The 226276-nt window shown below is 67.0% G+C and carries 199 protein-coding genes, 5 tRNA genes, 1 other RNA gene, 1 pseudogene and 2 riboswitches (2 of these 208 only partly in view); of the genes and pseudogenes, 94 read left to right on the forward strand and 112 right to left on the reverse strand.

What is annotated here, in order from left to right; translation table 11 throughout:
- The 4 genes in view from ACQY8B_RS20030 to ACQY8B_RS20045 are tightly spaced (at most 23 nt apart) and all read right to left on the reverse strand, a layout consistent with a single transcriptional unit that may run on beyond the window.
- A protein-coding gene (locus tag ACQY8B_RS20030) for a cyanate transporter (RefSeq protein WP_422088304.1) crosses the window boundary here: on the reverse strand, positions 1-293 show its 5' end (the start). 988 nt of this gene lie to the left of the window's left edge; only the first 293 of its 1281 coding nucleotides appear in the window; the start codon lies at positions 291-293; its stop codon lies off the left edge, out of view.
- Positions 294-298: 5 nt separating this feature from the next.
- Complete coding sequence (locus tag ACQY8B_RS20035) at positions 299-1501, reverse strand: amidohydrolase family protein (RefSeq protein WP_422089082.1); 1203 nt, start codon at positions 1499-1501, stop codon at positions 299-301.
- A gap of 23 nt (positions 1502-1524) precedes the next feature.
- Complete coding sequence (locus ACQY8B_RS20040) at positions 1525-3000, reverse strand: sodium:solute symporter family protein (protein ID WP_422088305.1); 1476 nt, start codon at positions 2998-3000, stop codon at positions 1525-1527.
- Positions 2997-3206 carry a DUF3311 domain-containing protein gene (locus ACQY8B_RS20045; RefSeq protein WP_422088306.1) on the reverse strand — a complete coding sequence of 70 codons (210 nt, stop codon included), beginning with the start codon at positions 3204-3206 and terminating at the stop codon, positions 2997-2999. The genes ACQY8B_RS20040 and ACQY8B_RS20045 overlap by 4 nt, the downstream gene beginning before the upstream one ends.
- A gap of 166 nt (positions 3207-3372) precedes the next feature.
- Between ACQY8B_RS20045 and ACQY8B_RS20050 the strand changes: the two genes are divergently transcribed.
- From ACQY8B_RS20050 to ACQY8B_RS20060, 3 genes are all read left to right on the forward strand, one after another.
- Positions 3373-4152 (forward strand): GntR family transcriptional regulator, encoded by a 780-nt coding sequence (locus ACQY8B_RS20050; protein ID WP_422088307.1) that lies wholly within the window; start codon positions 3373-3375, stop codon positions 4150-4152.
- 67 nt (positions 4153-4219) lie between these two features.
- Positions 4220-5170 (forward strand): DMT family transporter, encoded by a 951-nt coding sequence (locus ACQY8B_RS20055; RefSeq protein ID WP_422088308.1) that lies wholly within the window; start codon positions 4220-4222, stop codon positions 5168-5170.
- Between the two features lie 49 nt (positions 5171-5219).
- Positions 5220-6050 (forward strand): TorF family putative porin, encoded by an 831-nt coding sequence (locus ACQY8B_RS20060; RefSeq protein WP_422088309.1) that lies wholly within the window; start codon positions 5220-5222, stop codon positions 6048-6050.
- Positions 6051-6325: 275 nt separating this feature from the next.
- On the opposite strand, the gene ACQY8B_RS20065 is transcribed toward ACQY8B_RS20060, so the two are convergent.
- On the reverse strand, positions 6326-7321 hold the full coding sequence (locus ACQY8B_RS20065; RefSeq protein WP_422088310.1) for a Bug family tripartite tricarboxylate transporter substrate binding protein: 996 nt from the start codon (positions 7319-7321) through the stop codon (positions 6326-6328).
- 119 nt (positions 7322-7440) lie between these two features.
- Between ACQY8B_RS20065 and ACQY8B_RS20070 the strand changes: the two genes are divergently transcribed.
- The 3 genes from ACQY8B_RS20070 (at position 7441) to ACQY8B_RS20080 (ending at position 10519) form a co-directional block, all read left to right on the forward strand.
- On the forward strand, positions 7441-9117 hold the full coding sequence (locus tag ACQY8B_RS20070) for an MBL fold metallo-hydrolase (protein WP_422088311.1): 1677 nt from the start codon (positions 7441-7443) through the stop codon (positions 9115-9117).
- Positions 9114-9839: an RNA pseudouridine synthase gene (locus ACQY8B_RS20075; protein ID WP_422088312.1), complete on the forward strand. Its 726-nt coding sequence runs from the start codon at positions 9114-9116 to the stop codon at positions 9837-9839. Before ACQY8B_RS20070 ends, ACQY8B_RS20075 begins: the two co-directional genes overlap by 4 nt.
- A 134-nt stretch (positions 9840-9973) precedes the next feature.
- Positions 9974-10519, forward strand: a complete 546-nt coding sequence (locus ACQY8B_RS20080) for a hypothetical protein (protein ID WP_422088313.1) — start codon at positions 9974-9976, stop codon at positions 10517-10519.
- Positions 10520-10540: 21 nt separating this feature from the next.
- Here the strand turns inward: ACQY8B_RS20080 and ACQY8B_RS20085 are convergent, their stop codons facing one another.
- The 6 genes from ACQY8B_RS20085 to rnpB form a co-directional block, all read right to left on the reverse strand.
- Complete coding sequence (locus ACQY8B_RS20085) at positions 10541-11989, reverse strand: efflux transporter outer membrane subunit (protein ID WP_422088314.1); 1449 nt, start codon at positions 11987-11989, stop codon at positions 10541-10543.
- A complete protein-coding gene (locus ACQY8B_RS20090) occupies positions 11986-12927 on the reverse strand; it encodes an efflux RND transporter periplasmic adaptor subunit (protein ID WP_422088315.1) in 942 nt (313 codons plus the stop codon). Before ACQY8B_RS20090 ends, ACQY8B_RS20085 begins: the two co-directional genes overlap by 4 nt.
- Before the next feature lie 14 nt (positions 12928-12941).
- Positions 12942-13148: a DUF1656 domain-containing protein gene (locus ACQY8B_RS20095; protein ID WP_237678649.1), complete on the reverse strand. Its 207-nt coding sequence runs from the start codon at positions 13146-13148 to the stop codon at positions 12942-12944.
- On the reverse strand, positions 13145-15286 hold the full coding sequence (locus ACQY8B_RS20100; RefSeq protein WP_422088316.1) for an FUSC family protein: 2142 nt from the start codon (positions 15284-15286) through the stop codon (positions 13145-13147). The genes ACQY8B_RS20095 and ACQY8B_RS20100 overlap by 4 nt, the downstream gene beginning before the upstream one ends.
- Complete coding sequence (locus ACQY8B_RS20105) at positions 15287-15781, reverse strand: MarR family winged helix-turn-helix transcriptional regulator (RefSeq protein WP_422088317.1); 495 nt, start codon at positions 15779-15781, stop codon at positions 15287-15289.
- Positions 15782-15940: 159 nt separating this feature from the next.
- An RNA gene (gene rnpB, locus ACQY8B_RS20110) (RNase P RNA component class A) lies at positions 15941-16269 on the reverse strand.
- Between the two features lie 96 nt (positions 16270-16365).
- On the opposite strand from rnpB, the gene cysK reads away from it, so the two are divergent.
- The 5 genes from cysK to ACQY8B_RS20135 all read left to right on the forward strand — a co-directional run bounded on the left by cysK (position 16366) and on the right by ACQY8B_RS20135 (position 21314).
- Entirely contained in the window at positions 16366-17286 is a 921-nt protein-coding gene (gene cysK / locus ACQY8B_RS20115) for a cysteine synthase A (RefSeq protein WP_422088318.1), read from the forward strand.
- Positions 17287-17438: 152 nt separating this feature from the next.
- Positions 17439-19085 carry an NAD(P)/FAD-dependent oxidoreductase gene (locus ACQY8B_RS20120; RefSeq protein ID WP_422088319.1) on the forward strand — a complete coding sequence of 549 codons (1647 nt, stop codon included), beginning with the start codon at positions 17439-17441 and terminating at the stop codon, positions 19083-19085.
- Complete coding sequence (locus ACQY8B_RS20125) at positions 19085-19648, forward strand: VUT family protein (protein ID WP_422088320.1); 564 nt, start codon at positions 19085-19087, stop codon at positions 19646-19648. Before ACQY8B_RS20120 ends, ACQY8B_RS20125 begins: the two co-directional genes overlap by 1 nt.
- 8 nt (positions 19649-19656) lie before the next feature.
- Positions 19657-20280 carry a flavin reductase family protein gene (locus ACQY8B_RS20130; RefSeq protein ID WP_422088321.1) on the forward strand — a complete coding sequence of 208 codons (624 nt, stop codon included), beginning with the start codon at positions 19657-19659 and terminating at the stop codon, positions 20278-20280.
- Between the two features lie 50 nt (positions 20281-20330).
- Positions 20331-21314 carry a ProQ/FinO family protein gene (locus ACQY8B_RS20135; RefSeq protein WP_422088322.1) on the forward strand — a complete coding sequence of 328 codons (984 nt, stop codon included), beginning with the start codon at positions 20331-20333 and terminating at the stop codon, positions 21312-21314.
- A gap of 86 nt (positions 21315-21400) precedes the next feature.
- On the opposite strand, the gene htpX is transcribed toward ACQY8B_RS20135, so the two are convergent.
- The 7 genes from htpX to ACQY8B_RS20170 all read right to left on the reverse strand — a co-directional run bounded on the left by htpX (position 21401) and on the right by ACQY8B_RS20170 (position 28700).
- Positions 21401-22276 carry a protease HtpX gene (gene htpX, locus ACQY8B_RS20140; protein WP_422088323.1) on the reverse strand — a complete coding sequence of 292 codons (876 nt, stop codon included), beginning with the start codon at positions 22274-22276 and terminating at the stop codon, positions 21401-21403.
- Positions 22277-22379: 103 nt separating this feature from the next.
- Positions 22380-23150 carry a DUF3025 domain-containing protein gene (locus tag ACQY8B_RS20145; RefSeq protein ID WP_422088324.1) on the reverse strand — a complete coding sequence of 257 codons (771 nt, stop codon included), beginning with the start codon at positions 23148-23150 and terminating at the stop codon, positions 22380-22382.
- Positions 23147-23947: an NYN domain-containing protein gene (locus ACQY8B_RS20150; protein WP_422088325.1), complete on the reverse strand. Its 801-nt coding sequence runs from the start codon at positions 23945-23947 to the stop codon at positions 23147-23149. The genes ACQY8B_RS20145 and ACQY8B_RS20150 overlap by 4 nt, the downstream gene beginning before the upstream one ends.
- Positions 23944-24975 (reverse strand): dihydroorotase, encoded by a 1032-nt coding sequence (gene pyrC, locus ACQY8B_RS20155; protein ID WP_422088326.1) that lies wholly within the window; start codon positions 24973-24975, stop codon positions 23944-23946. The genes ACQY8B_RS20150 and pyrC overlap by 4 nt, the downstream gene beginning before the upstream one ends.
- A gap of 86 nt (positions 24976-25061) precedes the next feature.
- Positions 25062-25793: a peptidoglycan-binding protein gene (locus tag ACQY8B_RS20160; protein ID WP_422088327.1), complete on the reverse strand. Its 732-nt coding sequence runs from the start codon at positions 25791-25793 to the stop codon at positions 25062-25064.
- Between the two features lie 130 nt (positions 25794-25923).
- Positions 25924-27429, reverse strand: coding sequence for a UdgX family uracil-DNA binding protein (locus ACQY8B_RS20165; protein WP_422088328.1), 1506 nt, complete (start codon positions 27427-27429; stop codon positions 25924-25926).
- Between the two features lie 17 nt (positions 27430-27446).
- Complete coding sequence (locus ACQY8B_RS20170) at positions 27447-28700, reverse strand: putative DNA modification/repair radical SAM protein (protein ID WP_422088329.1); 1254 nt, start codon at positions 28698-28700, stop codon at positions 27447-27449.
- A gap of 128 nt (positions 28701-28828) precedes the next feature.
- On the opposite strand from ACQY8B_RS20170, the gene ACQY8B_RS20175 reads away from it, so the two are divergent.
- The 3 genes from ACQY8B_RS20175 (at position 28829) to ACQY8B_RS20185 (ending at position 31379) form a co-directional block, all read left to right on the forward strand.
- Positions 28829-29185, forward strand: coding sequence for a Rieske (2Fe-2S) protein (locus ACQY8B_RS20175; RefSeq protein WP_422088330.1), 357 nt, complete (start codon positions 28829-28831; stop codon positions 29183-29185).
- A gap of 23 nt (positions 29186-29208) precedes the next feature.
- Positions 29209-29799 (forward strand): YbhB/YbcL family Raf kinase inhibitor-like protein, encoded by a 591-nt coding sequence (locus ACQY8B_RS20180; protein WP_422088331.1) that lies wholly within the window; start codon positions 29209-29211, stop codon positions 29797-29799.
- Positions 29800-29888: 89 nt separating this feature from the next.
- On the forward strand, positions 29889-31379 hold the full coding sequence (locus tag ACQY8B_RS20185; RefSeq protein ID WP_422088332.1) for a sensor domain-containing diguanylate cyclase: 1491 nt from the start codon (positions 29889-29891) through the stop codon (positions 31377-31379).
- Here ACQY8B_RS20185 and ACQY8B_RS20190 read toward each other — a convergent pair.
- Positions 31376-32269 (reverse strand): LysR family transcriptional regulator, encoded by an 894-nt coding sequence (locus ACQY8B_RS20190; RefSeq protein WP_422088333.1) that lies wholly within the window; start codon positions 32267-32269, stop codon positions 31376-31378. The two genes, ACQY8B_RS20185 and ACQY8B_RS20190, sit on opposite strands and share 4 nt — an antisense overlap.
- Positions 32270-32408: 139 nt before the next feature.
- Between ACQY8B_RS20190 and ACQY8B_RS20195 the strand changes: the two genes are divergently transcribed.
- The 12 genes from ACQY8B_RS20195 (at position 32409) to ACQY8B_RS20250 (ending at position 47036) form a co-directional block, all read left to right on the forward strand.
- Positions 32409-34547 carry a 3-hydroxyacyl-CoA dehydrogenase NAD-binding domain-containing protein gene (locus ACQY8B_RS20195; RefSeq protein WP_422088334.1) on the forward strand — a complete coding sequence of 713 codons (2139 nt, stop codon included), beginning with the start codon at positions 32409-32411 and terminating at the stop codon, positions 34545-34547.
- Between the two features lie 32 nt (positions 34548-34579).
- Positions 34580-35770, forward strand: coding sequence for an acetyl-CoA C-acyltransferase (locus ACQY8B_RS20200; protein ID WP_422088335.1), 1191 nt, complete (start codon positions 34580-34582; stop codon positions 35768-35770).
- 10 nt (positions 35771-35780) lie between these two features.
- The gene (locus ACQY8B_RS20205; RefSeq protein ID WP_422088336.1) at positions 35781-36998 is read left to right on the forward strand and encodes an acyl-CoA dehydrogenase family protein; all 1218 of its coding nucleotides are present in this window, start codon (positions 35781-35783) and stop codon (positions 36996-36998) included.
- Between the two features lie 10 nt (positions 36999-37008).
- Complete coding sequence (locus ACQY8B_RS20210; RefSeq protein ID WP_422088337.1) at positions 37009-38163, forward strand: acyl-CoA dehydrogenase family protein; 1155 nt, start codon at positions 37009-37011, stop codon at positions 38161-38163.
- Positions 38160-38981: an oxepin-CoA hydrolase, alternative type gene (locus ACQY8B_RS20215; RefSeq protein WP_422088338.1), complete on the forward strand. Its 822-nt coding sequence runs from the start codon at positions 38160-38162 to the stop codon at positions 38979-38981. The genes ACQY8B_RS20210 and ACQY8B_RS20215 overlap by 4 nt, the downstream gene beginning before the upstream one ends.
- 61 nt (positions 38982-39042) lie before the next feature.
- On the forward strand, positions 39043-40251 hold the full coding sequence (locus ACQY8B_RS20220; protein WP_422088339.1) for a CaiB/BaiF CoA transferase family protein: 1209 nt from the start codon (positions 39043-39045) through the stop codon (positions 40249-40251).
- A gap of 40 nt (positions 40252-40291) precedes the next feature.
- The gene (locus ACQY8B_RS20225) at positions 40292-41281 is read left to right on the forward strand and encodes a Bug family tripartite tricarboxylate transporter substrate binding protein (RefSeq protein ID WP_081270835.1); all 990 of its coding nucleotides are present in this window, start codon (positions 40292-40294) and stop codon (positions 41279-41281) included.
- A gap of 56 nt (positions 41282-41337) precedes the next feature.
- Entirely contained in the window at positions 41338-43290 is a 1953-nt protein-coding gene (locus ACQY8B_RS20230) for an acyl-CoA synthetase (protein ID WP_422088340.1), read from the forward strand.
- 38 nt (positions 43291-43328) lie between these two features.
- Complete coding sequence (locus ACQY8B_RS20235) at positions 43329-44327, forward strand: Bug family tripartite tricarboxylate transporter substrate binding protein (RefSeq protein WP_422088341.1); 999 nt, start codon at positions 43329-43331, stop codon at positions 44325-44327.
- A gap of 38 nt (positions 44328-44365) precedes the next feature.
- Entirely contained in the window at positions 44366-45115 is a 750-nt protein-coding gene (locus ACQY8B_RS20240; RefSeq protein WP_422085960.1) for an electron transfer flavoprotein subunit beta/FixA family protein, read from the forward strand.
- Positions 45116-45117: 2 nt separating this feature from the next.
- The gene (locus ACQY8B_RS20245) at positions 45118-46050 is read left to right on the forward strand and encodes an electron transfer flavoprotein subunit alpha/FixB family protein (protein WP_422088342.1); all 933 of its coding nucleotides are present in this window, start codon (positions 45118-45120) and stop codon (positions 46048-46050) included.
- A 14-nt stretch (positions 46051-46064) separates the two neighbouring features.
- Positions 46065-47036 carry an NAD(P)H-dependent flavin oxidoreductase gene (locus ACQY8B_RS20250; RefSeq protein WP_422088343.1) on the forward strand — a complete coding sequence of 324 codons (972 nt, stop codon included), beginning with the start codon at positions 46065-46067 and terminating at the stop codon, positions 47034-47036.
- Between the two features lie 383 nt (positions 47037-47419).
- On the opposite strand, the gene ACQY8B_RS20255 is transcribed toward ACQY8B_RS20250, so the two are convergent.
- Positions 47420-48502, reverse strand: a complete 1083-nt coding sequence (locus ACQY8B_RS20255) for a hypothetical protein (RefSeq protein WP_422088344.1) — start codon at positions 48500-48502, stop codon at positions 47420-47422.
- 718 nt (positions 48503-49220) lie between these two features.
- On the opposite strand from ACQY8B_RS20255, the gene ACQY8B_RS20260 reads away from it, so the two are divergent.
- The 4 genes from ACQY8B_RS20260 to ACQY8B_RS20275 all read left to right on the forward strand — a co-directional run bounded on the left by ACQY8B_RS20260 (position 49221) and on the right by ACQY8B_RS20275 (position 53377).
- A complete protein-coding gene (locus tag ACQY8B_RS20260) occupies positions 49221-49781 on the forward strand; it encodes a TRAP transporter small permease (RefSeq protein ID WP_422088345.1) in 561 nt (186 codons plus the stop codon).
- On the forward strand, positions 49778-51076 hold the full coding sequence (locus ACQY8B_RS20265) for a TRAP transporter large permease (protein WP_422088346.1): 1299 nt from the start codon (positions 49778-49780) through the stop codon (positions 51074-51076). Before ACQY8B_RS20260 ends, ACQY8B_RS20265 begins: the two co-directional genes overlap by 4 nt.
- Before the next feature lie 171 nt (positions 51077-51247).
- The gene (locus ACQY8B_RS20270) at positions 51248-52285 is read left to right on the forward strand and encodes a DctP family TRAP transporter solute-binding subunit (RefSeq protein ID WP_422088347.1); all 1038 of its coding nucleotides are present in this window, start codon (positions 51248-51250) and stop codon (positions 52283-52285) included.
- A 96-nt stretch (positions 52286-52381) separates the two neighbouring features.
- Positions 52382-53377, forward strand: coding sequence for a nucleoside hydrolase (locus ACQY8B_RS20275; RefSeq protein ID WP_422088348.1), 996 nt, complete (start codon positions 52382-52384; stop codon positions 53375-53377).
- An 88-nt stretch (positions 53378-53465) separates the two neighbouring features.
- Here the strand turns inward: ACQY8B_RS20275 and ACQY8B_RS20280 are convergent, their stop codons facing one another.
- From ACQY8B_RS20280 to ACQY8B_RS20305, 6 genes are all read right to left on the reverse strand, one after another.
- Complete coding sequence (locus ACQY8B_RS20280) at positions 53466-54203, reverse strand: amino acid ABC transporter ATP-binding protein (protein ID WP_422089083.1); 738 nt, start codon at positions 54201-54203, stop codon at positions 53466-53468.
- A 39-nt stretch (positions 54204-54242) separates the two neighbouring features.
- Positions 54243-54911: an amino acid ABC transporter permease gene (locus ACQY8B_RS20285; RefSeq protein WP_422088349.1), complete on the reverse strand. Its 669-nt coding sequence runs from the start codon at positions 54909-54911 to the stop codon at positions 54243-54245.
- A gap of 1 nt (position 54912) precedes the next feature.
- A complete protein-coding gene (locus ACQY8B_RS20290) occupies positions 54913-55671 on the reverse strand; it encodes an amino acid ABC transporter permease (RefSeq protein WP_422088350.1) in 759 nt (252 codons plus the stop codon).
- Between the two features lie 98 nt (positions 55672-55769).
- A complete protein-coding gene (locus ACQY8B_RS20295; protein WP_422088351.1) occupies positions 55770-56666 on the reverse strand; it encodes a transporter substrate-binding domain-containing protein in 897 nt (298 codons plus the stop codon).
- Positions 56667-56819: 153 nt separating this feature from the next.
- Positions 56820-58292, reverse strand: a complete 1473-nt coding sequence (locus tag ACQY8B_RS20300) for an aspartate ammonia-lyase (RefSeq protein ID WP_422088352.1) — start codon at positions 58290-58292, stop codon at positions 56820-56822.
- 175 nt (positions 58293-58467) lie between these two features.
- On the reverse strand, positions 58468-59454 hold the full coding sequence (locus ACQY8B_RS20305) for a LysR substrate-binding domain-containing protein (RefSeq protein ID WP_422088353.1): 987 nt from the start codon (positions 59452-59454) through the stop codon (positions 58468-58470).
- A gap of 61 nt (positions 59455-59515) precedes the next feature.
- Between ACQY8B_RS20305 and ACQY8B_RS20310 the strand changes: the two genes are divergently transcribed.
- Entirely contained in the window at positions 59516-60958 is a 1443-nt protein-coding gene (locus ACQY8B_RS20310) for an amidase (RefSeq protein WP_422088354.1), read from the forward strand.
- A 108-nt stretch (positions 60959-61066) separates the two neighbouring features.
- Here ACQY8B_RS20310 and ACQY8B_RS20315 read toward each other — a convergent pair whose 3' ends face one another.
- Together ACQY8B_RS20315 and ACQY8B_RS20320 are read right to left on the reverse strand one after the other, a co-directional pair.
- The gene (locus ACQY8B_RS20315) at positions 61067-62005 is read right to left on the reverse strand and encodes a 2-hydroxyacid dehydrogenase (protein WP_422088355.1); all 939 of its coding nucleotides are present in this window, start codon (positions 62003-62005) and stop codon (positions 61067-61069) included.
- A 42-nt stretch (positions 62006-62047) separates the two neighbouring features.
- On the reverse strand, positions 62048-63880 hold the full coding sequence (locus ACQY8B_RS20320; RefSeq protein WP_422088356.1) for an ABCB family ABC transporter ATP-binding protein/permease: 1833 nt from the start codon (positions 63878-63880) through the stop codon (positions 62048-62050).
- A gap of 41 nt (positions 63881-63921) precedes the next feature.
- Between ACQY8B_RS20320 and ACQY8B_RS20325 the strand changes: the two genes are divergently transcribed.
- The gene (locus ACQY8B_RS20325; RefSeq protein WP_093057333.1) at positions 63922-64347 is read left to right on the forward strand and encodes an acyl-CoA thioesterase; all 426 of its coding nucleotides are present in this window, start codon (positions 63922-63924) and stop codon (positions 64345-64347) included.
- A 10-nt stretch (positions 64348-64357) separates the two neighbouring features.
- Here ACQY8B_RS20325 and ACQY8B_RS20330 read toward each other — a convergent pair whose 3' ends face one another.
- The 12 genes from ACQY8B_RS20330 to ACQY8B_RS20385 all read right to left on the reverse strand — a co-directional run bounded on the left by ACQY8B_RS20330 (position 64358) and on the right by ACQY8B_RS20385 (position 77036).
- Positions 64358-65515 carry an ABC transporter substrate-binding protein gene (locus ACQY8B_RS20330; RefSeq protein ID WP_422089084.1) on the reverse strand — a complete coding sequence of 386 codons (1158 nt, stop codon included), beginning with the start codon at positions 65513-65515 and terminating at the stop codon, positions 64358-64360.
- A 132-nt stretch (positions 65516-65647) separates the two neighbouring features.
- Positions 65648-66412: an enoyl-CoA hydratase gene (locus ACQY8B_RS20335; protein ID WP_422088357.1), complete on the reverse strand. Its 765-nt coding sequence runs from the start codon at positions 66410-66412 to the stop codon at positions 65648-65650.
- Between the two features lie 34 nt (positions 66413-66446).
- Complete coding sequence (locus ACQY8B_RS20340) at positions 66447-67043, reverse strand: 2-hydroxychromene-2-carboxylate isomerase (RefSeq protein ID WP_081268375.1); 597 nt, start codon at positions 67041-67043, stop codon at positions 66447-66449.
- Positions 67044-67167: 124 nt separating this feature from the next.
- On the reverse strand, positions 67168-67917 hold the full coding sequence (locus ACQY8B_RS20345) for an SDR family oxidoreductase (RefSeq protein WP_422088358.1): 750 nt from the start codon (positions 67915-67917) through the stop codon (positions 67168-67170).
- Positions 67918-67919: 2 nt separating this feature from the next.
- Complete coding sequence (locus ACQY8B_RS20350; RefSeq protein WP_422088359.1) at positions 67920-68756, reverse strand: acyl-CoA thioesterase; 837 nt, start codon at positions 68754-68756, stop codon at positions 67920-67922.
- Positions 68757-68844: 88 nt separating this feature from the next.
- Positions 68845-70059: an acetyl-CoA C-acyltransferase gene (locus ACQY8B_RS20355; RefSeq protein ID WP_422088360.1), complete on the reverse strand. Its 1215-nt coding sequence runs from the start codon at positions 70057-70059 to the stop codon at positions 68845-68847.
- Positions 70056-70475, reverse strand: coding sequence for an endonuclease domain-containing protein (locus ACQY8B_RS20360; RefSeq protein ID WP_106937567.1), 420 nt, complete (start codon positions 70473-70475; stop codon positions 70056-70058). The genes ACQY8B_RS20355 and ACQY8B_RS20360 overlap by 4 nt, the downstream gene beginning before the upstream one ends.
- A 63-nt stretch (positions 70476-70538) precedes the next feature.
- Positions 70539-72974 (reverse strand): 3-hydroxyacyl-CoA dehydrogenase/enoyl-CoA hydratase family protein, encoded by a 2436-nt coding sequence (locus ACQY8B_RS20365; RefSeq protein ID WP_422088361.1) that lies wholly within the window; start codon positions 72972-72974, stop codon positions 70539-70541.
- A gap of 121 nt (positions 72975-73095) precedes the next feature.
- Positions 73096-73530 carry a DUF2147 domain-containing protein gene (locus tag ACQY8B_RS20370; protein WP_422088362.1) on the reverse strand — a complete coding sequence of 145 codons (435 nt, stop codon included), beginning with the start codon at positions 73528-73530 and terminating at the stop codon, positions 73096-73098.
- Positions 73531-73577: 47 nt separating this feature from the next.
- Positions 73578-75374, reverse strand: coding sequence for an acyl-CoA dehydrogenase C-terminal domain-containing protein (locus tag ACQY8B_RS20375; RefSeq protein WP_422088363.1), 1797 nt, complete (start codon positions 75372-75374; stop codon positions 73578-73580).
- A gap of 74 nt (positions 75375-75448) precedes the next feature.
- Positions 75449-76138 (reverse strand): TetR/AcrR family transcriptional regulator, encoded by a 690-nt coding sequence (locus ACQY8B_RS20380; RefSeq protein ID WP_422088364.1) that lies wholly within the window; start codon positions 76136-76138, stop codon positions 75449-75451.
- A 139-nt stretch (positions 76139-76277) separates the two neighbouring features.
- Positions 76278-77036 (reverse strand): SDR family oxidoreductase, encoded by a 759-nt coding sequence (locus ACQY8B_RS20385; RefSeq protein WP_422088365.1) that lies wholly within the window; start codon positions 77034-77036, stop codon positions 76278-76280.
- 118 nt (positions 77037-77154) lie between these two features.
- On the opposite strand from ACQY8B_RS20385, the gene ACQY8B_RS20390 reads away from it, so the two are divergent.
- Positions 77155-78042 (forward strand): LysR family transcriptional regulator, encoded by an 888-nt coding sequence (locus tag ACQY8B_RS20390; protein ID WP_422088366.1) that lies wholly within the window; start codon positions 77155-77157, stop codon positions 78040-78042.
- 6 nt (positions 78043-78048) lie between these two features.
- Here ACQY8B_RS20390 and ACQY8B_RS20395 read toward each other — a convergent pair whose 3' ends face one another.
- The 3 genes from ACQY8B_RS20395 to ACQY8B_RS20405 are packed head-to-tail and all read right to left on the reverse strand — an operon-like array spanning position 78049 to position 80555.
- Positions 78049-78897, reverse strand: coding sequence for a helix-turn-helix domain-containing protein (locus ACQY8B_RS20395; protein ID WP_422088367.1), 849 nt, complete (start codon positions 78895-78897; stop codon positions 78049-78051).
- A gap of 27 nt (positions 78898-78924) precedes the next feature.
- Entirely contained in the window at positions 78925-79773 is an 849-nt protein-coding gene (locus ACQY8B_RS20400; protein WP_422088368.1) for a fumarylacetoacetate hydrolase family protein, read from the reverse strand.
- Between the two features lie 26 nt (positions 79774-79799).
- Positions 79800-80555, reverse strand: coding sequence for an SDR family NAD(P)-dependent oxidoreductase (locus tag ACQY8B_RS20405; RefSeq protein WP_422088369.1), 756 nt, complete (start codon positions 80553-80555; stop codon positions 79800-79802).
- Positions 80556-80685: 130 nt separating this feature from the next.
- Here ACQY8B_RS20405 and ACQY8B_RS20410 point away from each other — a divergent pair, with 130 nt between their 5' ends.
- Genes ACQY8B_RS20410 through ACQY8B_RS20425 form a run of 4 tightly spaced genes read left to right on the forward strand, consistent with a single transcriptional unit; the run spans position 80686 to position 84970 of the window.
- Positions 80686-81393 carry a FadR/GntR family transcriptional regulator gene (locus ACQY8B_RS20410; RefSeq protein WP_422088370.1) on the forward strand — a complete coding sequence of 236 codons (708 nt, stop codon included), beginning with the start codon at positions 80686-80688 and terminating at the stop codon, positions 81391-81393.
- 30 nt (positions 81394-81423) lie between these two features.
- A complete protein-coding gene (locus tag ACQY8B_RS20415; RefSeq protein WP_422088371.1) occupies positions 81424-82950 on the forward strand; it encodes a UxaA family hydrolase in 1527 nt (508 codons plus the stop codon).
- 25 nt (positions 82951-82975) lie between these two features.
- On the forward strand, positions 82976-83908 hold the full coding sequence (locus ACQY8B_RS20420) for an SMP-30/gluconolactonase/LRE family protein (RefSeq protein ID WP_422088372.1): 933 nt from the start codon (positions 82976-82978) through the stop codon (positions 83906-83908).
- Between the two features lie 3 nt (positions 83909-83911).
- On the forward strand, positions 83912-84970 hold the full coding sequence (locus ACQY8B_RS20425) for a malate/lactate/ureidoglycolate dehydrogenase (protein ID WP_422088373.1): 1059 nt from the start codon (positions 83912-83914) through the stop codon (positions 84968-84970).
- 18 nt (positions 84971-84988) lie between these two features.
- Here ACQY8B_RS20425 and ACQY8B_RS20430 read toward each other — a convergent pair whose 3' ends face one another.
- From ACQY8B_RS20430 to ACQY8B_RS20445, 4 genes are all read right to left on the reverse strand, one after another.
- The gene (locus ACQY8B_RS20430; protein ID WP_422088374.1) at positions 84989-85549 is read right to left on the reverse strand and encodes a hypothetical protein; all 561 of its coding nucleotides are present in this window, start codon (positions 85547-85549) and stop codon (positions 84989-84991) included.
- An 11-nt stretch (positions 85550-85560) separates the two neighbouring features.
- Positions 85561-86211, reverse strand: coding sequence for a nucleoid occlusion factor SlmA (gene slmA, locus ACQY8B_RS20435; RefSeq protein ID WP_422088375.1), 651 nt, complete (start codon positions 86209-86211; stop codon positions 85561-85563).
- A 65-nt stretch (positions 86212-86276) separates the two neighbouring features.
- The gene (gene argB, locus ACQY8B_RS20440; RefSeq protein ID WP_422088376.1) at positions 86277-87170 is read right to left on the reverse strand and encodes an acetylglutamate kinase; all 894 of its coding nucleotides are present in this window, start codon (positions 87168-87170) and stop codon (positions 86277-86279) included.
- A gap of 105 nt (positions 87171-87275) precedes the next feature.
- Positions 87276-88373, reverse strand: coding sequence for a glycosyltransferase family 4 protein (locus tag ACQY8B_RS20445; RefSeq protein WP_422088377.1), 1098 nt, complete (start codon positions 88371-88373; stop codon positions 87276-87278).
- A gap of 45 nt (positions 88374-88418) precedes the next feature.
- Between ACQY8B_RS20445 and ACQY8B_RS20450 the strand changes: the two genes are divergently transcribed.
- On the forward strand, positions 88419-89180 hold the full coding sequence (locus ACQY8B_RS20450; protein ID WP_422088378.1) for a glycosyltransferase family 2 protein: 762 nt from the start codon (positions 88419-88421) through the stop codon (positions 89178-89180).
- On the opposite strand, the gene ACQY8B_RS20455 is transcribed toward ACQY8B_RS20450, so the two are convergent.
- From ACQY8B_RS20455 to ACQY8B_RS20470, 4 genes are all read right to left on the reverse strand, one after another.
- Positions 89177-90829: a glycosyltransferase gene (locus ACQY8B_RS20455; protein ID WP_422088379.1), complete on the reverse strand. Its 1653-nt coding sequence runs from the start codon at positions 90827-90829 to the stop codon at positions 89177-89179. The genes ACQY8B_RS20450 and ACQY8B_RS20455 overlap by 4 nt on opposite strands.
- A 91-nt stretch (positions 90830-90920) precedes the next feature.
- Positions 90921-92975: a hypothetical protein gene (locus ACQY8B_RS20460; protein ID WP_422088380.1), complete on the reverse strand. Its 2055-nt coding sequence runs from the start codon at positions 92973-92975 to the stop codon at positions 90921-90923.
- A gap of 330 nt (positions 92976-93305) precedes the next feature.
- Complete coding sequence (locus ACQY8B_RS20465) at positions 93306-94289, reverse strand: glycosyltransferase family 2 protein (RefSeq protein ID WP_422088381.1); 984 nt, start codon at positions 94287-94289, stop codon at positions 93306-93308.
- Positions 94289-96085, reverse strand: a complete 1797-nt coding sequence (locus ACQY8B_RS20470) for a glycosyltransferase family 2 protein (RefSeq protein ID WP_422088382.1) — start codon at positions 96083-96085, stop codon at positions 94289-94291. The genes ACQY8B_RS20465 and ACQY8B_RS20470 overlap by 1 nt, the downstream gene beginning before the upstream one ends.
- A 382-nt stretch (positions 96086-96467) precedes the next feature.
- On the opposite strand from ACQY8B_RS20470, the gene ACQY8B_RS20475 reads away from it, so the two are divergent.
- Both ACQY8B_RS20475 and ACQY8B_RS20480 read left to right on the forward strand, forming a co-directional pair.
- Positions 96468-97271: an ABC transporter permease gene (locus ACQY8B_RS20475; RefSeq protein ID WP_422088383.1), complete on the forward strand. Its 804-nt coding sequence runs from the start codon at positions 96468-96470 to the stop codon at positions 97269-97271.
- 3 nt (positions 97272-97274) lie between these two features.
- Complete coding sequence (locus ACQY8B_RS20480) at positions 97275-97976, forward strand: ABC transporter ATP-binding protein (protein ID WP_422088384.1); 702 nt, start codon at positions 97275-97277, stop codon at positions 97974-97976.
- Positions 97977-97979: 3 nt separating this feature from the next.
- Here ACQY8B_RS20480 and ACQY8B_RS20485 read toward each other — a convergent pair whose 3' ends face one another.
- The 11 genes from ACQY8B_RS20485 to rfbB all read right to left on the reverse strand — a co-directional run bounded on the left by ACQY8B_RS20485 (position 97980) and on the right by rfbB (position 109496).
- Positions 97980-99053: a glycosyltransferase family protein gene (locus ACQY8B_RS20485; RefSeq protein WP_422088385.1), complete on the reverse strand. Its 1074-nt coding sequence runs from the start codon at positions 99051-99053 to the stop codon at positions 97980-97982.
- Positions 99054-99148: 95 nt separating this feature from the next.
- Positions 99149-100501 (reverse strand): hypothetical protein, encoded by a 1353-nt coding sequence (locus ACQY8B_RS20490; RefSeq protein WP_422088386.1) that lies wholly within the window; start codon positions 100499-100501, stop codon positions 99149-99151.
- 169 nt (positions 100502-100670) lie between these two features.
- Complete coding sequence (locus ACQY8B_RS20495) at positions 100671-101075, reverse strand: GtrA family protein (RefSeq protein ID WP_422088387.1); 405 nt, start codon at positions 101073-101075, stop codon at positions 100671-100673.
- 56 nt (positions 101076-101131) lie between these two features.
- Positions 101132-102088: an NAD-dependent epimerase/dehydratase family protein gene (locus tag ACQY8B_RS20500; protein WP_422088388.1), complete on the reverse strand. Its 957-nt coding sequence runs from the start codon at positions 102086-102088 to the stop codon at positions 101132-101134.
- Positions 102085-103056 (reverse strand): glycosyltransferase, encoded by a 972-nt coding sequence (locus tag ACQY8B_RS20505; protein WP_409194823.1) that lies wholly within the window; start codon positions 103054-103056, stop codon positions 102085-102087. The genes ACQY8B_RS20500 and ACQY8B_RS20505 overlap by 4 nt, the downstream gene beginning before the upstream one ends.
- Positions 103057-103234: 178 nt before the next feature.
- Positions 103235-103948, reverse strand: coding sequence for a glycosyltransferase family 2 protein (locus ACQY8B_RS20510; protein ID WP_422088389.1), 714 nt, complete (start codon positions 103946-103948; stop codon positions 103235-103237).
- 40 nt (positions 103949-103988) lie between these two features.
- Positions 103989-105920, reverse strand: coding sequence for a glycosyltransferase family 4 protein (locus tag ACQY8B_RS20515; RefSeq protein ID WP_422088390.1), 1932 nt, complete (start codon positions 105918-105920; stop codon positions 103989-103991).
- Positions 105921-106070: 150 nt separating this feature from the next.
- The gene (gene rfbC / locus ACQY8B_RS20520) at positions 106071-106619 is read right to left on the reverse strand and encodes a dTDP-4-dehydrorhamnose 3,5-epimerase (protein WP_422088391.1); all 549 of its coding nucleotides are present in this window, start codon (positions 106617-106619) and stop codon (positions 106071-106073) included.
- On the reverse strand, positions 106616-107512 hold the full coding sequence (gene rfbA, locus ACQY8B_RS20525; RefSeq protein ID WP_422088392.1) for a glucose-1-phosphate thymidylyltransferase RfbA: 897 nt from the start codon (positions 107510-107512) through the stop codon (positions 106616-106618). The genes rfbC and rfbA overlap by 4 nt, the downstream gene beginning before the upstream one ends.
- Before the next feature lie 26 nt (positions 107513-107538).
- Positions 107539-108429, reverse strand: a complete 891-nt coding sequence (rfbD, locus tag ACQY8B_RS20530) for a dTDP-4-dehydrorhamnose reductase (RefSeq protein ID WP_422088393.1) — start codon at positions 108427-108429, stop codon at positions 107539-107541.
- Positions 108426-109496 carry a dTDP-glucose 4,6-dehydratase gene (gene rfbB, locus ACQY8B_RS20535; RefSeq protein WP_422088394.1) on the reverse strand — a complete coding sequence of 357 codons (1071 nt, stop codon included), beginning with the start codon at positions 109494-109496 and terminating at the stop codon, positions 108426-108428. The genes rfbD and rfbB overlap by 4 nt, the downstream gene beginning before the upstream one ends.
- A gap of 126 nt (positions 109497-109622) precedes the next feature.
- Positions 109623-109726, forward strand: a riboswitch (glycine riboswitch).
- Between the two features lie 17 nt (positions 109727-109743).
- Positions 109744-109851: riboswitch (glycine riboswitch) on the forward strand.
- Positions 109852-109944: 93 nt separating this feature from the next.
- Between rfbB and ACQY8B_RS20540 the strand changes: the two genes are divergently transcribed.
- On the forward strand, positions 109945-111246 hold the full coding sequence (locus tag ACQY8B_RS20540) for a D-amino acid dehydrogenase (RefSeq protein WP_422088395.1): 1302 nt from the start codon (positions 109945-109947) through the stop codon (positions 111244-111246).
- 18 nt (positions 111247-111264) lie between these two features.
- Here ACQY8B_RS20540 and ACQY8B_RS20545 read toward each other — a convergent pair whose 3' ends face one another.
- From ACQY8B_RS20545 to ACQY8B_RS20555, 3 genes are all read right to left on the reverse strand, one after another.
- Positions 111265-112545, reverse strand: coding sequence for an FIST signal transduction protein (locus tag ACQY8B_RS20545; protein WP_422088396.1), 1281 nt, complete (start codon positions 112543-112545; stop codon positions 111265-111267).
- A gap of 44 nt (positions 112546-112589) precedes the next feature.
- Complete coding sequence (locus ACQY8B_RS20550) at positions 112590-113354, reverse strand: PhaM family polyhydroxyalkanoate granule multifunctional regulatory protein (protein ID WP_422088397.1); 765 nt, start codon at positions 113352-113354, stop codon at positions 112590-112592.
- A 91-nt stretch (positions 113355-113445) separates the two neighbouring features.
- Entirely contained in the window at positions 113446-114891 is a 1446-nt protein-coding gene (locus ACQY8B_RS20555) for a PLP-dependent aminotransferase family protein (protein ID WP_422088398.1), read from the reverse strand.
- Positions 114892-115013: 122 nt separating this feature from the next.
- Here ACQY8B_RS20555 and ACQY8B_RS20560 point away from each other — a divergent pair, with 122 nt between their 5' ends.
- The 10 genes from ACQY8B_RS20560 (at position 115014) to ACQY8B_RS20605 (ending at position 123453) form a co-directional block, all read left to right on the forward strand.
- Positions 115014-115613: a LysE family translocator gene (locus ACQY8B_RS20560; protein ID WP_422088399.1), complete on the forward strand. Its 600-nt coding sequence runs from the start codon at positions 115014-115016 to the stop codon at positions 115611-115613.
- 154 nt (positions 115614-115767) lie between these two features.
- Positions 115768-116751, forward strand: a complete 984-nt coding sequence (locus ACQY8B_RS20565; protein ID WP_422088400.1) for a DMT family transporter — start codon at positions 115768-115770, stop codon at positions 116749-116751.
- A 53-nt stretch (positions 116752-116804) separates the two neighbouring features.
- The gene (locus tag ACQY8B_RS20570) at positions 116805-118007 is read left to right on the forward strand and encodes a PLP-dependent aminotransferase family protein (RefSeq protein ID WP_422088401.1); all 1203 of its coding nucleotides are present in this window, start codon (positions 116805-116807) and stop codon (positions 118005-118007) included.
- A gap of 22 nt (positions 118008-118029) precedes the next feature.
- Entirely contained in the window at positions 118030-118668 is a 639-nt protein-coding gene (locus tag ACQY8B_RS20575; RefSeq protein WP_422088402.1) for a LysE family translocator, read from the forward strand.
- Between the two features lie 12 nt (positions 118669-118680).
- Entirely contained in the window at positions 118681-119517 is an 837-nt protein-coding gene (locus ACQY8B_RS20580; RefSeq protein ID WP_422088403.1) for a PhzF family phenazine biosynthesis protein, read from the forward strand.
- A 35-nt stretch (positions 119518-119552) separates the two neighbouring features.
- A complete protein-coding gene (locus ACQY8B_RS20585; protein WP_422088404.1) occupies positions 119553-120194 on the forward strand; it encodes a glutathione S-transferase in 642 nt (213 codons plus the stop codon).
- A 5-nt stretch (positions 120195-120199) separates the two neighbouring features.
- Positions 120200-121123 carry a PhzF family phenazine biosynthesis protein gene (locus tag ACQY8B_RS20590; protein WP_422088405.1) on the forward strand — a complete coding sequence of 308 codons (924 nt, stop codon included), beginning with the start codon at positions 120200-120202 and terminating at the stop codon, positions 121121-121123.
- A gap of 14 nt (positions 121124-121137) precedes the next feature.
- Positions 121138-121830, forward strand: coding sequence for a VOC family protein (locus ACQY8B_RS20595; protein WP_422089085.1), 693 nt, complete (start codon positions 121138-121140; stop codon positions 121828-121830).
- Between the two features lie 5 nt (positions 121831-121835).
- Positions 121836-122468: a LysE family translocator gene (locus tag ACQY8B_RS20600; RefSeq protein WP_422088406.1), complete on the forward strand. Its 633-nt coding sequence runs from the start codon at positions 121836-121838 to the stop codon at positions 122466-122468.
- A gap of 13 nt (positions 122469-122481) precedes the next feature.
- On the forward strand, positions 122482-123453 hold the full coding sequence (locus ACQY8B_RS20605; RefSeq protein ID WP_422088407.1) for a threonine dehydratase: 972 nt from the start codon (positions 122482-122484) through the stop codon (positions 123451-123453).
- A gap of 9 nt (positions 123454-123462) precedes the next feature.
- Here ACQY8B_RS20605 and ACQY8B_RS20610 read toward each other — a convergent pair whose 3' ends face one another.
- Positions 123463-124293: a creatininase family protein gene (locus tag ACQY8B_RS20610; protein WP_422088408.1), complete on the reverse strand. Its 831-nt coding sequence runs from the start codon at positions 124291-124293 to the stop codon at positions 123463-123465.
- A gap of 389 nt (positions 124294-124682) precedes the next feature.
- Between ACQY8B_RS20610 and pgaA the strand changes: the two genes are divergently transcribed.
- The 5 genes from pgaA (at position 124683) to ACQY8B_RS20635 (ending at position 132036) form a co-directional block, all read left to right on the forward strand.
- Positions 124683-127187 carry a poly-beta-1,6 N-acetyl-D-glucosamine export porin PgaA gene (pgaA, locus tag ACQY8B_RS20615; protein ID WP_422088409.1) on the forward strand — a complete coding sequence of 835 codons (2505 nt, stop codon included), beginning with the start codon at positions 124683-124685 and terminating at the stop codon, positions 127185-127187.
- Between the two features lie 29 nt (positions 127188-127216).
- Positions 127217-129280 carry a poly-beta-1,6-N-acetyl-D-glucosamine N-deacetylase PgaB gene (pgaB, locus tag ACQY8B_RS20620; RefSeq protein ID WP_422088410.1) on the forward strand — a complete coding sequence of 688 codons (2064 nt, stop codon included), beginning with the start codon at positions 127217-127219 and terminating at the stop codon, positions 129278-129280.
- Positions 129277-130554 carry a poly-beta-1,6-N-acetyl-D-glucosamine synthase gene (pgaC, locus tag ACQY8B_RS20625; RefSeq protein ID WP_422088411.1) on the forward strand — a complete coding sequence of 426 codons (1278 nt, stop codon included), beginning with the start codon at positions 129277-129279 and terminating at the stop codon, positions 130552-130554. Before pgaB ends, pgaC begins: the two co-directional genes overlap by 4 nt.
- Before the next feature lie 7 nt (positions 130555-130561).
- A complete protein-coding gene (gene pgaD / locus ACQY8B_RS20630; RefSeq protein WP_422088412.1) occupies positions 130562-131128 on the forward strand; it encodes a poly-beta-1,6-N-acetyl-D-glucosamine biosynthesis protein PgaD in 567 nt (188 codons plus the stop codon).
- Positions 131129-131238: 110 nt separating this feature from the next.
- Positions 131239-132036 carry an SDR family oxidoreductase gene (locus ACQY8B_RS20635; protein WP_422088413.1) on the forward strand — a complete coding sequence of 266 codons (798 nt, stop codon included), beginning with the start codon at positions 131239-131241 and terminating at the stop codon, positions 132034-132036.
- Positions 132037-132066: 30 nt separating this feature from the next.
- On the opposite strand, the gene ACQY8B_RS20640 is transcribed toward ACQY8B_RS20635, so the two are convergent.
- Positions 132067-132975, reverse strand: a complete 909-nt coding sequence (locus tag ACQY8B_RS20640) for a LysR family transcriptional regulator (RefSeq protein WP_422088414.1) — start codon at positions 132973-132975, stop codon at positions 132067-132069.
- Between the two features lie 85 nt (positions 132976-133060).
- Between ACQY8B_RS20640 and ACQY8B_RS20645 the strand changes: the two genes are divergently transcribed.
- Positions 133061-134071, forward strand: coding sequence for a zinc-binding alcohol dehydrogenase family protein (locus ACQY8B_RS20645; RefSeq protein WP_422088415.1), 1011 nt, complete (start codon positions 133061-133063; stop codon positions 134069-134071).
- 30 nt (positions 134072-134101) lie between these two features.
- Positions 134102-134671 carry a GNAT family N-acetyltransferase gene (locus ACQY8B_RS20650; protein ID WP_422088416.1) on the forward strand — a complete coding sequence of 190 codons (570 nt, stop codon included), beginning with the start codon at positions 134102-134104 and terminating at the stop codon, positions 134669-134671.
- 6 nt (positions 134672-134677) lie between these two features.
- Here the strand turns inward: ACQY8B_RS20650 and ACQY8B_RS20655 are convergent, their stop codons facing one another.
- A complete protein-coding gene (locus tag ACQY8B_RS20655) occupies positions 134678-136057 on the reverse strand; it encodes a PQQ-dependent sugar dehydrogenase (protein ID WP_422088417.1) in 1380 nt (459 codons plus the stop codon).
- Positions 136058-136188: 131 nt separating this feature from the next.
- On the opposite strand from ACQY8B_RS20655, the gene ACQY8B_RS20660 reads away from it, so the two are divergent.
- From ACQY8B_RS20660 to ACQY8B_RS20680, 5 genes are all read left to right on the forward strand, one after another.
- Positions 136189-136962 carry an alanyl-tRNA editing protein gene (locus ACQY8B_RS20660; protein WP_422088418.1) on the forward strand — a complete coding sequence of 258 codons (774 nt, stop codon included), beginning with the start codon at positions 136189-136191 and terminating at the stop codon, positions 136960-136962.
- A 43-nt stretch (positions 136963-137005) separates the two neighbouring features.
- On the forward strand, positions 137006-139225 hold the full coding sequence (locus tag ACQY8B_RS20665) for a protein-disulfide reductase DsbD family protein (protein WP_422088419.1): 2220 nt from the start codon (positions 137006-137008) through the stop codon (positions 139223-139225).
- 94 nt (positions 139226-139319) lie between these two features.
- Positions 139320-140012, forward strand: coding sequence for a thioredoxin family protein (locus tag ACQY8B_RS20670; RefSeq protein WP_422088420.1), 693 nt, complete (start codon positions 139320-139322; stop codon positions 140010-140012).
- Between the two features lie 19 nt (positions 140013-140031).
- Complete coding sequence (locus ACQY8B_RS20675) at positions 140032-140637, forward strand: class I SAM-dependent methyltransferase (RefSeq protein ID WP_422088421.1); 606 nt, start codon at positions 140032-140034, stop codon at positions 140635-140637.
- Positions 140638-140721: 84 nt separating this feature from the next.
- Positions 140722-142062, forward strand: a complete 1341-nt coding sequence (locus ACQY8B_RS20680; protein WP_422088422.1) for an MFS transporter — start codon at positions 140722-140724, stop codon at positions 142060-142062.
- 10 nt (positions 142063-142072) lie between these two features.
- On the opposite strand, the gene ACQY8B_RS20685 is transcribed toward ACQY8B_RS20680, so the two are convergent.
- On the reverse strand, positions 142073-142792 hold the full coding sequence (locus tag ACQY8B_RS20685; protein WP_422088423.1) for an SDR family oxidoreductase: 720 nt from the start codon (positions 142790-142792) through the stop codon (positions 142073-142075).
- Between the two features lie 80 nt (positions 142793-142872).
- Between ACQY8B_RS20685 and ACQY8B_RS20690 the strand changes: the two genes are divergently transcribed.
- Positions 142873-143808, forward strand: a complete 936-nt coding sequence (locus tag ACQY8B_RS20690; RefSeq protein WP_422088424.1) for a LysR family transcriptional regulator — start codon at positions 142873-142875, stop codon at positions 143806-143808.
- Between the two features lie 131 nt (positions 143809-143939).
- Positions 143940-144923 carry a helix-turn-helix domain-containing protein gene (locus ACQY8B_RS20695; protein WP_422088425.1) on the forward strand — a complete coding sequence of 328 codons (984 nt, stop codon included), beginning with the start codon at positions 143940-143942 and terminating at the stop codon, positions 144921-144923.
- Here the strand turns inward: ACQY8B_RS20695 and ACQY8B_RS20700 are convergent.
- Positions 144920-145885 carry a LysR family transcriptional regulator gene (locus tag ACQY8B_RS20700; protein ID WP_422088426.1) on the reverse strand — a complete coding sequence of 322 codons (966 nt, stop codon included), beginning with the start codon at positions 145883-145885 and terminating at the stop codon, positions 144920-144922. The genes ACQY8B_RS20695 and ACQY8B_RS20700 overlap by 4 nt on opposite strands.
- A 102-nt stretch (positions 145886-145987) precedes the next feature.
- On the opposite strand from ACQY8B_RS20700, the gene ACQY8B_RS20705 reads away from it, so the two are divergent.
- The 7 genes from ACQY8B_RS20705 (at position 145988) to ACQY8B_RS20735 (ending at position 150778) form a co-directional block, all read left to right on the forward strand.
- The gene (locus ACQY8B_RS20705; protein WP_422088427.1) at positions 145988-146917 is read left to right on the forward strand and encodes a ketopantoate reductase family protein; all 930 of its coding nucleotides are present in this window, start codon (positions 145988-145990) and stop codon (positions 146915-146917) included.
- A complete protein-coding gene (locus ACQY8B_RS20710) occupies positions 146914-147297 on the forward strand; it encodes a VOC family protein (RefSeq protein ID WP_422088428.1) in 384 nt (127 codons plus the stop codon). Before ACQY8B_RS20705 ends, ACQY8B_RS20710 begins: the two co-directional genes overlap by 4 nt.
- Positions 147298-147338: 41 nt before the next feature.
- The gene (locus ACQY8B_RS20715; RefSeq protein WP_258355227.1) at positions 147339-147791 is read left to right on the forward strand and encodes a MaoC family dehydratase; all 453 of its coding nucleotides are present in this window, start codon (positions 147339-147341) and stop codon (positions 147789-147791) included.
- Positions 147788-149017, forward strand: a complete 1230-nt coding sequence (locus tag ACQY8B_RS20720; RefSeq protein ID WP_422088429.1) for a CaiB/BaiF CoA transferase family protein — start codon at positions 147788-147790, stop codon at positions 149015-149017. The genes ACQY8B_RS20715 and ACQY8B_RS20720 overlap by 4 nt, the downstream gene beginning before the upstream one ends.
- A gap of 10 nt (positions 149018-149027) precedes the next feature.
- Positions 149028-149849 (forward strand): shikimate dehydrogenase, encoded by an 822-nt coding sequence (gene aroE, locus ACQY8B_RS20725; RefSeq protein WP_422088430.1) that lies wholly within the window; start codon positions 149028-149030, stop codon positions 149847-149849.
- A 22-nt stretch (positions 149850-149871) separates the two neighbouring features.
- A complete protein-coding gene (gene aroQ, locus ACQY8B_RS20730; protein ID WP_422088431.1) occupies positions 149872-150309 on the forward strand; it encodes a type II 3-dehydroquinate dehydratase in 438 nt (145 codons plus the stop codon).
- Positions 150310-150475: 166 nt separating this feature from the next.
- Positions 150476-150778, forward strand: a complete 303-nt coding sequence (locus ACQY8B_RS20735; protein ID WP_422088432.1) for a hypothetical protein — start codon at positions 150476-150478, stop codon at positions 150776-150778.
- Positions 150779-150798: 20 nt separating this feature from the next.
- Here the strand turns inward: ACQY8B_RS20735 and ACQY8B_RS20740 are convergent, their stop codons facing one another.
- The 10 genes from ACQY8B_RS20740 to ACQY8B_RS20785 all read right to left on the reverse strand — a co-directional run bounded on the left by ACQY8B_RS20740 (position 150799) and on the right by ACQY8B_RS20785 (position 160772).
- Entirely contained in the window at positions 150799-151506 is a 708-nt protein-coding gene (locus ACQY8B_RS20740; protein WP_422088433.1) for an ABC transporter ATP-binding protein, read from the reverse strand.
- 7 nt (positions 151507-151513) lie between these two features.
- Positions 151514-152221, reverse strand: a complete 708-nt coding sequence (locus ACQY8B_RS20745; protein ID WP_422088434.1) for an ABC transporter ATP-binding protein — start codon at positions 152219-152221, stop codon at positions 151514-151516.
- Complete coding sequence (locus tag ACQY8B_RS20750) at positions 152218-153291, reverse strand: branched-chain amino acid ABC transporter permease (protein WP_422088435.1); 1074 nt, start codon at positions 153289-153291, stop codon at positions 152218-152220. Before ACQY8B_RS20750 ends, ACQY8B_RS20745 begins: the two co-directional genes overlap by 4 nt.
- Positions 153288-154157 (reverse strand): branched-chain amino acid ABC transporter permease, encoded by an 870-nt coding sequence (locus ACQY8B_RS20755; RefSeq protein ID WP_422088436.1) that lies wholly within the window; start codon positions 154155-154157, stop codon positions 153288-153290. The genes ACQY8B_RS20750 and ACQY8B_RS20755 overlap by 4 nt, the downstream gene beginning before the upstream one ends.
- Before the next feature lie 12 nt (positions 154158-154169).
- Positions 154170-155438, reverse strand: coding sequence for an ABC transporter substrate-binding protein (locus ACQY8B_RS20760; protein ID WP_422088437.1), 1269 nt, complete (start codon positions 155436-155438; stop codon positions 154170-154172).
- A 38-nt stretch (positions 155439-155476) separates the two neighbouring features.
- Entirely contained in the window at positions 155477-156979 is a 1503-nt protein-coding gene (locus ACQY8B_RS20765; protein ID WP_422088438.1) for an aldehyde dehydrogenase family protein, read from the reverse strand.
- A gap of 49 nt (positions 156980-157028) precedes the next feature.
- Positions 157029-157418 carry a nuclear transport factor 2 family protein gene (locus tag ACQY8B_RS20770; RefSeq protein ID WP_422088439.1) on the reverse strand — a complete coding sequence of 130 codons (390 nt, stop codon included), beginning with the start codon at positions 157416-157418 and terminating at the stop codon, positions 157029-157031.
- A 40-nt stretch (positions 157419-157458) separates the two neighbouring features.
- Positions 157459-158262 carry a MoaF C-terminal domain-containing protein gene (locus ACQY8B_RS20775; protein WP_422088440.1) on the reverse strand — a complete coding sequence of 268 codons (804 nt, stop codon included), beginning with the start codon at positions 158260-158262 and terminating at the stop codon, positions 157459-157461.
- Between the two features lie 10 nt (positions 158263-158272).
- Complete coding sequence (locus ACQY8B_RS20780; protein ID WP_422088441.1) at positions 158273-159082, reverse strand: SDR family NAD(P)-dependent oxidoreductase; 810 nt, start codon at positions 159080-159082, stop codon at positions 158273-158275.
- 70 nt (positions 159083-159152) lie between these two features.
- Entirely contained in the window at positions 159153-160772 is a 1620-nt protein-coding gene (locus ACQY8B_RS20785; RefSeq protein WP_422088442.1) for a GMC family oxidoreductase, read from the reverse strand.
- 126 nt (positions 160773-160898) lie between these two features.
- On the opposite strand from ACQY8B_RS20785, the gene hemE reads away from it, so the two are divergent.
- The 3 genes from hemE to ACQY8B_RS20800 all read left to right on the forward strand — a co-directional run bounded on the left by hemE (position 160899) and on the right by ACQY8B_RS20800 (position 165528).
- Positions 160899-162008, forward strand: a complete 1110-nt coding sequence (gene hemE / locus ACQY8B_RS20790; RefSeq protein WP_422088443.1) for a uroporphyrinogen decarboxylase — start codon at positions 160899-160901, stop codon at positions 162006-162008.
- Between the two features lie 480 nt (positions 162009-162488).
- Positions 162489-164564, forward strand: coding sequence for a primosomal protein N' (locus ACQY8B_RS20795; protein ID WP_422088444.1), 2076 nt, complete (start codon positions 162489-162491; stop codon positions 164562-164564).
- A gap of 76 nt (positions 164565-164640) precedes the next feature.
- Positions 164641-165528 (forward strand): hypothetical protein, encoded by an 888-nt coding sequence (locus ACQY8B_RS20800; protein WP_422089086.1) that lies wholly within the window; start codon positions 164641-164643, stop codon positions 165526-165528.
- A 17-nt stretch (positions 165529-165545) separates the two neighbouring features.
- Here the strand turns inward: ACQY8B_RS20800 and ACQY8B_RS20805 are convergent, their stop codons facing one another.
- On the reverse strand, positions 165546-165755 hold the full coding sequence (locus tag ACQY8B_RS20805; protein WP_081268301.1) for a hypothetical protein: 210 nt from the start codon (positions 165753-165755) through the stop codon (positions 165546-165548).
- Between the two features lie 271 nt (positions 165756-166026).
- Between ACQY8B_RS20805 and ACQY8B_RS20810 the strand changes: the two genes are divergently transcribed.
- Positions 166027-166719: a hypothetical protein gene (locus ACQY8B_RS20810; protein WP_422088445.1), complete on the forward strand. Its 693-nt coding sequence runs from the start codon at positions 166027-166029 to the stop codon at positions 166717-166719.
- 19 nt (positions 166720-166738) lie between these two features.
- Here ACQY8B_RS20810 and ACQY8B_RS20815 read toward each other — a convergent pair whose 3' ends face one another.
- On the reverse strand, positions 166739-167761 hold the full coding sequence (locus ACQY8B_RS20815; protein WP_422088446.1) for an AEC family transporter: 1023 nt from the start codon (positions 167759-167761) through the stop codon (positions 166739-166741).
- 157 nt (positions 167762-167918) lie between these two features.
- On the opposite strand from ACQY8B_RS20815, the pseudogene ACQY8B_RS20820 reads away from it, so the two are divergent.
- The 14 genes and pseudogenes from ACQY8B_RS20820 to ACQY8B_RS20885 form a co-directional block, all read left to right on the forward strand.
- A pseudogene (locus tag ACQY8B_RS20820) lies at positions 167919-168598 on the forward strand (ATP-dependent helicase); the annotation flags it as partial.
- 132 nt (positions 168599-168730) lie between these two features.
- Positions 168731-169975 carry a 3'-5' exonuclease gene (locus ACQY8B_RS20825; RefSeq protein ID WP_428745032.1) on the forward strand — a complete coding sequence of 415 codons (1245 nt, stop codon included), beginning with the start codon at positions 168731-168733 and terminating at the stop codon, positions 169973-169975.
- A complete protein-coding gene (locus ACQY8B_RS20830) occupies positions 169972-170451 on the forward strand; it encodes a hypothetical protein (protein WP_422088448.1) in 480 nt (159 codons plus the stop codon). Before ACQY8B_RS20825 ends, ACQY8B_RS20830 begins: the two co-directional genes overlap by 4 nt.
- The gene (locus ACQY8B_RS20835) at positions 170448-171617 is read left to right on the forward strand and encodes a phospholipase A (RefSeq protein WP_422088449.1); all 1170 of its coding nucleotides are present in this window, start codon (positions 170448-170450) and stop codon (positions 171615-171617) included. Before ACQY8B_RS20830 ends, ACQY8B_RS20835 begins: the two co-directional genes overlap by 4 nt.
- A 25-nt stretch (positions 171618-171642) precedes the next feature.
- Positions 171643-172500, forward strand: a complete 858-nt coding sequence (nadE, locus tag ACQY8B_RS20840; RefSeq protein ID WP_422088450.1) for an ammonia-dependent NAD(+) synthetase — start codon at positions 171643-171645, stop codon at positions 172498-172500.
- A gap of 87 nt (positions 172501-172587) precedes the next feature.
- Complete coding sequence (locus tag ACQY8B_RS20845) at positions 172588-173337, forward strand: DUF3348 domain-containing protein (RefSeq protein ID WP_422088451.1); 750 nt, start codon at positions 172588-172590, stop codon at positions 173335-173337.
- A 1-nt stretch (position 173338) separates the two neighbouring features.
- Positions 173339-175711: a DUF802 domain-containing protein gene (locus ACQY8B_RS20850; protein WP_422088452.1), complete on the forward strand. Its 2373-nt coding sequence runs from the start codon at positions 173339-173341 to the stop codon at positions 175709-175711.
- Positions 175711-176370, forward strand: coding sequence for an OmpA family protein (locus ACQY8B_RS20855; RefSeq protein WP_422088453.1), 660 nt, complete (start codon positions 175711-175713; stop codon positions 176368-176370). The genes ACQY8B_RS20850 and ACQY8B_RS20855 overlap by 1 nt, the downstream gene beginning before the upstream one ends.
- The gene (locus tag ACQY8B_RS20860) at positions 176363-177037 is read left to right on the forward strand and encodes a DUF2894 domain-containing protein (protein WP_422088454.1); all 675 of its coding nucleotides are present in this window, start codon (positions 176363-176365) and stop codon (positions 177035-177037) included. The genes ACQY8B_RS20855 and ACQY8B_RS20860 overlap by 8 nt, the downstream gene beginning before the upstream one ends.
- Positions 177038-177176: 139 nt before the next feature.
- Entirely contained in the window at positions 177177-178565 is a 1389-nt protein-coding gene (locus ACQY8B_RS20865) for a coniferyl aldehyde dehydrogenase (protein WP_422088455.1), read from the forward strand.
- 235 nt (positions 178566-178800) lie between these two features.
- Positions 178801-181158 carry a TonB-dependent receptor gene (locus ACQY8B_RS20870; RefSeq protein ID WP_422088456.1) on the forward strand — a complete coding sequence of 786 codons (2358 nt, stop codon included), beginning with the start codon at positions 178801-178803 and terminating at the stop codon, positions 181156-181158.
- A gap of 109 nt (positions 181159-181267) precedes the next feature.
- Entirely contained in the window at positions 181268-181885 is a 618-nt protein-coding gene (locus ACQY8B_RS20875) for an ABC transporter ATP-binding protein (protein ID WP_422088457.1), read from the forward strand.
- A complete protein-coding gene (locus tag ACQY8B_RS20880) occupies positions 181882-182676 on the forward strand; it encodes an ABC transporter permease (protein WP_422088458.1) in 795 nt (264 codons plus the stop codon). The genes ACQY8B_RS20875 and ACQY8B_RS20880 overlap by 4 nt, the downstream gene beginning before the upstream one ends.
- Positions 182677-182699: 23 nt before the next feature.
- Positions 182700-183404, forward strand: a complete 705-nt coding sequence (locus ACQY8B_RS20885; protein WP_422088459.1) for an aspartate/glutamate racemase family protein — start codon at positions 182700-182702, stop codon at positions 183402-183404.
- A gap of 35 nt (positions 183405-183439) precedes the next feature.
- Here ACQY8B_RS20885 and ACQY8B_RS20890 read toward each other — a convergent pair whose 3' ends face one another.
- Both ACQY8B_RS20890 and ACQY8B_RS20895 read right to left on the reverse strand, forming a co-directional pair.
- Positions 183440-187714: an OmpA family protein gene (locus tag ACQY8B_RS20890; protein ID WP_428744981.1), complete on the reverse strand. Its 4275-nt coding sequence runs from the start codon at positions 187712-187714 to the stop codon at positions 183440-183442.
- Positions 187711-195810: an SdrD B-like domain-containing protein gene (locus ACQY8B_RS20895; protein ID WP_422088461.1), complete on the reverse strand. Its 8100-nt coding sequence runs from the start codon at positions 195808-195810 to the stop codon at positions 187711-187713. Before ACQY8B_RS20895 ends, ACQY8B_RS20890 begins: the two co-directional genes overlap by 4 nt.
- A gap of 227 nt (positions 195811-196037) precedes the next feature.
- Here ACQY8B_RS20895 and ACQY8B_RS20900 point away from each other — a divergent pair, with 227 nt between their 5' ends.
- From ACQY8B_RS20900 to ACQY8B_RS20910, 3 genes are all read left to right on the forward strand, one after another.
- Positions 196038-196856 carry a helix-turn-helix domain-containing protein gene (locus ACQY8B_RS20900; protein WP_422088462.1) on the forward strand — a complete coding sequence of 273 codons (819 nt, stop codon included), beginning with the start codon at positions 196038-196040 and terminating at the stop codon, positions 196854-196856.
- Between the two features lie 10 nt (positions 196857-196866).
- The gene (locus ACQY8B_RS20905; RefSeq protein ID WP_422088463.1) at positions 196867-199152 is read left to right on the forward strand and encodes an ATP-binding protein; all 2286 of its coding nucleotides are present in this window, start codon (positions 196867-196869) and stop codon (positions 199150-199152) included.
- Between the two features lie 73 nt (positions 199153-199225).
- Complete coding sequence (locus tag ACQY8B_RS20910) at positions 199226-199636, forward strand: PaaI family thioesterase (protein ID WP_422088464.1); 411 nt, start codon at positions 199226-199228, stop codon at positions 199634-199636.
- Here the strand turns inward: ACQY8B_RS20910 and ACQY8B_RS20915 are convergent.
- Positions 199599-200651, reverse strand: a complete 1053-nt coding sequence (locus ACQY8B_RS20915) for a lysylphosphatidylglycerol synthase domain-containing protein (protein WP_428744982.1) — start codon at positions 200649-200651, stop codon at positions 199599-199601. The genes ACQY8B_RS20910 and ACQY8B_RS20915 overlap by 38 nt on opposite strands.
- 20 nt (positions 200652-200671) lie before the next feature.
- Positions 200672-200863: a hypothetical protein gene (locus tag ACQY8B_RS20920; RefSeq protein ID WP_422088466.1), complete on the reverse strand. Its 192-nt coding sequence runs from the start codon at positions 200861-200863 to the stop codon at positions 200672-200674.
- Between ACQY8B_RS20920 and ACQY8B_RS20925 the strand changes: the two genes are divergently transcribed.
- Entirely contained in the window at positions 200862-200993 is a 132-nt protein-coding gene (locus ACQY8B_RS20925; protein ID WP_422088467.1) for a hypothetical protein, read from the forward strand. The two genes, ACQY8B_RS20920 and ACQY8B_RS20925, sit on opposite strands and share 2 nt — an antisense overlap.
- Positions 200994-201032: 39 nt before the next feature.
- Here the strand turns inward: ACQY8B_RS20925 and ACQY8B_RS20930 are convergent.
- The 26 genes from ACQY8B_RS20930 to ACQY8B_RS21055 all read right to left on the reverse strand — a co-directional run.
- Positions 201033-201108: transfer RNA gene (locus tag ACQY8B_RS20930), tRNA-Phe, on the reverse strand.
- Between the two features lie 25 nt (positions 201109-201133).
- Positions 201134-201835 carry a response regulator gene (locus ACQY8B_RS20935; RefSeq protein WP_237678458.1) on the reverse strand — a complete coding sequence of 234 codons (702 nt, stop codon included), beginning with the start codon at positions 201833-201835 and terminating at the stop codon, positions 201134-201136.
- An 88-nt stretch (positions 201836-201923) separates the two neighbouring features.
- Positions 201924-204254 carry an ATP-binding protein gene (locus tag ACQY8B_RS20940; RefSeq protein WP_422088468.1) on the reverse strand — a complete coding sequence of 777 codons (2331 nt, stop codon included), beginning with the start codon at positions 204252-204254 and terminating at the stop codon, positions 201924-201926.
- A complete protein-coding gene (locus tag ACQY8B_RS20945) occupies positions 204251-204889 on the reverse strand; it encodes a DUF4390 domain-containing protein (RefSeq protein WP_422088469.1) in 639 nt (212 codons plus the stop codon). The genes ACQY8B_RS20940 and ACQY8B_RS20945 overlap by 4 nt, the downstream gene beginning before the upstream one ends.
- Positions 204870-206201, reverse strand: coding sequence for a 16S rRNA (cytosine(967)-C(5))-methyltransferase RsmB (gene rsmB, locus ACQY8B_RS20950; RefSeq protein ID WP_422089087.1), 1332 nt, complete (start codon positions 206199-206201; stop codon positions 204870-204872). Before rsmB ends, ACQY8B_RS20945 begins: the two co-directional genes overlap by 20 nt.
- 116 nt (positions 206202-206317) lie before the next feature.
- The gene (locus tag ACQY8B_RS20955; RefSeq protein ID WP_422088470.1) at positions 206318-206908 is read right to left on the reverse strand and encodes a lema family protein; all 591 of its coding nucleotides are present in this window, start codon (positions 206906-206908) and stop codon (positions 206318-206320) included.
- Between the two features lie 101 nt (positions 206909-207009).
- On the reverse strand, positions 207010-211245 hold the full coding sequence (rpoC, locus tag ACQY8B_RS20960) for a DNA-directed RNA polymerase subunit beta' (protein ID WP_422088471.1): 4236 nt from the start codon (positions 211243-211245) through the stop codon (positions 207010-207012).
- Between the two features lie 21 nt (positions 211246-211266).
- Positions 211267-215391 (reverse strand): DNA-directed RNA polymerase subunit beta, encoded by a 4125-nt coding sequence (gene rpoB, locus ACQY8B_RS20965; protein ID WP_422088472.1) that lies wholly within the window; start codon positions 215389-215391, stop codon positions 211267-211269.
- Positions 215392-215772: 381 nt separating this feature from the next.
- On the reverse strand, positions 215773-216147 hold the full coding sequence (gene rplL / locus ACQY8B_RS20970; protein WP_093057181.1) for a 50S ribosomal protein L7/L12: 375 nt from the start codon (positions 216145-216147) through the stop codon (positions 215773-215775).
- A gap of 42 nt (positions 216148-216189) precedes the next feature.
- Entirely contained in the window at positions 216190-216723 is a 534-nt protein-coding gene (rplJ, locus tag ACQY8B_RS20975; protein ID WP_081269558.1) for a 50S ribosomal protein L10, read from the reverse strand.
- Positions 216724-216968: 245 nt separating this feature from the next.
- Positions 216969-217667 carry a 50S ribosomal protein L1 gene (rplA, locus tag ACQY8B_RS20980; protein WP_081269557.1) on the reverse strand — a complete coding sequence of 233 codons (699 nt, stop codon included), beginning with the start codon at positions 217665-217667 and terminating at the stop codon, positions 216969-216971.
- The gene (gene rplK, locus ACQY8B_RS20985; protein ID WP_019658337.1) at positions 217668-218099 is read right to left on the reverse strand and encodes a 50S ribosomal protein L11; all 432 of its coding nucleotides are present in this window, start codon (positions 218097-218099) and stop codon (positions 217668-217670) included. It lies immediately after the preceding gene.
- 143 nt (positions 218100-218242) lie between these two features.
- Positions 218243-218854, reverse strand: coding sequence for a transcription termination/antitermination protein NusG (gene nusG / locus ACQY8B_RS20990; protein ID WP_081269556.1), 612 nt, complete (start codon positions 218852-218854; stop codon positions 218243-218245).
- The gene (gene secE, locus ACQY8B_RS20995; RefSeq protein ID WP_081269555.1) at positions 218855-219238 is read right to left on the reverse strand and encodes a preprotein translocase subunit SecE; all 384 of its coding nucleotides are present in this window, start codon (positions 219236-219238) and stop codon (positions 218855-218857) included.
- A 101-nt stretch (positions 219239-219339) separates the two neighbouring features.
- A tRNA-Trp gene (locus tag ACQY8B_RS21000) sits at positions 219340-219415 on the reverse strand.
- Positions 219416-219436: 21 nt separating this feature from the next.
- Positions 219437-220630 carry an elongation factor Tu gene (gene tuf, locus ACQY8B_RS21005; protein WP_093060175.1) on the reverse strand — a complete coding sequence of 398 codons (1194 nt, stop codon included), beginning with the start codon at positions 220628-220630 and terminating at the stop codon, positions 219437-219439.
- Between the two features lie 73 nt (positions 220631-220703).
- Positions 220704-220778: transfer RNA gene (locus ACQY8B_RS21010), tRNA-Thr, on the reverse strand.
- 51 nt (positions 220779-220829) lie between these two features.
- A tRNA-Gly gene (locus ACQY8B_RS21015) sits at positions 220830-220903 on the reverse strand.
- 65 nt (positions 220904-220968) lie between these two features.
- Positions 220969-221054: transfer RNA gene (locus ACQY8B_RS21020), tRNA-Tyr, on the reverse strand.
- 109 nt (positions 221055-221163) lie between these two features.
- Positions 221164-221871, reverse strand: a complete 708-nt coding sequence (locus ACQY8B_RS21025) for a uracil-DNA glycosylase (RefSeq protein ID WP_422088473.1) — start codon at positions 221869-221871, stop codon at positions 221164-221166.
- Complete coding sequence (trpC, locus tag ACQY8B_RS21030) at positions 221868-222668, reverse strand: indole-3-glycerol phosphate synthase TrpC (RefSeq protein WP_422088474.1); 801 nt, start codon at positions 222666-222668, stop codon at positions 221868-221870. Before trpC ends, ACQY8B_RS21025 begins: the two co-directional genes overlap by 4 nt.
- A 31-nt stretch (positions 222669-222699) precedes the next feature.
- Positions 222700-223722 (reverse strand): anthranilate phosphoribosyltransferase, encoded by a 1023-nt coding sequence (trpD, locus tag ACQY8B_RS21035; RefSeq protein ID WP_422088475.1) that lies wholly within the window; start codon positions 223720-223722, stop codon positions 222700-222702.
- Positions 223723-223743: 21 nt separating this feature from the next.
- Positions 223744-224403 carry a LysE family translocator gene (locus ACQY8B_RS21040; protein WP_422088476.1) on the reverse strand — a complete coding sequence of 220 codons (660 nt, stop codon included), beginning with the start codon at positions 224401-224403 and terminating at the stop codon, positions 223744-223746.
- Positions 224404-224419: 16 nt separating this feature from the next.
- Positions 224420-225478, reverse strand: coding sequence for a low-specificity L-threonine aldolase (ltaE, locus tag ACQY8B_RS21045; protein WP_422088477.1), 1059 nt, complete (start codon positions 225476-225478; stop codon positions 224420-224422).
- 121 nt (positions 225479-225599) lie between these two features.
- Positions 225600-226184 (reverse strand): aminodeoxychorismate/anthranilate synthase component II, encoded by a 585-nt coding sequence (locus ACQY8B_RS21050; protein ID WP_422088478.1) that lies wholly within the window; start codon positions 226182-226184, stop codon positions 225600-225602.
- Positions 226181-226276, reverse strand: partial view of a GxxExxY protein gene (locus ACQY8B_RS21055; RefSeq protein WP_422088479.1) — the 3' end only. The gene runs 300 nt beyond the window's last position; only the last 96 of its 396 coding nucleotides appear in the window; the start codon falls outside the window, past its right edge; the stop codon is at positions 226181-226183. Before ACQY8B_RS21055 ends, ACQY8B_RS21050 begins: the two co-directional genes overlap by 4 nt.

Genomic DNA, 226276 nt, shown 5'->3' on the forward strand with positions numbered 1-226276 from the left:
GCAGCGCCGCCCGCCACATAGCGGCTCGCGCAGGCGAAGGCGATGGCCACGAGCCCGAGCGCGACACCGCCGCGCGCGCCGATGCGCTGGCCGACCGCCGCGCCGCACAGCGACGTGGCTCCCATCGCGAACATCGGCAGCACCGTGAGCAGCGCCACCGCATGAAAGCCGATGCCGGTCGCAAGGCGTATGGGTTCGAGAAGCGGGCTGCTCGACGTGAGAAAGGCGCGCAGGTTGAGCGCCACCAGCACGATCACTACCGCGAAGGCGACGCCTCCGTCACGACTTCGCACCGCCCTCACAAGGCAGCCACGTCGGCCTGCAGCACGCCGTTGCGCGCCACGATGCGGCCGCCCGCCACCACCAGCTTGCGCACGGGCCGCGAGACCACGGCGTGCGCGACGGTCTGCGCATCGACCAGCACCAGGTCGGCGCGGTTGCCGGGCACGAGGCCGTAGGCCTCGAAGCCGCAGCCGCGCGCGCCGGAGTGCGTGACGGTGTCGAGCGCCACTTCGATCTCGTCGTCGCGGCGCAGGTTGTAGCGCAGGCCGATGATCATGGCGCGCTCCAGCATGTCGGGGTTGCCGTAGGGCGACCAGGTGTCGCGGATGCCGTCGTTGCCGCCGACCACGGTCACGCCGGCCTGCCGGCAGGCCATGAGCGGCGGCACTGTGCGCGAAGGCGGCGCGCTGGTGACCAGCACCACGCCCAGCCTGGCCATGCGCGCGAGCAGCGCGTCGCGCTCGCGTTCGGTCACGTCGCCAAGGCAGAAGCCGTGGCTGATGGCCACCTTGCCCTGCATGCCCAGCGCCTCGGTGCGCCGCAGGATCAGGTCGAGCGAGAAGGCGCCCATCGCGCCGGGCTCGTGCAGGTGGATGTCGACCGGGCGCTGGTGCTTGTGGGCAATGCCGAACAGCACGTCGAGCGACTTCACCGGGTCGCCGTCTATGGCGCAGGGGTCGAGGCCGCCGAGCACGTCGGCACCCATCGCCATTGACTGGTCGAGCAGTTCGGCCGTGCCCGCCCGGCCCAGCAGGCCCGACTGCGGAAAGGCGACGACCTGGATCTGCTGCACGTCGCGCAGCGCCTCGCGCGTGCGAAGGGTGCCTTCGAGGTGGCGCAGGCCGGCCTGCGTGTCGACGTCTACATGTGTGCGCAGCCGCGTGGTGCCGAGCGCGAGGAAGGCCTTGGCCAGCACCATCGACTGCGCGGCGGCGTCGTGCCCGCTTGCGTGGCGGAAGGCGCGCTCGTTCTCGATCTTGTCGGTGAGGTTGGTGCCGACCTCGTTGCGGTACCAGTCCATGCCCCACATGGTCTTGTCGAGGTGGGTGTGGCCTTCGACGAGGCCGGGCAGCAGCAAGGCGCCGCCGCCCTCTTCGACGGCAATGCCGGCGGGCGCGGCCAGCGCGGCGCCGGCACCGGCAATGCGCCCTTCCTGCACCAGCACGTCGACCGGGGAAGCGCCCATGGGGCGCACATTGCGAATCAGCAGCGAAGACATGGCGACGGGTTCCTTGAAAGTCATCAGGCGGGCTGCGGCGTGGCGCCGCGCGGCAGGATGCGCGGCGTGCACAGCGCCACCAGCACGAACACCAGCGCATTCGTCGCCAGCGCCACGAGGCCGGTGTTGAGCGACTTGAACACGACCGGCGCCGCGGGGAACAGCGTACCCAGGTTCGAGCCCGTGGTCATCATGAAGCCCAGCACCGCGCCGCCCGCCAGGATGCCCGCGAAGGCCGCGTGCTTGTTGCCGAACGGCTTCTTCATGAGGCTGAACAGCAGCGAAGGCAGCAGCTGCGTGAGCAGGCTCGACGCGAAGATGGCCACCGCCACGATGGTGGTGCCGCCGCGCAGCACGAAGTAGACCGCCACCAAGGCAAACACCGGCAGCACGCCGCGCGCCACGCGCGACACCTGCTTGTCGGTGGCATGCGGCGCGAAGCCTTCCTTGTAGACGTTCTTGCCGATCACGGTGGAGGCCGTGAGCAGAATCATCGAGCCCGGCACCAGCGCGGTGAGCACGCCCGTGCCGCCGATGACGCCGACGAACCACGGGTCGAAGGTGTGCTTCACCAGGCCGAACAGCGCCAGGTCGACCTCCGAGCCCTTGAGCCCCGGCACCTGCAGGATGGCCGCGAAGCCGACCAGGAACAGGAAGGCGATGACCACCTGGTACAGCGGCATCAGGATGGTGTTGCGCCGCACCGCGCTGGCGCTCCTGGCCGCATACACCGAGGTGAGGTTGAACGGGTACAGGTAGTAGCCCAGCGCCGTCAGCAGGATGGTCGAGTTGTACCAGGTGAGGTTCAGGCCCTCCTTGGGAAACTCGAAGAAGGTGGGGTTGGCCGCGTGGATGGCGGTGAACATGGGCGTGACGCCGCCGTAGTAGTGCCACGGCAGGTAGATGCCGAGGAACACCGCCAGCGCGAGGATCAGCACGTCCTTAACGATGGCGATGCTGGCCGAACCGTGGATGCCCGAGAACAGGATGTAGCTCACCATCACCACCGTGCCGATCCAGATCGCCACCTGCGGCGCGATGGAGCCGTACGAGGCCTCCGACACGATGATGCCCAGGCCGCGCAGCTGGATGGTCAGCAGCGCCACCATGCCCATGAGCGCGACGATGGACACCAGCACGCCGAGCGGGCGGCTGTCGTACTTGTGCGCGAAGAAGTCCGAGAACGACACCAGCTTGTGCGTGGTGGCGTAGCGCCACACGGCGGGCAGCATCCAGAAGGCCATGAGGTAGGCCAGCCCGCCGTAGGCCAGGATGTAGAAGGCCGGCGTGCCCTTGCTGTAAGACCAGCCGCTCGCGCCCAGGAAGGTGAAGGTGGAGAACGACTCGCCCGCCATCAGCAGGAACACCATGATGGCGCCCAGCCCGCGCCCGCCGAGCGCCCATTGCTCCAGGCTCATGGTGCGCCCGCGCCGCGCGAGCACCGCCAGGCCCAGCGCGCCGACCACGAAGAGCGCGATGACTGCCAGCGCGGCGTTCATTGCGTGCCTCCCGCAGCGGGTGCGTCGATGTCGCCTTCGGCGCGGTCGATGACCACCATGATCAGCGAGGTCAGCACCAGCCAGCTGACGTTCCACACCATCAGGAAGGGCATGCCGAGCACGAAGGTGGGCGCGACGGACGACAGCCATCCGCCGCTGAAGAAGGCGAGCACCGGCAGTGCTGCCAGCCATTTGACGGATTTCATCGGGAGCCTCGAATCATGGTTTGGTTGGGAATGTTGATTAATTTTGGTCAACCATACATATTTATTTTGGTTAACCAAACGGAGCGAATGGTAGGGAGCCGGGCCGGCCGAGTCAATCCGGGGGCTTTCCCGTAGGCGCGGGCCGCAGGCAATAATCCGGTTGCCCATGCCTGCCGCCACCCGCCGAACCCCAGCGCCCTCCCCCGCCCCGGAACCCATCGACGCCGACGACGCGAACGTGGACGAGCGCGTCTACGCCGCCGTTTCCAAGGCCCTGCTCAGCGGCAAGCTGCGCCCCGGCACCCCCCTGCGCGAGCGCGCGCTGGCCGAAGCCCTGGGCTGCACGCGCGGCGCGGTGCGCAAGGTGCTGGCGCGGCTGGGCTCCGAAAAGCGGCTGGTGCTGGAGCACAACCGGGGCGCCTTCGTGCCCAACCCCTCGATCGACGACATGCGCGGCATCTACCGCGCGCGCCGCATCGTGGAGGCGGGGCTGATCACCACGCTGTTCGGCAACCTCGAGCGCGAGCAGGTGGCCGCCCTGCGCAAGCACGTGCAGGCGGAGCAGAAGGCGTTCAAGGAAGGCCGGCGCGAAGACTCGATACGGCTGGCCGGCGACTTCCACCTGCTGCTGGCGCAGATGGCGGGCAGCGACGAGCTGCTCTCATACATACAGCGGCTGATTTCGAACACCGAGCTGTACAAGGCGCTCTACGACTCCGCCGAGGCCGCGAGCTGCGCGCCACGGGAGCACGAGCAGATCATCGAGGCGCTGACCACCGGCAAGTCGCTCGACAAGGCGCTGGCCGTGGCGATGGAGCACCTCGACGAGCTGGAGCAGCGCGTGATTGCCGGCGCGGCGGCCGAGCAGGAAGTCGACCTTGCGACGCTGCTGAACGGCGGCGGCAACAACAGCGGCAACGGCAAGCCGCACGACCACCCGCACTGAGAAAGACATCCACGCTTCGCCCGCGGGCGAAGTGCCGGTGCGCCGCCGCCGGGATGATCGGCGCACCATGCACGCATCGACGCCCTCTTCCGCTGCCCAGCCCCCGGTCAACCCCGCCTTCGAATGGGCGCTGCTCGCGGTGCTCGCCACCTGCTGGGGCGCCTCGTACACCTTCATCAAGATCGGCGTGGCGACGATCCCGCCGGTCACGCTGATCGCGGCGCGCACGCTGGTTGCCGGAGCGCTGCTGCTCGCGGTGCTGCGCATGCGCGGCGTGAGGCTGCCGAAGGCGCCGGCGATGTGGGGCCGCTTCGCGGTGCAGGCCTGCCTGAACAGCGTGCTGCCGTTCACGCTGATCGCCTGGGCCGAGCGCAGCGTGGACGCGGGCCTGGCGACCATCCTCAACTCGACCTCGCCGATATTCATCTTCCTGCTCGGGCTGGGCCTGGGCAGCGCGGGCAAACCCACGCTGCAGCGCTTCTTCGGCGTGGGTTCCGGGCTGGCGGGCATCTGCCTGATCGTCGGCCTGGAGGCGCTGAACGGACTCGGGCATTCGCTGCTCGCGCAACTGGCGCTGGTGGTGGCGGCCGTGTGCTACGGCTGCGCAGCGATGTTCGGCCGCGTGTTCACCGGGCTGGACCCGATGGTGCCGGCGGCCGGCTCGCTGCTGAGCGGCGCGGCGATGCTGCTGCCCGCGAGCCTCGCCATCGACCGGCCGTGGACGCTGGCGCCTTCGGGCGCATCGATGGCGGCGGTGCTCGCGCTGGCGGTGCTGTCGACGGCGCTGGCCTTCACCATCTACTTCCGCCTCATCAGGACGCTGGGGCCGATGTCAACCTCTGCGCAGGCTTACCTGCGCGTGCCCATCGGCGTGGCGATCGGCGTGCTGTTCCTTGGCGAGACGCTCTCGCCCACGGCATGGATCGGGCTGGGTTGCGTGGTGGCCGGCGTGATCGCGATGACGATGCCAGAGGCAAAACTTTTGCGCCGCGGCCTGCATTTTTTACGCGGCTTTTAGACGCCCGCTCCTACGCTGCCGGCTCCTCCATAAGTTGGCTTTTCTAGCAATGAAACATCTGATCCGCATCGCCCTGCCGGTGCTCGTTCTTCCCACCCTGGCCGCCCTGCCGATGCTTGCGAGTGCGCAGCTCTCGGGCAACGTGGCGTTCACTATCGACTACAAGTTCCGTGGGCAGGACCAGGACATGCTGGGCAAGAACGACTACGCCAAGACCAAGGCTTTCAAGCCGGCAATACAAGGCGGCTTCGACTACGCCTTCGGCGACAGCGGCTTCTATGTGGGCAACTGGAATTCGAGCGTCAACTGGCTCAAGGGCAACAGCATCGAGAGCGACATCTACGGCGGCTACAAGTTCAAGGCCGGCGTGTTCGACATGGACGTGGGCGCGCTCACATACATCTACCCAGGCAATTCTTCGGGCAACACGACGGAGATATACGGCAGCGCGGGCTACACCGACGAGGCCATCGGCTCGTTCACGTTGAAGTATTCGCACACGGTGTCGAAGGACTACTTCGGTTATGCGGGCAACAAGGCCGGCTCGGGCCTGAAGGGCACGAACACGGGTTATCTGAACCTGGCCTACAGCAAGGAGATTGTTCCGAAGGTCACGTTGAAGGCGGCGGTGGGCTACACCAACATGTCGAGCGACATCCGAAGCCTGGGCTACAAGAGCTATGTGGACTACAACGTGGGCGCGAGCTATGACTTCGGCAATGGGTTGTCGCTGGCAGGCTCCGTGCAGGGAGCCAACAAGCAGAGCTCTTATCTTGCGGTGAGCAATCCGGGTGTCGACTTGGGCTTTGGTGCGTTCGGCAGGCAGACCTACTCGCCCAACAAGGCGCGCTTTATCGTTACTCTTACCAAGACGCTTTAAGCAGTTTTGTTCGGGGCGTGTGCACAGGCCACCGGGTACTCCCCTCCGCGAATGTCCCCCGGGGCTTCGCCCCTCCTCCTTTATTTCGCTGCGGGGAGCACCCGGCGCCCTGTGCACGATGAGCGCGGCTCCGATGCCGGCTGATCAACAGGCGCTCTGAACGCTCACGACGGCGGGGTGCCTTGCGCAGCGAAATATAGGAGGAGGCCGCAGGCCGGGGAACATTCGCGGAGCAAGGTACCCCGTCGGCGTGAGCGCGCCCCGAACAGCAGCGTTCAATCGATGCTGATATTCGCCGCCTTCGCAACTTCAGCCCACTTCACGCGATTCGCGTGCACAGTCTTCCTGAACTGCGCTGGCGTCTCGATGCGCACGGTGTTGCCCTGGCTCTCGAAGCGCTCGCGAATCTCCGGCGTCTCCAGCACCGCCTTCACAGCAGCGTTGAGCTTGTCGACGATCTGCGGGTCGGTGCCCTTGGGCGCGAAGATGCCGAACCAGATCGAGCTGTCGAAACCGTTCGTGCCCGGCAGGCCGCTCGATGCAATGGTGGGCACCTCCTTCACCGCCGGCACCGCCGTGGCGGTGGTCACGCCCAGCAGCCGCACCTTGCCGGCCTTGTAGTGCGGCAGCACCGTCTGCACCTGATTCATGATGCAGCAGGTCTCCCCGCGCACCACCGACGTGATCGCCTCCGGCCCGCCCTTGTACGGCACGTGCACCATGTTCAGCCCCAGGCGCGAGTTGAACTCGGCAAAGGCCATGTGCGTGCCTGCACCGTTGCCTGTAGACGCATAGTTGTACTTGCCCGGATTGGCCTTGACCAGTTCGACAAACTCCTTCAAGGTCCTGACGTTGATCACGTCAGGATTGATGGTGAGCACGTTCGACACGTCGAGCACCGGCGCCACCGGAATGAAGTCGGCCTCCACGTCGAAGGGCAGCTTCTTGTAGAGCGCGGCGTTGCTGCCGTGCGTGGCCGCGGTGCCGAAGGCAAGCGTGTAGCCGTCGGGCTTGGAGTGGGCCACGTAGTCGCTGGCAATGTTGCCTGCGGCGCCAGACTTGTAGTCGATGATGACGGGGCGGCCGAGTTGCTTTGCCAGCGGCTCCTGGATGGTGCGGGCGACCACGTCGACGCCCGAGCCGGCCGGGAAGCCCATGATCAATGTGACGGGTTGTTGCGGCCAGTCCGACTGGGCCAGGGCCGTGGCGGAAAAGAGCGTGGCGGCGGCAGCCACCAAAAGCGAACGACGCGAAAAGGGAGAATGGGCCATGACTGTCTTTCTTCGAGGCAAGCGGTGCAGGCGCGAATTGTGGCGCGGCACTCATGCCCGAATCCACATGAGCTTATGCGCGACACACGCGCACAGCACCTGCTCCCGATAATCTCCCCATGGTCCGTTCCACCCAACAAATTCACCCCGCACGCGAGCCCGCGCCCGTGCGCGCGGCAGCCACAGTGCTGCTGCTGCGCGACACCGCCGCCGGCATCGAAGTGCTGATGACGCGCCGCTCGGCCACCGCCAGCTTCGCACCCGGCGCCTATGTGTTCCCCGGCGGCCACATCGACGCGGCCGACGAAGCCGCCAAGCGCATCGCCGCCCGCCGCCCGACGCAAAGCCGGGTGCAGCGCACGCAGGCCATCGCAGCCATTCGCGAGGCATTCGAAGAGCTCGGCATCCTGCTCGCGCACCATGCCGACGGCCGCCCCGTGAGCGCCGCGGACATCGCCGCCATGGACCGCGCCGACACGGCCGGCACTGCCTTCGCCGACCAGTGCGCCGCGCGCGGCCTGGTGCTCGACTCCGACAAAGTGTTCACCTTCGCGCACTGGATCACCGACCGCGACCTGCCCAAGCGCTTCGACGTGCCGTTCCTGGTGGCGCGCATGCCCGAGGGCCAGACGCCCACGGCCGACGAGAGCGAGCAGTTCGAGCCTTGCTGGGTGCGCCCGGCCGATGCGCTCTCGCGCCACGCGGCGGGCAGCTTCTTCATGATCTTCCCGACCGTGCGCACGCTGCAGCGCATGGCGGCCTATGCCAGCGTCGACGCGGTGCTCGCGGCCTGCGCGCCGGGCGATGCCGGCGAGGCGCCGCTTTGGACCAGCTGCCCGCGCGCCGGCCTGCTCAAGGGCGAGGACGCGCGCTACATGGAGCACGAGTCGCCCTTCGGCGAACTCGCGCTGGTGTGCCCCGACGGCCAGATCGCACATGCGCTCGACTGGCAGAGCGAGCACCCGGTCGCGCTGCTGAAGAACGTGATGCGCCTCACCGCGCCCAACCCGAGCGTCATGACCGGTCCCGGCACCAACAGCTACATCGTGGGCGACGCCGCCACCGGCTACATCGTCATCGACCCGGGCCCGAACGACTTCGACCACATCGGCCGCCTGTGGCGCGCCACGCATGGCGACATCCGCATGATCGTCTGCACGCATTCGCATGCCGACCACTCGCCCGGTGCCGCGCCGCTGCAGGCGCTGTGCAAGGAAACGAGGCCGCCGATCCTCGGGCTGGCCTCGCGGCCGACCGCGCGTGCCACGGCGCGCTTCACGCCCGAACGCGAACTGGACGACGGCGAACGCCTCGAGCTCTCGGGCACATCGCCCGAAGGCACCGCCCTAACGCACACGCTGCGCGTGATCCACACGCCCGGCCATGCGGCCAACCACCTGTGCCTGCTGCTCGAGGAAGACGGCCTGCTGTTCTCCGGCGACCACATCCTGAACGGCAGCACTACGGTGGTCGACCCGCCCGACGGCGACATGACGGCCTACCTCGATTCGCTCGACAAGCTCGACGCGGCCTGCGAGGCCGGCGGCGTCGAATTCATCCTGCCGGCGCACGGCTACGTGATCGGCTTCGCGCGCACCGCCATCTCGATGCTCAAGGCGCACCGCATGAAGCGCGAGGCCAAGATCGCCGCCGCCATGCAGAAGCTGCCCGACGGCACGCCCGAGCAATGGCTCCCCATCGCCTACGACGACGTGCCCGAACGCATGTGGCCCGTGGCGGCACGCTCCCTGGCCGCGCATGTGGCGCGCATCCAGCAACTGAATGCGGCCCGATGAGCAGAAGCACCCCTGAAAAAGACGACGGCGAAGGCATTCGCCTGGCCAAGCGCGTGGCGGCAATGGCCGGCGTGTCGCGCCGCGAAGCCGAACTGCTGATAGAGAACGGCGCGGTGCGCGTGGACGGCGTGCAGCAGATGCTGCCGCAGTCGCGCGTGCTGCCTCGGCAGCAGGTCGAGATCGAGGCCGGCGCCAGGCCGCAGCCCATCCTTCCCGTCACGCTGCTGCTCTACAAGCCCGCCGGCATGCCCACCGACAAGGCGCACAGCCTGCTGGTGGCCGCGAACCACCACGAGCCCGAGCGTGCCGGGCAGCGCTTTCTGCCGGCCCATGCGAAGGGGCAGCAATGCATGACGCCGCTGGAGACCGGCGCCAGCGGGCTGGTCGCGTACACGCAGGAGTTCCGCATCGAACGCAAGCTGCACGAAGACGCCGGCATCCTCGAGCACGAGGTGATGGTCGACGTGGCCGGCCCGGTGAGCCCCGAGGTACTGGCGCGGCTGGAGCGCTCGCCCGCGCGGGTGAGCATCGGCCGCCAGAGCGACGAACAGACCGGCCTGCGCTTCGCGCTCAAGGGAGCGCAGCCGGGGCAGATTGCCCACATCTGCGACAACGTGGGCCTGCGGATCCTGGCGATGCGGCGCATCCGCATCGGCCGCGTGCCGCTGGCGGGGCTGCAGCCCGGCCAGTGGCGCTACCTGGCACCCCAGGAACGCTTCTGAACGACGACAAAAACCACAACCACGAGACAAAGACGATCGAACGGAAGAGGACGACCCCCGACGATGCACCGCATGTTCGCGGCCTGCAATTTTCAGCCTGCGGCCTCACAGCGCCGCCGACAGGAGACTCAGCCATGAAGTTCGGATCACCGAGCGCCGCCCTTGCCCTCACCTTGCCGCTGGCACTGGTGACGGGCTGCAGTTACTTCTCACCCGCCCCGCCGACGGCACCGGCGGCACCGCCACCGCCGCCCGTGATCTCGAAGGACGGCCTCGCCCCCATCACCGGAGAACAGGTCGAGCGCATCCGCGAGGCCATCGGCGGCAAGGCGCCTAGCCCCGCGGTGGGCAAGGTGGTGCGCAGCGCGTCGCCGACCATCGAGTCCTTCGTGCGGACCGAGGGCTGCATCACCGCGCACAACGGCGCGGTGCTCAACCCCTTTGCCGCGCCGGGCCGGCTGTTCGAGGGCAACGGCTTCCAGGGCGGCCCGATGACGGAGATGCAGTTCCACGACAAGACCTCCTGCGTGACGGTCAAGCGCATCCAGAACTGGAAGATGGTCTCGCCGAAGCTGCTGCGCTTCGAGGTGGTCTACGTGGGCGACGACGGCGAGGAACACACCGTGAAGCGGCACGAGCTGATGCGCCAGCCCAAGGGCGGCTGGCTCTTCACGCGCTGAGCGTCGCGGCGGCGGCGGCGGTCATTGCTTCGTGGTGGCGGTGTCGGGTTCCCATCCGCCGCCCAGGGCCATGAACAGCACCACCTGGTCGTCCGAGAGCTGCGCCTCGCTGGCCGCGAGCGCGGCTTCGCTGGCGGCCAGCGAGCGCTCGGCGTCGAGCGAATCGAGGTAGCCGGTACGGCCGTTCTGGTAGAGCTGGCGCGCCTGCGCGGCGACCTTCGCGCTTTCGTCGCGCGAGGCCTGCAGGGCGGCGCGGCGGTCGAGTTCGCGGGCGTAGGTGGCCAGCGCGGTCTCGGTCTCGCGCAGTGCGGTGAGCACGGTGCCGTCGAACCTGGCGAGCGCGGCGCGCGTGCCGGCCTCGGCCTGTGCGATGTGCGACTGCACGACGCCGGTGTTGGGCACCGTCCACGAGATCAGCGGGCCCAGGCTCCAGGCGAAGGTGTCCTTGCGGCCGAAGCCGTCGGCATGGCCGACGGAGGAGCCCGAGAGCCCCAGCGTGATCTTCGGATACAGGTCGGCCGTGGCCACGCCGATGCGCGCGGTCGATGCGGCAAGGCTGCGCTCGGCCTGGCGGATGTCGGGGCGGCGGCGCAGCAGCGCGGCGCCGTCGCCCACCGGCAGCACGCCGGCCACGCGCGGCGGCACGGTGCAGTCGGCCACCTCGCGCGGAAAGTCTTGCGGCAGCGCGCCGGTGAGCGTGGCAAGGCGGTAGAGCGCGCCCTGGCGCTCGGCCTTCAGCGGCGGCAGCGAGGCATTCAGCTGCTGCAGTTGCGCACGCGCGCGGCCCGCGTCGATGGCGCCGGCACGGCCCGCGCGCTGCAGGCGATCGGTGACGTTCACCGCGTCCTGCTGCAGCGACACCGACTTCTGCGCGATCTGCAGGCGCAGGCCGGTCGAGCAGGCTTCGGAATAGGCGCGCGCGGTGCCGGCGGCAACGTTCACGCGCACCAGGTCGAGCGCGGCCTCGGCCGCCTGCGTGCTGGCCTGCGAGGCCTCGATGGCGCGGCGGATCTGGCCGAACAGGTCGACCTGGTAGGACAGCGAAGCACCCGCGCTGTAGTTGAAGGTGTTCGGCGGCTCGTAGCCCTTCTGCAGCAGCGACAGGCCCGACACGTGACCGTAGGAAGGCCCGCCGTTCACGCCGATGCCGGGGTACTTGGCGCCGGCCACTTCGTCTTCGATGGCGCGTTCACGCTCGAGGTTGGCCACGGCCTGGCGCAGGTCGGTGTTGTGCGCGAGCGCCTGCTCTACCAGCTTGTCGAGCAGCGGGTCGTGGTACAGCCGCCACCAATGCGGCGGCAGCGGCGCGGCGTCGGCCGGCGCTTCGGCGAAGGGCTTGCCGGCGGCGCTCTGGCTGGCCAGCGCCTCGGGCGGCTGGTGGTAGTCGGGGCCGACCGCCGCGCAGGCCGCGAGCCCGGCGGCGACGGCCAGCGATGCGAGGCGGAATGCGAAGCTGGTCATGTCGTTCATCCCTTCTGCTGCGGCGCCGTGGCCGATGCGGCTGCGTTGTGCGCCGGCTTGTTCTCCAGCACCTGCACCGTGACGGTCTGGCCCGCGACGAGGCGCGCGCCCTGCGGCAGCGGATCGAGCTTGATGCGCACCGGAATGCGCTGCGCGAGCCGCACCCAGTTGAAGGTCGGGTTCACGCTGGGCAGCAGGTTGGCGCTGGTGGAGCGGTCGTGGTCGGCAATGCCGGCGGCCACGCTGTCGACCGCGCCTTCGAGCACCGCGCCGCCGCCCATGGGCGTGACGCGCACGCGGTCGCCGAGGTGGATGCGCGGCAGCTTGGTTTCCTCGAAATAGCCTTCGACGTAGAACGACTGCGCATCGACCAGCGCGAGCACCGGGCGGCCCGCCGCGGCGTAGCTGCCCTGGCGCAGGTCGAGGTTGGTGACGAGGCCGCCGGTGGGCGCGCGCACTTCGGCACGCTGCAGGTTGAGGCGGGCCGAATCGAGCGCCACCTCGGCCTGCGCAACCGCCGCCTGCATCTGCTCGACACGCGAGCGGGTCTGCTCGCGCGACTCCTTCGAGATCAGGTCGTCGAGGCCAACGTTGCGCGCGTTTTCGCGCTGCACCTGTGCGCTCATGGCGCGCTGCGCGGCAAGCGCGGCCTGCGCCTGGCGCACGGCGAGGTCGTAGCGCGCGCGGTCCACCTCGAACAGCAGCGTGCCGGCGGCCACCGACTGGTTGTCGCGGATCGGCACCGAGGTGACGAGGCCCGAGACGTCGGGCGCGATCTGCACGACGTTGGCGCGCACGCGGCCGTCGCGCGTCCACGGCGCAAGCTCGTAGTGGTCCCACAGTCGCAGGCCGGCCCAGACGGCGGCGGCCACCACGAGCACGGTGAAGAGAACGCGCCCCAGGCGCTGGGCCCAGGGGTTGTCGGAAGAAGAACGGGCGGCTTTCATTGGAATCTCGTTATTTATTGGAAGTAGGAGGAGACGCGGCTCAGCGCGTAGAGCAGCAGCAGGTACAGCGCCATGTCGAACAGCGCCGGGTGCCACACCCAGCGGTAGGCGCCGGTGGCGGCCAGCAGGCGGCGCACCGCCCACAGCGCCAGCAGCGCGCCAAGGGCCAGCACCATGATCCAGGGCAGGTACAGGCCGTAGAAACTTGCTTCGCCGATCATGCGGAAGCTCCTTGAATGGGTGCGCCGGCCAGCACGGGCGGCGCGTCGGGGAACAGGTTGCGGCGCAGGCCGACCAGCGCGGTGACGGCAGAGCGCGAGGCGGCGGGCGCACCCGAAGCCGGCGCATCGAGCACCGCGTTGAGCGCTTCGTCGATCTGCGGCAGCAGCTCGGCCGGACGCGGATTCATGCGGCCTTCGCCGCGCTGGCGGAAGAAGCGTGCGATGCCGCCCAGCAGCGCGGCCGAGGTGCTCATCGGCAGTTGCGTGCGCACGCGCTGCAGCACCGCGATGTCGGCGCCCATGCGCAGGTCGCGCAGCGCGTCGTTCGCGGCCACGCCTTCGACGGTGCCGCCAGCCTGCGCGATGCGCGGCGCCAGCAGGCCGATGCGGTCGAGCATGCGCACGGCATAGGCATCGCTCTGCGCGTACTGCGGCTGCGAAGACGCGGCCATGTCGCCCAGTTCGCGCCAGGTGGCGCGCTGGATGCGCCGCGCGCTCCAGTCGGCGCCCACCGAGCGCACCAGCCGGGTGACGCGCGCCGCGACCACCACGCCGACGATCTGGCCGATCATGCTGTTGATGAAGCTCACGAGGTCGGAGCTGGCGGTGTCGTGCAGCGCCAGCGTGCCGCACACGCCGAAGATCAGCGCCATCGCGGCCATGAAATGCGTGGGGCGCGGCAAATACAGGCCCAGCAGCAGGAAGAGCGGCGCGCAGATCAGCACCAGCATGCCGAAATCCTGCACCAGGGGCATGAGCACCAGCACGTAGAGCGCCGAGATCGGAACGGACCACAGCGTCCACTTCAGGAAGCCGTGGATGGCCGGCACCGGGTCGTCCATGGTGGCGAAGAAGCAGCAGAAGACGGCGGCCATCATGGTCGCGGCCGAGCCCATGGGCCAGCCGGTGAGGATCCAGAACGCGCCGCACAGGCAGATGGCGATGACGGCGGCCAGCGCCGACAGCAGCGCCATGCCGTAGTCGCGGTGCAGCACGCGGCTGCCGAGCGCGGCGGTGCGGCGCAGCGGCGCGGCGCCCTTCAGGCCGTCGTCGATGTCCTGGCGCAGTTGCGCGCAGGCGGTCCAGCCGTCGACGAGTTCTTCGAGCCGCCCCGCGAGGCCGATGCGCAGCGCGCGGCCCCACGAAGTCTGCTGCTGCGCGTTCGCGGGCGTGGCGCTCAGCGTGTCGATGGCGCGGCGCAGGGCCTGCAGGCGCCCGGCGCGGGTTGCCGCATCGCCGCCAGTGCCGCCGGTGGGCTCGGCCTCTTCGCGCAGCCACTGGGCGGCCTGCGCGAGCACGGCGGTCACATCGGGGGCGAGCCGGCCCTCGGCCTGCACCAGCGCCTGCAGGCGGTCTTCGACGGCGGACAGCGCGGGCGTGAGCGCAGCGACGCGGTCCTGCATCGCGCGGATGGCACCGGCCGTCCAGCGCAGGTGCGTGGTGTCGAAGGGCACGTGGGTGGAGAGCAGGCGCAGCTGCGTGATGTCCCCGGCGAGGCGGCGGCGGTCGTCGTCCAGGCGCTTGGGGTCGCCACCGTTACCGCCATTGCCGCCGCTGCGGGCGGCAGGCTGCAGCAGGTCGCCCAGCCACTTGCGCGCGTCGAGCAGCGTGCGGTCGAGCAGGCCCAGCACGGTCGGCGCAAGCCCCGCGGGCAGCACCAGGCTGTGGATCAGCGTGGCGCAGAAGATGCCGAGGCCGATTTCTTCGACGCGCGACACGGCGGTGTCGAACAGCGCGAGCGGCGTCTGCACGGAAGGAAAGCCGATCAGCGCGGCCGTGTAGCCAGCGAGCATGAACACGTAGGAGCGCGGCGTGCGGTCGAACAGCGAGATGCACAGGCACAGCCCGACCCACAGCGCGAGCACCAGCGTCAGCAGTTCGGGCGCGTTGGACAGCGCGGGCACCAGCAGCACCGTGGCGGTGCTGCCGATGAGCGTGCCGCAGAAGCGGTACACCGCCTTGGAGCGCACCGCGCCGGCCAGCGGATGGGCGACGACGTAGGTGGTCATGAGCGCCCAGAACGGGCGCGGCAGGCCGGCGCGGCTGGCAAGGTACATCGCCAGCATGGCGGCGGCGAAGCTCTTGCCGGAAAAGAGAAGCTCCGCGCGGCTGAAGCGCGGCAGGCTGAACGCGGACATCTACCTGCGTCCTTCCTGCGATGGCTGCTGCGGCGGCAGGCTCTGCACGGTGCGAACGCCCATGCGCTCTTCGAGCACCGAGAACACGCGCAGGCAGGCGGCAACGTCTTCGTCGGGCACGCCGTCGAACAGCGACACCCGCATCAGCGACAGCGCCGCCTCGATGGGCTCGCAGACGGCCTTGCCGGCTTCGGTGAGATGGAGGGTCTTGGCGCGGCGGTCGGCCGGGTCTTCGCGTCGCTCGACGAGGCCGGCTTCCACCAGCTGGTCGACCGAGCGCACCAGCGACGGCCCTTCGATGCCCAGCGCCTCGGCCAGCACGCCCTGGCGCACTTCGCCGTTCATGCGCCCGAGCATCACGATCGGGTAGGCCAGCGTCTGCGACACGCCGACATGCGCCACCGCCTTGTCGGCCGCGGCGCGGTAGCCGCGCTGCAGCACCGCGAGCGACGTGCCGAGGCGCATCAACGCCTGTTCGCGCGTCGGTTCACGCATCGGTTGGGGGGTGGTCGGGTTGGTCACGATAGCCGGCTATTAATTAGCATGCTATCGATTGTACGGGTAACTACCAATCCCTGCTGGCGGCAAGGCTTACGCCCGCCCTTGGCCGGGGCCGAGGGCGCAAGAACGCGAAAAAAGGGGAAAGGAAGAAAAGTGTGAAGCTCGCCGATAAGCCGGATTCTGTGCACCGGAGGCCTCTTGCGAAACCTCCGGCGTGACCGCCATTACTCTGGGCCGTTTGTCACCAAACGGCTCGATGCCACCTACCCGCCAGCTCAGCGGAACCACCTCGATACTGGCCTACTTGGTGTTGCTGCGCGCAGAGATTGCCCGTTTCACCCGAACTCAATCGGCTCGTCTCTGTTGCTCTGATCCTCACCTCACGGTGGAGAGTCGTTAACTCCTGCGCTGTCCTGTGCAGTCCGGACGTTCCTCCAGTGCGGCCTTTCGGCACTTGCACCAGCGGCGGTCTGGCGTGCTTCACGGCTCGATTATCGCCTCTGCCCGGGCGTGCCTTCGGGCTGGTCTCACAATGCGCGCTGTCTGTCCGACAAACGCATCGATCCAAGGAGATTCCCATGAAGGCCCAGAACATCCTCCAGACCATCGGCAACACGCCGCACGTGCGCATCAACCGCCTGTTCGGCAATGCGAAGCAGCAGGTGTGGATCAAGTCGGAGCGCGCCAACCCCGGCGGCTCCATAAAGGACCGCATCGCGCTCGCGATGGTCGAAGACGCCGAGAAGAGCGGCGCGCTCAAGCCTGGCGGCACCATCGTCGAGCCCACATCGGGCAACACCGGCATCGGCCTGGCCATGGTGGCGGCCGTCAAGGGCTACAAGCTGATCCTGGTGATGCCCGACAGCATGTCCATCGAACGCCGCCGCCTGATGCTGGCCTACGGCGCCACCTTCGACCTGACGCCGCGCGCCAACGGCATGAAGGGCTCCATCGCCCGCGCCGAGGAAATCGTGGCCGGCACGCCCGGCGCGTGGATGCCGCAGCAGTTCAACAACCCCGCCAACGTCGACGTGCACGTGCGCACCACGGCCGAGGAAATCGCGGCCGACTTTCCTGACGGCATCGACGTGCTCATCACCGGCGTGGGCACGGGCGGCCACATCACCGGCGTGGCGAAGGTGCTCAAGAAGAAGTGGCCGAAGCTGCAGGTGTTCGCGGTGGAGCCGGTGGCTTCGCCCGTGATCTCCGGCGGCGCGCCTGCACCGCACCCCATCCAGGGCATCGGCGCGGGCTTCATCCCGAAGAACCTGGACACCTCGCTGCTCGACGGCGTGCTGCAGGTCGACGCCGAACCGGCGCGCGAAATGGCCCGCCGCTGCGCGCAAGAGGAAGGCATCCTGGTCGGCATCTCGTCGGGCGCCACGCTCGCGGCCATCGCGCAGAAGCTGCCCTCGCTGGCACCCGATGCGGTGGTGCTGGGCTTCAACTACGACACGGGCGAACGGTACTTGTCGGTAGAAGGCTTCCTGCCCGCATAACTTGGCTCGCCCCCGGGCTGCGCGCACTTCGTGTCGCTTCGCCAACCCCCTTCCGGGGGCAACACCAGCGGCCCGGCGAAGCCGGTTCCGCGGTGTTCCCGAAACGGGGAAGCTAAAATGGCCGGCTGCTTGATAGTCACAAGCCCCACGCCATGCTGAGAATCTCCGAACTCAAACTCCCGCTGGACCACGCGCCCGACGCGCTGGTCGCACTGATCGCCAGGACGCTCGACGTTCCGCTCGACGCGATCGCCTCCCACACCGTCTACAAGCGCAGCTTCGACGCGCGCAAGGCCGAGCTGCTCACGGTCTACATCTGCGACGTGCAACTGGCCGATGCGAAGCTCGAGGCCAGCCTGCTCGCCAAGCACGCAGGCCATCCGCACATCCAGGGCGCGCCCGACATGCGCTACACCCCGCCGGCCAATGCCCCAGAGGGCACGTCGCGGCCGGTGGTCATCGGCTTCGGCCCCTGCGGCATCTTCGCGGCGCTGATGCTCGCAAAGATGGGTTTCAGGCCCATCGTGCTCGAACGCGGCAAGACCGTGCGCCAGCGAACCCGCGACACCTGGGGCCTGTGGCGCAAGAGCGTGCTCAACCCGGAGTCGAACGTGCAGTTCGGCGAAGGCGGCGCCGGCACCTTCTCCGACGGCAAGCTCTACAGCCAGATCAAGGACCCGCGCTTCCTCGGCCGCAAGGTGATGGAAGAGTTCGTGAAGGCCGGCGCGCCGCCTGAAATCCTTTACGTCGCGCATCCGCACATCGGCACCTTCAAGCTGGTGAAGGTGGTCGAGAACATCCGCGAGCAGATCGTGGCGCTGGGCGGCGAGATCCGCTTCGAGCAGCGCGTGACCGACGTGCACATCGAAGACGGCCACCTTCGCGGGCTCACCGTGCTCGACCAGACGACCGGCCAGAGCAGCGAGCTGCGCGCCGACCACGTCGTGATGGCGCTGGGCCACAGCTCGCGCGACACCTTCGAGATGCTGCACAAGCGCGGTGTGCACATCGAGGCCAAGCCGTTCTCCATCGGCTTCCGCGTGGAGCATCCGCAGGGCCTGATCGACCGCGCGCGCTGGGGCCGCCATGCGGGCCATCCGCTGCTGGGCGCGGCCGACTACAAGCTGGTGCACCACGCAAGCAACGGCCGCTCGGTCTACAGCTTCTGCATGTGCCCCGGCGGCACCGTGGTCGCGGCCACCAGCGAGCCGGGCCGCGTGGTCACCAACGGCATGAGCCAGTACTCGCGCAACGAGCGCAACGCCAACGCGGGCATCGTGGTGGGCATCGACCCGCGCGACTACCCCGGCGACGCGCTGGCCGGCATCGCGCTGCAACGCGAGCTGGAGAGCAATGCCTTCGTGCTCGGCGGCGGCGACTACCGCGCGCCCGGCCAGCTGGTGGGTGACTTCATCGCCGGCAAGCCCTCCACGGCACTGGGCAGCGTGATCCCTTCTTACAAGCCGGGCGTCACGCCGACCGACCTGCACAAGGCGCTGCCCGCCTACGCCATCGAGGCAATGCGCGAGGCCTTTCCCGCCTTCGGCCGCAAGATCAAGGGCTTCGACACGCACGACGCGGTGCTCACCGGCGTGGAAACGCGCACCTCGTCGCCCATCCGCATCACGCGCGGCGACGACTTCCAGAGCCTGAACGTGCGCGGCCTCTACCCCGCCGGCGAAGGCGCGAGCTACGCGGGCGGCATCCTGTCGGCCGGCGTGGACGGCATCAAGGTGGCCGAGGCCGTGGCGCACAGCGTGCTCGCCGAATCGGAACGCGAACGCACGGCGAACGTCTGATGCGGCAGGCCACCACCTCCTTCGAGCTGCCCACGACGGGCCACCTGATCGCCGGCACGCTGGCGATGGCCGCGGTGGTGCTCGCCTCCAACATCCTGGTGCAGTTCGCCATCAACGACTGGCTGACCTGGGGTGCCTTCACCTATCCGGTGGCCTACCTCGTGAGCGATCTGGTCAACCGGCGCTTCGGTCCCGGCATGGCGCGGCGCGTGGCGTGGGTGGGCTTTGCGGTCGCCGTGGGCGTGTCGCTGCTGCTCGCGCCGGTGCGCATCGCGGCGGCCTCGGGGCTGGCCTTCATCGCCTCGCAGCTGCTGGACATCGGCGTGTTCGACCGGCTCCGGCGCGGCCTCTGGTGGCGCGCGCCGCTGGTGGCCACGGTGATCGCCGCGGTGCTCGACAGCATCGTGTTCTGGGGCATCGCCTTCGCGGGCACCGACGGCCCCTGGCTCACCTGGGCGCTCGGCGACCTGGCGGTGAAGCTGGGCGTCGGCGTGCTGATGCTGCTGCCGTTCCGGCTGCTGATCGGCCGGCAGGCCGCGCGTGCATCGGCCCTGAGCCACTGAGGACATCGATGGCAAACGACGACTTCCACTTCTACGAGCCCGCCAAGGGCCACGGCCTGCCGCACGACCCGTTCAACGCGATGGTCGGGCCGCGCCCCATCGGCTGGATCTCGTCGCAGGACGAGAACGGCGTGCTCAACCTCGCGCCATACAGCTTCTTCAACGCCTTCAACTACACGCCGCCCATCGTCGGCTTCGCGAGCATCGGCGCCAAGGACAGCCTGCACAACATCCGCCAGACGCGGGAGTTCGGCTGGAACCTGGCGACGCGCCCGCTGGCCGAGCAGATGAACCGCTCCTGCGCGGCCGTGCCGCCCGAGGTGAACGAGTTCGAGCTGGCCGGCCTGCAGACCGCCGCCTCGCGGACCATCGCCGTGCCGCGCGTGGCCGAAAGCCCCGTGTCCTTCGAATGCCGGCTCACGCAGATCCTGCAGCTCGAAGGCGTGGACGGCGTGCCGGTGCAGACCTGGCTGATCCTCGGCGAAGTGGTGGGCGTGCACATCGCGCGCCGCCTGCTGAAGGACGGCATCTACGACACCGCCGCGGCGCAGCCCATCCTGCGCGGCGGCGGGCCGGCCGACTATTTCGAAGTCAGCCCCGACAATCTCTTCAGGATGTTCCGGCCGCGCTGAACGCGCACCGCCGGCATTCTTTTTTTCCATTTCATTCCACCGCGCCCCGCATGACCGACGCTTCCACCGCCACCCCGAAGACGAACGCACGCCCTCCCCGGCGCCAGCAACTGGACATGGCCGACCAGCTGAAGCAGCTGAAGACCGGCGCAGACGCGGACACGGGCACCGCCGAAGCGCCCGCTCGGCAGCATCAGCAACCCCAACAGCCGCGCCAGGACGTGCGCCCGCCCCGGCAGAAGAACGGCGGCGGCCGCAACCAGCGCCCGCAGCAGCCCCGCCAGCAGCAGCAACAGAAGGCGCAGGCGCCACAGCAGCAACAGCCGCAGCGCGCCCCGCGCAAGGTCAGCCCGGTGCTGGAACGCCTGTTCGAGCTGTACCCGCAACTCTTCGGCGCGCGCTTCGTGCCGCTGAAGCTCGGCGTGTACGAAGAATTGCTGGCGCGCCACCCCGAGGACTTCAAGGCCGAAGACCTGAAGATCGCGATGGGCCAGCATGCGCGCTCCACGCGCTACCTCGAGGCCGTGGCCGCCGGCCTGGCCCGCCATGACCTCGACGGCAATGCGCTCGACCCGGTAGCGCCCGAACATGTGCACCACGCCATCCTAGAGCTGCACCGCCGCCGCCAGCAGCGCAACCCGGGCGGCGAAGACCTGCGCCCGCAACTGGTGGCGCGCATCGCCAAGGCCATCGAAGCATCGGGCCTCGACCGCGAAGCCTATGCGGTGCTGGTGCGCTCGCGCGACCAGAACAACAACGCCGTGGTCGACGAAGCCCTGGCCGAACTCGCCCAGCAGGCCGCCAAGCGCGAAGCGCTGCTGCGCGCCTTCGAGGCCAGCGGCCGCACCGAACAGGAGTTTGCCGACATGTACGGCATGAAGCACGGCGAGGTGACGCGCACGCTGCAACGCGTGCGCAACGACCAGAAGGCGGCGCAGGCGGCTGCCGAAGCTGCTGCAGCGGCTGCGGCAGCGGAGCCGGTCGCCGAATCCGCTGCCGAGCCCGAAGCCGCGCCCGCGCCAAGCGCCGACTGAGCACCCCAAAAAAACGCCACCCGAAGGTGGCGCTGCAAAAAACATAAATCGACTGGCGGGGGCGGCATTTGCCGCCCCTCGTTCGTTCAGCGCTGCGCGTTCTGCAGCGCGGCAATGCGCTCTTCGATAGGCGGGTGCGTGGCGAACAGCTTGCCCATGCTGCCGGTGATGCCCATGGCTTCCACAGCCTTCGGCAGTTCGCCGGCAGGCAGGCCGCCCAGGCGCGCGAGCGCGTTGATCATCGGCTGCTTCTGGCCCATCAGCGCGGCGGCGCCGGCGTCGGCGCGGAACTCGCGGTGGCGCGAGAACCAGGCCACCACCATCGCGGCGGCAAAGCCCAGCACGATGTCGAGCACGATGGTGCTCACGTAGTAGCCGATGCCGGGGCCCGAGCTGCGGTCGTCGCCGCGGCGCAGGAAGCTGTCGACCGCATAGCCGATCACGCGCGACAGGAACACGACGAAGGTGTTCATCACGCCCTGGATGAGCGTCATGGTGACCATGTCGCCGTTGGCGATGTGCGCCACCTCGTGGCCGATGACGGCCTCGACCTCTTCGCGCGTCATGTTCTGCAGCAGGCCGGTGGACACCGCCACCAGCGACGAGTTCTTGAACGCGCCGGTGGCGAAGGCGTTGGGCTCGCCTTCGAAGATGCCGACCTCGGGCATGCCGATGCCGGCCCTGTCGGCGAACTTGCGCACCGTGCCGACGATCCAGGCCTCGTCGGGCGTCTGGGGGTTGTCGATCATGTGCAGGCCGCTGGTCCACTTGGCCATGGGCTTGCTGATGAGCAGCGAGATGATCGCGCCGCCGAAACCCATCACCAGCGCAAAGCCGAGCAGCGCCGTGAGGTTGAGCCCGTTGGCCGTGAGGAAGCGATTGACGCCCAGCAGGCTGGCGACCACGCCGAGCACCGCGACGACCATCACATTGGTCAGGACGAACAGAAGGATACGTTTCAAGTTGGATTCTCCGTGGGGAACGCTTCCATCCAGATAAGGGCCGCGGGGCTCACTTCAACCCGTGCGCTGCATGGAGGTGGCAACCATGATAGGAGCAAAAGTTCTAGCGCCCGTGTATTCCCCGCTCCGGCAAAGGCCTGAAAACCTGCGGGTCGTCATAGAAAGACGCGGCCTCGTTGCCGGGCCACCAGCCGGGCACGCCGAGCAACGGCAGCGGCACGAAAGGCTTGCGCTCAAGCCGTGCCGGGTCGAGCGCCTGCGCCATGCGCGCGTCGTCGAAGGCAACGGCGCCAGCCGCGTCGTGTATCGCGTGCGTCAGCAGCACGTGCGCGGTGATCGGCTTGCGCGGCACGGCGAGCTTTTCGAGCAGCGCATGGCCGAACACCAGCAGCCGCGCCTGCGCCCACAACTCGCGCCGCGCGACGAACAGCGTATGCCAGTCGCGCGCGACCAGCGCCTGCCACAGCGCGGGCGGTGCGTCGAGCACGGCGCCGTTCTCGTCGAACAGCGTGAGCGCGTCGCGCAAGGGGCCGCGCACCGCCGCGACGCCGTGGCGCGCGATCTCGCCCGCCTGCAACTCGTTGAGGCGGCGCTTGGCCAGCGGAAACGCGAGCCAGACGAGTCCGTTGAAGAAGTCGTGCAGGTTGTCGCGCGTGGGCACCGTGCGGGTCTGGAAGATGTGGGCCTCGTAGGCCTGGCCGGCGGGCAGCGCATGCTGCTGCACGAAGTCGGGCACGGGTGCATGGGCAGGCCTGGCGCCCTGCAGCGCCGCGGCGACCGAGCCATGCGCCGAAGCGGCCTGCGCCACGGCTTGGCCATGGACACGGTAGGGCGCGAGCCAGGGCTGCGCCCAGTCGACCGCCGGCAGGGTCAAGACGCCGGCGCGTCCGTCCAGCGGATGCGGTCGGGGTGCTGCATCACCGCGAATTCCGCCGTGAGCTTGTCGAACAGCTTGAGCGAGCTGCCGTGCTTGCCCAGCAATCCCGCCGCGCGCAGTGCCTGCGCCACGTCGTTCAGCGGCACGTCCTTGCCAGTGCGCAGCGCGGGCACGGCCTGCAGGATGAACTCGGCAGCCTCGGAGGTCTGCGGTTGCGGCGCGGGTGCGGGCTTGGCCGCCTTGGTGCTGCTCTTGCGGGCCGCCGTCTTGGTGGCGGCCTTCTTCGCAGCCGTTTTCTTGGCGGCGGGCGCGGTCTTGGCCGCGGCCGTCTTCTTCGCGGTGGCGGTGCGGGCCGCGGGCTTCGCGCTGGCGTGGTGCTCGAGGTCCATGAACGCGTCGTAGATGCCGACCGTCTCTTCGCCCGTCTTGCCCCGCTGGCCGATGCCGCAGACGCGGCAGCCCTTTTCGCGCAGCCGGATCACCAGCGGCGCGAAGTCGGAGTCGGAAGACACCAGCACCACCACGTCGGGCCGCTCGTCGATGACGAGGTCGATGGCATCGACCGCGAGCGCGATGTCGGTGCTGTTCTTGCCGGTCGAGAGGTTGACCATCGGCCGCACCGACAGCCGCTTGAACATCGCCTGCCGGTTGACGGCCATCTCGGCGTTGCAATAGGCGCGGCGCACGTGGATGGCGCCGTATTCGTCCATCGTGCGCTGCACGGCCTGCTCGATCACGTCGGCCGAGACGTTGTCGGCGTCGATCAGCAGCATCACGCGCGGTGTGGGCGTCATGCCAGCTTCCAGTTGATGGTCTCGCCACCGCGCAGCGGCTTGAGCGTTGCGTCGCCGTAGGGCACGGTCTCAGGCACGGTCCAGCTTTCGCGCTTGAGCGTGACGGTGTCGGCGTGGCGCGGCAGGTCGTAGAAGTCGGGGCCGTTGAAGCTCGCGAAGGCTTCGAGCTTGTCGAGCGCGCCCGCGTTGTCGAAGGCCTCGGCGTACAGCTCGATGGCAGTGAGCGCGGTGTAGCAGCCGGCGCAGCCGAGGGCGTGTTCCTTCAGGTGGGCCGGGTGCGGCGCGCTGTCGGTGCCCAGGAAGAAGCGGTCGCTGCCGCTGGTGGCGGCCTCCACAAGCGCCACGCGGTGCGTCTCGCGCTTGAGCACGGGCAGGCAGTAGTAGTGCGGGCGGATGCCGCCGGTGAAGATGGCGTTGCGGTTGTAGAGCAGGTGGTGCGCCGTGATGGTGGCTGCCGTGAAGCGGTCGGCGTCGCGCACGTAGTGGGCGCCTTCCTTGGTGGTCAGGTGCTCGAACACCACCTTGAGCTCGGGGAAGTCGCGGCGCAGCGGAATCATCACGCGGTCGACGAACACGGCTTCGCGGTCGAACAGGTCGATGGCGGGGTCGGTCACTTCGCCGTGCACCAGCAGCAGCAGGCCGTGCTTCTGCATGGCCTCCAGCGTCTTGTAGGTGTGGCGGATGTCGGTCACGCCGGCATCGCTGTTGGTGGTGGCGCCGGCCGGGTAGAGCTTGAGCGCGCGCACGCCGGCTTCAGCCGCCAGCGCGATTTCTTCGGGCGGCAGCTTGTCGGTCAGGTAGAGCGACATCACGGGCTCGAAGGCCAGTCCTTCGGGCACGGCGGCGCGGATGCGGTCGCGGTACGCCACGGCCTGCGCGGCGGTGGTCACGGGGGGGCGAAGGTTCGGCATGATCAGCGCGCGGCCGAACTGGCGCGCGCTGTGGGGGACGACGGCTTCGAGGGCGGCGCCATCGCGCACGTGCAGGTGCCAGTCGTCGGGGCGGGTGATCGTGAGGGTGTCTGTCATGGCGGGGCGATTGTCGCATCGCCCCCTGGAAGGCAAGGAGGCGGCGAGCCCGCCGGACGGATGGCGGGAATCGGCGATTTCTCTTGCTATCTGTGGAACACCCGGCAGGTGCGCGAGCTGGCACTCTGCAGCCACTTGAAGAAAGTGACCGAGCTGCGCGCGCCCTTTTGCGGCGGCCAGGGGTCGAGGATGCGCAGCGTGGTGCCCCGCCCGCTCGGGTCGTCGTCGCCCCGGATGCCCGCGATGACGACCATGTGCCCCGGCCGGCCGGCGTCGGCCGGGTAGCCTTTCTTGGTGCCCCACAGCATGTCGAACATGAGCGGCCCCTCCTGCAGCGCCGCACGCAGCGCCTTCAGCGACCACGGCGGCGGCGGGCGCACTTCCAGGCCGTGCGCGGCGGCGAAACGCCGGCCGACTTTCATGTCCGCGTCGTGCGTGTCGACGAAATCCTGCAGCCCGCCGTCGGCCGCGACCAGCTCGGCCGGTGTGCGCGCGACCACCGCCTGCACGCTGGAGCGCGTCATCATCGCAACGCCGGCGGCCCAGCAGAGCGCGGCGGCGGGCGGCGGGATCAGCGCGACCGGATGCAGGACGGGCGCGTCGCCCTCGCCGTCGAACGCGACGTTCTGGGTGCAGGGGCCGGCCTCTCCGTCTTCCACCAGCCAATGCGCGGCCTGCAGGCGCAGCACTGCCGCGCGGGTGAGCGGGCCGTAGTCGCCGTCGGTGGCGAGCCTGGGGCTGGGCTGCAGCTTGCGGTTGAGTGCCTCCTGCAATCGGCGGACGTCGGCTCCTCGCCAACCCTGTTTGAGCGTGGTCATCGGCATGCTTTCCTTCCCCCTCGTTCTGATCGCGGACTTTGGAATACGGGCGTCGGAATTGTCAAAACCGGGGCCGCAAGCGTCTACTCGCCGAATGGCGTAGTCGGCGGCGCCCGGCTGGGACGCTTGCCTATGGCTCAAGTACTCGCGCCGGGGCCGAGTGGATTTCGCCGCTGTCGCCTTGGGGACTCTCGAATGCACCGGCCAGGTCGGCCAGCCAGCGTTCGTAGGCGGCGGCGCGCTCGGCGTCGGGCAGCCGCAACAGCGCGGACGGGTGCAGCGTGACGAACACGGGCCGGCCATCGGCGCGCTCGTGCAGCCACGCGCCGCGCTCGGCCTGCATCGCCACCGGCCGGCCGAGCAAGGCGCGTGCGGCCGTCGCGCCCAGCGCCACCAGCGCCTGCGGGCGCACCAGCGCGATTTCGCTTTCGAGCCAGTGCGCGCAGGCCTCGGCCTCCCGCTGGCCGGCGGTCTTGTGGATGCGGCGCTTGCCGCGCAGTTCGTACTTGAAATGCTTCACGGCATTGGCCAGGTACACCGTGCCGCGCGGCCGGCCCAGTTGCGCCATTGCACGGTCGAGCAGTTGGCCGGCCGGCCCGACGAAGGGCCGCCCGGCCAGGTCTTCCTGGTCTCCGGGCTGCTCGCCGACCAGCATGCGCTGCGCGCCCACGGGCCCTTCGCCGCACACGGCCTGCGTGGCGAGCGCACCGATGGGACAGTCGCGGCACGCATGCGCGGCCGCGCGCAGTTCATCGAGGTTGGCGGGCGCCGCGCGGTCGGCCGGCAGCGGGTGCAGCGGCACCGGAGCGCGGATGCGGCGCGCGGGCGTGGCCGGCGCGTCGATCATCGACTGGCTGCGCGCCTGCGCCGCTTCGGCCAGCGGCTGGATCAGCGCGGCTTCGGGCAGGTTGTGCCAGTAGCGGGTCGGCATCTCGCGGCGCATCATCGCGAGCTTCAGGCGCGCGGGGTTGAAGATGTGCTCGTAGTAGACCAGCCAGAGCTGCTCGCCGGCGTCCGGCGGCGGCTTCTCGCGCCGGTCGGCGCCCTCGCGGAAAGTCAGCGCCTGCCCGTCCCACGCCACGCAGCGCTCGGGCGTGAGGATGGCCCAGTTCATCTGCGCGAAGCGGCGCGCGAAGAACGGCGCGTTGGCTTCCACGATGCGGTGGTCGGGCTCGAACCATGCCACGTGGCGCTCGCCCTGCTCGCCTTCCACGCGCGTGAAGCGCACGAAGGCGCGCATCTTGTGGATGTCGCGGCGCACGGCCTTGGCCATCTGCCGGGCCTGCAGCATGTCGGCGTCGAGCGGGTCGTGCCGCAGGGCCGGTTCGTGCACCAGGCGCCAGAGCAGCCGGTACATCAGCCCCAGGCGGCCGGCGTCGCGGTGCAGGATCACGTCGGCACACAGGGCGAGGAACGACGCGGGCACCGGCTGGCGCGCGGCACCGGCCGGCGGCGGCGAAAGCATGGGCTCGAACAGGCCGCCGGCGGGCGCGTCCGCGAACAGGTCGGCGCCGCCGTCGCCCTGCGCGCCGTCGCTCCATTCGACATGGTCGGGCGGCACGCCTTTCGCCAGCAATTGGCGCGCCTCGCGGCGGAAGGCGTCGAGGTCGACCGGGTTTCCGAGCCGTACGCGCATGGCGGCTTGCCTCCAGCTCAGAACAGCGCCGCCTGCGCCGGCCGGGCTGCGGGAACTGCGGCGGCCATGGCTCCCGCCGCCGGCCGGTGCCCGTCGGCCACCACGAAGGGCAGCACCTTGCGCGAGGGCACGTGCAGCCGGCGCAGATCGTCGGCGCGCACCCTGCGCACGCGGCGCGCCTGCAGCAGGCGCTCGACCGCCTTCACGCCCAGGCCCGGCACGCGCAGCAGCATTTCGCGCGGGGCGTGGTTCAGGTCGACGGGGAAACGCTCGGCATGCGCCAGCGCCCAGGCCAGCTTGGGGTCGACGTCCAGCCGCAGCAGGCCGTCGGGCGCGGCCACGATCTCCTGGTGCTCGAAGCCGTAGAAGCGCATGAGCCAGTCGGCCTGGTACAGCCGGTGCTCGCGCATCAGCGGGGGCGCCACCAGCGGCAGCGCGCGGGCCGCATCGGGAATGGGGCTGAAGGCCGAGTAATACACGCGCTTGAGCTTGTAGGCGCCGTACAGCGTGGCGCTCGACGCGAGGATGTGGCGGTCGTCGGTGGCGTCGGCGCCCACGATCATCTGCGTGCTCTGGCCCGCGGGCGCGAAGGGCGGCGGCCTGGCGGCGGCGGGGGCCGCGCCGGGCAGCGCGCGGATCGGCACCACTCGGCGGGCTTCCTCGCGCGTGTCGTCGATGCGCAGGCGCAGCCGCGCCATGGAGCGGCGGATGGCGCTTTCGTTCTTCTCGGGCGCCAGCGCCTGCAGGCCCTCGGTGGTCGGCATCTCGACGTTGATGCTGAGCCGGTCGGCATAGCGGCCGGCGCGCGCCAGCAGTTCGTCGCTGGCGTCGGGAATGGTCTTCAGGTGGATGTAGCCGCGAAAGTCGTGCTCCTCGCGCAGCACGCGCGCCACCTCGACCACCTGCTCCATGGTGTGGTCGGGCGACTTGATGATGCCGCTCGACAGGAACAGGCCCTCGATGCAATTGCGCCGATAGAAGTCGAGCGTGAGCTGCACCACCTCTTCGACCCGAAAGCGCGCACGCGGCACATTGCTCGACGCACGGTTGACGCAATAAAGGCAGTCGTACTGGCAGTGGTTGGTGAGCAGCACCTTCAGCAGCGAGATGCAGCGGCCGTCGGGCGCGTAGCTGTGGCAGATGCCCGCGCCCTCGGTGGAGCCGATGCCGCGGCCGCCCACCGAGTCGCGCGGCTGCGAGCCGCTGGATGCGCAGGAGGCGTCGTACTTGGCGGCGTCGGCAAGGATGGCGAGTTTGCGATGGATGTCCACGGGAGTCCTCGGAATTACTGTATGAATATACAGTTATCAGCCATTCCATCGGCTGCGATTTGTAAGCGGGCCGCTCGCATCGATGCAGCGTTGCGCCTCTTTCGAACCTTGGCTACCCTCGCTGCCAGATGACCGACGACCCCACAGCGCCCACCCCCACCCTCACGCCGATTTCCACCACGCTTGCCGACGACCGCATGGCGGCCAAGTTCACAGCACCCAACGGCGCCCCCGCGTTCGCCGTGCGCTGGCAAGACGGCGTCTACGCCTACATCAACCAGTGCCCCCACGCGGGCGGCCCGCTCGACTTCGAAGGGCAGATCATCGAAAGCTCCGGCCGCTTCCTGATGTGCGCAAGGCATGGCGCGATCTTCGAGCCCGACACCGGCAAGTGCGTCGGCGGCCCATGCCGCGGCGCGCGGCTCACGCCGCTGGCAGTGCACGAGAAGGCCGACGGCAGCATATGGCTTGGCCAGGCCGGATAAAGACAACCCTCAAGGAGAACGATATGCGCAAGAACACCGGGCTTCGCCCCCTCGCCCTGCCGGTCACGGCCCTCGCCTTCGCCGGCCTCATGGCAGGTTGCACCGGCATGTCGCCCGGCACCGGCAAGGCCGTCACGGGCATGAAAGTCACGTCCAGCGCCTTCGCCGACAACGGCGTGATCCCGGCCGAGCATGCCGGTGCGGGCGAGTGCGGCGGCAAGAACATCTCGCCGCCGGTGGCCTGGAGCAACCTGCCGGCCAAGACCCGGTCGGTCGCCGTGCTGGTGTTCGACCCGGACGGCGCTGCCGGCCTGGGCGTGTCGCACTGGGTGGCCTACAACATCGCGGCGGAGCGCGGCGAACTCAAGGCGGGCGAAGGCCAGGCGGGCTCGAACTTCAACTTCACCATGGGCCCGAACGTGGCCGGCGCGCCGGCCTACCGCGGCATGTGCCCGCCGGTGGGCGACCGGCCGCACCACTACGTGCTGACCGTGGTCGCCACCGACCTGGCGCCGGGCAGCCTGCCCGCCGGGCTCGCACGCGACGCGCTGCTGGCCGCGCTCAAGGGCCATGCGCTGGGTGGACAGAGCGTGGTGGGCCTCTACAGCCGCTAATCCCTTCGCCCTGCCGGGTAATAATTAAGCTCCCAATCTGCCGGCGGCCCGTCAGCACTGGCTGCAGCCGCTTTTCCGAAAGCCCATCGATGGCCCTGACCGCCGCCGCGTCCGACGTTTCCCCGTCATCCGAACTCGACGCCATGTTCGACCTGGCGCCAGTCTCACTCTGGATCGAAGACTACAGCGGCCTCAAGCGCAAGCTCGATAGCTGGCGCGCCGAAGGCGTGACCGACCTGGTGGCGTACCTGTCGGAAGACCCGGGCCGCGTGAGCGAATGCATGGCGCTGCTGAAGGTGCTGCGGGTCAACCAGCACACCCTGAAGCTCTTTGCCGCCGACAGCCAGCAGACCCTGCTCGACTCGCTCGACCGCGTGTTCCGCGGCGACATGTCGGCCACCGTGGTGCATGAGCTCGACCAGCTGTGGCGCGGCCAGCTCACCTTCGAGAGCGAGACGGTCAACTACGCCCTCGACGGCCGGCGGCTCGACGTGCGCGTGCGCGCCCGCGTGCTGCCCGGCCACGAAGCCACCTGGGAGCGCGTGCTGGTCTCGCTCGACGACGTGACCGAGCGCGTGGCCGCGCAGCGCCTGCGCGACGAAAGCGCCGCCTACGCACGCAGCCTGTTCGAGCGCTCGCCGGTGTCGCTGTGGGTGGAAGACTTCAGCGCCGTGCGCGCGCTGCTGCAAAGCATCCGCGCGCGCGGCATCACCGACTTCGCCACCTTCATCAAGGTGCACCCCGAGTTCGTGACGCGCTGCATGCAGGAGATCCGCGTCGTCGACGTGAACCGCGAAACGCTGCGCATGTTCGGCGCGCCCGACCTGCAGACCCTGCTGGGCAGCCTCTCGCGCATCTTCCGCGACGAGATGCGCGAATCCTTCGCCGAGCAGTTGCAGGACCTGTGGAACGGCAAGACCGTGCAGCACCGCGAGGTGCTCAACTACTCGCTGTCGGGCGAGGTGCTGAACATCCACATGCAGTTCGCGGTGCAGGACGACCGGCTCGACACCTGGGACCTGGTGCTGGTGTCGCTGGTCGACATCACCGCGCGCAAGAAGGCCGAGGCCTACCTCGAATACCTCGGCAAGCACGACGTGCTCACGCAGCTGTGCAACCGCACCTACTTCACCGAAGAGCTCACCCGCCTCGCGCGCAAGGGCCCGTGGCCGGTGTCGATCGTGGCCATCGACCTGAACGGATTGAAGCAGCTCAACGACCAGGAAGGCCATGCCGCCGGCGACTCGCTGCTGCGCCGCATGGGCGAGGTGCTCGACAAAGCCGTCGACCCGCCGGCCTGGCCCGCGCGCATAGGCGGCGACGAGTTCGCGGTGCTGCTGCCCATGACCGACGAGCGCGGCGCCGAAGCCATGCGCGAGCGCATCCTCACGCTGCTGGAAATGAACAACCAGTTCCACGCCGGACAGAGCGGCCACGCGCTGAGCCTGGCGATCGGCCTGGCGACCTGCCACGCGGGAGAGTCGCTGGAATCGGCCCTGCAACGCGCGGACCGGGCGATGTATGTCGACAAGGCAAGGCACTACGAAGGCACGCCGGGAAACCGGCGGCGGGGTAGCTAGCCCGGCACCCGCACCCGCTCCAGCACGAAATCGATGAACGTCCGGATCGCCCGCGTGTGCTGGCGGTTGGGCATGTAGAGCATGAACATCTGCGTGCCGAAGATGGACAGGCGCCAGTCGTCCAGCGTGGTCACGACGTCGCCCTTGCGCACGTCTTCCTGCACCACGTAGTCGGGCACGAGGCCGATGCCCAGGCCGGCGAGGATGGCCTGGCGCAGAAAGAGGAAGTTTTCCGAGATCAGAGTCGGCTCGAGGATCACCTCGCGCCGCGTCTCGCCCTGGTAGGCCGACACGCGCAGCTGCCGGCCGATGACGGCGGCGGTGACCACAGGCGCGCCCTGCAGCGCATCGAGCTGCACCGGCAGCGGGTGCTTCGACGCGTACTCCGCCGAGGCGCAGGCCACGTAGCGCACCGGCCCCATCGCGCGCGCAACCAGGTTCTGCGGCGGCTCGGGAATCACGCGGATGGCGATGTCGACTTCGTCGCGCAGCAGGTCTTCGATGCGGTTTTCGAACACCACGTCGAGCACGATGCCGGGGTACTGGCGCTTGAAGTCGATGAGCCAGTCGGCCATGACCAGTTGCCCGTAGCCGCTGGGCACGCTCAGCCGCACGCGGCCCTGCAGGCCCTGTCCCAGCGTGGTGACCGATTCGCGCGCCGCCAGCAGTTCGCCCTGTATCGCCACGCCATGCTGGTAGAGCCGCAGGCCGATTTCGGTCGGCTCGGCGCGCCGGGTGGTGCGCCGCACCAGTTGCGCGCCCACCGAGCGCTCCAGCTGGTTCAGGTGGTAGCTGACGTTGGCGCGGGTCATCTTGAGCCGGCGGGCCGCCGCGCTCAGGTTGCCGGCATCGAGGATTTCCACCAGCAGGGTGAGCGATTGCAGGTCCATGCACCAATTGTGTCAAAAATCCTTTGACAGTCTGTCAACCGCCTATGCAATTGTCAAAGCGGGGATACCGGCAAAGAATGCCGGGTTCACCCCAGAGCCTCGAACCCGCACGGTTCGCAACGCAAGAGACAAGCAGCACATGGCCACCAACGACACCCCCAGCCCCTCCACGTCCACCGGTCCCGTCACCTTCGAGCGTCGAGGCGACGTTTTCGTGGTGACCATCGACAACCCGCCCGTCAACGCCCTGGGCGTGGATGTGCGCCGCGGCCTCGTGGCCGCCATCGACGCGGCGGAGGCCGACGGCGCCGCCAAGGCGGTGCTGATCGCCGGCGCGGGCCGCAACTTCATTGCGGGCGCCGACATCCGCGAATTCGGCAAGACGCCGCAGCCGCCGTCGCTGCCCGAGGCCTGCCTGAAGATCGAGAACTGCACCAAGCCGGTGGTTGCCGCCATCCACGGCGCCGCGCTCGGCGGCGGGCTCGAAGTGGCGCTGTCGGCGCACTACCGCATCGCCTCGCCCACCGCCAAGCTGGGCCTGCCCGAAGTGGCGCTGGGCCTCTTGCCCGGCTCGGGCGGCACGCAGCGCGCGCCGCGCCTCATCGGCGTGAAGCCCGCGCTCGAACTCATGCTCAGCGGCCGCCATGCGGGCGCCAAGGAAGCGCTGTCGCTCGGCCTCGTCGACCGCCTGGCCACCGACGCCGACGCACTGGCCGAAGGCCTGGCCTATGCGCAGGAACTGGTCGCCGCCAAGGCCCCGGTGCGCCGCACCCGCGACGCCGGCGCGCTGGCCGACAAGGAAGCCAGTCGCGCCGCCCTCGAAGCCGCGCGCGCCGACACAGCCAAGAAGAGCCGCGGCCTGTTCTCGCCGATGAAGATCATCGAAGCCGTCGAGGCCGCGCTCACGCTGCCCTTCGACGAAGGCATGGCGCTGGAGCGCAAGCTGTTCCTGCAGTGCATCGACAGCCCGCAGCGCGCCGGCCTGATCCACGCCTTTTTCGCCGAGCGTGAAGTGCTGAAGGCGCCCGAGACCAAGTCGGCCAAGCCACGCGCGCTGGAGTCGGCCGGCATCGTCGGCGGCGGCACCATGGGCGCGGGCATCGCGGTGGCCATGCTCGACGCCGGCATGCCGGTGACCATGATCGAGCGCGACGACACGCAGCTCGCACGCGGCCGCGCCAACGTAGAGAAGGTGTACGACGGCCTCATCAAGAAGGGCCGCATGACGCCCGAGGCCAAGGACAGCGTGATGGCGCGCTTCTCCGGCTCTACCAGCTACGACGCGCTCGCGCAGGTCGACATCGTGGTCGAAGCCGTGTTCGAGGACATGTCGGTCAAAAAGGCCGTGTTCGCCGAACTCGACCGCGTGTGCAAGCGCGGCGCGGTGCTGGCCACCAACACCTCGTACCTGGACATCGACGAGATCGCCGCCAGCATCTCGCGCCCGCAGGACGTGGTGGGCCTGCACTTCTTCTCGCCCGCCAACATCATGAAGCTGCTGGAGATCGTGGTGCCCGCCAAGGTGAGCGCCGACGTGGTCGCCACCGGCTTCGAGCTGGCGAAGAAGCTCAAGAAGGTGCCGGTGCGCGCCGGCGTGTGCGACGGCTTCATCGGCAACCGCATCCTGGCCGTGTACCGCCAGGCCGCCGACCACATGATGGAAGACGGCGCGTCGCCCTACCAGATCGACGAAGCGGTGCGCAACTTCGGCTACCCGATGGGCCCGTTCCAGGTGTCCGACCTGGCCGGCGGCGACATCGGCTGGGCCACGCGCAAGCGCAAAGCCGCCACGCGCGACCCCGCGGCGCGCTACGTGCAGATTGCCGACCGCATCTGCGAACGCGGCTGGTTCGGCCAGAAGACACAGCGCGGCTACTACCTGTACCCCGAAGGCGCGCGCACCGGCCAGCCCGACCCCGAAGTGCTGGCCATCATCGACGCCGAGCGCGAGCGCGCAGGCATCAAGCCGCGCGCCTTCACCGAAGAAGAAATCATGCGCCGCTACATGGCCGCGATGGTCAACGAAGGCGCCAACGTGGTGCTGCAGCGCATTGCGCTGCGCCCGCTGGACGTGGACGTGACCTTCCTCTACGGCTACGGCTTCCCGCGCCACCGCGGCGGCCCGATGAAGTACGCCGACACCGTCGGCCTGCCCAAGGTGCTGGCCGACATCCGCGAATTTGCCAAGGAAGACCCGATCTTCTGGAAGCCGTCGCCGCTGCTGGTGCAGCTGGTCGAACGCGGCGCCGATTTCGCCAGCCTCAATCAATCCGAGTAACCACAGAGCCAGCCCTCCAGGAGACACACCCCATGCGTGAAGCCGTCATCGTTTCCACCGCCCGCACCCCGCTCACGAAGGCGCACCGCGGCGAATTCAACATCACCCCCGGCCCCACGCTGGCGGCCTTCGCCGTGAAGGCGGCGGTGGAACGCTCGGGCCTCGACCCCGCGCTGGTCGAGGACGCGATCCTCGGCTGCGGCTACCCCGAAGGCACCACCGGCCGCAACATCGCGCGCCAGGCCATCATCCGCGCGGGCCTGCCGATCGGCATTGCCGGCACCACGGTGAACCGCTTCTGCGCCTCGGGCCTGCAGGCTATTGCGATGGCCGCGGGCCGCATCGTGGTGGACGGCGCGCCGGCCATGATCGCGGGCGGCGTGGAAAGCATTTCGCAGATCCGCTCGCGCAGCGCCACCGACAGCGGCGACAGCGGCATGGACCCGTGGATCGTCGAGCACAAGCCCGAGCTGTACATGGCGATGATCGAAACGGCCGACATCGTGGCCAAGCGCTACAACATCAGCCGCGAGGCGCAGGACCGCTTCTCGGCGGAGAGCCAGCGCCGCACCGAAGAAGCGCAGATCGCCGGCCGCTACAAGGACGAGATCGTCGCCTGCACCACCACGATGGCCGTGACCGACAAGGAGACGAAGGAAGTCACCTACCGCGAAGTCACCGCCACCGAGGACAACTGCAACCGCCGCGGCACCACCTACGAGGCGCTCGCCAAGCTGAAGCCGGTGATGGGCGAGGACAAGTTCGTCACCGCAGGCAACGCCTCGCAGCTGTCGGACGGCGCATCGGCCTGCGTGCTGATGGAAGCCAAGGACGCAGCGCGCGCCAACATCAAGCCGCTGGGCGCCTTCCGCGGCCTGGCAGTGGCCGGCTGCGAGCCCGACGAGATGGGCATCGGCCCGGTGTTCGCGGTGCCCAAGCTGCTCGCGCGCCACGGCCTCAAGGTGCAGGACATCGGCCTGTGGGAACTCAACGAAGCCTTTGCCTCGCAGTCGATCTACTGCCAGGACAAGCTGGGCATTCCGTCGGAGCTGCTCAACGTGAACGGCGGTGCCATCTCCATCGGCCACCCCTTCGGCATGACCGGCGCGCGCCTCGCGGGCCACGTGCTCATCGAAGGCAAGCGCCGTGGCGCGAAGTACGCGGTGGTCACGATGTGCATTGCCGGCGGCATGGGCGCGGCCGGCCTGTTCGAAATCTATTGAGGAGCCCGCGATGGACCTGAACTTCACGACCGAAGAAGAAGCCTTCCGCAGCGAAGTGCGCGCCTTCCTTTCGACCAAGCTGCCGGTGCGGTTGTCCGAGAAAGTGCGCAGCGGCAAGATCCTCGAGAAGGCCGACATGCAGGAATGGCACGCCATCCTCAACGAGCGCGGCTGGCTGGCCAACCACTGGCCCGAGCAGTACGGCGGCCCGGGGTGGACGGCGGTCGAGAAGTTCATCTTCGAGCATGAGTGCGCGCTGGCCTTCGCGCCGCGCATCGTGCCCTTCGGCGTGAACATGCTGGGGCCGGTGCTCATCAAATACGGCAACGAGGCGCAGAAGCAGCATTGGCTGCCGCGCATCCTGAACGGCGCCGACTGGTGGTGCCAGGGCTATTCGGAACCCGGCGCGGGCTCCGACCTGGCGGCCGTGAAGACATCGGCCGTGCGAGGCATCGACGCGCAGGGCGACCACTACATCGTGAACGGCCAGAAAACCTGGACCACGCTGGGCCAGCACGCCAACATGATCTTCTGCCTGGTGCGCACCAACCGCGAGGCGAAGAAGCAGGAAGGCATCAGCTTCCTGCTGATCGACATGACATCGCCCGGCGTGGAAGTGCGCCCGATCATCACGCTCGACGGCGAGCATGAAGTGAACGAAGTGTTCTTCTCCGACGTGCGCGTGCCCGCCGAGAACCTCGTGGGCGAGGAGAACAAGGGCTGGACCTGCGCCAAGTACCTGCTGACCTACGAGCGCACCAACATCGCGGGCGTGGGCTTCTCGGTGGCCGCGCTCGAACAGCTCAAGGGCATTGCCGCCACGCAGACGAAGAACGGCAAGCCGCTGGCCGAAGACCCGGCCTTCGCTGCGCGCATGGCGCGCGTAGAGATCGACCTGGAGAACATGAAGACCACCAACCTGCGCGTGATCGCGGCGGTGGCCGGCGGCGGCGTGCCGGGCGCGGAAAGCTCGATGCTGAAGATCCGCGGCACCGAGATTCGCCAGGAAATTTCTTCGCTGGCCCGCCGCGCGATGGGCGTTTATGGCCGCCCCTTCATCGCAGAAGCGCTGAAGGACGGCTATACCGAGAACGGGGGCGAGACCTTCGGCCCCGATTACGCATCGGCCGCCGCCTCGCGCTACTTCAACAACCGCAAGCTGTCGATCTTCGGCGGCTCGAACGAAATCCAGAAGAACATCATCTCCAAGATGATCCTGGGCCTGTAAGGAGAACGGCATGAACTTCGAACACACCGAAGACCGGCGCATGCTCGCCGACAGCCTGAACCGCTTCATCAGCGAGCAGTACGCGTTCGATGCGCGTGACAGCATCGCGAAGTCGGAGCACGGGTTCAGCAAGGAAATCTTCCAGCAGTTCGCCGAACTGGGCGTGATCGGCGCGCTGTTCAGCGAGGCCGATGGCGGCTTCGGCGGCGGCGGCTTCGACATTGCGGTGGTCTTCGAGGCACTGGGCCGCGGCCTGGTGGTCGAGCCGCTGCTGGGCGCGGTGATGGTCGGCGAGGCGATCAGCGCCGCCGGCAGCGACGCGCAGAAAGAAAAGCTCGCAGACATCATCAACGGCGTGACCGTCGCGGCCTTCGCGCACGACGAGGCCGACACGCACTACGAGCGCTCGCGCGTAGCCACCAAGGCAGAACGCTCCGGCGACGGCTGGGTGCTGCACGGCGCCAAGGCCGTGGTGCCGCAAGGCGAGCAGGCCGACCTGTTCCTGGTCTCGGCCCGCACCTCGGGCAACGTGGACGACGAAGCCGGCATCTCGCTGTTCCTCGTGCCAGCGAAGACCGCAGGCCTCACGGTGCGCGGCTGCCCCGCCATCGACGGCGGCCGCGTGGCCGAACTTGCATTCGACGGCGTGAAGCTGGGCGCAGACGCGCTGCTGGGCGCCGAAGGCCAGGGCAACGCCACGTTGGAACGCGCCATTGGCCGCGGCATGCTCGCGCTGTGCGCCGAGGCACTGGGCGCGATGGAAGCCGCCAAGACCGCCACGCTGGAGTACCTGCGCACGCGCAAGCAGTTCGGCATTCTCATCGGCAGCTTCCAGGCCCTGCAGCACCGCATGGCCGACCTGCTGCTGGAGATCGAACAGGCCCGCTCGGCCGTCATCAACGCGGCAGCCGCCATCGACACCGGCGACCGCCTGGCGCGCGAGCGCGCGCTGTCGGCCGCCAAGTTCAGCATCGGCCGCATCGGCGCGCTGGTGGCTGAAGAAAGCATCCAGATGCACGGCGGCATCGGCATGACCTGGGAACTGCCCCTGCCCCACTACGCCAAGCGCCTGGTGATGATCGACCACCAACTGGGCGACGAAGACCACCACCTGCAGCGCTACATCGCCCTGGGCAAAGAGTCCGGCAGTGAGGTTGCGGCATGAGCGACAACAAGACCGTTCTGATCTCGCAGGAAGGCGCCGTGCGCATCCTGACCAACAGCAACCCCGCCGCGCGCAACGCGATCACGCCCACGCTGTACGCCGAGCTGAGCGCCGCGCTGGCCGATGCGCAGAACGACCCCGAGGTGGGCGCCATCGTCTTCACCGGCGCCGGCGACTTCTTCTGCTCCGGCGGCGACCTGAACCTGCTGGCCAAGCGCCGCGAGCTGCCGGTGGCCGAGCGCCGCCAGATCCTCGAAGGCCTCAACAACCTGATCCGCGCGCTGCGCGATTGCGGCAAGCCGGTGATCGCGGCGGTCGAAGGCGGCGCTGCCGGCGCGGGCCTGTCGATGGCGCTGGCCTGCGACATGCTGGTGTCGGCGCGCGACGCCTTCTTCACCGTGGCCTACGTCAAGGTCGGCCTCACGCCGGACGGCGGCGCCACGGCCTTCCTCGCGGAGTTCGTCTCGCGCCAGGTGCTGACGGAGATGTGCCTCACCGGCGACCGCATGCCGGCCGAGCGCCTGCATGCGCTGGGCGCCGTCAACCGCCTGACCGACAAGGGCGCCGCGCTGGCTGAAGCCATCGCGCTCGCGGCCAAGGTGGCGAGCGGCCCGCAACGCGCCAGCGCGCGCATCAAGACGCTGTGCCGCCAGGCGCACCACGCCACGCTGGAAGAGCAGCTCGACGCCGAGGCCGTGTTCATGGTCGAGTCGCAGGGCGACGCCGAAGCGGCCGAAGGCATCGGCGCTTTCCTCGGCAAGCGCAAGGCCGACTTCGTGGCGCTTCGCCACGCCGGCGGCAAGGCGGACGCGCCCTGACACCCGCCCTGCCCGCCCCCTGCGCATGCGCACGGGGCTTTTCGTTTTTCCTGGAGTAGCCATGTCCTCGCTGAATTCCTCGCTGCCGCTTGCCGGCGTGCGCGTCCTCGACTTGTCCCGCATCCTGGCGGGCCCCTGGTGCGGCATGGTGCTGGCCGACATGGGCGCCGAGGTCATCAAGGTGGAGCACCCGGGCCGCGGCGACGACACCCGCGACTGGGGCCTGCGCGTGGGCAAGACCGAGACCGCCTACTTCAACAGCGTGAACCGCAACAAGCGCTCGGTCACGCTCGACCTGCAGACGCCCGAAGGCCAGCAGATCGCGCGCGACCTTGCCAGGCAGTGCGACGTGGTGATCCAGAACTTCAAGTTCGGCGGCATCGACAAGCTGGGCCTGGGCTACGAGCAACTGAGCAAGGAGAACCCGGGCCTCATCTACTGCTCGATCTCTGGCTACGACCGCACCGGCCCCGAAGCAGCGCGGCCCGGCTACGACCTCGTCGTTCAAGGCGAGGCCGGCCTGATGGCGCTGAACGGCGAGGCCAACCAGCCGCCGCTGAAGTTCGGCGTGGCGGCTGTGGACCTGTTCACCGGCATGTACTCGGCGCAGGCCATCCTGGCCGCGCTGTACCAGCGCGAGAAGACCGGCAAGGGCCGCCACGTGGAGATGGCCCTGTTCGACTGCGGCCTGATGATCACCGCCTACTACGGCCTCGAGGCGCTGCTGATGGGCGAAGACCCGCCGCGCTACGGCAACTCGCATCCGTCGATCGTGCCGTACGGCGTGTTCGACGCGGCCGACGGCCCGCTGGTCATCACCGTGGGCAACAACGCGCAGTTCGCGCGCTTCTGTACCGAGGTGATCGGCCGGCCCGACCTCGCGGCCGACGAGCGCTTCAAGACCAACATCCTGCGCTCGGCCAACCGCGCGGTGCTGCTGCCCGAGCTGCACGCCGAACTGGCGAAGCGCCAGCGCGCCGACCTGCTGGAGAAGCTCACCGCCGCCGGCATTCCGTGCGGCGAGGTGCTGGGCCTGCTGGAGGCGCTGCAATCGAAGCGCGCCATCGACGCCGGCCTGGTCACCACGCAGCCGCACCCGGTGGCCGGCACGGTCAACGTGCTGGCGCCGCCCTACCGTTTCGATGGCGAGCGCCTGCCGGTGCGCAGCGCGCCGCCCACCCTGGGCGAAGGCACGCACGACGTGCTGAAGTCCCTGCTCGGCCTGTCGGATGAAAAGCTGGCGGCGCTGAAAACGAGTGGCGTCGTCTGAAGAAGACAGGCGTCCGAATTTCCAAAGTAGACAAGACCCAATGGCATCCCTTTCCCTTCGCAGTCCCGTTCGCCGCGCCCTTCTCGCCCTCGCCCTGCCCCTGGTGGCCGGCACCGCCTTCGCACAGGCCTGGCCCGCCAAGCCGATCACGCTGATCGTGCCCTTCCCGCCGGGCGGCCCGACCGACGTGGCCTCGCGCATCGTGGCGCAGAAGATGTCGGTCGCGCTCAAGCAGAACATCGTGATCGACAACCGCAGCGGCGCATCGGGCACCGTGGGCGCCGCCACGGCCGCGCGGGCCGCGCCCGACGGCTACACCTTCGTGATGCTGGCCACGCCCACGCTGCTGGCCTCGCACCTGTACGGCCCCACCGGCTACGACATCTTCAAGAACTTCACGCCCGTGGGCTCGGTGTACGACCTGCCGATCGTGCTGGTGGTGAACCCCAAGTCGCTGCCCGACGTGAACGGCGTGCAAGACCTCATCGCCAAGGCCAAGGCCGAGGGCGGCAAGCTCAACTACACCACCGCCGGCGCCGGCAGCTTCGGCCACCTGACGACCGAGCAGCTCAAGACCATCGGCAAGTTCGACATGCAGCACGTGCCCTACCGCGGCAGCGCACCGGCCGTGACCGACCTGATCGGCGGCCAGGTGCCCGCCATGTTCTCCGACCTGGTGGGCGTGCTGCCGCACATCAAGGCCGGCAAGCTGCGCGCCATCGCTGTCGGCTCGGGCAAGCGCGTGAGCCTGCTGCCCGACGTGAAGACGGTGGCCGAACAAGGCTTCCCCGGCTTCGACGCCACCTCGTGGGGCGGCCTGCTGGCCCCGGCCGGCACGCCCAAGGACGTGATCGACCGCATGAGCGCCGAGCTGAAGACGGCGCTGGCCGACAAGCAGGTGCAGGAAAAGCTGGAGAGCGTGGGCTCCTTCGCGGCCTACCGCACGCCGGCGCAGACTGGCGTGCGCATGCACGAAGACTTCGAGCGCTGGGGCAAGGTCATTCGCGACAACCACATCACGAACCAGTAAAACGACTCGGGGCCGGCAGGGCCCGGCACTGCGGCGGCACCAAGGAGACAAAAGACATGACAGGCAAGCACGAAAACAACTACAGCACCCCGGTCGGCGCACCGTTTCGCCCGGCCCTTCCCGTGCGCAGCCTCGCGGACATCCGCAAGCTCGAAGAGACGCCGCTCGAGCGGGCGCTCACGGTGCGCAGCACCTACGAGATCTTTCGCAACGCCGGCCATGCCTTCGGCGGCAAGACGGCACTGACCTTCCTGCGCACCGGCAACCCGGCGGACGAACCCATTCGCTGGTCGTATGCCGAGCTGCTCGCGCGCATCCACCAGACCGCGAACATGCTGCACACGCTGGGCGTGGGCCCGCAGGACGCCGTGGCCGTGCTGCTGCCCGGCTGCCTGGAATACCACCTGGCGCTGTGGGGCGGCGAGGCGGCCGGCATCGTGCAGCCGCTGAACCCGCTGCTCACCGACGAGAAGCTGGTGGCGCTGATGACTGCCGCACGCGCCAAGGTGCTGATCGCCTACGGCTCGGACAGCGAATCGGGCATGTGGTCGAAGGCCATGCGCCTGCGCGGCCAGGTGCCCACGCTCACCACCGTGCTGCGCGTGGCGCCGCATGACGAGGCGCCGGGAGCCGCCGGAACACTGCCCGAGGGCGTGGCCGAGTTCGACGTGCTGCGCGCCGCGCAACCCGACGACCACCTCGTGAGCGGCCGCGACATCGCACCGACCGACATCGCCGCCTACTTCCACACCGGCGGCACCACCGGTGCGCCCAAGCTCGCGCGCCACAGCCACGGCGCGCAAGTGTTCACCGCCTGGGCCAGCGTGCAGGTCGCGGGCATGAACGAGCAGGGCATTTCCATCAACGGCTACCCGCTGTTCCATGTGGCGGGCGTGCTGCCGGCTTCGCTGTCGTCGCTGTCGGCGGGCGTGGAAGTGATCATTCCCACCACCTCGCTGCTGCGCAACAAGGAGGTGCTGGCCAACTACTGGAAGCTGGTGGCCCGCTACCGCCCGACTTCGCTGTCGGCCGTGCCCACGGTGCTCGCGGCGCTGGCCAACGTGCCGCTGGACGGCGCGGACATTTCTTCCATCACCTACTGCCGAACCGGCGCCGCCGTGCTCGCGCCCGAGCTGGCCGCGCGCTTCGAGCGCCTCTTCGGCCTGCACGTGCATGAAAGCCTGGGCATGACCGAGATGGCCGGCATCTCGACCATCACGCCGCCCGGCGTAGACGGGCCCGCGGGCTGCGTCGGTTTTCGCTTGCCCTACATGCAGATGCGCGTGGTGGCGCTCGACGAGAACGGCAACGCCAGCGACCGCGACATGCCGCCCGGCGAACAGGGCATGGTGCTGTTCAAGTCGCCCAACGTGTTCTCGGGTTTCGTGGACCCGGCCGACAACGCCAAGGCCTTCACGGCCGACGGCTGGCTCGCCACCGGCGACTTGGGCTGGATAGACAGCGAGGAGCGGCTCAACCTCACGGGCCGCTCGAAGGACCTGATCATCCGCAGCGGCCACAACATCGACCCAAAGACCATCGAGGACGCGCTGGGCGCGCACCCCGCCGTGCAGCTGTGCGCCGCCGTGGGCGCGCCCGATGCCTATGCGGGCGAACTGCCGGTGATCTTCGCGACGCTGGTGCCCGGCGCATCGGCAACGGAAGAAGAACTGCTGGCCTTCACCGCCGCGCGCGTGGACGAGGCACCCGCCCGGCCCAAGTGGGTGTCGGTGATCGAGACCATGCCGATGACCAACGTCGGAAAAATCTACAAGCCCGAGCTGCGCGCAATGGCCGCGCGGCACGTGGTGGCCGCGACGGTGGCCGAGGCCTGCGCCGCGCTCGGCGTGCCGGAGGCGGCACGCCCGATGGTGAAGACCGAAGGCGAGAGCCTGGTGCGCGTGCTGATCGACGAGGCCGCGGCCGGCGCGCTCGCCGCGCCGCTGCGCGAGCGGCTGCAGGCGGCGCTGGAGCCGCTGCCCTTCAAGACGCGCATCGCGCCGCAATGACCCATTTCAAAACCAAGACCGAGAGACAGAGACAAGTGATGACCTTCCGCCTTCCGACCCGCCGTGCCCTGCTGTGCGCAGCCGCTTCCGCCGCCACGCTGTGCGCGCTGCCCCACGCTCACGCACAGGGCACGTACCCGAACAAACCGATCCGCATGGTCGTGCCCTTCGCCGCGGGCGGTGCCACCGACGTGCTGGCGCGCGTGATCGGCCAGAAGATGTCGGCCGGCCTGGGCCAGCCCGTCGTCATCGACAACAAGCCGGGCGCGGCCGGCATCATCGGCACCGACGCGGTCGCCAAGTCGCCGGCCGACGGCTACACCATCGTGCTGGGGCTGAGCAACTCGCTCATGACCAACGAGTTCCTCTACGAGAAGCTGCCCTACGACACGCAGCGCGACCTCACGCTGGTTTACCAGATCGCGATGGCGCCGCTGGTGCTGGTGGTGCACCCGAGCGTGCCGGTGAAGACCGGGCCCGAGCTGCTGAAGTACGTCACCGCCAACAAGGGCAAGGTGGCCTACGGTTCTTACGGCGTGGGCGCATACCCGCACCTGGCCGGCGCGCACATGAGCCTTGCCACGCACTCCGACATGAACCACGTCGCCTACAAGGGCGAGGCGCCAATGATGCAGGACCTGATCGGCGGCCAGATCCAGATGGCCTACGCCAGCGCGTTGGTGGCCAAGCCGCACATCGACTCCGGGAAGATCCGCGCCATCGGCGTGAGCGGCGAGCGCCGCATGAGCACCCTGCCCGACGTGCCCACGCTGGCCGAGCAGGGCCTGAAAGACGAGGCCTACCGCGTGACCGGCTGGCTCGCCATCGCGGTGCCCGCCAGGACGCCCAAGCCCATCGTGGACCGCATCGCCGAAGAAGTGCGCAAGGCCACGCAGCAGCCCGACGTGCGCGAGCGCGTGGCGGCCATGGGCTTCGAGATCAAGGACAGCTCGCCCGAGCTCTTCGCCACCGCCTGGAAGGCGGAGCGCCCGGTGTGGGAGCGGCTCATCAAGCAATCGGGCGCCAAGCTCGAGTAACCCATTCATTCATTTCTTCGTCATTCAAAGGAACAGCCATGAAGGTTCTGGTACCTGTCAAACGGGTCGTCGATTACAACGTGAAGGTGCGCGTGAAGAGCGACGGCACCGGGGTGGACATTGCCAACGTCAAGATGAGCATGAATCCCTTCGACGAGATCGCTGTCGAAGAGGCCGTGCGCCTGAAGGAGAAGGGCGTGGTCACCGAAGTCATCGCCGTCTCGTGCGGTGACGCCAAGTGCCAGGAAACCCTGCGCACCGCGATGGCCATCGGCGCCGACCGCGGCATCCTGGTCGAGACCACCGAAGAGCTGCAGCCGCTGGCCGTTGCCAAGCTGCTGAAGGCGCTGGTCGACAAGGAACAGCCCCAGTTGATCATCCTGGGCAAGCAGGCCATCGACGACGACGCCAACCAGACCGGCCAGATGCTGGCTGCGCTGGCCGACCTGCCGCAAGCCACCTTCGCCTCCAAGGTCGAAGTCGCAGGCGACAAGGCCACGGTTTCCCGCGAAGTCGACGGCGGCATGGAAACGCTGACGCTCACGCTGCCGGCCGTCATCACCACCGACCTGCGCCTGAACGAGCCGCGCTACGTGACGCTGCCGAACATCATGAAGGCCAAGAAGAAGCAGCTGGACACCTTCAAGCCCGAGGACCTGGGCGTGGACGTGAAGCCCCGCCTGAAGACCCTGAAGGTCAGCGAGCCGCCCAAGCGCGGCGCCGGCATCAAGGTGCCTGACGTTGCCACCCTGGTCGAGAAACTGAAGAACGAAGCGAAGGTGATCTGAACATGACCGCACTTGTTATTGCCGAACACGACCACGCCAGCATCAAGCCGGCCACCCTGAACACCGTGACCGCAGCGCTGGCTTGCGGCGGTGAGGTGCACGTGCTGGTGGCAGGCGCCAATGCCGCCGAAGCCGCCAAGGCAGCCGCACAGATCGCAGGCGTGACCAAGGTCATCGCCGCAGACAGCCCCAGCCTGGCGGAGAACCTCGCCGAGAACGTCGCAGCCCAGGTGCTGGCGATCGCCGGCAACTACAGCCACATCCTGTTCCCCTCGACCGCCAACGGCAAGAACGTGGCACCGCGCGTGGCCGCCAAGCTCGATGTGGCCCAGATCTCTGACATCACTTTGGTTGTCAGCCCCGACACCTTCGAGCGCCCGATCTACGCCGGCAACGCGATTGCCACGGTGCAGAGCAGCGACGCCACCAAGGTGATCACGGTTCGCACGACCGGCTTCGACGCGGCAGCCGCCACCGGTGGCAGCGCAACCGTCGAAACCGCTGAAGGCGTGGCCGACAGCGGCAAGAGCAGCTTCGTGAGCCGCGAAGTGACCAAGAGCGACCGCCCCGAGCTGACGGCCGCGAAGATCATTGTCTCGGGTGGCCGTGCCCTGGGCAGCGCAGAAAAGTTCACCGAAGTGATGACGCCGCTGGCGGACAAGCTGAACGCAGGCCTGGGCGCCAGCCGTGCAGCGGTGGATGCGGGCTACGCACCGAACGACTGGCAAGTGGGCCAGACGGGCAAGATCGTCGCGCCGCAGCTGTACATCGCGGCGGGCATCTCGGGCGCCATCCAGCACTTGGCCGGCATGAAGGACTCGAAGGTCATCGTCGCGATCAACAAGGACGAAGAGGCTCCGATCTTCTCGGTGGCCGACTACGGCCTCGTGGCCGACCTGTTCGTGGCCGTGCCGGAACTGGTGAAGGCGCTGTAAGAGGCCGCCGCAAGATGAAGACCCGCATCACCGAACTGCTCGGCATTCGCTACCCCATCATCCAGGGCGGCATGCAATGGGTGGGCCGTGCCGAGCTGGCCGCGGCCGTGTCGAACGCCGGCGGCCTGGGCATCGTGACCGCGCTCACGCAGCCCACGCCCGACGACCTGCGCAACGAGATCGCGCGCACCCGCACGTTCACCGACAAGCCCTTTGGCGTGAACCTCACGATCCTGCCGGCGGTGAAGCCGCCGCCGTATGCGGAGTACGTGCAGGCCATCATCGACAGCGGCGTGAAGATCGTGGAGACCGCGGGCAACAGCCCGAAGGATTTCATCGAGGCGCTGAAGCGCCATGACGTGAAGATCGTGCACAAGTGCACGTCGGTGCGCCATGCGCTGTCGGCGGAGCGCAATGGCGTGGACGCGGTGTCGGTGGACGGCTTCGAATGCGCGGGCCATCCCGGCGAAGACGACGTGCCCGGCCTGGTGCTGCTGCCGATTGCGGCGCGCAAGCTGCGCATTCCGATCATCGCGTCGGGCGGCATCGCAGACGGGCGCGGCATGGCGGCGGCGCTGGCGCTGGGCGCCGAGGGCGTCAACATGGGCACGCGCTTCTGCGTGACGAAGGAAGCGCCCATTCACGACAACATCAAGCAGGCGCTGGTGGATGCTACCGAGCGCGACACGAAGCTGATGTTCCGCACCATGCGCAACACCGCGCGTGTGTTCCGCAACGCGATTTCCGAAGAGGTGGTGGCCACGGAGAACCGGCCCGGCGGATGCGAGTTCGAGGAAGTGCGCCCGCTGGTGGCCGGTGCACGTGGCCGTGCGGCGCTGGAGTCTGGCGAGGTGCAGAACGGGGTGGTGTCGGCGGGGCAGTGCATCGGGCTGATCGACGACATTCCTACCTGCGCTGAGCTGCTGGAGCGCATGGTGCGTGAGTGCCGGGAGCATCTGGACCGGGCGCGGTCGTTGATGGGCTGATTCCGTTTGGGTTGCATCGGGGGGCGCTCACGCCGACGGGGTACCTTGCTCCGCGAATGTCCCCCGGCCTTCGGCCTCCTCCTTTATTTCGCTGCGCAAGGCACCCCATCGACCTGAGCGTTCAGCGCCGCCACTGAAGCTGCATTTGTTCGCGGTCGGCGGGAAACAGTCGGTCGATGAAAAAACTTACTGACGGCAACCAGTCTGAAGCAGGCGGCCAAACAGACGATAACCACAGGCATGAGAACGCCCCGGTATCGGTGGCTGGTTCAGTCGCACATCCCAACTTTGATAACCAAAGTCGCGAGAACACCCCTATCTGTTAGTCGACACTTCCGACTAGAACAGTCCTCACCGAGATGGACAGCGCCTTTCTGATCGAATCAGCGAGGCGTGTGATGGCGCAGCGTCATTGCATGCTCTTGCGCGTCCTTTGTGCGCAACCCTTTGATCACGGTATCGATCTCTCTCTCAGCAGTGCTACGGTGATGGGCCCAGTATTTCTGCGCACTCAACAAAGCTGAGTTAGTCAATTTTTGATTCAGCAAGCTACCCGACAAGAGGTTGTAATGTGAGTCACCTGCAATTGTCGTTTTTCTCATCTCATCCATGATCTTCTCGAACTTCTTGATCGCTTTGGTGTTGTCATACGCCCTACTTTTATCACCGCTCAGCTTTCCCAATGCCTTCAGCATCTGAGGTTCGCTCTTTTTCAGCTTATTGCTATACGGGGAATAAATTTGCTGAAGACCAGGCAGTGTTCCGCCCTTCAATCGGTCTTCCGTCATTTGCTCGTCTTCCGAACGCAGCGCCCCAGAAACCTGCATGCCAACAGTGTGGCTCGTCGCCTTGGACGACACCTTCCCATTGAGATCGGTAGATATCCCGCCGTCTGAGTGAAGCATTAGCAGATGAGGATCGAGCATCACTTGGTTGTTTCGCGCATTGGTAAGCGACCAACCCGGGAACAGGTTCATCGGCTCTTGGTCGTAGATGGCACCGAGTCTGTGCGTCTTCAAAGGATCCCAATGAGGCTTGACCAAGACGTTCGCCAATGTGCCAGCTGGAGCGGTCACGATCGAGGAAAAAGTGCTGTACGCCGAACCAGAGAACAACTGCAGTGTGTAGACGTAGTAGTGCCGTCTGTATGTGTCTGGGGGCGCCTCGTCAGCCAGATCAAACAGTTTTTCTAGATCGGTATCTCGAATCTTGTGGCGAACTTGCAGAGCACTCGCCAGCGAACCCTTTAGCTCAATTTCCTTCCTGAGAGAGGTCGCCGTACATTCGGCCAGAAACAGACGAAGCGCTGCTGCATGCATAGTCATAAAGACCACATTCGGGTCGAGTATGGTGAAAAATGAAACCGAGCACGCGCCTCTGATGCACCGTGAACGGGTCCGCTGGTTTGAATTTCGCTCTCGAAACCGTGCTTGATCAATACCGAGAAATTGGTAGTCGAGAGACACGCCCTACGTCGAACAAACCCGAAGTCGCTCCATGGTCATTGACCGACAACGAGAGTTCCTCAGCGGCGAAACTGCTGGCTACTAGTCCCATGGGTCGGGTAGCAACGGGGGTTAAGTTGTGTTCGGTCGCTAACGACTGCTTTGGGGCAGATCGCTCGGCGCTTGATGCGGCAACGTCCAAGACAGTTAGCTCCCGCTGCATAAATAGAGGCAGCTCATTTTGGATCCTCCATATGCGCAGGGAACTGACGCCGGGCCTTGGGTCATCTTGAGCGCCAAGATAGCTAACAGGTGGCTCCAGCTCAATTGTGTCGACAGCGTCGACACAATCTCCGCGTCAGGTAAAGCCTCTGCGAACGTCACCATCCAGCGCAGGTTGAGGATTCGAACCCACGCACGCCCATCTGCAATCCGCCACAGCACTCGCCCCACCAACCCCACAACCGCGCTGACCGTGCGCAGGGCGCCGGGTGCTCCCCGCAGCGAAATAAAGGAGGAGCCCGCAGGGCGGGGGACATTCGCGGAGGGGAGTACCCGGTGGCCTGCGCACACGCCCTGAACGGCAACGCAAGCAAGGCAATGAAAGCTAAGGAAACCCCCGATACATGAGTGGTCATCGACCACCTAGCATCGACGGCTGTTTCCCTGTCGAGGTGTACGGAACGCGTCCCGGCGTCCGCCCGGTGACATGGCTTTTGGCCTCACTGACCTTCCTGCGATGACAACTCCACCCGAGTCCGGCCCCACGCTGGACGCCGCCAGCCCCATCCCCCCCGACATCGAAGCCGCCGACGAACCCACCAAGGTGCCATTGGCCATCGAAGACTGGCTCACCGTCATCATCATGGGCGCCCTGGCGCTCATCACCTTTGCCAACGTGCTGGTGCGCTACTTCACCGATTCGTCCTTCGCGTGGACCGAAGAGTTCTCGGTGTTCCTCATGATCATGCTGGCGCTGGTGGCCGGCTCGGCCGCCGTGGCGCGCGACCGGCACATCCGCATCGAGTACTTCTCCGAAAGCGGCTCGATGGCCCGGCGCAAGCGGCTCGCTCAGTTCGGCGCGCTGATGATCGCCATTCTGTTCACCCTCATCGGCGCGCTCAGCATCCGCATGGTGTGGGACGACTACCGCTTTGAAGAAACGACGCCCGGCATCGGGCTGCCCGCGTGGTGGTATTCGATCTGGCTGCCGATCGTGTCCTTCGCCATCGCGCTGCGCGCTATAGGCCTCATGGTCCGCCGCGGCCGCAAGAAAAACTACAAGTCAGACACCAAGTGATCGCTACCCTGCTCTTTGTCGCCTTCGTCGTGATGATGCTGGTGGGCGTGCCCATCGGCGCCGCACTGGGCCTGGCGGGCGCCGCCTGCATCGCGCTGGCCAACAGCGACGCCCAATGGTTCGGCCTGCTCGCCGTGCCGCAGAACTTCTATGCCGGCCTGGGCAAATATCCGCTGCTGGCCATTCCGATGTTCGTGCTGGTCGGCTCCATCTTCGACCGCTCCGGCGTGGCGCTGCGCCTAGTCAACTTTGCCATTGCCATCGTCGGGCGCGGGCCGGGCATGCTGCCGCTGGTGACCATTGCGGTGGCGATGTTCATGGGCGGCATCTCGGGCTCGGGCCCTGCCACTGCTGCTGCAGTGGGCGGCGTGATGATCGCGGCCATGGCACGCGCGGGCTACCCGAGCGCCTTCGCGGCCAGCGTGGTGGGCGCAGCGGCAGCCACCGACATCCTGATTCCGCCCTCGGTGGCCTTCATTGTCTATTCGGTGCTGGTGCCCAATGCCTCGGTGCCGGCGCTCTTTGCCGCCGGCATGATCCCCGGCATCCTGGCGGGCCTTGCGCTGATGATCCCGGCCGTGTGGCTGGCGCGCAAGCACAAGATGGGCACGCTCGAAGCCGCGCTGCCGCGTCCGCCGTTCTGGGAGAGCTTTCGCGATGCCGTCTGGGGCCTGGCGGCGCCGGTGCTCATTCTGGGCGGCATGCGCCTGGGCTGGTTCACGCCCACAGAGGCTGCCGTGGTGGCGGTGTTCTACGGGCTGTTCGTGGGCATGGTGGTGCACCGCACGATCAAGGTCCGCGATCTGTTCGTGATCCTGCGCGAGTCGGGCGAGCTGTCGGCGGTGATCCTGGTGGTGGTGTCGCTGGCCGGCATCTTTGCGTATTCGCTGTCGACGCTGGGCGTGATCGATCCGGTGGCCCATGCCATCGTGAACTCGGGCCTGGGCGAATACGGCGTGCTGGCGCTGCTGATCCTGCTGCTGATCACTGTCGGCATGTTCCTGGACGGGGTGTCGATCTTCCTGATCTTCGTGCCGCTGCTGTGGCCGATCGTGCAGTACTACAAGTGGGACCCGGTGTGGTTCGGGGTGATCCTGACGCTGAAGGTGGCGCTGGGGCAGTTCACGCCGCCGCTCGCGGTGAACCTGATGGTGTCGTGCCGCATCGCCAAGGTGCGCATGGAAGAGACCGTGCGATGGGTGGGCTGGCTGCTGTTCGCGATGTTCGTGGTGATGGTGCTGGTCATCGTCTTCCCGGAGCTGGCTTTGTGGTTGCCTCGCAAGCTGGGGTATTGATGTGAGGCCCTTGTTTGCGCTCGAGAAACTCTGTTCGGGGTGCGCTCACGCCGACGGGGGGACATTCGTGCAGGGGAGTACCCGGCGGCCTGTGCACGCGCCCTGAGCGTACAAGCCCCATCAGATAGTTTTCAGTACCAGTAAGTGTTTCGAACAATAAGGAGACCTCTCATGAAATTCCGCCGCACCCTGCTCGGACTCGCCGCAGCAGCCACCGCCCTCGGCATGTTCTCGACCGGCGCAATGGCGCAGGCCGCCTACAAGCCCGAATACAAGATGTCGCTGGTGCTGGGTCCGCCCACGCCGTGGGGCCAGGCCGGGAAGATCTGGGCCGACTTGGTGAAGGAACGCACCCAGGGCCGCATCAACATCAAGCTGTACCCCGGCGTGTCGCTCATCCAGGGCGACCAGACGCGCGAGTTCAGCGCACTTCGCCAGGGCGTGATCGACATGGCCGTGGGCTCCACCATCAACTGGTCGCCGCAGGTCAAGCAGCTCAACCTGTTCTCCATGCCCTTCCTGATGCCCGACTACGCCGCCATCGACGCGCTGACGCAGGGCAGCGTGGGCCAGGAGATCTTCAAGACCATCGACAAGGCCGGCGTGGTGCCGCTGGCCTGGGGCGAGAACGGCTTTCGCGAGATCACCAACTCCAAGCGGCCGATCAAGTCGCCCGACGACCTGAAGGGCATGAAGATCCGCGTGGTCGGCTCGCCGCTGTTCGCCGACCTGTTCACTGCTTTGGGCGCCAACCCCACGCAGATGAGCTGGGCCGACGCACAGCCCGCACTCGCGAGCGGCGCGGTCGACGGGCAAGAGAACCCGCTGTTCCTGTTCACGGTGCTCAAGATGCAGAACGTCGGCCAGAAGTTCGTCACCACCTGGGGCTATGTGGCCGACCCGCTGGTGTTCGTGGTCAACAAGGAAATCTGGGCCTCGTGGACGCCGGCCGACCAGGCCATCGTGCGGCAGGCCGCCGTCGACGCCGGCAAGGAAGAAATCGCCATTGCGCGCAAGGGCCTGGTGGAGGCCGACAAGCCTGTGCTGAAAGACATCGCGGGCATGGGCGTGACAGTGACGAGCCTGACACCGGCGGAGCGCGAAGCCTTCGTGAAGGCGACGCGGCCGGTGTACGACAAGTGGAAGTCGACCGTGGGCGCGGACCTGGTGGCGAAGGCCGAGCAGGCGATTGCCGCGCGCAGGAAGTAGCCAGGAAAGCGGCTTCAGCAGGGCTGAACGGCGCCCGCGCTCTGGCAGACTGGCGCCGCAGGGGCGCGCCGTACGCGCCCGCCAGGAGCCCTTCCCATGCCGCCGCCGAATCCAGCAGACACTGCACACACTGCACACACCGCACACACCGCGCCTCACACGCTCATCATCGACACGGACCCCGGCGCCGACGACGTGATCGCGCTGCTCTTCGCGATGGCCGCGCCGGAGCGGCTGGACATCCGGGCGCTGACCACCGTGGCCGGCAACGTGCCGCTGGCCAAGACATCCCGCAATGCGCGCCTGGCATGCGAATGGGCCGGGCGGCCGGACATTGCGGTCTACGCGGGCGCGCAGCGGCCGCTGAAGCGCACGCCCATTTACGCGGCCAACATCCATGGGCGCGAAGGCCTCACGGGCGTGGCCGTTTACGAGCCTGCGGCACCGCTCGCGGAAGGCAACGCGGTCGACTACCTCATCCGCACCTTGCGCGCCGCGCCGGAGAAAAGCGTGACGCTGGCAATGCTCGGCCCGCAGACCAACCTTGCGCTGGCGCTCGAACAGGCACCCGACATCGTGCGCGGCTTGCGCGAACTGGTGCTGATGGCCGGCGCGCATTTCAACGGCGGCAACATCACGCCGACGGCCGAGTTCAACGTGTTCGCCGACCCGCACGCGGCCGAGGCGGTGCTCGCGAGCGGCGTACCCATCACCATGCTGCCGCTGGACGTGACGCACAAGATCCTCACGAGCGAAGAGCGCATCGCGCGGCTGCGCACGCTGGGCAACCGGGCCGGCGCGATCGTCGCGGACATCCTCGACGCCTATGCGCCGCAGGAAATGAAGCACTACGACATGCCCGGCGGTCCGGTGCACGACGCCACGGTCACGGCCTACCTGCTGCAACCTTCGCTCTTCACGGGCCGGCGCATCCACGTGGAGATCGACAGCCGCGAGGGCATGGGCTTCGGACAGACGGTGGCCGACTGGCATGGCAGCCTGCGGCGGCCGGCCAACGTGAACTGGATCATCGACGGCGACGCGCAGGGTTTCTTCGACCTGCTGACGGAACACATCGCGCGGCTGCCGTGAGCCGTCCGGAGGCCGCACCACGCCCATGAAAAAAGGGCCACGCTGCGTGCAGCGTGGCCCTTCTGGTCAGCACCGGCGGCAGCGCCGGTCAGTGCTGCAGGATCTTGTCGAGGAAGTCCTTGGTGCGCGGCTGGCGGTTCTCGGGGTGGTTGAAGAACTCGTCCTTCGGGCAGTCTTCCAGGATGCGGCCACCCACGTCGATGAAGATCACGCGGCTCGCCACCTTGCGGGCGAAGGCCATTTCGTGCGTGACCACCATCATGGTCATGCCTTCCTTGGCCAGGGCCACCATCACGTCGAGCACTTCGCCGACCATTTCGGGGTCGAGGGCCGAGGTGGGTTCGTCGAACAGCATCACGATCGGGTCCATCGACAGCGCGCGGGCGATGGCCACGCGCTGCTGCTGGCCGCCGGACAACTGGCCCGGGAACTTGTCCTTGTGCGCCATCAAGCCCACGCGGTCGAGCATCTTCAGGCCGCGGGTCTTGGCCTCGTCGGCCGAGCGGCCCAGCACCTTGATCTGCGCGATCGTGAGGTTCTCGGTCACCGACAGGTGCGGGAACAGCTCGAAGTGCTGGAACACCATGCCGACCTTGGAGCGCAGCTTGGGCAGGTTGGTCTTGGGGTCGTGCAGCGGAATGCCGTTGACGGTGATCTCGCCCTTCTGGAAGGGCTCCAGCGCGTTCACGGTCTTGATGAGCGTGGACTTGCCGGACCCCGAGGGACCGCAGACCACGACCACGTCGCCCTTGGAGATGTTGACGGAGCAGTCGTTGAGCACCTGCACCGGGCCGTACCACTTGGATACGTTCTTGATTTCGATCATTTTTTCGGACATTTCTTTCTCTCCGGTTCAGTCACTCGGTCAGCGGATGATCGCGATTTTCTTGTGCAGGCGCTTCACAAGCCAGGACAAGGCGTAACACAGGACGAAATAGACGACGGCGGCCAGCAGGTAGGCCTCTTCCGGACGGCCGAAGTTCTTGCCTGCCGTCTCGAAGCCCTTGAGCATGTCGTAGGCGCCGATGGCGTAGACCAGCGACGTATCCTGGAACAGGATGATGGTCTGCGTGAGCAGCACCGGCAGCATGTTCCGGAAAGCCTGGGGCAGGATGACCAGCTTCATGTTCTGGCCGTAGGTCATGCCCACGGCCATGCCGGCGGAGACCTGCCCGCGCGGGATCGACTGGATGCCGGCGCGCATGATTTCGGAAAAGTAGGCGGCCTCGAAGCAGACGAAGGTGATGACGGCCGAGGTTTCCGCCCCGATGGGCCGGCCGATGATGAACGGCACCAGCAGGAAGAAGCCCAGGATCACCATCACCAGCGGCACGGAGCGCATGCCGTTGACGTAGGTCGCCGCGGGAAAGTCCAGCCACTTCTTGCCCGACAGGCGCATGAGCGCAAGTATGGTGCCGAAGAAGATGCCGCCCAGCGTGGCCACGACCGTCAGGATGACGCTGAAGTAGAAGCCCTTCAGCACATAGGTGCTGATCAGGCTCCAGTTGTAGAAGGAAAAGTCGAGATTCATCATGTCAGTGGCCTCCCGTGCCGCCGGCGGCGACGAAGCCCGGCACGCGCACCCTGCGCTCGATGAAAGTCAGGATGCGGTTCACCAGCATGGCGCTGACCACATAGAGAGCGATCACGCCGATGTAGATCGGGATCTGGGCCGAAGTCTCTTCACCGGCCTGCAGGTAGAACTGCGTGAGTTCCGGGATAGACACCGCGAAGGCCACCGACGAGTTCTTGAAGATGTTCATGGACTCGCTGGTCAGCGGCGGCATGATGATCCGGTACGCCATGGGCAGCAGCACGAAGCGGTAGTACTGAGGCGTCGTGAAGCCCACGGCCATGCCCGCGTAGCGCTGGCCGCGCGGAAGCGCCTGAATGCCCGAGCGCAACTGCTCGGCGATCCGCGCCGATGTGAAGAAGCCCAGCGCGCAGACCACCAGCACAAAAGGCGGCAGATCGCGCATGGGCGGGATGATCTTCGGCAGCACGAAGTACCAGATGAATACCTGGACCAGCAACGGGATGTTGCGGAACAGCTCCACCCATGCGTTACCCAGCCGAACCAGCCAGGGGCTGTCCGGCAGTGTGCGCAACGTGCCGATGGTCGAACCCACGACCAGCGCCACGAACAGGGCAGAGAGCGACACGCCCACGGTCCAGCCCCATGCATTCAGCATCCATTGCAGATAGGTCTGGTCCGCTCCGCGAGCGAAGCAGCTTGCGACCACTTCATTGGTAAGCGTGTCCTGGCAAAAAACCGACATGTCCAGGTTCAGCATCCATCCTCCTTCGCGGGTCAGGGCCCGCGCCCATTACATCGAAAAGCCCGCGTCGGCAGGGGGCCGCGCGGGCTTGGCTTTTCAGGTCTGACGCCGCTTTACTTGGGAGCGTAGGCTTCCATGGGCTTGTCGTTCGGATTGGCCCAGGCGGCCTTGGTACCTTCCGACACCGGCATGTTCAGGTTGACGTTGTTCGGCGGGATCGGCTGGGTGAACCACTTGTCGTACAGCTTGGCCAGCGAACCGTCCTTGATCTGGCGCACGATGCTGTCGTCGACGGCCTTCTTCAGCTTGGCGTCACCCTTGGGCAGCATGCAGGCGATGGGCTCGACCGACAGCACTTCGCCGACGATCTTGAAGTCCTTGGGGTTCTTCGACTTGGCGGCGTTGGCAGCCAGGATGGAACCGTCCATCACGAAGGCATCGGCGCGGCCCGACTCGAGCAGAAGGAAGCTGTCGGCGTGGTCCTTGCCCATGACTTCCTTGAAGTCGACGCCTTCGGCGCGCTTGTTCTTGCGCAGCGTCTGGACCGAGGTAGTGCCGGTGGTGGTCGCCACGACCTTGCCCTTCAGGTCGGCGATGCCGTTGATGCCGGAGTTGGCCTTGGTGAGGATGCGCACTTCTTCCACGTAAGTGGTGTAGGCGAAGTCGACGTCCTTCTGGCGGGCCGTGTTGTTGGTGGTGGAGCCGCACTCGAAGTCGATGGTGCCGTTCTGCACCAGCGGCACGCGGTTCTGCGAGGTGATCACCTGGTAGTTGACGGTCAGCGGCTTGCCGAGGTCCTTGCTCAAGTCCTTGATGATGTTCTCGGCCATTTCGGTGTGGAAGCCGACGTACTTGCCGCCGCCCAGCGTGTAGGCCAGGCCGGAAGAATCGCGAACACCCAGGTTCACTGCACCGCGCTCCTTGATCTTGGCGAGGGTATCGGTGGCCTGCGCGAACGCGCCGGTGGCCACGAACGCCGTCACGGCCAGCGCGAGCAATTGCTTTTTCATCAGAAAACTCCTTGGGAAATTGAACAGAAAGAAATACATCGAAATTCTAGACACACACTGTTGTTGGGCGCATTGGTAACCACCCCGGTGCACTGCGCACTGAACTCAGTGCTTTCGCCCAGGAGCGGGCGCCCGTCTGGTGCATGAGACCCGTCATGGCGCCGGAGGCAAGTGATTAGCAGCCTCCGTGCCCGTCGGCACGGCCGCGGGGGAAACAGGTGCTGACAATCTTACAGGTTGTGTCAGATTCTCCGGCACGAGCAGCGCCTCCATTTCGGCGCGGGTCATGATGCCCAGCGACTCGGCCACCAGGTCGATCGGCCCGCCGGTGGCGAGCGCGGTCTTGGCGATGAGCGCGGCCTTCTCGTAGCCGATGAGCGGATTGAGCGCCGTGACCAGCGTGACCGACTCGCGCACCCGCTTGGCAAGGAACTCCCGGTTGGCCTCGATGCCCTCGACGCAGTTCTTCTGCAGGGTGTTGCAGGCCCGGCTCAGGTGCTGGATGCTCTTGAAAAGGCTCCAGCCCATGATCGGCTCGAAGGCGTTGAGCTGCAGCTGGCCCGCTTCGGAGGCCATGGTGACCGTGATGTCGTTGCCGATGACCTCGAAGGCCACCTGGTTCATCACTTCCGGGATCACCGGGTTGACCTTGCCCGGCATGATCGACGAGCCCGCCTGCCGCGCCGGCAGCCGGATCTCGCCGAAGCCGGCCTGCGGGCCGCTGGAGAGCAGGCGCAGGTCGTTGCAGGTCTTGCTGAGCTTGGTGGCCACGCGCTTGAGCACGCCCGACAGCTGCACGAAGGCGCCCGTGTCCTGCGTGGCTTCGATGAGGTTGGCGGCCTGCTTGAGCGGCACGCCGGTCTGCTCGGCGAGGTACTGGCATGCGAGGTTGGCATAGCCGTGCGGCGCGTTGATGCCGGTGCCGATGGCGGTGGCGCCGAGGTTGATTTCCTCGATGAGGGCGCGCGCCTCGCCGAGCCGCTCCTCGTCTTCCCCGATCATGATGGCGTAGGTGAGGAACTCCTGGCCCAGCGTCATGGGCACCGCGTCCTGCAGCTGGGTGCGGCCGATCTTGAGGATGTCCTTGAATTCGAGCGCCTTGGCCTCGAAGGCGCGGCGCAGCGAAGCCATCGACTCCAGCAGCCTGCCGATGGCGAACCACAGCGCCAGCCGCACGGCCGTGGGGTACACGTCGTTGGTGCTCTGCGAGGCGTTGACGTGGTCGTTCGGGTGCAGCACGTCGTAGCGCGCCTTCTCGTGGCCCAGCTTTTCCAGCGCGAGGTTGCAGATGACCTCGTTGGCGTTCATGTTGGTCGAGGTGCCCGCGCCGCCCTGGATGACGTCGACCACGAACTCGTCGAGCAGCTTGCCGTCGATGATGTCCTCGCAGGCCAGGATGATGGCGGCGGCGCGGTCGCGGTCGATGGCGCCGAGGTCGGCATTGGCGCGGGTGGCAGCCTTCTTCACGTAGGCCAGCGCGCGCACCAGGTCGGGCATGGCCGAGATGCGGGTGCCGGAGATGGCGAAGTTCTCGACCGCCCTCGCCGTGTGCACGCCCCAGTAGGCGGCGGCGGGAATCTGCTTCTCGCCGAGGAAGTCGTGTTCGGTCCTGAAATTGGCGCTCATACAGGTTCCTCGGCTAAAAAAAAGCACGCGGGTGGCGCGTGCCGGAAAGCTTGCTTGTGACAGCGGCGTTAAAAAACTGCCGCGACTGTAGTGGCCCGGGCCCCGCCGTGCCAATGCCGTTTGCGGGGACGGTCATGCGCGTCATTTATAGATTGTGCGGTGCACAAAAACACCGTCAGCGCGGCGGCTGGGTGCCGACCAGGTAAGACCACAGCGCGTCCGCCGTGCCCTTGGGCTGCATGCTGTCGAGCGACGACGACTTGGCGGCGCGGCCGGAAGCGCCCTTGACCGGCGCCGGCGCGCCCGGCCGCTCGCGGTAGGCACGGATTTCCATCGTCGCCTCCAGGCTGTCGATCTCGGGCGGCAGCGCGCTCACCAGCTTGCGCGCCTTGATCTCCTTGCGCACCGCGCTCTGCGGCAGGAAGGCGATGCCGTGGCCCTCCAGCGCCATCACCTTCAGGCCCTCGGCCATGTCGGTTTCATAGACGCGGTCGAGGTGGATGGCCGTGCCCGACTCCTTCAGCAGCTGGTCGACGACGCGCCCCAGGTAGGCGCCCGGCGCATAGCCCAGGTACGGCAGCGGCTGGCCCGGGCGGCCCGGCAGCCGGTAGCGCGGCGCGCCGTCGGCGTCGGCCTTGACCCAGGGGGCGACGGTTTCCTCGCCCAGGCTGACCATCTCGTACTTGTTGGCGTCGAGCTGCAGCGGCTGCGACGGGTGGTGGTAGGCGATCAGCAGGTCGCAGCTGCCCTCTACCAGCCGCAGCACCGCGTCATGCACGTTGAGCGCGATCAGCCGGCTCTTCATGGGGCCGAAGTGCTCGCGCAGCGACGTGACCCAGGCCGGGAAGAAGGTGAAGGCCAGCGTGTGCGGCACCGCGAACTCGATCACGTCCTGCCCGGCGGCCGAGTGGCCGCGCAGCATGGCGCGCGTGCTCTGCAATGACTGCAGCATCTCGATGGCCTGGCTGTAGAGCGTCTGCCCCGCGGGCGTGAGGCGCGTCGGGTACGAGCTGCGGTCGACCAGATCGGTGCCGGCCCAGCCTTCGAGCGCCTGGATGCGGCGCGAGAACGCCGGCTGGGTTACATGCCTCAACTGGGCCGAACGGCTGAAGCTGCGCGTTTCCGCAAGGCTGATGAAGTCTTCGAGCCACTTTGTTTCCATACGCGGCGATTATGCGAGCGCCGCGCCATACTGGGCGCCCCCTCCTTTTCCCGCACTCGCCATGCCTCCAGCCGACCTGCTCGAACTCAGCGCCACCGAACTCTCCCGCCGCATCGCCGCGCGCGACGTGTCCTGCCGCGAGGTGATGGCCGCCTCGCTGGCGCGCATCGAGGCGCTGAATCCGCGCTTCAACGCCATCGTGTCGCTGCGCGATCCGGCGCAGTCGCTGGCAGAGGCCGACGAGCGCGATGCCGAGCTGGCGCGCGGCGAACGGCGCGGCTGGATGCACGGCTTTCCGCTCGCGGTGAAAGACCTGAGCCATGCCGCCGGGCTGCCGACCTCGATGGGCTCACCGCTGTCGCCGCGCTCGCCGGCGCGCACCGACAGCCTGCACGTGGCCCGCGCCAGGGCAGCCGGCGCCATCGTCATCGGCAAGACCAACACGCCCGAGTTCGGGCTCGGCTCGCACACCTACAACCCCGTGTTCGGCATCACGCGCAACGCCTATGCACCTGAGCGCAGCGCGGGCGGCAGCAGCGGCGGCGCGGCCGTGGCGCTGGCCCTGGGCATGGTGCCCGTGGCGGACGGCAGCGACATGATGGGCTCGCTGCGCAACCCGGCCGCGTTCAACAACGTGATCGGCATGCGGCCGTCGCGCGGACGCGTGCCCGGCGACCCCGAGCAGGAGCTGTTCTTCCAGCAACTGGGCATCGAAGGCCCGATGGCGCGCAGCGTGGAAGACGCGGCGCGCCTGCTGGCGGTGCAGTCGGGCTTCGACGGCCGGGTGCCGCTGTCGTCGCCGCACGCCCTGCCCTCGCCCGACGCGCTGCAGCTCGACGGCGACGGCAAGGGGCTGCGCGTCGGCTGGCTGGGCAGCATCTGGCCCGACCTGCCGCTGGCGCCCGGCGTGCGCGAGCTCGGCGAAAAGGCGCTCGGCACCTTCCGCGACATCGGCTGCGAAGTCGAGCCCTGCACGCTCGACGTGCCGCGCGAGCACAACTGGAGTGCCTGGCTGCGGCTGCGGCAACTGCTGGTGGGCGGCAAGCTGGGCGCCTACCTGAGCGACCCGAAGCTGTTCGCGCAGCTCAAGCCCGAGGCGCAATGGGAAATAGAGCAGAGCCGGCACCTGGACGCGGCCTCGCTGTACCAGGCCTCGAATTACCGCTCGAACGTGTACCGCGCGTTTCTCAAGCTGTTCGAGCGCTTCGATTTCGTGCTGGCGCCGACGGCGCAGGTGTTTCCCTTCGATGCCGAGCTGCACTGGCCGGCCGAGGTGGGCGGCGTGAAGAGCGACACGTACCACCGGTGGATGGAGATCGTCACGCCGTTCACGCTGGCGGGGCTGCCGACGCTGAATGTGCGAGCGGGCTTCGGGGAAGGTGGCTTGCCGATGGGCATTCAGCTCGCCGGGCCGATCCATTCGGATCTCGACGTGCTGCGGCTGGGGCGTGCCTATGACCTGGCCTGCGGCTGGGGCGCACACCGCCCGCCGGTATTGGCTTGACTCCCTCCCCCTCTGGGGGAGGGCGGGGGTGGGGGCAAGCCGCGCTCATTGCGAGCGCCCTGCCCGCCCCCATCCCAACCTTCCCCCAGAGGGGGAAGGAGCAAGACATCAGACGGGCGTAAGAACGCCGCGCCCCGCGAAGTGCCCTTCGGCATTCGCAAGGAAATGATCGACCGACTTCTGCGTCGCCTCGGGCGACCATCCGGCCATGTGCGGCGTCAGCAGCACGTTGTCCAGGCCGACCAGCTGCTCCGGCCGCTTCGGCTCGCTCTCGTACACATCGAGGCCGGCTCCGGCAATGCGGTTCTCGCGCAGCGCGGCGGCAAGCGCGTCGGTGTCGACCACGCTGCCGCGGCCGATGCTCACCAGGTAGCCCTGCGGCCCCAGCGCGTCGAGCACTTCGGCGTTGACCAGGTGCTTCGTTGCCGGGCCGCCCGGCGCGGCCAGCACCAGGAAGTCTGCCCATGCCGCCAGCGACTTCAGGTCGCCGAAGTAGCGCTGTGTCGCGCCTTCGCGTGGCTTGCGGTTGTGATAGCCGACCTCCATGTCGAAGGCTGCAGCGCGCCTGGCGATCTTCTGCCCGATGGTGCCCAGCCCAAGGATGCCCAGCTTCTTGCCCGACACGTTCGGCGGCTGCGGAATGGCTTCGCGCCACACGCCTTCGCGGCACAGCCGGTCGAGCTTGCGGAACTCGCGCACGATGCTGATCAGCAGGCCGAAGGCGTGGTCGGCCACGCAGTCGTCGTTGGTGCCGGCGCCGTTGGCAGTCACGATGCCGCGCGCACGCGTCACCTCGAGCGGCACGCCTTCGTAGCCCGCGCCCAGGCAGCAGATCAGTTCCACCGCCGGCATTGCCGCGATTTCCTCGGGCGTGATGCCGATGACGCCGATGGTCAGCACCGCGCGGAATTTCCTGCCGTGCTCGGCGATGGCGGCCGCGCGCTGGGCCGCGCCGAAGGCGTAGGTCACGTCGTAGACCTCGCCGATCTGGGCCTGGTGGGCGCTCGAGAGGCTGTTGAGCACCAGCAGGGGAATCTTGGTCGACACGTCTGAACTCCTGAGATCGATAAAAAGAAATGGATGATCGCGCTACATCAGCGGCGTTGCTTCGCTCTTCTGCAAAGCCCACATCTGTGCGTAGCGGCCCTGCTTCGCGAGCAGCTCGGCATGCGTGCCGCGCTCGACGATCACGCCCGACTCCAGCACCAGGATCTCGTGCGCATCGACCACCGTCGACAGGCGGTGCGCGATGACCAGCGTGGTCTTGTCCTGCGCGGCGCTCTTGAGTTCCGACTGGATGGCGCGCTCGTTGGCCGAATCGAGCGCCGAGGTGGCCTCGTCGAAGATCACGATCGGCGGGTTCTTCAGCAGCGTGCGCGCAATGGCCACGCGCTGCTTCTCGCCGCCGGAGAGCTTGAGGCCGCGCTCGCCCACGGTGGTGTCATAGCCCTTGGGCGTGGCCACGATGAAGTCGTGGATGCGCGCGGCGCGCGCGGCGGCTTCCACTTCTGCGCGGCTCGCCCCCGGGCGGCCGTAGGCAATGTTGTATTCGACCGTGTCGTTGAACAGCACCGTGTCCTGCGGCACGATGCCGATGGCGCGGCGCACGCTCGACTGCGTCACTTCGCGGATGTCTTCCCCGTCGATGGTGATGCGCCCCTGCTGCACGTCGTAGAAGCGGTACAGCAGCCGCGCGAGCGTGGACTTGCCCGAACCCGAAGGCCCGACCACCGCCACCGTCTTGCCGGCCGGGATCTCGAAGCTCACGTGCTTGAGGATGGGGCGCGCGGGCTCGTAGGCAAAGCTCACGTCCTCGAAGCGCACGGTGGCGTCGGCGCCGGCCAGCGGCTGCGCACCGGGCGCGTCGCGCACTTCGCGCTCCTTTTCCATCAGCACGAACATCTTGTCGAGGTCGGTCAGGCTCTGCTTGATCTCGCGGTAGATCACGCCCAGGAAGTTCAGCGGAATGTAGAGCTGGATCATGAAGGCGTTGACCATCACCAGGTCGCCCAGCGTCATGCGCCCTTCGACCACGCCCGAGGTGGCGCGCCACAGCATCAGCACCAGGCTCACTGCAATCAGCAGTTGCTGCCCGGTGTTGAGCATGCTCAGCGTGCGCTGGCTCTTGATGGCGGCCTTGCGGTAGCGGTCGAGGCTGGCGTCGTAGCGGCCGGCCTCGAAGTCTTCGTTGTTGAAGTACTTGACGGTTTCGTAGTTCAGCAGCGAATCGACCGCGCGGCTCTGCGCCACGGAGTCGAGCTCGTTCATGGTCTTGCGGAACTGCGTGCGCCACTCGGTCACCGTCACGGTGAAGGCGATGTACAGCACCAGCGCCGCCGCCGTGATCCAGACGAACAGCGAATCGAACTTCACGCCCAGGATGGTGAGCACCAGCACCAGCTCGATGATGGTCGGCACGATGCTGTAGAGCGACATCGAGATGAGCGAATGCACGCCGCGCGTGCCGCGCTCGATGTCGCGCGTCATGCCACCGGTCTGGCGCTCCAGGTGAAAGCGCAGGCTCAGCGCATGCAGGTGGCGGAACACCTCCAGCGCGATCTGCCGGGCCGTGCCCTCGGTGGCCTTGGCGAAGATCAGCTCGCGCAGTTCGCCGAACAGCGAGGTCGAGAAGCGCAGCAGCCCGTAGGCCAGCAGCAGCCCGATGGGCACGATGAGCAGCGCCTGGGCCATGTCGGGCTTGGGCGTCATCGTGTCGACCAGGTTCTTCAGCAGCACCGGCACGCCGACGTTGGCCACCTTGGCACCCACCATGAAGGCCAGCGCGGCGGCCACCCGCCACTTGTACTGCCAGAGGTAGGGAAACAGGCGGCGCAGCGTCGCCCAGTCGGAACGGTCGCTGCGCTCCGGCGGGTGGCCGGAGACGGGGTGGGAGGGGGGAAGGGCTTCGCCGCTGCGGCGCATGGGAGACAATCGTGGTTGCTTGTTTGTTCCAGATTGTGCCCATGTCAGATACTTCCAGCGCTGCCGCTGCCGCCATCCTCAAGAGCCTGCCCACCGACATGGAGCTGGTGCTCAAGGTCATTCCGATGCCGGCCGACTGCAATGCCAACGGCGACATCTTCGGCGGCTGGGTCATGGCGCAGTGCGACCTGGCCGGCTCGGTGATCCCCGCGCGCTACGCCAAGGGCCGCCAGGCCACGGTGGCGGTGAACGAATTCATCTTCAAGCAGCCGGTGCGGCTGGGCGACATCCTCTCGTTCTATTCCAAGCTGGTGCGCATCGGGCGCACGTCGGTCACGGTGACGGTCGAGGTGTTTGCCGAGCGCTTCCGGGCGCAGGGCGAGTACATCAAGGTGACGCAGGCGACCTTCACCTACGTGGCCATCGACGACAACGGCCGCCCGCGCCCCATCGAACAACAGCCCTGATCGGGCAGGCTCACACGCCCGGGCCGCGCACCCGCTCGAAGCGCTCGAACTCGCGATTGATCCAGCGCCCGTCGCGGCGCTCCACCCGGCGGATGTACACGGTCTGCACGATGTCCCGCGTATGGGCATCGATCTCGACCGGCCCGCGCGGGCTGTCCAGCCTGAGGCCGCGAAAAGCATCCACCAGCCGCTCCCCGCCCGCATTGCCGCGCGCGGCGGGCGAGCTCATTGCCGCATCCACGGCCGCGAGCGCATCGTGGGCCGCCACGGCGAAATAGCCCGGCCGCAGGTGGCTGCCGTACTCCGTCTCGAAGACGCCCGTGAAGCGGCGGTTGGCCGGCGACTCGTGCGCGAACGAATAGTGATGGCTGGTGACCAGGCCATCGGCCAGCTCCCCGATGCCTTCGAGGTAGTGGTCGTCGGTGGCATCGCCCGTGGCCAGCAGGCGGATGCCGGTGTCGGCCATGCCGCGGTCGCGCCAGAACTTGAGAAAGCCGGCCGGCATCTTCCCCGAGGGCAGGAAGAAGAACACCGCCTGCGGCTTGAGCTCGCGCAGCCGCAGCATGTAGGCCGAGTAGTCGAGCGTGGCCAGCGGCACCCGCAGCATCGCGCCGACCCGCCCGCCGCCCGCGGTGAAGCCCGAGACGAAGGCGCTCTCGGCATCGACGCCCGAGGCGTAGTCGGCCACCACCGTGCAGACGTCGCGCAGCCCCTGCTGGAGCGCCCATCGCGCCAGCGGCAGCGTGACTTGGGCGATGGTGAACGACACCCGCACCGCGAACGGGCAGCGCGACGTGATGCCCGAGGACGCGGCGTTCATCACGACGAGGGGCACCCTGGCCTGCGTGGCGACAGCGCCCACGGCGTAGGCGTTGGAACTGAAGTCGAGCCCGCTCAGCAGGTCGACCTGTTCGCTTTCCACGAGGTCCTGCGCGTGGCGCCGCGCCTGGTCGGGCGCGCTGCCGGGCACGTCGCGCCGCAGCAGCTCGACAGGCCGGCCCGCGATGTGATGGTTGTGCGCAGCCAGCCAGACGGCCATGCCCGCATCGAACTGGCGCCCGCCGCCCGCATAGGGCCCGGACCACGAGCCGACGACGCCGATGCGCAGCGGCCGCACCCGCGCCAGGACCAGCGCGGGCGCAGCCAGTGAGCCCGCAAGCAAACCCAAAGTACGCCGGCGCACCGGCTGGAATGCTACTTTTTCAGTAGCAACATTCGCCCGCTGGCCGGGCGTTGCGAGAGTTCTGACCCATGGAATTTGCACGCCGGACAGTGTAAGCGCGCAAGCCCGGAAAGCAGGTCAGACCTTCGAGAAATCAGGCTTGCGCTTCTCCATGAAGGCACCGAAGGCCTCGCGCGCCGCCGGCTCGCGCAGCATGCGCCCGAAGCTCGCGCCCTCCTCGCCCATGCGCTCGAGCACGGCGGGCATCTGGCCCTTCTTCAGCAGGCGCTTGGTCTCGATCAGCGCGCTCAGCGGCTTGGCCGCGAGCTTGCGGGCCTGCATCTGCGCGATGCCGTTGGCCTCGGTCGGCGGCACCACCCGGTTGACCAGGCCCACTTCGAGCGCGGCCTCGGCCATGAAGGGTTCGCCCAGCAGCAGCGCCTCGGCGGCGCGGTGGTAGCCCAGCATCTGCGGCACCAGCAGGCTCGACGCCGCCTCGGGGCACAGGCCCAGGTTCACGAAGGGCATCGAGAAAGCCGCGTTGTCGCCTGCGTAGACCAGGTCGCAATGGAACAGCATCGTGGTGCCGATGCCCACGGCCGGGCCGCAAACCGAGGCGACGATGGGCTTGGGGAAGGTGGCGATGCCGCGCAGGAAGCGGAACACCGGCGACTCCTGCGTCGACGGCGGGCCGTTGAGGAAGTCGCCGATGTCGTTGCCGGCGCTGAAGATCGTCGGGTCGCCCTGGATCAGCACGCAGCGCACGGTGGCTTCGCTCTCAGCGGTGGCCAGCGCGTCGGCCAGTTCGGCATACATGCTGCTGGTGATCGAGTTCTTCTTGTCGACGCGGTTGAAGGTAATGGTCATCACACCGGCTTCGGTGTGGACGAGGATGTCGCTCATAAAAAATCCTTGAATGGAACGGGTGGTGCCGCCCTCAGGCGGCGGCAAGTGCTTCGCGTACGAAATCGAGCCGGTCCTGGCCCCAGAACATTTCGTCGCCGACGAACATGGTGGGTGCGCCGAAAACGCCGCGTTCCACCGCTTCCTGAGTGACGGCCTTCAGGCGGTCCTTGGTTTCCTGCGCACCGGCCAGCGCGAGCAGGCCCGCGGCGTCGAAGCCCGCATTTTGCAAGACGGCGCCGACGGTTGCCGGGTCGTTGAGGTTCTTCGGCTCGACCCACATAGCATGGAAGACCGCATCGACGTAGGCGCCGAAGCGCGCCGGCTCCTTCATCTGGATGCCGGTGGCGCCGCGCATCAGCAGCAGCGTGTTGATCGGGAAGTGCGGGTTATGCGCGAATGGCACGTCGTAGCGCCTGGCGAAGCGCTTCAGGTCGGTCGTCATGTACGGACCCTTGGGCTTGATCTCGGCCGGCGAATGGTTGCCGGTGGCCTGGAACACGCCACCGAGCAGCATGGGTTTCCACACCAGCTCGGCACCGGTGTCGGCGCAGATGTGCGGCAGCTGCGTCGCGGCCAGGTAGGCGGCGGGGCTGCCGAAGTCGAAATAGAAGTCGACGGACTTTTTCATGGGTGTCTCCTTTGCTTGTGCTTCAGGGGCTGCTGTTCGGGGTGAGTGCACAGGGCACCGGGTACTCCCCTCCGCGAATGTCCTGCGTCGGCGTTAGCAAGCCCCGAACGGCAACGCTTCATTTTCAGAACTTCTCCGACCACGGACGCAGATCAAGCTCGTGCGTCCACGCATCGCGCGGCTGCGAATGGAGCATCCAGTAGCTGTCGGCAATGTGGTCGGGGTTCAGGATGCCGTCGCTTTCCTTCAGCGCATAGCGCTCGGGAAAATTGCTGCGGATGAACTCGGTGTCGATGGCGCCGTCGACCACCACGTGCGCCACGTGAATGCCCTGCGGGCCGAGTTCGCGCGCCATAGACTGGGCCAGCGCGCGCAACGCCATCTTGGCGCCCGAGAACGCGCCGAAGTTCGCCGCGCCGCGCAGCGAGGCCGTCGCTCCGGTGAAGATGATCGTGCCGCGATGGCCTCCCTCGGGCATATTGCGCGCCACCATCCGCTTCGCCACTTCGCGCCCGTTCAGGAAGCCCGAGAAGCAGGCCATCTCCCACACCTTGAAGTACTTGCGCGCGGTCTCGTCGAGGATGCTCTCGGGCACGTTGGCGCCGATGTTGAACACCATCACCTCGATCGGCCCGACGGTCGATTCGATCTGCTCGACGAGCGCGACCACTTCTTCCTCCTTGCGCGCATCGCAGGCAAAGGCATGGGCGCGGCCGCCGTCGGCCTCGATCTGCGCGACCAGCGGCTGCAGTTTGTCGAGGCTGCGGCGCGTGACGCAGGTGGCGAAGCCTTCGCGCGCGAAGCGGCGTGCGATGGCACCGCCGGTGGCGTCGCCGGCGCCGACGATGAGTGCGGCTTTCTGCGGAGCGGTCATGTTCATTCCTTGTAGTAGACGATCTGGTTCGAGGTGGCCAGCAGCACGCCCTTCTCGCTCCACAGATGCGCGGTCTGGTCGAAGAAACCGTTGAAGAACTGCTGGCCCGCTGCGCGGCCAAGCAGGTAGCCCGTGCCCACCTCGGCCAGTTGCGCCGGGCCGGCGTGGAAGTAGGTGGTGATCGACACGGTGCCCGCCGGCACGTGCTTCGCACGGCGCAGCCACACGCGCGGATAGAACATGTCGCTCATCGCTGCGAGCGAGGCAAAGTCCAGCGGGCGCGGTTGTGCGTCGCGCAGCCAGATGCGGGTTTCGCTGTGATGCAGGCTGCCGTCCCACTTCGAGGGGATGCCGCCGCTGAAAGGGCGCATCTCGTACTGGTTGATCCAGGCCACGCCCGACGGGCCGATGCTCATGCGGTCGACAGTCTCGGGCCTCGGCGCCTCGGGCATCGGCATGTCGCCCTCGCCCCAGGTGTCGCGGCGCGCGGCCGTCACCACGGTGGCGGTGGTCGTCATGTTGGGCGTGCCGCCGGGGCCGGACTGCGTGATCTGCACGGTCCAGTGCTGTGTCGAGCGGTTGGTGCGCACGGCCGTGGCCTGGATGTCGAACGCGCCGGCTTCGAGCGCGGCCGCGTAGTTGACGGTGAGCGCGATGGGCGTACCGAGCACGTCGGGGTGCTGCATCACCGACTGCAGCACCAGGGCCGCCGTGGTGCCGCCGAAGGGCCCGACCATGTTCCAGTAGTCGGGGCTGGTCGTGCCGGTGAAGTGCCCCACGCGGATGTCGCTGTGGTGGATCGTCAGGGCTTTGTCGAAGGGGTGCGTGCTCGTCGTCATGATCGGCAGTGTGCCTCCGGTGGGTGCGCTCACGCAGTCGTGTGCGGGACGCCCCTGGCTGCGGCGCGGTTCAGCCAGGGGGTCATGCTCAGACCCTTTCGAAGATTCCTGCGGCGCCCTGCCCCATGCCCACGCACATCGTGACCATGCCGTACTTCAGGTTCTCGCGGCGCAGCGCATGTACTACCGTGGCCGAACGGATCGCGCCCGTTGCACCGAGCGGGTGGCCCAGCGCAATCGCGCCGCCCATCGGGTTGACCTTCGACGGATCGAGCCCCAGCGTGTTGATGACTGCGAGCGACTGCGCGGCAAAGGCTTCATTGAGCTCGAACCAGTCGATGTCCTCGTGCTTCAGGCCCGCATAGCGCAGCGCGGCCGGAATAGCCTCGATGGGGCCGATGCCCATGATGTGCGGCGGCACGCCCTTGCTGGCAAAGCTCACGAAACGCGCGAGCGGCGTGAGGCCGTACTGCTTCACGGCCTTTTCGCTCGCCAGGATCAGCGCGCCCGCGCCGTCCGAGGTCTGCGAGCTGTTGCCGGCCGTGACCGTGCCGCGCGCGGCGAACACGGCGCGCAGCTTGGCGAGGCCTTCGATGCTGGTGTCGGGGCGGGCGCCTTCGTCGAGGTTGACGGTCCGCGTCTTCGCGATCGACTTGCCGGTCTCCAGGTTGGGCGTGCGGTCGGTCACTTCGATGGGCGTGATCTCGTCGGCGAACTTGCCGGCCTTCTGCGCGGCCAGCGCCTTCTGGTGCGAGGCGAGCGCGAACTCGTCCTGCGCCTCGCGGCTCACCTTCCACTGCTGCGCGACCTTCTCGGCGGTGAGGCCCATGCCGTAGGCGATGCCCACGTCGCCCTGTACGTCGAATGCGGGCTCGAAGATCGAAGGCGACAGCGAGGGCGAGTTGCCCATCATCGGCACCATGCTCATGCTCTCGACGCCGGCCGCGATCATCACGTCGGCCTCGCCGACGCGGATGCGGTCGGCCGCCATCTGCACGGCCGACAGGCCCGATGCGCAGAAGCGGTTGACGGTGATGCCGCCGACGCTGGTCGGCAGGCCCGCCAGCACCGCGCCGATGCGCGCGACGTTCAGGCCCTGCTGCGATTCGGGAATGGCGCAGCCGCAGATGATGTCTTCGATGGCCTTGGGGTCGAGGCTGGGCACGGCGGCCAACGCGGCACGCAGCGTGGTGGCCAGCAGGTCGTCGGGGCGGTAGTTGCGGAAATAGCCGCGGTGCGACTTGCCGATGGGGGTGCGGGTGGCGGAGACGATGTAGGCGTCTTGGACTTGTTTGCTGCTCATGAGGAAGCTCCTGAATTTTCTTGCTCCTTCCCCCTCCGGGGGAAGGCTGGGATGGGGGCCGGCGGCGTCAACTCGACAAGTCGGTTGGCGATGGCCTGGCGCACCCCATCGAAATTGATGAACGGTTCATTCGATGCGAAGCGCAATACATCGAAGCCTTGTTCGCGAAAAAAGGCGTCGCGTCTCGCGTCATAGACCTGCTGGGCCTGATGTTGGGAGCCGTCGAGTTCGACGATCAACTTCGGGGCCAGACAAGCGAAGTCCGCGATGTAGTTGCCCAGCGGATGCTGGCGCCGGAACTTCACGCCCAGTTGCTCCGAGCGCAGTCCACCCCAGAGCTTGCGCTCGGAATCCGTCATCTCCCGGCGAAGCACTTGTGCATTCGCTCGGGCATTGGGAGTGGACTGGTTTCGCATCGTGCTTGGTTGGAGAGCCCCCATCCCGGCCTTCCCCCGGAAGGGGAAGGAGGAATGTGGAAATCAGTTCCTTACCGGCTTGCCCGTGCTCAGCATCCCCATGATCCGCTCCTGCGTCTTCGGATGCACGATCAGCGAGCAGAACGCCTTGCGTTCCAGCGCCATCAGGTATTCCTCGGTCACGAGCGAGCCCGCGTCCACGTCGCCGCCGGTCACCACATTCGCGATCAGGCTGGCAATGTGGAAGTCGTGCGCGCTGATGAAGCCGCCGTCGCGCATGTTCACCAGCTGGCCCTTGATGGTCGCAGCGCCGCTGCGGCCCGCCACGCGGAAGCTGCGGCGCAGCGGCGGGCGGTAGCCGGCGTCGGCCATGGCCTTGGCCTGCTGCAGCGCCACGTACAGCAGCTCGTCCTTGTTCGGCACGATCACGTCGCTGTCGAGCAGGTAGCCCAGCTTCTTCGAATCGAGCGCACCGGTGCCCACCTTCGCCATCGCGGCGGCAGTGAAGCCCTCGGTCAGGAACGGCAGCAAGTCGGTGCCCGTGGAAGCCGCGGCGTTCTCCGCAGCACGGCGTGCGATGTAGGTCAGGCCGCCGGCACCGGGGATCAGCCCCACGCCCACTTCGACCAGGCCGATGTAGCTCTCCATCGCCGCCACGCGCCTGGCCGAATGAATGGCCAGCTCGCAGCCGCCGCCCAGTGCCATGCCGCGCACGGCGGAGATCACCGGCACGTTGGCATAGCGGATCTTGAGCATCACGTTCTGCAGTTCTTCTTCGGCGCCTTCGACCGCGCCGATGCCGGCGACCACGAAGGCCGGCAGCATCGCCTGCAGGTCGGCGCCGACCGAGAACACCTCGTCGGGCGACCAGATCACCAGGCCCTTGTATTCGGCCTCGGCCAGCTCCACCGCGGCGCCCAGCGCCTCGGCCACGTCGGGGCTGATGGCGTGCATCTTCGAATGGATGCTGGCGATGAGCACTCCTTCGAACCCTTCCTTATCCAGCGTCCACACGCGCACGTCGCCTTCGTCGCTGATCGTGGTGCCGGCCGTGTTGGCATCGGCGGCGTTAGCGCCGAGCACGCTCTCGGGGAACAGCTGGCGGTCATGCACCGGCAGCCTGCGCTGCGGCACGAACTTGTTCTGCGATGCGCTCCAGGAGCCTTCGGGCGTATGCACGCCGCCGGCCTCGGCCACCGGGCCTTCGAACACCCACTTGGGCAGCGGTGCGCTGCTCAGCGCCTTGCCGGCGTCGATGTCTTCCTGCACCCACTTGGCAACCTGCGCCCAGCCGGCTTCCTGCCACAGCTCGAACGGGCCCTGCTTCATGCCGAAGCCCCAGCGCATGGCGAAGTCGATGTCGCGCGCGCTCTCGGCGATGTCGCCCAGGTGCACGGCGGCGTAGTGGAAGCCGTCGCGCAGGATGGCCCAGAGGAACTGGCCCTGCGGGCCTTCGCTCTCGCGCAGCAGCTTCAGGCGCTCGCCCGCGGGCTTCTTGAGCATGCGGCCGTACACCTCGTCGGCCTTGGCGCCGGCGGGCACGTACTCGCCGCTCTTCAGGTCGAAGCGCAGGATGTCGCGGCCGACCTTCTTGAAGAAGCCGGCCTTTGTCTTCTGGCCCAGGTTGCCCAGCTCGAGCAGCTTGGCGAGCACCGGCGGCGTCGCGAAGTTGGCGTAGAACGGATCGGCCTCTGCGTTCAGGTTGTCCTGCAGCGTCTTCACGACGTGAGCCATCGTGTCCAGTCCCACCACGTCGGCGGTGCGGAAGGTGCCCGAGCTGGCGCGGCCCAGCTTCTTGCCGGTGAGGTCGTCCACCACGTCGGGCGTGAGGCCGAACTTCTCGACTTCCTTCAGCGTGGCCAGCATGCCGGCGATGCCGACGCGGTTGGCGATGAAGTTGGGCGTGTCGTGCGCGCGCACCACGCCCTTGCCCAGCGTGCTGGTGACGAAGGCTTCCAGGTCGTCGAGCACCTGCGGCTGCGTGGTGGGCGTGTTGATCAGCTCCACCAGGAACATGTAGCGCGGCGGGTTGAAGAAGTGGATGCCGCAGAAGCGCGGCTTCAGTGCTTCTGGCAGCGCTTCGCTGAGCTTGGTGATCGACAGGCCCGAGGTGTTCGAGGCCAGGATCGAATGCTTTGCGACGTGAGGCGCGATCTTCTTGTACAGATCGAGCTTCCAGTCCATGCGCTCGGCAATGGCTTCGATGACGAGGTCGCACTCGCCGAGCCTGGCCAGGTCGTCATCGTAGTTGGCCTGCTCGATCAGCACGGCGTCGGCCACGTCGCCGAGCGGCGCGGGCTTGAGCTTCTTGAGGTTGTCGATGGCGCGCGTGACGATGCCGTTCTTCGCCGCACCTTGAGCGACAGCTCCGGTCGCGTCCTTCGCGGCCAGGTCGAACAGCACGACGGGCACGCGCACGTTGACGAGGTGGGCCGCAATCTGCGCGCCCATCACGCCGGCGCCGAGCACGGCGACCTTCTTCACTTGAAATCGGGACATAACTGCGCTTCGAAGTTTTGATTCTGTTCGGGGAACACCGCGGAACCGGCTTTGCCGGGCCGCTGGTGTTGCCCCCTTGAGGGGGAGGCTGCTACACGAAGTGAGCAGCTACGGGGGTGGGTCAAGGAACGCGATTCCAGGTTTGGGTACGCCAGAAGGGCCCAAGGTAGCCGCGCACTTCGAGCTTCTTGCCGCCCTCTATGGGCGTGAAGCTCGCGCGGTATTCCTTGCCGTTCTCGGGGTCGAGGATCTTTCCGCCTTCCCAGACGTCCTTGCCCTCGGCCTTCTTGCCGCCGCGGATGATGTCGAGGCCGACCATGGGCTTGTCCTTGCGGTCATCGCTGCATTCGCTGCAGACCGCGCCGGGCTTGGCGTCCTTGCCCAGCGCTTTCTCGATGCGCCCGGACAGGCCGGCGCCGGTCTCGGCGATGCTGATCTCGGCCTTGACCTCGCCCGTCTTGTCGTCCACGTTGCGCCACAGCCCCACCGGCGTGCTCTGTGCCATGGCCGAAGCGGCGGTGGCTGCGAACAAGAGGGCTGCGAGTGTTGTCTTCATGATCGGCGGTTCCTGGGAGTTGAGGAAAGACGAGACGGTACTACCGCTCAGGCCAGTGCCGCGTCGGTGTCCATCAGCACCTTGCTGCCGGCGCGCGCTGTGCGCATCAGCGTCGCGGTCTCGGGGAACAGCTTGGCGAAGTAGAAGCGCGCGGTCTGCAGCTTGGCGACGTAGAACGGGTCGTTGTTGCCGGCCGCGATCTCGCGCAACGCGACCTGTGCCATGCGGGCGAACAGGTAGCCGAACACGAAGTGGCCGGCCACGCGCAGGTAGTCCACCGCGGCGGCGCCCACTTCGTCGGGGTTCTGGAAGCCCTTGAAGCCGATCTCGGTCGTGAACTTGGTGAGCTGGTCGCCCAGGCCCGCGATCGGGTTGATGAACTCGGCCATCTTCTCGTTCACGCCTTCTTCTTCCACCAGCTTGCCCACGAGCTTGCCGAACTTCTTGAGCGAAGCGCCGTTGTTGCCCAGCACCTTGCGGCCCAGCAAGTCCAGCGACTGGATGGTGTTGGTGCCTTCATAGATCATGTTGATGCGGTTGTCGCGCACGAACTGCTCCATGCCCCATTCCTTGATGAAGCCGTGGCCGCCGAACACCTGCATGCAGGCATTGGTCGAGATGTGGCCGTTGTCGGTGATGAAGGCCTTGACGATGGGGGTCAGCAATGCGACCAGCTCGCCCGAGTCCTTGCGCACCTTCTCGTCGGGATGGTTGTGCTCTTTGTCGAGCAGCAGCGTGCAGAAGATCTGCAGCGCGCGGCCGCCTTCGGCATATGCCTTGGCGGTGAGCAGCATCTTGCGCACGTCGGGGTGCACGATGATGGGGTCGGCTTCCTTGTCCTTGGCCTTCACGCCGGAGAGCGAGCGCATCTGGATGCGGTCCTTGGCGTAGGCCAGTGCGTTCTGGTAGGCCACTTCGGTCAGGCCCAGCGACTGGTTGCCCACGCCCAGGCGCGCGGCGTTCATCATCACGAACATCGCGGCCAGGCCCTTGTTGGGCTCGCCCACCAGCGTGCCGGTGGCGCCTTCGATCACGATCTGCGCGGTGGCGTTGCCGTGAATGCCCATCTTGTGCTCCAGGCCGGCGCAGAAGATCGGGTTGCGCTCGCCCAGCGAGCCATCGGCCTTGACCTTGAACTTCGGCACCACGAACAGGCTGATGCCCTTGCTGCCCTTGGGCGCGTCGGGCAGGCGGGCCAGCACCAGGTGAATGATGTTGTCCGTCATGTCGTGCTCGCCGGCCGAGATGAAAATCTTGCTGCCGGTGATGCGGTAGGTGCCGTCGGCCTGCGGTTCGGCCTTGGTGCGCAGCAGGCCGAGGTCGGTGCCGCAATGGGGTTCGGTCAGGCACATGGTGCCGGTCCACTCGCCGCTCGTGAGCTTGGGCAGGTAGGTCTTCTTCTGCTCTTCGGTGCCGTGCGCGGCCAGTGCCTCGTAGGCGCCGTGCGAAAGGCCGGGGTACATGGTCCAGGCCTGGTTGGCGCTGTTGAGCATTTCGAACAGGCACTGGTTCACCACGAAGGGCAGGCCCTGGCCGCCGAAGGCCGGGTCGCACGACAGCGCGGGCCAGCCGCCTTCGACGTACTTGGCGTAGGCGTCCTTGAAGCCCTTGGGCGTCTTGACCTCGTGCGTGGTCTTGTCGAGCGTGCAGCCCTCTTCGTCGCCGCTGATGTTGAGCGGGAAGGTCACTTCGGCGGCGAACTTGCCGGCCTCTTCGATCACTGCGTTGATGGTGTCGGCATCGGTCTCGGCATGGGCGGGCAGCGCCTTGAGCTCCTCGGCGACGTTGAGCACTTCGTGCAGCACGAACTGCATGTCACGCACGGGCGGGTTGTAGATAGGCATCCGGGACTCTCCTGGTCGAAGCTAGATAGAAAAAGAAAAGGGAAAACGAAAAAAGGACGAGCCGCGCGCCTCGGTCAGCGCACGGTCTTGAGGCGGCGGCCCGCGGGCGCGGCGGCCGCCTCGGGCTTCGGCGCATCGGGCGTGGCGGCGCGCGCGAGGATGTTGTCGAAACCGACATTGGCGCGGCCGATGGAACCGGGCACCTGCAGGAAGCGCGCTTCGTAGTGCAGCGCGAGGATCAGGCCGTGGATCTCGAACGCCACCTGGCGCTCGTCGGCATCGGCGCGCAGATGGCCTTCGCTCTGCGACTGCACGATGGCTCGCAGCACGGCCGCCTGCCAGATGCTGACCGACTCGACCAGCGCGTCGCGCACCGGGCCCGGGCGGTCGTCGAATTCGGAAGCGCCGCTGATGTAGATGCAGCCCGAGTCGATTTCGGTCGAGGTGCGCTTCATCCAGTTGGCGAACATGGCGCGCAGGCGGGGCAGGCCGCGCGGCGCCTTCAGGGCGGGGAAGAACACTTCCTGCTCGAATCGCGCGTGGTATTCGCGCACCACCGAGATCTGCAGTTCCTCGCGCGAGCCGAAGTGGGCGAAGACGCCCGACTTGCTCATCTTGGTGATTTCAGCCACCGCGCCGATCGACAGCCCCTCGAGCCCGATCTGCGCGGCCAGCGCCAGCGCGGCGTCGACGATGACTGCCTTGGTCTGCTGGCCCTTCTGGGCAGCACGGGCGGGCTTGGCGGGGACGGCTGAAGCGGACATCGTGGAATTCCCGAATAAAAACGAACGGTCGTTCTATTTTGCAGGGACTTTGCACTTTGGTCCGCCAAAGACCTTCAGCAAGAGAAGGTTAATTGATGCGCGGGAGGGCCGCAATCGGGCCCTCCCCGCATATCGCGTTTCAGAACTCCTGCGACACCGGCCGCAGCACCACTTCATTGATGTCCACGTTGGCAGGCTGTTCCACCGCATACACGACCGCGCGCGCCACCGAGTCAGCCGGGATCTGGTTGGCGTCGTAGAACGCCTTCACGCCGGCGGCGCTCTCGGCGTCGCTACTGCCGAACTTCAGCTCCGAGTCCACCGCGCCGGGCGACACGACGGTCACGCGCACGCCGCTGTTGCCCATTTCCACGCGCAGCCCTTCGGAGATGGCGCGCACCGCATGCTTGGTCGCGCTGTAGACGGTGCCGATGGGCGTGAACACCTTCAGCCCGGCGATCGACGCGATGTTGACGATGTGCCCGCCGCCCTGCGCCTGCATGCGCGGCAGCACGGCGGCAATGCCGTACAGCACGCCCTTGATGTTGACGTCGATGGTGCGGTCCCACTCGTCGACCTTGAGCTTCTCGATGGGCGACAGCGGCATCACGCCCGCGTTGTTGACCAGCACGTCGATGCGGCCGAAGGCTTCCACCGTGGCGGCGGCGAGCTTTTCGAGGTCGGCGCGCCTGGCCACGTCGGTAGCCACGGCGATGGCCTCGCCGCCGGCTTCGCGGATTTCGGCGACGACCTTCTCGAGCCGGTCGGTGCGGCGGGCGGCGAGCACCACCTTCGCACCGCGCGCGGCCAGGTGGCGCGCGGTCGATTCGCCGAGCCCGCTGCTCGCGCCGGTAACGATGGCGACCTTGCCCTTGATGTTGTCTTGAACGGATGTCATGGCTGCTTTCCTTTGCTGGGGTGTTGAAGAGATGCCCTCAGTGTGGAAAATCCGCCTGTTCCCGTAAATGAAACTTTGGCGACTTAAAAATTCCTGAAACAGGAACACTTAACTGCCCATGTCCAACCGCCTCGAAGCCCTGCGCGTGTTCTGCGCCGCCGCCGACGCCGCCAACTTCCGCGAGGCGGCCGTGCGCCTGTCGGTGTCGCCGCAGGTGGTGACGCGCGCGGTTCGCGAACTCGAAGACCAGTTGGGCGAGCCCCTCTTCCACCGCAGCACGCGCGGCGTGCAACTCACCGACTTCGGCCGGCAGCTCGCCGAGCGTGCGCGCGTGGCGGTGGGCGGCGTGGACGAACTGTTCCACCGCACCGACCGGCGCGCGCTCTCGCAGCACGAGGGCACGGTGCGGGTCACGGCGCCGGGCATCTTCGGCCGCCGGCTGATTCCGCAGGCGCTGGCGCCGATGCTCGCCGCGCACCCCGGCCTGGTGCTCGACCTGCGCGTGTCGGAAGAGCATGCCGACGTGGTCGACCAGCAGATCGACATCGGCGTGCGCGTCGGGCCGCTGCGCGATGCACGCTTCGTGGCGCGGCCGGTGGGCAAGATGGCGCTGCACGTGGTGGCCGCGCCATCGCTCATCGCCCGCACCGGCGTGCCGAAGAAGATCGACGCGCTCGCGGGCCTGCCGCTCACCGCGCTGATCGACCGCATGTCGGGCCGGCCGTGGCCGATGATCTTCAGCAAGGGCCGGCAACTGGCGGTGAGCTCGCCGGCATTCGTCACCGACGACTTCGATGCCGAGGGCGCGGCAGTGCTCGCGGGCCTCGGCTTCGCGCAGCTGATCGGGTCGCTGGCCGAGCCCTGGCTGAAATCGGGCGCGCTGGTGCCGGTGCTCGAGGCCGATGCGCCGGAGCCGTGGCCGATCTATGTTTACCGTCCACAGCGCGCGCCAGTGCCGGCGCGCGTGCGGCTGGTGTACGACGAACTCGTCCGCGTGCTGCGCTGAACGCCGCTACGACGGCGGGCCGCTCGCCCGCTGCCAGGCACCCGGCGTGAAACCGAAATGGCGAGTGAAGATGCGCGTCATGTGGCTCTGGTCCGCGAAGCCGCTGGCGGCGGCCGCATCTGCGAGGCTCGTGCCGCGGCGGATCAGGGCTCGTGCGCGTTCGGCGCGCTGCAGCAGGAGCCATGCATGCGGCGGCACGCCATAGGCTTGGGCGAATCGGCGCAGGGCCTGGTACTTGCTGAGGCCGGCCATCGTGGCGAGTTCGTCGAGCGAGGGCGCATCGAGCAGGTCGTCGGCAAGCCGCTCGCGCAGCTGCCGCACATCGCCGCCGGCCTCGCGCACCGGCAGTACGGTGGAATGGGTTTCCAGCAGCAGGCCGCAGACTTCGGCCAATGACTCTTCGCAGGCAAGCGCCCCGGCTCCAGCGGTGTGGTCCGCATGAACGGCCTGCCATGCGTCGAGGCGCACGAACAAGCGACGCAGCGCATCACCCAGCCGCGCGTCCCGCAGCACGGGCCGCGTGAACTCGATGCCATTGCCGGCAGCGCCGTCGCCGCGCATGCCCGCCATCACGGCCGCATCGAAATACACCATGCGCCAACGCCGCGACGGGCCGCCGAGCGGGCGGCCGTCGTGCACTTCCCCGGGGTTGGTGGTGATCAGGTCGCCGGCATAGGCATCGACCTTGCCCCGGCCGCTGGCCGAGCTTTGCGCGCCATGGTCGAGCAGGCCGACGCCATAGGTCGAATGCCAGTGCCGGCCGTAGTGGCGGGCACTGTCCATCGCGGTGCCGTGGACGCCCTCCCAGGGCGTGCCGAAGACATGCGAGCGATGGTCCGGCGGCGTTTTCGTCATCCGCCGGATGATCTCAGAGAACGGCTCTCAGAGCTTGAACGGAACCACTTCCTGGCGCTGCTCGCCCAGGCCTTCGATGCCCAGCGTCATCACGTCGCCCTTCTTCAGGAACAGCGGCGGCTTCATGCCCATGCCCACGCCGGGCGGCGTGCCGGTGGTGATGACGTCGCCAGGCATCAGCGTCATGAACTGGCTCACGTAGCTCACGATCTTGGCCACGGTGAAGATCATGGTCTTGGTGCTGCCGGTCTGCACGCGCTGGCCGTTCAGGTCGAGCCACATCGAGAGCTTTTGCGGGTTCTCGATCTCGTCGCGCGTCACCAGCCAGGGGCCGATGGGGCCGAAGGTGTCGCAGCCCTTGCCCTTGTCCCAGGTGCCGCCGCGCTCGATCTGGTATTCGCGTTCGCTGATGTCGTTGATGGTGCAGTAGCCGGCCACGTAGTCGAGGGCGCTCTTTTGCGACACGTAGCGCGCGCGCGTGCCGATGACCACGCCGAGTTCGACTTCCCAGTCGGTCTTGACCGAGCCCTTGGGCAGCATCACCGGGTCGTTCGGGCCCTGGATGCAGCTGTTGGCCTTGGTGAACACCACGGGTTCCTTGGGCACCGGCAGGCCGGATTCGGCCGCGTGGTCCGCATAGTTCAGGCCGATGGCGATGAACTTGCCGACGTTGGCCACCGGTGCGCCGAAGCGCGGCTTGCCCTTGACCAGCGGCAGCTTGTCGACCTTCTGCTTGCGCAGCTTGGCAATGGCGGCATCGCCCAGTTGCTCGGGGCCGATGTCCTTGACGACGGCGCTCAGGTCGCGCAGCTTGCCTTCGTTGTCGATGAGGCCGGGCTTTTCCTTGCCGGGGTTGCCATAGCGGACGAGTTTCATGCTTTCCTTTCAGTGCATTGAATTGATCAGTAGGTGGAGCGGCCACCGGAGAGGTCGAAGACCGCGCCGGTGGAAAAAGAGCAATCCTCGGTGCAGAGCCAGCCGACCATCGCGGCCACCTCTTCCACCGTGCCGAAGCGGCCCATGGGAATCTTCGAGAGCATGAAGGCGATGTGCTCGGGGGTCATCTGGTCGAAGATGGCCGTCTTCACCGCCGCGGGCGTCACGCAGTTCACGCGGATGCCGGTGTCGGCCAGCTCCTTGCCGAGCGACTTGGTCAGGCCGATGACGGCCGCCTTGCTCGCGCTGTAGGCACTGGCGTTGGGGTTGCCGTCCTTGCCGGCCACCGAGGCGATGTTGACGATGCGGCCGTAGCCCCGGTCGCCCTGCTTGCGCATCTGCGCGACCACCTCGCGGCAGCACAGGAACACGCCGGTGATGTTCACATCCATCACCTGGCGCCAGTCGTCCACGGGGTAGTCCCACAGCTTGGTGTTGGGCCCGGTGATGCCGGCGCTGTTGACCAGCGCATCGATGTGCGGCACCTGCGCCAGCGTGGCCGCCACGGCCTTGGCGACCGATGGCTGCTGCGACACGTCGACCTTCAGCGCGAAGGCCTTGCCGCCGAGCGATTCGGCCGCCTTTTGCACCGCCTCTTCGTCGCGGTCCCACAGCGTGACGCTGCCGCCCGACGCCAGCAGCCGCTGCGCGATGCCGAAGCCCAGGCCCGTGGCGCCGCCGGTGACGACCGCATGGCGGCCCGAGAAATCGAGCTGGTTCATGTCGTGATGCCGATGGCTCCTCATGTCTTCGGGTTAGGCCCGATGGTGGCCCGGGCGGTGTATCGTATTCTGAATTGGCCTTACCACCTGGCCAATTCAGGACAACCCTTAACCCGCCCTTTCCCACCTCGTGCCCCTCCAGACCCTTGAACCCCAGCGCCTCTACCGCCAGATTGCAGACCAGCTCCGCGGCCTGATCGCCGAGGGCGAGTTCGACGTCGGCGCGCGCATTCCGGCCGAGCGCGACCTCGCCAAGCAGCTGGGCGTGAGCCGCCCTTCGGTGCGCGAGGCGCTGATCGCGCTGGAGGTGGAAGGCTGGGTCGAGATAAGAACCGGCTCGGGCGTCTACGTGCTGGACCGCTCGCACCGCACCGGCGCCCCCACGGCCGGCACCGAGTGGGGGCCGCTCGAGATCATTCGCGCGCGCCGCATGGTCGAGGGCGAGATCGCCGCCACCGCCGCGCAGCAGGGCAAGCGCAAGGACGTGGACGCCATGCGCCGCGCGATCCGCATGATGCGCGAGACGGCTGCGCGCAACGAGGTGCCGCACGAGGGCGACCGCGCCTTCCACCTGGCCATCGTCAACGCCTGCGACAACGTGGTGCTGACCGAGACGGTGCAAGGCTTCTGGGAGTCGCGGCACGGGCCGATCTTCGCCCGGATGATCGATTACTTCGAGACCATGGAATCGTGGCAGGCCGCCATCGGCGAGCACGAAGCCATCCTCGATGCCATCGCCGCGCGCGACGCCGCCGCGGCGCGCGACGCGATGCACCAGCACATGGACAAGTTCCACCAGAGATTCAGCGCGAGCTGGCGCCGCGCGAAGGCCTCCTGACAACAAACAAGCGCCGGCAGACGCCCCACCATGACCCCCTACATCCGACTCCATCCCGCCGACGACGTCGTCATCGCGCGTTCCCAACTGCTCGGCGGCACCACTGTCGAGAACGTGGCCGTGCGCGGCCTGATCCCGCCGGGCCACAAGATCGCGATGCGCGACATCGCCCAGGGAGAGCCGGTGCGCCGCTACAACCAGATCATCGGCTTCGCGAGCCGCCCCATCGGCGCAGGCGAGCACGTGCACACGCAGAACCTGGACATGGGCCCGGACAAGGGTGACTTCGAACGCGACTACGCCTTCGGCGCCGACGTGAAGCCCGCCCCCGCGAAGCGCGAGGCCACCTTCATGGGCATCAAGCGCGCCGACGGCCGCGTGGCCACGCGCAACTACATCGGCGTGCTGACCAGCGTGAACTGCTCGGCCACGGCCGCGCGCGCCATTGCCGACCACTTCTCGCGAAAGACCAATCCGCAGGCGCTGGCGGCATTCCCCAACGTCGACGGCGTGGTCGCGCTCACGCACGGCACCGGCTGCGGCATGGACACCCAGGGCATGGGCATGCAGATCCTGGAGCGCACGCTCACGGGCTATGCCACGCACCCGAACTTCGCGGGCGTGCTGGTGGTCGGCCTCGGCTGCGAGGCCAACCAGATCAACGCCTGGCTCGCGACCGGCCACCTGGCCGAGGGCGAGAACTTCCGTACCTTCAACATCCAGGACACGGGCGGCACGCGCAAGACGGTCGAGAAAGGCGTGGCGCTCATCGAGGAGATGCTGCCGCGCGCCAATGCGGTGAAGCGCGAGCCATGCAGCGCGGCGCACATCACCATCGGCCTGCAGTGCGGCGGCTCCGACGGCTACTCGGGCATCAGCGCCAACCCGGCGCTGGGCGCGGCAGTCGACCTGCTGGTGGCGCACGGCGGCACGGCCATCCTGAGCGAGACGCCCGAGGTGTACGGCGCGGAGCACCTGCTGACGCGCCGCGCGGTGAAGCGCGAGGTCGGCCAGAAGCTGGTGGACCGCATCAAGTGGTGGGAGCACTACACAGAGATCAACCAGGGCGAGATGAACAACAACCCCTCGCCCGGCAACAAGGCAGGCGGGCTCACCACCATCCTCGAGAAGTCGCTGGGCGCAGTGGCCAAGGGCGGCACCAGCAACCTCGAGGCGGTGTACGAATACGCGGAGCCCGTCACCGCCCACGGCTTCGTCTACATGGACACACCGGGCTACGACCCGGTGAGCGCCACGGGCCAGGTGGCCGGCGGCGCCAACCTCATCTGCTTCACCACGGGGCGCGGCTCGGCCTATGGCTGCGCACCCTCGCCCTCGCTCAAGCTCGCGACCAACTCGGCACTGTGGCAGCGGCAGGAAGAAGACATGGACATCAACTGCGGCGAGATCGTCGACGGCACCGCATCCATCCAGGAGATGGGCCAGCGCATCTTCGAGCTGGTGCTGGCCACCGCATCGGGCGCGCACTCCAAGAGCGAGCAGCACGGCTACGGGCAGAACGAGTTCGTGCCGTGGCAGGTCGGCGCGGTGATGTAGGCCCCCCACGAGCACAAGGAGCAGCATGGCCACCCTTCCCTTCGGCTTTCTCGAGGGCACCGGCTTCGAGCACCTGGACCCGCGCTTCAAGCCGCGCATTCCCGGCCCCGAGCGCCTGCAGCGCCTGTGGACCGGCGCGCGCTGGTGCGAAGGCCCCGCGTGGTTCGCCGCGCACCGCACGCTGGTGTGGTCGGACATCCCGAACAACCGCATGCTGCGCTACGACGAGGTCAACGGCACGGTCGGCGTGTTCCGCGAACCGGCCAACAACACCAACGGCCACACGGTCGACCGCCAGGGCCGGCTCGTGAGCTGCGAGCACCTCACGCGGCGCGTGACGCGCACCGAGCACGACGGCTCCATCACCGTGCTGGCTTCGCACTGGCAAGGCAAGCGGCTCAATTCGCCGAACGACGTGGTGGTGCATTCGGACGGCGGCGTGTGGTTCACCGACCCGAGCTACGGCATCCTCTCCGACTACGAAGGACTGAAGGCCGACAGCGAGATCGGCGCCTGCCATGTCTACCGCATCGACCCCGCCAGCGGCGAGGTGCAGCGCATGGCCGACGACTTCGTCAAACCCAACGGACTGGCCTTCTCGCCCGACGAATCGCTGCTGTACATCGCCGACACCGGCGCGAGCCACGCGGCGGACGGGCCGCGCCACATCCGCCGTTTCAAGGTGGGCGCCGACGGCCGCAGCCTGAGCGGCGGCGAAGTGTTTGCCGAATGCACCAACGGCCTGTTCGACGGTTTCAGGCTCGACACCGAAGGCCGCATCTGGACCAGCGCCGCCGACGGCGTGCACGCCTACGACCCCGACGGCACGCTGCTGGGCAAGATCCTCGTGCCCGAGCGCGTGGCCAACGTGTGCTTCGGCGGGCCCAAGCGCAACCGGCTGTTCGTCTGCGCGACCACCTCCCTCTATGCCATCACGCTGAACGCGAAAGGAATCTGATCCATGTCCAGAACATTGCCGGCCGACGACCTGCAGGCCACCGTTGCCAGCATCCTGCAGGCGGCGGGCAGCGCGCCCGCGGAGGCGCAGCAGGTGGCCGCCAACCTCGTGCTCGCCAACCTGAGCGGCCACGACTCGCACGGCGTGGGCATGCTGCCGCGCTATGTCGACGCGGTGGCCGAGGGCGGCCTGAGGCCGAACACGGCCGTGAAGATCAACCTCGACATCGGCACGCTGATGGGCCTGGACGGCCAGCACGGCTACGGGCAGGTCGTGGGCGTGCAGGCGATGGAGCTGGGCATCGCGCGGGCGAAGCAGCACGGCAGCTGCATCTTCACGCTCTCGCATGCGCACCACCTGGGGCGCATCGGGCACTTCGCGGAAATGGCGACGGCACAGGGGCTGGTGTCGATGCACTTCGTCAACGTGCTGTCGCGCCCGGTGGTCGCGCCCTGGGGCGGCGGCGACGGGCGCTTCGGCACCAACCCATGCTGCATCGGCGTGCCGCTGGCGGGCGCCGAGCCCTTCGTGCTCGACTACGCCACCAGCCGCGTGGCGCAAGGCAAGATGCGCGTGGCCCACAACAAGGGCGAGCGCGTGCCCGACGGTTATTTGATCGACGAGAACGGCGCGCCGACCAACGACCCGGGCGTGGTCGTGGTGCCGCAGGGCAACGGCCTGTTCGGCGCGCTGATGACCTTCGGCGAGCACAAGGGCTACGGCATGGCCGTGGCCTGCGAACTGCTGGGCGGCGCGCTCACGGGCGGCGGCACCTGGCACCGTCAGGCGGACACGGCGCGCACCGTGCTCAACGGCATGCTGACTGTGCTGATCGACCCCGAGAAGCTGGGCACGCAGAAGTCCTTCGACGAAGAAGCGCGCGAGTTTGTCGAGTGGCTGCGCCGCAGTCCCCCGGGGCAGGGCTTCGACGGGGTGCAATTGGCCGGCGAACCGGAGCGCAAGGCGCGCGCGGCGCGGCGCAAGGATGGGATCTGGGTGGACGACGCGACGTGGGGGGAAATCGTCGCGGCCGGAGCCAGCGTGGGCATGCAGGTCGCCTGAGCGGCCGAAAGGCAAACGCTAGCAGCGGCCGACGACCTTGCGGACGCCTTCGATGAAGCGGTCCGCGGTCGACCTGCCCGCGGCATTGGATTTGAGGTAGCTGATGCGCAGCTTCACGAAGTTGTTGCGCACGACCGTGAGGTAGGTGTACGACGCAAGCACGGTGCCGTCGAGCTCCATTTCATAGCCCTTCCAGATGAACTGCGGGCCGCAACCGCCGAGGCTCGTGGTCTGGTCGGGTGTGGAGGGGACAGTAACCCTGTTCGCCAGCCCCGGCGCTGCCATCTGCTTCACTTCACCGATGACCTGCGCGAAATGCTTGCGCACGATGGCCGATTCGGTGCCGTCGGGAATGCTGCTCAGGCCCCCGGTGTAGACATAGACGCTGCCCTGCACGGGGCCGTCGAGTACATAGCGGGTTGCGGCACCCAGCGCCTTTTGCGGAAAAGTCTCGCGCCCCCGTAGCTGGAGCCCGCCGATCTCGTCGGGAAAGGTCACGCCGATAGCGTCTTCATAGGCAGTTGCCGAAGCGAACGGCGAGAGGCAACAAAGTGCCAGGAGCAGGATCAGCGGCCGCATGGAAGGCCGAGTCAGACGATCAGCGCAATCGTGGCTTCCAGGTGTTCCGACGGCGCGCGCCGGAACCCCGAACGCGCAAAGCGTTGCAGTTGCCCCACCACGAAGGCCGTGAGCGCCGCGGCGCGCACCTGCGCATCGACGCTTGGCGTGGCCGAACCATCGGCGCTGGCGGCGCCGCGCAGCACCTGGCGCAGCGTGGCTTCGATCTTGTCGAAGAACTGGTTCATGCGCTGCTGCAGGCGTTCGTTCTCGAACACCAGCGCGTCGCCCACCATCACGCGCGTCATGCCGGGGTTGCGCTCGGCGAACTGCACGAGCAGCGTGAGGATGCGGGCAGCCTGCTGGGCGCCGGTGGCGCCCTCGCGCTCGAGGATCTGGTTGACCAGCGTGAAGACGCTCTGCTCGATGAAATCGATCAGACCCTCGAACATCTGGGCCTTGCTTGCGAAATGGCGGTACAGCGCGGCTTCGCTCACTTCGAGCCGCGCGGCCAGCGCGGCGGTGGTGACCCGCTCGGCACCCGGCTGCTCCAGCATGGAAGCGAGCGCCTGCAGGATCTGCACGCGCCGCTCTCCCGGCTTCGGGCGCTTGCGCACCGGAGGGGTGGACGTTTCCGTCGGCGTGTCTACGCCGGAAGCACCTGTCGTCTCTTCGTTCTGCATGGGAGCGCGTGCAAAGATGTAATCAATTGATTCTCGCACAGCGCAGTGAGCACGCGCCTTCTGGCTCAGCGGGCGCGGATCATCGTCCCGTAGGCCTGGTCGGTCAGGATCTCGAGCAGCATCGCGTGCGGCACCCGGCCGTCGATGATGTGCACCGCGTTCACGCCGCTCTTGGCCGCGTCCAGGGCGCCTTCGATCTTGGGCAGCATGCCGCCGGAGATGGTGCCGTCGGCGAACAGGTCGTCGATTTCGCGCGCGCTCAGGTTGGTGAGCAGCTTGCCGTCCTTGTCGAGCACGCCGGGCGTGTTGGTCAGCAGCATGAGCTTCTCGGCCTTGAGCACGGTGGCCAGCTTGCCGGCGACGACGTCGGCGTTGATGTTGTAGCTCTCGTTGTCCTCGCCGAAGCCGATCGGGCTGACCACGGGGATGAAGGCGTCGTCCTGCAGCGCCTTGACCACGCTGGGGTCGATGGAAACGATGTCGCCCACCTGGCCCACGTCGTGCTGCAGGTTGGGGTCGGCACGGTCGGCCAGCTTGAGCTTCTGCGCGCGGATCAGGCCGCCGTCGCGCCCGGTCAGGCCCACGGCCTTGCCGCCGGCCTGGTTGATGAGGCCCACGATGTCCTGCTGCACCTCGCCCGCCAGCACCCATTCGACGACTTCCATGGTCTCGGCGTCGGTCACGCGCATGCCCTGGATGAAGCTGCCCTTCTTGCCGAGCCTGTTGAGCGCCGCCTCGATCTGCGGGCCGCCGCCGTGCACCACCACCGGATTCATGCCGACCAGCTTGAGCAGCACCACGTCTTCCGCGAAGTCGGCCTGCAGGGCCGGGTCGGTCATGGCGTTGCCGCCGTACTTGATGACGATGGTCTTGCCGTGGAACTTGCGGATGTACGGAAGCGCCTGGGCCAGGATCTCGGCCTTGTCGCGCGGGGGAATGTTGAGGACGGGGTCGGTCATGGGCGGTCAGGCTCCAAAGCGGTGGACGATAAGGTGAAGCTCAAATTCTCGCGCAATCGCGGTGACAGCCAACTGACCGACTGCGCGGAGCCTGGGGGTGCCTGATCACGGGCGCAGCCAGCGCGGCACCTTGAAACGCACGATCATCAGGTAGGAGCCCACGTAGGTGGTAATGAACACCAGGCAGAAGAACATCAGCACGTAGGTGTTGTTCCAGAAAAGCACCGCCGGCACCACCGACATGGCGGCAAACATCCACAGGTAGGGCGAAGTGCGGTTGTTGCGCGCCAGCAGCTGCCGGGCTTCGTCGTCCGCGAAGGCCACGCGCACGATGCGGCGGAAGATCAGCTGGTGGAAGTGCAGCGCGTCGGCCGTGCCGGGCGACTGGCCGCGCGCCAGCTTGCGGTAGATGGAGAACAGCGTCTCCCAAACCGGGTAGATCAGCAGCAGCATCGGGAACCACGGCGACACCACGCGGTGCCGCTGCACCAGCGTGACGCAGGCCACGGCGATGACCATGCCCCAGACGTACGCACCGCCGTCGCCGGCGAAAATCTTGCCGCGCGGGTAGTTCCACACCAGGAAGCCGAAGGTGGCGCCGACCAGGCACACCACCATGGCCGCCAGCTGGCGGTCGCCGACCTGCAGCGCCACGTGAGAAATGGCCAGGCAGACCAGCACCGCCACCGTGCCCGCGAGCCCGTTGTAACCGTCGATGATGTTGAAGGCGTGCGGCAGGCCGCCGATGGCGAGCGCCGCGAACAGCACCGTGGCAAAGGGAATCATCGCCAGCCAGCCGTCGACCGTCTCGAAGCCGGTGCGCGCCACGCCCAGCCCCAGCAGCCAGCACACCAGCAGCGCCGAGCCGATGGTCAGCCCGAGCCGGTAGCGCACCTTCACGCGCTGGGTGACGTCTTCCACGATGCCGCCGAGCACGGCCGGGGCAATGCACAACAGCGTGAGCATCGAGGTGGTGACCGGCCAGGACACGTTGAACGGGTCGGTGCCGGTGATGCCGGCGGCCAGCCAGGCCGCGCCCATGCCAAGCAGGATGCCCGCACCGCCCAGGCGCGGCACGTGGCCCTTGTGGAAGCGTTGGGGCATGTCGGCGCCGTAGATCCGGGCATGCCTGCGCGCGCGGCGCATGAACACCTGGACCGAGAAGGCGGCGACGAAGAAACTGATGACGATCAGAGCAATCATGTGTGGGGGTTGGGGAACCCTAGAATTCCCGGGCGAAATTAGACCATGCCAACACCCCCCTCCCCCTTCCCCGCTCCATTTGCCCCGATCACCGTTTCAATCGTGAGCCACGGCCAGCTCGCGCTGGTGCTGCCGCTGCTCGACCAGCTGGACCGTCACAGCCGTGCATCGACCGCCAAGGTGGTCCTCACGTTGAACATTCCCGAGCCCGACGTTCTCGCGGGCCGGAACTGGGGTTTCGAGGTGGAAAGGATCGAGAACGCGAGCCCCAAGGGCTTCGGCGCCAATCACAACCAGGCGTTCGAGCGCTGCACCACACCTTGGTTCCTGGTGCTGAACCCGGACATCCGCTTCGACCGCGACGTGCTGGCGCCGCTGCTCGCCCAGGCCGCCCCCGATGCCGGCCTGCTGACGCCACGCATCCTGGAGCCGGGCAAGAACACGCCCGAGCCGCACCGGGCGCTGCTCACGCCCTTCGAGATCGTCGGGCGCAAGAAACCCGGCTACGTGCGGCCGCGGGTGCCGGCGTGGATTCCCGGCCTGTTCATGCTGTTTCGCAGCGAGGCCTACCGCAAGGTCGGTGGCTTCGACGAACGCTTCTTCATGTACGGGGAAGACTTCGACATCTGCGCGCGCACCCGGCTGGCGGGCTGGAAGCTGCAGGTCGGCGAAGACCTGACGGCCCGGCACGACGCCCAGCGCGACAGCCACCGGAGCAAGAAATACCTGTACTGGCACGTGACCAGCCTGCTGAAGGTGTGGCTGTCGGGGTCGTTCTGGCGCTACCGGCGGCTGCAGGACGGCTAACTTTGCCGCGTCGGCTTGGTAATACCTTCAGCGAGTTCACCATTACCTTTATTAGCCAAGGCAGCGTGACTTCCCAGACAATCAAGTTTCGCAACATAAGATCTCATATCGAACCGTTCCCGCGCGATTTTCATCGTTGAAGTTTTTGTTGATTCCAACAGTTCTCTATTTAAAGCCAATTTCGCCAATACTCCTGCGGCAGAACTCACATCGAGATACGGCACAACTAAAAAATTGAGATCGTTCTGCGTTTTCAACAATTCTGCAATCCCGGACGCTTCATCGAAGCAGACAACTGGGATTCCAAGTGTCATCGCGTCAATTGCAACGTTAGGCAGTGGATCAAGTCTTGAACTTAACAAAAAAGCGTTTGCGTTCTCATAAAAGCCACGGAGATCTGCCGTTTCGGGTAGAAAGACTACTGTGTCTGCCACATTGGCACGCTTGATCTGCTCCGCTAAGTAACCTGCAATCTCTTCATAGTTTGGAAGTCGCCCGCCCACCCATGCAAACTGTGCGCGTACATTCGGATACTGCGCCTTCAAGATCGCGGCAACCCCAACAAAAAGGTCGACGCCTTTTCGCCAGCCGACAGCACCGATTCCAATCACGTTGAAATCAGCTGGCACTGAACGCCAACGCAGTAGCTCGCCTGCACTTGATAAACCTGGCGCAACTAAGCGCGACGCATGCCCGTCCGGTGGGACTAAAGAAACTCCCTGAGGAATGATCAGCACGCGCTCGCGGGTCTTAAGGATTGGAAATTTTTCAGCCGATGACTTTCGCACCAAATCGGCTGAGAAGACAACAGCATCCACATCAGAATAGAAACGCTCGAAGTCATTTACGGGGCTGAAATAGGTCGCAAATTCATGAATCAACGCTACGACTGGCACTCCCATACTTTTGAGCGAGGTCCCGAACGAATGAGCCTCAGCGCAATTTACGATTGCATATTTTGGCCGCGCAACCTGAGCAATAATCGCCGACACCCATTCAATCTGATCTGCCTGCATGAGCTCCGTAGAGTTCGGGGCAACAAAAAAGCTCGCGTCACCTCGAAACAAATTCTCTAAGTCGCCGCCGCCTCGCAGTGAAATTACAACAACGTTATAGGAGAGATCCCGCCTCAAGTGCGTGCAAATATTCCATCCCAGAATCGGGGCACCACTCCTTGAAGTCTCATGCAGAACCAGAACTACCGTCTCGCGCTTCGGATCTAACTTTCGTAGTCCTTCCACAACACCAGGGAACGGATGGGCTTTGCGCCCTTCATGGTGCCCGTGATTCACGTAGTGCAAAAAGAGATTTTCCACGTGAACGAGATCTTCATTGCGCGCCAAATAGTAAGCGGCATCAAAGTCAAGGCTTGCCTTAAGTCCTGCTCGTTCGCCATGCTCCAGGTAGTGAAGGACAGCTTCTTCAGGGCCGAGAGGCGTATCGAGCTGATTGCAATAAAGGACATGATCAAACTTGCCGCTCTTCAAGAGCTGTTCAACTTGCTCAAGCTGCCGATCGCCATTGATATGAGCATCCGTCAAAGAAGCAGGCTCTTCTGCAGGAAGTGGCTCCTCCAATACAACAGAGACACCCTTCTCAGTCCTACTGCCTGCAGCCTTCAGTGAACGAAACAAGTCGGCGAGACCCATATGCAATTCTCCAAAATTTTTTGCCAATCCTGCCTGTGGAGCACGCAAGCGATCCGGCGCGGAAGTTTAGTCGTAGCAACAGTTTGAATCCTCAATTTGCAAGCGTCACGGACACTAGATCGCACCATGCATTCGCTCGCTTCGAGACCGTTAGTTCATAGTTGATCGTCGGGTTTGTGGTCGGCAGCGTTACCGTTTCCCCAGGCTCGACCACCAGGTGCACTAGGTCGTGTCCATCTGAACGCAGGAGAACATCAACGCCATCAGAACCTGGGCACGCTGGAGCCACTGACAGGCTCAGTTTCTTTGACATGCCCGTAAATGAAGCGATAGTTGGCTTGGTCTCTCCAGGGTGAATCGAAATAAGGCCTTTCGGTTCAAACTCGAACTTGCCCCATTGATCTCCAACCTTGGTTGTCGCCGTCATCGCGAGCTTAAATATCTCATTTCCGTAAACGGCCCTCCACTCTGGATATCGCGCAAAAAACTCGGCCAGCATTCCATCAACTTCTACACGAGTAAATGGCCTAGTCTTCTCGTAGACGAGAGCTTTTACACTGTCGGTAATTTGAAAAATGGGCCCGACCCGCTTGTACGCCGCCCCAATTCCCTTACCCTCTAATATCGACCGTGCAGGGATAGTGATTACAGTTTGTGTGCCTAGTGGGAGATGCGTAAGGACTGGATCAGAAACTACTGCATAGCGAGCCATGAACGGCGCGACGCTCAGCATCTGAATCAAGTCAACATGCGACGTATCTACAGCACGATCAGCAAGAAGTTCATTTGATACGCTTAGCAAAACATCTCGATTGAGGATTACATCAGAAGCAAATGCAGTCCACTTCTCGTCAGGTTTGACGAGTTTATCCAATTGCAGGGCCAGACTACGATACGCGACCTCATCACCAATTTTATTGTTATACACGACGCTTGGGAGCACGGCCCCACCCATCGCCGCCCCAATTCCGCTTCGATAAAAAGTCGCAGCAAGAATCAAGAGACTCGCTACTGCAACCACACTAATTTTCCAGCCAAAAGGGGCGCTGAACAGCAAAAGAACACTCCAAAGCCCAACACACATCAAAAGATAAATCCAAAATGCGAGTGGCAAATAGTGGTGCATCCCAAACCCCTGTGTGCGTGTAAAAAGCACAAAGAGGAGAATTGCGTTTGCGGCTATAAAGGATACATCAACGCGCTTCGAAGGCGTTTTCCATAGAAAATTTAGTCCGGCAACAGCAAGCAGCAAGTAAAGCCCACCGAAGCTTCTCCATAGATCCATGAAATGATCGAAAGTTGAACGCTGGTACGCGACATATATTGAGGAGTAGCTTGTTTGCAGAATAGTCTTAACTAGGCCGCCCTGTGCAAGTAGACAAGCTCCAACAGAAAAAATACCAGCAATGGCAAAATTGATCGTTGTATTGCGGGTGGCACGCGTCCAACGCACATGACTGTCAATACATGCCCTCACAATGCAGTAGATCGGAGCGGTCAATACAAATGCAACGACTGAAAAAGCGTACCAGCGGCGAAAGAGAAATGGCATCCAGATCGCTAACCCCAGCAATATTGCCAAGCCCGGCCGAATTCTTAGACCAAATCCGGCTATTCTGACCAAGATGAAGGCAAGCGCAAATGGGATCAAGCCTACAATATCAACATATCCTCTAAGTGTGGGTACCCAAAAAGGAACAAAACAGGCAGCTGCAATGGCGAATATATAAAAGGGCCGAGCATCGCTTACGCTGTCTCGTACAACCAGCGAAGCTGCTTTACCGGAAAGAACAACAACAGGGATCAAATACGTCAGCGCAGCACCTAAAATATAACCATGCCGCTCGTAGCCCATTGCCAGACTAAAAGGAAGGAGAAGTGCAGCGGGCAGTGAGTTGTAATCACTCGCCCAAATTCCCTCTCGCAGCGCTCGAGCCCACTCCCATGCACTTTGCTTAAATTGAAGTCCGGATTTCCAGTATGCAATCCAGTAATTACGATAGTCATTCACGTACAGGTGATGCTCGCCATTCAGATAAAAAGTTACATGAATAGTAGCCAGCACCACGAGAATGAAAAAGAAAAAGCTCCGGCGGCCTGGTGATATTTGGGACGGCATCAAAAAGGAAAAAGAGTCAAAGTTCATGGACGGACTGAGAAGCAGCCGGAATCATCAATTATCAACCTTGTCATCCGCCGATCGAGTAGGGCCAGAAAGCGCTTGCCGGCTTCTTCCCGGCATTTTGCGAACGCCTTCACGTCGTCTTCTCCATGGATCGGCCAACTTGAGGAGCAGGTGAGCATCGCTACCATGCTGGCTTGGCGATGCAAATCTGTGCTTGACTGCACCTACGCCTGAGTCAGGAGAACATTGGAAGCATCTTTCAGTGCAGCGACTCCGCGAATAGTGCTCCTGCGACTAGCGTACTAAAAAGATATCTCCAAGACTAAGTGGCCAGCCTGACAGAACTTGCTGTCAGCCCCGCTCGAAGACATCTTGCACAATGGCGTGCACACCGCGCCCGAAGCGCGCATAGCGCCCGTTCGTAGCCTCAACGAGGATTGGCAGCAGGCGCAAAGCTCGCGCAGCCGGCAGCCCCGCCCTGACACGCTGGTGCGCGACCTTGTCATGCTGCGCATTTAGATAGCCCGGTCGCACCCGGTCGCCGAGCTGTAGCAGGCGCTGCAGCAGCGCATCGGCGCGATGCAGCCGCGCCACGTGCTTGTCGCCGCGCTCGGCAAAAGCCTTGGCGATCTTCTCGGACAGCGTGAGCCGCCGCGCGCCGATCTGGTTGCTGGCGTGCTGGCGGTAGTCGATGGTCGGCTCGGGCAGCACGTCCATGCGGCCCGTGGCCGCGGCGATGGCGGCCAGCCACTCGTCATGCACCCACTCGGGCGCGAACGGGAGCGCCGCGTCGAGCAAAGTCCTGCGGAACATGGTGGTCGCGCCCGTCACCAGGTTGCGCCGCAGCAGCACGCTGAAGGCGTCGCCGCGCGAAATGGCCTCCAGCTCGGCGGGCTGCACTTCGAGCGCATGGAAGAGCGTGGAGCCCAGGGGCTTCAGCTCGGCATCGACGAGGCGCGCGTCGGTGTGCAGCAGCAGCAGGTCGGGACGGGCCTCGAATTGCGCCGCCATGCGCGCGAGGCGGCCGGGGTGCCAGACATCGTCCTGGTCGCAAAGCACGATGAGTTCGTGGCTGCAGGCGCGCACGGCCTGCTCGAAATTGCGCGTCACGCCCAGCGGCGGCGTGTTGCTGAACACCCGCAGCGCGATCTGGTCCGCCACGCCGCATCGGGCGATCGTGTCGCGCACGACGGCCAGCGTGTCGTCGGTCGAACCGTCGTCGGACACGATGATCTCGCGCGGCAAGGGCTCCTGCGTGCAGATGCTGCTGATCTGCTCGGGGAGATAGCGCGCGCCGTTGCGGGTGCAAAGGGCGACGGAAATGTCTAATGGCATCAGACCGGGGCGAGGCGGGGGGGCCAGGCACAGCTGAAGTTCTGGGGCATCAGCATCAGATTGGGGTTATAGGCCGGATCGTTCTGTAGCAGGGCACCCCAGCGTTGACGCATGAAGGCCACGTCCTGGAGATAGCGCTCGCCGCCACGCAGGCCGTCCATCTTCGCGCGGCCAAGAGGCACATGCTGAAACAGCTCGGCATGGGGCGTCCACACAGTACGCAGGCCGAGCTCGCCAAGGCGCAGGCAAAAATCGACGTCGGCAAACGCTTCCTTCAGATGCTCCGTGTCGAAGCCGCCCACCTGCCGGTAGTGCGCCTTCTGAATCACAAGGCATGCGCCCGACACGGCCGAGAGCGACTGGATGAGCTCCGCGCGCCCCGCATAGCCCCCGAGCCCCGCCGGCATGCCCTGGTGCGAGAAGCCAGCCACGCCATCATGGCCAAGCCCCAGGATGATGCCGGCGTGCTGCAGCCTCTTGCCGTGCCACAGCCGCGCACCCACCGCGCCGACGCCAACTTGCAGTGCCAAGCTCACCATCTCGGACAGCCATTCGGGCTCGATGACCTCGACGGTGTCGTCGACCAGCGCGATCACTTCCCCCTGCGCAGCCTCCACGCCAAGATTGCGCAGCGCGCCTTCTTGCTGCGCTTGTGTCTGCCGCAGCACCCGGACGTTCGGCATCTTCGCCGCAGCTTGCAGGTAGCCCAGCGTGGCGGCGTCGTCCGATGCGTTGTCGACAATGACGACTTCGTACCGTGCGTACGTCGTCTTGCCGAAGATCGACTCCACGCACCGGCGCAGCGAAGTAGCGGAATTGCGCGTCGGGACGACCACCGACACCAGCGGCAGTGCCTCGGGCAACGCGTAGCGCACGCGATAGCCGAAGCCGAGGTATTCCGCCTTGGCGCGGACGTTCGTCCGAACGAAGTGCTCGTCGAGGGCGCGCTCTCCGGCCACTGCGGCATAAGGCTTGGCGTTCATTGACTTGGCGGTGCTCTCCGCATGCACGCGCCAGTGATAGAGCACGCGGGGGATGTGCTGGATCTGCCGTGCTTCGACACGTTCCATGCAGCGCAGCACCAGGTCCCAGTCCTGCGAACCTTCCAGCCCCTTGCGAAAACCGCCCACGGCGCGCACGAGATCCATGGACAACACGCCCAGGTGGCTGAACATGTTCTGCGAGCGGAACAAGTCGACGTTCCAGTCCGACTTGAAGTACGGCCCCGAACGGTTGCCGGCCTCGTCGACCTTGTCCTCGTCGGAATAGATCAGCTTCACGTCGGGATGCCTGGCGATGCAGTCGGTCACCCAGAACAGCGCGTGGACGGGCAGCAGGTCGTCGTGGTCCATGAGCGCCATCCATGCACCGCTGGCCACCGTCAGCGCACTGTTCGACGCGGCGGAAATATGCCCGTTCTCGGGACGGAACACCACCTTGATGCGCGGGTCGCTGTCGGCATAGGCCTTCAGGACGGCCCGCACTTCGGCGGAAGGAGATGCGTCGTCCGCGATGCACAGCTCCCAGTTCGGGTAGATCTGGTTGCGCACCGATTCGACCGCCTCGCGCAGCCAGACCGGGTTCGCGTTGTAGGACGGCATGAGCACCGAGATCAGCGGCAGGTCGGTCATCGATGCCACGCGCTGCGCCAGCCTTGCCTGCATCTCGGGCGTCAGCGTGTCGTACTCGCGTACCCAGCGCGCATAGTCGTTGTGCCGGGCAAGACGCCATGCGATCGCCTGCTTCACACCGCGCCAGCCCGACCTGCGGAAGATTTGCAGGATGCGCTGCGCCATGTGAGGGCTCTTCGAGAGCAGCGACCAGGAGGTCTCAAGGAACCGGGATACAGATTTCATAGGCAGGCCGCCAGCCGGGGCGGCGAGAGATATATTTCTTTCGTGAGGGCATCCCGCACGCGCAGTGGGCGCGGGACGTGGGGCTCGACTCCCTTGCTGCGAGAATTATCTTCGCTTTCGTCGGCGCCTCCGGGCGCGGCGGCGGGGGCTCGCCGAGGGAGATATGAGGTCTCTTCACCCCGCCCGGTAAAATCGCGCGGTTCACACAAAGGATAGCAATGAGGTCGGTCTCTGGTGCCGTCGACGAGCCCAGCACGTCGAAGCACGCAGGCCGAGGGCGAAGACGCTGCCGTCTTCCGCTCCGCGACTCTTATCAACGCACATGAGTCAAGTTCACTCCAACCTTCACCGCAGCGCATGGGCCGACTGGTGGGAAGGGACACGCCGCACGGACATCTGGTGGACCCTCGCCTGGTTCGACATCGTCCTGCGCTACCGCCGCTCCATGCTCGGCCCTCTTTGGCTCACGCTGAGCATGGGCGTCATGATCGGCGGCATGGGCCCGCTGTATGCCTCGCTCTTCGGCACCCATCTGGACAAGTTCTTCCCCCATCTGGCGCTCGGCGTGATCTTCTGGGGCCTGTTCTCCACGATAGTCACAGACGCCTGCAACGCCTTCGTCGGATCGTCCAACTATCTCAAGCAGGGCTACTTTCCGATCAGCATGTTCGTATGGCGAGGCTTGTCGCGCAACCTGATCCAGTTCGCCCACCAGATCGTGCTGTACATCCCCGTCGCACTCTGGGCTGGCGTCTCCTTGTCATGGTCAGTGCTGCTGGTCATTCCCGCTTTTCTCATCCTCATCGTCAACGCGCATGCGCTCGGCCTGCTGCTGGGCCTCGTTTGCACCCGCTACCGCGACGTGACGCAGATCGTCACCAGCATCATGCAAATGTTGATGTTCCTGACCCCGGTGTTCTGGCTGCCCGAAAACCTTCCGGGCCGTGCCAAGTACGTGCTCTGGAACCCTTTCGCACAAATGCTCGATTTGCTGCGCACGCCGCTCATGGGTGGAGTGGCCCATATCCACAGCTGGATCGGCATCGGCGTGTGGACCGTGCTGTGTCTCACTCTTGCCAGCGTGCTCTTTGTCAAATACCGCCGTCGCGTCGTCTACTGGCTCTGATCCATGGCTTCCATTTCACTCAAGAACGTTTCGGTCAGCTTCCCCATCTACGGCGCGGGCTCGGCATCACTCAAGAAGACACTCGCGGCTTCGGTTACCGGCGGGCGCTTCGGCAAGGAAACCGGGGTCACCGTGGTGCAGGCCCTCAGCGGCCTCAACCTCGAACTGAAAAGCGGCGACCGGCTGGGCCTCATCGGCCACAACGGCGCGGGCAAATCCACCCTGCTGCGTACGCTGGCGGGCGTCTATGAGCCATCTTCAGGCGAGTTGACGCGCCAGGGCTCGGTGGCCAGCCTGATCGATCCCGCGCTTGGCATCGAGATGGACGCAACCGGCATCGAGAACATCATGCTGCGCGGTCTCGTGATGGGCATGGGCAAGAAAGAGATCGACCGGCTCACACCCGAAATATGCGAATTCAGCGGGCTGGGTGAGTACGTCAACATGCCCGTTCGCACCTACTCCACCGGCATGATGATGCGACTCGCATTCTCGATCTCGACCAGCGTCGAAGCCGACATCCTGCTGATGGACGAGTGGCTCTCCGTGGGCGACGCCGCCTTCACGGAAAAGGCCGAGCAGCGCATGCGGGACGTGGTGTCGAAGTCCGGCATTCTGGTGCTGGCATCTCATTCGCCCGAATTGATTGCCAAGGAATGCAACCGGGTGATCCACATGGAGCACGGACGGATCGTCGAGCGCTGAATCTCAGGCCAGTTGCAAAGCGTTGAGGATGGTTTCGCGCTGGTGCTGCCAGCCGAACTTGCGCAACGCATCCTCACGCGCCCGCGCTGCCATCGACGCATACACCTCGGTGCTCTGGTCTATCGCTCGAAGAATCGATTCGGTCCATTCGTGGGCCTTCGACAGATAGCCGGTTTCCCCGTCGCTGATAGCGCGGCTGTAAGTGAAGCTGGGCGACGCGATGCTCAAGGTTCCAACGCTTGCTGCTTCGAAGTATTTCAATTCCGACTTGCAGTCCGTGAAAGCATTCGATTGCAGCGGCATCAGGTTGAATTCCACCGTGCCCAGCAGTCGCTGCAGGTTCACGTAGTCATGGAACGGCTGGCGGCTGATTCGATGCCGGAACTCGCGCATGGCAGGGCCGTGGTCAATGTAGCCAACGACCATCACCTCCACATTTGGCCGCTCGGCTAGCACATCCACCAGCGATGGCTCCACGATCGCGTAATCGAGGCGGTGCGACGGCGAACCGCTGAAATACCCAAGGGTGGTCTTTCCGTTGCCTGAGAAGCGCGCGCGTTCCTTCGCTGCAAAGACCTTCTCCGCCAAGTCGAGCTGCTCCTTGTTCATGAAGTTCGGGATGACCGCCACAGGCAGGCCGGAGCAGTCTGCGATCTTCTGTGCAAGGAACGCGTTTGTGGTGATCGCGCCGTCACACAGTCTCAGCGTCTGGTGCATCCGGGCGATCATCGCGAACCAGTCGTCCCAGACGCCCTTCTGGGTCACGTCGAGGCCCAGAGTCGCCACGACGAGGTGCGCGTAGTCGGTGTCGACCACCAGGTCATCGACATCGAACAGCACGCGCTTGCCGCGCGCCCTGAACTTGGTGATCAGGCCATTCACTTGATGGCAATACCGCGACCGGCAGATCACAAGCAGATCAGCGGCGTCGGCAATCTCGTCGAATCGATCGCTGTCCGACAGGAAGAAGTAGCTCGCCGATACATCGCTTGCATCGGGCTCGTTGAGCACCTGAGCCATGTTGTAGGCACGGTAGCGGAAGGTGCTGTTGTTCGGCTCTTCGTAGAAGTAGGCCACGCGGACCTTGCTTCTGTACAACATGGACAGCCGAGTCGACAGCGGCTGCAGCCACGGGTCCGCGTAGGGGACGGGAGGAATGTCCAGGGCAAACATCAGCGTCGCGCAACAAGGGTTTGGAGCGTTTGCTCGAACGACTGAACCCAATCCGCGCCCAATCCGTTGGCCGCCAGATTTCGGGTTCGCGTTTCGTTGTCGTCGGCAAGCGCGACACCAGCGCGAAGCGCATCGACCAACACATCGGTGTTTAAGTCTGCGCACAGAATGTTGGCCGAATAGTTCGACAGGTCCTGCTTGTTGGCAAACCTGTTGGTAACAACCACGGCACCGCTGGCGGCAAGATCGAAAGGTGGATAGCTGGGATGCGGCGTGTACATCAGGCACAGCCCAAGATCGATCGTTCCCGCCAAGTCGGCATACGCTTCCCAATCAAGCCCTTCACATCGCTCTGGCACGTAACCATCGCCGAAGCTCACGTTCGGAATGTCCTTGCCGACCAGAAAAATGTCCCACTGCGCGAGATCGAGCACACCTTCGTTGACTGCACGGTCGATAAGGTCGAGCCCAATGTGGAACAGATTGCGTGGATTGTTCGGCCTTGCATAGAAGAAGAAGCGTTTCTTGCCACCTGCCTCGCGCGGCCGCTGGTGGAAGAGCGTCTTGGGAAATGAGGGCTCGAACCACAGGCTATTGCGTTCAAGGTTCGTCAACCCGGTGGCGACGAGGTGTTCGAACAGCAACCGTGTGTTGACCACGAAGCGGATCTGCTGATTGCGCAACACGCGCTCGCATTGAACGCGGTCTTCGCCGAACGGATAGAACATCCGCTCATCCTCTTGAAGCAAATAGATGATCGAGGCGGGCGGCACGCTGGCAAGCGTTGCGGCGGTGGTCCACCACGACATCGTGATGAAAAGTTCTTCGGCGTGGATATCCAGGCTGGCCCGCGCCTCTGCGGCTGGAAGCAGTCCAGTATCCGCCCCCGAGTGCGCAGCGAAGGCAAACTGAATTTCATGCACCAGTTCGATGCCGTAGGCGCTCAGGATCTGAGCCGCGTTCGCGGGCGAAGGTGCCTCGGTCCGGGTCACGATACGCAGCGTTGCATTCATCCGGTTTGCCAGCAGTGCCGCAAACAACAATGCTGTGCCCACACCACCGAAAAGACTGCCTGAGCCGATGCTGTCGGTTACCAAGCTGACCCGCGGCAGTTCTGGCCGGGGAATTGAGTACGTACGCAGCGGCTCTTGCGCCACGAAACGTTTGCCCAGCAGTTCGGGAACCGTGGTCTGTACGCGATTCGCAGTGCCGCGAAGCGCCGCCGCGTCTTGAATGGCCTGCACAGGGTGCCCGGCTACAGCCGCACCTAGCTTTGCGCGAACCAACCTTGCGGTCGCAACCGTTCCTTTTGCTCGCCAGAAGGCGATAAATCTTCGAATTCGCGCACTCATCTATTAATTCCAGTCTTATTATTTGACTTCAGCATTCAATTTCCAAGAAGACGCATGGATCAAACCAGGATTTAACCAATTCATCCCAGCAAAAATGCAAAATTTCCATCGACTTATTAATCTTGGAAAGCAATATCATCTAAAGCCTGGTGAAATGATCAGCCCAAAGCTAACCAGCACCGCCCACCTTGCGAAACACTATATACCGGCTGGCCAAGTAAGCTGTAACCGTATAAACCGGCATACCCATCGCCTGGGCAAGGTAGGCATTCAGATTTAACAAATCTATCGCAGTCACAACTGTCGCCAGATTTGCTACATAGGCAATGCCCGTGGCAACAAAAAATTTCACAACCGCCGGAACCCAGTTACCTTTATATGCAAAAGTCCAGCGACTGTTCAGCGTAAAACTCACGCAAATTCCAACCGCATATCCGATTGCATTAGCAACCACGTCACGGGCGTCGAAAAAATATTTAGCAGCAAAAATTACAGACAGTCCAACCAACGTATTGGCAACGCCGACCACCAGAAACCGAGCGAACTGAAATGAAAGGATTTTTCCGGCGATCATAGGAGTGCAGCCAAGTCAATCCAGCATTACGATAGGATGCAATATTTGCATGCGACTTAAGTTTCGCGCCGGTTCGGATTGGCGTGCAATGCACGCTCAAAACTAAGAAGTTGAGCAATTCCGACAGTCAAACTGCGAGCATAAGACTTTCCATTCTCATTCAACACAATTGAACGGAACTGAACACGCCGAAGATACAGGCTTGAAGCCTTGCTTGCACCAGTGGTGATTCGAGGCGTTTTCCTTGCGATTCGCCTGAATATCGAAATTATTTCTGCAATCGTCGCGGGACGTTCGGACGCAATTATTTTCATCCAGACGCCGCTTTGCCCAGCCAGGCCACGCAATACCTTTACGATGTTCATCGCCGCGTCGTCGACAGATATGTAGTCGCGTATCGTATCGATGGGTACATAGATACTGACTGGCCGGTTACGAACAATGCTGCGAGCGATGTGGGTCAACAAACCCTGGGGCTTTCCCGGCGCTTGGCCTGCACCATAAAGTGTGGAAATTCGGGCAAGAAGCACAGCTATATTCGAGTTGCCAGCACCAAAAGCCCGAAGCAACTCTTCCTGTTTCAGTTTTTCCCGAGCATATGCGTTGCTTGGGGCAATGGGTGACGCTTCCGTCACTACATCAACACCACAAGCGCCGTAGATTGCGCCTGCGGAGCTGGAAAAAACAATGCCACCCGGCATTGCCATCAGAGGTTTGCTTGCTTGAAGCAACGACAGCAGTCTTTCGATCGCACGCGTTTCGGGCATCAGGTCTTCAGCAGTGCTGCCCATCGTTCCTACGCCTGCCGCCCAGTAGATCTCCCATCGCTCATGGCCATAAGCATTCAAAGCGAACGTCTCGACCGCCTCTTCAAGCTGCGCAGCCAGTCGCAATTCGTCTGACCATTGAAAGCGCTCAACCGGTGCAAATGACGTTGTTTCATCAAGTGAAAGCGCTCGACCGAAAGCCGAACCCAACAGACCACGAGCACCAATCACCCAAACCAACGTCATGGTCGATTCGATCGCGTCGGTTTTGAACTGACCACGTATAACGGCTTGCCCATAACGATACCCATCGTCACTGCCAAGTACTCCGCAATCACGCCGAGCGCGGTGAGAATCACGCCGGAGAAAAAAGCCACAACTACTGCGAGTGAAGTCCAGCCTTCGACCGGCACTTGGCCGGTATACTTTTCATAGACTGCGTAAAGAGCAAACCCAAGTGCGAGAAGAATCGAGAAGAAACCAACGACCGTGATAAGGCGAAGAGGTCTTGTTCCCGTCGTAAGAACGAGGCTCCAGAAATGCCTGATCAAAGAAAGGAACGAGTATCCAGATGGCCTTCCCATTTCTTCTCTGAGACGCAAAGGACAATGCCCAACCCGGCCGGTGATCCAAAACAGTCCGACATCAAGGTAAACGCCGTTTCCACAGTAGGCAGAGAGCGTGCGAGCAATTTCTCCGTCTATCAATCTGAAGCTATTGAAGCGACCAATTGATTTGTTGCCCAGCAACCGCTTACTGATCGCCTTGGCAGTAAAGCTGGCCAAATTCCTTAACCACCCGTGCGGAGGAGGATTGGTTGGCTGTGCGTAAACAAGTTGAAGCGCATCTTTTTGCGCCATATCGAGCATTTCAGCAATGCTTTGTGGATCCTGCTGCCCATCTTCGTCCATTGTGACGACCCAGTCCCCGGTCGCGCTCGCCATTCCAGCCAACGTTGCAGCATGTTGTCCATAATTACGCGACAACCATATCGGGTGAACAAATTCGTGGATCTTAGCCAATTCTTCAATAGCGAGATCCGAGCGATCCGGCCCACAATCATGAACAAGCAATACTTCGCAAACGACGAACTCATTGCCATCATGTGTCACCTGAGGCTCAGTGAGTTTCGCGAGTTCGTCCATAAGCACAGGCAGCGTTCGCTGCCCAGCATAAACTGGGATCACTACAGAAACCCGTTGAAACGTCTTCATGGCAAGGCCCTGATAACTAACTCTTTAATGATTGACATCGGAATGCAGGGCTCATTTCGTGAATTATTCGCGATTCGCAACAACGACCAAAATTGGCGCTTCAGAGACAATTCGCCGGACTTGCAACTCAAACAATGCATACGGCGTAAAATGGGGAACCTGATCATCCTCATTAAAACTACGCCGCGATACGAATCATAGAATTTGCTTTTTTCGACCGATTCTTCAATGCAGCTGGAAAAATATCGCTTGGCTCGGCAATGCATGCAGCAGAATTGGTCTGGCGAACAAGTGACACGCGCTTCATACGTATAGCATGCCCTGTTTCTGGAACACACTTGTGGAGTGCGCCTGCAGAAATCGCCTTAAGATTCCAACCCCAATCTTCATACCCCATTTGTTCCAGCAAGTTTGTTTCTGGATAGGGATTCGAAACCAAGAAAGCCGTACGCACGAAGCAAAGAGACGTCCAATAATTAACCAATGCGAGTCCTGCCAGATCAAATTTCCGGTCTTCGCTATCAATGTGTACAAAGACATGGGGATCCTGGCCGAAATAGACATTAACTTCAGGGTGAAGCACCAGTTCGCGAGCATCAGCCTGTGCCATCTTGAACGCGTCTACGATCCAGTTTTTTCCCCATAAATCGTCGCCATCGAGAAATGCAACATATTTCCCTTGGGCCAGCAAGGCGGCTTGATTTCGGCAATGTCCCACATCGCCATAGTCCATCGGAACGATTCGAGCGTTATCAATATCCGCGATGCCGTGTTGGACAACCTCAAGGGTTAGCTCATCCGAACGATCCATAGCTACTAGTAGTTCAACCGCTAGCTTTTTTTCCCGCGCCAACTCGAAGCATCTGCGGACGCTGTCCAGCGTCGGCTTCAACAATAGACCTTCCCTGTGCGCGTTGACAACTGCAGTTACATCAACCTTCGGCAAATCCGTCTCCAAAAGAACTTTTCGAAGGAACGAAAAGCTTTGATTTAAAGGCGCTCCATGAACGCTCCGTTCCTAATTTTTTCCTCATCGACTCCGAACGCCTTGCTACCTCTTCTGGATCGTTAATAATCTGACGGATTGCCTCGCAATATGCGGTCTCATCGTCTAAATCGTTAATCAGCCAGCCTGTCTCATGAGTAACCAACTCCGAAACTCCACCGACATTGCTTGCGATGATCGGTAGTCCTGCTGCTGCCGCATTGATCAATACAGTTGGCATTCCTTCGAACCTAGAGGTAAAAAGAAACGCACTATATTTTTCCAGCGGAAGCTTGTTGAATGAAGGGAAAAGCCCTAATACATTTACTCCTGGATACTCAGTTGCGAGTTGCAGTAATTCGGTCTCTATCCTTGCCTCTCCGCCTCCATAGATGTCCAAAGAAACCTTCGGTCGACTTTTGATGATTCGCGCCAGTAGCTCAGTATTTTTTTGATAACAAAATCGCCCAGCCCAAAATATTGCCGGAACAGATTCAAATTGATGCTTGTTGACAGTTATTTCTTTAATATCATCCAGCACAGGCTGAGGCAGGAACTTCAACTTCTTCTTCAGCGACACAGTAAGCCCAAATCTTTGCGCCACCTCATCGAGAAAAATTTGGGTATCGAAATAGACCAAATCGACATTTGCGATACCAGCTCGAAAATGAGTATCAGCGTAGCCCGCACCGCGGCCATCTTCAGTGAAGTCACGGCAAAATAATGCAACGTGAATACGGCATATTTTTTTGAAAGCACGACCTTTTTCGAGAATTGCATCCCAACAGGCCATACTGTTCACATTCATTATGGAGGCGGGTTGAACAGAAAATATGAGCGCCTCAACAATGCGCTGCCTGTGTTTCGGACTTAGTTTTCTATCGTAATCGGAAAGAACCAGTACTTGCGTTCCCTCGGGCAACCAATCGAAGGCATCCACATTTGCATGATCAGTCAATACCAGAAGCACAGCTTTGACACTTAGTTTTTCCTGGGCGGCGCGAATCATATTCACACCAGCTAGATCGGCCCCCCCCTTAACCAGCCAAGGCATAAAAACGATATGCTCAATCTCACCTGGAAGATCATCAAAAATGCGGCGCCATGCAACGCCCACCTCATCAGAGGGAATGCTGAAATTCGGTCGCAACCTCAGGTGTTTACCATGCAAAGGGTGGCATGCTTCGATTTCGGGATCGAGAACCATCAGATCTGCAACAGTCTTTTTCACAACCTCCGAAATGCTTGGATTCATGCCCTTGAAGCGGCCCTCATTAATTCCATGCTCGAGGTAATGAAGCAAGGGATGCACGTTGTGCAGAACAACATCAGGATATATATCTCTGTACCATGCACAATCAAATTCTTCGCTCGCTTTAAGCCCTTCAAATCCGCCGTGCCTGAGGAAGTGTAGATAAGGGTCCTGACCTTCTAGATGAGGATAGGTTTTTAAATACCACTCGGGATTGAATAGATCCGTGCCGCGAAGTATTTCAACATCCCGCACCTCTTGTTCTGTCGGCGGGTCGCTGCCGAGGGAAGGAATCGGCGCGCCTTCGGCATCTGAGTCGGTGCCGGTTGTTTCACGACCTTCGCGGCTTCCCCAACGGAGATAATGGACGAGAGGATTTGTACCGCTGATCGCCACATCGCCATATTTTTTCAAATACCATGCTGAGTCGAATTTTTCGCTTGGAGATCTTCCCTCATTTCCTCCGAAGCGAATAAAGTGGGACAAAGCATTTTGGACTGGAACATCAGGGTTCTGACCAGCATACCAATCCTTGTCAAAGAAACCTGAATTTTTTACGAGCTTGGCGGCTCGATATTCACTCACATATCGAACAACTCGGGCCAGCACATCCTTGACATTCATCATCTACTTCCAGCGACCATAAGCTGCAGAATTTCAAATGCATTCATTATTTCCACGCTTTCATGCCTAACACACGACTTCGACTACAGTGAACTTAAAAACAGCGTGACATCAAGCATGAGACCTTAGTTTGAAAAGCAAGAATCCCATTTTTTAAGCGAAAGTATTCGCCTGCTTCAGAAAAAGACCCTCGCTGTCCTTTTTTGACAGCTGAGGTGATATGCCGATATCTGGCCATTTGATGTTCAAATCGACGTCATTCCAAGCAATACACCTTTCATACTCAGGAGAGTAGTAGTCAGTAGTCTTGTATAAGAAGTCCGCACTTTCGGTTAACACGAAGAAGCCGTGGGCGAAGCCTGGCGGGATCCACAGCTGCCTTTGGTTCTCTTCGTTGAGTTCGGTACCAACCCAACGGCCAAACGTCGGCGACGAGCGCCTGATGTCTACAGCCACGTCAAAGACCGCCCCCCGCGCCACCCGCACCAGCTTGCCTTGTGCATTCTGAATCTGGTAGTGCAAGCCACGGAGCACGCCGCGCGAAGATCTGGAATGGTTGTCTTGAACGAATTCAAACTTCTTGCCAACCGCCTCGTCAAATGCGCGCTGGTTGAAGCTCTCGAAAAAGAAACCACGCGCGTCGCCGAATACTTTCGGTTCTATGATCAGCACCTCTGGAATGGCGGTTTTGACCACATTCATGAGCGAACCTCCTCGGCGAGCAGGTGGTTTAGGTATTTGCCGTAACCATTCTTTTGCAGCGGCGCGGCAAGCTTGGCCAACTGATCGCGATCGATAAATCCGTTGCGCCAAGCGATTTCTTCCGGGCAGGCAATCTTCAGCCCTTGGCGATGCTCAAGCGTCGCAATGAATTGGCCCGCTTCAAGCAGGCTCTCGTGCGTGCCAGTATCCAGCCACGCGTAGCCGCGCTGCATGATCTGCACATTGAGCTGGTCGAGGTCTAGGTACGCCTGATTTACAGCCGTGATTTCCAGTTCCCCGCGCGCGCTCGGCTTCACCGCCTTCGCGATGTCCACGACTTGGTTGTCATAGAAGTAGAGGCCCGTCACCGCATAGCTACTCTTCGGCTTCAGCGGCTTTTCTTCGATGCTGCTGGCCTTGCCCTTGGCGTCGAATGCCACCACTCCATACCGCTCGGGGTCGTGCACGTGATAAGCAAAGACGGTGGCACCAGAGTTCTTCGCATCAGCACCGCCGAGCAGATGTGCCAGGTCATGCCCATAAAAGATGTTGTCCCCCAACACCAGCGCACTGGGCGAATTCCCTACGAACTTCTCACCAATGATGAAAGCCTGCGCCAGCCCATCCGGACTCGGCTGCACTGCGTATTGCAGATTGATGCCCCACTGGCTGCCATCACCCAACAGTTGCTGGAACCGCGGCGTGTCCTGCGGCGTGCTGATGATCAAAATGTCGCGCATGCCGCCCAGCATCAGGGTGCTGAGCGGGTAGTAGATCATCGGCTTGTCGTACACCGGCAGGAGTTGCTTGCTCATGGCCAGCGTGGCCGGGTGCAGGCGGGTGCCCGATCCACCGGCCAGGATGATGCCTTTGCGTTGAGTTGTCGTGGTCATTCTTTTCTTTGGTGTGTATTCGCTTCTCAGAGCGTCTCGCGCAGCATGCGCGCAACGCCTTCCTGCCAAGGCGGCAGGCGCAGGCCGAAAGTGGTCTGCAGCTTGGTGGTATCCAGACGCGAGTTGTGCGGGCGCTTCGCCGGGGTCGGGAAGGCGCTGGTCGGCACGGCCTCGACAGCCTGCGGGCCGGCCTTGAGCTCGACACCGGCCTGCTGCGCCATTTCGAGCACGAAGCGCGCATAGCCGTGCCATGTCGTTTCACCGCCCGCAATCGCGTGATAGAGCCCGGCCTTGGCCGGATCCTGCAGCGTGGCGCGGATGGCATGGGCCGTCACGTCGGCCAGCAACTCGGCACCTGTGGGCGCACCGAATTGGTCGTCGATGACGGTCAGCTTGTCGCGCTCCTTGGCCAGGCGCAGCATGGTCTTGGCAAAGTTGCCGCCGCGTGCCGCGTACACCCAGCTTGTGCGGAAGATCAGGTGGCGCGGGCAGTGCTGCGCCACCAACTGCTCGCCTTCGAGCTTGGTCTGACCGTAGACGCTGAGCGGGCCGGTCGCGTCGTCTTCCTTCCAGGGCTTGCTGCCGCTGCCGTCGAAGACATAGTCGGTCGAGTAGTGCACCATCAGCGCGCCGATCTGCTGGGCGGCTTCGGCCACCACGCCGGGCGACGTGGCGTTGAGCTTGCGCGCGAATTCGGGTTCGCTCTCGGCTTTGTCTACTGCGGTGTGCGCCGCGGCATTGACGATAACGTCCGGACGCACCCTCAGCACGGTTTCCGCAAGCTGATCAGGACGGTCGAAATCCGCTGGGAAGTCGGTGCTGTCGGAACCGAGTGCCAACAAATTACCTAGCGGCGCGAGGCTGCGCTGCAGTTCCCAGCCGACTTGGCCGCCCTTGCCCAGCAGCAGCAGCTTCATGCCGTGGCCTTTGCGTCGTACTGCTTTTCCACCCACTCGCGGTAGGCGCCGCTTTGCACGTTGCGCACCCATTCGCTGTTCGCGAGGTACCACTCGACGGTCTTGCGAATGCCGGTGTCGAAGGTCTCGGCAGGCTTCCAGCCGAGCTCTGCTTCGAGTTTGCGCGCGTCGATGGCGTAGCGGCGGTCGTGGCCGGGGCGGTCGGTGACGTAGGTGATCTGTTCCTTGTAGGGCTTGCCGTCGGCCTTGGGGCGCAGCTCGTCCAGCAGCGCGCACACGGTATTGACGATCTCGATGTTCGGCTTCTCGTTCCAGCCGCCCACGTTGTAGGTCTCGCCCAGTTTGCCGGCCTCGAGCACGCGGCGGATGGCGCTGCAGTGGTCCTTCACGTAGAGCCAGTCGCGCACCTGCATGCCGTCGCCGTACACAGGCAGCGGCTTGCCAGCGAGCGCGTTGACGATCATCAGCGGGATGAGCTTCTCGGGGAAGTGGAACGGGCCGTAGTTGTTGGAGCAGTTGGTGGTGAGCACCGGCAGGCCGTAGGTGTGGTGCCAGGCGCGCACGAGATGATCGCTGGCGGCCTTGCTGGCCGAGTAGGGGCTGTTGGGCTCGTACTTGTTCTCTTCGGTGAAGGCCGGGTCGGTCTTGGAGAGCGAGCCGTAGACCTCGTCGGTCGATACGTGCAGGAAGCGGAAAGCGGCTTTCTGATCGGCTGGCAGCGCGCTCCAGTGGCCACGCACGGATTCGAGCAGGCGGAAGGTGCCGAGCACGTTGGTCTGCACGAAGTCTTCGGGACCGTGGATCGAGCGGTCCACATGCGACTCGGCGGCAAAGTTGACCACGGCACGCGGCTTGTGCTCAGCCAGCAGGCGGTCGACCAGGGCGCTGTCGCCGATGTCGCCCTGCACGAAGATGTGCTTCGGGTTGTTCTTGAGCGACGCGAGCGTCTCGAGGTTGCCGGCGTAGGTCAGCTTGTCGAGGTTCACGACAGGCTCGTCGCTGGTAGCGATCCAGTCGAGTACGAAATTGGCGCCAATGAAGCCAGCGCCGCCGGTAACCAAGATCATGGGGTCCCCTGAATGTTGAAAGTCATCGCCGTGTCGCAATGAACCTTAACGTTCGATTATCCCATTGGGCCAATTGACGGAAACACAAGACGTTACCGTTCTTCCCTCGCCGTGTTTACAATCGTTCGCGATACCGCAGGAGAGCGGGCCACCCCGGTGGCCCTACCGAAGGCGCAAACTCCCATAAACGCTCAGGTCGGCCCGACGAAGTCTTGTATTTCGGCAAGGGGTCAGTACTGCATCAACTGAAACGCCGTCTGGAGAGACGCCACTTCACGTGGCGCACCGAAGGAGCAAATTCGTTGCAATGGCGCAACGAATGAATCTCTCAGGTACCGAGGACAGGGGGAGCGGCAACTTGGACAGCGGTCGTCCGGTTGCTTGCTATTAATTCAATAGTATTCACCATCGCCCGCCGTTCAAGCGCAGCACCTCAAAGGTACTTGAAATGCGCGTGATCGTTCTTGGCGCCGGCCTGCTCGGCGTGACCTCGGCTTACTACCTCCAGCAACTCGGCCACGAAGTGACCGTGATCGACCGGCAGGCCACCCCGGCCGCCGAAACCAGCTTCGCCAACGGCGGGCAGATCTCCGTCAGCCATGCCGAACCCTGGGCCAACCCCAGCGCGCCTCTCAAGGTGCTGCAGTGGCTGGGCAAGGAAGATGCCCCGCTGCTGTTCCGCATCCGCGCCGACATGCGCCAGTGGCTATGGGGCCTGCAGTTCCTGCGCGAATGCACGCCGGCGCGCACCCGCCACAACATCGAGCAGATCGTGCGTCTTGGCACATACAGCCGCTCGATGTTGCAACAGTTGCGCCGCGACACCGGCATTGCCTACGACCAGCGCACCCAGGGCATCCTCCATTTCTATACGACGCAGAAGGAGTTCGACGGCGCCCTCGCGCCCGCCGAGCAGATGCGCGCCCTGGGCTGCGAGCGCCAGGTCATCTCGGCAGACGAGGCCGTGAAGATCGAGCCCGCCCTCGCCCACATCCGCCCCAAGCTGGCTGGCGCGACCTACACGGCCGAAGACGAGTCTGGCGATGCCAACCGCTTCGCGCGCGAGTTGTCCCGGCTCGCGGCAGAAGCCGGCGTGAAATTCCTGATGAGCCACACCGTCACCGCCCTGCGCGAGGCCGGCGGCAGCATCGATCACGTGGAGGTCACCGATGTCGAAGGCCGCTTCCAGCGCATCCGCGGCGATGCCTTCGTGATGGCGATGGGCTCGCTGAGCCCGCTGCTTGCGGCGCCGCTGGGTATTCGCCTGCCGATCTATCCGGCCAAGGGCTATTCGGTCACGCTGCCCGTCAAGGACGCGTCCAAAGCCCACCAGGTCTCGCTGACCGACGACGAATTCAAGCTCGTGTTCTCGCGCTACACCTCGGAATCCGGCGACCGCCTGCGCATCGCGGGCACGGCCGAACTCAACGGTTACGACCGCGACCTGAACCGCGTGCGCTGCGAAGCCATCGTGCGCCGCGTCGAAGAGCTGTTCCCCGGCGCCGGCGACACCACGCAGGCCCAGTTCTGGACCGGCCTGCGTCCCGCCACGCCGAGCAACGTGCCGCTGATCGGCAAGACCAAGCTCGCGAACCTGTTCCTGAACACCGGCCACGGCACGCTCGGCTGGACGCACGCCTGCGGCTCGGGCAAGTCGATCGCGCGCATCGTGAGCGGGCTGGCGCCGGAGGTCGATTTCGCGTTCACGGGAATGCCGGCGCCGCAGCCGCGCGTGCTGCAACCGGCGTGATCGGCGGCTGAAAGGCGGTCAGTCGTTGGCCGTGAACACCGTCAGCACCCCGGTATACCCATACAGGTGGTGCCGCGCGATCTCCCCGGCGGCGAAGAACCCGACCAGCGGCACGTCGCCCAGCGCGTGCCGCACGATCTGCAACTCGGCGCCCGGCGCGCCGAAATGCGGCCCGCCACGCCCGGAACAGCTCACGTACACCGCTCCCGCGATGCGCCTTGCCGGATGCGGCGCCGCCTCGGCCTCGCCCGCCGCCACGGCGCGCGCGGTGGCCAGCGTCTGCTCTTCCGGCTCCAGCTCTTCACGGATCTCGGCGCAGATACGCATCAGGTCCAACCGCGCCGCCTGCGCATTGCGGCGGCAGAAGGTCAGGCGCATGCCGGCTTCGGCCGTGTCGGCAATCGCGATGCCGCGCCGCGTCGGGTCGAGCCCGATGATGTGGCGCACCAGCACGTCGGCGCCCAGGTCGCCGGTGCGGCGGATGCCGTCGCTGCCCGCGTCGGCCAGACCGACCAGCGTGTTGCGCACGGCGTCGATGGCTTCCTGCGGCCGCTCCAGCGACACCTGCAGATCGGCCAGCAGCACGTCGAGCGCGGGTTCGCCGTCGAGCCTGAGCAACAGGTTGCCGTCGGCCTCCGTGATCTCTCTCTCGCGCACCGCGCCCGAGCGCAGCGGCTGGCAGCCCTGCGTGACGCGCGACACCAGCCGCACGCCGTCACCGAACACCACGCCCGACAGGCCGCCTGAAAACACGCCCCCCGCAGCCCCGTGGCCGCGGATGTTGCCGTTACCGCCGATCGCGAACTGCAGCGCGCCGCCACGGCCCGACGAGAGCCCGCCGAACAGGTAGCCGGTGTCGGTGCGGCCCGCCATCTCGGCGATCAGCTCGGTCAGGTCCGGCGTGGCCGGATCGGCGTGCACCAGCGCGGTATGGGCCTCAAAGCCGCTCATTTCGGAGTTGCCCAGCGGCGCGACGCCCGAGAACACGCGGTACTGGTCGCTCGGCAGCGCGCAGAGCATGAGCGTCATGCCGGGCTCGTCGAAGTATTCGGCGTTGTTGGCCGCCACGCCGATGCCGACGGTGCCCGACCAGTCGGTCACCTCGGGCAGTTCGGCGCTCAGGTGGTCGAGGATGTCCTGCGCCTCGGCGGCGTAGTGGTCGGTGATGTAGAGCAGCCCGAGCGTCGGCGACGACGCGTAGTCGGGCAATGCCATCTGTGCGCGCAACTGGGCCAGCACGAGGCCGGCCGCCATGCGCCATTGCGGATGGGTGGCATGACCGGAGGGAAACAGTTTCATGATGCGTGCCAACCCGTTCTTTCCAAAAATATGTGGGTATGACGTCAGCGCCGGCTGGAGGTTCGCTTGCGCGCGGCGGTCGACGTCTTTTTCCTGGCGGCCGGAGCCGCCGCCTTCTTTGCCGCGGCAACGGGCTTGCGGGCCTTGGTTGCCGCCGGCTTGCCGCCCATCGCCTTGCCGACCGCGTCGGCCAGCGGCTGGGCCATGGCCGGCACCTTCAGCTGCGCGGCGTCCTGCAGCGCCGAGCTGGCGATCTGCTGGAACTGCTCGGTGAGGGAACCCCACCACTGCATGGGGTCGACCACGCCGGCGCCGTCGGCGGCCTTCGATTTAGCGGCGGCCGGCCGCGTGCGCGACTTCTTGGGCGTCGGCGCTTCCTCTTCCTCGGGCAGCTCGTCTTCTTCCTCGATCTCTTCGGGCTCCGGCTCGGGCGCGGCGGCAGGGGCTGCTGGTGCGGGCGCCGGCATCACGGCCGCGGCCTGCTTGGTGAACGCGCTGGCGATGTCTTCCATGCGCACGTTCATGCCGCGCAGCGTCGACAGCGTCATCTTCTGCACCTCGAGCGCCTGGATGGTGGCCTTGAGCGCATGGCCGTTCTGCTCGAGCCAGTACTGGACCGTCTTGAGCTCCTGGATGCGTTTGTCGACTTCCTCCACGCTCAGGGTGGGCGCGACCCAGCTCGCAAGGCTCGGAATCCCCGGCACCGAACCGGCGCCGGTGCCCGCTGCGGCGCCGCCGGCGAGGTTCTTCAGGAAGTCGAATCCGGGGACGAACTGGCTGAAGTCGAAGGGCTTGCTGGCGTTGCTCATGCGGAGGGTCTCCTGGGAGGGTTTTCTTGTGTTCCCAGCTTACTCCAAGCCCTTGCCGTCCGGCCCGGCCGGCGCGGGGATTTACCTGCCGTCAGAGTTCGTCGCGAACCTTGCTGAAAACCTTCCAGAACGTCGCGTCCTGCGAGGTCGCAAAGTTGATGCGCATCATGGTGCTCGGCGGCCGGCGCGCATGGAACAGCGAGCCCGGCGCCAGCAGGTAGCCCTGGTCGAGCATGCGCTGCGTGAGCGCGTCGGTGTCCACGCCCGTGTCGACCCAGCCGAACAGCCCCGCCGGCTCCGACGCGAAGGTGCAGCCGTGCGACATGGCCAGCTTCACCGCCCGCCCCCTCGCCCCGTCGAGGCGGATGCGCACGCGCTCCGAATGCCGGCGCAGCTGCCCCTGGTCGATGCACCACGACAGCGCCCGCTCGAACAGCGTGGGCGAGGTCAGCGTGGCCAGCAGCTTGGTCTCGAGCAGCCGCTCTTTCAGCGCGGGCGGCGCGGCAAAGAAACCGATGCGCCAGTTGGGCGCCAGGATCTTGGCGAAGCCGCTCACGTAGATGGTGCGCTGCAGCCCGTCGAGAGCGCTGAGCCGGGTGGCGTGTTCGGGGGCGAGGTGGCTGTAGGTGTCGTCCTCGACGATGTGGAAGTCGTGCTCGTTGGCCAGCTTGAGCACGCGGTGCGCGCTGCCCGGCGTGAGGCTGTAGCCGGTCGGGTTGTGCAGCACGCTCACGCTCACGAACAGCTTGGGGCCGTGCAGCTTGCAGTACTGCGCCATCACTTCCAGGTCGGGCCCGTCGGCGCGGCGCGGCACCGGCAGGATGCGCATGCCCAGCGCCTCGAGCCGCGCGAATTCGAGCGCCCATCCCGGCTCCTCGACCATCACCGGGTCGCCCGCGCGCAGCAGCGTGCGGCTCACGATGTCCAGCGCATGGGTGGCGCCGATGGTGGTCACGATCTGGTCGGGCGTGGCCGGCACGTTGATGCCCACCAGCTTCTGCGACAGGCTGCGCCGCAGGCTCATGTCGCCGGCCGGCTCGCCGTACTGGAGCGACAGCTCCTGCAGCGCGGCTGTATTGGTCATGCGCCGAACGGCCGTGGGCATGAAGGTCGACGCCATCCAGTCGGGCGGGAACACGCCCATGCCCGGCTGCGGCTTGTCGCTGGGGCGGTGGAACATGCTGCGGATCAGCGAACTGGCGTCGGCGGGCACACGCGAGGCCATCATCTGCACGGCGATTGCCGCCGGCACGCCGCTCGCGCCGGGTGCGTCCGTGCCATTGCCCGGGCGGCCGTCCTGCAACGCGGCGGCGTCGCGCACGTAGAAGCCGCGCTGCCGGCGGGCCTCGACCAGCCCCTGCGCCAGCAGCTGGTCGTAGGCGGCGACGACTGTATAGGGGCTCACCCCCTGTTGCCGTGCGCATTCGCGCACCGAGGGCAGGCGCGCGCCGGGCGGCAGCAGCCGGGTGCGGATGCGTTCGGCCAGCCGGTCGGCCAGCTGCCCCGTGAGCGACTGGGTGGAGGTTCTTGTCAGCATGCGTTCCCGTGTCCCAGAAGAGCCTTGTGGGCTCTGTGCCGAAGGAATGACCAATACAGTTTCAGTGATTGTTCGACCATCTGTACTGGAACTGTAATGGTCTCAAGTTTAGAGTGTGTGTCATGAACTGGCAAGAATTCACCGCGCTGCTGGTGCTGGCCACGGCGATGAGTTTTTCGCCCGGTCCCAACACCACGCTCTCGACCGCCCTGGCGGCCAACGGCGGCCTGCCGCGCGCGATGCGCTTCGTGGTCGCGGTGCCGGTCGGCTGGACTCTGCTGCTGGTGCTGTGCGCCGCCGGCATCGGCGCGCTGGTGGTGGCGGTGCCGCCGCTGCGGGTGGCCATCAAGGCTTTGGGCATCGGCTACCTGCTGTGGCTGGCCTGGAAGCTCAGCGGCAGCGCCACGCTCGGCAAGGCCGACAGCGCCAAGCTGTCGGTCGGCTTCGGCCAGGGCGTGATGCTGCAGTTCGTCAACATCAAGGCCTGGCTGCTGGCGCTCACGCTGGTGGCCGGCTGGATCGCCGGGCAGCCGGACGCGCTGCGCCGTTTCGCCATCGTGGCGCCGGTGATGCTGGTCTTCGCCTTCGCCAGCAACTTCGCCTATGCGCTGGTCGGTGCCCTGCTGCGCGAATGGCTGTCCAAGGGCGCGCGGCTGCTGTGGTTCAACCGCGCGATGGGCCTGGTGCTGGTGCTCACCGCCTGGTGGATGGTGAGCGTATGAGATTGGCTCACCCCCAGGCTTCGCGCACTTCGTGTCGCTGCGCCACCCCCCTTGCAGGGGGCAATACCTGCGGCCCGGCAAAGCCGGTTCCACGGTATTCCCCGATGGAACCCCGTCCATCTTCAACGGCACTTTTTTCTCCGGGTTCGCGCGTATGAGGAGCATCAAGGACGAGACGCTCGGCATGTGGCTCGGCGTGATCGGCGTGGCGCTGTTCGCGGTCACGCTGCCGATGACGCGGCTGGCCACCGGCACGCAGGCCGCGCCGCAGTTGTCGCCCTGGTTCGTCACGCTCGGGCGCGCGGCGCTGGCGGGGCTGCTGTCGGCCGTCTTTCTACTTGCCACGCGCTCGCCGCGGCCCGCCGCGCACCAGTGGAAGCCACTGGGCATGGCGGTGCTGGGCAACGCCATCGGCTATCCGCTGCTGCTGGGCTATGCGCTGCGCGTGGTCACGGCCAGCCATGCGGCGGTGGTGACGGCGCTGCTGCCGCTGGTCACCGCGGCCGTGGCGGCGTGGGTGCTGCACCAGCGCGCACGGCTGGGCTTCTGGCTCTGCGCCATCGCGGGCAGCCTGCTGGTGGTCGCGTTCTCGGTGCTGCGCGCCAGCCAGACGGGGCACGGCTTCGGCTTCGAGTGGGCCGACCTGCTGCTGGTCGGCGCGGTCATCGCGGCATCGTTCGGCTACATCTACGGCGCGCAGGTCACGCCGTCGCTGGGCGCCGAGCGCGTGATCTGCTGGGTCTGCGTGATGGCGCTGCCCGTCACGCTGCCGGCCACGCTGGCGCTGTGGCCGCAACAGCCCATTGCCACCTCGGCTTGGCTCGGCTTCGTCTACGTCGGCATGTTCTCGATGTGGATCGGCTTCTTCGCCTGGTATCGCGGCCTGGCGCTGGGCGGGGCGCTGCGTGTGAGCCAGACGCAACTGCTGCAACCATTCCTGTCGATCCTCGCGTCGATCCCGCTGCTGGGCGAGCCGCTCGACGTGGTGACGCTGGGCTTCGCGATCGCGGTGGTGGCCACCGTGGTCGTGGGCAAGCGGCTGTCGCAGCCGGCGAAGCCCGCCACGAACCCGACACAGCCCGCAGCGCCGAAAATGACGCCTGCCGCCGCCCGCAAGGCCAGCCCGCACGGACGCTGATCCGCCGTACCCTCTCCTTCGAATCTCACCTCACCGCCTGAAAGAAGAAAGCCATGAACTGGAAACTCGCCGCCCGCGCCGCAAAGATGAACCCCTCGGTGCTGCGTGAAATCCTGAAGGTCACCGAACGCCCCGGCATCATCAGCCTGGCCGGCGGCCTGCCTTCCCCCAAGACCTTCCCGATCCAGGCGTTCGCCGACGCCTGCGCCGAAGTGCTGCACAACGACGGCCAGGCCGCCCTGCAGTACGCCGCCAGCGAAGGCTATGCACCGCTGCGCCAGGCCGTGGCCGACATGCTGCCGTGGGACGTCGACGCCTCGCAGGTGCTCATCACCACCGGCTCGCAGCAGGGCCTGGACCTCGTGGCCAAGGTGCTGATCGATCCGGGCAGCAAGGTGCTGGTCGAGACGCCCACCTACCTCGGCGCGCTGCAGGCCTTCGGCCCGATGGAGCCGAACCCCGTGGGCGTGGCGAGCGACGACGAGGGCGTGATCGTCGATGACCTCGTGGCCAAGGCCAAGGACGCGCGATTCGTCTACCTGCTGCCCAACTTCCAGAACCCCACCGGGCGCACCATGACCGAGGAGCGCCGCGCCGCCGTCTCGGCCGCCGCCGCCGAGGCCGGCTTGCCCATCGTGGAGGACAACCCCTACGGCGAACTCTGGTTCGACGAAGCCCCGCCGCTGCCGCTGGCCGCACGCAACCCCGAAGGCGTGATCTACCTGGGCTCGTTCTCGAAGGTGCTGGCACCCGGCCTGCGCCTGGGCTTCCTGGTGGCGCCCAAGTCGATCTACCCGAAGCTGCTGCAGGCCAAGCAGGCCGTCGACCTGCACACGCCGATCTTCACGCAGCGCATGGTGTCGGCCGTCATGAAGGACGGCTTCCTGGACCGCCACGTGCCCACCATCCGCGCCCTCTACAAGCGCCAGCGCGACGCGATGATCGCCGCGCTCAAGCGCGAGATGGCCGGCCTGGACGTGAAGTTCAACGCACCCAAGGGCGGCATGTTCCTCTGGGCGCGCCTGCCGGAGGGTGTCGACACCGTGACGCTGCTGCCCAAGGCGGTTGAGCGCAACGTGGCCTTCGTGCCGGGCGCGCCGTTCTACGCGGGCGAAGGCGATCCGCGCACGCTGCGCCTGTCGTTCGTGACCGCGAGCGAGCAAGAGATCGACACCGCCATCGCCGCGCTGGCGCAGACGCTGCGCGAAGAACTGGTGCTGCTCGGCGACAAGCAACTCGCAGCCGCCCAGATCTGAAAGCACAACCCAGGAGCCTCCCTTGATCGGCCTCGCGACGCTCTCGCTCTTCCTGCTCGCGGTTCTGGCGCTGTTCCTGTCGCCCGGCCCGAACATGGCTTTCGTGCTCTCGCACGGCGTGGCCCATGGTCCGCGCGGCGGTTTCGCGGCGGCCATCGGCATCTCGGCGGCCGACCTGGTGCACACGCTGTTCGCCGCCACCGGCGTCACCGCGCTGGTGGCGGCGTGGCCGCCTTCGTTCGACGTGCTGCGCTATGCGGGCGCGCTGTACCTGGTGTGGCTCGCGGTGCAGGCGCTGCGCAGTGGTGGCGGCCTTCGCATCGGCGCGAAGGCGCAGCCGGCGGGCTTCGGCCGCATCGTGCGCATGGCGCTGCTGAACAACCTCGTCAATCCGAAGGCGCTGCTGTTCTTCATGGTGTTCCTGCCGCAGTTCGTCGACCCCTCGCGCGGCAGCGTGCCGCTGCAGCTGGTGCAGCTCGGCGTGGTGCTGTCGATGGCCGCGCTGGCCTTCAACACGCTGCTGGGCGCATGCAGCGGCCAGATCGGCCGCTGGCTGCACAGCCGCCCCGGCGCGGCGCGCTTCCAGAGCGGCCTGCTGGCCGCCGTGATGCTGGGGCTGGCCGTGCGCCTGCTCTTCCTCGATCGTCCTTCACCTCGCTGAAGAAGGTTTCCCATGAACGTTCTGAAGATCGCAGCCTTCTCGGATGGCGAGACGGGCGGCAACCCTGCCGGCGTCGTCATCACCGATGCGCTGCCGCCCGCGGCGCAGATGCAGCGCATTGCCGCGGAAGTCGGCTTCTCTGAAACCGCGTTTGCCGCCCGCGCCGATGACGGCGGCTGGCGCGTGCGCTACTTCGCGCCGCAGTCCGAAGTGCCCTTCTGCGGCCACGCGACGATCGCGCTGGGTGCCGCGCTGGCCATGCAGCAAGGCGACGGCGTGTTTCCGCTCACGCTCAACAATGCGCGAATCACCGTGGAAGGCCGGCGCGGCGGCAGCCTGGTCGAGGCCGCGCTGCAGTCACCGCCCACGCGCAGCGCCGCGGCGTCGCCCGAGCTCCTGTCCGAGGCCCTGGCCCTGTTCGGCTATGCACCGCAAGACCTGGATCCGCGCATTCCGCCGGCCATTGCCCATGCGGGCGCCGACCACCTGGTGCTGGCCCTGGCAAGCCGCGCGGCCCTGTCGTCGATGCACTACGAGCTGGAGGCCGGCCGAGCGCTGATGGCCCGCGCGGGGCTCACGACCATCGTGCTGGTCTTTGCCGAGACCGCGCAGCTGCTGCACACGCGCAACCCTTTCGCGTCCGGCGGCGTGTACGAAGACCCCGCCACCGGCGCCGCCACGGCCGCGCTGGCCGGCTACCTGCGCGACATCGGCTGGCCGCACGGCGGCGCCATCGACGTGGTGCAGGGCGAAGACATGGGCGTGCTGTCGCGCCTGCATGCCGGCATTCCGCCCGTGCCGGGCAGCTCGATCCGCGTGTCGGGCACCGCGCGCATCATGCGGGCCTGAGTCGCCGAAGAACCAGGAAAAGAAAGAACCCAACCATGCTCAATATCTGGGGCCGCATCAGCTCGATCAACGTCCGCAAGGTGGTGTGGTGCGCGCAGGAACTCGGGCTCGACTTCCAGCGCACCGAGGCCGGCGGCAAGTTCGGCGTGGTGCAGACGCCCGAATACCTGGCGCTCAACCCGAATGCCATGGTGCCCGCCATCGACGACGGCGAAGGCGCCGAGCGCGTGACGCTGTGGGAGTCGAACGTGATCGTGCGCTACCTCTGCGCCAGGCATTCGCACGGCAACTTCTACCCGAGCGAACTGCCCGCGCGCTTCGACGCCGAACGCTGGATGGACTGGCAGCAGACCACGCTCAACCGCGCAAGCCGCGACGCCTTCATCCAGTGGGTGCGCACGCCGCCGTCGGAGCGCCAGAGCGCACTCATCGAGGCCTCGGTGCGCGAGAGCGAGGCGCTGTTCGCGATGCTCGATGCGCACCTGGCCAGGCGCGCCTACCTCGGCGGCGACAGCTTCACGATGGCCGACATTCCCGTCGGCTGCGAAGCGCACCGCTGGTTCGGGCTGCCCGCCGCCGAATACCGCCGGCCGAGCTGGCCGAACGTGGAGCGCTGGTACGCCGATCTCCTTTCCCGCCCCGGCACGCGCGGCGTGCTCGATCTAAGCCTCGAATGAAACTGATGAAATCCCGCCCCTTCAAGCAAGTCGACGTCTTCACGGCCACGGCCTACCGCGGCAACCCGCTGGCCGTGGTGATCGACGGCAACGGCCTCGACGACGCCGCGATGCAGCGCTTCGCGCAGTGGACCAACCTGTCCGAGACCACCTTCCTGCTGCCGCCCACCGAGCCGACGGCCGACTACCGCGTGCGCATCTTCACGCCCGGCGGCGAGCTGCCTTTTGCCGGCCATCCGACCATCGGCAGCTGCCACGCATGGCTGCAGGCCGGCGGCAAGCCCAAGGCGCCCGGCATGGTGGTGCAGCAATGCGGCGCGGGCCTGGTGCCGCTGCGCCGCGAGGGCGAACGCCTGGCCTTTGCCGCGCCGCCGCTCAAGCGCAGCGCGCCCAGCCCCGCGCTGCTGGCCAAGGTGGCCGGCGCGCTGGGCCTGAAGGCGCAGCAGATCATCGCGGCGCAGGTGCTCGACAACGGCCCGGTCTGGTTCGGCCTGCTGGTCAATGACGCCGATGCCGTGCTGGCGCTCACGCCCGACCACCGCACGCTCAGGGAGCTTGGCGTGAAGGCCGGCGTGGCGGGCGTTCCCGCGGCCATCGACACGTCGCCGCTGATCGGCCGCTCGAACCGCGAGGCCCGCGCCTTCGGCAACCGCCCGGCCGCCGAGTACGACGACGGCGCAAAGATCGACCTCGAAGTGCGCGCCTTCGCCGAGCCCGTCGGCGTGCAGGAAGACCCGGTCACCGGCAGCCTCAACGCGAGCCTGGCCGAGTGGCTGATTGCCGACGGCCACATGCCCGAGCGCTATCTCGCCGCGCAAGGCCAGTGCCTCGGCCGCGCCGGACGCGTGTACATCGAGCGCGACGCCGAAGGCCGGATCTGGGTCGGCGGCGACGCCGTGACCTGCATCGACGGCCAGGTCACGCTGTAGGCATGACGCCAGCCATGCGTGCGCGACTCGACCACCTCGTGATCGCCGCGGCTTCGCTCGACGAGGGCGTGGCGTGGTGCGAAGCCACGCTCGGCGTCGTGCCAGGGCCGGGTGGCACCCATCCGCTGATGGGCACGCACAACCGGCTGCTGAATATCGCGAGCGATGCATTCCCGGCGGCCTACCTGGAGATCATCGCGATCGAGCCGGGGCGGCAGCCCTCGCGGCCCGGCACGCGCCGCTGGTTCGACCTGGACGACAACGAACTGCGGGCCGGCCTGGCCCGGCAGGGACCGCGGCTGATCCATTTCGTGGCGCGCGTGCCCGACGCACAGGAGGCCATGCACGCCCTGGCGCACGAAGAACATGCGCACATCGACCGCGGCCAGTTGCTAGAGGCATCGCGCGACACGCCGGCCGGCCGGCTCGAATGGCAGATCACCGTGCGCGACGACGGCCAGCGGCTGTTCTACGGCGCGCTGCCCACGCTGATCCAGTGGGGGCCGGTGCATCCCACCGACGCGATGCCGGCGTCCGGCCTTGCGCTACGCGCGTTGCGTGCCACGCATCCGCGCGCGCCCGCTCTCGCGGCCGCCCTGTCGGCCATCGGCATGCAGGACATGCGCGTCGATGCCGGCCCGCCCAATCTCGTCGCGCTGCTCGACACGCCGCGCGGCGCCGTCACGCTCGAATCCAAAGGACTCTGAAGATCATGCTGACCCTCACGGAAATCGCGTGGTTCGCCCTCGCCTCCCTGCTGCTGGCGCTCACGCCGGGGCCGAACATGATCTATTGCGTCTCGCGCACGCTGATCCAGGGGCGCCGCGCCGGACTCATCTCGCTGGGCGGTGTGCTGGCCGCCTTTCTGGTGCACCTGTTCGCGGCGGCGCTGGGCCTCACCGCGCTGCTGCTGGCCGTGCCGCTCGCATTCGACGCGATCCGCATCGCCGGCGCGGCCTACCTGATGTGGCTCGCATGGCAGGCCGTCAAGCCCGGCGGCAACGCGCCCTTCGAGGCCCGTGTGCTGCCGGCCGATCCACCGGCCAAGCTGTTTCGCATGGGTTTTCTCACGAACCTGCTGAACCCGAAGGTGGCGATGTTCTATCTCTCGTTCTTTCCGCAGTTCATCCACCCCGAGCGCGGCTCGGTGCTGCTGCAGAGCATGCAGCTGGGCGCAGCCCAGATCGCGACCAGCGCGATGGTCAACACCGCGATGATCGTCGGCGCCGCCAGCATCACGGCGGTGCTGTCGCAAAGCGCGGGGTGGCTGCGCGCGCAGCGCTATGTGATGGGCAGCGTGCTGGCAGCGCTGGCCGTGCGCGTGGCGCTGACCGAACGCAAATAGCCAAGGACCTCCGATGAGATTCACCCGCGAAGAGATCGAGTCCGCGCAGCGCACCGTGCGCTCGGCCATGCCGCCCACGCCGCAGTACGCATGGCCGCTGCTCGCCCGGCGCCTGGGCGCCACCGTGTGGGCCAAGCACGAGAACCACACGCCGGCCGGCGCATTCAAGATCCGCGGCGGGCTGACCTACTTCGAGACGCTGGCGCGCGAGCAGCCCGGCGTGCGCCACGCCATCAGCGCCACGCGCGGCAACCACGGCCAGTCGGTCGGCTTCGCCGCGCGGCGCCATGGACTGGCCGCGACCATCGTGGTGCCGCATGGCAACTCGCTCGAGAAGAACGCGGCAATGCGCGCGCTCGGCGTCACGCTGGTGGAGCACGGCGACGATTTCCAGGCCGCCGCCGAACACGCGGCGCTGCTGGCCGAGCGCGACGCGCTGCACCGCGTGCCTTCGTTCCACCGCGAACTGGTGCGTGGCGTATCCACGGCCTACGTGGAGTTCTTCGACGCACTGGCGCACACACCGCCCGACGTGCTGTTCGTGCCCATCGGCCTGGGTTCCGGCTTCGCAGCCGCGGCCGCGGCGCGCGCGCACTGCGGGGCGAAGACGAAGCTCATCGGCGTGGTGTCCGCGCACGCCACGGCCTACCGCGATTCCTTCCGCGCCGGCAAGCCGGTCGAGTCGCCGGTGACCACGCGGCTGGCCGACGGCATGGCCTGCCGCACGCCGGTACCCGAGTCGGTGGAAGTGATCCTGCGCGAAGCCGACGACGTGATCGCCGTCACCGACGACGAAGTGGCCGAGGCCATGCGCATCCTCTTCAGCGACACGCACAACGTGGCCGAGGGCGCGGGCGCGGCGGCGCTGGCCGGTGCGTTCCAGCAGCAGGAGCGCTGGCGCGGCAAGACGGTGGGTATCAGCGTGAGCGGCGGCAATGTCGATTCGGACATGTTCGCCGGCGTGCTGGCGCGCGCCGCCGCCTGAGCCGCAGGGCTACGGCAGCGGCCCCGTGTTGGCGGTGCTCAACGGCAGCCGCGACACCTCGGCCAGCAGCAGCGCCAGTTGCCGCGCGGCCGCATCGATCACCGCCTGGCCGCTCTCGGGCGTGGCCGCGGCGGCGTTGCCGGCGGCGCCATGCGCGTTGTAGTCCTCCATCGCCCAGCCCAGCTTGGCGCTCTTGCCGTTGCCCAGCAGCGCGTAGTCGGCTGAGCGCTGCTGCGACGTCGAGCTGAAGTCGCGCGCCTCGCCCATGCGCACCAGCTGAGGGGTCAGCGCCAGCATCATCGAAGTCTCGATCTCGCCCGCATGCACGCCGAAGCGGTGCTCGTGCGCGCTGAAGCGCTCGCCCGCCTCGCCCAGCGGCAGGTTGAACCAGCTCACGCTGTAGACGATGAGCCCGTGCGCCGCGCGCAGTTCGCGCGCCACGATGTCCATCGCGCCCACGTGGCCGCCGTGCGCATTGAACAGCACCAGCTTCTTCACGCCCGCGCGCGCCACGCCGGCACCGATCTCGTTCCACACGCGGATGAGCGTCTCTGCCGACAGCGTGAGCGTGCCCGCAAAGCGCGCGTGCTCCGGGCTCAGGCCGATCTGCTGCGTGGGCAGGAACAGCACCGGCAGCCCGGCCGGCAGCAGCGGCAACGACGCGGCGACGATGCCGTCGGCCAGCACCGTGTCCACGCCCAGCGGCAGGTGCGGCCCGTGCTGCTCGGTCGCGCCCAGCGGCAGCACCGCGACGGTGGAGGCGGCGTCCAGCCCCGCGAAATCACGCGTCGTGAGCTGGGACCAGTAGCGGGGCAACGAGGAGGCCGTGGATGCATTCATCACGCGATCTTAGGCCGGGCGAGCCGTTGTTTCTAAGCGCGTTTGTCTGACAAGAGCAGTCGAACCCCGCGCCAAAAACGCCAATCTATTCACATTTTAGAACCGTTTCTTGGCACTTAAGTTTGCCTTTGTTAACAGTTCTATCTAGAGTCGGTTTCAGATTCAATTTTCCATAGAGCTTTCGGTTCTGACGCAGTCGGGGCCGGGAGTTCGGCTTTTGCAGCGGCCCCAGGCCGCGCAAAAGGCGCAATCAAGGGAGCAGAGTGTTCATCCAGAAAAAAGCTGGAGGCACGGTCTTGGGTGGGCGTCCGTCGGCGCTTTCCTGCGCCTTGTCTCGTTACCTCGATCAAGCAGCACGAGGATTTCCTCCGATCGTTTGCGCGCTGGCCATGGGTGCTTCACCCGCGGCCTTCGCGAGTCCTCCCATTGCGGCCACCGCACCCGCGGCCAACCCGTCGGCCGCCTATGGCGCGCAGCAGCACGACGCATTGATCGTCGCGCGCCGCGCCAACCGCATCGGCGCCGCGCAGGCATTGCAGCAGCTCAAGGACTGGCTCGCCGCGCCGCTCACGGACGCCGAACGCCAGCGCGTGGTGTCCGATGCGGTGGCCATCGCGGCGGCCGACAGCCAGTTCGCCGAAGCCGTTTCGCTTGCCCGCCAGGTTCCGCTCGCCTCGCTGAACGACTATGCGCTGGGCCCGCTCGCACTGGCCGCGCGCCGCACGCACGACCTGTCGCTGCAGGGCGAAGTCATCGCCCGGTGGCGCGCCCGGCAGCCGCAAGCGCGCGAGCCGCGCATCCACGAAGCCTTCTGGAAGCTCGACAGCGGCGACATCGTCGGCGCGAAGGCCATCCACGAGGCACTCGCGCAGCAACCGGTCCCGCAGGTCGAAGACCGCGTCGCCTTGCTCGAACTGCGCGGTGCCGTGGCGCGCGCCGAGAAGCAACCGCTGCAGGCGCTCGCCGCCTACACCGAGGCCGGCGCGCTGCGCCCGGAGCGCCGCGACCTGCGCCGCGAAACCGACTTCCTGCTCGCGGACAGCGGCGCCGCATCGACCGCGTTCGACGACGCCGATGCCGCCGAGCGCGCGCATCCCGGCAGCTTCTCGCCGCTGGCGTTGTCGACGCTGCAGCAGCAGGCGCTGGCGCAGCGGCTGCGCTGGGCCATCCAGGAACGCGACCAGCGCCTGGGCGCGGCGCGCCTGACGGCACTCGACCGCGTGCTGGCCGACCAGGAAACCGCGCTGGCCCGGCTCGACGCATCGGCCGCCCAAGCCGCGCCGGCAGATGCCGACGCATGGCGCCAGTTGCGCGTGCGGCTGCTGTCCGACCGGCTGCTGGCATTGGTCGAACGTGGCCGCCCCGCAGATGCCATCGCGCTTTACGAATCGCTGCGCGCGGCCGGTACCGACCTGCCCTTCTACGGCCTCGGCGCCGCGGCCCGCGCCTTCGCGCAGGAGCGCCGCTCGATCGATGCCGTGCCGCTGTACGAAGCGGCCGTGGCCAAGGGCGGCACCGACCTGCCGATGCCCGATGACCTCTACTTCGGCCTGATCTACGCCTACCAGGACACCGGCCGCTTCGAAGACGCCGAGGCGCTGCTGAAGCGGCTCGAAGAGGCCACGCCGGCGCTGATGCGCCTGTCGCCCGAGGCCGGCCGGCCCAACGGCCAGTACACCGACGTGAGCGGCATGCGCGGCCTGCTGCAGCTCTACACCGACCGCGCGGCGCTGGCGCAGCAGAGCTTCTCGACGCTGACCGGCGAAGCGCCGCTGAACGCCGGCTACGCCTACGGCGCGGGCCAGACCGAACGGCTGCGCGAGCACCCCGAAGCAGCCGTCGCGCGCTTCGAGGCACAGGCCGCCGACCAGCCCTACGACATCAGCGCGCGCGCCGGCCATGTCGAGGCCCTGCTCGACGCCGGCGAATTCCGCCAAGCCCGCCAACGCGCCGAATCGCTCGCGGCCGACGTGCCCGAAGCCGCCGAGGTGCGCGACGTGGAGCGCAAGCGCCGCGCCGCCACCGGCCCCCGGCTCGATGTCGACGCCGAAGCCTCGTCGGGCGGCGCGGCCATCGCCAACCGCGAGTGGCGCATCGACAGCCGGCTCAGTTCCGGCCTCATCGACGACCAGTGGCGCGTGTTCTACGACCAGACGCTGGGCCGCGGCACCACCGACATCGGCAACGCCGACTGGGCACGCGGCGGCCTGGGCCTGGGCTGGCAGCAGGGCCGCTGGCTGGCCGAAGGCGTGCTGCAGCATGCGAACAGCGGCCCCTACCGCAACAGCGTGGCAGGCCGCGTCGACTACCGCGCGGGCGACGCATGGCGCCTCTCGGCCACCTACGACGGCGACAGCAAGGAGCTGCCGTGGAAAGCCCGCGTCGCCGGCATCGGCGCGCACGAGACCGGCGCGAGCGTGGGCTACGTGGTGAACGAATCGCGCCGCTTCGACCTGCAATGGCAGCGCCTGGACTTCAGCGACGGCAACCTGCGCAACGGCCTGGAGCTGGGCTGGAGCGAACGCTGGGTGAGCACGCCGCGCTTCCAGCTCGAGACCCGCCTGGGCGCCGGCACCAGCCGCGGCCGGGACATCGACACGCCCTACTTCAACCCATCGAGCGACAGCACCGTGCAGCTGGCGGTGCGCGCGCAGTGGCTCAACTGGAAGCGCGACGACCGCCAGTTCTTCCAGGCCGTGGAGCTCACGGGCGGCAACTACCGCCAGGCCGGCTTCGGCAGCGGCCCGCTGTGGAGCCTGCGCTACGAGCACCGCTGGGACCTCGGCCCCAAGTTCACGCTGCGCTACGGCCTGAGCATTTCCAGCCATCCCTACGACGGCGTGCGCGAGCGACAGCGCGGCGTCTTCCTGAACCTCTCGATGCCCCTGCCGTGATGCGAACGACCACCAAAAACAACAACCCCATGACCTTCCTGCGCGCGGCCATGCTGTGGCTGGTGATCGCGGCGGCATCCGCGCTGGCGCTCCCGGCCTTCGCGCAGCCATTGCCGCCCGCCGACCCCGACGACGGCCTGAGCTTTCGCGTGCTGTCCTTCCACGACGTGCGTACCGGCGTGCGCGCCAGCTTCGAGCAGTCGCCCGACGAAACGGCCGTGGACGACAGCACCCTGGCCGAAGTATTCGCCTGGCTGCAATACAACGGCTACCACCCGGTGAGCCTGCAGCAGATCGTCGATGCGCGCGCCGGCGGCAAGCCGCTGCCCGCGCAGCCGGTGCTGCTGACCTTCGACGACGGCTACCGCAGCGCCTACACCAAGGTGTTTCCGCTGCTCAAGCGCTTCAACTACCCCGCGCTGTTCGCGCTGGTGACGAGCTGGCTCGACGTGCCCGAAGGCCAGCTGGTGCACTGGGGCGACAAGCCCGCGCCGCGCGAGAACTTCCTGCTGTGGCCCGAGGCCGCCGAGATGGCGCGCTCCGGCCTGGTCGAATTCGCGAGCCACACCGACGCGATGCACACCGGCGTTCTGGCGAATCCGCAGGGCAACATGCTGCCCTCCGCGGCCACGCACCGCTACGACCCGAAGACCGGCCGCTACGAGGACGACGACACCTACGTGCGCCGCATCGAAGCCGACCTGCGCCGCAGCCGCGAGATCATCGAGGCGCGCACCGGCGCCAGGGTGCGCGCCACCGTGTGGCCCTACGGCGCCTACAACACGGCCGCGCTGGAAGCCTCGAAGCGCGCCGGCATGCCCATCACCTTCACGCTCGACGACGGCGCCAACACGCCGGCCGTGCCGCTCACGCGCATCCGCCGCGCGCTGGCCGCCTACGACAACCAGGCGCCCGAATACGCGCAGCTGCTGCGCAACCCGGTGGGCGGCGAGGTGCGGCCGGTGAACCGCGTGATGCACGTCGACCTCGACTACGTGTACGACCCCGACCCGGCCCAGCAGGAGCGCAACCTGTCGGCGCTGATCGACCGCGTGGCCGCCGTGCGCCCGCGCTCGGTGTTCCTGCAGGCCTACGCCGACCCCGACGGCGACGGCGTGGCCGACGCGCTGTACTTCCCCAACCGCCACCTGCCGATGCGCGCCGACCTGTTCAGCCGCGCGGCCTGGCAGCTGCGCACCCGCACCGGCGTGAAGGTGTACGCATGGATGCCGGTCACGGCCTTCCGGCTGCCGGCGTCCAAACCGCTCGCCACGCACACGGTGATGGCGCAGGGCGGCAAGATGCCGGCCGACCGCTACCACCGCCTCACGCCCTTCGACCCCGCGGTGCGCACGCTGGTGGGCGACATCTACGAAGACCTGGGCCGCTACGCCTTCTTCGATGGCGTGCTGTTCCACGACGACGCGACGCTCTCCGACGACGAGGACGCGAGCCCCGCCGCGCTCGCCGCCTATGCGAAGTGGGGCCTGCCGCCCGATGTGGCCGCTATACGCGCCGACCCGGCGCTGGCGGCGCGCTGGACCGCCGCCAAGACGCGCTACCTGATCGACTTCACGCACGAGTTGGCCGCGCGCCTGGGCGCCTGGCGGCCCGCGCTGGAGACGGCGCGCAACCTGTACGCGCGGCCGGTGCTCGAACCGCAGGCCGAGCAGTGGTTCGCGCAGAACTACGAAGCCTCGCTCGCGGCCTACGACTACGTCGCGCTGATGGCCATGCCGCGCATGGAACAGGAAGCCGATGCCGACGCCTGGCTCGCCCGCCTGGCGCGCCGCGCGGCCGACACCCCGCGCGGCCTGGACGGCACCGTGTTCGAACTGCAGGCGCGCGACTGGCGCACCGGCAAGCCCGTGGCCGATGCCGAACTGGCGCGGCAATGGACCCTGCTGCAGCGCTCCGGCGTGCGCCACCTGGGCTACTACCCCGACGACTTCCTGAACAACCAGCCCTCGCTCGACGTGGTGCGCCGCGCCATCTCGGTCCGCACGATGCTGCCGCGTGCCCTGCGCGCGTCGGCCGCCGAGACCACGCCGCCCCAGGCATCACAACCGGCGCACGGAGAGCGGACACCATGACCACCAGCCACTTCCTTGCGCAGACGCTGCCGTCGCTGCTGTTCGGCTTCGTCTTCTACTACCCGTTCTTCATGGCCTATGTGTGGATGGCGGGCGGCCTCTCGCATGCATGGGTGTTCGAGCGCAAGCGCGACGTCGATGTCAATCCGCTCGACCTGCTGCCCTCGCGCCCGCTGGTGACGGTGGTGGTGCCCTGCTTCAACGAGGCGCCGCACCTGCGCGAAGTGATCGAGCAGCTCATGCGCACCCGCTACCCGAACTACGAGGTGATTGCCGTGAACGACGGCAGCACCGACGGCACCGGCGAGCTGCTCGACGAGATGACGAAGGAGTACAGCCGCCTTCGCGTGATCCACAACGCCAGCAACCAGGGCAAGGCCGTCGGGCTCAACACCGCCTGCCAGCTCGCGCGCGGCGAGTACATCCTGGGCATCGACGGCGACGCGCTGGTCGACGAGGACGCCATCGCCTGGATGCTGCGGCCCATGCTGGCGTCGGAGCGCATCGGCGCCGTGACGGGCAACCCGCGCATCCGCACCCGCACCACGCTGCTCGGTCGCATGCAGGTGGGCGAGTTCTCTTCGATCATCGGGCTCATCAAGCGCTCGCAGCAGCTGGTGGGCACGCTCTTCACCGTGTCGGGCGTGATCGCGATGTTCCGCCGCCGCGCGGTGATCGACGTGGGCTTCTGGAGCCCCGACGTGCTCACCGAGGACATCGACATGAGCTGGAAGCTGCAGCTCGGCGGCTGGAAGCTGCGCTTCGAGCCTCGCGCGCTGTGCTGGATCCTGATGCCCGAGACCTTGCGCGGTCTCTGGAAGCAGCGCCAGCGCTGGGCCATCGGCGGCATCCAGACCATGCTGCGCAACACCACGCGCATCCTCAAGCTGCGCAACTGGCGCATGTGGCTGGTGTATGCCGAATACATGACCAGCGTTGTCTGGGCATATGCGATGGCGGCGGTGCTCGTGGTCAGCCTGGCGCGGCCGTTCCTGCCGATCGAGTCGGCCTGGCACTCCGCGCTGCTGCCGCACTGGCAGGGCACGCTGCTGGCCATGACCTGCATCCTGCAGATGCTGCTGAGCCTGTGGATCGATCGCCGCTACGACCGCGACCTGATGCGCTATTTCGCCGGAACGATCTGGTACCCGATCGCGTTCTGGACCATCACGATGGCGACCACCGTCATCGCCCTTCCCAAAGCCCTGATACGCCGCCGCGGCAAGCGCGCGGTGTGGACGAGCCCTGACCGAGGAATTTCCGATGCCCCATGAAAAGACAATGACCCACAGCCGCTTTCCCGAGATGCACGACGACACGCCGCCGCCGAGCCGCCGCCGCTCCTGGGGCCAGCCCGAGATGGAAGAGCCGATCATCGATGCCGCGCGCATTTCGCTGACCGCCTTCGGCAACGGCCGCTCGCCGCAGCGCACGATGGCCATGTACCTGTGGCTGCGCGTGCTGCGCCCGGCCGTGACCATCGCCATCTGGTTCTGCGCCATCTGGTACGCATGGCCCTACGTGCTGGGCGCGCGCTCGCAGCCCGAGGTGCTGCACCTGCTGGGCCTGTATGCGGTGGTGATCGGCGCGATCCTGGTGTCGATGCTGGCAATGGCGCCGTGGCGCCGCCGCCAGCAGAAACGCGAGACGCCGCCGGACCAGGAACAGTCGTCGCTGTTCGCGCTGGCCTCGTACATCGAAGTGCCGCCCGCGCGCCTGTCGACCTGGCAGCGCACGCGCCAACTGCTGGTGCACCACGACCATGACGGCCACCTGCGCGACGCCACCGACACCGCGCCCGGCGCGCTGGAGCCCGAGCCGCTGCAGCGCGCCGCGGCCCGTCGCTGACGGGGCGGCCGGACGTCCGTCCTGGGGGCGCGGCATACGGCCGCGTCGGTGCAGGGGTTTCGCGGCGGTGCTTCAATCGCGGCCACCCCTCACCCACCAAGGACCTCTTCATGGATCTCCAGCTCCAGGACCAGCACGTACTCATCACCGGCGGCAGCAAGGGCATAGGCCTGGCCTGCGCGCTCGGCTTCCTGCGCGAAGGCGCGCGCGTGAGCCTCGTCTCGCGCGACCTCGACAACCTGGAGCGAGGCAAGAAGACACTGATCGAATCTTTCGCCCAGGCCGAGGGCCGCGTGTCGGTGCATGCCGCCGACCTCAAGGACCCGGCCGGCGCCGAGGCCGCGCTCGACGCGGCCGAGAAAGTGTTCGGCCCCGTCGACGTGCTCGTCAACTCGGCCGGCGCCGCCCGCCGCACCCCGCCCGACGACCTGACCGCCGCCTCATGGCACGACGCGATGGACGCGAAGTACTTCACCTACGTCCACATGATCCACCCCGTGGTCAAGCGCATGGGCCAGCGCGGCCGCGGCGTCATCGTCAACGTCATCGGCCAGGGCGGCAAAGTCGCGAACCCCGTGCACATGGCCGGCGGCGCCGCCAACGCCGCGCTGATGCTCGTGAGCGCAGGCATGGCCGCCGCCTATGCCGGCAAAGGCGTGCGCGTGAACGCCGTGAACCCCGGCCTCACCCTGACCGAACGGCTCCAGGAGGGCATGAAAGCCGATGCCAAGCTGCAAGGCATCGGCACCGAGGAAGCGCTGCAACGCGCCAAGGCCAGGCTGCCGCTGGGCCGAATCGCGACACCGGAAGAAATCGCCAACACAGTGGTGTTCCTTGCGTCGCCGAAGGCGAGCTACGTAACGGGCGCCATCGTCGCGATGGACGGCGCAGTCACCCCGATGATCTGAAGAAACAAGAAGGAGGGCGCCGGGCAAACCTCAGGCAACCGCCAGCAAAGCCTCGAACTTCAACCCCAGGAAGTCGACGAACGCCCGAACCCGAGCCGGCACGAACCGCCCGCTAGGCAACAGCGCGTGCAACGGATAAGGCTCCGTCTCCCAATCAGGCAAGAGCCGCACGAGACGCCCTTCCCGAATGTCCTCCCGCACATCCAGCGCGGACTTCAGCGAAATGCCGTACCCCGCCACAGTCCACTCCCGCGCCAGCGAAGCATCGTCCACACTGCGGTTCCCATTCACCCGCACCTCCGTCCACTGCCCGTTCTGTGCAAACCGCCAGACCCGATGCCGCCGCCCTGAACGATTGAAGATCAGGCAGTTGTGATGCACCAGGTCCTGCGGCACCTTCGGCGCGTCATGCCGACGCAAGTAATCGGGCGAAGCAGTCAACACCGGGTTGGTCAGCGCAAACGGCCGCGCCACCAGCCGCGAATCGGCCAGCGCGCCATAGCGCAGCGCCACGTCGACCTCGTCGCGCATCACGTCCAGCGGCCGGTCCCCCACCGACAGCGACAGCTGCACCCCAGGGTGCAAGGCAAGGAATTCGTCGAACCATGGCAGCAGCGTGCTGCGCGTGAGGTCCGAAGGCGAAGCCACGCGCAGGGTGCCGACCAGCTCGCCGCGGTCGGCGGTGACCAGCGACTCCCCTTCGTCCAGCAGTTCGAAGGCGCGCACCGCGTAGTCGAGCAGCGTCTGGCCCTGCGGCGTGAGGCGCATCGCGCGGGTCGAGCGCTCGAACAGCCGGGCGCCGAGCTGGGTCTCCAGCCGCTTGAGCGTGGCGCTGGCCGCCGCCGGCGTGATACCCAGCGCATGCGCCGCCGCCGTGAGCGTGCCGCCGCGCGCGGTGTGCACCAGCACCTGCAGGTCGGAGATATTTTCAATCTTCATTTGAAAGTGTTGCTGTTCCAGGCCGTCTTATCAAACCGGAATTGCGATCCTACATTCGAGGCATCGTCACTGAAAGGCCATTGCCATGAAAGCCGTCGGCTACTACCAGCCCCTTCCCATCGACAACCCCGAATCGCTGCAGGACATCGAGCTGCCCGCGCCCCAGGCCGGCCCGCGCGACCTGCTGGTGCGCGTGAAGGCCGTGTCGGTCAACCCGGTGGACACCAAGGTCCGCAAGAATGCCGCGCCGGAAGCCGGCCAGGCCAAAGTGCTCGGCTGGGACGCCGTGGGCACGGTCGAGGCCGTCGGCAGCGGCGTGAAGAACTTCAAGGTGGGCGACCGCGTGTACTACGCCGGCTCCATCATCCGCCCGGGCGCCAATGCCGAGCTGCATGCGGTCGACGAGCGCATCGCCGCCCTCGCTCCGAAGAGCCTCGACGACGCGCAGGCCGCGGCGCTGCCGCTGACCACCATCACCGCCTATGAACTGCTGTTCGACCGCCTGCAGGTGCCCAAGGGCGGCGGCGAAGGCCAGACGCTGCTCATCACCGGCGGCGCGGGCGGTGTCGGTTCCATCCTCATCCAGCTGGCGCGCCAGCTCACCAAGCTGCGCGTCGTTGCCACGGCCTCGCGCGCCGAAACGCGCGAATGGTGCCTGGCACTGGGCGCGCACACCGTCATCGACCACTCGAAGCCGCTGGCGGCCGAGCTCAAGGCGGCGGGCATCGGCGAGGTGGACATGGTCGCCAGCCTCACGCAGACCGAGCAGCACTACGCGCAGATCATCGAAAGCCTCAAGCCCCAGGGCCAGCTCGCGGTGATCGACGACATGAAGATGCTCGACGCCATGCCGCTGAAGACCAAGTGCATTTCGCTGCACTGGGAAATGATGTTCGCGCGCTCGCGCTTCGAGACGCCCGACATCGCCGAGCAAGGCGCGCTGCTGGCCGAGGTGGCGGCGCTGGTCGACGCGGGCCGCGTGCGCACCACGGCGAACGCGAGCTTCGGCACCATCAACGCGGCGAACCTCAGGAAGGCGCATGCGCTCATCGAGAGCGGCAAGGCGCAGGGCAAGGTGGTGCTGGCGGGCTTCTGAGCCCACGACAGAGCCAGCACAATCGGGCGCATGAACGACATTGCAGCCCGCCCCCACCTCATCGAGCTCGAAACCGCGCGACTGCGCCTGCGTCAATGGCGCGAGAGCGATCTCGCGCCGTTTTTCGAGCTGGCCTGCGACCCGCAGGTGATGGAGTTCCTGCTGCCCCTGCCCACGCGCGCCGACAGCGATGCGACGGTGGAGCGCGCCAGGGCGCGCATCGCCGAGAACGGCTGGGGCTTCTGGGCCGTGGAGCACCGCGAATCGGGTGCGTTCATGGGCTTCACCGGGCTGAACTCGCCGCTGGCGGACCTGCCGTTCTCGCCGTGCGTGGAAATCGGCTGGCGCTTCGCCCGGCAGTGGTGGGGCCAGGGCTTCGCGAGCGAGGCGGCACGGGGAGCGCTGCAGGTGGGCTTCGAGCGGCTCGGGCTGGACGAGATCGTCGCCTTTACCGCGTGGAACAACATCCGCTCCGCAGCGGTCATGGAGCGCATCGGCATGCATGAAGACGAGGACGGCGCCTTCGACCACCCGCTGGTGCCCGAAGGCCACCCGCTGCGCCGGCACCGGCTCTACCGCATCGCCAGGCCGCAGGGCTGAAAAAAGCTACTTCGCCTTCGACACCCGCCACACGGCGTTGCCCACGTCGTCCGCCACGATCAGCGCGCCGCTCTTGTCGAGCGCCACGCCCACCGGCCGGCCCTGAGCCTTCTCGTCGGCCGAGAGGAAGCCCGTGAGCACATCGACCGGCGGCCCGCTCGGCTTGCCGCCGATGAAGGGCACGAACACCACCTTGTAGCCAGACTTGGGCTTGCGGTTCCACGAGCCGTGCTCGCCGATGAACACACCGTTGGCGAACTGCTCGGGCATGCCGCCCGGGCGCGAGAAGGCCATGCCGAGCGGCGCGACGTGCGAGCCCAAGGCGTAGTCGGGCGCGATGGCCTTGGCCGTCATGGCGGGGTTCTGCGGCGTGACGCGCGCGTCGACGATGCCGCCGTAGTAGCTCCAGGGCCAGCCGTAGAAGGCGCCGTCCTTCACGGAGGTGAGGTAGTCGGGCACGAGGTCGCTGCCGATCTCGTCGCGCTCGTTCACCACGGTCCACAGCGCTTTGGTGTCGGGGTCCCAGCCCATGCCGTTGGGGTTGCGCAGGCCGCTGGCGAACATGCGCTTCTCGCCCGTCTTCGTATCGACTTCCCAGATGGCGGCGCGGCCCTCTTCGGCGGCGAGGCCGTTCTCGCCGATGTTGCTGTTGGAGCCGACCGTGACGTAGAGCTTGCTGCCGTCGGCATTGGCGATCACGTTCTTGGTCCAGTGGTGGTTGATGCCGGCGGGCAGCTGCGTCACCAGCGTCGGGTTGGCGCTGACGGAGGTCTGGCCTTCGGTGTAGGGCACCTTCACCAGCGCGTCGGCGTTGGCGATGAAGAGTTCGTTGCCCACCAGCACCATGCCGTAGGGCGACATCAGGTTGGTCATGAAGACCTGCTTCACCTCGGCCACGCCGTCGCCGTCGGCGTCGCGCAGCAGGGTGATGCGGTTGGCGCTGGGCACGCCGGCACCGGCGCGGCCCATGACCTTGCCCATGACCCAGTTGCGGATCTTGGCGACGAAGCCGTCGCCGCCATCGGTGGCGCCGCCGCCGGGCTTGGGCGGCTTGTTGCTCTCGGCCACCAGGATGTCGCCGTTGGGCAGGGTGTAGACCCAGCGCGGATGGTCGAGCCCGCGCGCCAGCGCCGTGACCTTCAGGCCCTCGGCCGGAATCGGCATGGCGACGTCCGTCCAGCCGACGGCGGGAGCGACGTTCACCGTGGGAATCAGTGTCTTGTTGGGCTCGGTCAGCTGCGGGCGGGGCCCGACCGTGAGTTCCGGGGCGAGCTTGGCCGACTCGCCGCAGCCGGCGAGGAACAGCACAGCGCCCGTGGCCAGGACGGCCAGGGTGGGGAAAGCGCTCGATGCGGTGCGGGTGGGTACTTGCTGCGGTGCCTTCATGCGTGATCCTTGAGCGGCCTATGCCGCATGGCGGTCGGATCATCGCCCGCCGGCCCGCGCGGGCTGTGTCGGTCGTGGGCGCTTTATGGCGTGGGCGCACCTCATTGGCGCATCGCCGCTACCATCGCCGGATGACCGAAGACCTGTTCCGCGCCGACGCCTACCTGCGCACCTGTGAAGCCCGCATCCTGCGCATCGAAGACACCGGCATCGTGCTGGACCGCACCGTGTTCTATCCGCTGGGCGGCGGCCAGGCCGGCGACACCGGCGTGCTGGTGCTGGCCGACGGGCGCGAACTGGCCATTGCAGATACCCGCAAGGCCAAGAACGAAGAAGGCCAGCCGACGAACGAATTCCTCCATGTGCCGGCCGATGGCCAGGCCGACCTGCTGGCCGCGCTGAAGGCCGGCGACACCGTCACCGCCCGCCTCGACTGGGAGCGCCGCCACCGGCTGATGCGCTTCCACACCGCCTCCCACCTGATGTGCCACCTCGTGCCGGTGCCGGTGAACGGCTGCTCCATCACGCCCGAATACGCGCGCATCGACTTCCACATGACCGACCCGCTCGACAAGGAAGCGCTGACCGCCAGCCTCGCCAGGCTGGTCGAGGCGGCCCATCCGCTGACCGTGGGCGCCATCACCGACGAGGAACTCGACGCCAACCCGGCGCTGGTCAAGAGCATGAGCGTGCAGCCGCCGCGCGGCACGGGTACGGTGCGCACCATCCGCATCGGCGGCGGCCGCGAGGGCGAGGCGCAGATCGACTTCCAGCCCTGCGGCGGCACGCATGTTGCAAACACTGCCGAGATCGGCGCTGTCATAGTCACCAAGATCGAAAAGAAGAGCGCCAACACCCGCCGGGTGGTCCTGGGCTGGGCGCCTTCGGCGGCAGCGGCCTCCTGAAACGCCCGGAACTTCACCTCCGCAGATTGCTCCGACCCACGGCATGATTTTTTCGCGCATCCATTTCGCTACGCTTCTGATAGCAGCTGCCGCAGCCAGCATGCCGGCTGCGGCGCAGCTGGCCTCCAAGCCGGGCGCCGTGGTAACAACCCCGCACGTGCGGGCCGAACTGATCGCCCACGCCCACGACGGCGTGGCGCCCGGCAGCCCGGTGTGGGTCGGCCTGCAGATCACGCACCAGCCCGAGTGGCACACCTACTGGAAGAACGCCGGCGATTCGGGCCTGCCCACCGAAATGACCTGGACGCTGCCGGCCGGCGTGTCGACCGGCGAGATCGCGTGGCCGGTGCCCGAGAAGATCCCGGTCGGCAACCTCGCCAACTACGGCTACGAAAACACCGTGCTGCTGCCGGTGCCGCTGGAGGTGTCGACGCTCTACAAGCCGCCAATGGCGCTGGGCGGCAGCACGCCGGCCATGGACATCCAGCTCAAGGCATCCTGGCTGGTCTGCCGCAAGGAGTGCATTCCGGAGGAAGGCACCTTCTCGCTGTCCCTGCCGCTGCAGGGCTCGACCGCGCTGCACAAGGCCGAGTTCGACACCGCACAGGCCGCGCAACCGCAGCCGCTGGCCCAGCCCGGTGCCGTGGAAGTCGACGGCCACAACATTAAGGTGCGACTCGACGGCCTGCCCGCCGCCGCGCAGGGCAAGACGCTGGGCTTCTTCCCGGAGACCCCCGAGGTGATCCGCACCGCGGCCGTCTCCGGCAAGGACTGGACCCAGTCCTGGCAAGGCGGCACCTGGACCGCGACCATCCCGCTGGCCGACCAGCGCAGCGCCAGCCCCACGGTGATGCCGGTGGTGGTGGCCCTGGCCGAAGCCGACCGGCAGGCCGGCCAGCCCATCGCATGGCGCGCCGAATCGCCGGTCACCGGCAACTGGCCCACCACCGCGGCGCCGCGCGCCGAGGTGTCGCCGGCGCTGCAGGCCGCGCTGACCGCCAATGCAGCCAATGCGGCCAGGCCCGCCGAACTGCCCGCCCCCTCTTCCACCACCTTCGTGGCCGCCCTGCTGGGCGCCCTGATCGGCGGCCTGCTGCTCAACCTGATGCCCTGCGTGTTCCCGATCCTCGCGATCAAGGTGCTGGGCTTCGCGCGGCAGGCCGGCAACGACAGCGCGCACCGCAGGGCCGGGCTGGCCTACACGGGCGGCGTGATGCTGTCTTTCCTCGCGCTGGGCGGCGCCATGCTGGCGCTGCGCGCGGCCGGCGCCGGACTGGGCTGGGGCTTCCAGCTGCAATCGCCGGGCGTGGTGGCGGCGCTGGCCGCGCTGTTCACGCTGATCGGCCTGAACCTGGCGGGCGTGTTCGAGTTCGGCCGCGCCGCGCCGTCGTCGATCTGCAGCGCGCAGGCCAAGCATCCGCTGGCCAACGACTTCCTCTCTGGCGTGCTCGCCGTGGTGATCGCCTCGCCGTGCACCGCGCCCTTCATGGGCGCATCGCTGGGCTTCGCGATCAGCCTGCCGGCCGCCCAGGCCTTGCTGCTGTTCGCGGCGCTGGGCTTCGGGCTGGCGCTGCCTTACCTGGCTGCCAGCTTCGTGCCTGCCGTGGCGCGCCTGCTGCCCAAGCCGGGACCGTGGATGCACACGCTGCGCCGCCTGCTCGCGTTCCCGATGTTCGCCACCGTGGCGTGGCTGGTCTGGGTGCTGGGCCAGCAAAGCGGCATCGACGGCGCCGGCACGCTGCTGGCGCTGCTGGTGTGCATGGCCGCCATCGTCTGGGCGTTCACGCTGCGGGGCCGCACGCGGATCGTGATCGCGGCCGTGATGATCGCCTTCACCGCGGTGCTCACCGCCGCCATCGGCCGCAATGTGTTGCAAGTCGTGGAGCCCGCCAGGCTGGCTTCGACGGACGGCACCGGCCAGCCGCAGCGCTGGCAGCCGTGGTCGGCCGAGCGCGTGGCCGAGCTGTCGGGCGCGGGCCAGCCGGTGTTCATCGACTTCACCGCCGCCTGGTGCGTGACCTGCCAGTACAACAAGAAGAGCACCCTGGCCGACGCCCAGGTGCTGGCCGACTTCGACGCCAAGAAGGTCGCCATGCTGCGCGCCGACTGGACCCGGCGCGACCCCGCCATCACGGCGGCGCTCACCGCCCTGGGCCGCAGCGGCGTGCCGGTGTACGTGCTGCAGGCGCCGGGCAAGCCGCCGGTCGTGCTGACCGAGATCCTGGGCAAGGACGAAGTGCGCGCCGCCATAGCCGCACTTTGACCACCGGCGTGACATGGGTTGTCACATGCACTTGAAGAAACCGTTCTAAGCTGCAGTTGTTGTTTGGAATTTTGTTTTGGAGTTCAAGCTGGCCATGTCTCTTTCGCCAACCACAGACTCGCGTTCCCTTCGTGCCGCGCGCCATGCCCGCGCCGCCTTGAGCCGGGCTTCCCGCCGCGCCGTCGTCGCGGCAGCCGTGGCGCTGGGCGCCACCTTCCTCATGGGCTCCAATGCCGTCGCGGCCCCCGCCGTGGGCCAGCAGGCGCCCGATTTCGTTGCCGTCGACACCACCGGCGCCAAGCACAAGCTGTCCGACTTCGCGGGCAAGTTCGTCGTGCTCGAGTGGACCAACCCCGGCTGCCCCTTCGTGCGCAAGCACTACGGCAGCGGCAACATGCCCGCCACGCAGAAGGCCGCGACCGACAAGGGCGTGGTGTGGCTCGCCATCAATTCCACCGAGCGCGCCGCCAGCGACTACCTGAAGCCCGATGCGCTCGACGCGTGGATGAAGTCGCAGAAGGCCGCCCCCACCGCCGTGCTGATGGACGAAGACGGCCTCATCGGCCAGGTCTACGGCGCGCGCACCACGCCGCACATCTTCATCATCGACCCCAAGGGCACGCTGGTGTACGCGGGTGGCATCGACAGCATCGCCTCGGCGCGGCCCGACGACATCAAGACCGCGACCAACTACGTCAGCCAGGCGCTGGGCGAGGCCTTCGGCGGCAAGCCCATATCGGCGGCCAGCACGCGGCCCTACGGCTGTTCGATCAAGTACAAGACCTGATACGACCTGATACGCCCTGATGAGTGAAATCCGGGGAACGGCCGGCTACGGCGCCAATGCCGCGGTGCTGGCGCAGCAGTATGAAAGCCTGCGCTTCGAAGACGTCCACCGCGAGGTGCTGCACCTGTTTCCCAGCGCGCCAATCCGGGTGCTGGACATCGGCGCCGGTTCCGGGCGCGACGCCGCCGCGCTCGCCGCGCTGGGTCATCGGGTGGTGGCGGTCGAGCCCACGCCCGAACTGCGCGCCGAAGGCATGCGCCGCCACGCCGCGCTGCCCATCGAGTGGATCGACGACCACCTGCCCGGCCTGCACCGCACACGGGCGCTGGGCGTGCGCCACGACCTGATCCTGCTGACCGCCGTCTGGATGCACCTGGACGCCGCCGAACGCGCCGCTGCCATGGAAGCCCTGGCAGCGCTGGTGGCCGAAGGCGGCCAGGTCGCGATGTCGCTGCGCCACGGCCCCGTGCCCCAAGGCCGCCGGATGTTCGACGTATCCGCCCGGGAAACCGCCGAACTCGCGGACCGGCACGGACTGCGGCAGCGCTTCCTGGGCGAGCGCGAGGACATGCTCGACCGCGCGGACGTGCGCTGGAGTTTCCTGGTCCTCCAGCGCCCCGCGTGACAGCTACCTGACCCGCGCAGTCAGGCAGCGGTCGGGAAGCCCGGCCTACCCTTGGCAGACATACATGCCACAGGGGACAACAAGATGAATCCCGCGCCTTCCACCGCGCAAAAGGGCGCTGCCGCCGTGCACGCTTCGCCCGCAAGCTCCTCGAAATTCGCCACCGTCCTGCGCGTGACCGGCGGCAACTTCATGGAGATGTTCGACTTCTTCCTGTTCGGCTTCTACGCCACGCAGATCTCGAAGGCGTTCTTCCCGGCCGGCAACGAGTTCGCCTCGCTGATGCTGACCTTCATGACCTTCGGCGCCGGCTTCCTGATGCGACCGCTGGGCGCGATCTTCCTGGGCGCTTACGTCGACCGCGTCGGCCGCCGCAAGGGGCTGATCGTCACGCTCGCGCTGATGGCCGTGGGCACGCTGCTGATCGCCTGCGTGCCGGCCTACGCCACCATCGGCCTGGCGGCGCCGCTGCTGGTGCTCATCGGCCGGCTGCTGCAGGGCTTCTCGGCCGGCGTGGAACTGGGCGGTGTGTCGGTGTACCTGTCGGAAATGGCCACGCCGGGGCACAAGGGCTTCTACGTGAGCTGGCAGTCGGCCAGCCAGCAGGTGGCCATCGTCGTCGCGGCCGCGCTCGGCTACTGGCTCAACGTGACCTTCACTTCGCAGGAGATCGGCGACTTCTACTGGCGCGTGCCCTTCTTCGTGGGCTGCCTGATCGTGCCGGTGCTGTTCATCATCCGCCGCTCGCTGCAGGAGACCGAGGAGTTCATGGCGCGCAAGCACCGCCCCGACGCGCGCGAGATCTTCCAGTCGATGGTCGCCAACTGGGGCCTCGTGCTCGCCGGGATGATGCTGGTGTCGATGACCACCGTGTCGTTCTACCTGATCACCGTCTACACCCCCACCTTCGGCAAGTCGGTGCTGCACCTGAGCACCACCGACGCGCTGATCGTCACGCTGTGCGTGGCCATCTCCAACTTCATCTGGCTGCCGATCATGGGCGCGCTGTCGGACCGCGTGGGCCGCAAGCCGCTGCTGATACTGTTCACGGTGCTGACCATCCTCACGGCATATCCGGCGCTCAAGTGGCTGGTCGGCGAACCGAGCTTCGCGCGCATGCTCGCGGTCGAGCTGTGGCTGTCGTTCCTCTATGCGAGCTACAACGGCGCGATGGTGGTGGCACTGACCGAAGTGATGCCGGTGAACGTGCGCACGGCCGGCTTCTCGCTGGCGTACAGCCTGGCCACCGCGGTGTTCGGCGGCTTCACGCCGGCAATCGCCACCGGCCTGATCGAGATGACCGGCGACAAGGGCGCGCCGGGCCTGTGGATGACGGCCGCCGCGGTGTGCGGCCTGATCGCGACGCTGGTGCTGTACCGGCGCAACGTGAACCCGGCGGACGCAGGGCGCGTGCCGGTGGTCTGATTTTTCTTCTTCACACCAGCCGCAGGCCGCCGTCGCACTCGAGCACCGTGCCCGTGGTGTAGCCGTTCTCGATCAGGAACTGGATCGCATGCGCCACGTCCTGCGGCCGCCCCACGCGGCCGACAGGCAGCGTCTCGACCTGCTGGCGGAACAGGTCGTCCTTCATCGCGGTGGGCACGCGGTTCCACCAGGGTGTGTCGACGAGGCCCGGTGACACGGCATTCACCCGGCTCGGCGCCAGCTCGCGCGCCAGGCTGCCCACCATCGCTTCGATCGCGCCGTTGATCGCAGCCAGCCCCGCGGTGCCGGGCAGCGAATTGCGCGCGGAAATCGCGGTCACGAAAGTCAGGCTGCCGCCCTTGCGCAGCACCCGTGCGCCGGCCTGCGCCGCCTCGAGCTGCGGCCAGAACTTGGCCTCGAAACCGCTGCGCAGCGACTGGAGATCGAGCTGCGCGAACTCGCCCGCACCCTCGCCACCGCTGAGCGTGAGCACCAGGTGATCGACGGGCCCGGTCTTCCCGAAGAAGGCATCGAGCGCGCCGCGGTCGCGGGCGTCGAAGGCCGCGCCGCTCACGTTCGCACCCAGGCCGCCGATGGCCTCCTGCAGCTTGTCGTTGTCGCGCCCGGTCGCAATCACGCGCGCGCCGGTTGCCGCCATCCGGCGAACGGTCTCGAGCCCCACGCCCGACGACCCGCCGACCACCACCACTGTCTGTTGTTCCAAAGCCATGCCGACTCCTTTGAATGACTGATGAAGAAAGTGCCTTCAGGTTAGGCAGCGGCGCTCTATCATTCAAATCGTTTGGAATCATGGAATACATCAACGAAAGTGATTTCAGGCGGCTCGACCTGAACCTGCTGCTGGTGTTCCACGCGCTGCTGCACGAACGCAGCGTCACGCGCGCGGCTCAGCGCCTGTTCATCGGCCAGCCTGCCCTGAGCGGCGCGCTCAAGCGCCTTCGCGCGGCCCTGGGCGACGAGCTGTTCGTGCGCACCTCGCACGGCATGACACCGACTCCGCGCGCGCTCGAACTCGCGCGCGTCATCGAGCCGCTGCTGCTGTCGCTGCAGCAGGCGTTGCACGCACGGCCGGTATTCGATCCGTCCAAGGCCGAGCGCGTGTTGCGCATCGGCCTGAGCGATGCGCTCGAAGTGGCGCTGATGCCCCGCCTCATGCAGCTGCTGTCCGAACAGGCGCCGGGCGTGCGGCTCATCGCGCGCGCTGCCGACCGCACGAATGCCCCCGCCATGCTCGACGCGGCCGAGATCGAACTGGCCGTGGGCGTCTTCACCGACTGCGCCGCGTGGCACAGGCAGCGCGCGCTGTTCGGCTGGCACTTCGTCTGCGTCTACAACGCCGCGCTCGTGAAGACGCGGGGCAGGAAGATCACGCTGGCGGAGTACCTGCGACACCCGCACCTGCTGACCTCGTTCAGCGCCGACCTGAGCGGCCTCGTCGACGACCTGCTGCGCGAACAGGGGCATGCGCGCCAGGTCGTGTTCTCCAGCCGCAACTTCGCGACCAGCCCCTTCATCGTGCGGCAGATGCCCGCCATCACCACCGTGCCCACCTTCGCCGCCGCCGCGTGGCGCGACGCGCTCGGGCTGGCGGTGAGCCCGCTGCCTTTCGAAACACCGGCCTACGAGGTGTCGCTGCTGTGGGCGGGGGCGCGCGACGGCGATCCAGGCCTGCAGTGGCTGATCGGCCTCATGGCCGAGGTGTTCGGCGAGAAGCCCGTGCGTTGATCCAGCGCGCACCGTGCGTTGACCGGGAGCGCAGCACCCACGGTGTCCCGGGTGGAAACACCGATGATGTCGCGCCCCCGCGTGCCTATCCTGCGGAAGCGCTTCCGGGCGCCCTCCACGGAACCCACGGCATGAACGCACACCACTTCAGCACGCTGCTCGAACACCCCGCCGACCGGCAGGCCTGCTGGGGCCGGATCAACACCAGCTACTTCGGCGCGCTGAACGTGCAGTGCCTGGACACAGGCACCTTCGACGCGCGCATGGACGCCTACGAACTCGGCCCGCTGGGCATGTTCATGATCGAGGCGCCCTCGCACCGCGTGGCGCGGCCCGACATGCGCAGCGAGATCGCGCTCGACGAGCACTACAAGCTGGTGCTGCAGCTAGAAGGCCACGGCCACATCTCGCAGCGCGACCGCGAGTTCCACCTGCACCCCGGCGACTGGAGCCTGTACGACCCGCGCGTGCCCTACGCCATCACCAACCCCGAGCGCTCGCGCCTGCTGGCCATCACCATCCCGCGCCAGCAGTTCAAGGGCATGAAGATCCCCGACCTTCACACCTGCGAGGCGCACACGCCGGCCATGCAGGGGCTCTACGCGGTGCTCGGCTCCTTCCTCACCTCGCTGGCCGACCAGCTGCCCTCGCTGCCCAACGCAGTCGGCCGCTCGGTCAGCGACACCGTGCTGGGCCTGCTGGCCTCCACGCTGGCCACCCACTCCGACGAGCAGTTCGGCGCGCAGCCGGTGCCGGGCGTGCTGAAGGCGCGCGTGAAACAGTTCGTGCACACGCACCTCGCCGACCCGGCCCTGTCGCTCGATCTCATCGCGCAGCAGCTGCGTTGCTCCAAACGTTACCTGCACCGCGTGTTCGAGGACGAGGAACAGACGCTCGACCGCTTCATCTGGCAGATGAGGCTCGAGCGCTGCAGCGAGGCGCTGCGCAACGCGGCCGGCCGTCGCACGTCGGTGTCGGAGATCGCCTTTGCCTGGGGCTTCAACAGCAGCGCGCATTTCTGCCGCGTGTTCAAGGCGCAATACGGCGTGTCGCCGCGCGAGTTCCAGCGGCGCGAGACCGGGAGCGCGGCAGCTTCAGCGATGCTCGCGCACTAGGCTCTGCGGCCTTCCTCTTGTTTGCGAGCCCTGGACTTCCTGGCAAAGAGCCCCTCGCACAGGCCGCGCAGCCAGCGATTCGCGGGGTCCTGGTTGTAGCGCGCATGCCAGTGCTGCTTGACGGTGAAGGGCGGCACGGGCACCGGGCAATCGAACACCGCGAGCCCGTTGGTGCGGGCCAGCGTCTCGCCGATCTGGCGGGGCACGGTGGCCACGAGGTCGGTGGTCGAGACGATGGCGGCCAGGCCCAGGAAGCCGGGCAGCTCCAGCAGGATGCGCCGCTCGACGCGGTGCCGCAGCAGTGCAGCCTCCAGCAGTTGCACGCCCGTGCCGCCGACGATGCCGATGTGCGCCTCGGCCTTGTAGTCGCGCAGGCCCATGCCCTTCGAGCCGACGCGCGGATGCCGTGCATTCACCAGGCACACCCAATCCTGCGGATACAACACCTGTTGGTAGAAACCTGATTCGAGCCACGGCACCAGTCCGATCGCGAGGTCGGCCTGGCCTGACTGCAGCGCCTGCCCGGTCTGATCGTCGATGCGCGCAGCCTCCAGGCGAATGCCCGGGCCCACCGCGCGCACATGCGCCAGCAGTTGCGGCAGCAGCGTGATGTGGCTGGCATCCGTCATGCAGATGCGAAAGCGCCGTGTGGCGCTCGACGGATCGAACACTTCCTGCGGCGCGGCCACGCGGCGCAGCGCCGCCAGTGCCTCGCGCGCCGGAACGATCAGTTCGTCCGCGCGCGGCGTCGGCTGCATGCCTGCCGCGGTGCGCACGAACAGCTCGTCGCCCAGGTGCCTGCGCAGCCGGCCCAGCCAGTTGCTCACCGTCGGCTGGCTCTGGCCGAGCTGGTCGGCCGCGCGCGTCACGCTCTGCGTGGTGTAGATCAGGTCGAACAGGCGCAGCAGCTTGAGGCTGAGAAGGCCCGCGCTCGCATCGAGGTTGTCGTCGTCGGCATTCATTTCAAAACGGAATGTAGACCATTTGCCCCATGTCATGGACGAGATGTTCGTCCAAACCTATCTTCAAGGCATTCCTTCGAGACACTCCTTCGAGAGACAGGCATGAAAATCTATTTCCTGGGCGCTGGCGCCCTCGGCTGCGCCATCGGCGGCACGCTCGCCGCCGGCGGGTCGGACGTCACGCTCATAGACCCGTTCCAGGCGCACGTCGACGCCATCCAGCGCGACGGCCTCCTCATGAAGGAAGGCGACTCGGAGCGCCGCGTCAAGGTGCGCGCAGCGACCAGCGTCGAGGGCCTGCCGCCGGCCGACCTGGTGATCGTGCTGGTCAAGTCCTTCCACACGCGCTCGGCCATCGAAGGCGCGCTGTCGATCGTCGGACCCGACACCGCGCTGATGTCGCTGCAGAACGGCATGGGCCACGAGGAGATCCTGGCCGACGTCGCCGGCCGCGCGCACGTGCTGGCCGGCAAGACCTACGTCGGCGGCGTCCTGCTCGGCCCGGGCCGCGTCATTGCAGGCACGCGCGGCAAGCGCACGGTGATCGGCGAACTCGACGGCAGCGTGAGCGAACGCGCCAGGGCCGTCGCGGCCGAGTTCGAGCGCGCCGCACTCCCTTGCGAGGTCAGCGACAACATCCTGGGCGTGATGTGGGACAAGCTGCTCATCAACGTCTCGACCGGCGCGCTCAGCGGCATCACGGGCCAGGTGTACGGCAGCCTCTACGCGGTGCCCGAGATCGAGGCCACGGCCATCGCCGCCGTGGCCGAGGCCATGGCCGTCGCGCGGGCCATCGGCGTGAAGCTGTCGATCAAATCGCCGCGCGATGCATGGGTGATGGCCGCCGAAGGCCTGCCCTACGAATTCAAGACCTCGATGCTGCAGAGCCTGGAGAAGGGCTCAATCACCGAGATCGATTTCATCAATGGCGCGGTGGTGCGCGCCGGGCTCCAGCACAACGTGCCGACGCCGGTCAACCAGACGCTGGTTGCGGCAATCAAGGGCATCGAACGCCGGCTGGAGGCGAAATGAGCACGCCGCGCGCCTATGTGGAGCACGTCGCCATCTGGGTGAAGGACATCCACTGGCACATCAAGTTCTTCCACGACGTCTGCGGCATGACGATGCGCGAAGTGCAGGGCACGCTCGAAGAGCCGGTGCAGTACTGGACCCTCGGCGGCATGCAGTTCATGGCCAAGCCGGACTACGCAGGGCCTGAAGGCCGCCTCGGCCATCTCGGCGTGATGTGCGAAGACCTCGAAGCCGCACTCGCCGCCGCGCGTGCCTTCGGCGTGACCGAAATGCCGCAGGGCCGCAACTGGCTGCGCCTGCCGGACGGCCTGGCCGTCGAGTTCATCCAGGCCAGCGCCGGCGCCGTGGCGCGCGCGCTCGCCATCGATCCCCGCGCCTGAAGAACCGTCACCAATACAGAGACACACACACCATGACCGCCTTGACCATCGAAGACAAGTACTGGGACGACGCCGTCGTCGGCCAGGAGTGCATCAGCCCGCCCTATGAAGTGACGGAGGCGCGCGTGATGGCGTATGCCGACCTCACCGGCGACCACACCCCCGTTCACACCGACGAAGCCTATGCGCGCACCACGCCCTTCGGCACCCGCGTGGCGCACGGGCTGTTCGGCCTGTCGGTGGCCGACGGGCTCAAGACGAAGAGCGACATGCGCTTCATGCCGGGCATGTCGCTCGGCTGGGAATGGAGCTTCGTGGCCCCCATCAAGCTCGGCGACACGGTGCGCGTGAAGTTCCACGTCGGCAGCAAGCGCGAATCGAAGAGCAAGCCGGGCTGGGGCATCCTCGTGCTGCCGTCCGAGCTCATCAACCAGCGCGACGAGGTCGTGCAAAAGGGCGAGCACCGCGTGATGGTGCCGAGGAAGCCGGCATGAGCGCGTCGCCAAAACAAGCGTTGCCGCTGGCCGGCTTCCGCGTCGTCGACTACAGCCACTTCCTGGCCGGGCCCTACGTCGGCCGCTGCCTTGCCGCGCTCGGTGCGGAAGTCATCAAGGTCGAGCGTCCCGGCACGGGCGATGCAGGACGTCAGCATGCGTGGTTCGTCGGCGACCACAGCGGCTATTTCCTGCAGCAGAACATGGGCAAGAAGGGCCTCAGCGTGAACACGAAGGACCCGCGCGGCCGGGCACTGATGAAGAAGCTGGTCGACAGCGCCGACGTGTTCGTCGAGAACTACCGCCCCGGCGCGCTCGACAAGCTGGGCCTGGGCTATGCCGAACTCGCCGAGACCAACCCCGGCCTGGTGTACTGCTCGATCTCGGCCTACGGCCACACCGGCCCCGACTCGCACCGCGCCGGCTTCGGCCTCATCGCGGAAGCCAAGAGCGGCATCATGCAGATGGTCGGCAACCCGGGCGAAGCACCGCCGCTGCTGCGCATCTCGCTGGGCGACATGTACACCGGCATCCACGCGGTCGCCGCAATCAACGCCGCGCTGCTGGGACGGGTGAAGTCCGGCCGCGGGCAGCACATCGACATGGCGCTGTACGACACGCTGGTGTCCATGCACGAGTACGCGGTGCAGTGCTACACGCTCTCCAACGGACAGGAAGTGCCGGTGCAGACCGGGCACGACATGCCCAATTCCACGCTCTACGGCGTGTTCCGCGCGCAGGACGGCGACCTCGTGATCGCCGCGCAGGTGGACGACGCCTGGAAGCGCTTTGCCGCGCTGGTCGAGCAGAACGGCGGCCCCGCGGGCTTCGGCAGCGACACGCGGCTGCACGCTTCGGCCGGGCGCAATGCCCATCGCGCCGGGATCCTCGAGGTGGTGAAGCCGTGGGTGGCGGCGCGGCCGGTCGCGCAGGTGCTGAAGATGCTGGACGGCATCGACGTGCCTGCCGCCAAGGTTCAGCGCATCGACGAAGTGCTGGCCGATCCGCAGATCCATGCGCGCGGCATGGTGGTCGAGCAGGCGCATCCGGTGCTCGGAAAGATCCGCCTGCCGAACCTGCCCTTCCACATGTCGGGCTGCGACACCTCGATCACGCAGGTGGCGCCCGAACTGGGCGAGCACAACGCGGAAATCGCGGCGAGCCTCGGCTTCGACGCCGCGCAGATCGCCGACATGCAGGCCGACGGCGTGCTCTACAGCAAGTAAGGAAACAGCCATGACCGACAAGTACGCCGTGATCGGCAACCCGATAGGGCACACCAAGTCGCCGATGATCCACGGCAGCTTCGCGCAGGCGACCGGCCAGGACATCGACTACAGCGCGATCGAAGGCTCGCTGGAGCGCTTCGCCGACGACGTGCACGCATTCCGCACGGCGGGCGGACGCGGAATGAACGTCACCGCCCCGTTCAAGCTGCAGGCCTATGCACTGGCCACCGAACGGCTCGAACGCGCCGAGCTCGCCGGCGCCACCAATGCGCTCAAGTTCGAAGGCGAGCGCATCCTTGCCGACAACTTCGACGGCGTGGGCCTGACCAACGACATCCAGCGCAACCTGGGCTTCCCGCTCGAGGGCGCGCGCATGCTGGTGCTCGGCGCGGGCGGCGCGGTGCGTGGCGCGCTGTTGCCCTTTCTCGCGCAGCAACCGAGCGTGGTCGTATTGGCGAACCGCACGGAGACAAAGGCCATCGACCTTGCAAAGCAGTTTGCCGGGCATGGCCGAGTGCAAGGCTGCGGCTACGGCGATCTGGCAGGCGAGCGATTCGACATCGTCATCAACGGCACCTCCGCGAGCCTCAGGGCCGAATTGCCGCCCCTGCCCGCGCAGGCGCTGCAGGGTGCGAGGCTGGCCTACGAGCTCGCCTACGGCAAGGGCCTGACGCCCTTCCTGCGGCTGGCGCAGAACGTCGGTGTGCCGAAACTGGCAGACGGCGTCGGCATGCTCGTGGAACAGGCGGCGGAAGCCTTCCTGTGGTGGCGTGGCGTGCGGCCCGACACGCGCAGCCTCATCGACCGCATGACCATTCCCCTGGCCTGACCCGGCGACCTGGAGACGCCCCATGAAGATCCTCATGCTGCACGGCATCAACCACAACATGTTCGGCAAGCGCGACCCGAAGCAATACGGCACGGTGACGCTGGCCGAGATCGACGCGCAATTACAGGCACTCGGCAAGGAGCTAGGCACCGAGGTCGAGAGCTTCCAGACCAATTGCGAAGGCGCGATGTGCGAGCGTATCCACCGCGGCTTCACCGAGGGCGTGGACGCGGTGCTCATCAACGCCGGTGCCTGGACGCACTACAGCTACGGCATTCGCGACGCGCTGGCGATCCTCACCGTGCCGGTCGTCGAGCTGCACATGTCGAACATCCATGCGCGCGAGACGTTTCGCCATCACTCGGTGTTCGCCGAGATCGTGAAAGGACAGGTCTGCGGCTTCGGCGTGGACAGCTACCTGCTCGGCCTGCGCGCGGCGGTGACGGCGGCGCGAGGCTGAACCAGCGAGTTGTTGGCGGGCAAAGGGGGATCCGAAGCGCAAAGCGCCAGCGCAATCCCGATGTTCGGGGATACGCGCATGACGAAAGCGTAATTCCGGTGTCGGTCTGCCGCGCAGGCAGCCTTTCTAGAGTCGGTTCCACCAACTCCACAGAAAGGAACTCCTCGTGAAACGCACCCTGATCGCCCTGGGCACCCTCGCCTTCTTCTCCACCGCCTTCGCGCAGCAACCGCACGCCCACAGCGCGGAAGCCGAAGCCGACTTCGACAGCAAGCCGCAGGCCGCCGCTGAAGCGAAGAAGAACAACAGGCAGCCTGGTGCGGTGCGCATCAAGGACGGCGGCACCGCGCGCGGCGAAGGCTCCGCAGTACCGGCGCCCAGCAAGACGGAGAAAGCCGGCGAAGCCCGCGCCGAGGCGCGCGAGGCCAAGCCGCACAGCGTGCCCAAGCCCGGCGCCACGCCCAAGTAAGCCGCGCCGGCAGGCGTTCTTCAAGCCGCCGCGAGATAGCTGCTGTGCAGTATCTCCGGCCGGCTGCGCAGTTCTTCCGACGAGCCTGCGAAGGCCATGCGGCCACGCTCCAGCACGTAGGCGCGGCTCGACACCGCGAGCGCCACCGTGGTGAACTGTTCGATCAGCAGCACGCCCATGCCTTCGCGCGCGACCTGCTGCACCACCTCCACCAGCCGCTTGACCACCGTGGGCGCGAGCCCCAGCGAGAGTTCGTCGATGGCCAGGTAGCGCGGCCTGCCGATCAGCGCCTGCGCGATGCAGACCATCTGCTTCTGGCCGCCCGAGAGCGAACGCGCGGGCAGCGCAAGCTTCACGCGCAATTCCGGAAACACCGCGAGCACCTGCTCCACCGCATCGGCCACGCGCGCAGCGGGCAACGCCGTGGCGGCGGCGCGCAGGTTGTCGAGCACCGAGAGATCGCCCAGCACGCGGTGGCCCTCGGGCACCACCGCCACGCCGAGCGCACGCACGCGCTCGGGCCGCTGTCCGTGCAGCGCATGGCCCTCGACCTCGATGCGTCCGCCCGCGAGTGGCAGCACGCCGCCGATGGCCATCACCGTGCTGGACTTGCCCGCGCCGTTCGCCCCCAGCAGCGCCGTCACTTCGCCGGGCGGCACCTGCAGGTCGATGCCGTGCAGTACCGCCTTGCCGCCGCGCTGCAGGCGCAGATCGTTCACGCTCAGCATGTGCTTGTCACTCCGTTCCGAGGTAGGCCTTGCGCACGGCCGGGTCGTCGAGTACCTGTCGCGTCGGGCCGAGCGCGAGGCGGCGGCCGAAATCGAGCACCAGGGTCTGCGTGCAGGTGGCCGCGATCAGGTCGACGTCGTGGTCGATCAGCAGCACCTGCGCGCCGCAGAAAGCGTGCACCGAGCCGATCACGCGGCGCAGCGTGCCGGCCTCCTGTTCGGTGAGGCCCGCGCCGGGTTCGTCGAGCAGGAGCAGCTTGGGCGCGCCCACCAGCGACTTCGCGATCTCCAGCATGCGGCGCTGGAACAGGTTGAGCCGATGGCCTGCCACCGTGGCCGCATCGAGCAGGCCGGTGTGCGCCAGCGCGCGCGTGACCTGCGCCACCGCATCGCCGCGCGCATGCGGCACATGGTCGAGCAGGGCGCGCACGTTGTCCCACACGCTCAAGTCTTCCACCACCTGCTCGGTCTGGAACGACCGGCGCAGGCCGAAGCGCACGCGCTCGATGGGCTTCAGGCCCAGCAGGTCGGCGCCGTCCACTGCAACGGAGCCACTGCGCGGCAGCACGAGGCCGCTGAGCACGTTGACCAGCGTGGTCTTGCCCGCGCCGTTGGGGCCGATGAGGCCGCACACCGGCGCATCGAGCTCGGCGCTCAGCGCGTCGATGGCCTTGACGCCGCCGAAGGCGACGGTGAGATCGCTGATGCGGATCATGGCGCGGCATCCTTGCCGCCAAGCAGCCGCCGGCGCACTGCGGCGAAGGCGCCGAGCAGTTGCCCCGCGATACCGCTCGGCGCGGTGATGAGGGCATGCAGCAGCGCCACGCCGAAGAAGATCATCGCCAGATAGCCATTCACCCCGAAGTCCGTCAGCAGCGCCGGCACCGCGCGAAGCAGCAGGCCGGCAATCAGTGCGCCCGCCCAGTTGTAGACCCCTCCCACCACCGTGAGCGCGAACAGCATCACCGAGTCGCCGGCGGTGAAGGCGCGTCCGTCGAGCTGCCCCACGCCACCAGCAAGCAATGCGCCCGCCACGCCGGCGCAGAAGCCCGCGAGGCCGAAGGCCCAGGTCTGGTAGCGCAGGATGTTCACGCCGGCCGCCACGGCCGCCGCCTCGCCGCGCCGGATCAGCGCCCACGAGCGCCCGGCGCGCGTGCGCCGGTGCAGTTCGATCAGCGCCAGCACCGCCGCCAGCCACACTGCCACGTAGCGGAAGTACGCCGCGTCGGACAGCGCCAGCGCGGGCCTGGGCATCATCAGCCGCTCGCTGCCGAACACCCGGCCCAGCCATCCCGCGCCGCCGTCGGGAAAGCCCGTGACGTTGATGAGCACCTGGAAGCCGCCCGCCATCATCATCGTCACGAGCGCCAGGTACAGCCCCTTGAGCCGCAGCGCCGGCAGCCCCGCCAGCATGCCCACCACGCACGACAGCAGCCCGCCCGCGAGCACCGACAGCTCGAAGGGCCAGCCCAGGCCGTGTCCCGCGCGCAAGGCGATCCAGCCGCCGGCGCCGAGCAGCGCGTACTGGCACAGCGACACCAGCCCGAGCTGCCCGTAGAGCAGCGCCACGCCGGCCGCCGCGATCGACAGCGCGAGCGATGAAGTGAGCGTCTTGATCCAGTAGGCATTGGCCAGCCACGGCACGACGAGCCCGATGAGCAGCACGCAGCCCACCATCACCGCCAGCGAGATGCGCGCGCGGCGCGATGCTTGCGCGAGCGAAGCCGGTGGCCCCTGCACGTCATGCGCCGGCACGGCCCCGGCGATGGTCGAAGAAGCGCTCATGCCTGCCGCGTCCCGGTGCGATAGAACACGATCATCGCCAGCGCGATCAGGAACGGCGTGGCCGTGCGGAACGCCGCGAAGCCCGGCACCGTGATCGCCAGCGCCTCCAGCACGCCGATGGCGATGCCGCCCGCCACAGTGGCCGGCAGCGAGTGCAGGCGGCCGATGATGGCGGCGGCAAAGGCCGGAATCACCAGGAAGGTCAGCAGCGTGGCCTGCAGCCGCACGATGTTGGCAAGCAGCAGCCCGCACACGCCGGCGAAGGCGCCGCTGAGCACCCAGGCCACCGTGTCGACGCCCAGCACGCGGATGCCGAGCAGCGCGCTCAGGTCGCGGTCATTGGCCAGCGCGCGCATCTTCAGGCCCACGCGCGTCTTCGACAGCAGCAGGCCCACGCCGCCCATCATCAGCACGGCCAGCGCGAGCCCCAACGCACGGGTGTGGGTAAGCCGCACCTCGACTTCGCCCAGCACGAAGTCGATGGCGCCCGCGTCGGTCGGCAGCACCAGCCGGCGCGGCTGCTCGCCCCAGTACCACTCGGTGAAGCCGACCACCACCAGCGCGAAGCCCAGTGTCGCGATGCTGCGGATGGTCGGGTCGCGGTGCGAGAGCCGCGGCGCCAGCAGCCGTCCGTACGCCAGCGACAGCAGCATCGACGTGACGATTGCGGCGGACCACGCCAGCGCCTGCGGCCAGTCCGCTTCGAGCATGGACCAGGCCACGTAGGCACCGATTGCGCCGATGGCACCGAAGGCGAAGTTCAGCACGCCCGAAGACCGGTAGAGCACCACCAGCCCCACGCCGGAAAGCGCATACACCGCGCCCAGGCCCAGGCCCGAGATGACGAAAGGCAGGTAGTCGTCCATGGCCGGGCGCGCCTACTTCAGGCCCATCTTCTGCTCGTCGGCGCGGATGTCGACCAGCTCCGGGTCGTCCGCCGTCAGGCAGCCGCCGGGGGCGAAGCGCCAGCCGTTGCCGTCGGGGCTGGCGACCGGGCCGCTGTTGTTGGCGTTGTGGCGGTTGCCGTTGCCCACGTAGAAGGGCTTGCAGAGGATGTCGCTCCTGAAGTCGCTCACCTTGCGAAGCGCATCGGTCACGCCGGCGCGGTCGATCTTCTTCGGGTCCATCTTCAGGAGCGCCTGCGTCACGATGCGCGCCGCCACGTAGCCGCCTTGCGAGAAGGTGTCGCGCGGATCGCTCTTCGCGCCGTACCTGTCCATCACCGCGAGCCAGTTCTTGTTGTCGGGGCCGGCAGATTCGAGCGGGTTGAATTCGAGGTTGACGTCGAAGTTGCCCTTCCAGTAGGGACCGATGGCCTTGGGCACGTCGGTGTTGTAGGCCGGCGCGGCCGACACGAAGTGGATCTTCCTGCCGATGTTCTGCTGCTCGGCGGCCGCCAGCATAGGCACCAGGATGCCCTTGGGCACGTTCATGATGATGGTGTCGGGCTTCTTCGCGGCGGCCTGCAGCATGGTGGAGGTGGCGTCGGCCGAACCGGGGTCGATGGCGATGGTCTCGACCTCCACGCCGTTCTTCCTGCCCCACTCCTTCGGCCCTTCGCAGGCCCAGTTGCCCAGGCTGGGGATGTTCGGAATGATGCAGACCATCTTCCTGGCCTTGTACTTCTGCGCGGCGTACATGGCGGCGATGGTGGCCGACACGCGCGGCCCCGCGTTCACCGGCACGTAGTTGCGCGCGTTGAAGCACTCGCGCGGCACGCCGGTGCCGGCGATGACCATCACGCCCTCATCGGCGTACATCTTGGCGTTGGCGCCGCACTCCACGAAGCTGGTGCTGCCCGCGAGCGCGACCACCTTGCGGTCCTTCACGAGCTTGGAGGCGACCTGCGCGGCGGTCTCCGGGTTCCACTGGTCGTCGACCACGATGTAGTCGACCGGGCGGCCGTTGATGCCGCCGTTGGCGTTCACGCACTTGAAGTACGCGGCCGCCGCCTGGCCCGAGGCGCTGAAGTCGTCGGGGCCGGTCTTGCCGACCACCGCGCCGATGGGAATGGGCTCGCCCGTCGCGGGCTTGCCGGTGTTGAGGCCGCAGTCGGGGCCCGACTGTGCCCATGCACTGCCCGCGCCCGCGATACCCATGGCGCCGACCGCGACGGACAGCGCAATCTTCTTCTGGATCTTCTTCATGATGGATGTCTCCTTTTCTTGTGACCGGAACCCGGCGGCTACACCGCCATGCACACGCTCTTGAGCTCGGTGAAGCTCTCGACCGCCGCGCGCCCCAGGTCGCGCCCATAGCCCGACTGCTTCACGCCGCCCAGCGGCAGTGCGTTGTCGAGCACGTTGTGCGCGTTGACCCAGACCACGCCCGCCTGCAGGCGCGGCACGATGCGGTGCACGGCCGAGAGGCTGTTGGACCACACGCTGGCGGCCAGGCCGTAGGCGCTGTCGTTGGCCATGCGGATCGCGTCTTCCACGTCGTCGAAGGGAACGACCGTCGCGACCGGGCCGAACACCTCCTCGCGCACGATGCGCATCGAAGGCTTTGCGTCGACGAACACGGTGGGCTTCACGAAGCAGCCGCCATCGAAGGCCCGGCCGCCGCCGGTGACCAGCGTCGCGCCCTCGGCCACCGCACCGTCGATGTGCGCCATCACGCGGTCCATGTGGCGCCTGGAGACGAGCGGGCCGAACTGCGCCTGCGGATCGAAGCCCGAGCCGATGTGCAGCCCTTCGGCCGCCTGCGCGAGTTGCGCCACTACCTTGTCGAAGATGCCGCGCTGCACATACACGCGCGAGCCCGCGGTGCACACCTGCCCCTGGTGGAAGAAGATGCCATTGGCCGCGCCTTGCGCCGCTGCCGCCGGGTCGGCGTCGTCGAGCACGATCAGCGGCGACTTGCCGCCCAGCTCCAGCGTGAAGCGCGCCATGTTGTCGACGGCGGCATGGCCGATCTGCCGGCCCACGCCGGTCGATCCGGTGAAGCTGATCTTGCGGATGTCCGGATGCGCAGCGAGCGCGGCGCCGGCCGTGGCGCCGCGTCCGCACACCACGTTGAGCGCACCCGGCGGAAAGCCCGCCTCGATGGCCAGTTCGGCCAGCCGCAGCGCGGTGAGCGGTGTTTCCTCCGAAGGCTTGAGCACCACGGTGCAGCCTGCCGCGAGCGCGGGCGCGACCTTCCACAGCGCGATGGCCAGCGGAAAGTTCCAAGGCACGATGGCGCCCACCACGCCGACCGGTTCGCGCCGCGTGTAGGTCACCCACTGCGGACCCGGAATGCCGATGGAATTGTCCAGCGTCTGGCCTTCGAGCTTGGTGGCCCAGCCCGCCATGTAGCGCACGAACTCGGCGCCTGCGCCCACATCGACCATGCGCGCGATGCCGCGCAGCTTGCCGCTTTGCAGCGTCTCGAGCGCGCTGAGTTCATCGGCGTGCGATTCGATCAGCGTCGACAGCGTGTAGAGCATGCGCTCGCGGTCGGCAGGGCGCAGCGATTTCCATGCGGCGCTCTCGAAGGTGCGGCGCGCGCTGGCGACGGCGGTGTTCACGTCAGCCGCGTCGCTGTCGGGCGCCTCGGCCACGGTCATCTCGGTGGCGGGGTCGACCACCGGCAGGTAGCTGCCGCCGGCGGGGGGCGCCTCGCGGCCGTCGATGTGGTTGCCACGCCGGCGCTGTGCCAGCAGGCCCACCTGGCCGAGGTGTTCGATCGACAGGTCTCGCAGATTCATGAAGAGGCTCCGGGGCGATGCGTTGAAAAAGAGAAAGAAGAAAGTGCTGTCACTGCATGGCGCGCGCCACGAGCAGGGTGTCGGTGAACTGCTCGAAGCGCCGCACCTTGCCGCCCTGCACCTGCCACACATGGGTGACGCGCGCGTGCATGGCCTTGCCGGTGGCGCGGTTGCGGCCGTGGTACTCGCCGATGCCGACCACGGTGTCGCCGCCGTCGACCAGCCGCTCCAGCACGAAGCGGTAGCCCTCCCACTCGGCGCCCAGCGCCTTGAAGACCTTCTCGATCACCTGCGCCGGGCCGACGTGCGTGCCGGCGCAGGGGAAGCCGGCCATCTCGGTCCACTGCACGTCGTCGGCCACGTCGGCGAACATGGCATCGAGGTCTTGCCGGTCGGAAGCGGCGTAGTGATCGGCAACGATCTGGTGGGGCGTGCGCATGAATCGAGGCTCCTGGGTGTGACAGCGAAAAAGGGAAAGATCAGACCGGCCCGAACTCGGGTGGATAGAAGGTCTGCGAGGCCTTGCGCATGAAGGCGCCCGCAGGGTTGTTGGCGACTTCGCCGGCGCCGGTGACGCCGAGGAACTTGCCGGTCGAGCGGCCGCGCGCAAAGTCGAAGAAGAACACCGACGCCACCGGAATCAGGAACTCGCGGAAGGTGAAGACGTACTGCTCGTCGTCGAACTTCCAGTAGCTCGCCAGGTCGACGTCGCCGTGGCCGCGCTGCACGCCGACCAGGCACTGCCAGGCGTAGCGCTCCGAGCTCAGGTAGGTGTGCTCGTAGGTGTGGTTGGGGCTGTAGGTCTGCCAGGTGCGCAGGCCGATGAGGTCGCGCGTGGCGTGCGGAACAAGGCCGGTGGCATCGCCGCCTTCGAGCGTGCCGGCCCGGAAGTCTTGCGGCACGCGCGGCTGGCCCGCCGCTTCCTCGGCACTGACGATGCGGCAGCGGATGGCGAGCACGCGGCGCGTGCGCGTGTTGAGCACCACGGTCAGTGCCTCGGTGGGCCGGCTGGCCTGCGTGATGTCGAGGAAGAAGGTGTCTGGCGCGACCTCGATGGCCTCGTACCAGTCGCCCTGTGCCTGCCCGCCGCGTGCGCCCTTTTCCTGCCAGTCGATCGTGTGCTGCGTGCGCGGCTTCAACGTCAGGCGGAACTCGGGCAGGGCCAGCACCAGCGTCCGGCCCGCAAGCGCGTCGGTGGGCGGCAGGCGGTTGGTGGCGATGCCGAGTGCGAACTGGTCGTAGGTCTTCCAGTCGGCAGGACTGGTGGTGGTGTCTGTGCTCATGGCGTCTTCCTCAGGCGTCGTGCGCGAAGGCGATGGTGGGAAGGTCCACGGCGCAGGCGCCGCCATCGACCATCAGCGAGCTGCCGGTGACCATCGCGGCCAGCGGCGAGGCGAGGAACATCACGGCATTCGCCACGTCCTCGGGGCTGGCGGCGCGGCCCATGGGCACGTCGCGCGTGACCAGGCCGTAGGCCGCATCGGCATCGGCCAGGCGGTACTTGTCGACGAGCACCTGCATCTGTTCGTCGGCCATCTCGGTGCGCACCCAGCCGGGGCACACGGCATTCACGCGCACGCCCTGGCGGCCGTAGTCGCGCGCCAGCGAACGCACCAGGCCGATGAGCGCATGCTTCATCGTCACGTAGCCGACCACGCCCGGTCCTGCGAAGTGGCCTGCGAGGGAAGACAGCACGACGATGTTGCCGCGCCGCTCGATCAGCTCCGGCAGCAGTTCGCGTGAGCAGACGAAGGCGGTGTCGAGGTTCAGGCGCGTCGAGAGCGCCCACGAGGCGTCGTCGGTGGAGAGCGCATCGCCCACGCCGTGGCCGCCCGCGTTGGCGACGAGCACGTCGACACGGCCGAACTTCTCGCGTGCCTGGGCCAGTGCCCGGCGCACGTCTTCGGTGCTGGCGGCGTCGCCGGCCACCGCGAGGCCATCGAGCTTCGAGGCGACGGCTTCGAGTTGCGCGAGGCGCCGCCCCATCAGCACGACACGGCCGCCCGCCGCGGCGAACTGCGCGGCGACCGCCGCACCGATGCCGGTGCCGCCGCCCGTGATGAACGCGACCTTGCCGGCCATGGAATCTTTCGTGAAGCTCATTCGTTCTGTCTCCTTGTCGGGATCGACTCTAGGTTTCGGCGTGCATCGGCGATTGACCGAAGGCGCAGAGTTAATTGCCCGACAGCGCGAAGTCGGCGCAGCGCTCGGCCAGCATCACGGTGGGCGCGTTGGTGTTGCCGCTGACCAGCGATGGCATGACCGAGGCGTCGCACACGCGCAGCCTGGCCACGCCGTGCACGCGCATGCGCGCATCGACCACGGCCAATTCATCGCGGCCCATGCGGCAGGTGCCGCTCGGGTGGTAGACGGTCTTGGCGCGCTGGCGCACGTAGGCCTCGATGGCGTCGTCGGCCAGGTCTTCGGCGGCGGATGGCGCGAGCTCTTCGGACACCAGCTCGCGCAGCGCCGGCGCGCGCAGGATGCTGCGCGCGAGCTTCACGCCGCGCACCAGCGTGGCGACGTCTTCCGGCGCCTGCAGGTAGCCGCCGTCGAACAGGATCGGCGCCATCGGGTCGGCGCTGCGCAGCCGCACGCTGCCGCGCGACCTGGGCCGCAGAAAGCAGGGGTTGATCGAAATGCCGTGGCCGGCCAGCGGCTCGCGGTCGACGTCGCCCACCAGCACCGGCAACACATGGAACTGCAGGTCAGGCCGGCCTTCGCCGGTGGTGTCGACGAAGCCGCCGCTCTCGACCACGTTGGAAGTCAGCAGGCCGGTGTTGAAGAGCGTCCATTGCAGGCCATGCTTCAGCGCGGCCAGGCCGCGGTCGTTGCCCAGCAGGCTGATCGGCTCGCGCGTGCGGCCGTAGACCGACACCTCCAGGTGGTCCTGGAAGTTCTCGCCCACGCCGGGAAGGTCACGCGCCACGGGAATGCCGAGCGCCTGCAGCTGCGCGCCGGGGCCGATGCCAGACAACATCAGCAGCTTGGGCGAAGCCAGCGCACCGGCCGAGAGGATCACTTCCTGGCTTGCCGTGGCCACGATGTCTTCGCCGGTGCCGCCGGGGCCGCCGGGGCCGCCGGGGCCGGTGCGGTAGACCACGCCGGTGGCGGCGCCGTCCTGCGTCAGCACGCGCATCACATGGGCGCCGGTGACCACCGTGAGCTTCGGGTTGCCGCGCACGGCAGCCAGGTAGGTGGCCGCGGTGCTCGCGCGCCGGCCCTCGAAGGTGGTCGTCTGGTAGAAGCCCACGCCGGCCTGCTCGGCGCCGTTGAAGTCGTCGTTGTAGGCCAGGCCGCTTTGCTGCGCGGCGCGCAGGAAGGCCAGGCTCAGCGGGTGCCGGAAGCGCGTGTCGCTCACTTTCAGCGGCCCGTGGGTGCCGTGCAGGCTGCAGGCGAAGCGCGCGTTCGACTCGGCCTTGCGGAACCACGGCAGCACGTCGCTCCAGCCCCAGCCTTCGCAGCCCTGTGCCTGCCAGCCGTCGTAGTCGGCCGGCGTGCCCCGGATGTAGACCATGGCGTTGACCGAGCTGCCGCCGCCCAGCGTGCGGCCCTGCGGCACGAACATCCTGCGGCCGCCGGCCGCGGGTTGCGGCTCGCTCTCGTAGGCCCAGGTGCGCTCGGTGCCGATCACGCGCACGAAGGTGGCGGGCATGTGGATGAAGCGGTCGTTGTCGGGCGGGCCGGCCTCCAGCAGCAGCACGCTGCGCCCCGCCAGCACCAGCCGGTGCGCCAGCACGCAGCCTGCAGAGCCGGCTCCCACCACCACGAAATCGAAAACCTGTTGCGCCATGTTCGTCCGGAGTTGTTGTTCCGCCCGGATGCTCGGCGCTGCGGCGCGCCGTGGATCACCGGGGCGGGTTGGTGCAACTCAAAATGCGCTGTCGGTCAATGCCGGGGTGCCTGCGACAATGGGGGAATGCCTTTCGCCCCACTGCAAAACGACACATTCCTGCGGGCCTGCTGGCGCCAGGCCACCGATCACACACCCGTCTGGCTCATGCGCCAGGCCGGCCGCTACCTGCCGGAATACGTGGCCACCCGCGCAAAGGCGGGCAGCTTCATGGGGCTGGCCACCAACACCGACTACGCCACCGAGGTCACGCTGCAGCCGCTTGCGCGCTATGAACTCGACGCGGCCATTCTTTTCTCCGACATCCTGACGGTGCCCGACGCCATGGGCCTGGGCCTGTCCTTCGAGGCCGGCGAAGGCCCGCGCTTCGCGCGCCCGGTGCGCGACGAAGCGGCGGTGGCCGCGCTCGAAGTGCCCGACATGGAAAAGCTGCGCTACGTGTTCGACGCCGTGGGCTCGATCCGCAAGGCGCTCGATGGCCGAGTGCCGCTGATCGGCTTCTCGGGCAGCCCGTGGACGCTGGCCTGCTACATGGTGGAAGGCGCGGGCTCCAGCGACTACCGCCTCGTGAAGAGCATGCTGTACAGCCGCCCCGACCTGATGCACCGCATCCTCGCGGTCAATGCCGATTCGGTGGCCGCCTACCTCAACGCCCAGATCGACGCCGGCGCGCAGGCCGTGATGGTGTTCGACAGCTGGGGCGGCGTGCTGGCCGACGGCGCGTTCCAGGAATTCAGCCTTGCCTACACGGCCCGCGTGCTGGCCGGCCTGAAGCGCAACGGCGCCGATGGACAGCCGGTGCCGCGCATCGTGTTCACCAAGGGCGGCGGGCTGTGGCTGGACGCCATGCGCGAACTCGACTGCCAGGTGCTGGGCGTGGACTGGACCGTGAACCTGGCAACAGCCCGAAAGCAGGTCGCCGAGGGCACGGACGGCAAGGCCAAGGCGCTGCAGGGCAACATCGACCCGAACGTGCTGTTCGCTCCGCCCGCGCAAATCGAAGCCGAAGTGGCGAAGGTGCTGGATGCCTTCGGCAAGCCCCACGCCGACCGCACCGTCCAGGGCCCGACGCACATCTTCAACCTGGGCCACGGCATCAGCCAGTTCACGCCGCCGGAGCATGTGGCGGCGCTGGTGAAGGCAGTGCATGCCCACTCGCGCGCCATGCGCGGTTAACAAGGCAGTTATCAACCGGGCGCGTGCCGGTGCAGACGCCCGGCACCCGAAAAGTCGGTCCGCAGCCGTTTGTCAAGCGCAAAAATGGCATATGGGCCTGACTTATGCACAAAACCCGTGCTGCACTGCGCAAGATTGGCAGGGGGCGCACCTTGTTTGCTCCCAAAGCGATAGCGACGCTAAGTCGTTGATTTATATAGGATTTGATTTTTGCTTTTTTTCCGGGCAATCCAGCGAGAGCCTTGATTTGCAAGGCTCGCCGACGTAACGAGCCCGCTTGTCAACAAAGTTATCCACAGAAACTCTGGATGGCCCCCAAAGCCCAGAAAAATCAACGACTTAAGCGGATTTGCTCAAAGCCGCATTAACAAACCTTGCCAAGAAGGAACCCCAATCGCCACCGCCGCCCTCCCCCTCGACGGGACAAGCCAACCGACGAACGGTAGCCCCCCGGCCCTGCCCTGGCGGCTCGACGTCGCGGTGCAGACGCCCGCGCATGCCGCGCTGGGCGACCTGCTGAGCTACGCCAGCGCCGAGCCGATGCCGCCCGGCACGCTGGTGCGCGTGCCGCTGGGCAAGCGCGAGGTGCTGGGCGTGGTCTGGAACGAGCCGGTCTCGCTGGAAGGCGCCGAGCCCGACATGGCGCTCAAGCCCGTGGGCGCGGCGCTCGACGCGCTGGCGCCGCTGGGCGAGGCCTGGCGCGACCTCGTGGCCTTTGCAGCGCGCTACTACCAGCGCTCGATCGGCGAGATCGCGCTGGCCGCGCTGCCGCCGCAGCTGCGCGACCTGACGACGACGCAGCTGGCGCGCCGGCTCAAGCGCAAGGCCACGGCCGGGCCGGTGGCCGAGACGGCCGAATCGGCGAACCTGATCGCGCTGAGCGCCGAGCAGACCGCCGCGCTCGAGCGCATCGAGGCCGCGAGCGGCACCTTCCTGCTGGTCGGCAGCACCGGCAGCGGCAAGACCGAGGTCTACCTGCGCTGCGTGGCCGACCTGCTGGCGCGCGAGCCCGAAGCACAGGCGCTGGTGATGGTGCCCGAGATCAACCTCACGCCGCAGCTCGAAGCCCGCTTCAAGGCCCGCTTCGGCGAAGAGGCGGTGGTGTCGCTGCACAGCGGCATGACCAACCCGCAGCGGCTGGCGAGCTGGCTGGCGGCGCACAGCGGCGCGGCGCGCATCGTGCTGGGCACGCGCATGGCGGTGTTCGCGTCGATTCCGGGGCTCAAGCTGATCGTGGTCGACGAGGAACACGACCCCAGCTACAAGCAGCAGGAAGGCGCGCGCTACTCGGCGCGCGACCTCGCGGTGTGGCGCGGCCAGCGCGAAGGCGCGAAGGTGATCCTCGGCTCGGCCACGCCATCCTTCGAGAGCTGGCACCAGAGCCGCCCCGCCGAGGGCGACGACCCGGGCGGGCGCTATGTGCGGCTGGCCATGCCCTCGCGCATCGGCGCCGGCGAGCTGCCCGCGGTGCGGCTGGTCGACATGAACCTGCAGCCGCCGAAAACGGTGATTTCGGGCGCGCTGCTCGACGCCATCGGCCAGCGCATCGCGCGCGGCGAGCAGAGCATGATCTTCCTGAACCGGCGCGGCTATGCGCCGGTGCTGGCCTGCGGCGACTGCGGCTGGAAGAGCGAATGCCCGCACTGCAGCGCCTACCGGGTGTTCCACAAGATCGACCGCACGCTGCGCTGCCACCACTGCGGCTTCACCGAACGCGTGCCGCGCGCCTGCCCGGCCTGCGGCAACCCCGACATCGCGCCCGTGGGCCGCGGCACCGAGCGGCTCGAAGAGCACCTGGCCGAGCTGTTCTCGGCCGTGAAGCACCCCGATGGCAGCGCGGTGCGCATTGCGCGCATCGACGCCGACAGCACGAAGAAACAGGGCGCGCTCGAGTCGCAGCTCGCGGCCGTGCACGCGGGCGAGGTCGACGTGCTGGTCGGCACGCAGATGATCGCCAAGGGCCACGACTTCCGCCGCATCACGCTGGTGGCCGCGGTAAACCCCGACGGCGCGCTGTTCTCCAGCGACTTCCGCGCCCCCGAGCGGCTGTTCAGCCTGCTGATGCAGTCGGCCGGCCGCGCGGGCCGCGACGCCGCCTACCTCGCCGCGCAGGGCGCGACGGCCGAGATGTGGATCCAGACGCACCATGCGCATCACCCGCTGTTCATGGCGCTGCGCAGGCACGACTACGCGGTGTTCGCCCAGCAGCAGCTCGACGAGCGCCGCGCCGCCGGCATGCCGCCGTTCGCGTTCCAGGCACTGCTGCGGGCCGATGCGCGCGAGCAGTCGGTCGCGCAGGCCTTCCTGAACATCGCCGCCGAGCAGGCCGAGGCGCTGCCGGGCGCGGACCTGGTCACGCGCTATCCGGCGGTGCCGCTCACGATCCAGCGCGTGGCCAACGTGGAACGCGCGCAGATGCTGATCGAGAGCCCCTCGCGCGCGGCGCTGCAGAAGCTGTTGGCGGCCTGGCAGCCGCTGCTGCACGAACTGCGCCGCACGCCCGAGGGAAAAGGCGTGATCCGCTGGCTGGTCGACGTGGATCCGCACAGCATCTGAGCGATTTGTCCTGCAAGGCCGGCCGGCTCGCGCCGCCAAGGTGCCTGTCATGAACACCCATTCCGCCCACTGGATCATGAACATGACGAACACGGCCCGCCGCCTTCCGCTGCTGCCCGTGCTGCTGGCGGCGGCACTGTCGCTGGCTCCCGCAATGGTTCCAGCGCAAACGGCCGCGCCGACCGGCGACGCGAGCGCCTTGCGCGGCAAGCTGCAGGCGCTGGCGCCGCAACTGGCGCGCAACGCCTTCAAGCGCCCGCTGGCCATCGAATCGAACGAGGCTTCCGACCGGCTGAGCGGCGACGTCTATGCGCTGGTCGACCATCCCTTCAACAGCGTGAGCGGCTCGCTGCGCACGCCCGCCGCGTGGTGCCAGGTGCTGATGCTGCACCTCAACACCAAGAGCTGCGCCGTGAAGAACGGGGGCAGCCAGCTCGAGCTGGCCGTCGGACGCAAGTTCGACCAGCCGCTGTCGGACACACAGAAGATCGACTTCGACTACAGCCTCGCCAAGACCGACGCCGGCTACATGAACGTGCGCCTGAGCGCCGCCGAAGGCCCGCTTTCCACGCACGACTACAGCATCGTTCTGGAGGCCGCGCCGGCCGACAACGGCAAGACCGCCATCCACCTGAGCTACGCCTATGCCTACGGCACCGCAGCGCGCTTTGCGATGAAGAGCTACCTGGCCACGCTGGGCAGCGACAAGGTGGGCTTCACGAAGCAGGGCCAGGGCGGCGCCTACATCGGCGGCGTGCGCGGCGTGGTGGAGCGCAACACCATGCGCTACTACCTGGCGATCGACAGCTACCTGGACGCCCCGGCGCCGACGCAGCTCGAACAGCGCCTGGGCGCATGGTTCGACGCGACCGAGCAATACGCTCAGCAGCTGCACGAAATGGACCGCGACGACTACCTGGCAATGAAGCGCCGCGAGTTCGAACGCCTGCGCGCGGCGTCCTGAACCAGAAACCGCGATTTTCAGTGGTAGCCAGTGGGCTCCTTGCCCATGTCGACGTAGCGCAGTTCGTCGTGCCGGCGCCGCGCGATGCTCACGGGCCAGGCGAACACCACCAGGCTCAGCGCGGCGAGGGCGATGGCGGTGGCCGTGCCGAACTTGCCGGCATGCCAGAACCAGCCGACGCTGGCGAGCCAGACGAACCACAACAGGATGCGAACCAGTATTGCCATAGCGCGCCCCATTCACATCTTTGACTTGCAACCACTGTAGCAGCCGTTTTGCAAACTCAAGCATTCAACTGAAGCAGTAGACGCCGCTATGCCTTACGGCCACCCCCTGGCTTACCCGAAAATTTGTGAAAAAGATATTGACGGGAAGCCGTGCCGCTGCTCAAGCTGTTACAGAGTAAACGCGCGAACTCCGCGCGGAATACGCGTTCAAAATTTGCTCGCTCATTGCAAGGGGGTCGACGTGAAACCGCCATCTGTCTCTGGTTGGGTTTTGTCCCTGGCGTCCCTCGCCTGCGCCGTCGGCGCATCCACGGCATCCGCTGCCGAACTGGAATTGCAGGGCAACCGGCTGGTGGTGTCGGGCACGCTCGACGGCAGCGCAATCAAGGAATTCAACGAACGCCTGGGCAGCGGCACGGTCCGCACGGTGGTCTTCGAAGACTCGTTCGGCGGCACCGCCGAGGCGGCCGGCGCCTTTGCCGACGCCATCCGCGCCAGCGGCGTGCAGACCGAGGTGCGGGGCCAGTGCATGGCAGCCTGCGCCTACGCCTTCCTGGCGGGCAAGACACACCGTTTCGGCTACGGCCTGCAGGTCAACGGCATCATGCTGCCGGTGGCGGTGCGGCCCACGGCGGCCGAACTCGCGGTGCGCTGGCGCGGCGACGAGGCCCACAAGACCCTGGCCGACTTCACGCCCGCCCCCACCCCCGTCACGGCCGCCGTCGTGACCACGACAGCAGCGACGACTACTGCCGAGGCACCGGCCGCGCCGGTGGAGGCCAACGTACCGCCTCCCAAGGACAACTGGCAGCCCGAGCACGGCGTGCTCTTCACGGCCAGCCCGTCGCTGTTCGGCCGCATCTACAACACCTATTACTGCGACGGCACGCAGGGCCGCGACTTCTCGAAGTGCGAGCGCCTGCCCGATGCCGACCCCTACAAGCTCGGCGTGCTGACGCCGTAGCCATCGCCACCCCGACGGCTCAGTGCAGCAGGCCGACCGCCAGCGGAAAGCTGAAGAACGCCACCACCGTCGTCCACAGGATGATGCGGGCGATGCGGCCGTTGTCGGCGCCGAAGCGCTCGGCCAGCATCGACACATTGCTTGCGCTCGGCAATGACGCCACCAGCACCATCACCACCAGCGCGGCGGGCGCGAGCGGCAGCCCCTGCGCGATGGCGCCCAGCCCCAGCCCCCAGATCAGCAGCGGGTGCACCAGCAGTTTCACGACCACCACGGGCAGCACATCGCCCCACGGCGCCTTCGGCGCGGGGTGCACGCCGGTGCCCAGCGCCTCGGCCACCGCCGCGCTGGCGTCGTGCTCGCGCGCCAGCAGCGCCGAGCGGGCCAGCACCGCGCCGATGGTGAACAGCGCCACCGGAGACGCGGCATCGGCCAGCATCGCCACTGTGCGCTCCAGCGGCCCCGGCAGTTGCCAGCGCGCTGCCGACAGCAGCACGCCCAGCAGGATCGACCAGGGCATCGGGTTGACCAGGATGCCGCGCAGCGCCTTGCGCGCGGCCTGCGCCGCGCCGCCGCCGGCCGCGCCCGCCCCCAACCCGTCGAGCCGCGACAGCCCGATGCACAGCGACGAGGTGACGACCATGTCGAACGCGATCGCGATGATCATCGGCCCCGCCGCCTGCGCCCCCAGGATCGCCACCAGCAGCGGCACGCCCATGAAGCCGGTGTTCGGGAATGCCGCCACCAGCGCGCCGAATGCACCGTCGTTCCAGCCGACGCGGGCGTTGCGCGTGAAGATCACCACGCCCGCCACCACGGCCAGCGCCCCAAGGCCCCAAACCAGCGCCACGCTGCCGTCCAGCAGTTGCCCGATCGGCGTGCCCGCGCCGAAGCGCAGCAGCATGCAGGGCAGCGCGAAATACAGCACGAAGGCGTTCAGGCCGGGAATCGCGTCCAGCGGCAGGATGCGGGCGCGCGCGGCGCCGTAGCCGGCGGCGATTAACGCGAAGAAAGGGAAAGTAACAAGAAATACAGGCAGCACAGGCCCATTGTCGGGGGCGCCGGCCTACAACCCCGGGAAAGGCCGTCCCCGTATCATTGCCCGCTTTGCGCACGCCCTTCCCCAGGGCGTTTTCCGGCTTTTTCTCTCCTCAATGTCTCACGGACTCAATCCCGCGCAACTCGAAGCGGTCAACTACATGTACGGTCCCTGCCTGGTGCTCGCCGGCGCAGGCTCGGGCAAGACGCGGGTGATCACTCACAAGATCGGACGCCTGATCCAGTCGGGGCTGGAGCCCCAGCGGATCGCGGCCATCACCTTCACCAACAAGGCGGCCGCGGAAATGCGCGAGCGCGCCAAGGACCTGATCGGCAAGGACGCGCGCAAGGTCGTGGTCTGCACCTTCCACGCGCTGGGCGTGCGCATGATGCGCGAGGACGGCGCGGTGCTGGGCCTGAAGAAGGCCTTCAGCATCCTGGACTCCGACGACGTCACCAAGATCCTGAAGGACGCCGGCGGCACCACCGACATCGCCACCGCGCGCATCTGGCAGTGGACCATCAGCAAGTGGAAGAACATGGGCCTGAACGCCGCGCAGGCGGAGGCCGCCGCGGTGGACGACAACGAGCGCATCACCGCGCGCATCATGGCCCGCTACGAAGAGCGGCTGCAGCCTACCAGAGCGTCGACTTCGACGACCTGATCGGCATGCCGCTGAAGCTGCTGTATGAATTCCCCGAGGTGCGCGCCAAGTGGCAGGCCGCGCTCGGCCACATCCTGGTGGACGAATACCAGGACACCAACGCCACCCAGTACGAAGTGCTCAAGGCCCTGGCCGGCGAGCGGGGCCACTTCACCGCGGTGGGCGACGACGACCAGTCGATCTACGGCTGGCGCGGCGCCACGCTGGACAACCTGCGCAAGCTGCCGGTCGACTACCCGACGCTCAAGGTCATCAAGCTGGAGCAGAACTACCGCTCCACCAGCGCCATCCTGCGCGCGGCCAACAACGTGATCGGCCCCAACCCCAAGCTGTTTCCCAAGACGCTGTTCTCCGAACTCGGCGAAGGCGAGCCGGTGCGCATCGTCGACGCCGACAGCGAGCAGCACGAGGCCGAGCGCGCCGTGGCGCGCATCGTCAGCCTGCGCGCGGGCGACGCCACCACGCAGGGCAAGCAGTACAAGGAGTACCGCGACTTCGCCATCCTGTACCGCGCAAACCACCAGGCGCGCGTGTTCGAGCAGGCGCTGCGCAAGGCGCAGATTCCGTACAAGGTGTCGGGCGGCCAGAGCTTCTTCGACCGCGCCGAGATCAAGGACCTGTGCGGCTGGTTCCGCCTGTGGGTCAACAACGACGACGACCCGGCGTTCCTGCGCGCCATCACCACGCCCAAGCGCGGCATCGGCCACACCACGCTCGCGAGCCTGGGCACCTTCGCCAGCCAGTACAAGCTGAGCCTTTTCGAGGCGCTGTTCAGCCCGTCGCTGCCAAGCGTGATGCCCAAGCGCACGCTGGAGGGCATCCACGAGTTCGGCCGCTACATCAACGACCTGGAATACCGCGCGCGCCGCACCATGGGCGCGGAAGACTCGCGCACCTTCATGCTCGACTGGCTGAAGGAGATCGACTACGAGAAGCACCTCTACGACGGCGAGGACAGCGAATCGGCCGCGGCCTCGCGCTGGACCAACGTGCTGGAGTTCGTCGACTGGATGTCGCAGCGCGCAGGCGGCACCATCGACGACACCTCGGGCGCCGACAACACCATCGAGACCGAACGCAAGAGCCTGCTCGAGGTGGCGCAGACCATCTCGCTGCTCTCCACCATCAGCGAGCGCCAGCAGGACCAGGACGTGGTCACGCTCTCGACGCTGCACGCCTCCAAGGGCCTCGAGTGGCCGCACGTGATGCTGATCGGCGTGAGCGAGGGCCTCTTGCCCTTCAAGCTCGACGACGACAACGGCCGCCAGCAGAAGGTCAGCGAAGACACGCTGCAGAGGCTGCAGGAAGAGCGCCGCCTGATGTACGTGGGCATCACGCGCGCGCAGCGCAGCCTGGCGGTGAGCTGGACCAAGAAGCGCAAGCAGGGCCGCGAGATGGTGCCCTGCGTGCCCAGCCGCTTCATCGCCGAGATGGGCCTCGACAAGGAAACCATCCGGGAAGACCCGCGCGAAAAGCTCAAGGCGCTGCGCGCCGAGTTCGCGCGCAAGGCACAGGACAGCGCGGCCAAGGCGGCCGCAGCCTCATCATCATGAAGACGACGAAACTCAAGACCGCGATGCCGGCCGTGCTGCTGGCGTGCGCCGTGCTCGCTCTGTCGGGCTGCGCCATCGGGCGCGGCAACCCCGACTGCCCCGCCGACGCGCGCGACCTGCCGCTGCAGTCGCTCTACGGCCGCTGGGAAGCACGCTTCGACGGCCTTCCCGCGGTGGCCGTGGTGCAACTGGGCAAGCACCCCGACTACGACGGCGTGCGCGGCACCATCACGCGCAACGGCGCAGGCCCCGACAGGGCGCGCGTCGCGCAACTGGCCGGCGACGTGGACGACGAGGGCGCGCTTTCCATCGACGAATCGCTGGACGGCCGCGCCATCAGCGGCGTCTGGTCCGGCAAGCTGCAGAAGGGCTCCTGCGGCCGCGAATTCAGAGGAACGTGGCGCGACGCCACGGACGAAAGCACGCACCCATTCGTGCTCAGCAAGACCGCCGCCCCGGAGGAAAGAAAGCCATGACGACGAAACGACCCCACACCCGGCTGCGCGCGCTGGCCGCGCTGGCCGCCTGCCTGGGCGGTGCCGCCGGCGCGCAGGCGCAGGCCGTCGACAAGCCCGCGAGCCCGCTGGCCGATGCGCAGCTCACGTGGCAGCAGTGCACCGCGCTGGGCGCCAACAACGAGGCGCGGCTGGCCTGCTTCGACCGCTGGGCGCAGCAGCAGACGCTGCCTTCGGTGTCGGTGCCCGTGGCGCCGCCGGTGCTCGCGAGCACGCAGCCGCCGGTGGACGGCACGATCCCGGCCACGCGCGTGGTCTCGGTCGCCACCACCGAAGGCTGCCGCGACCGCCAGTACTCGGCGCTGTCGCGCTTCTGGGAGCTGGAGAACGCCACCGACTGCGGCACCTTCGGCTTTCGCGGCTACCGTCCGCTCAACGTGTCGGTCTCGGCCGCCACCAACAAGCCGCAGACGCCCACCTCGCCTTCGCCCAACCACACCGGCCAGCCCGTCGCCTACCAGGCCAACGAGATGCGCATCGGCCTGTCGGTGCGCACCAAGCTCGCGCAGGGGCTGCTCACGCAGGGCGACCCGGTGAAGAAAGACTCGCTGTGGTTCGCCTACACGCAGCAGTCGACCTGGCAGTTGTTCAACGGCGCCATCTCGCGCCCGTTTCGCACCACCGACCACGAACCCGAGCTGATGTATGTCTACCCGACCGACTTCAAGCTGCCCGGCGGCTGGCGCTGGCGCTATTCGGGCCTGGGCATCGTGCACCAGTCGAACGGCCAGAGCCTGCCGCTGTCGCGCAGCTGGAACCGCGTCTACCTGATGGGCGGCGCCGAACTGGACGACCGCTTCACCATCACCGGGCGCATCTGGAAGCGCATTGCCGAGAGCGCCGCCAAGGACGACAACCCCGACATCGCCGACTACATCGGCCGTGCCGAAGTCACCGGCCGCTGGAACCTCAACCGCGACAACCAGTTGGCGGTGACCGTGCGCAACAACCTGCGCGACAGCGGCCGCGGCTCGATCCGCCTCGAGTGGCTCAAGGCCATCGGCGACCCGACCAAGAGCAACCTGCGCTTCCACACGCAGCTGTTCTCGGGCTATGGCGACACGCTGGTGGACTACAACCGCAAGCGCACGGTGCTCAGCATCGGCCTCAGTCTTGTGGATTTCTGACCTCTTTCATACGCAGACAAAACCAATGAGCGCAGACCTCACCCCCGTCGACGCCACGCAGCGCGAGATCATCGCGGCGCTGCATGTCGCGCCCGTCTTCGACGCCGCCCGCGAGCTGGAACAACGCGTCGACTTTCTCGCAAGCTACCTGAAGCAGACCGGCCTGAAGACGCTGGTGCTGGGCATCAGCGGCGGCGTCGATTCGCTGACCGCCGGCTGCCTCGCGCAGCGCGCCGTCGAAAAGCTGCGCGCCGCCGGCTACGACGCCACCTTCATCGCCATGCGCCTGCCCTACGGCGTGCAGAAAGACGAAGCCGAGGCGCAGGCCTCGCTCGCCGTCATCCGGCCTGACCGCACCATCACAGTCGACATCCGCCCCGCCGCCGACGGCATGCTCGCCGCGCTGAAGGCCGGTGACCTGAGCTTCCGCGACGCGGCGCATGAAGACTTCGTGCTCGGCAACATCAAGGCGCGCGAGCGCATGGTGGCGCAGTTCGCGGTGGCCGGCGCGCACGACGGCATCGTCATCGGCACCGACCACGCGGCCGAAGCGCTGATGGGCTTCTTCACCAAGTTCGGCGACGGCGCGGCCGACATCACGCCGCTCACCGGCCTGAACAAGCGCCGGGTGCGCGCGGTGGCGCAGCTGCTGGGCGCGCCCGATTCGCTGGTCTACAAGGTGCCCACGGCCGACCTCGAATCGCTGGTGCCCGGCAAGCCCGACGAGGACGCCTTCGGCGTGACCTACGAGCAGATCGACGATTTCCTCGAAGGCAAGCCGGTGTCGGCCGAGGCGCGCGCGATCATCCTGTCCACGCACCGCAAGAGCGCACACAAGCGCGCCCTGCCCGTCGAGCCGCCGGCCCCCGCCGCGCTCGGCTGAAGCTGGCGACCACTCTGTGGCCGGGCCGCTCGTACAGGGGCCCGGAGGGGCCCGGTGTAGACTGCTAGGTTTTTCGATTTGACGGTAATGGTGCAAGCGTCACGGCGCACAGGTTTCACCGGTTCGCCGCTCGTGCGCTTGCTTTCCGGGCTGACCGACAGCGATGTCGGGCAACCCCGGCAGACCACCGCGGAGCGGCTGAGCCAGTGGTTCGGCTGGACCGACGACATCTCGCTGTCCGCAGCGTTGAACGCCGGTCCGGCGAGTTCTCTCTCCAGAGCAAAAGCCTCCTCCAGCGCCGAGGAAGCCGAGTGCGCCCGCGTGCGCGCGGCGCTGACCAAGGCCATCGCCTCCGACGGCGCGGCTGGGCGCGGAGACCCCGCCGACACCACAGCCGACTTCGCCCCGCTGCGCCAGCGCTACCTGGCCCGGCAACAGGCGATGGAAGCCGGCATCGGCCCGCTGCGCAGCCGCCTGCGGACCACGCTGGCAGGCCGTTCGCAGGCCATGGCCAGGCTGGCGGCGGTGGACGTGGTGATGGAGCAGGTGCTGGCGGCACAGGAACGCAGCCTGCTATCAGGCGTGCCCGCGCTGCTGGAGAAGCGCTTCAAGCGCCTGCGGCAGGCGGCGCGAGAGGCCCAGGCCGATCAGGCAACCGAACAGGCAGCCGATCAGACAACGCCGGACCAACCATCCGGCAGCGGAACCCGCCCCGCGCCCGCGTGGCAGGACGTGTTCCACAAAGACCTCCAGGACGTGCTGCTCGCCGAACTGGACTTTCGATTTCAACCGGTCGAAGGGCTGCTCGAAGCCCTTCGCATGAAGCAACCAGGCTGACATGACCAGATTTCTTCCTCACGCTGTCTTCGTCGCGGGCTTGGCCGTCGTGGGCTGGGTCGGCGTCGGCTACGTCGGCGCGAATCCGCTGGCGCTGGGCGTCACCGCCATCGTCGCCGCGTTCTACCTGATGGGCGCGCTCGAACTGCGCCGTTTCCAGCAGGCCACCGACACCCTGTCGCGCGCCGTGGCCGAACTGTCCGAAGCGCCCGCCAGCCTCGGCGCCTGGCTCTCCCGCCTGCCCGCATCGCTGCAGAACGCGGTGCGCCTGCGCATCGAGGGCGAGCGCGTCGGCCTGCCCGGCCCCGCCCTCACGCCCTACCTGGCCGGCTTCCTCGTGCTGCTGGGCATGCTCGGCACCTTCCTGGGCATGGTGGTCACGCTCAACGGCACCGGCCTTGCGCTCGACAGCGCGACCGACCTGCAAGCCGTTCGCTCGTCGCTCTCCGCGCCGGTGAAGGGCCTGGGTCTGGCCTTCGGCACCTCGGTAGCGGGCGTGGCCGCCTCGGCGATGCTGGGCCTCATGTCGGCGCTGTGCCGGCGTGAGCGGCTGCAGGCCGGGCAACTGCTCGACAGCAAGATCGCGACCACGCTGCGCGTGTTCTCGCAGATCCATCAGCGCGAGGAATCGTTCAAGCTGCTCCAGCAGCAGGCGCTGGCCATGCCCGAGCTGGTCGGCCAGCTGCAGGCCATGATGGCCGCGCTGGCGCAGCAGAGCCAGGCGCAGAACGACCGCCTCATCAGCAGCCAGGACAGCTTCCACGGCAAGGCCGAGGCGGTGTACGCCGGCCTTGCCACTTCCGTCGACCAGTCGCTGCGCCAGAGCCTGACCGAAAGCGCGCGCATCGCCGGCGCGGCGATCCAGCCGGTGGTCGAGGCCACCATGGCCGCCATCGCGCGCGAGACCGCCGCACTGCACGGCACGCTCTCGCAGACCGTGCAGCAGCAGCTCGAAGGCTTGTCGAGCCGATTCGCGGCCACCACGGCCGGCGTGGCCGACACCTGGCAGGCCGCGCTGGCCGAGCACCGGCAGACGAGCGAAGCCCTCTCCGGCCAAGTGCGCGGCTCGCACGACCGCTTCGCCGAAACCTTCGCGCAGCGCTCGGCCGCGCTGGTCGACAACGTTGCCGCGCAGCTCGAGCGCACCGTGGGCAGCGTATCGCACACCTGGAGCGGCGCGCTCGCCGAACACCAGCGCGTGAGCGAGAAGCTCTCGGCCGATTCGCAGCAGGCGCTGACCGCCGCCGCCGCCGCCTTCGAACAGCACTCGGCCTCGCTGCTGCGCACAGTGGGCCAGGCGCATGCCGAGCTGCAGACCGACATCGCGGCGCGCGACGAACAGCGGCTGGCCGTGTGGACGCAATCGCTGGCGGCAATGGCGGCAGGGCTGAAGGACGAATGGCATCAGGCCGGCACCTATGCGGCAGGCCAGCAGCAGCACTTGCTCGACACGATCTCGCAGGTGTCGTCGCGCGACGAGCAGAAGCTGGCTGCGTGGACGCAATCGCTGGCTGCGATGGCCGCAGCGCTCAGGGAAGAATGGCAGCAGGCCGGCGTGCATGCGGCGGGCCAGCAACAGCAACTGCTCGATTCGATTTCGCAGATTTCGTCGCGCGACGAACAACGCCTCTCGGCATGGACGCAGTCGCTGACGGCGATGGCGGCAGCGCTCAAGGAAGAATGGCAGCAGGCCGGCGCGCAGTCCGCGAGCCGGCAGCACGAGTTGCTCGAGCAGGTGGTGCAGACCGCGCGCGAGATGTCGTCGCAGACCGACGCGCACGCCAAGGCCACCATCGCCGAGATCGCCCAGCTGCTGCAGGCCGCCTCCGAGGCACCGCGCGCGGCGGCCGAAGTGGTCGCCGAGCTGCGCCAGAAGCTGTCGGACAGCATGGCGCGCGACAACGCGATGCTGGAAGAACGCAGCCGCATCCTCGAAACGCTTTCGACCCTGCTCGACGCGGTGAACCACGCCTCCACCGAGCAGCGCGCGGCGGTCGACTCGCTGGTGGCGGCATCGGCCGACGTGCTGGAGCGCGTGGGCGGCCGCTTCACCGAACAGGTCGAGGCCGAGACCGGCAAGATGACCGGCATTGCCGCGCAGATCACCGGCGGCGCGGCCGAGGTGGCGAGCATGGGCGAGGCCTTCGGCCTGGCGGTGCAGCTGTTCAGCCAGTCGAACGACAAGATGGGCGCGCAGCTGCAGCGCATCGAAGCCGCGCTCGGCAAGTCGATCGCGCGCAGCGACGAACAGCTGGCCTACTACGTGGCGCAGGCGCGCGAGGTCATCGACCTGAGCATCATGTCGCAGAAGCAGATCGTCGAAGACCTGCAGCAGCTCGCCAGCCGGCAGGCCGCGGTGGGCAGCGAGGCGTGATGCGCGACGACATCGACGAAAGCGGCCTGGAGCCGGGCGTGCCGGTGTGGGCCGTCTTCGGCGACCTGATGTCGGGGCTGCTCGGCGCGTTCGTGCTGATCCTGGTGTGCGCGCTGGGCATGCAGATGGAGCTTGCGTCCAAGCTGGAGACCGAGGTGCAGCAGCGGCGCGCCGAGGCGCAGCGCCGCGAGCAGCTCGAACAGGCGCTGGCAGGCCCGCTCGCGGCCGGCCGCGTGACGCTGAACAACGGCCGCATCGGCATCAGCGGCAATGTGCTGTTCGCCTTCAATTCCGCCGACCTGCAGCCCGAGGGGCGGCAGTTGCTCAAGAGCCTGTCCGCGCCGCTGGCTGCCTACCTGGGCAGCCGCGACGAGATCCTGATGGTCAGCGGCTTCACCGACGACCGGCAGATGCGCGGCGACGCGCGCCGCTTCGCTGACAACTGGGAGCTGTCGGCCCAGCGCGCGCTCACGGTGACGCGCGCGCTGATCGAGGAAGGCATGCCCTCGTCGTCGGTGTTCGCCGCGGCCTTCGGCTCCGAGCAGGCGGTGGCGTCGAACGCCGATGCCGAGGGACGCTCGAAGAACCGTCGCGTGGAGATGGCGCCGACGCCGCGGCCGTCTTCCGCCGGCACCGCCAACGCCAAGCCCCGTGAGTAGCGAAGAGGCTGCCATCGCCGGCAACGTGGCGGCGGTCGAGGCGTGGATCGCGCGCGGCGACCACCGCTTCGACCCGGTGCGCTTCCGCTTCATCGAGGCACTGGCCCGGCGCGCGGACAGGCACGAGGGCGAGGCCCGGCGCCTGCTCGACGAGCGCGTGGCCACGCTGCTCGCTGCGTACGGCAAGGACATGGAGAGCGCCCGGGCGACGGCAGCGGACGGGCCGCAGGATGCGCAGCAGCAACAGCCGCGCGAACGCAGCGCCCTCGCGGAACTGGTCGATCACGCCGCCCAGAACTCTCCCCTCCCCGCCGGCATGCAGGCGGTGCCCGCCGACGCCGCGCCCGGCCAGTCGCCCGCCCTCGAGCTGAAGACGCTGCGCTACTTCCGCAGCACCTGGTCGAAGCTCAGCGCCGACCTGCGGCTCACGCAGTCGCTGGCCAAGGTACCGGAGAACGCGGGGCCGCTCAACTCGCACCACCTGGTGCACCGCGCGCTCACGCTGATGCGCGACCTGTCGCCGGAGTACCTGAACCACTTCATGTCGTACGTCGACACTTTGTCGTGGGTCGAGCAGGCGAACAGCGCCAGCGCCTCGGCCGCCGCGAGCACCACGCGCGCCGAAGCGGGCGGCAGGAAGACGGCGCGCGCCGGCAAGGCCGGCTGACGCGGCAGATGCTTTCGCCGGCAATCTCGGGCACAGTGCCGACCGGGAGAACATGACCGGCGCGGCGGCAAAGTGCAAGATCGCGAGCCGGTGCATCGACACCCGGGCAGAACCCACGCGAGGATCCATGAGACAAGACATGCGACAGACCTTCGACGCCATGCGTGCCGCCAGCCTGCGCGCCCAGACGCCGCCGTGGCCCGAACGCGCCGACCGCCTGCAGCGGCTGCGCGCGCTGGTGAAGGACAACCGCGGGCAGATCGCCGCCGCCATCAGCGCCGACTTCCACAACCGCGCGTTCCAGGAGACCGAGCTCGCCGAGGTGTTCCCGGCGCTCGAGGGCATCGCCCACGCGCTGCGCCACGGCAAGCACTGGATGCGGGTGCGCAGGCGCTCGACCGGCCTGTGGTTCAAGCCCGCGTCGTCGAAGATCATGCCGCAGCCGCTGGGCGTGGTCGGCATCGTGGTGCCTTGGAACTACCCGCTGAACCTGGCCGTGGGGCCCATGACGGCCGCGCTGGCGGCGGGCAACCGCGTGATGGTGAAGCAGTCGGAGTTCACGCCGCGCTTTGCCGGGCTGTTCGCGGCGCTGGTGGCCAAGGCCTTCGCTCCCGACGAGATCGCCGTGGTCAACGGCGACGCCGAGGCAGCGCGCGAGTTCTCCGCCCTGCCCTTCGACCACCTGCTCTTCACCGGCTCGACCGCCGTGGGCCACCACGTGATGCGCGCGGCCAGCGACAACCTCACGCCGGTGACGCTGGAGCTGGGCGGCAAGTCGCCGGCGATCATCGGGCCCGGGGCCGACTTCGACAAGGCGGTGGAACGCATCCTCGTCGGCAAGACGCTGAACGCGGGCCAGACCTGCATCGCGCCCGACTACGTGCTGGTGCCCGAGGGCCAGCAGCAGCGCTTTGCCGACAGCGCACGGCGCGTGTTCGCATCGATGTACCCCGACCTGGGCGGCGGCAACACCGACTACACCAGCATCGTGAGCCCGCGCCACTTCGCGCGGCTGCAGGAGCTGGCGGCCACGGCGCAGCAGGAAGGCGCCGCGGCCGTGCCGCTGTCCGACACCGCGCCCGATGCCGCCACGCGCCGCTTTCCACCGATGCTGCTGACCGGCGTGAACGACAGCATGCGGGTGATGCGAGAAGAGATCTTCGGCCCGCTGCTGCCGGTGCTGCCCTACGGCGGCATCGACGAAGCCATCGCCTACGTCAACGCGCATCCGCGCCCGCTCGCGCTCTACCTGTTCGAGAAGAACGGCGCGACCATCGACCAGGTGATGCGCCAGACCGTATCGGGCGGCGTGTCCATCAACGACACGCTGCTGCACATCGCGCAGGACGACCTGCCCTTCGGCGGCGTCGGCGCGAGCGGCATGGGCGCGTACCACGGGGAATACGGCTTCGAGACCTTCTCCAAGCTGAAGCCGATCTTCAGGCAGTCGGCGTTCAACGGCGCTGGGCTGTTCAGGCCGCCCTACGGCAAGACCTTCGCGCGGATGATGAAGCTGCTGGTGCGCTGAACCACCGTGGCCTCGCCGTCCGAATGTGACGGCCATGTGTCGCAATATCGCGACAAAGTTCCCAGCGTATTGCATACCAAAGGTAAAGTTCCGGCCCGAATGGTATTGCGAGTCATTACTATTCTCACGGTCGTGACGCATGTTCCACCTTGGTGAGAACGAAGCGTGCAGCCAGCCAGGCGTTCGTCCGGGCAGCCAAGCAAGAGACACGGCCCACAACAACTCCCGGAGGAATATGACCTACGTCAAAAGCCGCAAGCACTCGCCTGCGCGTTACCTTTCTGGCCGCATGGCCACCACCGCCACCCTGGTCGCCATCGGCTCGGTGTCCGCGCATGCCCAGGGCACGCTGAACGAAGTCCGCGTCGAAGCCTCGACCGACTACAAGGTCGAAAAATCGGCCTCGCCCAAGTTCACGGCCCCGCTGCTGGACACGCCCAAGTCGATCACCGTCATCCCGCAGGAAGTGATCCGCCAGACCGGCGCGACCACGCTGGTCGACGCGCTGCGCACCACGCCCGGCATCACCTTCGGCGCCGGCGAAGGCGGCAACCCCGTGGGCGACCGCCCCTTCATCCGCGGCTTCGACGCACAGAGCGACACCTACGTGGACGGCTTGCGCGACGGCGCGGCGCAGACGCGCGAAATCTTCAACGTGGAATCGGTCGAGGTCGTGAAGGGCCCGAGTTCCGCGTTCGGCGGACGCGGCTCGGCCGGCGGCTCGGTGAACATCATCAGCAAGGCGCCGCAGGCAGAGAACTTCTTCAGCGGCACCGTCGGCCTGGGCACCGATTCCTACCAGCGCGAAACGCTGGACATCAACCGCAAGATCTCCGACAGCGTCGCGGCCCGCCTGAACCTGATGAACTTCAAGTCGGACATCGCCGGGCGCGGTCCGGTCAACGTCAAGCGCTGGGGCGTGGCGCCGAGCGTGACCTTCGGCATGAACTCGCCGACCCAGGTCACGCTGAGCTACTACCACTACGAGACCGACGACCTGCCCGACTCGGGCATCCCCTTCAACAACCCGTTCACCTCGGGTGCCAACCTGAACCGCAACGGCGACGGCCAGCCCATCCCGGTGCCGCGCGGCACCTACTACGGCCTGGTGGGCCGCGACTACCAGCGCACCAAGGTCGACGCCGGCACCGTCGACGTGAAGCACGACTTCGGCGGCGGCCTGGTGCTGCGCAACGTCACGCGCTCGAGCACCTCGACCAACGACTACATCTGGTCCCAGCCCGACGACAGCCGCGGCAACTTCCTGGTCAACGGCAACGTCTGGCGCCGGCCCAACAACCGCGCGTCCGACTCCGAGTCGCTGGTCAACCAGACCAGCCTGACCGGCAAGTTCGAGACCGCCGGCGTCAAGCACAGCTTCACCGCCGGCATCGAACTGGGCAAGGAAGCCACCACCAAGGGCAACTACCTGTTCCTGCAGAACGCGAGAACCGGCTTCGAGACTTATCCGCTCACGGGCGTGAGCGGCCTGAACTGCGCCGTGGGCTCGGGCATCCGCAGCAGCTTCAACTGCACGTCGGCGCTCAGCCCGACGCCATACGACCCGTGGACCGGCGCCATCACCAGGTCGCCGGCGGTGACCGAAGTGAAGACCACCACCAGTTCGGTCTACGCCTTCGACACCATCGAGCTCAACCCGCAGTGGTCGCTGAACCTCGGCCTGCGCTGGGACGACTACAAGACGCGCGCGGTCACGCCGGCCTACATCGCGCCGATCGCGACCACGGCCTCGGTGCCAAGCACCGCTCTCAGCGGCTCGAACAGCGTGGCCGTGGCCGCAGGCCGCATGGTCCCGGGCATCGAGCTGGAGAACAAGGCCTCGTTCCTGAACTACCAGGTCGGCGCGGTCTACAAGCCGGCGCCCAACGGCAGCATCTACGTGTCCTACGGCACTTCGTCGACGCCGCCCGGCACCGACGGCGGTGACGGCGCCGACGGCATCAGCGCGGCCATCCGCAACCTGAAGCCGCAGGAAAGCCGCAGCCTCGAACTCGGCACCAAGTGGGAAGTGCTGGACCGCCGCCTGGTGCTGACCTCGGCGATCTTCCGCACCGACATGAAGAACGCCCGCGTCGTCGCGGCCGACGGCTCGACGCAGAACGTCGGCAAGAAGCGCGTGGAAGGCATCGAGTTCGGCGTGGCCGGCAGCATCACCCGCGACTGGCAGGTGTTCGGCGGCTACACGCACCTGAACGCCAAGCTCACGGACAACGGCTACACGCTGTCGGGCACGACGTACGTCGCCTCGCCGTTCAACGGCAACATGTTCCCGAACACGCCGAAGGACAGCGCGACGCTGTGGACCACCTACACCGTGATGCCCGGCCTCACGATCGGCGGCGGCGCCACCTACGTGAGCAAGCAGTACGGCAACGTCAACAACACGAAGTGGATTCCGTCGTACGTGAAGTACGACGCGATGGTGAGCTACGTGGTCAACAAGAACCTCAGCCTGCAGCTGAACGTCCAGAACCTGACCAACAAGTACTACTTCGACAAGGCCTATGCGTCGCACTACGCGACCGTGGGCGCGGGCCGCTCGGCTTCGCTGACAGCGTCGTTCTCGTTCTGACGCGGCACAGGGCGCCAACGGGTGCCCTTCCGTTCCTCGTGCCGGTCTGGTCCGGAGCATTCATACTCGGCGGCAAGCGCCGGCCATGGATGGCTCCGGCGACCGCACGATGGAACAAAACCTCCCCTTCCTGCAGATCAGGAACCTGCGCACGCGCGGCGCCGGCGCCATCGACCTGAGCGCCTCGCGCGGCGAATGCATCTGCATCCTCGGCAAGTCGGGCTCCGGCAAGAGCGTGTTCCTGCGGCTGGTGGCCGACCTCGACCCCGGTGAAGGCACCGTCACCCTCGACGGCATCGAACGCAAGGCACTGAGCGGCCCCCAATGGCGCCGGCGCGTCGTCTACCAGGCGGCGGAGCCCGCATGGTGGGCGCCCACCGTGGCCGCGCATTTTCCCGAAGCCACCCACGCAAGGCTGGGCGGCTGGATGGAAGAGATCGGCCTTTCCCCCGCCCTGCTCGACACCGAGATTCCCCGCCTCTCGACCGGCGAGCGCCAGCGCCTGGCGCTGCTGCGTTCGCTCGCGCGCGAGCCCGCGGTGCTGCTGCTGGACGAGCCCACCGCATCGCTCGACACCGAATCGACGCTGGTCGTAGAGGCACTGCTGGCCCGCCGGCTGGCGCAGGGCCTGACGATCCTGATGGTCACGCACTCGCGCGAACAGGCCGCGCGCATCGGCCAGCGCTGCTTCGAGATGGCCGACGGCCAGTTGAGGAGCGCGGCATGAACGCCACCATCCACCTCGACGCCACCGACCTGATGCTGGCCACGCTGCTGGTGCTGCTGAACGCCGGCGCCTCGCTGGCGCTGCACCTGCGGCTGCACCGCCAGGTGCTGTGGGCGGCGGCGCGCATGGTCGTGCAGCTGCTGCTGGTGGGGCTGGTGCTGCGCTTCGTGTTCAGCGCGGCGTCGCCGGCGGTCACGCTCACCATCGTCGTGCTGATGATCCTGGCCGCGGCCCGCGAGGTGGCGGTGCGCCCCGCGCACCGGCTGGCGCGCGGCGGCAACTTCCGCATCGGCGCGGCGGCCGTGGGCATATCGAGCGTGGCGACCGTGGTGCTGGCGCTCATGACCGCGATCCGCCCGCAGCCCTGGTACGACCCGCGCTATGCAATACCGCTCATGGGCATCGTGCTGGGCAGCGTGCTCAATTCCGCGAGCCTGGGCCTGGACAGCTTCTTCGAGGGCGTGACCACCGGGCGCGCGCGCATCGAGGCGCAACTGGCGCTGGGCGCGACCATCCACGAGGCGCTGTCGGAACTCACGCGTTCGTCGATACGGCGCGGGATGATCCCGATCATCAACCAGATGTCGGCCGCCGGCGTCATCACCCTGCCCGGCATCATGACCGGCCAGTTGCTGGCGGGCATGGACCCGGTGGAGGCCGCCAAGTACCAGATCCTGCTGCTGTTCCTGCTGACCGGCGCGGGCGGCCTGGCGGCGGCGGGCTCGGTCTACATGGCGGCGCGCTCGATGACCGACGACCGCCAGCGGCTGCGCTCCGACCGCCTGGGCTGAGGCAGGCCTTTTCTGGAGACAACATGGACATGAACACATTGCACATCGGCGTGGTCGGCTGCTCGGCCGAAGGCGCGGCGCTCTGCTATCGCACGCTGTGCGTGGAAGGCGCGCGCTACCTCGGGCAGCCGCATGCGCACCCGGAGGTCTCGGTGCACACGCACTCGCTCGCCGGTTATGTCGACTGCCTCGACCGCGGCGACATCGACGGCGTGGCGCAACTGATGCTGTCCTCCGCGCGCAAGCTCGCGGCAGGCGGCGCCGACTTCCTGATCTGCCCCGACAACACGATCCACCAGGCGATGTACCGCGTGCTGCCGCGATCGCCGCTGCCGTGGCTGCACATTGCCGAAGTGGTGGCGGCGGAAGCTGCGTCGCGCGGTTTTCGCCGCGTGGGCGTGCTGGGCACGCGATGGCTGGTCGACAGCGAGGTCTATCCGCAGGCGCTGTCCGACGCGGGCCTGGTCGCCGTGCGGCTCGATGCGGCGGAGCGCGCCGAAGTCGGCCGCATCATCATGGACGAACTGGTGTGCGGCGTGTTCCGCCCCGAGTCGACGGCGGTGCTCCAGCAGATGACCGAAGCGCTGAAGGCGCGCGGCTGCGATGCCGTCGCGCTCGGCTGCACCGAACTGCCGCTGGTGCTGAACGACGGCAATTCCGCGCTGCCCACGCTCGACTCCACGCGCCTGCTCGCCCACGCGGCATTGCGCCGCGCCACGGCGGGCTGAACACGGCGCGCCGAGGCCGCGTCGGCGCACGCCTCTCAGAACTTGCCGAGCACGTTCAGGAACCAGCCCTTGCTGCGGTAGCTCATGTCGGTGAGGTTGTCCGAGTAGTCGGTGAAGTTGTAGCCCACGCCCACCTTCAGGTTCTCGTTCACGTGGTAGTAGGCCGCCGTGACCCAGCCGTTCTTGCGGTCCTGCAGTTCCCTGGCGCGCAGCGAGCGCCACTCGACCATCCAGTCCCAGTTGCGCACCAGCTTCCAGTCGACGCGCAGCACCGCGAGTTCGGCCGAGCTCTTGAACCACGGCGCGGAGCTGTCGCGGCTCGCGCGCAGGTCGCCGCGCCGCCAGGCGTACTTGCCGCCCAGGGTCCAGCGCTCGTTGAGGTCCCAGGTGGCATCGATGGCGAACACGTGGCTGCGCTGCTGGTAGTCGACGGCGGTGGTCGACACCGTGCCCAGGCTGGAATCGACACCGCTCGACACCACCTGCCCCGGCGACGACAGGTCGTACAGGAAGGTGTACTTGAACAGCAGGTTCAGCCGGTCGTTGAACGCGGGGCGCAGCGCGTAGCCGAGCATGGCCTCGGTGTACTTGGCCGCGGCCAGCACGCCGGTGCTGCTGTCGCTGTCGGCCCAGTTGAACTTGCCGAGCCAGCGCGAGTCGTCGTCCACCTTCCAGGTGAAGGAGTTCTTCAGCAGCCAGCTGTTGCGGGTCTCGGAGGTGGTGCGGTCCTTGCGGTACTCCAGGCCGCCGCTGTACTTCAGGCGTTCGCTCGAATAGCCGGTGGTGAAGGCGACGGCCTCGCGGCGCGTGGCGCCCAGCGTCTCGGCGCCGACCCAGCCGTTCTCGAAGTTCACGCCGAATGTCCAGCGCGTGTCGGGCGCGTACTGCACGCCGTAGGCATGCGTGAGGCCCGGCTGCGTGCCGGTGGCCTGGCGGTGCTCGGTGAATATCGTGAGGCCGTCGCCCACGCGCGAACGCACGCCCGTCACCAGGGTGCCGCCGCGGCCGATGAGGTTCTCGTCGGTGCGGCCGGTGTCGGACACGTAGGTCATGTAGAGGTTGGAGCGGTCGTCGTACTGGTAGTCGACGCCGGCCTTGCCCGCGAAGCCGCCGTCGCCGGTGGACAGCTCGCCGCGCAGCGCCAGCTTGTCATTGACGCGGTAGCGCCCGCCGAAGCCCAGGCGGTCGTTCTCCAGCCGCGTGCCGGTGCGCCGCAGCGTCTTCTGCGTGAAGCCGTAGGCGCTCCAGCGGTCGCTGCCGGTGTATTCGAGTTGCACGGCGGCGTCGGCGCGCTCGCCTGACACCGCCTGCGTGGTCGGCAATGACGGGCTGGTGATGAGCGCGTCGCCGGTCTTTTCGTCGTAGCGCAGGCCCAGGCCCAGCTTCCACTCGGGCGTCAGGGCCAGCGAGTACTGCGCGTCGAACACGCTGCTGTTGTAGCCGTCGCGCTCGTCGCGGCGGTCGGCCTTCAGGCGCAGCTCGCCGTTCTCGGCCTTCTCGCCGAAGGGCACGGTGGCCTGCACGCCGACCTGGCGCGTGGCGTTGCTCGCGTACTGGCCCGGCGCGGAGAAGCCGGCGTCGCGCGACTGCGCATAGGCGCTCACGCGCCCGCCGCCGCGAATGTCGAAGTCGCCCAGGTCGGCCTGGCCTTCGAGGCGCCAGGCGCTGGCGTTGCCGGTGGGGCCGTTGCCCAGCGTGTTGCCGACCGCGCCGTTGCGGCCGGTGAAGCTGAAGCCGCCGTCCATCGAGTCGAGCTGGCCGGTGCCCGGGCCCTTGCTGCGCGCGAACTCGCCCTTGAAGTAGGTGTTCTCGGTCTTGCGCAGCGTGAGGTCGACGCCGGCCAGGCGCTGGTCGCCGCCGATCTGGTCCTGGCGCGACGCGGTCACGCCCACGCCCACGTGGTCGTTGGCCCACCACGAGACACGGCCGCCCACGGCGAGCGTGTCGAGCGAGGTGGTGAGCGGCGTGTATTCGTAGTCCACCACCAGGTAGGTCGGCATGCCGGTGAAGCCGCCGGCGCGCACCAGCGAGCCGTCGTCCGACAGGCTGGGCAGCGGCGCCGACAGCAGCACGCGGCCCTGCAGGTAGTCGATCTCGTAGTCGGAACTTGGCACGAGCTGCGTGCGCTTGAGCACGAAGCCGGAGTCCTTGTCGCGGATTTCCAGCGTCACGCGCTCGGCGCCGCGCGTGATGTCCTGGTTGCGCAGGTAGTAGAGCGAGCCGCCGGTGCCGCGGAATTCCTCGCGCGCGGCCAGCGTGCCGGGCTCGGCCGCGAAGGTGTCGATCTTCAGGCGCGCCTCGCCGAACGAGGTCGACTCCTCGCCCAGGTAGCGGCCATGGAAGCCGTAGAGGCCGCGGCTCACGCGGGTGAGTTCGGTGTCGCCGAAGTTGAGCTTGAAGTTGCCCCACATCGCCTGCGAGCGGCCATCGTCCACGCGCAGGTAGAAGCGGCCCTGCGTGGGCGCGTCCTGGATGGCGGTGGAGTCGTCGCCGAAGGTGCTCCACGAATCCTCCGGGTCGAAGCGGCGGAACAGCGAGGTCGGGTCCTTGCGGTCGAGGTTGCGGAACAGCTCCTTGAGCGGGCGCTCCTCGGTGTCGACGCTGGCCGTCAGCGTCCAGCGGTCGTTGAGCTGGCCCTTGGCATAGCCGGCGATGCGGCCTTCGCTCCAGCCGCCGCCACCGTAGCGGTTCTTGTCGTTGGTCATGATCGCGGCCGGGCCGCTCACGCTGTTGCTGCCCACGGTGAGGTCGGCCTGCCCGACGAAGAACCAGTCGCTCGCGGGCAGCTCGAAGTCGCGGCGATAGGCGCGCGTGGCGCCCTGCGCGTCGGTGACTGCGATCTCGCCGGTCTGCACGCGGCGCGGCACCAGCTGCTGGAACACGAAGCGCCCGCTCTCGTCCACCGGCACCGCGAAGCCCAGCGCGCGCACCGTCTCGCCGGGGCGGATGGCCGCGCCGCTGGCGGTGACGGTGCCGGCGGCGAGCGGAATGTTGGCAATGGCGATGTTGTTCATGCCATAGCCGCGCAGCAGCTCGCGCGCCGGGTCGGGCGGCGTGCCGGTCTCGGGCCTGTGGCGCTGGGCCAGCGTGAGCGAGAGATCGTCGGTCTCGTCGAAGCGCCCCTGGCGGTCGTACACGCGCACGCGGTAATACAGCTTGCCGCTCGCACCTTCGGCGAGGCGGTTCAACAGCCCTTCGGGCACCTGCCATTCGCCGCGCAATGCGGCGTCCAGCGGCACGGTCGCGACCAGGCGGCGCTGCATCGCCTCGTTGGCGGTGAACACGCGCAGCTCGGCCTTCGAGGTGAACAGCAGGTAGTTGCTGTAGCCGGCAAAGCGCACGGTGTCGCCTGCCACGACCGTGGTGGGCCAGGCGCTGGCGCTCAGGCGGCGCGGCTGGGAAAGGTTGTCGTACTGCAGGCGCAGCTGGTTGCGCTCGAGCTGCACGTCGACGCAGCGCTGGCGGTCGGCGCTGTTGGTGCCGTCGCCGGCAGCGGCCTTGCCGTCGGCCGTGAGCAGCTGGCCGTCCACGCTCAGGCGCAGCGGCGCGTCGTCGGTGCCGAAGGCAGTGAATGTGCGACACACGCCGGGGTCGGCCACTGCCGGCGCGGGTGCGACAGCGACGGGCGCGTCGCGCCAGTACACGCGCACTTCGACGCGGCGGTTGGCGGCCCAGTTGGCCGGGTCGGTGGCGGGTGTGGCCACGGGCACGTCGGGTCCGCGCGAGGTGGCGGCCGCTGCGTCTTCGGGCAGGCCGAGGCGCTGCGTGAGGTAGCGCGCCACCTGCCGCGCGCGCGCCAGCCCCAGTGCATGGTTGTCGGCGAAGCGTTCGCGCGACTTCGCACTCAGCGCCTGCGTGTCGGTGTGGCCGACGATCTCGAAGCGCAGGCCGTCGCGGCCCTTCACCTGTTCGGCGATGCGGTCGAGCTGCGCGCGGTCTGCCGGCGCGAGCCCGTCGGCGCCCGATTCGAAATGCGGCACTCCGGTGTCGCTGCGCTCGGCGCCCGGCACGGGCGGCGGCGTCGGGCCTGCGGCTACAACCGCCGCGCTCGCGTCGCCCAGCACGAAGGTGGCCTTGGGCAGCTCGCGCTCGCTGCTGCGCGGCAGGCGGCGTGCGCCGTCGATGTCCACGGCGCGCGGGTCGGCCGCGGCCTGGTCGTGCATGCGGCCGCGCACGGCCGACTCCTGCGCGTCCGCGAGCCCCATGCCCATGCAGGCGGCGGTGACGGCGCCCGCGAGGGCGATGCGCTTGGGTAGCTTTCTTTTCATGTCGGCTCGCTGGCTCGGGTTCTGTGCGAAGGGGCGGGTCATGGCTTGCTGCCCTCCTGCGTGGCGGCGGGCACCAGTTCGACCTCGACGTCGAGGTTGAACAGCGGCGGCGCATTGCCGTCGGCGCGGGCGCGCTGTTCGCCCAGCTGCTTCCAGCGCGCGAGCACCGCGGCCTTCACCGCGTCGGTGCGCTGGCGGCCCAGCGATGCGGGCTCGCCGGGCGCGGCGCGGTAGGCCAGCCGCAGCACCGATGTCTTCTCGGCCAGCACGCTCACCGTGCGGTCGAGTTCGGGCACGAAGCCGGCGCGCAGCGCGGCGCCGCCGTCCTCGAAGGCCGCGCCCTGCAGCGCGAGCCGCACCACGCGGTGCACGGTGGCGCCGAAGTTGACCTTCAGCACCTTGCCGCGCGTGGCGCGCTCGGCCGCCGGGTTCTCGCTGGTGGTGCGATAGCCCGAAGGCAGCGTGCGCTCGTCGAGCTTCAGCACCAGGTTGCTGCCGGTGCCTTCCTTCGGGATGGCGGCACAGGCGATGTGGTAGCGGCCCTCGGCGTCGGTGGTCACCAGCACGCCGTTGACGGTGGCGATGCGCACGTTCGCGATGCCTGGCTCGCCCTCGTCCTGGTAGCCGTTGGCGTTCCTGTCGTCGTAGACCTTGCCGATCACGTCGGTGCAGTCGAACAGCGCGTCGGGCACTACGCGCACGGTGGCGGTGGCCAGGTTCGACAAGGTGCGCCCGCCCACGCCCTGCGTGGCGACGACCTGGTTGACGAACTCGCCCTCGCCCACGCCGACCCCCACGCCCGCGACCATCAGGTATTCCTTGGTCTCGTTGGGCGCGAAGTTCTGGCCGGGCACCACCAGCTGGCGGCCGTTGAGCTGCGGCACCACCGGCAGCGCCACGCCGCCGGGCAGGCTGCGCACGGTGAGCGAGCCCGGCACGTAGCGGAAGCCCGGCGGCAGCGTGTCGACCACGGCCACGCCCGGCACGGGGTTGCCGCGCGTGTTGCGCGCCGTGATGCGGTACGGCAGCAGCTCGCCCTTCTTCACGGTGAGCTTCGAGGTGGTCTTGCGCAGCTCGATGAGCGTGGCGTCCGACGGGTCCAGCGGGATGTTGTTGGCCACCACGTGCTGGCCGCCGCCGCCCGGCATCTGGAACACCATGTAGTAGCCCGCGCCCGGCACCAGCGCCGCGCCGGGGCTCACCACGCAGGGGTTGGTCTGCGAGGGCGCCGGGCCGTTGGGCGGCGGCGAGCACGACTGCGTGCCCAGCGCGCCGGCGGCCGCCGGGTAGATCGACGACGGCAGGTAGTTGCCCGGCGGCGTGACCACCAGGCGGTACTCGCCGGCCGGCGCGCCCGGCAGCACGAAGAAGTCGTAATAGCCCGACGGGCCGGTCGTGTAGCTGTCGCGGCCGTCGAACAGGTGCTGCGCGGGGTCGAAGCCGGGCGGGCCCACCAGTCGCACCACCGCGCCGGGCACGGGCGTGCCGCTGACGCTGTCGTACACCACGCCGCCCGGGTCGTACGGCAGGTCCTGCTTCTGCACGTTGGCGCCCGGGTTCACGCGCACCTTGATGGTGAAGCGCGGATCGCTCGGCGAAGGCGTGGGGTACGGACCGCCGGCGCCGTTCTGCGATGCATCGGTCGGCCACACGCCGCCCACGTAGCGGCCGTCGGGCGAGCGGAAGCGCACGCGGTATTCGCCCGGCACGAGGTCGCCGAAGCGGTAGCCGCCGTCGGCCGCGGTGGTCACGCTGTAGAGCACGGTGGCCGCGTTCTCGGCGCAGGCGTTGCCGCCGTCGGCGCAGCGCAGCAGCTCCACGGTCCAGCCTTCGCCGTTGCCCTCGCCCGAATCGCGGCTGCGGTTGTGGTTCTGGTCGAACCACACGTTGCCGGTGAGCGAGGCGGGCTGGCTGCTGTGCTCGGTGAAGTCGTAGCCGGTGCCGCGCGCGTCGAGCCCCGTGATGTTCACGCGGATCTGGTTCGGGCCCTGCGCGGTGCCGCCCAGGGTGCCGGGCACGGCGATGCCGTCCTCGTAGCCGGCGGGCTGCGTCTCGGTGACGGTGTAGCCGCCGCTTCCGGGCAGCGGCAGGCCGGGCAGCTCGTAGCGGCCGTTGGCGTCGGTGACGGCGGTGCGCGTCACCGGCTGGCCCGCCGCGTCGGTGCCGGTGAGCGTGATGGTCACGCCCGGAATGGGCAAGTCCTGCGGCTCGCGCGTGCCGTTGCGGTTGGCGTCGTTGTAGACGGTGCCCGCCAGCGATGCGCCGCGCTCGCCGAAGTTGTAGTTGTCGCCGTTGCCGCCGCGGTAGGCGATGGCGCCGATGACGTCGTTGCCCAGCGTGCCGCTGGGCACGCCGTCGAGCGTGCCCACGGCATCGAGTCCGTCGGCATAGGTCACGGGCTGTGTCTCGCGGATGGTGTAGCCCGCGGCGTCGGCCGGCAGCAGGCCGGTGAAGACGTAGCGGCCGGTGGCGTCTGTGACGACCGTGGCGTTCACCGCCAGGCCGCTGGCCGAGCGGCCGGTCAGCGTGAGCGTGACGCCGGCAATGCCGGGCTCGCCGGCCTGGCGCACGCCGTCGTTGTTGTTGTCGACGTACACCCAGCCCGCGATCTGGCCGCCGCGCTCGCCGAAGTTGTAGTCGATGCCCACGTCTTCCGACACCAGCGCGATGCCACCGAAACGGTCGTTCACGTTGCCCGGGTTGGCCACGCCGCGCGGGGCGCCGTTCACGGTGCCGAGCGACTCGGGGCCGTCGGCCACGCCGGCGGGTTGCGTCTCGTCGATCTGGTAGGTGCCGGGCACGAGCTTGTCGAACAGGTAGCCGCCGTCGGCGCCGGTCTGCACCGTGCGGTCCACGGCGTTGCCCAGGAAGTCGGTGCCGGTGACGCGCACCGTGGTGCCGGCGATGCCGGGCTCGCCGCTGTCGCGCACGCCGTTCGACGGCGCCACGTCGGCATACACGTAGCCGGCCAGGCTCGCGGGCTTCACGGCCGAGAAGTTGTTGCCGGCCGAGCCCGCGCCCACCGCGCCGAGCACGATGTTCTGGATCACGTTGGCGGTCGAGCCGTTGGGCCCGTTGCTCACGCCGCTGCCGCCGGTGGGTACGCTGCCCGCCGTGCTGCCCGCGCCGCTGACGTTGCCGGCGCGCGTGATGCCGGGCTCGTAGCCCTGCGGCCGCGTCTCGGTCACGGTGTAGGTGCCGGGCGCCAGGTTCGGGAAGCTGTAGTCGCCGTTGCCGTCGGTGGTGGTGGTGCGCGTGACGCTCTGGCCGTTCACGTCGGTGCCCGTGAGCGTGATGGTCACGCCCGCGATGCCCGGCTCGCCCGGCGTGTTCTGCGCGCCGTTGCCGTTGCGGTCGTAGTACACGCGGCCCGAGATGCCGCCGGGCAGCAGCTCGCCGAAGTAGTACTCGCCCTGCACCAGCGGCACGTTGGTGCCCGAGACGGTCACGCCGGTGATGGCGTTGCCGCCGGCCTGCGGAGTGCCCGGTTGCCCGTTGTTGTTGGCCTTGCCCGGCGCATAGTTGGCCGGCTGCGTCTCGGTGATGGCGTAGCCGCCGGCGCCCGAAGGCGGCACGTTGCGGAACTCGTAGCCGCCGTCCACGCCGGTGGCCACCGCCACGATGTTCACCGCGTTGCCAGCGGCGTCGGTGCCCGTGAGGCGCAGTTCCACGTTCGGAATGCCGGTGTCGCCGGCCTGCGGCACGCCGTCGTTGTTGGCGTCCACGAACACGCGCACGCTGATGCGGCTGAGCAGCTCGCCGAAGTCGTAGCCGGTGGCGTTCACGTTGGAACGCAAGGCGATGGCGCTCACCACGTCGTTGCCTGCCGTGCCGCCGGCCGTGCCGGCCGCGTCGCTGCCGTCGGCGAAGCCCGCGGGCTGGGTTTCGGTCAGCGTGTAGTTGCCGGGCGTGAGGCTGCCGAAGGCGTAGTTGCCGGTGCCGGTGGCCGTGGTGGTGGTCTTCGACACCGGATTGCCGAACATGTCGGTGCCGGTGAGCGTGACGGTCACGCCCGCGATGCCGGGGTCGCCCGCGCTCGCGGCGTTGTTGTAGTCGGCGTCCTGGTAGACGCGGCCGGCCAGCCTGGACGCGCGCACCTCGCCGAAGTTGTTGGCGGACGAGGTACCGCCGGTGCCGAGCACGATGCTGTCGATGCGGTTGGCGTTGGAGCCGTTCGGGCCGCTGGTGACGCCGGCGCCGCCGGTGGGCACGCTGCCTTGCGCGCTGCCCACGCCGGTGACGCTTCCCGCGCGGGTGATGCCCGGCAGGTACGCGGCGGGCTGGTCCTCGACCACGTTGTAGGTGCCGGCGGGCACGGTGAAGCCCCAGTTGCCGTTGCTGTCCGTGGTGGTGACCAGCGAGACGGCATTGCCCAGGCTGTCGGTGCCGGTCAGGCGCATGGTGACACCGGCAATGCCGGACTCGTCGCCGTCGACCTGGCCGTTGCCGTTCAGGTCTTCATAGACGCGGCCGGACAGTGCGCTGTTCTGCACCGTGACCCGGCCTTCGTTGAAGTTGTTGCCGGCGTTGGGGTCGGCGCCGCCGTTGGTGTCGCCCGAGCCGGTGGTGACGATGTGCGCGCGGTTGACGATGTCCGTGCCGTTGGCCGGCGGATTGCCGCTCGCGAAGCGCACCGGAATGCGCACGGTGGCTGTGCCGTTGGCGGGCATCGACGTGATCGCGCAAGCCACCGCCGTGCCGCCGGAGGCGCCGGTGCAGGTGGGCGCCGCGGGCGTGAAGCTGCCGCCGGTCACGGTGAACACGGGCGTGCCGTCCAGCACCAGGGCCGTGGGCAGCGTGTCGGTGAAGCTGGTGGTCTCGGCGCTGTCGGGGCCGTTGTTGCGCAGCTGCACGAACCAGTCGAATGGCTGGCCCGACGACGCGGTCGCCAGCGGCGTGCTGGTGCCCTTGACCACGGCCGCCTTCGAGACCACCTGCACGTCGGCCTTGAAGCGGAAGGTGGTGTTCTCCGCCACCGTGTTGTTGCCCTGCACCGCGTCGTAGACGTTGCGCGCGGCATCGAAGAAATCGACCTTGGCGTTGTTCTGGAAAGTGCCGCGCGACACACCGCGCAGCACCACTCGGAACTGCAGCGAATTGATGTCGCCGGTGGCGGTGGCGCCGGCGCCGCCCAGCGTTGGAATGGTGAACACCACCTGCCCGCCGGCCGAGCCGATGGCCGCGCCGCTGGCCAGCGCGTAGCTGGTGCCTGCCGGCGCATCAGTCGGAATGCTCACCGACACCAGCGTGGGCGCTGCCTCGCCGTTCGGGCCGGGCAGCGGCAGGAGGTCGATCATGCGCACGTCTTCCGCGGTCGACGCGCTGTTGTTCGACACCGTGATGGTGTAGCCCACGTCGTCGCCCACGTTCACCGGATCGACGTCGTCGCGCTTGGTGACCACGAGGTCGTACACCGGCGCGGTGACAGCGGCCGGCGCGGAGGCGTCGTTGTTGCCCGTGCTGAGCTCCGGCGTTGCCGTGGAGATATGTACGTTGTTGGTCACCGTGGTGCCGTTGAGCACGTACAGCGGACGCACGCGCACCGTGACGGTCTGCTGCACGTTGCGGTCGAGCGAGGTCCAGGCGCACTCGAGCTGGTTGTTGGTGGTGCCGGTGCCCGTGGGTTGCGTGGTGCTGGGCTTCGTGTTGCAACTGCCTCCGCCCGATGCGTCGGCCGAGATGAACATCAGCCCCGCCGGCAGCGTGTCGACCACGTGCACGTCGTAGGCGCGGCTGAGGCTGCCTTGCGCCAGGCTCTGGTTGCGTGCCGTGAGCGTGTAGGTGAGCAGCTGGCCGACCGGCACAGAACCGGGGCTGGCCGACTTGGTGACCACCACGTCGCTGCGCGCAAGCAGGTAGGCGATGGTGCTGCCGTCGTTGTTGGCCAGGTTGGGGTCGGCCGGCGTGGCCGCCACGGCGCGCGCCGTGTTGTTGATCTGGAAGCCGTGATCGGTGGCCGATGCGCCGTCACCGTAGTGCCTGGCGACGACCTGGATCACCGGGCACAGCGGCAAGGCGCTGGCGGGATCGGTGCTGGCGCGGCACACCGGCAGGATCGACAGCGTGCACCCGGAGAGCGAGGCGCTGCCGAAGCCGCCGCCGTTGGCCGGCAGCGCGCAGGTGCCGCTGAAGGTGCCGCCGTTGGCCGTCTGCGAGACGCTGCCGGCGCCGATCACCTGTGCGAAGGTGTCGGTGACGACGACGCTCTGCGCCTCGGAGGGGCCGTCGTTCACCACCTCGATCTGCCACGTGATGTCCTGGCCCGCGATCTGGCGGTTGCCGGCGCTGTCGCCGATGCCCACCACGCGCTTGAGCACTCTCACGTCGGCGGCGGTGGCGTTGTCGTTCACGCCGGTGCCAAGGCTCACGCAGTCGTTGCCGGTGTTGCCGTCGGGGTCGGCGCCGAGCGTGGGCGCGGCGGCGGGCAGCGCCACGTTCACGCACATGCTGTTGACGACCTGGCCGCCAGCCGGCGGCAGCGCCGGGATGGTGGCGTTCACGATGATGTAGCCGCCGTTGCGCGCGCTGCTGCCATTCGACTGGTCCACGCCGATGTCGGCCGTGAGCGTGCGCGTGCAGGTCACCGTCGCGGGGCCGGGCACGGGCACGGCGGGCGTAGGGTTGACGGTGGCGCCGCCCTTGGTGACCGTGCAGGTGTAGCCATCGCGCTGCGTGACGCTGTTGATCTGCACGCCGGCAGGCACGTCGTCCACCAGCTGGATGGTGCTTCCCGCCAGCAGGCGCGTGCCGCCCAGGTTGGTGCTGCCGACCTGGTAGTCGAAGGCCTGGCCCAGCGGCACGTTGTTCTGCGGCCAGCTGCGGCGCTTGTCGGCGCGGAAGTCGGCGGAAGAAGGCGCCACGTCGACCGGCACGCTGCCGGTGGCCGAACTGACGATGGGGCCGGTCGCGTTCACCGTAGCTTCGTTGACGACGCCGGTGCCGGCAGTCATGGCGATGACCGGCACCAGGATGTCGCCGAGCGCCACGCTGGCGCCGTTGTTGCCACCGATGTTGCTGCGCGTGCAGCTCACCGTCTGGCCGCTGACGGAGCAGTTCCAGCCGGCGGGCGGGTTGATCGGCGGCTGGATCGTAAAGTTGGCGGGGATGGTGTCGGTCAGCGTCACGCCGGTGGGCGGGCTGCCGCTGAAGCTGGGGCTCAGCTTGAAGTTGAAGTGCTGGCCGACCAGCACCTGGCCGCCGTCATGGCTCTTGGCGAGCGCCAGCACGTAGCCGGCAGTCACGGTGGTGTTGGCCGTGGCGCTGTTGTTGGTGGAAACGCCGTCGCCCACCGAGCCCGCCGGCTCCACGGCCGGCTGGTGCGTGATGGTTGAGCCCGCTCCCGCGGTGACCACGCCGTTGATGCTGAAGGTGCGCGTGTTGCTGCCCGCCGCCGCCGGCGTGGCCGGCACGTTGCAGGTCAGCTGGCTGCCGCTGACCGAGCAGCCCGACGGCAGGCCGGTGCCCGAGACCGTCAGGCCCGTGGGAATGGGATAGGTCAGCGTCGAGCCGGTGCTGGTGTCCGGGCCGTTGTTGGTGACCGTGAAGACGATCGGCACCGTCGAGCCGCTCGGCGCGGTGGCGGGCGCGTTGATGGACACCGCCACGTCGGCGCCCTGGTTCACGGTGATGGCCTTGGTCTCGCTGGCGCCGCCGCCGCTGGGCGTGGCGGTCACGATCAGCGTGCCCTGCGTTTGCGTGCGCAGCAGCACCTCGAAGTCGAGCCGCTCGTTGGCCGCGAGCGTGATGCCCGAGCAGGTCAGCGTGCCCTCTCCGGCCGAACCCACGGCCACGTTGGCGGTGCAAGTGCCCGAGGGGACCGCGGCGGTGCCCATGTAGATGGCGTTCGCGGGGATCGTGTAGGTGAACGAGGCCCCGGGCGCGTCGATCGGCAGGCTGTCGGTGTCGGCGATGGTGACCGTGCTGGTGACCGTGCCGCCGGCGGGAAGAATGTCGGGGTCGTGGACCAGGCTCGATATCTGGGGCACGGCATGCGCGGCCGCCGCGAGCAACAGCCCCGCGAGCGGCACGGCAAGGCGTGCCAGCCCTCGCCGCCAGCGGCCCGAGAGCGCCTGCGCGGAGTTGGAAAACAGGTCGCGTCGCGCCGACGCGACCGGCAGATTCGATGGGGTCCTGGACATCCCGTCCCTCGTGATGGCTCTGATGGACCGGGCACCGACCATTTACAGGTGCGCCGCTCGATGCGGCGAGGTGCTCCGGAAAGTGCGGGAGTCTCGAAGCGCTCTCCGGGAGCGGCTTTTGGGATTCAGGACAAAAGGTTTGCTTTGGATGACATTTGTTTACGAATGCAACGTAACGTGAACTTAGTCACATGGCATTTCCGGCCTGTTCCCATACGCTCAGTCGCATGTCTTACTGGTCGACCACACCCCCCCGGCGCGCGCACATCCTTGTCATCGACGACAACATCGAGGAGCTGCAGTTGCTGCTGGGCGCGCTGCGCGGTGCGGGCCACCGCATCAGCCTTGCGTTCGATGCGCTGCAGGGCTACCGCCGTGTCACCGCGCTGCAGCCGGACCTCGTGCTGCTGGACGTGCGCATGGGCACGACCGACGGCTTCACGACCTGCAGGCTGCTGAAGGCCGACAGCGCGACCGCGCGCATTCCGGTGATCTTCCTGACCTCGTCGAGCGCCGTGGACGAACGCATCACCGGCCTGCGCGAGGGCGCGGTCGACTACATCCTCAAGCCCTTCGACCCGGCCGAAGTGCTGGCGCGCGTGGCGGTGCACCTGGCGCTGGCCAGCAGCAGCACCCATGCACAGCAGTGCATGGCACAGGCCGAGAGCGTGCTGGAGAACGCGCGCGCGGACAACGCCGACCGCGTGATCGCGCAGGCGACCGAACGGCTGGTGCTGTCGGATCTTGCGAACGTGCCCGCGCTGCCCGAGCTGGCGGCACGCGTGGGCACGCACGAGAAGCGGCTGACGCGCGCATTCCGCGAGCAGACCGGGCGCACCGTGTACGAGTTCGTGCGCGAGATGCGGCTGGCCGAGGCACAACGGCTGCTGTCGAGCTCCGCGCTCAACATGGAAGAAGTGGCGCATGCGGTGGGGTTCTCCGGCGCGGCCAATTTCTCGACCGCGTTCCGCGAGCGGTTCGGGCTCACGCCCTCGTCCTATCGCAACGCACGAGCGGCTCGGCCGATGCCGGCGCAGTCGGCCTGAGGCGGCGGCGGTGGCGATCCGCTGCATCGCCGCCGCCCTGCTGCTGTGCGCGGCCTCCTGGCTCGCGGGCCCGGCGGACGCGGCCACGCTGCGGATAGACGATGCGGCCACGCTGCCGCTCGTGCTCGACGAGGAAGTCGAGCTGCTGGAAGACCCCGGCGGACAGCTCTCGCGCGAAGACGCGGACGCCTCGACCCGCTTCCAGCCCGGCACGCATGTGCAGATGCGCCAGGGCTTCACGAACTCTGCCTTCTGGCTGCGCCTGGCCGTCGTGAACGACACCGGCACGGTGCAGCCGCTGCGCCTGGTGCTGAACGCCACGTGGCTGCAGCACGTCGACTTCCACATGCAACGCGGCAACGGCACGGCAGCCGCAAGAGCTGCGTGGGTGCACGAGCAAGCCGGCGTGTCGGTGCCGCTGCATGGCGACCGGGACCGCGTGCCCACGCTGTCGCTCGACCTGCAGCCCGGCGAGCAGGCACGCTTGCTGGTGCGGGTGCAAAGCCACAGCAACCTCAAGTTCGCCCCGCAGCTGCACACGGCCGACGGCTGGCGCGAAGCCGAGAGCTGCCACGCGCTGCTCGATGGCCTGCTGATCGGCGGACTGCTGGTGCTTGCCGTGTATTCGCTCACGCTGTGGCTCATCTCGCGCAACCCGCTGATGGCCTCGCAGAGCCTGGGCTTCACGCTGGTGGCGCTGTACGAGGCCACCTACCGCGGCCACGCGCGGATCGCGCTGTGGCCCGACAGCATCGACTGGAGCTACCGCGCGGCCGGCGTGGTGGCCGGCTGCAGCGTGCTGAGCCTGCTGCTGTACCTGCACGTGCTGTCGCGCCGCGGACCGGTGCGCCCGCCAGGGCTGCCCGTCATCGCGGTGCTGGCCGCGAGCCAGGTCGTCGCGGTGCTGGGCACGCTGCTCGGGCCTTACGCGCCCTTCGCGCGCCTCGGCAACCTGACCGTGCTGCTGCTGGTGTTCACACTCACTGCGAGCAGCTTCTTCTACATGCGGCGCGCGGGCCCGGGCGGCAAGCTGGCGTTCCCGGTGATGACCATCATCATGGTCGGCGTGTGCCTGCGGCTGACCGAGCTTTCGCTGCCCACGCACATGCTGCCCGGCTTCGACGCCTATGCACTGGGCTTCCCCGGCATGCTGGTGGGCCTGGTCGCACTCTCTTCCTGGACGCACCATCTCTCGCGCCAGCAGCACCTCGCGCAGCGCACGCTGGTGCTCTGGCAGGCCGACGAACAGCAACGCCTGCGCGACGAAGTGGCGCGCAAGACCCACGCGCTGAACGCCGCGCTCGAGCAGGCCGAGCACCAGGCGCGCGAACAGACACGACTCATGGCCTACGTGAGCCACGACCTGCGCGCGCCGCTCGCGACCATCATCGGCCACGTGCGGATGCTGCGCGACGAAATGCCGCATCCGCCGGAGCGGCTGCAAGCCATCGAACGCAGCGCGACCTACCAGCTCTCGCTGATCAACGACCTGCTCGACTACGCAAAGGGCGAGCTGCTGCCGTTCTCCTTCGAGCTGCGACCGGTGCGCCTGCAGGCGCTGCTCGACGACATCGCCCAGTACGCCGACACGCTCGCACAGCGGCGCAACAACGCATTCGAACTCGAGGTGCAAGGCGCCCTGCCGCGTACGGTGCTGATCGACTGCAAGCGCTTTCACCAGTTGCTGCTCAACCTGCTGTCGAACGCCGCGAAGTTCACGCACGGCGGAAAGATCGGCCTGCGCGTGCGGGCACGGCCGCGCGCCGACTCCTGGCGGCTGCAATTCGAGGTGTGGGACAGCGGCTGCGGCATCGACCTGAACGAGCAGGCGCACATCCGCCAGGCCTTTGCACAGGGCGCACCCAGCGCGAGCGGCAACGGGCTGGGGCTGGTCATCGCGCGGCGCATCGTGCAGCGCATGGGCGGGCGCCTGCTGCTAATGAGCCACCCGAACCTGGGCACGCGCGTGCGCTTCTCGGTGATCGTGAAGGATGCGCCGGAGGAGCCGCGTTCCGTTGCCACCCAGGCACCGCCGCAGCCGCTTCAGTCATCGCGCCTGCGGCTGCGCCGTCCGCCGACGCCCGTGCCGACCGTCGCGCCGCTGCCCGCCGCGGTACGCGCCGAACTCGAGACGTTCGCGCGCGATGGCCGCTGGACCGACCTGCATGAATGGGCCGACCGGCTGGAGGCGGCCGATTCACGCCATGAGGCACTGGTCGATGCGGTGCGGCAGGCGCTCGACCGGCTGGACTTCGAGCACATCCGCCTGCTGGCTCGCGCGACACCGAAGCTGTGAGCGCCCCGGCGCGGGCTTTGCACGCGGCGAAGCCTCTGTTTAGTATGCAAGGACCTCATTTCCAGGAGCCTTCATGCACGACATCGCCGCTCTCCAGAGACTGCTGGACACGCTGTTCCCCGGCCTGATGGGCGTGCGCCTCACGGCGCTCGAACCCGACCGTGTGGTCGCGCAGATGGAGGTGCGGCCCGACCTGTGCACGGCCGGCGGCATCCTGCACGGCGGCGCCTACATGGCCTTCGCGGACACGCTGGGCGCCGTCGGCACCATCGTCAACCTGGCGGAAGGCAAGCGCACGACCACCACCGATTCGAGCACCAAGTTCATCGCCGGCGCGCGTGTGGGCAGCATCGTCACCGGCACCAGCGTCGCGCTGCATCGTGGGCGCACGACCATGGTCTGGCAGACCACCGTCACCAATGCGGACGGCAAGCTGTGCGCCGTCGTCACGCAGACGCAACTGGTGCTCGAAGGGGCGGGGTGACGCCTTCCGCCGCTTCGGGCGTTTCTGGCGTTTCTGGCGTCTGGGGCGAATGGTTCGCCGCGTAGCGTTCGAGGAACAGGTAGAGCGCCAGCCCGCCGGCCAGCGGCAGCAGATAGTAGAGCGCGCGGTAGGCCAGCACCGCGCCCATCAGCGCGCCCTGCTTCACGCTCCCCGAGAGCAGCGCCAGGTACACCGCCTCCAGCACGCCGAGGCCGGCGGGAATCGGCGTCAGCACGCCGACGATGGACGCGGCGAGCAGCACGCCCAGCGTGGTGCCATAAGGCACCTTTTGCCCGAGCAGCAGATACATGGCGGCGCCCATCAACGCCCAATTGGTGGTGGACAGCGCGAGCTGCACCACCGCCAGGCGCGCGGCCGGCAACTGAAGGCGTCGGCCCCTGAAGCGCCATTCACGCCCGCGCGCCAGCGCACAGGCCGCGACATACGCCAATGCCAGCAGGATCATCGCCACGCCCAGCAGCCGCAGCGTTCCCTCGCCGATGTGCGCCTGGCTGGGCGGCACGATGGCCCCCGCCGCGAAAAGGCCGCCCGCGAGCAAGCCGTAGCCAAGCCAGTTGGTCGCGAGACTCAGGCCGACGATCTGCGCCACCGTGGCGTCGTCGAGACCGGCACGCGCATAGAGACGCGCCCGCATCGCGATGCCGCCGACCAAGGATCCGAGGTTGAGGTTGAACGCGTAGCTCGTCACGGCGATCGCCCATGTGCGCCAGTACGGCAGGCGATGGCGCAGATGGCGCTTGCCGATCAGGTCGAAGCATCCGTAGAGCGCGTGGCTCGCTGTCGCGAGACCGAGCACCGCGAGCAGCAGCAAAGGCGAGTAACGCTGGAGTGCCTGCCACGCGCCGGCCCAGTCGATCTTGTGCGCGCGGGAGAGGAGCAGGCCCAGCACGGCGATGCCGAACAAGGGCAACGCCCAACGCCTGCAGCGTTGCCAGATCGTGCTGCCCGCCGCGGGCGCAGGGACATCGGCAATGGCGGCCGAGTGGGTGTTCATGGCGACAGGAGACCGGCGGCTCAGGGCTTGGCGGGCTTGTCGCTTTTCTCGGCGGTCTTGTGCTCGGCCAGGCCTTTGTCGTGCAGCTTGCTGTTGCGCACGTCCTTCATCATGCGCTCGCCTTCGGCGTCACGGCCGTCGGTGGGGACGGACTCCTCCTGGGTGACCTCAGGCTCTTCGTGGTGCGGCGGGTCTTTGCGGATCTGGGACATGGACATCTCCTCGGTGATGGCCGAGTTTGTCGAAGCCCGCGACGACCGGAGCGCCGTCCATCGGCGATGGCGGATGCAGGACATTTGCCATACCGGCACCGTGCACAGCCTGCAGGAAGACGGAAATTGAAAAAGCCCTTGATCCTGTGGAGGAGCAAGGGCTTTGAATTGGTGGCCTGGGGCGGAATCGAACCACCGACACGCGGATTTTCAATCCGCTGCTCTACCAACTGAGCTACCGGGCCATCTGCATTTGTGTGCAGCCTTAAATTATACAGCGCTTCTGCGCCCTCTCGACAGATCCACACCAAGTTGTTTGAGTTTTCTGTAGAGATGGGTGCGCTCGAGGCCGGTTTTCTCGGCCACGCGGGTCATCGAGCCGTTCTCCATCGCGAGGTGGAACTCGAAATAGGCCTTCTCGAAACCGTCGCGCGCATCGCGCAGCGGGCGGTCGAGGTCGAAGCTCTGGGTCGACTGGGGGCCGATGTCGGCCACGGGCACGGAAGCGAGCGACGCCATCAGCAGGCTGTCGCCAGTGGTGGTGATGGCCGTGGCTTGCGCCACGCCCGCCGGTGCGGGGACCACGCCGGCTGCGGCGCGGCGTGCGCTTTCGCGTGCCAGCCCCTGCTCGACGGCCTTGAGCAGCTTCTGCAGCGTGATGGGCTTTTCAAGAAAGGCGAAGGCACCGATACGCGTGGCGTCTACCGCCGTGTCGATGGTGGCGTGCCCGCTCATCATGATGACGGGCATGCTCAGCAGGCCTGCGGTGGACCACTCCTTGAGCAGCGTGACGCCGTCGGTGTCGGGCATCCAGATGTCGAGCAGGACGAGGTCCGGCCGCGCGCGCTGGCGGGCCGCGCGGGCTTCGGCGGCGTTTTCCGCGAGCTCCACGTTGTGGCCTTCGTCATTGAGAATTTCGAAGAGCAGGTCCCGGATGCCCAGCTCGTCATCGACCACGAGAATGTTTGCCATGAGTGCTGCTTGTTGTGTGCGCTGGTATCTGCAATGGTGTGTAAGGTCCGCCGGTCCGGCCATCGCCTGGGCGACGAATCGTAAGCGCTCAGGCGGCGGAAGATTTCGAATCTTCGGTGTGAGCGACCGCTGCCCGCGGCTCGCTTGCCAGCGCGAATGATAGCGAGACTTGTGCCCCTGCTACAGCCCCGTCGACAACGCGGTTGGAAAGCTCGATGCGCGCACCGTGCTCATCCGCGATCTTCTTCACGACAGCCAGGCCCAAACCGGTACCTTTTGTTTTCGTCGTGACATAGGGCTCGAAGGCCCGCTTGAGAATGTTCTCGGCAAAGCCGGGGCCGCTGTCTTGCACGGTAAGCCGCACGCGCTGCCCCGAGTCGCCAAGGCGCGTGCGGATGACGACCTCGCCCCGCCGGCCAGTGCCGCTGGCCGCGCCCTCGGCGGCGTCCTGCGCGTTTTGCAACAGGTTGTGAATCACCTGCCGGATCTGCTGGGCGTCGCCGCGGATCGGCGGGCAGCGCTCGTCGAGTTCGGAGCGCAGCACGATGGGCAGGCTCTCGGTGTTGTAGAGCTGGAGCACGTCGGCCAACAGCGCGTTGAGGTCGACCGGCTTGAGGTCGGCCGCGGGCAGCCGCGCGTAGTCGCGGAATTCATTGACCAGCCGCTTCATCGCATCGACCTGGTCGACGATGGTCTTCACCGACTTCACGAGCACGGCCTGCTCGGGCGGCTGCACCTTGCCCGACAGCTTCATCTCGAGCCGCTCGGCGGACAGCTGGATCGGGGTCAGCGGGTTCTTGATCTCGTGCGCGAGGCGGCGCGCCACCTCGCCCCAGGCCTGCGCACGCTGGGCCGAGACGATCTCCGAGATGTCGTCGAACACCAGCAGCCGCGCCGCGCCCGGCAGCTCGGCACCGCGGGCGACGATGTTGATGGCGCCGTCCTGCTGCGGCATGTCGTGCCCCGAGGCATGCAGCTCGAAGGCGTGCTGCCAGTGGTCGAGGCCGTGCTGCATGCGCTCGACCAGGAAATCGTCGAACTGCTGCTGCACCTTGGCGCCGAACTCGGCGAGGCCGGGCACGTCGACCAGCGGTTGCCCTTCGTAGGCCGCGAGCGGCGCACGCAGCACGCGGGTGGCGCCGGGATTGGTCGACAGCACGGTGCCCTTGGCGTCGAGCACGATCACGCCCGAGGTGAGGTTGTCCAGGATGGTCTGCAGGTTGGCACGGGCGGCGTCGAGCTGGCCCATGGTCTTCTCGACCGCGCCGCGCGCATCGGCCAGTTGCTGAGTCATGACGGCGAACGAGCGCGTGAGGCCGCCCAGCTCGTCCTTGCCCTGCAGCACGGCCGTGGGCCGCAGGTCGCCGGCGGCCACCTGGCGCACGCCGTCGGCCAGCACCAGCAGCGGGCGCGCGAGCTGGTTGCCGAACAGCACGGCGAGCAGCACCGCGCCGAACACCGCGAGGAACAGGCTCAGCGTGAGCGTGCCGATGTACATGCGGCGCAAGCCTTCGCGCGCGAGCGCCCGCTCTTGGTATTCGCGGTTGGCCTCCTGCACCGCCAGCGCATTGGCCACCACGGCGGGCGGCAACGGACGCGTGACCTGCAGATAGCGCGGCGCGGTGTCGAAGTCGAAACCGGGGCGCTGCACCATGGCGAGCGCACGCACGCTCGCGACCGGCGGCGTGGCGCCGGGCATGGCGGTTTCGTCCAGGCCTTCGATGTGTGCGACCGCGCGTTCGGGCCGCACCTGGCGGAACTGCTGCGCGGTCGGACGCTCGGGGTTGAGCTGGAAACGCGACGAGCCGGCGCTGGCCACCAGCTGGCCCGAACCGGTCCAGAGAATTACGTCGGTCGCCTCGAGCTGGTCGCGGATGCGTTCGAGGACCAGGCCCGCGCTGGCGTCGGGCACCTGCGCGAGTTGCCCGCTGGCACTGCGCGCTTTCGCGGCGAGGTCGTCGGACAGCGAGTCGAGCGTGGCACGGCCAAGGTTCAGGCCGGCATCGAGCGCCCCTTCGACCTTGACGTCGAACCAGCTTTCGATCGAACGCGCGACGAACTGGTAAGACACCACATACACGAGCGCCCCGGGCACCACACCCACCAGCGCGAAGATGGCCGCCAGCTTGATGAGCAGCCGGCTGCCGAACTTGCCCTGCCGCAGCCGCCGCAGCAGCCGGAACGCGACCCAGCCGATCACCAGCACCAGCAGCACCGCCACCACCACGTTGATGCCGAACAGGCGCACGTAATAGCGCTCGTACAGCGCGCGGTTGTTGGTGGCCTGCGCGAGCAGGAACATCAGCACCAGGCCGATGGCCGTGACCAGCGCGGCTCCCACGCCGATGGCCCAGCGCATCGCACGCGCGCGGCTCGCGGCGGGCGTGGCCGCTGCGCCGCTGCGCGGGGAGGTGCTCACTTCTGCTTCTCCACCGCGAGCCGCGCGGTGCGCTCGACGGCAATGTTCCAGTCGGCCTGACCGACCACGCCGATCTGGAACGGGCGCGGCAGCTGCGAGGTGTCGAGGCGGAAGCGGAACGTCACCTGGTGCAGCGGGTCGTCGCCGATCTCGGCCGCGTCGCCCAGCCGCAGCCGCCCGACGCGCTTGATGGCGTCGAGCGCGTCGCTCAGGGTGTCGAAGTTCTGGTTCAGTGAAATGCCGAGGCCGGCGGCACCGGTGATCGGCACCGGCGACACGTTGAGCCGCCAGCGCCGCGTGAGCGGCTGGTAGGCAAGCCGCATGTGGCGCTGCACCTGCGCGACCTTGCGGTCGGTCCAGTACCAGCGCTCCTGGAAAAGCTCGGCTTCGGCCACGAAATAGATGGCGATGCCCTTGTCGAGCACCTCCTCGACCAGCGAGGGCAGCTCGAACTGCACGGCCGCACTCAGATAGACGCTGTCATCGGCCTGCTCCAGCCGCATCTGGCTGATGGACGTGCTGGGCCGTCCCTGGGCGGCCGCCGGTGCCGGCAGCCATGCCATCCATATCGCCCACGCCCACAGCAGCACGGCCAGCAGGAGCGGCCCGCGCCGCTCAGTGCGGGCGCTTTTCAAGCAGGGCGTAGAAGAATCCGTCGTGGTCACCAGAGGGATTGTCCGGGACGCCACGGGCATTCGACCCGCTTTGGGGCAGCAAATGGCCGGGCGATGGCAGCAATCGTGCGTCGGTGTTGTGTACAAGAAACGCATCAATTTGTTGCGAACCCTCTTCCCGGAAGACGGAACAGGTGCAGTAAAGAAGCCGCCCGCCGGGGCGCACGAGCGGCCAGAGCGCAGCCAGCAGCGCGGCCTGCTGGGCGGCGAGCTGGGCGGTATCGCTCTCGCGGCGCAGCCAGCGGACGTCGGGGTGGCGGCGCACGATGCCCGATGCGGTGCATGGCGCGTCGAGCAGGATCGCGTCGAACGGCGTGCGGTCCCACCAGTCGGCGGGGCGCGCGGCATCGGCCACCAGCACGCGGGCCTTCAGGCCGATGCGCGACAGGGTCTCGTCGATGCGGCGGCTGCGCACGGCGTCGACTTCGAGCGCGGTCACGTCGATGGCGTCCGGGCCGGCCAGCTCGAGCAGGTGCGCGGTCTTGCCGCCGGGCGCGGCGCAGGCATCGAGCACGCGCAGCGGCGCGCCGCCGGGAGTGGCAGTCAGCAGGCCTTCCAGCAGCAGGGGCGCGGCCATCTGCGCGGCGGCATCCTGCACCGAACAGGCGCCTTCGGCGAAGCCGGGCAGTTGCTGCACCGGCCGGGCACGCGCCAATTGAAGGCCGCTGGGGCCCACGCGGGTGGCGGAAAGGCCGGCGGCCTCGAGTTCAACCAGATAGGAAGCAGCCGTCGATTTGCGGGCGTTCACCCGCAGCGTCATCGGCGCCTGCGCGTTGTCGGCGGCGAGCACGCGCTGCCACTCGCGGGGATGGTCGCGCTTGAGGCGTTCGATCCACCAGCGTGGATGGTTCCATTGCGCGACCGGCTCGGAGTCGGTCACGGCCACGAGTTCGTCGCGCTCGCGCAGAAAACGCCGCAGGCAGGCATTGATGAAGCTGGCCTGCGCCCGCGTGGCGGGATTGCGCTTGGCGGCCTCGACGGCCTGGTCGACCAGCGTGAACGGCTCGTAGGGTGCGCGCTCGCTGTCCCACGCCAGCGCCAGCGCGGTGCACAGCAAGGCGTCGGGCAGCGGCGGCGGCGTGCGCTTGGCCAGGTGGCGGCGCAGCGCCTCGGCGCGGCCGAGCCAGCGCAGTACCTGGAAGCCGAGCGCCTGCACGCCGGGCCGCAGCGCGGGCTCGACGGCTTCGAAGGCGACGGAGCCCGAGGTGCCGGCGCGAATCGACGCCAGTGCCACTGCGGTCAATTGCAGTTGGCGCCAGAGCGGCGGTTGCAGCGACTGCGGGGTGCCGCTGCTGGGGAGATCGGAAGGTAGTTCAGCCAAGTTGGGGGCGATGGTAACGGGCGGGCGAAAAGCCGGACGCCGTGCAATGGAAAGAAAAAATGACCGCGTCAGAGCAACGGCGCGGCCGGACGCAGACGCACGGCCCATGCCACCAGCACTGCCGGAAACTGCGAAATCGCGGCGTTGTAGTGCTTCACTGCAAGATTGAACTGGTTGCGCGCGATCTCCGCCGCCGCCGAAGGCTCGGGCCAGGCGATGGGCTCGGGCGCCCCCTGAAGAGGCGGTTGCTGCGGCGGCCGCGCGAGCGTGCCGTCGGCCTCGAACATCGTCACCGCATCCGGATGCTGGCGCTGCCACGCGCCGATCCACACCTGCAGCGCCGTCGCCAGCGCGGCCATGCCGCCTGCATCGAGCGGCCGCAGCCGGGTCGCGCCCAGCAGGATGCCCAGTTGCGTGGTCGATGCCTGCAGCGGCGCGATCGACGACAGCAGTTCGTTCGCCGGCGCCTCCGCCGGTGGCGCGGCGGTGATGCTGGCCTGCACGAAATCGAGCTGCTTGCGCAACGCCGCATCGAGCGTGCCGTAGCTCTGCAGCACTGCGGCGCGCAGGCGCACCAGCCGGTTGTAGGCGCCGACAAACCAGAACAGCAGCACCGCGATCACGATCCAGCTGGCCAGCGATTCAGGCAACAGACTCATCGACGACAAAACCTCATCATCCAGGGCACAAAGAAAAACGCCCCCCAACCGGGGCGGTCGGGGGGCGTGGGGTACCGGTCATGGCCGGTGATGCTAACCAGTTATTCGGTCGCGGCGCCTTCGCTGGCGTCGACCGTGGTGGTCGCTGCATCGCTGTCGCCGGAGCCGGCCAGCTCGGCCGCTTCCGATTCGGCGATGGCGCGGCGCTCGGCCTCGTCCATGGCGTCCTTGACCTTGCGTGCCTGGTGGTACGCCATGCCGGTGCCCGCGGGAATCAGGCGGCCGACGATGACGTTTTCCTTCAGGCCGCGCAGCTCGTCGCGCTTGCCCATGATCGCGGCTTCGGTCAGCACGCGCGTCGTTTCCTGGAACGAAGCGGCGGAGATGAACGAGTCGGTCGACAGCGACGCCTTCGTGATACCCAGCAGCAGGTTGGTGAACGTCGCGGGGATCTTGCCTTCGGCGCGCAGGGCGTCGTTGGTGTTGAGCATTTCGCTGCGTTCGACCTGTTCGCCGGAGATGTAGCCGGTCTCGCCGATGTTGTCGACCACGACGCGGCGCAGCATCTGGCGAACGATCACCTCGATGTGCTTGTCGTTGATCTTCACACCCTGCAGGCGATACACATCCTGCACTTCGTCCACGATGTAGCGCGCCAGTTCTTCCGAACCCAGCAGGCGCAGGATGTCCTGCGGGTCCGCCGGGCCGTCGACCACGGATTCGCCCTTGTTCACAACCTGGCCTTCGTGCACCAGGATGTTCTTTTCCTTCGGCACGAGGTCTTCCCAGACCGTGCCTTCCGGATCGGTGATCTGCAGGCGGATCTTGCCCTTGGTCTCCTTGCCGAACGACACAGTACCGGTCATTTCGGCCAGCATGCCCTTGTCCTTCGGCGAACGAGCTTCGAACAGCTCGGCAACGCGCGGCAGACCGCCGGTAATGTCGCGGGTCTTCTGGCCTTCGACCGGAATACGCGCCAGCACTTCGCCGGGGCCCACGTCCTGGCCGTCACGCACCTGCACCAGCGCGCCGATCGGGAAGCCGATCGTCACCGAGTGGTCGGTGCCCGGGATCTTCACTTCGGCGCCGGAGGCGTCGATGAGCTTCACCTGCGGGCGCACGACCTTGGCAGCGCCGCGGCGCTTCGGGTCGATCACCACCAGGGTCGACAGACCGGTCACTTCGTCCACCTGCTTCGCAACCGTGAGGCCTTCCTCGACGTTCTCGAACTGCGTCTTGCCGGCGAACTCGGTAATGATCGGGCGCGTCAGCGGATCCCAGTTGGCAAGCACGTGGCCGGCCTTGATCTGCTGGTCTGCCTTGACCGTCAGCGTGGCGCCGTACGGCACCTTGTGACGCTCGCGCTCGCGGCCGTGCTCGTCATGAATGACGATCTCGCCCGAACGCGAAATCACGACCAGCTCGCCCTTGCTGTTGGTCACGTAGCGCATCGTGGCGTTGAAGCCGATCGAGCCGTTCGACTTGGCTTCCACGCTCGAAGCGATGGCAGCGCGCGAAGCGGCACCACCGATGTGGAAGGTACGCATCGTCAGCTGCGTGCCGGGTTCACCGATGGACTGCGCGGCGATCACACCGACGGCTTCGCCGATGTTGATCAGGCCGCCGCGGCCCAGGTCGCGGCCGTAGCAGGTCGCGCAGATGCCGAAGCGGGTTTCGCAGGTCAGCGCGGTGCGGACCTTGACTTCGTCGACGCCCTGGGCTTCCAGTGCTTCGATGTTGTCTTCGTCGAACATCTCGCCGGCCTTCAGCAGAACCGAGCGGTTTTCCGGGTGCAGCACGTCGTCCGCAGCCGAGCGGCCGAGGATACGGTCGCGCAGCGATTCGATGACTTCACCGCCTTCGACGATGGCGCGCATCAGGTAGCCGCCGTGCGTGCCGCAGTCCTGCTCGGTCACGACCAGGTCTTGCGTCACGTCGACCAGACGACGGGTCAGGTAACCCGAGTTCGCCGTCTTCAGTGCCGTGTCGGCCAGACCCTTACGGGCACCGTGGGTGGAGATGAAGTACTCCAGCACGTTCAGGCCTTCGCGGAAGTTCGCGGTAATGGGCGTCTCGATGATCGAGCCGTCCGGCTTGGCCATCAGGCCCCGCATACCGGCCACCTGGCGAATCTGGGCCGCGGAACCGCGGGCGCCCGAGTCGGCCATCATGTAGATCGAGTTGAAGGACTCCTGCTCGACTTCCTTGCCATGGCGGTCGATGACCTTCTGCTTCGACAGCTTGGCCATCATGACCTTCGACACTTCGTCGCCGGCCTTGCCCCAGATGTCCACCACCTTGTTGTAGCGTTCGCCGGAAGTCACGAGACCGGAGACGTACTGCTGCTCGATCTCCTTCACTTCCTTGGCGGAGCGCTCGATGATGCCGTGCTTCTCGGCGGGCACCAGCATGTCGTCGATGGCGATCGAGATACCGGCCTTGGTCGCCAGGCGGAAGCCGTTCTGCAGCAGCTTGTCGGCGAACACGACGGTCTCTTTCAGGCCGCACTTGCGGAACGAGACGTTGATGAGCTTGGAGATTTCCTTCTTCTTCAGCGCCTTGTTGATGTTCGAGAACGGCAGGCCCTTCGGCAGGATCTCGGACAGCAGGGCACGGCCCACGGTGGTGTCCACGAGCGAGGTCGACGGCGTGAATTCGCCGGTTTCCTTGTTCTTGGTGTATTCCGTGATGCGCACTGCCACCTTGGCGGTGAGCTCGACTTCGTTGGCGTCGAGCGCGCGCTGCACTTCACCGATGTCGGAGAAGATCAGGCCCTCGCCCTTGCCGTTGATGCGGTCGCGGGTCGTGTAGTACAGACCCAGCACCACGTCCTGCGAAGGAACGATCGACGGTTCGCCCGAAGCCGGGAACAGCACGTTGTTGGAGGCCAGCATCAGCGTGCGGGCTTCCATTTGCGCTTCCACCGACAGCGGCACGTGGACGGCCATCTGGTCGCCGTCGAAGTCGGCGTTGAATGCCGCGCAGACGAGCGGGTGCAGCTGGATGGCCTTGCCTTCGATCAGGATCGGTTCGAAGGCCTGGATGCCCAGGCGGTGCAGCGTAGGAGCGCGGTTCAGCATGACCGGGTGCTCCTTGATGACCTCTTCCAGGATGTCCCAGACCACCGGCGTGCCCGATTCGACTTCCTTCTTGGCAGCCTTGATCGTGGTCGCGATGCCCATGGCTTCGAGGCGCGAGAAGATGAAAGGCTTGAACAGCTCGAGCGCCATCAGCTTCGGCAGGCCGCACTGGTGCAGCTTGAGCGTCGGGCCCACCACGATGACCGAACGGCCCGAGTAGTCGACGCGCTTGCCCAGCAGATTCTGGCGGAAGCGGCCGCTCTTGCCCTTGATCATGTCGGCCAGCGACTTCAGCGCGCGCTTGTTGGCGCCCGTCATGGCCTTGCCGCGGCGGCCGTTGTCCAGCAGCGAGTCGACCGCCTCTTGCAGCATCCGCTTTTCGTTGCGCGCGATGATTTCCGGAGCCTTCAGCTCCAGCAGGCGGCGCAGGCGCGAATTGCGGTTGATGACGCGGCGGTACAGGTCGTTCAGGTCGGAGGTCGCGAAGCGGCCGCCGTCCAGCGGCACCAGCGGACGCAGGTCCGGCGGCAGCACGGGCAGCACGTCGAGCACCATCCACTCGGGCTTGATGCCCGACTTGCGGAAGGCTTCCAGCACCTTCAGGCGCTTGGAGTTCTTCTTGACCTTGACTTCGGAGCCGGTCAGGTCGCCGCGCAGGCGTTCGATCTCGCTGTCGAGTTCGATGCCTTCGAGCAGGTCCTTGATGCCTTCGGCGCCCATCTTGGCGATGAATTCGTCGCCGTATTCCTTGCGCTTCGCGTCATAGTCGTCCTCGGACATGATGCCGAACTTCTTCAGCGGGGTCATGCCGGGGTCGGTGATCACGTAGGCTTCGAAGTACAGCACGCGTTCGATGTCGCGCAGCGTCATGTCGAGCACGAGGCCCAGGCGCGACGGCAGCGACTTCAGGAACCAGATGTGGGCGCAGGGCGCGGCCAGGTCGATGTGACCCATGCGCTCGCGACGCACCTTGGTCTGCGTGACTTCAACGCCGCACTTCTCGCAGATCACGCCGCGGTGCTTCAGGCGCTTGTACTTGCCGCACAGGCACTCGTAGTCCTTGATGGGGCCGAAGATCTTGGCGCAGAAGAGACCGTCGCGCTCGGGCTTGAACGTGCGGTAGTTGATCGTCTCTGGCTTCTTCACCTCGCCGAAAGACCACGAACGGATCTTCTCGGGCGAAGCCATGCCGATCTTGATGGCATCGAAATGCTCATCGGGCGTGAATTGCTTGAACAGGTCGAGTAGCGATTTCATAAGACTCTTTCCCTTTTCAAATTAAGAACGCTCGAGCTCGATGTCGAGGCCCAGCGAACGAATTTCCTTGACCAGCACGTTGAACGATTCCGGCATGCCGGCTTCGATCGAGTGCTCGCCCTTGACGATGCTTTCGTACACCTTGGTACGGCCTTGCACGTCGTCGGACTTCACGGTCAGCATTTCCTGCAGGACGTAGGCGGCGCCATAAGCTTCCAGCGCCCACACTTCCATTTCCCCGAAACGCTGGCCGCCGAACTGCGCCTTGCCGCCCAGCGGTTGCTGCGTGACGAGCGAGTACGGGCCGGTGGAGCGGGCGTGCATCTTGTCGTCGACCAAGTGGTGCAGCTTCAGGAAGTGCATGTAGCCGACGGTGACGGGACGCTCGAACTGGTCGCCGGTGCGGCCGTCGAACAGGTAGGCCTGCGTACGCGTTTCGGTCAGGCCCTTGAGCTTGGCGATGTCGTCCGGGTAGGCGAGCTTCAGCATGCCGCGGATTTCTTCTTCCGAGGCGCCGTCGAACACCGGCGTCGCGAACGTGGCGCCGCTTTGCAGGTTGGCTGCCATCGCGAGCAGTTCGGTGTCGCTCAGCTGGCCGAGTTCTTCCGGACGGCCCGAGCCGTTGTACAGCTGTTCCATGAACTTGCGCAGCTCGGCCACCTTGGCCTCCTGCTGCAGCATGTCGCCGATGCGCTGGCCGATGCCCTTGCCGGCCCAGCCCAGATGCACTTCCAGCACCTGGCCCACGTTCATCCGCGAAGGCACGCCCAGCGGGTTCAGGCAGATGTCGCACGGCGTGCCGTCGGCCATGTGGGGCATGTCTTCGACCGGAACGATCTTCGACACCACACCCTTGTTGCCATGGCGGCCGGCCATCTTGTCGCCGGGTTGCAGGCGGCGCTTGACGGCAAGGTACACCTTGACCATCTTGAGCACGCCCGCGGGCAGCTCGTCGCCCTGCGTGAGCTTCTTGCGCTTTTCTTCGAACGCGAGGTCGAAGCTGTGGCGCGTCTGCTCCAGCGAGTTCTTGATCGACTCGAGCTGCGTCGCCACTTCGTCTTCCGCCGGGCGGATGTCGAACCAGTGGAACTTCTCGACCGACGACAGGTAGGCCTTGTCGAGCTTGGTGCCCTTGGCCAGCTTGTTCGGACCGCCGTTGGCGACCTTGCCGGTCAGCAGCTTCTCGATACGGTCGAACGCGTCGGCTTCGACGATGCGAAGCTGGTCGTTCAGGTCGAGGCGGAAGCGCTTGAGCTCGTCGTCGATGATCTGCTGGGCGCGCTTGTCGCGCGTGATGCCTTCGCGGGTGAACACCTGCACGTCGATCACGGTGCCTTGCGAGCCCTGATCCACACGCAGCGAGGTGTCCTTCACGTCGGAAGCCTTCTCGCCGAAGATGGCGCGAAGCAGCTTCTCTTCAGGCGTCAGCGTGGTCTCGCCCTTCGGCGTGACCTTGCCCACCAGCGTGTCGCCCGGCTGCACTTCGGCGCCGACATAGATGATGCCGGATTCGTCGAGGCGGTTGAGCTGCTGCTCGGCCAGGTTCGGGATATCGCGCGTGATTTCTTCGGCACCGAGCTTGGTGTCGCGAGCCATCACCACCAGTTCCTCGATGTGGATCGAGGTGTAGCGGTCTTCAGCGACGACGCGTTCCGAGATCAGGATCGAGTCTTCGAAGTTGTAGCCGTTCCAGGGCATGAACGCGATCAGCATGTTCTGGCCGAGGGCCAGTTCGCCGAGGTCGGTCGATGCACCGTCGGCCACCACGTCGCCCTTGGCGATCTTGTCGCCGCGCTTGACGATGGGGCGCTGGTGGATGTTGGTGTTCTGGTTCGAACGCTGATACTTGATCAGGTTGTAGATGTCCACACCGACTTCACCGGCAGCCGCTTCGGCGTCGTTCACGCGCACCACGACACGGGTCGCATCGACGTAGTCGACGATGCCGCCACGGGTGGCCGTGACCACGGTGCCCGAGTCGACCGCGGAGACGCGCTCGATACCGGTACCGACCATCGGCTTTTCGGGGCGCAGCACGGGCACGGCCTGACGCTGCATGTTGGCGCCCATCAACGCGCGGTTCGCGTCGTCGTGCTCCAGGAACGGCACGAGCGAGGCAGCCACCGACACGATCTGCGCGGGCGACACGTCCATGTACTGGATGCGTTCGGCACCGACCAGGATCGATTCGCCGGCTTCACGCGCGGAGACCAGGTCGCCGGTCAGCACGCCGTCCTTGTCCAGGGCCGCGTTGGCCTGGGCGATGACGTACTTGCCTTCCTCGATGGCCGACAGGTAGTCGATCTCGTTGGTGACCTTGCTGTCGACCACGCGACGGTACGGCGTCTCGATGAAGCCGTATTCGTTCAGGCGGGCGTACAGGGCCAGCGAGTTGATCAGGCCGATGTTCGGGCCTTCAGGCGTTTCGATCGGGCACACGCGGCCGTAATGGGTCACGTGCACGTCGCGCACTTCGAAGCCTGCACGTTCGCGCGTCAGACCACCCGGGCCAAGGGCCGACACGCGGCGCTTGTGGGTGATTTCGGACAGCGGGTTCGTCTGGTCCATGAACTGCGACAGCTGCGACGCACCGAAGAACTCCTTCAGCGCGGCCGAGATGGGCTTGCTGTTGATCAGGTCGTGCGGCATCAGCGGCTCTTGTTCCGCTTGACCCAGACGTTCCTTCACGGCCTTCTCGATACGTGCCAGGCCGGTACGGTACTGGTTTTCGGCAAGTTCGCCGACGCAACGCACGCGACGGTTGCCCAGGTGGTCGATGTCGTCGACTTCGCCGTTGCCGTTGCGCAGGTCGACGAGGATCTTGACCACGGCCAGGATGTCTTCGTTGGTCAGCACCATCGGGCCGGTCGATTCGTCGCGGCCGACCTTGGCGTTGAACTTCATGCGGCCGACGCGCGACAGGTCGTACGTGTCCGGGTTGTAGAACAGGCGCTGGAACAGCGCTTGCACGGCGTCTTCCGTCGGCGGCTCGCCGGGGCGCATCATGCGGTAGATGGCCACGCGCGCTGCGAACTCGTCGACGGTTTCGTCGATGCGCAGCGTTTGCGAGATGTACGCGCCCTGATCCAGTTCGTTCGTGTAGATGACCTGCACGTCCTGCACGCCGGCCGTGCGCAGCTTCTTCAGCAGCGCTTCGGTCAGCTCGTCGTTGGCCTTGGCCAGGATTTCACCGGAGTCGGCATCGACGATGTTGCGGGCGATCACGCGGCCGATCAGGAAGTCTTCCGGCACGCTGATGTGCGTGGTGCCGCCCTGCTCGAGCTCGCGCGTGTGGCGCGCGGTGACGCGCTTGTCCTTGGCGACCACGACCTTGCCCGACTTGTCGGTGATGTCGAAGCGCGCGACTTCGCCGCGCAGGCGCTCGGAGACGAACTCCATCTGCGCGCCGCTGTCCATCAGGCGGAAGTTGTCGTTCACGAAGAAGTTCGCGAGGATCGATTCCGGGTTCAGGCCGATGGCCTTCAGCAGGATCGTGACCGGCATCTTGCGGCGACGGTCCACGCGGAAGTACAGCATGTCCTTCGGGTCGAATTCGAAGTCGAGCCACGAACCGCGGTAGGGAATCACGCGGGCCGAGAACAGCAGCTTGCCCGAGCTGTGCGTCTTGCCCTTGTCGTGTTCGAAGAACACGCCCGGCGAACGGTGCAGCTGCGAAACGATCACGCGTTCCGTGCCGTTGATGATGAACGAACCCTTGTCCGTCATGAGCGGCACTTCGCCCATGTAGACCTCTTGTTCCTTCACTTCCTTGACCACCTTCGATTGCGAAGTCGACGACTCGCGGTCATAGATGATGAGCTGGACCTTGGCGCGCACGGCCGAGGCGAAGGTCAGACCGCGGGTCTGGCATTCGCGCACGTCGAAAGCGGGTTTCGCGAGGTTGTACTCGAGGAACTTCATCTCGACAAAACCGTTGTGCGAGACGATCGGGAAGGCGGCGTCGAACGCGGCCTGCAGGCCTTCGACGGTACGTTGTTTCGGGGGAATGCCGGCTTGCAGGAACGCGGTGTACGCGTCTTTCTGCATCTGCAGCAGGTAGGGGATTTCTACGACGCTGTCGCGATTGCCGAAACTTTTTCGGATGCGCTTGCGTTCGGTGTAACTGTACGCGGACGATTGGGCCATGAGAGCTCCGGAGCTTGAGATCTTCAGCGACTTGTCAGCGGTGCCGAGGCACCACTGCTTGGCGGCTGGCCACTACCAGCCGTTGGCGGACAGCGATGCGTTGCACATCGCCCGAACCAAGGGGTCTTCTGCAGTCGGGGTCAGAAGACACTCAAAAAACGTCTTGGCTTTTGCTTTTCCGTCGACCTGAAGGTCTCCGGGAAAGCCTCTGGGTGGCTTTTCCGTCGACCTGGAGGTCTCCGGGAAAGCCTCTGAGTGGCTTTTCCGTCGACCCGGAGGTCTCCGGGAAAGCCGGCGCCAAGCCGGCTTTTGGGTGCGCTCTGAAAGCGGCAAAGGCTGGAGGGCCTTTTCAGGCGCCTCCAGCCCTCTAGGGGGTCTGAATTACTTCAGTTCCACCTTGGCGCCGGCTTCTTCCAGCTTCTTCTTGGCAGCGTCAGCGTCAGCCTTCGACAGGCCTTCCTTGACGGCCTTGGGAGCGGCTTCCACCAGGTCCTTGGCTTCCTTGAGGCCCAGGCCGGTGATTTCGCGCACTGCCTTGATGACCGACACCTTGTTCGCGCCGACGTCAGCCAGCACGACATTGAATTCGGTCTTTTCTTCGACCACAGCGGCGGCGGCGCCACCACCAGCAGCCGGAGCCGACATTGCAGCGGCGCTCACGCCGAACTTCTCTTCGATGGCCTTGACCAGGTCGTTGAGTTCCAGGACCGTCATGCTGTCGAGCGCGGTCAGAAATGCGTCTTTATCGAATGCCATTTTTGTTTCCTAACAATTGGGTTGAATATTTCAAACGCAGGCTCAAGCGGCCTGTGCTTCTGCCGGTGCATCGGCGGGTGCAGCTTCGCCACCACCACGCTTCTCGGCCAGCGCCGCGAGCACGCGGGCGGTACGAGAGATGGGGGATTGCATCAAGCCCAGCAGTTGCGCCAGCAGCACTTCCTTGGAAGGGATGTTGGCCAGTTGCTTCACGCCGTCGACGTCCAGGGCCTTGCCACCGAAGGCGCCGCCGCGAATGACCAGCTTGTCGTTGGTCTTCGCGAAATCGGCCACCACCTTGGCGGCGGCCACAGCGTCTTCGGAGAAGCCGTAGATCAGCGGACCGGTCATCTGGTCGCCAACAATCTCAAACGCGCTACCAGCGACAGCACGGCGGGCCAGGGTGTTCTTCAGAACACTCAGGCTCACACCCTTGCTGCGTGCTTCGTTGCGCAGTTTGGTCATGTCGGCCACCGTGATGCCACGGTATTCCGCCATCACGAGCGTTTGAGCTTTTGCGGCGAGGCTGGTCACATCACTGATGACCGCTTCTTTCTCACTGCGATTCAGACTCAAGGTCTACTCCTTTTAATGCGACCTTCGGCCGGGGCCTCGGATCGCGCTTCATGCAGCGACCAACTGTCAGGAACAAAAAACAAATTCCTTGCAGCGGGATCGCCATCTGCGCTGGATACCGGACAGGGAGGTCCGGCGATTAAGTGCAGCACCCTGCACACCAGCGGTCTTGGATGGCCCGCGGCAACCGAAGCCGCCGCGACCCACCACATCCGCCCCACCCTTGCGAGGTGGAGCAAATCTCTTTAGCTCGCCGAGATGGTTTGCGTGTCCACGCGGACACCCAGACCCATGGTCGACGACACGGCCACCTTGCGCAGGTACACGCCCTTGCTGGTCGCCGGCTTGGCCTTGACCAGAGCGTCGATCAGCGCGGCGAGGTTGCCTTGCAGCTTGTCGTTGTCGAACGAGCGACGGCCGATCGTGCCGTGCACGATGCCGGCCTTGTCGACGCGGAACTGAACCTGGCCGGCCTTGGCGTTCTTCACTGCCGTGGCGACGTCCGGGGTCACGGTGCCGACCTTCGGGTTCGGCATCAGGCCGCGCGGGCCGAGGATCTGACCGAGCGTACCGACGACGCGCATGGCGTCGGGAGCAGCGATCACGACGTCGAAAGGCATGTCGCCAGCCTTGACCATGGCAGCCAGGTCGTCCATGCCGACGATGTCGGCGCCGGCGGCCTTGGCTTCTTCAGCCTTGGCGCCTTGGGCGAACACAGCGACGCGCTTGGTCTTGCCGGTGCCGTTGGGCAGCACGACGGCGCCACGCACGACCTGGTCCGACTTCTTCGCATCGATGCCGAGCTGGACAGCCACGTCGATCGATTCGTCGAACTTGGCGGTAGCAGCGTCCTTGACGATGGTGATCGCGTCAGCCAGCGGGTACAGCTTGTTGCTGTCGACCTTGCCTTCGAGCGATTTTTGCTTCTTGGTGATCTTGGACATTTACACGCCCTCCACATTCACGCCCATCGAGCGGGCGGTACCGGCGATGGTGCGAACTGCTGCGTCCATGTCGGCCGCGGTCAGGTCCTTCATCTTGGTCTTTGCGATCTCTTCGAGCTGGGCGCGCGTGATCTTGCCAACCTTGTCGGTGTGCGGACGTGCGGAACCCTTGTCGAGCTTGATGGCCTTCTTGATCAGCACGCCGGCCGGCGGCGACTTGATGATGAAGGTGAAGCTCTTGTCGGCGAAAGCGGTGATGACCACCGGCAGTGCCAGACCCGGCTCGTAGCTCTGCGTTTGCGCATTGAACGCCTTGCAGAATTCCATGATGTTCAGACCACGCTGACCGAGTGCGGGACCGATCGGCGGGGACGGGTTGGCCTTACCAGCTGGGACTTGCAGCTTGATGAAGCCGACGATTTTTTTCGCCATGCTTTGCTCCTTGCGGGTGATATCGCCTTGGCTTGCGACCAAGGCTCCCCGGGGTTAAACGACTCTTCGAGATCAAGGCCGCGCGCCGAGTCGGACAGCGCACAGCCGGAAACAATGACACCGGCGCAAAGGCCGGTGGGTCGTCAGGTCTTTTCGACCTGGCTGAATTCGAGTTCCACAGGGGTCGCGCGGCCGAAAATCATGACCGACACGCTGACCTTGCTCTTCTCGTAGTTGACCTCTTCGACCGTGCCGTTGAAGTCGGTGAACGGGCCTTCCTTGACGCGCACGAATTCGCCGACGGTGAATTCGACCTTGTGGCGCGGCTTTTCGGTGCCCTGCTGCATCTGGCTGACGATGTCCTCGACCTCTTTCTGCGAGATCGGGGCCGGACGGTTCTTGGCGCCGCCCACGAAACCCGTCACCTTGTTGGTGTGCTTCACCAGGTGCCAGCTTTCGTCGTCCATGATCATTTCGACCAGCACGTAGCCAGGGAAGAAGCGGCGCTCGGTGGTGCGCTTCTGGCCGTTCTTGATTTCGACCACTTCTTCGGTCGGAACCAGGATGCGGCCGAACTTGTCCTGCATGCCGGCGCGGTTGATGCGCTCGGTGATGTTGCGCTCGACAGCCTTTTCCATGCCCGAATAGGCATGCACCACGTACCAACGCAGATCGGGGTTGGCGGCAGGAGCCAGTACGGAGGTGTTTTCTTCCTCCGGCGTGCTCGGCGTGGTTTCAACTGCGTCGTCGGTCATTTATTTTCTCCAGCCCAGAATGAGGTCGAAAAACACCCATTCGAGCGTCTTGTCGGTGAGCCAGAGGAAGACGGACATGATCGCCACGAAGGCGAACACATAGGCCGTCATCTGCATCGCTTCCTTGCGGGTCGGCCAGACGACCTTCTTGACCTCGCGCCACGAGTCGCGGCCGAAAGCCCACAACTGACGGCCACTCTCGGAGCTGCCGAAGGCAGCCACGGCCGCAGCCAGACCGACCAGCAGCGCAGCCCATTGCACCACCGAGCCTTGGCGCGACAGCAGGTAGAACGCCACGATGGCGCCCACTGCCAGCACGACAGCCACGGCCAGTTTGGCCTTGTCGGCGCCGGTGCTCACGGTTTCGATTTGAGAAGTGGCCATGGTTGGCTGATTTCCTGTGGCCTTTCGGCCTTCAATTCAATGCGCCTCTTGAGACGCCGAAGCCCATCGGGTCACGATGGGCTTTAGGGGTGCCACCTAAGTGGCAGGGGCAGTAGGAATCGAACCTACAACCTTCGGTTTTGGAGACCGACGCTCTGCCAATTGAGCTATACCCCTCCGGTACTCTTTGCGCCCGACTTAGATGTCGAGGATCTTGGCAACGACGCCCGAACCCACGGTGCGGCCGCCTTCGCGGATGGCGAAGCGCAGGCCTTCTTCCATCGCGATCGGGTTGATCAGCTTCACGGTGATGCTGACGTTGTCGCCGGGCATGACCATTTCCTTGTCCTTGGGCAGCTCGATCGCGCCGGTCACGTCCGTCGTGCGGAAGTAGAACTGCGGACGGTAGTTGTTGAAGAACGGCGTGTGACGGCCGCCTTCGTCCTTCGACAGAACGTACACCTCGGCGGTGAAGTGCGTGTGCGGCTTGATCGAGCCGGGCTTGCACAGCACTTGGCCGCGCTCGACTTCTTCGCGCTTCGTGCCGCGCAGCAGCACGCCCACGTTGTCGCCGGCTTGGCCTTGGTCCAGCAGCTTGCGGAACATTTCCACGCCGGTGCAGGTGGTCTTGACCGTCGGGCGGATGCCCACGATTTCGATTTCTTCACCGACCTTGATCACGCCGCGCTCGACGGCGCCGGTCACCACGGTGCCGCGACCCGAGATCGAGAACACATCCTCCACGGGCATCAGGAACGTGCCGTCCACGGCGCGCTCGGGCGTCGGGATGTACGTGTCCAGGGCTTCTGCCAGCTTCATGATGGCGCCTTCGCCCAGTTCGCCCTTGTCGCCTTCCAGGGCGAGCTTGGCCGAGCCGTGGATGATGGGGGTGTCGTCGCCGGGGAATTCGTACTTGTCGAGGAGTTCGCGAACTTCCATTTCGACCAGCTCGAGCAGCTCCTTGTCGTCGACCATGTCGCACTTGTTCAGGAACACGATGATGTAGCCCACGCCCACCTGGCGAGCCAGCAGGATGTGTTCACGGGTCTGGGGCATCGGGCCGTCGGCGGCCGAGCACACCAGAATCGCGCCGTCCATCTGGGCAGCGCCGGTGATCATGTTCTTCACGTAGTCGGCGTGGCCGGGGCAGTCGACGTGTGCGTAGTGGCGGTTGGCCGTTTCGTACTCGACGTGCGCGGTGTTGATCGTGATGCCGCGGGCCTTTTCTTCAGGCGCAGCGTCGATCTGGTCGTAGGCCTTGGCTTCGCCGCCGAACTTGGCCGACAGCACCGTTGCGATCGCAGCCGTCAGCGTGGTCTTGCCGTGGTCGACGTGACCGATCGTGCCCACGTTGACGTGAGGCTTGGTGCGGGTGAATTTACCTTTTGCCATTTTTCGACTCCGAAAAAAACGTTTTCAACGTATGCAGATGGGTTGCAAAGCTGCCGTTGCAACCCCCAAAAACTGGTGCCCTTTGCGGGAATCGGACCCGCGACCTCTCCCTTACCAAGGGAGTGCTCTACCACTGAGCCAAAAGGGCTTTTGTAACAAAGTTACGAATTCACATCGCCTCAACAACGAACCGAATCTCTGGAGCGGGAGACGGGAATCGAACCCGCGTCATCAGCTTGGAAGGCTGGGGTTCTACCATTGAACTACTCCCGCATCGGGGGCACTTCAAGGCACCCAAAGCGCTAGATCCAATCGCTCTTAGAAACCAAATTCATCGCTGGTGGAGAGGGCTGGATTCGAACCAGCGTACTCGTAAGAGGGCAGATTTACAGTCTGCTGCCATTAACCACTCGGCCACCTCTCCGGCGAACCTCGAAATATAGCACGATTTTGTGACTACTCGGAAACCCATGCATCAACGAAGATGCAGGAAAACCGCTCAAGGCGTTAGCCCACGATTATCGCCTAAGTTTTCACCCCGCCGACTGCTGCGCTTCGCGCCAGGCACGGGCTTCACCAAAATGACCGCAGCCGATGAACGGCACAGGCGGCCTCAGGGCCGAAAGCGGCGACGGATGATTCGACATCAGCACCTTATGTCGTCCAACGTCGATCAACGCCCGCTTACTTTGTGCGTGCGAACCCCAGAGCATAAAAACAACAGGTTTTGCGCCGCCTGAAACATGACGGATGACGGCATCTGTCAGCACCTCCCAGCCCTTGCCTGCATGGCTGGCGGGCTGGGCCTCCTCGACCGTCAGGCAAGTGTTGAGCAGCAACACGCCGTGCGTCGCCCACTTCACCAGGCTGCCGCCCGGATCGGGGAATGCAGGGGGCGGCGTGCCGAGGTCACGCTGCAGTTCCTTGAAGATGTTGCGCAGCGACGGCGGCAGCGCCACCCCAGGCGCCACCGAGAATGCCAGCCCTTCAGCCTGCCCGCGCCCGTGGTACGGGTCCTGCCCGAGGATGACCACGCGCACGTCCTCCGGCGGCGTGAGCTCCAGCGCCCGCAGCGGCTGCGGCGGGAAAATCACCGCGCCAGCATCGAGCCGCTCGCGCAGAAAGCCTTGCAGCTTCTGCCCCACCGCACCGGCAAAGAAATCATCGACCAGCGGCTGCCAGCCCGGTGCCACGGGCCAGTCGGCGGGATCGCTGCTCGACAGCTGATCGGGCCGGCTCATTTGAACAACGCAGCGAGGGCCTCGCCGGGTTCCTTGGCGCGCATGAAGGCCTCGCCGACCAGGAAGGCGTTGACGCCTGCAGCGCGCAACGTGGCCACGTCCTCGCGCGTACCGATGCCCGACTCCGTCACCGGAAGGCGGTCATTCGGCAGCCTGGGCAGCAGGTCGATGGTCGCCTGGATCGACACTTCGAAGTTACGCAGATTGCGGTTGTTGACGCCGATCAGCGCCGTCTTGAGCTTCAGCGCGCGGTCGAGTTCTGCCGCGTCGTGCACCTCCACCAGCACCGCCATGTCCAGCCCGCGCGCGATGGCTTCGTAGTCCTTCATCTGTGCGTCGTCTAGGCAAGCGGCGATCAACAGGATCGCATCGGCGCCCATCGCGCGCGATTCGTAGACCTGGTAGTCGTCGATGATGAAGTCCTTGCGCAGCACCGGCAGGTCACACGAGGCACGCGCCTGCTTGAGATAGTCGACGCCGCCCTGGAAGAACTGCTTGTCGGTCAATACCGAAAGGCAGGCCGCGCTGACCGTGCCATCGCCCTCCGCATAGCTCTGCGCGATGTCGGCGGGAATGAAGTCCTCGCGCAGCACGCCCTTGCTCGGGCTGGCCTTCTTGACTTCGGCAATCACCGCAGCGTGGCCCGCGGCGATCTTGGCGCGCATGGCGGCTTCGAAGTCACGCGTGAGCATGCGACTCTGCGCATCGGAACGCACGGCTTCGAGCGACGCGCGCTTGCGGGCCGCGGCGACCTCCTGGTGCTTGACGGCAACGATCTTGTCGAGGATGTCGGACATAGGGTTTCTGGTGCTCCCGGTTTCTCTGTGTTCAGACGGTGGCGGATGCCTTGACCAGCTCCGCGAGCTTGGCCTTGGCGGCACCCGACGCGATGGCGGTGCGCGAACGCTCGACGCCCGCAGCCACTGAATCGACCACGTTGGCCGCATAGAGCGCGGCGCCGGCATTCAGCAGCACGATGTCGAGCGCAGGGCCGGCCTGATTGTCGAGCACCCCCAGCAGCATGGCTTTCGACTGCTCCGGCGTTTCCACGCGCAGCGCGCGGTTGCTCGACATCGCGAAGCCGAAGTCCTCGGGGTGCAGCTCGTACTCGCGGATCTCGCCGTCCTTCAGTTCGCCCACCATGGTGGCCGCGCCGAGCGAGATCTCATCCATGCCGTCGCGGCCGTAGACCACCATTGCATGCTCGGTGCCCAGGCGCTGCAGCGCGCGCACCTGGATGCCCACGAGGTCGGGGTGGAACACGCCCATCAGGATGTTCGGCGCGCCGGCCGGATTGGTCAGCGGCCCGAGGATGTTGAAGATCGTCTTGATGCCGAGTTCCTTGCGCACCGGCGCGACATTCTTCATCGCGGGATGGTGATTCGGCGCGAACATGAAGCCGATGCCGCACTCCTCGATGGAGCGCGCGATCTGCTCGGGCCTCAGGTTGATGTTCACGCCCAGCGACTCCAGCACGTCGGCGCTGCCCGACTTGCTCGACACGCTGCGCCCGCCGTGCTTGCTCACCTTGGCGCCCGCGGCGGCCGCCACGAACATCGAGCAGGTCGAGATGTTGAAGGTGTGCGAACCGTCGCCACCGGTGCCGACGATGTCGACCAGGTTCGCCCGGTTGATCACCGGCACCTTGGTCGATACCTCGCGCATCACCTGCGCGGCGGCGGTGATCTCGCCGATGGTTTCCTTCTTCACGCGCAGGCCGGTGATCAGCGCGGCCATCATCACCGGCGAGCACTCGCCGCTCATGATGAGGCGCACGATGTGCAGCATCTCGTCGTGGAAGACTTCGCGGTGTTCGATGGTGCGCTGCAGCGCTTCCTGGGGGGTGATCATGGAAAGTCTCCTCGGGGTGAATCAGCGGCCGACGCGAACGGCGGGCGCATCGGTGAACGCAAGCTTGAGGCCGAAGCCGATGAACAGCACGCCGGCGGCACGGTCGAGCCAGTGCATGCCCTTCTGCACGGCGCTGCGGCGTGCCATCCAGCCCGCGGCGACGGCCCAGCCGACGTTCACGGGAATGGCGTTGACGTTGAACAGCACGCCCAGCAGCACGAAGTAGAGCGCCGTATTGCCGGCACCGGGCGCGATGAATTGCGGCACGAAAGCCAGGAAGAACAGCGCGACCTTGGGGTTGAGCACGTTGGTCCAGAAGCCGCCCAGAAAGATCGCCTTCAGGCTGCGCTCCCCGGGCGCCGCAGCCTCGGCCTGCAGGTCGGCCGGCGGCTTGGCGCGCGACAGCAACATGCGCACGCCGAGGTACAGCAGGTACGCTGCGCCGATGTACTTGAGCACGGTGAAGGCGGTGGCCGACGTCGCCATCAGCGTGCCGACGCCCACGGCGGCGGCAAAGATGTGGACGAAGCAACCCGCCGTGATACCGAGCCCGGCCACGATGCCGGCACGCACGCCGGAGCGCAGCGAATTGGTCACGACGTACAGCACGTCGGGCCCCGGTGTCAGGTTGAGCAGCCAGCCGGCGGCGATGAAGGCGAGCAGATGAGGAAGATCAGGCATCTTGCTCCCCTGGGGCTCAGGCGTTGAAGAATCCGCGGATCGCTGTGACCGCGCGGTCGACGCCGGCGGCATCGACATCGAGGTGCGTCACGAAGCGCAGCCGGTAAAGCCCCGTCGCAAGAATGCCTTGCTGGTTGAGGCTCGCGAGCAGTTCAGCGGAACGCGCCTGCGCGGCACCCGCGAGATCGACGAACACGATGTTGGTGTGCGGCGCCTCGACCTTCAGCCCCTCGATGCCTTCGAGCCCCTGTGCGAGCCGCTGCGCCAGTGCATGGTCGTCGGCCAGGCGGTCGATGTGGTGGTCGAGCGCGTGCGATGCCGCCGCCGCCAGCAGGCCGGCCTGCCGCATGCCGCCGCCGGCCATCTTGCGAATGCGGTGCGCCCGCGCGATGAACTCGCGCGAACCCACCAGCGCCGAGCCGATGGGTGCGCCCAGGCCCTTGCTGAAGCACACCGACACACTGTCGAAGCACTGCGCGATGCGGCGGGCTTCCGCTCGGATGTCGCTGCTCTTGCTCGCAGAAGCCTGCGCAGTCGCCGCGTTGAAGAGACGCGCGCCGTCCAGGTGCCGCTGCAGCCCCTTGCTCTTCGCCAGGTCGGTCGCAGCCTGCACGTACTCGAAGGGCAGCAGCTTGCCGCCCAGCGTGTTCTCCAGCGCCAGCAGCCGCGTGCGCGCGAAGTGCGCGTCGTCGGGCTTGATGGCCGCCTCGATCTGCGAGAGCGGCAGCGTGCCGTCGGGCGCATGGTCGAGCGGCTGCGGCTGCACGCTGCCGAACACCGCCGCGCCGCCGCCTTCCCAGCGGTAGCAATGCGCCTGCTGGCCGACGATGTATTCGTCGCCCCGGCCGCAATGCGAAAGGATCGCGCACAGGTTGCTCTGCGTGCCGGTGGGCACGAACAGCGCGGCCTCGAAGCCGAGCAAGGCGGCGATCTTCTCCTGCAGCGCATTCACGCTCGGATCGGTGCCGAAGACGTCGTCGCCCAGCGGCGCCGCCATCATGGCCTCGCGCATCGCGGGGGTGGGTTGGGTGACGGTGTCGCTGCGCAGGTCGACGAGGGAATCAGAGGTAGACATGTCTTTGAGCCCTTAGTGGGAGTACCGCGGAACCGGCTCTGCCGGGCCGCCGGTATTGCCCCCGGCGAGGGGGATGGCGAAGCGACACGAAGTGCGCGAAGCCTGGGGGAGAGCCATGCTGCTAGTCCAGGAAGTTCTTGAGCATGGCGTGGCCGTGCTCGGTCAAGATGGATTCAGGATGGAACTGCACGCCTTCGATGCGCACGTCGTGCGCGAATCCGGTATGCCGCACCCCCATGATCTCGCCGTCGTCGGTCCAGGCGGTGACAGCCAGCGCCTTGGGGCAACTCTCGCGCTCGATGGACAGCGAGTGATAGCGGTTGACGGTGAACTTCTGCGGCAGCCCCGCGAACACGCCTTCCTGCGTGGTCGTGATCTCGCTGGTCTTGCCGTGCATCAGCTGCTGCGCGCGCACGATCTTGCCGCCGAAGGCCGCGCCGATGGCCTGGTGGCCCAGGCACACGCCCAGAATGGGCAGCTTGCCCGCGAAGGCCTCGATGGCCGCCACCGACACGCCCGCCTCCGCCGGCGAACAAGGTCCGGGCGACACCACCAGCCGCGTCACGCCCGAAGCGATCAGCTCGCCGATCTGCGCCACGGTGATCTCGTCGTTGCGGTGCACCTGCACGTCCGCACCCAGCTCGCCGAAGTACTGGACGATGTTGTAGGTGAAGCTGTCGTAGTTGTCGATCATCAGCAGTTTCATGGCTTGCTCACAATCCGGTGCACGCCCTTGACGACGGGGAACACGTTGAAGTTGATCAGGAGGCCCAGCTTGAGGCCCGACAGCCGCAGCGC

This window comes from Variovorax sp. (assembly GCF_965279555.1).
GTDB lineage: Bacteria > Pseudomonadota > Gammaproteobacteria > Burkholderiales > Burkholderiaceae_C > Variovorax.

Excerpts from the sequence above, each read along its gene's own strand:
- ACQY8B_RS20035 (WP_422089082.1), bottom strand. The coding sequence starts at position 1,501 with ATGTCTTCGCTGCTGATTCGCAATGTGCGCCCCATGGGCGCTTCCCCG.
- ACQY8B_RS20040 (WP_422088305.1), bottom strand. The coding sequence starts at position 3,000 with ATGAACGCCGCGCTGGCAGTCATCGCGCTCTTCGTGGTCGGCGCGCTG.
- ACQY8B_RS20045 (WP_422088306.1), bottom strand. The coding sequence starts at position 3,206 with ATGAAATCCGTCAAATGGCTGGCAGCACTGCCGGTGCTCGCCTTCTTC.
- ACQY8B_RS20050 (WP_422088307.1), top strand. The coding sequence starts at position 3,373 with ATGCCTGCCGCCACCCGCCGAACCCCAGCGCCCTCCCCCGCCCCGGAA.
- ACQY8B_RS20055 (WP_422088308.1), top strand. The coding sequence starts at position 4,220 with ATGCACGCATCGACGCCCTCTTCCGCTGCCCAGCCCCCGGTCAACCCC.
- ACQY8B_RS20060 (WP_422088309.1), top strand. The coding sequence starts at position 5,220 with ATGAAACATCTGATCCGCATCGCCCTGCCGGTGCTCGTTCTTCCCACC.
- ACQY8B_RS20065 (WP_422088310.1), bottom strand. The coding sequence starts at position 7,321 with ATGGCCCATTCTCCCTTTTCGCGTCGTTCGCTTTTGGTGGCTGCCGCC.
- ACQY8B_RS20070 (WP_422088311.1), top strand. The coding sequence starts at position 7,441 with ATGGTCCGTTCCACCCAACAAATTCACCCCGCACGCGAGCCCGCGCCC.
- ACQY8B_RS20075 (WP_422088312.1), top strand. The coding sequence starts at position 9,114 with ATGAGCAGAAGCACCCCTGAAAAAGACGACGGCGAAGGCATTCGCCTG.
- ACQY8B_RS20080 (WP_422088313.1), top strand. The coding sequence starts at position 9,974 with ATGAAGTTCGGATCACCGAGCGCCGCCCTTGCCCTCACCTTGCCGCTG.
- ACQY8B_RS20085 (WP_422088314.1), bottom strand. The coding sequence starts at position 11,989 with ATGAACGACATGACCAGCTTCGCATTCCGCCTCGCATCGCTGGCCGTC.
- ACQY8B_RS20090 (WP_422088315.1), bottom strand. The coding sequence starts at position 12,927 with ATGAAAGCCGCCCGTTCTTCTTCCGACAACCCCTGGGCCCAGCGCCTG.
- ACQY8B_RS20095 (WP_237678649.1), bottom strand. The coding sequence starts at position 13,148 with ATGATCGGCGAAGCAAGTTTCTACGGCCTGTACCTGCCCTGGATCATG.
- ACQY8B_RS20100 (WP_422088316.1), bottom strand. The coding sequence starts at position 15,286 with ATGTCCGCGTTCAGCCTGCCGCGCTTCAGCCGCGCGGAGCTTCTCTTT.
- ACQY8B_RS20105 (WP_422088317.1), bottom strand. The coding sequence starts at position 15,781 with ATGCGTGAACCGACGCGCGAACAGGCGTTGATGCGCCTCGGCACGTCG.
- cysK (WP_422088318.1), top strand. The coding sequence starts at position 16,366 with ATGAAGGCCCAGAACATCCTCCAGACCATCGGCAACACGCCGCACGTG.
- ACQY8B_RS20120 (WP_422088319.1), top strand. The coding sequence starts at position 17,439 with ATGCTGAGAATCTCCGAACTCAAACTCCCGCTGGACCACGCGCCCGAC.
- ACQY8B_RS20125 (WP_422088320.1), top strand. The coding sequence starts at position 19,085 with ATGCGGCAGGCCACCACCTCCTTCGAGCTGCCCACGACGGGCCACCTG.
- ACQY8B_RS20130 (WP_422088321.1), top strand. The coding sequence starts at position 19,657 with ATGGCAAACGACGACTTCCACTTCTACGAGCCCGCCAAGGGCCACGGC.
- ACQY8B_RS20135 (WP_422088322.1), top strand. The coding sequence starts at position 20,331 with ATGACCGACGCTTCCACCGCCACCCCGAAGACGAACGCACGCCCTCCC.
- ACQY8B_RS20150 (WP_422088325.1), bottom strand. The coding sequence starts at position 23,947 with ATGACGCCCACACCGCGCGTGATGCTGCTGATCGACGCCGACAACGTC.
- pyrC (WP_422088326.1), bottom strand. The coding sequence starts at position 24,975 with ATGACAGACACCCTCACGATCACCCGCCCCGACGACTGGCACCTGCAC.
- ACQY8B_RS20160 (WP_422088327.1), bottom strand. The coding sequence starts at position 25,793 with ATGACCACGCTCAAACAGGGTTGGCGAGGAGCCGACGTCCGCCGATTG.
- ACQY8B_RS20165 (WP_422088328.1), bottom strand. The coding sequence starts at position 27,429 with ATGCGCGTACGGCTCGGAAACCCGGTCGACCTCGACGCCTTCCGCCGC.
- ACQY8B_RS20175 (WP_422088330.1), top strand. The coding sequence starts at position 28,829 with ATGACCGACGACCCCACAGCGCCCACCCCCACCCTCACGCCGATTTCC.
- ACQY8B_RS20180 (WP_422088331.1), top strand. The coding sequence starts at position 29,209 with ATGCGCAAGAACACCGGGCTTCGCCCCCTCGCCCTGCCGGTCACGGCC.
- ACQY8B_RS20185 (WP_422088332.1), top strand. The coding sequence starts at position 29,889 with ATGGCCCTGACCGCCGCCGCGTCCGACGTTTCCCCGTCATCCGAACTC.
- ACQY8B_RS20190 (WP_422088333.1), bottom strand. The coding sequence starts at position 32,269 with ATGGACCTGCAATCGCTCACCCTGCTGGTGGAAATCCTCGATGCCGGC.
- ACQY8B_RS20195 (WP_422088334.1), top strand. The coding sequence starts at position 32,409 with ATGGCCACCAACGACACCCCCAGCCCCTCCACGTCCACCGGTCCCGTC.
- ACQY8B_RS20200 (WP_422088335.1), top strand. The coding sequence starts at position 34,580 with ATGCGTGAAGCCGTCATCGTTTCCACCGCCCGCACCCCGCTCACGAAG.
- ACQY8B_RS20205 (WP_422088336.1), top strand. The coding sequence starts at position 35,781 with ATGGACCTGAACTTCACGACCGAAGAAGAAGCCTTCCGCAGCGAAGTG.
- ACQY8B_RS20210 (WP_422088337.1), top strand. The coding sequence starts at position 37,009 with ATGAACTTCGAACACACCGAAGACCGGCGCATGCTCGCCGACAGCCTG.
- ACQY8B_RS20215 (WP_422088338.1), top strand. The coding sequence starts at position 38,160 with ATGAGCGACAACAAGACCGTTCTGATCTCGCAGGAAGGCGCCGTGCGC.
- ACQY8B_RS20220 (WP_422088339.1), top strand. The coding sequence starts at position 39,043 with ATGTCCTCGCTGAATTCCTCGCTGCCGCTTGCCGGCGTGCGCGTCCTC.
- ACQY8B_RS20225 (WP_081270835.1), top strand. The coding sequence starts at position 40,292 with ATGGCATCCCTTTCCCTTCGCAGTCCCGTTCGCCGCGCCCTTCTCGCC.
- ACQY8B_RS20230 (WP_422088340.1), top strand. The coding sequence starts at position 41,338 with ATGACAGGCAAGCACGAAAACAACTACAGCACCCCGGTCGGCGCACCG.
- ACQY8B_RS20235 (WP_422088341.1), top strand. The coding sequence starts at position 43,329 with ATGACCTTCCGCCTTCCGACCCGCCGTGCCCTGCTGTGCGCAGCCGCT.
- ACQY8B_RS20240 (WP_422085960.1), top strand. The coding sequence starts at position 44,366 with ATGAAGGTTCTGGTACCTGTCAAACGGGTCGTCGATTACAACGTGAAG.
- ACQY8B_RS20245 (WP_422088342.1), top strand. The coding sequence starts at position 45,118 with ATGACCGCACTTGTTATTGCCGAACACGACCACGCCAGCATCAAGCCG.
- ACQY8B_RS20250 (WP_422088343.1), top strand. The coding sequence starts at position 46,065 with ATGAAGACCCGCATCACCGAACTGCTCGGCATTCGCTACCCCATCATC.
- ACQY8B_RS20260 (WP_422088345.1), top strand. The coding sequence starts at position 49,221 with ATGACAACTCCACCCGAGTCCGGCCCCACGCTGGACGCCGCCAGCCCC.
- ACQY8B_RS20270 (WP_422088347.1), top strand. The coding sequence starts at position 51,248 with ATGAAATTCCGCCGCACCCTGCTCGGACTCGCCGCAGCAGCCACCGCC.
- ACQY8B_RS20275 (WP_422088348.1), top strand. The coding sequence starts at position 52,382 with ATGCCGCCGCCGAATCCAGCAGACACTGCACACACTGCACACACCGCA.
- ACQY8B_RS20280 (WP_422089083.1), bottom strand. The coding sequence starts at position 54,203 with ATGATCGAAATCAAGAACGTATCCAAGTGGTACGGCCCGGTGCAGGTG.
- ACQY8B_RS20285 (WP_422088349.1), bottom strand. The coding sequence starts at position 54,911 with ATGATGAATCTCGACTTTTCCTTCTACAACTGGAGCCTGATCAGCACC.
- ACQY8B_RS20290 (WP_422088350.1), bottom strand. The coding sequence starts at position 55,671 with ATGCTGAACCTGGACATGTCGGTTTTTTGCCAGGACACGCTTACCAAT.
- ACQY8B_RS20295 (WP_422088351.1), bottom strand. The coding sequence starts at position 56,666 with ATGAAAAAGCAATTGCTCGCGCTGGCCGTGACGGCGTTCGTGGCCACC.
- ACQY8B_RS20300 (WP_422088352.1), bottom strand. The coding sequence starts at position 58,292 with ATGAGCGCCAATTTCAGGACCGAACACGACTTCCTCGGCGAGAAGCAG.
- ACQY8B_RS20305 (WP_422088353.1), bottom strand. The coding sequence starts at position 59,454 with ATGGAAACAAAGTGGCTCGAAGACTTCATCAGCCTTGCGGAAACGCGC.
- ACQY8B_RS20310 (WP_422088354.1), top strand. The coding sequence starts at position 59,516 with ATGCCTCCAGCCGACCTGCTCGAACTCAGCGCCACCGAACTCTCCCGC.
- ACQY8B_RS20320 (WP_422088356.1), bottom strand. The coding sequence starts at position 63,880 with ATGCGCCGCAGCGGCGAAGCCCTTCCCCCCTCCCACCCCGTCTCCGGC.
- ACQY8B_RS20325 (WP_093057333.1), top strand. The coding sequence starts at position 63,922 with ATGTCAGATACTTCCAGCGCTGCCGCTGCCGCCATCCTCAAGAGCCTG.
- ACQY8B_RS20335 (WP_422088357.1), bottom strand. The coding sequence starts at position 66,412 with ATGAGCGACATCCTCGTCCACACCGAAGCCGGTGTGATGACCATTACC.
- ACQY8B_RS20340 (WP_081268375.1), bottom strand. The coding sequence starts at position 67,043 with ATGAAAAAGTCCGTCGACTTCTATTTCGACTTCGGCAGCCCCGCCGCC.
- ACQY8B_RS20345 (WP_422088358.1), bottom strand. The coding sequence starts at position 67,917 with ATGACCGCTCCGCAGAAAGCCGCACTCATCGTCGGCGCCGGCGACGCC.
- ACQY8B_RS20350 (WP_422088359.1), bottom strand. The coding sequence starts at position 68,756 with ATGACGACGAGCACGCACCCCTTCGACAAAGCCCTGACGATCCACCAC.
- ACQY8B_RS20355 (WP_422088360.1), bottom strand. The coding sequence starts at position 70,059 with ATGAGCAGCAAACAAGTCCAAGACGCCTACATCGTCTCCGCCACCCGC.
- ACQY8B_RS20360 (WP_106937567.1), bottom strand. The coding sequence starts at position 70,475 with ATGCGAAACCAGTCCACTCCCAATGCCCGAGCGAATGCACAAGTGCTT.
- ACQY8B_RS20365 (WP_422088361.1), bottom strand. The coding sequence starts at position 72,974 with ATGTCCCGATTTCAAGTGAAGAAGGTCGCCGTGCTCGGCGCCGGCGTG.
- ACQY8B_RS20370 (WP_422088362.1), bottom strand. The coding sequence starts at position 73,530 with ATGAAGACAACACTCGCAGCCCTCTTGTTCGCAGCCACCGCCGCTTCG.
- ACQY8B_RS20375 (WP_422088363.1), bottom strand. The coding sequence starts at position 75,374 with ATGCCTATCTACAACCCGCCCGTGCGTGACATGCAGTTCGTGCTGCAC.
- ACQY8B_RS20380 (WP_422088364.1), bottom strand. The coding sequence starts at position 76,138 with ATGTCCGCTTCAGCCGTCCCCGCCAAGCCCGCCCGTGCTGCCCAGAAG.
- ACQY8B_RS20385 (WP_422088365.1), bottom strand. The coding sequence starts at position 77,036 with ATGACATCCGTTCAAGACAACATCAAGGGCAAGGTCGCCATCGTTACC.
- ACQY8B_RS20390 (WP_422088366.1), top strand. The coding sequence starts at position 77,155 with ATGTCCAACCGCCTCGAAGCCCTGCGCGTGTTCTGCGCCGCCGCCGAC.
- ACQY8B_RS20395 (WP_422088367.1), bottom strand. The coding sequence starts at position 78,897 with ATGACGAAAACGCCGCCGGACCATCGCTCGCATGTCTTCGGCACGCCC.
- ACQY8B_RS20400 (WP_422088368.1), bottom strand. The coding sequence starts at position 79,773 with ATGAAACTCGTCCGCTATGGCAACCCCGGCAAGGAAAAGCCCGGCCTC.
- ACQY8B_RS20405 (WP_422088369.1), bottom strand. The coding sequence starts at position 80,555 with ATGAACCAGCTCGATTTCTCGGGCCGCCATGCGGTCGTCACCGGCGGC.
- ACQY8B_RS20415 (WP_422088371.1), top strand. The coding sequence starts at position 81,424 with ATGACCCCCTACATCCGACTCCATCCCGCCGACGACGTCGTCATCGCG.
- ACQY8B_RS20420 (WP_422088372.1), top strand. The coding sequence starts at position 82,976 with ATGGCCACCCTTCCCTTCGGCTTTCTCGAGGGCACCGGCTTCGAGCAC.
- ACQY8B_RS20425 (WP_422088373.1), top strand. The coding sequence starts at position 83,912 with ATGTCCAGAACATTGCCGGCCGACGACCTGCAGGCCACCGTTGCCAGC.
- ACQY8B_RS20430 (WP_422088374.1), bottom strand. The coding sequence starts at position 85,549 with ATGCGGCCGCTGATCCTGCTCCTGGCACTTTGTTGCCTCTCGCCGTTC.
- slmA (WP_422088375.1), bottom strand. The coding sequence starts at position 86,211 with ATGCAGAACGAAGAGACGACAGGTGCTTCCGGCGTAGACACGCCGACG.
- argB (WP_422088376.1), bottom strand. The coding sequence starts at position 87,170 with ATGACCGACCCCGTCCTCAACATTCCCCCGCGCGACAAGGCCGAGATC.
- ACQY8B_RS20445 (WP_422088377.1), bottom strand. The coding sequence starts at position 88,373 with ATGATTGCTCTGATCGTCATCAGTTTCTTCGTCGCCGCCTTCTCGGTC.
- ACQY8B_RS20450 (WP_422088378.1), top strand. The coding sequence starts at position 88,419 with ATGCCAACACCCCCCTCCCCCTTCCCCGCTCCATTTGCCCCGATCACC.
- ACQY8B_RS20455 (WP_422088379.1), bottom strand. The coding sequence starts at position 90,829 with ATGGGTCTCGCCGACTTGTTTCGTTCACTGAAGGCTGCAGGCAGTAGG.
- ACQY8B_RS20460 (WP_422088380.1), bottom strand. The coding sequence starts at position 92,975 with ATGAACTTTGACTCTTTTTCCTTTTTGATGCCGTCCCAAATATCACCA.
- ACQY8B_RS20465 (WP_422088381.1), bottom strand. The coding sequence starts at position 94,289 with ATGCCATTAGACATTTCCGTCGCCCTTTGCACCCGCAACGGCGCGCGC.
- ACQY8B_RS20470 (WP_422088382.1), bottom strand. The coding sequence starts at position 96,085 with ATGGCGCAGCGCATCCTGCAAATCTTCCGCAGGTCGGGCTGGCGCGGT.
- ACQY8B_RS20475 (WP_422088383.1), top strand. The coding sequence starts at position 96,468 with ATGAGTCAAGTTCACTCCAACCTTCACCGCAGCGCATGGGCCGACTGG.
- ACQY8B_RS20480 (WP_422088384.1), top strand. The coding sequence starts at position 97,275 with ATGGCTTCCATTTCACTCAAGAACGTTTCGGTCAGCTTCCCCATCTAC.
- ACQY8B_RS20490 (WP_422088386.1), bottom strand. The coding sequence starts at position 100,501 with ATGAGTGCGCGAATTCGAAGATTTATCGCCTTCTGGCGAGCAAAAGGA.
- ACQY8B_RS20495 (WP_422088387.1), bottom strand. The coding sequence starts at position 101,075 with ATGATCGCCGGAAAAATCCTTTCATTTCAGTTCGCTCGGTTTCTGGTG.
- ACQY8B_RS20500 (WP_422088388.1), bottom strand. The coding sequence starts at position 102,088 with ATGACGTTGGTTTGGGTGATTGGTGCTCGTGGTCTGTTGGGTTCGGCT.
- ACQY8B_RS20505 (WP_409194823.1), bottom strand. The coding sequence starts at position 103,056 with ATGAAGACGTTTCAACGGGTTTCTGTAGTGATCCCAGTTTATGCTGGG.
- ACQY8B_RS20515 (WP_422088390.1), bottom strand. The coding sequence starts at position 105,920 with ATGATGAATGTCAAGGATGTGCTGGCCCGAGTTGTTCGATATGTGAGT.
- rfbC (WP_422088391.1), bottom strand. The coding sequence starts at position 106,619 with ATGAATGTGGTCAAAACCGCCATTCCAGAGGTGCTGATCATAGAACCG.
- rfbA (WP_422088392.1), bottom strand. The coding sequence starts at position 107,512 with ATGACCACGACAACTCAACGCAAAGGCATCATCCTGGCCGGTGGATCG.
- rfbD (WP_422088393.1), bottom strand. The coding sequence starts at position 108,429 with ATGAAGCTGCTGCTGCTGGGCAAGGGCGGCCAAGTCGGCTGGGAACTG.
- rfbB (WP_422088394.1), bottom strand. The coding sequence starts at position 109,496 with ATGATCTTGGTTACCGGCGGCGCTGGCTTCATTGGCGCCAATTTCGTA.
- ACQY8B_RS20540 (WP_422088395.1), top strand. The coding sequence starts at position 109,945 with ATGCGCGTGATCGTTCTTGGCGCCGGCCTGCTCGGCGTGACCTCGGCT.
- ACQY8B_RS20545 (WP_422088396.1), bottom strand. The coding sequence starts at position 112,545 with ATGAAACTGTTTCCCTCCGGTCATGCCACCCATCCGCAATGGCGCATG.
- ACQY8B_RS20550 (WP_422088397.1), bottom strand. The coding sequence starts at position 113,354 with ATGAGCAACGCCAGCAAGCCCTTCGACTTCAGCCAGTTCGTCCCCGGA.
- ACQY8B_RS20555 (WP_422088398.1), bottom strand. The coding sequence starts at position 114,891 with ATGCTGACAAGAACCTCCACCCAGTCGCTCACGGGGCAGCTGGCCGAC.
- ACQY8B_RS20560 (WP_422088399.1), top strand. The coding sequence starts at position 115,014 with ATGAACTGGCAAGAATTCACCGCGCTGCTGGTGCTGGCCACGGCGATG.
- ACQY8B_RS20565 (WP_422088400.1), top strand. The coding sequence starts at position 115,768 with ATGAGGAGCATCAAGGACGAGACGCTCGGCATGTGGCTCGGCGTGATC.
- ACQY8B_RS20570 (WP_422088401.1), top strand. The coding sequence starts at position 116,805 with ATGAACTGGAAACTCGCCGCCCGCGCCGCAAAGATGAACCCCTCGGTG.
- ACQY8B_RS20580 (WP_422088403.1), top strand. The coding sequence starts at position 118,681 with ATGAACGTTCTGAAGATCGCAGCCTTCTCGGATGGCGAGACGGGCGGC.
- ACQY8B_RS20585 (WP_422088404.1), top strand. The coding sequence starts at position 119,553 with ATGCTCAATATCTGGGGCCGCATCAGCTCGATCAACGTCCGCAAGGTG.
- ACQY8B_RS20590 (WP_422088405.1), top strand. The coding sequence starts at position 120,200 with ATGAAATCCCGCCCCTTCAAGCAAGTCGACGTCTTCACGGCCACGGCC.
- ACQY8B_RS20595 (WP_422089085.1), top strand. The coding sequence starts at position 121,138 with ATGCGTGCGCGACTCGACCACCTCGTGATCGCCGCGGCTTCGCTCGAC.
- ACQY8B_RS20600 (WP_422088406.1), top strand. The coding sequence starts at position 121,836 with ATGCTGACCCTCACGGAAATCGCGTGGTTCGCCCTCGCCTCCCTGCTG.
- ACQY8B_RS20605 (WP_422088407.1), top strand. The coding sequence starts at position 122,482 with ATGAGATTCACCCGCGAAGAGATCGAGTCCGCGCAGCGCACCGTGCGC.
- ACQY8B_RS20610 (WP_422088408.1), bottom strand. The coding sequence starts at position 124,293 with ATGAATGCATCCACGGCCTCCTCGTTGCCCCGCTACTGGTCCCAGCTC.
- pgaA (WP_422088409.1), top strand. The coding sequence starts at position 124,683 with ATGGGTGCTTCACCCGCGGCCTTCGCGAGTCCTCCCATTGCGGCCACC.
- pgaB (WP_422088410.1), top strand. The coding sequence starts at position 127,217 with ATGACCTTCCTGCGCGCGGCCATGCTGTGGCTGGTGATCGCGGCGGCA.
- pgaC (WP_422088411.1), top strand. The coding sequence starts at position 129,277 with ATGACCACCAGCCACTTCCTTGCGCAGACGCTGCCGTCGCTGCTGTTC.
- pgaD (WP_422088412.1), top strand. The coding sequence starts at position 130,562 with ATGACCCACAGCCGCTTTCCCGAGATGCACGACGACACGCCGCCGCCG.
- ACQY8B_RS20635 (WP_422088413.1), top strand. The coding sequence starts at position 131,239 with ATGGATCTCCAGCTCCAGGACCAGCACGTACTCATCACCGGCGGCAGC.
- ACQY8B_RS20640 (WP_422088414.1), bottom strand. The coding sequence starts at position 132,975 with ATGAAGATTGAAAATATCTCCGACCTGCAGGTGCTGGTGCACACCGCG.
- ACQY8B_RS20645 (WP_422088415.1), top strand. The coding sequence starts at position 133,061 with ATGAAAGCCGTCGGCTACTACCAGCCCCTTCCCATCGACAACCCCGAA.
- ACQY8B_RS20650 (WP_422088416.1), top strand. The coding sequence starts at position 134,102 with ATGAACGACATTGCAGCCCGCCCCCACCTCATCGAGCTCGAAACCGCG.
- ACQY8B_RS20655 (WP_422088417.1), bottom strand. The coding sequence starts at position 136,057 with ATGAAGGCACCGCAGCAAGTACCCACCCGCACCGCATCGAGCGCTTTC.
- ACQY8B_RS20660 (WP_422088418.1), top strand. The coding sequence starts at position 136,189 with ATGACCGAAGACCTGTTCCGCGCCGACGCCTACCTGCGCACCTGTGAA.
- ACQY8B_RS20665 (WP_422088419.1), top strand. The coding sequence starts at position 137,006 with ATGATTTTTTCGCGCATCCATTTCGCTACGCTTCTGATAGCAGCTGCC.
- ACQY8B_RS20670 (WP_422088420.1), top strand. The coding sequence starts at position 139,320 with ATGTCTCTTTCGCCAACCACAGACTCGCGTTCCCTTCGTGCCGCGCGC.
- ACQY8B_RS20675 (WP_422088421.1), top strand. The coding sequence starts at position 140,032 with ATGAGTGAAATCCGGGGAACGGCCGGCTACGGCGCCAATGCCGCGGTG.
- ACQY8B_RS20680 (WP_422088422.1), top strand. The coding sequence starts at position 140,722 with ATGAATCCCGCGCCTTCCACCGCGCAAAAGGGCGCTGCCGCCGTGCAC.
- ACQY8B_RS20685 (WP_422088423.1), bottom strand. The coding sequence starts at position 142,792 with ATGGCTTTGGAACAACAGACAGTGGTGGTGGTCGGCGGGTCGTCGGGC.
- ACQY8B_RS20690 (WP_422088424.1), top strand. The coding sequence starts at position 142,873 with ATGGAATACATCAACGAAAGTGATTTCAGGCGGCTCGACCTGAACCTG.
- ACQY8B_RS20695 (WP_422088425.1), top strand. The coding sequence starts at position 143,940 with ATGAACGCACACCACTTCAGCACGCTGCTCGAACACCCCGCCGACCGG.
- ACQY8B_RS20700 (WP_422088426.1), bottom strand. The coding sequence starts at position 145,885 with ATGAATGCCGACGACGACAACCTCGATGCGAGCGCGGGCCTTCTCAGC.
- ACQY8B_RS20705 (WP_422088427.1), top strand. The coding sequence starts at position 145,988 with ATGAAAATCTATTTCCTGGGCGCTGGCGCCCTCGGCTGCGCCATCGGC.
- ACQY8B_RS20710 (WP_422088428.1), top strand. The coding sequence starts at position 146,914 with ATGAGCACGCCGCGCGCCTATGTGGAGCACGTCGCCATCTGGGTGAAG.
- ACQY8B_RS20720 (WP_422088429.1), top strand. The coding sequence starts at position 147,788 with ATGAGCGCGTCGCCAAAACAAGCGTTGCCGCTGGCCGGCTTCCGCGTC.
- aroE (WP_422088430.1), top strand. The coding sequence starts at position 149,028 with ATGACCGACAAGTACGCCGTGATCGGCAACCCGATAGGGCACACCAAG.
- aroQ (WP_422088431.1), top strand. The coding sequence starts at position 149,872 with ATGAAGATCCTCATGCTGCACGGCATCAACCACAACATGTTCGGCAAG.
- ACQY8B_RS20740 (WP_422088433.1), bottom strand. The coding sequence starts at position 151,506 with ATGCTGAGCGTGAACGATCTGCGCCTGCAGCGCGGCGGCAAGGCGGTA.
- ACQY8B_RS20745 (WP_422088434.1), bottom strand. The coding sequence starts at position 152,221 with ATGATCCGCATCAGCGATCTCACCGTCGCCTTCGGCGGCGTCAAGGCC.
- ACQY8B_RS20750 (WP_422088435.1), bottom strand. The coding sequence starts at position 153,291 with ATGAGCGCTTCTTCGACCATCGCCGGGGCCGTGCCGGCGCATGACGTG.
- ACQY8B_RS20755 (WP_422088436.1), bottom strand. The coding sequence starts at position 154,157 with ATGGACGACTACCTGCCTTTCGTCATCTCGGGCCTGGGCCTGGGCGCG.
- ACQY8B_RS20760 (WP_422088437.1), bottom strand. The coding sequence starts at position 155,438 with ATGAAGAAGATCCAGAAGAAGATTGCGCTGTCCGTCGCGGTCGGCGCC.
- ACQY8B_RS20765 (WP_422088438.1), bottom strand. The coding sequence starts at position 156,979 with ATGAATCTGCGAGACCTGTCGATCGAACACCTCGGCCAGGTGGGCCTG.
- ACQY8B_RS20770 (WP_422088439.1), bottom strand. The coding sequence starts at position 157,418 with ATGCGCACGCCCCACCAGATCGTTGCCGATCACTACGCCGCTTCCGAC.
- ACQY8B_RS20775 (WP_422088440.1), bottom strand. The coding sequence starts at position 158,262 with ATGAGCACAGACACCACCACCAGTCCTGCCGACTGGAAGACCTACGAC.
- ACQY8B_RS20780 (WP_422088441.1), bottom strand. The coding sequence starts at position 159,082 with ATGAGCTTCACGAAAGATTCCATGGCCGGCAAGGTCGCGTTCATCACG.
- ACQY8B_RS20785 (WP_422088442.1), bottom strand. The coding sequence starts at position 160,772 with ATGGCGCAACAGGTTTTCGATTTCGTGGTGGTGGGAGCCGGCTCTGCA.
- hemE (WP_422088443.1), top strand. The coding sequence starts at position 160,899 with ATGCCTTTCGCCCCACTGCAAAACGACACATTCCTGCGGGCCTGCTGG.
- ACQY8B_RS20800 (WP_422089086.1), top strand. The coding sequence starts at position 164,641 with ATGAACATGACGAACACGGCCCGCCGCCTTCCGCTGCTGCCCGTGCTG.
- ACQY8B_RS20805 (WP_081268301.1), bottom strand. The coding sequence starts at position 165,755 with ATGGCAATACTGGTTCGCATCCTGTTGTGGTTCGTCTGGCTCGCCAGC.
- ACQY8B_RS20830 (WP_422088448.1), top strand. The coding sequence starts at position 169,972 with ATGAAGACGACGAAACTCAAGACCGCGATGCCGGCCGTGCTGCTGGCG.
- ACQY8B_RS20835 (WP_422088449.1), top strand. The coding sequence starts at position 170,448 with ATGACGACGAAACGACCCCACACCCGGCTGCGCGCGCTGGCCGCGCTG.
- nadE (WP_422088450.1), top strand. The coding sequence starts at position 171,643 with ATGAGCGCAGACCTCACCCCCGTCGACGCCACGCAGCGCGAGATCATC.
- ACQY8B_RS20845 (WP_422088451.1), top strand. The coding sequence starts at position 172,588 with ATGGTGCAAGCGTCACGGCGCACAGGTTTCACCGGTTCGCCGCTCGTG.
- ACQY8B_RS20850 (WP_422088452.1), top strand. The coding sequence starts at position 173,339 with ATGACCAGATTTCTTCCTCACGCTGTCTTCGTCGCGGGCTTGGCCGTC.
- ACQY8B_RS20855 (WP_422088453.1), top strand. The coding sequence starts at position 175,711 with ATGCGCGACGACATCGACGAAAGCGGCCTGGAGCCGGGCGTGCCGGTG.
- ACQY8B_RS20865 (WP_422088455.1), top strand. The coding sequence starts at position 177,177 with ATGCGACAGACCTTCGACGCCATGCGTGCCGCCAGCCTGCGCGCCCAG.
- ACQY8B_RS20870 (WP_422088456.1), top strand. The coding sequence starts at position 178,801 with ATGACCTACGTCAAAAGCCGCAAGCACTCGCCTGCGCGTTACCTTTCT.
- ACQY8B_RS20875 (WP_422088457.1), top strand. The coding sequence starts at position 181,268 with ATGGAACAAAACCTCCCCTTCCTGCAGATCAGGAACCTGCGCACGCGC.
- ACQY8B_RS20880 (WP_422088458.1), top strand. The coding sequence starts at position 181,882 with ATGAACGCCACCATCCACCTCGACGCCACCGACCTGATGCTGGCCACG.
- ACQY8B_RS20885 (WP_422088459.1), top strand. The coding sequence starts at position 182,700 with ATGGACATGAACACATTGCACATCGGCGTGGTCGGCTGCTCGGCCGAA.
- ACQY8B_RS20890 (WP_428744981.1), bottom strand. The coding sequence starts at position 187,714 with ATGACCCGCCCCTTCGCACAGAACCCGAGCCAGCGAGCCGACATGAAA.
- ACQY8B_RS20895 (WP_422088461.1), bottom strand. The coding sequence starts at position 195,810 with ATGTCCAGGACCCCATCGAATCTGCCGGTCGCGTCGGCGCGACGCGAC.
- ACQY8B_RS20900 (WP_422088462.1), top strand. The coding sequence starts at position 196,038 with ATGTCTTACTGGTCGACCACACCCCCCCGGCGCGCGCACATCCTTGTC.
- ACQY8B_RS20910 (WP_422088464.1), top strand. The coding sequence starts at position 199,226 with ATGCACGACATCGCCGCTCTCCAGAGACTGCTGGACACGCTGTTCCCC.
- ACQY8B_RS20915 (WP_428744982.1), bottom strand. The coding sequence starts at position 200,651 with ATGAACACCCACTCGGCCGCCATTGCCGATGTCCCTGCGCCCGCGGCG.
- ACQY8B_RS20925 (WP_422088467.1), top strand. The coding sequence starts at position 200,862 with ATGGACATCTCCTCGGTGATGGCCGAGTTTGTCGAAGCCCGCGACGAC.
- ACQY8B_RS20920 (WP_422088466.1), bottom strand. The coding sequence starts at position 200,863 with ATGTCCCAGATCCGCAAAGACCCGCCGCACCACGAAGAGCCTGAGGTC.
- ACQY8B_RS20935 (WP_237678458.1), bottom strand. The coding sequence starts at position 201,835 with ATGGCAAACATTCTCGTGGTCGATGACGAGCTGGGCATCCGGGACCTG.
- ACQY8B_RS20955 (WP_422088470.1), bottom strand. The coding sequence starts at position 206,908 with ATGAGTCTGTTGCCTGAATCGCTGGCCAGCTGGATCGTGATCGCGGTG.
- rpoC (WP_422088471.1), bottom strand. The coding sequence starts at position 211,245 with ATGAAATCGCTACTCGACCTGTTCAAGCAATTCACGCCCGATGAGCAT.
- rpoB (WP_422088472.1), bottom strand. The coding sequence starts at position 215,391 with ATGGCCCAATCGTCCGCGTACAGTTACACCGAACGCAAGCGCATCCGA.
- rplL (WP_093057181.1), bottom strand. The coding sequence starts at position 216,147 with ATGGCATTCGATAAAGACGCATTTCTGACCGCGCTCGACAGCATGACG.
- rplA (WP_081269557.1), bottom strand. The coding sequence starts at position 217,667 with ATGTCCAAGATCACCAAGAAGCAAAAATCGCTCGAAGGCAAGGTCGAC.
- rplK (WP_019658337.1), bottom strand. The coding sequence starts at position 218,099 with ATGGCGAAAAAAATCGTCGGCTTCATCAAGCTGCAAGTCCCAGCTGGT.
- nusG (WP_081269556.1), bottom strand. The coding sequence starts at position 218,854 with ATGACCGACGACGCAGTTGAAACCACGCCGAGCACGCCGGAGGAAGAA.
- secE (WP_081269555.1), bottom strand. The coding sequence starts at position 219,238 with ATGGCCACTTCTCAAATCGAAACCGTGAGCACCGGCGCCGACAAGGCC.
- tuf (WP_093060175.1), bottom strand. The coding sequence starts at position 220,630 with ATGGCAAAAGGTAAATTCACCCGCACCAAGCCTCACGTCAACGTGGGC.
- ACQY8B_RS21025 (WP_422088473.1), bottom strand. The coding sequence starts at position 221,871 with ATGAGCCGGCCCGATCAGCTGTCGAGCAGCGATCCCGCCGACTGGCCC.
- trpC (WP_422088474.1), bottom strand. The coding sequence starts at position 222,668 with ATGTCCGACATCCTCGACAAGATCGTTGCCGTCAAGCACCAGGAGGTC.
- trpD (WP_422088475.1), bottom strand. The coding sequence starts at position 223,722 with ATGATCACCCCCCAGGAAGCGCTGCAGCGCACCATCGAACACCGCGAA.
- ACQY8B_RS21040 (WP_422088476.1), bottom strand. The coding sequence starts at position 224,403 with ATGCCTGATCTTCCTCATCTGCTCGCCTTCATCGCCGCCGGCTGGCTG.
- ltaE (WP_422088477.1), bottom strand. The coding sequence starts at position 225,478 with ATGTCTACCTCTGATTCCCTCGTCGACCTGCGCAGCGACACCGTCACC.
- ACQY8B_RS21050 (WP_422088478.1), bottom strand. The coding sequence starts at position 226,184 with ATGAAACTGCTGATGATCGACAACTACGACAGCTTCACCTACAACATC.